Below are 203883 nucleotides of genomic sequence, written 5' to 3' on the forward strand. Positions count from 1 at the left end.
GCTTATGGCCGCTCCTGGGCTTCGCTGGTAATCATTTGGTGGGTGTCTTTGATATCCTTCTCCCCGCACCCCCCCCCCCCCGTGGAGAGCCGGACGTCAGTCCCGGGCCTCCGCCAGCAGCTTCTGGATGCGGCTCACGCCCTCGACGAGGTCCTCGTCGCCCAGCGCGTACGACAGCCGCAGATAGCCCGGCGTGCCGAAGGCCTCACCCGGGACGACCGCGACCTCGGCCTCGTCCAGGATGATCTCCGCCAGCTCGGTGCTGCTCTGCGCGCGCCTGCCGCGGATCTCCTTGCCGAGCAGCGCCTTGACCGACGGGTACGCGTAGAACGCGCCCTCGGGCTCCGGGCAGAGCACGCCGTCGATCTCGTTCAGCATCCGCACGATCGTCCTACGACGCCGGTCGAACGCCTCCTTCATCTTCTCCACCGCCGACAGGTCGCCCGAGACGGCGGCGATCGCGGCGACCTGGGCCACGTTCGAGACGTTCGAGGTGGCGTGCGACTGGAGGTTCGTCGCCGCCTTGACGACGTCCTTCGGGCCGATGATCCACCCGACGCGCCAGCCGGTCATCGCGTACGTCTTGGCGACGCCGTTCACGACCACGCACTTGTCGCGCAGCTCGGGCAGGATCGCCGGCAGGGACGTGAACACCGCGTCGCCGTAGACCAGGTGCTCGTAGATCTCGTCCGTCAGCACCCACAGGCCGTGCTCGACGGCCCAGCGGCCGATCGCCTCGGCCTCGGCGGCGCTGTACACCGCGCCGGTCGGGTTGGACGGGGAGACGAACAGCACGACCTTGGTCTTCTCGGTGCGCGCGGCCTCCAGCTGCTCGACCGAGACCCGGTAGCCGGTGGTCTCGTCGGCCACGACCTCCACCGGCACACCGCCGGCGAGACGGATCGACTCCGGGTACGTCGTCCAGTACGGCGCCGGGACGATGACCTCGTCGCCCGGGTCGAGGATCGCGGCGAACGCGTTGTAGATCGCCTGCTTGCCGCCGTTGGTGACCAGGATCTGCGAGGCCTCGACCTCGTAGCCGGAGTCGCGCAGGGTCTTCGCGGCGATCGCGGCCTTCAGCTCGGGCAGACCGCCGGCCGGCGTGTAGCGGTGGTACTTGGGGTTCTTGCAGGCCTCTACGGCGGCCTCGACGATGTAGTCCGGCGTCGGGAAGTCGGGCTCACCGGCGCCGAAGCCGATCACCGGACGTCCGGCGGCCTTCAGGGCCTTGGCCTTGGCGTCCACGGCGAGGGTGGCGGACTCGGAGATCGCGCCGACTCGGGCGGAGACCCGGCGCTCGGTGGGAGGGGTTGCAGCGCTCATACGGCCCATGGTTTCAGACCGGAAACCCGCCCGGCACACGGGTTTCACCCACTGGGCAACTGGCTGAACATCAGACTGATTTCGTCCAAGACCACTTTCCGTTCGACCTCACGCCCAGGACCACGTACACTCATCCGTCGTTGGCCTTCAACAGCCGCGACTGCCGGTGCACACCGAGCACTCGGTCGGATGCGGTACGTTGGGGACACACAAAGGGTCGTAGCTCAATTGGTAGAGCACTGGTCTCCAAAACCAGCGGTTGGGGGTTCAAGTCCCTCCGGCCCTGCTACACACTCCTTCGCCAGGATGTGTGCGCATGTACGTACAGCAATGCACCGCCGTGCGGCTCAGACCGGGCGCGGCACGGCCACGACCCGGGAACAGGTGAGGACGAATGGCGGATGCCGTGGGCTCCATCGACACGCCTGATGCCCAGGATGAGCTGCCTGAGGCCAAGAAGAAGGGGCGGAAGGGCGGAAAGCGCGCCAAGAAGGGCCCGCTGAAGCGCCTCGCTCTCTTCTACCGCCAGATCATCGCGGAACTCCGCAAGGTCGTCTGGCCCACTCGCGGACAGCTGACGACATACACGACCGTGGTCATCGTGTTCGTGGTCGTCATGATCGGCCTGGTGACCGTGATTGACTATGGACTCAGCCACGCCGCGAAGTACGTTTTCGGCTGAGCCGACAGCGAAGGGCGCCGAGGTTACCGGCGCCCCTTTCGCATGTTCCACCCCTCTGTATCCAGGAAGAAGCAGCCACCGTGTCTGACCAGAACCTGAACGACGCCATCGAGCCCGACGAGGTCGACGACGAGCTCGACATCGTCGAGGGCGCGGACGAGGTGGACGAGTTCGAGGCTGCCGACGCCGAGGCGGGCGAGGCCGCGGAGGAAGCAGCGCTCCACCTCGAGGACGAGGACGCCGAGGACGAGGTCGAGGACGACTCCGAGGAGTCGGAGGACGCCGAGGACGAGCTCGAGGCCGAGGAAGAAGAGCCGGCCGAGCCCGTCGACCCCGTCACCGCCCTGCGCGAGGAGCTGCGCACCCTGCCCGGCGAGTGGTACGTGATCCACACCTACGCCGGCTACGAGAACCGCGTGAAGACCAACCTGGAGCAGCGCGCCGTCTCGCTGAACGTCGAGGACTACATCTTCCAGGCCGAGGTGCCGCAGGAAGAGGTCGTCCAGATCAAGAACGGCGACCGCAAGACGATCCGCCAGAACAAGCTCCCGGGTTACGTCCTGGTCCGCATGGACCTGACGAACGAGTCCTGGGGCGTCGTCCGCAACACCCCCGGTGTCACCGGCTTCGTGGGCAACGCCTACGACCCGTACCCGCTGACCCTGGACGAGATCGTCAAGATGCTCGCCCCGGAGGCCGAGGAGAAGGCCGCCCGCGAGGCCGCCGAGGCCGAGGGCAAGCCGGCTCCGCAGCGCAAGGTCGAGGTCCAGGTGCTGGACTTCGAGGTGGGCGACTCGGTCACCGTCACCGACGGTCCGTTCGCCACGCTGCAGGCCACGATCAACGAGATCAACGCCGACTCGAAGAAGGTCAAGGGCCTGGTGGAGATCTTCGGGCGCGAGACCCCGGTCGAGCTGTCGTTCGACCAGATCCAGAAGAACTAGCGTCTTCCGGCTTCTTCCGGACAGAACTTCCGAGCAGGTCAGGCGGGCTGTCACAGCTTGTCTGACCTGCTCGGTTTTTGGCCGCGCATCTCTACCCGTTATCGTTGTGCGGTATGCCTGCGTTCGGTTGGTTCCCTGGCGCGGGCATGGACCCGAATGAAAGGACCCGGAGAGTAATGCCTCCCAAGAAGAAGAAGGTCACGGGGCTCATCAAGCTCCAGATCAACGCCGGTGCGGCGAACCCGGCCCCGCCGGTCGGCCCCGCGCTCGGTCAGCACGGCGTCAACATCATGGAGTTCTGCAAGGCCTACAACGCGGCGACCGAGTCGCAGCGTGGCTGGGTCATCCCGGTGGAGATCACGGTCTACGAGGACCGCTCCTTCACCTTCGTGACCAAGACCCCGCCGGCCGCGAAGATGATCCTCAAGGCCGCCGGTGTGGAGAAGGGCTCGGGCGAGCCGCACAAGACCAAGGTCGCCAAGATCACCGAGGCGCAGGTCCGTGAGATCGCCACGACCAAGCTTCCCGACCTGAACGCCAACGACCTGGACGCCGCCGCGAAGATCATCGCCGGCACCGCCCGTTCCATGGGCATCACGGTCGAGGGCTGACCTTCACCACCCCGTACCTCAGCAGTAGTGGCAGGGCCTGCTCGGCCCGTACCACGACTCCTCAGACACATCAGGAGCAGTAGTGAGCAAGCGCAGCAAGTCTCTCCGCGCTGCGGACGCCAAGGTCGACCGGGAGAAGCTCTACGCCCCGCTCGAGGCCGTCCGTCTCGCCAAGGAGACCTCCACCTCGAAGTTCGACGGCACCGTCGAGGTCGCCTTCCGTCTGGGTGTCGACCCGCGCAAGGCCGACCAGATGGTCCGTGGCACCGTGAACCTGCCGCACGGCACCGGCAAGACCGCCCGGGTCCTGGTCTTCGCGACCGGTGACCGTGCTGCGGCCGCGGAGGCCGCGGGCGCCGACATCGTCGGCTCCGACGAACTGATCGACGAGGTCGCGAAGGGCCGTCTGGACTTCGACGCCGTCGTCGCCACCCCGGACCTCATGGGCAAGGTCGGCCGCCTCGGCCGCGTGCTCGGTCCCCGTGGCCTGATGCCGAACCCGAAGACCGGCACCGTCACCCCCGACGTGGCCAAGGCCGTCACCGAGATCAAGGGCGGCAAGATCGAGTTCCGCGTCGACAAGCACTCGAACCTGCACTTCATCATCGGCAAGACGTCCTTCGAGGACGACAAGCTGGTGGAGAACTACGCCGCGGCGCTCGAGGAGATCACGCGTCTCAAGCCGTCCGCCGCGAAGGGTCGCTACATCAAGAAGGCCGCGATCAGCACCACGATCGGCCCCGGCATCCTGGTCGACCCGAACCGCACCCGCAACCTCCTCGTCGAGGAGGACCCGGCCGCGGTCTGAACCTGACGGTTCCTTTTCGGTCGGCGACGAGCCCCGCAACCTTTCGAGGTGCGGGGCTCGTCCCTTTCTGGCACAGAGGCCTTTCTGGCACAGAGGTTTTTCTCGTACGACTGTCAGTGCGGTGCGTTACCGTGCAATCACGGGACTCTCATGGGGGTGGGGCGGATGAAGCGCACATGTGTGCGGACGGCGGGGCTGTCCATCGCGGCGATGAGCCTGCTGGCCGGAGTGACGGCCTGCCAGGCCTCGGGGGACTCCGGGAGCTCGGCGGGCTCCTCCTCGGGCTCCAAGGGCTCCTCCGGCGGCTCGGAGGGCGCGCGGTTCGACCCCATCGCCGCGCTGCGGACCGCCGAGAAGTCCACCGACGGCGCCGACTCCGCCAAGGTCGAGTCGACCACGACCATGGGCTCGGTGATGTCCATGACGGCCGACGGCTCCCTCGCCTGGGGCGACGGCCTCACCGGCCGGCTCACCATCACGTACACGGGCGGCACCATGGCCGACACCATGCGCCAGATGGGCAGCGACTCGATGGAGGCCCGCTACCTCCCCGACGCCTACTACGCCCGGATGGGCGACGCCTTCGCCCAGCAGTCCGGCGGCAAGCACTGGATCAAGTACGCCTACGACGACCTGGAGAGCCTCGCGGGCAGCAGTGGGGCGTATCTGAAGGACCAGATGCAGAACACCACCCCGAACCAGTCGGTGAAGCTCCTGCTGGCCTCCGGGGACGTCCGCAAGGTCGGCGAGGAGAAGGTGCGCGGACAGCGGACCACGCACTATGCGGGGACGGTCGACGTGGCCGACCTCGCGGAGAAGAACTCCAGCCTCAGCCAAAGCCAGCTCGACGACCTGAAGAAGACGCTGGAGCAGGCCGGCGTCACCACCGAGACCGTCGACATCTGGGTCGACGACCAGGACCTGCTGGTCAAGAAGGTGGAGAAGGGCGAGACCACGGCGGGCGCGTACAGCCAGACCGCCTACTACAGCGACTACGGCACCGAGGTGGCGGTCGAGGCGCCCCCGGCGAGCGACACGGCCGACTTCACCGAGCTGGTGAAGCAGCAGTCGGGCGGCTGAGCCGGCGGCCCCCTACGGGCGGATTTGCTTGACGGCGTCCGTCTCCCGTACGCTCCTACCGAAGCCAAAGACCGCTGGTCGTTGCCGTGCTCTCGCGAGAGGGTCCGGCGGCCGAAGGATCCGCTTGATATGCGGACGACCCGCGCAGGTGACTGTGGAAGTGCTCCCGGCCCGGATCCCGTCTTCAGACGGTTCTCGTTCGGTCGAGCTACGCCCCGTGCGCCTGCGCCGGGGCGTTTCGTCTGTCCCAGCCCCTTCCGAGCGGTCCTCATCACCCGGAAGGAGGCCGACGCTCTATGGCAAGGCCCGACAAGGCTGCCGCGGTGGCCGAGCTCACGGAGCAGTTCCGTAGCTCGAACGCCGCCGTGCTGACCGAGTACCGGGGTCTCACCGTGGCGCAGCTCAAGACGCTGCGCCGTTCGCTCGGTGAGAACGCCCAGTACGCCGTGGTGAAGAACACGCTGACCAAGATTGCGGCCAACGAGGCCGGGATCACGACGCTCGACGACCTGTTCAACGGTCCGACGGCGGTCGCCTTCGTCACCGGTGACCCGGTGGAGTCGGCGAAGGGTCTTCGTGACTTCGCCAAGGACAACCCGAACCTCGTCATCAAGGGCGGTGTCCTTGACGGCAAGGCGCTGTCCGCCGACGAGATCAAGAAGCTTGCGGACCTCGAGTCCCGCGAGGTTCTGCTCGCCAAGCTGGCGGGCGCCATGAAGGGCAAGCAGACGCAGGCTGCTCAGGTCTTCCAGGCGCTCCCGTCGAAGTTCGTCCGCACCGCGGAGGCGCTTCGTGCCAAGCAGGCCGAGCAGGGCGGTGCCGAGTAATTCGGCTCGCGTAATGACCGCCGCCTCCAGGCAGCCCGCCTGAGGCAGGGGGTCGTAGCGGGCCGAACGTACGCCCGCCAGACATGTACATCCGGCACCAGCCGAAATTAGTGGAAGGAAAGCCATCATGGCTCTCACCCAGGACGAACTGCTCGCCGAGTTCGAGAACATGACCCTGATCCAGCTCTCCGAGTTCGTGAAGGCGTTCGAGGAGAAGTTCGACGTCACCGCCGCCGCCGCGGTCGCCGTCGCCGGTCCGGCCGGTCCGGCCGCGCCCGCCGAGGCCGTCGAGGAGCAGGACGAGTTCGACGTCGTCCTCACCGGCGCCGGCGAGAAGAAGATCCAGGTCATCAAGGTCGTGCGTGAGCTGACCTCGCTGGGTCTGAAGGAGGCCAAGGACCTCGTGGACGGCGCCCCGAAGCCCGTTCTCGAGAAGGTCACCAAGGAGGCCGCGGAGAAGGCCGCCGAGTCCCTCAAGGGCGCCGGCGCCTCCGTCGAGGTCAAGTAACACCCTCCGGGCCCTCCGGGTCCGGAACTCGGGCTCAGCGAGCCTGTAACGCGTAAGCGCCGAAGAGCGATCATCCATCTGGGTGGTCGCTCTTCCGCGTTCCCGGAGGTCGGCCACGGTTGCCTTGCACCCGTGACGGCGGGGGGTATGGTGATCTTCGTCGTGTCTCCCGCGGCCCGGGTTTACGCAGGGGGGCCTTGACGAACCGCACGCAGCGCGCAATTCTCAGGACGCGTCGTCACAAGGATCCGAATCCGAGGCATGGATCGACGGCGAAGAGGGCAGTATCAACGCGTTGAAGGCAGGATGTGGCGCAGGCGTTGAAGGCAGCAAGGGTCTCTGAAAAACGGGACTGGACATCAGTGTGCCGAGTGGCTACACTGACCCTTTGCGCTGCCTGTTAGCTGTCCCCTGTCCGTCACCAGGGGTCTGCCCTCCCTTGACATCGACGACACGATCATCCCTGACCTGGGATTTTCCGTCTCCGTGTGCAGGAGAGGGGCCGGTACGCGCGTAGTGAGTCCGAGCCCTCGGAAGGACCCCCTCTTGGCCGCCTCGCGCAACGCCTCGACCGCGAATACGAACAACGCCGCCAGCACCGCCCCGCTGCGCATCTCTTTTGCAAAGATCAAGGAGCCTCTCGAGGTTCCGAACCTGCTCGCGCTGCAGACCGAGAGCTTCGACTGGCTGCTCGGCAACACCGCTTGGCAGAGTCGGGTCGAGGAGGCTCTGGACAACGGTCAGGACGTCCCCACCAAGTCCGGCCTCGAGGAGATCTTCGAGGAGATCTCCCCGATCGAGGACTTCTCCGGGTCGATGTCGCTGACCTTCCGCGACCACCGTTTCGAGCCGCCGAAGAACAGCATCGACGAGTGCAAGGACCGTGACTTCACGTACGCGGCCCCGCTCTTCGTGACGGCCGAGTTCACCAACAACGAGACCGGCGAGATCAAGTCCCAGACGGTCTTCATGGGCGACTTCCCGCTCATGACCCACAAGGGCACGTTCGTCATCAACGGCACCGAGCGTGTCGTGGTGTCGCAGCTGGTCCGTTCGCCGGGTGTCTACTTCGACTCCTCGATCGACAAGACGTCCGACAAGGACATCTTCTCCGCCAAGATCATCCCGTCCCGGGGTGCCTGGCTGGAGATGGAGATCGACAAGCGCGACATGGTCGGCGTCCGCATCGACCGCAAGCGCAAGCAGTCCGTGACCGTCCTCCTGAAGGCGCTCGGCTGGACGACCGAGCAGATTCTCGAGGAGTTCGGCGAGTACGAGTCCATGCGCGCCACCCTGGAGAAGGACCACACCCAGGGCCAGGACGACGCGCTGCTCGACATCTACCGCAAGCTCCGTCCGGGCGAGCCCCCCACGCGTGAGGCCGCGCAGACGCTGCTCGAGAACCTCTACTTCAACCCCAAGCGCTACGACCTCGCCAAGGTCGGCCGCTACAAGGTCAACAAGAAGCTGGCCGCGGACGCGCCGCTGGACGCCGGTGTCCTGACCGTCGAGGACGTCATCGCGACGATCAAGTACCTGGTCAAGCTGCACGCCGGCGAGACCGAGACGGTCGGCGACAGCGGTCAGACGATCGTCGTCGAGACCGACGACATCGACCACTTCGGCAACCGTCGTCTGCGCAGCGTCGGCGAGCTCATCCAGAACCAGGTCCGCACCGGTCTGGCCCGTATGGAGCGCGTCGTCCGCGAGCGCATGACCACCCAGGACGTCGAGGCGATCACGCCGCAGACCCTGATCAACATCCGGCCGGTCGTCGCCTCCATCAAGGAGTTCTTCGGCACCAGCCAGCTGTCGCAGTTCATGGACCAGAACAACCCGCTGTCGGGTCTCACCCACAAGCGCCGTCTGTCGGCTCTTGGCCCCGGTGGTCTCTCCCGTGAGCGGGCCGGCTTCGAGGTCCGTGACGTGCACCCCTCGCACTACGGCCGCATGTGCCCGATCGAGACGCCCGAAGGCCCGAACATCGGTCTGATCGGCTCGCTCGCCTCCTACGGCCGGGTCAACGCGTTCGGTTTCGTCGAGACCCCGTACCGCAAGGTCGTCGACGGCCAGGTCACCGACGAGGTCGACTACCTGACGGCCGACGAGGAGGACCGCTTCGTCATCGCGCAGGCCAACGCCACGCTCGACGAGGGCCTGCGCTTCACCGAGAACCGCGTCCTGGTCCGCCGCCGTGGCGGCGAGGTCGACTACGTCCCCGGTGACGACGTCGACTACATGGACGTCTCGCCGCGCCAGATGGTGTCGGTCGCGACCGCCATGATCCCGTTCCTCGAGCACGACGACGCCAACCGTGCCCTCATGGGCGCGAACATGATGCGTCAGGCCGTGCCGCTCATCAAGAGCGAGTCCCCGCTCGTCGGCACCGGCATGGAGTACCGCTCCGCCGTCGACGCCGGCGACGTGGTCAAGGCCGAGAAGGCGGGTGTGGTCCAGGAGGTCTCCGCGGACTACATCACCACGACCAACGACGACGGCACGTACATCACGTACCGCCTGGCCAAGTTCGCCCGCTCCAACCAGGGCACCTCGGTCAACCAGAAGGTCATCGTCAACGAGGGCGACCGGATCATCGAGGGCCAGGTCCTCGCCGACGGTCCGGCCACCGAGAACGGCGAGATGGCCCTCGGCAAGAACCTGCTCGTGGCGTTCATGCCGTGGGAGGGTCACAACTACGAGGACGCGATCATCCTGTCGCAGCGCCTCGTGCAGGACGACGTCCTCTCCTCGATCCACATCGAGGAGCACGAGGTCGACGCCCGTGACACCAAGCTCGGCCCCGAGGAGATCACCCGGGACATCCCGAACGTCTCCGAGGAGGTCCTCGCCGACCTCGACGAGCGCGGCATCATCCGTATCGGTGCCGAGGTCGTCGCCGGCGACATCCTCGTCGGCAAGGTCACGCCCAAGGGCGAGACCGAGCTGACGCCGGAGGAGCGTCTGCTGCGCGCCATCTTCGGTGAGAAGGCCCGTGAGGTCCGTGACACCTCGCTGAAGGTGCCGCACGGCGAGATCGGCAAGGTCATCGGCGTCCGCGTCTTCGACCGCGAGGAGGGCGACGAGCTGCCGCCCGGCGTCAACCAGCTGGTCCGGGTGTACGTCGCGCAGAAGCGCAAGATCACCGACGGTGACAAGCTCGCCGGCCGCCACGGCAACAAGGGTGTCATCTCCAAGATCCTGCCCATCGAGGACATGCCGTTCCTCGAGGACGGGACCCCGGTCGACATCATCCTCAACCCGCTCGGTGTGCCGTCCCGAATGAACCCGGGACAGGTCCTGGAGATCCACCTCGGCTGGCTCGCCAGCCGCGGCTGGGACGTCTCCGGTCTCGCCGACGAGTGGGCGCAGCGCCTCCAGGTGATCGGCGCCGACCAGGTCGCCCCCGGCACCAACGTCGCGACCCCGGTCTTCGACGGCGCCCGTGAGGACGAGCTGGCGGGTCTGCTCCAGCACACCATCCCCAACCGCGACGGCGAGCGCATGGTGCTCCCGTCCGGCAAGGCGCGGCTGTTCGACGGCCGCAGCGGTGAGCCGTTCCCGGACCCGATCTCGGTCGGCTACATGTACATCCTGAAGCTGCACCACCTGGTCGACGACAAGCTGCACGCCCGCTCGACCGGTCCGTACTCGATGATCACCCAGCAGCCGCTGGGTGGTAAGGCGCAGTTCGGTGGCCAGCGCTTCGGTGAGATGGAGGTGTGGGCCCTCGAGGCCTACGGCGCCGCGTACGCGCTCCAGGAACTGCTGACCATCAAGTCCGACGACGTCACCGGCCGCGTGAAGGTCTACGAGGCCATCGTCAAGGGCGAGAACATCCCCGAGCCCGGCATCCCCGAGTCCTTCAAGGTGCTCATCAAGGAGATGCAGTCGCTCTGCCTGAACGTGGAGGTGCTGTCCAGCGACGGTATGTCCATCGAGATGCGTGACACCGACGAGGACGTCTTCCGCGCTGCGGAGGAGCTCGGCATCGACCTGTCCCGGCGTGAGCCGAGCAGCGTCGAAGAGGTCTGACGGGAGTCCGGAGGCCTTCATCCAGAAGGCCTCCGGCCCCGGGACCCCCGTTTCAGACCCCAAGACTTACAACCCTGAGAGGGATTGACGCATAGTGCTCGACGTCAACTTCTTCGACGAGCTCCGGATCGGTCTGGCCACCGCTGACGACATCCGTCAGTGGAGCCACGGCGAGGTCAAGAAGCCCGAGACCATCAACTACCGCACCCTCAAGCCCGAAAAGGACGGACTCTTCTGCGAGAAGATCTTCGGTCCGACCCGGGACTGGGAGTGCTACTGCGGCAAGTACAAGCGCGTCCGCTTCAAGGGCATCATCTGTGAGCGCTGCGGCGTCGAGGTGACCCGCGCCAAGGTGCGCCGTGAGCGGATGGGCCACATCGAGCTGGCCGCTCCCGTCACGCACATCTGGTACTTCAAGGGTGTCCCGAGCCGGCTGGGCTACCTGCTCGACCTGGCTCCCAAGGACCTCGAGAAGGTCATCTACTTCGCGGCGTACATGATCACGTACGTCGACGAGGAGCGCCGTACCCGCGACCTGCCCTCCCTGGAGGCGCATGTCTCCGTGGAGCGCCAGCAGGTCGAGAACCGCCGCGACGCCGACCTCGAGGCCCGCGCCAAGAAGCTCGAGACCGACCTTGCCGAGCTCGAGGCCGAGGGCGCCAAGGCCGATGTGCGCCGCAAGGTGCGCGAAGGCGCCGAGCGCGAGATGAAGCAGCTGCGCGACCGCACCCAGCGCGAGATCGACCGTCTCGACGAGGTGTGGACCCGCTTCAAGAACCTCAAGGTCCAGGACCTCGAGGGCGACGAGCTGCTCTACCGCGAGCTGCGCGACCGCTTCGGCACCTACTTCGACGGCTCGATGGGTGCCGCGGCGCTGCAGAAGCGCCTGGAGTCCTTCGACCTCGACGAGGAGGCCGAGAAGCTCCGCGAGATCATCCGGACCGGCAAGGGCCAGAAGAAGACCCGCGCGCTCAAGCGCCTGAAGGTCGTCTCCGCGTTCCTGCAGACCAGCAACAGCCCCAAGGGCATGGTGCTGGACTGCGTCCCGGTCATCCCGCCGGACCTGCGTCCGATGGTGCAGCTGGACGGTGGCCGCTTCGCGACCTCCGACCTGAACGACCTGTACCGCCGTGTGATCAACCGCAACAACCGTCTGAAGAGGCTCCTCGACCTCGGCGCACCCGAGATCATCGTCAACAACGAGAAGCGCATGCTTCAGGAGGCTGTTGACGCCCTCTTCGACAACGGTCGTCGCGGCCGCCCGGTGACGGGCCCCGGCAACCGCCCGCTGAAGTCCCTCAGCGACATGCTGAAGGGCAAGCAGGGTCGATTCCGTCAGAACCTGCTCGGCAAGCGTGTCGACTACTCGGCGCGTTCCGTGATCGTCGTCGGTCCGCAGCTCAAGCTGCACCAGTGCGGTCTGCCGAAGGCGATGGCGCTGGAGCTCTTCAAGCCGTTCGTGATGAAGCGCCTGGTCGACCTGAACCACGCGCAGAACATCAAGAGCGCCAAGCGGATGGTCGAGCGCGGCCGCACCGTGGTGTACGACGTCCTCGAAGAGGTCATCGCCGAGCACCCGGTGCTGCTGAACCGTGCGCCCACCCTGCACCGCCTCGGCATCCAGGCCTTCGAGCCGCAGCTGGTCGAGGGCAAGGCCATCCAGATCCACCCGCTCGTCTGCACCGCGTTCAACGCGGACTTCGACGGTGACCAGATGGCCGTGCACCTGCCGCTGTCCGCGGAGGCGCAGGCCGAGGCCCGCATCCTGATGCTGTCCTCGAACAACATCCTCAAGCCCGCCGACGGCCGTCCGGTGACGATGCCGACCCAGGACATGGTCCTCGGTCTGTTCTTCCTCACCACCGACGGCGAGCTGCGCGACACCAAGGGCGAGGGCCGGGCCTTCGGTTCCACGGCCGAGGCGATCATGGCGTTCGACGCCGGTGAGCTGGCGCTCCAGTCGGCGATCGACATCCGCTTCCCGGTGGGCACCATCCCGCCGCGCGGCTGGACCCCGCCGGCGGTCGAGGAGGGCGAGCCGGAGTACCAGACCGGTGACACCTTCCGGCTGCGCACCACCCTGGGCCGTGCGCTCTTCAACGAGCTGCTGCCCGAGGACTACCCGTTCGTCGACTACTCGGTGGGCAAGAAGCAGCTCGGCGAGATCGTCAACGACCTGGCCGAGCGCTACCCCAAGGTCATCGTGGCGGCGACGCTCGACAACCTGAAGTCGGCCGGCTTCTACTGGGGCACCCGTTCCGGTGTCACCGTGGCCATCTCCGACGTCGTCGTCCCCGAGGCGAAGAAGGCGATCGTCGCGGGCTACGAGGCGCAGGACGAGAAGGTCCAGAAGCAGTACGAGCGCGGTCTGATCACCAAGGAAGAGCGCACGCAGGAGCTCATCGCGATCTGGACCAAGGCGACCAACGAGGTCGCCGAGGCGATGAACGAGAACTTCCCCAAGACGAACCCCATCTTCATGATGGTTGACTCGGGTGCCCGAGGAAACATGATGCAGATGCGGCAGATCGCCGGTATGCGTGGTCTGGTGTCGAACGCGAAGAACGAGACCATCCCGCGTCCGATCAAGGCGTCCTTCCGTGAGGGCCTGTCCGTGCTGGAGTACTTCATCTCCACGCACGGTGCCCGTAAGGGTCTGGCGGACACCGCCCTGCGTACCGCCGACTCGGGTTACCTCACCCGTCGTCTGGTGGACGTCTCGCAGGACGTCATCATCCGCGAGGAGGACTGCGGCACCGAGCGCGGCCTCAAGCTGGCGATCGCCGAGCGCGAGGACGGTGTCCTGCGCAAGACGGTCAACGTCGAGACGTCCGTGTACGCCCGCTGCCTCGCCGAGGACATCGTGGTCGACGGCAAGGTGCTGGCCCCGGCCGGTACCGACCTCGGCGACGTGCTCATCGACGAGCTGGTCCGGCACGGCGTGGAGACGGTCAAGACCCGCTCGGTCCTGACCTGCGAGTCCGCCGTCGGCACCTGCGCCATGTGCTACGGCCGCTCGCTGGCCACCGGCAAGCTGGTCGACATCGGTGAGGCGGTCGGCATCATCGCCGCCCAGTCCATCGGTGAGCCCGGTACCCAGCTGACGATGCGTACCTTCCACACCGGTGGTGTGGCCGGTGACGACATCACCCAGGGTCTGCCGCGTGTCGTCGAGCTCTTCGAGGCCCGTACCCCGAAGGGTGTCGCCCCGATCTCCGAGGCCTCCGGCCGCGTGCGGATCGAGGAGACCGAGAAGACCAAGAAGATCGTCATCACCCCGGACGACGGCAGCGACGAGATGGCCTACCCCATCTCCAAGCGTGCCCGTCTGATGGTCAGCGAGGGCGAGCACGTCGAGGTGGGCCAGAAGCTCACCGTGGGTGCCACCAACCCGCACGACGTGCTGCGCATCCTGGGTCAGCGTGCCGTCCAGGTCCACCTGGTCGGCGAGGTCCAGAAGGTGTACAACTCGCAGGGTGTGTCGATCCACGACAAGCACATCGAGATCATCATCCGGCAGATGCTGCGCCGTGTGACGATCATCGAGTCCGGCGACGCCGAGCTGCTGCCCGGTGAGCTGGTCGAGCGCTCGAAGTTCGAGACCGAGAACCGTCGTGTGGTCCAGGAGGGCGGTCACCCGGCCTCCGGTCGTCCGCAGCTGATGGGTATCACCAAGGCCTCGCTGGCGACGGAATCCTGGCTGTCGGCCGCCTCCTTCCAGGAGACGACCCGAGTCCTGACGGACGCGGCGATCAACGCCAAGTCCGACAGCCTCATCGGCCTCAAGGAGAACGTCATCATCGGTAAGCTCATCCCGGCCGGTACGGGTCTGTCCCGCTACCGCAACATCCGGGTCGAGCCGACCGAGGAGGCGAAGGCCGCGATGTACTCGGCCGTCGGCTACGACGACATCGACTACTCGCCGTTCGGCACCGGCTCCGGCCAGGCCGTCCCGCTGGAGGACTACGACTACGGTCCGTACAACCAGTAAGAACGAGTAGACGCGTAGAACGCGTAGAAGGGCGGTCACCCCGTGTGCGACGGGGTGACCGCCCTTCGGCGTTTCCGGGATCTCAGCGTGCCGTCAGCTCCCAGACCGTGACGGCGACCGTGGCCAGCGCGGCCAGCGCGCCGATGCTGGCGAGCGGCCAGCGGGAGCGCTCCAGGGCGTCCAGCCGCTGTTCGTGGTCGGCGAGCTGCCGGTCGGTCTGGTCGCTGCGCTGGACGAGCAGCGCGAGCGAGCCGTCGACCCGGGCGAACCCGGCCTCCACCGTGCCGCGCAGCCGTTCGAGCTCCACGGCGACGGAGGTGGCGTCGGAGAGCGGACGGGGTTCGTTCACGCATCCCTCCCTTCCGCGTCCCGTGTCTCCGCGTCCCGTGTCTCCGTGTTCCGCTGGACGAGGGAGAGCAGCGCGGTGTCCCCGTTGGCGGGGGTGTCCGTGCGCAGCCAGCCCGGCAGCAGGTTCTGTACGGCGGGCAGGGCCATGACTCTGGTGACGCCGGCGGCGACGGCCAGCGCGCCCGCCACCCAGGGCAGGGTGTCCGGGAGGCCGACGGCGCCGACGACCGCCGGCAGCAGGACGCACAGGCCGGCAGCGGTTTGCAGAACGGTGCGGAGGGTCCGCTTGGCGGCCTCTGACATGGCGGCCTCGCTCTCAGACGTGGGGGACTTTCAGCGCCGCCCAGGAGGCGGCGCCCGGCCAGCCGTCGGCGGCGGAGCCGGTGTAGCCGAGCTTGCGCTGCCACCTGGCGTACGAGGTCCGGTCGGCCTCGGTCCACTGCGGGCCGGGGCCGCTCGCGTAGGCGGAGCAGCCGACGGCGACCAGACGCCGGCCCATCGCGGTGACGATCGCCGACCGCGGGCTCCTGCGGAACCAGTCGGCGCCGGGGAAGGGCTGGTAGGCGGGGGTGGGGGTGGGCGTGCCGGTCGGGACCGTCCCGCCGAGCCGGGCGGCGACCCGGGAGCGGAAGTCCGCCATCGAGAAGCCGCGCGGATCGACCTTGGTGTTCGTCCACTCCTTGTGCCCGATCACCGAGCGCTCGCTCCAGCCGTGCGCTCGGCACAGCGCGGCGGCCGCCCGGACCATGGCCTCCAGCTGGACCTCGGGCCAGGGGTCCTTGCCGTCGCCGAGGTTGACGCACTCGAAGCCGTAGAAGTGGACGTTGCCGTCGGTGTCGTTGCGGTGGGGTGCGGGCAGGGTGGCCCGCTCGGCGGCGACGGCCCTGAGGACGTCTCCGTCGCCGCTGCCGGCGTGGTTGGCGCGGCCGTTGCCGACGAGGTGGACCGAGCCGTCCTTGGCTATCACGCCGTGGCAGAGGGGGCCGGGCAGGGCCGTGTAGCCGTTGAAGCACATCTGGACGGAGCCGGTGGTGCCGGTGGTGACGGTGTGATGGATGATCACGCCGTTGACCGGGCCCCAGCTGCCCTTGTGGTTGCGGTTGTGGGTGCGCCAGCCGGCGTGCTCGACGACGGTGACGCCCTCGGCGTCCAGAGCGGCGACGAGGGCGTCGGCGGAGAGAGGGTTGGCCATGGGTGGTGCCTCCCTGGGGAGCTTGCTTCGATGTGGGGCATATCGGGCCCGGGGGACAGGAAAAAACCCCGGCCGGTGGGGTGGCGCGGGGCATTGGGCGGGGCTTGCGGGAGCGTCAGCCGGCCGGCGGCCAGGCGGCGCACAGGGCCGCGTAGTCCGTCACCGCGGTCTGGAAGTCGGCGAGGGCGGCGGCGACGGCACGCTGGACGGCCGTACCGTCCGGGACGACCGGGCCGGAGCCGTCCGGCAGGACCGTGACCCGGCCGGAGCCGCGCAGGACCGCCCCGCGGGCGCCGCTCTCGGAGAACTCGGCGGTGACGTTGACGGGGGAGTAGGTGCCGGTGATCGAGTCGGGCCCGATCACCGAACTCAGGCTGGTGTCCGAGACGTTGATGTGCAGGGTGTGACCGGCCTCCGTGACGGTGGCCCGCCCGGCGTAGTCGATCGCGATGCCCCAGGGCAGGGCGGGGTCGATCTCCAAGGTGTGCCTCCTCGAGGCCCTAGCTCTGTCGGCCGTGCATCAGGACCGGGTTGGCGTAGACGGTGCCGGTGGTGGCGATGGCCTGGATCTCGACCTTGACCGTGGTGGCGTAGAGCGCGCCGAAGTCGCTGCCGAGCAGGGCCGTGTAGTCGAAGTCGTTGGGCGCGGTGACCGTGTCGCCCCACTGGACGCCGTTGACCAGCACCCGCACCTGTCCCGCGCCGCCGGAGCTGAGGCGGGTGTTGAGCAGGAGCCGCATCTTCGGCTGCCAGACGGGGTTGTAGGAGACGGCGATCGTCGTCCAGGAGGTCGCGGCGCTCTGCGGCCAGCGGGTCTGGGTGGTGTCCTGCGGCGGCAGCATCGCCAGCCAGGGCCGGGCCAGTCCGCCGGTGTTGACGTCGTCGGAGATGATCTCCCGGCTGCCGTTGTCGTAGATCCGCAGCGGCTGGAGCGAGCCGGCGCCGCCGTCGCCGTTGAACAGGGTGAGCGCCTTGCTGCCGGTCTGGCGGTGGATCTCCAGGCCGTACTCCTCGCCCTGCCAGGAGCCGACCCGGAACATCGCCTCGGTCGTGCCCGGCCGCTGCACCAGCAGGGTGCCGCCGTCGCTGATCTTCAGGGTGCCGTCGCTGATCTCCACCTCGCCCCCGGTGATGGTGTTGAGCGCGGGCCGGGTGTTGACGGCGGTCGACAGCTGCTGGATCCGGCGTTCCATCTGGGTCAGCCGGTCGATGATGTCTTCGGGGAGCTGGGGCATCAGGCCTCCTCCAGATAGAGCTCCGCGGTGTCGGGACGGCCGCGCTGCCCCGGGCTGACCTTGACGCCGACGATCCGGTAGCGGGCGTCGAGGCCCTCGGTCCACCACTCGTCGTCGATCCGCAGCCGGACCGTACGGCCCAGCAGCGCGGGCGGCACCAGATCGTCGAGCCGGACGCTGATCTCGGGGATCACCACCGCCCCCACGCCCTCGGTGAGTTCGGCGTTGGCCAGCGACTGGAGCACCGGCACACTCGCCACGTCGTTGTGGTCCGAGGTCAGGTCGATGCGCGGATAGCCGGCCGCGATCAGCTGCTCGCCGACGGGCACGGTGGCGTCCGCGTACAGCGGCCGGGACTCCACGGCCTGGCTGGTGTTGTCGGTGGCGCCGCGGGCCCGGGCGGTGGTGCCGCCGCGGGTGGCGTCGCGCGGGAAGACGTACGACAGGACCGTGCCGGGGCGGTCGATCACCAGGTCGGTGGTGCCGATGGCGATCTTCGGGCTGCCCAGCCGCAGCTGCCGGACCCGCTCGCCGTCGACGGGGTCGCGGTAGACGGCGATGTGGTGTTCGAAGCCGTTCTCCAGCGCGGCGAGCGCGTCCAGGGCCTCCAGATAGACCGTCTCGTCGCCGTTGCGGTACGCCACCGAGCGGGTCTGCGGGGAGGTCTCGGAGCCGTGTCCGACGCCGATGTCCCCGCCGGGGGCGGACTGGAGGTGGTCCCACAGCGCGCGGGCGATCGCGAGCTGGTCCGTGTCCCGGAAGTCGAGGTCCGCGCGGATACGGCGGCGGCCGGCGTACGAGTCGAAGGTCGCGGCCTGGATGCCGAGGGTGAGCACGCCCCGGTCGTCGCTCTGGAGCGTGGACGTCCAGATGATGCCGCCCCACCACAGGTCGTCCCCGCGCTGGAGGTAGACCGAGGTCCGGCCCTCCTCGATCCGGCGGACCCGCGCGGCCATCGCCCGGTCGGGCACCGGGATCGTGCCCGAGAGGGAGCCGGCCTTGCCGATGTAGTCGTCGACGGTGACGTCCCGCAGGGGCAGGATGTCGATGGTGCGGTCGGTGCGCAGGTCGCAGAAGATCGCCCGGTACGGGGTGCTGAGGGCGGAGGTCATACGGCGGCCTCGTAGGTGGCGGAGCCGACGACGGTGTGGCCGCCGGCCCAGGTCCAGGGGGTGAGGGAGTCCAGTCCGCCCGTCGCGGTGAAAGCGGTGGCGGTGGGCCGCCCCGAGGCGAGGATCAGCTCGAAAGCGGTGGTGGTGGAGAGGTAGACCCGGGCCGTGGCCCGGTTGGCGGCGTCGCCGGCGGCGAGCTCGGCGAAGCCGATCAGCGGGCGGGCCGCCGCGGCGGCGACCGGCAGACTGAACCGCCAGTTGTCGTTGGTGGTGGCGCCGCTGCCGAAGGTGGTGGTGCTGCCGAAGGTGATCGAGAAGTTCAGGTGGACGGTCGTACCGAACTTCACGTACCGGCAGCTCACCGTGGCGTTGCCGAAGGCCGGGGGCGCCGAGGCCGTGCTGGTCGTCCAGGTCGGCGTCCAGTTCTGCCAGGTCGGCAGCACCGGGTAGTCGGTCCAGGCGGTGCCGCTCCAGCGCTGCAACTGCCCGCCCACGTCCCGGTACTGGCCCGGGTAGGAGCCGTTCGTCGCGTCCGTGGTCACCGGGAGGATGCCGCCGACCGCGACCGTGGCGGTACGGCGTCCGCCGAGCGCCGTGCTCCAGTCGATGGCCGTGGTGCCGGCGCTCGCGCCCTTGGGGACGACCACCTCGTACAGGGGCAGCGACAGCGCGGGCACCGCCGGGACGGCCGGGGTGGCGGCGGGGGTGCCGTGGACGATCTCCAGCACGGCCCCGGTGCGGCCGGAGCCGTCGTACAGATCGTCGTAGATCCGCAGGACGACCAGGTCGATCCGGCCGTACTGGGCGTCGCCGTCGGCGAAGACCAGGTCGAGGTACTCGGTCAGCGCGACCGGGTAGGCGCCCTGGGAGCTGGTCCCCTGGATCACCGCCCGACCGGGGCCGACGGTGGCGGTCATGGTGCCGGTGGTGCCGGTGAGGGTGAAGCCGGAGAGGCGGGAGACACCGTCGGAGGAGCCCGGCAGGACCCCGGAGCGGGTGGTGACCGGCGAGGTCGGGGTGAGGGCGCCGAGCGAGACGAGCCGGGTGTCCTCGCGGGTCTGGCCGTCGGGGGAGAGCCATCCGGTACGAAGGGGCATGGTCAGGTCCTTTCGGGGAGGCCGGTTCAGGCGAGCGGGTCCACCCGGAGCCAGAGGGTGTCGAACCAGCTGTTGACGCTCGCGCTGGACGACCGGTGCATCGCGGTGACCGTGTAGACCGATCCGGCCGTGAGGGAGTTCAGGCGCAGTTGCGTCGACTGCGACTTGCTGATGGCGCCCGAGCCGGACGCGGCGCGCTCGTCGTCCGCCGCCCAGACGACCGTGGTGCCCAGCGTGACCTGCGGGGACATATGTGCCTGGACGGTCTCGCTGCCCGAGGTGGAGATCCGCGCGCCGAGACTGATGATCACCCCGCCGGAGGGCGGCGCGGTGAAGCTGAGCGTGAGCGCCGACACGGCCGTTTCGACCAGCGTGGCCGTGTACGTCGTCGAGGTGGTGTACCCGGCGTCCAGCGAGGACGCGAACACCGGCCCCGGAACGGCGGGGAGCCAGGCGCTGCCGTTCCAGCGCTGGAGCTGGCCGAGGGAGGAGTCGCGGTACTGCCCGGCGTAGCCGCCGGTGGTCAGCACCCCGGCGGGGACGATCCCGCCGACGTTCCTCGGGTAGGGCACCCAGGCCGTGGAACTCCAGCGCTGGAGGATGTCGCCGGTGTCCCGGTACTGGCCGGTGTGGCCGCCGGGCGCGGTGTCGTCGGTGCGGGTGGGCAGGATGCCGCCGATCGCGACGGTGGTCGGACGCAGGTCGGTGCGCGCGGAGTCCCAGGCGATCCCGCCCTTGCCGGCGCTGACGCCCGCACCGACGGCGACCGAGTACAGCGCCAGGGCGGCATCGGGCGTGGCCGGGGGCGCAGGGGTGGCGGCCGGGGTGCCCCGGACGATCTCGACGACGGCCTCGGTGCGGCCGGAGCCGTCGTACACGTTGTCGTAGACCCGCAGGACGACGAGGTCGATCCGGCCGTACTGGGCGTCGCCGTCCGCGAAGGTGAGCGGCAGGTACTCGGTGAGCGCGACCGGGTAGGCGCCCCGGGCGTCGGTGCTCTGGATCACGGCACGGCCGGGGCTGACGCTCGCGGTCATGGCGCCGGTGGTGCCGGTGACGGTGAAGCCGGAGACGCGGTAGAGGCCGCCGGTGGAGCCCGGCAGGACGCCGGAGCGGGTGGCGACGGGGGAGGTGGGGGTGAGGGCGCCGAGCGCGATGAGACGGGTGTCCTCACGGGTCTGTCCATCGGGGGAGAGCCATCCGGAACGGATCGGCATGGTCGACTCCTTCGTCGGGGGTGGGCTCAGGCGGCGGACTCGTAGTCGCCCCAGATCGACAGGACGTCGGTGGCCTGCCAGGTGTAGGGGACGGCCTTGGTCCAGCTCGCGGCGGCGGCGCCGGAGGTGACGGTGAACCGGTTCACGACGCCGCCGTTGGCCGCCGACACCTGGGCGGCACCCTGGAAGAACTTGAAGCCGTTGCTGCTGAAGCCCACGACGTTCAGCAGGATGTCGGTCATCCAGCCCGACGCCGGGAGGAACGGCAGGGAGAAGGACCAGGCGCCGGCGGTGTCCAGCGCGGAGAGATTGGTCGTCGAGCCGATCGCCAGCCGCAGCCGGACGTGGACGAGGTTGCCGAGCTTGACGTATCTGCCGTTGAGGCTGCCGTTGCCGACCGCCGGCGCGGTGCCGGTGGACGAGTACCAGACCGGCGTGTAGTTCGTCCAGGAGGGGATCCGCTGGTACGACACCCAGGACGAGCCGTCCCAGCGCTGGAGGTTGCCGTCGGAGCCGTCCCGGTACTGGCCGGTGTAGCTCGCCGTGGTCACCGCCCCGGCCGGTGCGACCCCGCCGAGGGCGAGCGGGTACGGCACCCAGGCGGAGCCGTCCCAGCGCTGGAGGGCGCCGCCGGAGTCGCGGTACTGGCCCGGGTAGGCGCCGTTGCCGGTCTCGCCGACCACGGGCAGGATGCCGCCGGCCGCGACCGTGGGGGTGCGCAGGTCGGTGACGTCGGAGGAGCTCCAGTTGACGCCGCCGTTGCCCGCGCTGATCCCGGCGCGGACCCGGACCTGGTAGACCGGCAGGCAGACACCCGGCAGCGCGGGCACCGCCGGGGTGGCGGCGGGGGTGCCCCGGACGATCTCCACGGCGGCCTTGGTGGAGCCGGAGTCGTCGTACATGTCGTCGTAGATCCGCAGCACGACGACATCGATCCGGGCGTACTGGGCGTCGCCGTCGGTGAAGGTGAGGGACAGCGGCTCGGACAGGGTGACCGGGTAGGCGCCCTGGCCGCTGCCGCCCTGGACGACGGCCCGGCCCTCGTGGACGGTGGCGGTCATGGTGCCGGCGCCGCCCTCCATCCAGAAGCCCGACAGCCGGTACTGCCCGTCGTAGGAGCCCGGGAGGATGCCGGAGCGGACGTCCAGCGGGTTGGCCGGGGTGGTGGCGCCCAGCTGGGTGAGCCGGGTGTCCGCACGGGTCTGGCCGGTCTCGGCCAGCCATGAACTGCGCAGATTCATCTGCTGGTCTCCTCTGGTCGTGGGGTACGGGGGTCACCACTCCGCGGTGCGCCAGCGGACCGTGAGCTGGGCGCCGGCGCCGTACGTGTCGGGGCGGAAGGCCAGCTGGGCGCGGCCGGGGGCGAAGGCGAAGAGCTCCTCGGGGCTGCTGTCGGCGGCCGCGGTGTGCCGACGGGACGCGGTGCCGTTGAGGGTGACCGTGCCGGCGGCGGTGTCGACGACCAGCTCGTCACCGGCGGCGAGGCCGATCTCGTAGCGCAGCCGCAGCGCGGAGGTGCGGTCGGTGACGGTCGGGTTGGTGCAGGGGCCGGTGAACACCAGGACGGGGTGGGTGGGCGCGGAGCCGTCGTTGTCGGCGTTCACGTCGCCGGTCGAGGCGGCCTGGCCCCAGTACAGCGGCCAGGTCAGCGGCCAGGTCAGACCGCTCTCCGGCTGCGGGGCGCCGGTCAGCGCGGTCCGCTCGTCGACCGAGTAGCGGCGCGGGTCGGTGGCGTACCACTGCACGGACGCCCGGGAGACGCCCTGGGTGGTGTACGTCCGGTCGGCGGCCAGCACCCGCTGGCTGACCCGGGCCCGCACGGCCAGCGTCTCGCCGTGCAGCCGGACGGCGAGCCAGCGCTCCTCGTCGTCGAGCAGCAGCGCCTGGCGCAGGGCGCGGGTCACGGCGAGCGAGGAGACGCTGTCGTCCTGCGGCGGTACGGTCCACACCGTGCCGCCGATCCGGCGCGGCTTGGCGTAGCGCGCGCCCGGCCAGGCGCCGTGCGCGGTGGGGTGGTCGGCGTCGGAGGCGTCGTACTCCGGCAGGTCCTCCCAGCCGCTTAGCCCGCCCCGGTCGATCTCGTACGGCGTCCCGGGGCCCAGCAGCAGTCCGGCCCACTGCATCTGCCCGTCGCGGGTGATGAGTGAGCCGGGTGGCACGTCGTCGGTGTATGCGGTGGTCGTGATCTCGGCCATGGGGGGCCGTCACCTCGCTCTTGTCGGGTGCGGGTGGGGTGGTCCGGGGGGTCAGGCGCAGGCGTGGGCGGCGGCCAGGAACAGCAGGTCCTCCGCAGTGCCGCGGGCTCCGGCGCCGGCGCTCTCGTGGAACTCCTGGACGCGGTGCGGGAGCGCGGAGAAGGGGGCGCGGTGGCGGCGGGCGAGGGCCCGCTGCCGGTCCAGGTCCCGGAGCGGCAGGACCCGGCCGGCCGCGCGGGCGCCGGGGACGGCGACCCCGCCCTCGCCGAGCATCGGGATCTTCGCCAGCTGCACGCCGAACTTCTTGCCGAGGATGCTGAAGCTGAGGCTGTTGAGGCCGTCGATGATCCGGTTGGCGAAGGCGATGAGCCCCTGGACGGGCCCCTTCACCACCCCGGCGACGGTCTGCGCGCCGGTGGTGACGAACCGTCCGAGCGCGTCGAGGGTGCGGGCGGTGGCGTCCTTGACGCGGGTGAACATCGCGGGGATGTCCTTGCCGATCCAGTCCAGCACCGGCCGCACCCCGTCCTTGACGCCCTTCCAGACGGCCGCCGCCCGCCCGCTGAGCGCCTTGGTGTCTCCGCTCGCCAGCGAGCGGGCGACGGCGAAGGCGGTGCCGATGAGGGTGGTGAGGCCGGTGAGGACCGTGGTCACCAGGGCGAGGTAGCCGGTGACGTAGGTGTTCACCGCGCTGCCGACGGCCTTCAGCAGCGGGGCCAGCACGGTCAGACACCCCTCGACGTACGTCAGGACGAGCGTCGCCAGCTGTTCCATCAGGCGCTGCCCGGTCTCGGAGTTCAGCGCCAGGTCCAGCAGCCAGCCGGCGACCGGGAGGAGGAGTCCGGTGACGAACCCGATGGGGTTGGCGCGGGTGAGGGCGTTGACGACGAGGAGGACACCGGAGCCGATGGTCATCAGGGTGCCGAAGGTGCCCATGAGGTCGCCGAGGACACCGGAGGCCGAGATCAGCGCGCCCACGACGGCGAAGACCCCTCCGAGCGCGGAGCCGAGCCGGACGAGGGTGCCAGAGGCCGTCCGGCCGCCGGAGGCCGCCGCCTTGATCCCGGCCGCGGCGGTGCCGGCGGTCCGGCCCGTCGTGGTGACGGCGCGGGCGGCGGCCTCGGTGCTCGCCTTGGCGCGGCTCACGGCGGTGGCGCCCTGGGCGGCGGCCGTGCCGAGGCGGTCGGCGCCGGTGGCGGCGGCCTTGATCCGGTCGGTGAGGGAGCGCACCGCGGTGCCGCCCTGCTCGACGCGGGACCGGAACGCGGTCAGCGCCGGGGTGACCCCGGCCAGCGGGTCCGTCACCGCCGGGGTACTCATCCGCGGGCCTTCGCGAGGAACATCAGGGCGTCGGCGGTGCGCTGGGGGGTGCTGGTCTCGGCGGCGTGGTAGTGCTCGATGTGCAGTGCGCCGCCGGTGCCGGTGCCTGCTCCTGCTCCTGCTCCTGCGTAGGCCCTGCCGTCGGCGGCGGCGCGGCGCAGCAGCCGGTCGAGCTTGCTGAGCGGCAGGACGGCCTCCGCCTCACCGGCCTCGGCGAGGATCGCGGGGACGCCGCCGGAGCGGGGCAGGACGACACCGCCGGTGGCCAGCGCGGGGATCCTCGGCAGGCTGACCCCGAAGGTCTTGCCGCCGACCAGGGGGACCCAGCCGGGGATGGAGACATGGATGCCGTTGAGGGCGCCGATGGCGCGGTTGACGATGCCGATGACGGCGTTGATCGGACCGCGTACGGCGTTCTTGATGCCGTCGAAGGCACGTCCGGCGATGCCCTTGAGCCCGCCCCAGATGCTGGACAGCTTGTCCTTGACGGCCTTGAAGGCGTTGGGGATCGCGGACTTGACCCAGTTGACGACGGGGGAGACGACGTTCTTGATGCCCTTCCAGACGCTCGACACGACCGACTTGATCGCGTTGAGCGCGGTGGTGATGACCTTCTTCCAGATGCCCACGTAGGTCTGGATGACGGTGGCGATCGCCTTGACGACCTTCGACACCGCGGTCTTGACGCCGTCCCAGACCGTCTTGATCAGTTTGCCCGCGTTCTTCATGATCGGCCCGATGGCCTTCATGACATTGCTGATCACGGACTTGATGACGGTGAAGGCCGTCTGGAGCACCTTCTGCATGGTCTTGGAGTTGGCCGCCATGTCGACGACCTTCTCGATGAGCGGCTGCAGCAGGCTCATGAGCATGCCGAAGAGGTTCCCCTTCATCGACTTGTTCATCTTGTCCTGCCCCTTGGCGGCCTTGCCCGCCCCGGCCTCGTACTTCCCGAGACTCTTCCCGGCGGAGGAACCGGTCTTCCCGGCCTTGCCGATGGCCGTCTCGGCCTGTTCGGAGCCGGTCTTGAGGCCTTTCAGCTCGCTTTCGGCGCCCTGGGCCGCGCCCTTGAACTGCTTGAGCCGGCCTTCCGCGGCACCGGTCTTCTGTTTCAGCCCGTCCGAGGCCCGGCCCGCGTCCTGGGCCCGGTCCTTGAATTCCTTGAACGACGACGACGCCTTGCTCAGAGATCGAACCAGAGACATACTCCACCTCATCCTTGAAATCGAGAACGACCCCTCGGTCAGCCAAGGGCTGCGACCAGTGCGTCAATACGCGAGTGCAGATTCTCGAGTTCGGCCGCCGCACTGCGCGACTGAGGTATGGAGCCTGGTGAGGCGGCCACCGATCCCACGCGCTCCCGGACGTCCCGTCCGGACCGTTCGATCCTGGCCACTCGTGTCTCCACGGCGCCGATGCGTTTGTTCGCGTTCTTCATCTGGCGCGCGAGACGGTGCTCGATGGCGGAGAACCGGCCGTTCAGCTTGCGCTCGTCCTTCTGTTCCGAGGTCAGGAACTGGCGGTCCCACTGGGTTCTCCCCGTAATGTAGTTCACCAGTCGGAGGGCGAGTCGGTTGACCTTCTCGGTGATGTCGAAGACGGCGAAGTCGTACTTGACCAGCGTGAGGCCGATGAGGCTGCCGGTCAGGGCGGAGACGAAGCCCATGAACTCCGGTGTCTTGTACCACCTGCTGTCCGGCTTCCAGGCCGACTGTCCGGCTTTCTCTATCTCGTCGGAAATGAGCTTCTTGAGCGCCTTCTCCTTCTCCGGCGCCGCCTGTTTCTCGGCGTCCTGTTCCAGCTTCTTCTTGCTGGTGAAGAAGGCGTCGAGTTCGGTCTTGTCGATCTGATTCGCTATCGACCTGGCGAGGTCTTCGTCCTTTTCTTTGAGGCTCTTTATCTGCTCTTCCAGAGTGGGCATGGTGGCAGTCACTCCCTCCTGGTAGCATCGCGCCAATGGGCACCCGAGACGGCAAGGATTCGGTGCGAGGGGAAGCGGGCGGAAATCTGCCCGCACGTCATGCGCTGACGATTTTCGGGATTTTCGTCCTCTATTGGGGAACCACACTGGTCATCGAGCTGTTCGACCGATTCGGTGCGGGCGGGAACTGCGGCCGGCGGCTGGGGCCCGCCTGCGAGGAAGGGCGTCTGGCGCTGGCGGCCGGGGCTCCCGCACTGATCCTGGGCATCTGCGTCGTCGCATGGCTGCACGGCATGCGGGGCTGGGTCGGGCCCGTCGCCGCCTTCGGCGGGCTGGCCTTCCTCTACGGCTCGGGCGGCGCCGCCCTGGTCTTCGCCGTCCATCTCCCGAATCCCGGAGGAGCGGGACGGGGCGCGACGAACGCGACGGCCGCGGTGTTCTTCCTCGGCCTCTTCGTCTTCCTGCTGTTCGGCGTCCTGTCCCGGGCGCGCGGTGACGTGGGCGCCAAAGGGCTCGTGAGAGAGCTCTTCTGGGTCCTGGAGGTGCTGCCGGAGTCGCGGAAGCAGCGGCGGAGGATCACGCGGGAGCGGGGTGTGTCCGCACAGGAGGCGAGGGAAGGCCGCATCGTCCCGCGCACGGGGCGTCAGAAGGCGCACTGGGCCCTGTTCGTGTCCGAGGCGCTGCTGGCCTCGGCCGGCGGGATCGTCGCGGGCCACGCCTTCGTCGCCGCCACCTCGTGACGCCGCCGACTACGCTCGTCGGCCGCGTGTCCGCCGGGCCTCCGCCTCGGTCAGGGCGTCCGACCAGCCCGCCGCGTAGGCGCGGGACTCGTGGGTGAGCAGTTCCTCGTACACGCGGTCCAGCAGGGCCTCGCGGTCCGCGGGTGGGGTGTGCAGGAGGTGGGCGAGGCGGGTGTAGGTGTCGATCGGCTGCTCGGTGGAGTCGCTCGGGCCTGTCGCCATGTCGGTGCCTGCTTTCCGTTCTGTCCGCTGGGCTGTGCTGCGATGGCGCGCTCCTGGGGGTACCGGAGCGTGTGTTCGAACTAGTGTACGAGTGCTGTCGTGGTGTCGTTCCGTGTTTGACGCGAACGCTCCGTGAGAGCCCAAGGTTCGTGGAGTAGGATCCGGCCGTTCGTCCGTCCGCGAAAAAGGGAAGTCTGAACTACAGGGCCCTGTAAGCGAGTTGAGGGTTCGCCGAGCGCGGACGGGCAGGAGGCGAGATCAAGGCCGGCGGGGTGGACGGGGACGAGGGCGACACGGGGAACGGGCGGAACGACCAGGTGGTCGACTGGCTCGAACTGTCCCCTGATCTGCCGCACCTCATCGCCCGGGTCTCCGAACTCGTCCTCAGCCTCGGGTACGACCCGGAGGACCTGGTCACCCTGCCCCGCGGCGAGCTGGACCGCCGCGAGCTGGCCGCCTACAGCGCCGGCTGGGCCGACATGGTCGCCGAACAGCTTCCCGCGATCCGCCGCGCGTACGAGGAACGCATCACCGTCGCCTACCTCCAGGGCCAGGAGGACGCCCGCACCGGCCGCCGTCCGCGCCGGGCCGCCAGGCCGGCCGAGGAGGACGACGCCGGCGGTGAGGTCATCGCCCTGCCGTACGTCGAACTCCTGCGCCCGCCCACCGAGGTGACCCGGGCGGAGGAACGGGGGGAGCGGGAGCGCTCGGTGGCGGACGGGGGGCCTGTACCCGTGCCGGCGCCGGTGTCCGTACCGGTACCGGTGCAGACGCCCCTGCCGGTGGGGAACTCCGGTCCGGGCGGGGGCGGTTCGGGGGGACCGGGAGCCGGTGAACCGCCGCCGGCCGTCGCTCCCGTACCGGAGAAGCGGACCGTCCGCTCGGCCCGCCGGACCGTGGTGCGGCGAAATGGCCGGCCCAGTGTGCCCCCGCTGTCCCGCTCCAGGGAACGCCGTACGGACGCCGGCGAGCGAGCGCAGCAGGAGTCGGCGGCCTCCGAGGAGAAACCCCGGCTGTCGGACCGGGCCCGCGCGCTCGCCGACGGGCTGGAGGGGCGGGGGCAGGGACGCGGGCGGGGGCGCCGGGGGGACGGGCGCGGGGCGGAGCCGCCGGAGTCGCCCGAGGCACCGGGGCCCGGGTGACGGGCGTCAGGCGTCAGGCGTCAGGCGTCAGGCGAAGAAGCGGGCCAGTTGGACCGGGGAGGGGGGTCCGAGAGGGGCGCCTCCCGGCTTCCCTTCGTCCGGGTCCTCCGCATCCTCCGCTTCCTCCGCGTTCTCCGGTTCGCTGCCGTCGCCCGGGCGCGGCACCGGTACCGGTGGGTCCGGCTGGTCGCCCTCGTCCGAGTTGACCGACGCGAACATCCAGTTCGCCGCCGCCAGATGGTCCACGACCGCGGCCAGCAGATGGTCCGTCACCGACCACTCGGCGGCATCGCCGTGCAGCTCGCGGTTGAGGGCGCTGTCCCGCGGCAGCTGGGCGACGAGCACCGCGAGCCGCCGCGCGGAGAGGCGGTCGCGGTGCCAGTCGAGCAGATCGATGCCGTAGTAGCGGAGCAGGTCCGCTTCGAGGGCCTCGGCGTGTTCGTCCACGAACCCGACGAGGCTCAGCCTTCCCCCAGGCCGAGCCCGGTCTCCTTGCCGTAGGCCTCCAGGATGGCGGCGATGTCCTGCATGTTCACCTCGTGCCGCTCGAAACGGGCGAACTGCTGCTCGCCCATGAGCAGCCCGAGCAGCCCGTCCACGTCGTTGTCGTCGAGTTCCCGCAGCGCCTTCGCGGTGGCGCGGGTCAGCTCCGTGGGCAGGGTGAAACTCTCGTCGTCGAGCTCGAACGACCAGGTGCGGCCGAGGGCTTCGAGGCGCTGGGCGCGGGCGGCGTTGACGTCGAAACGGGCCATGGTGAGGGTGCCTCCTTGAGTGATGCCGTACGGGGGAGGTGCGGGGCAGCGGGTGGGGTGGGCGGTGTGCTCGGGGCGCTCACCCCACCCGGTAGGTCAGGACGCGGCGTACGCGGTGTCCTTCATCACGAAGCTCGCGAGCGCCGAGCCGTCGGTCGCCGCCATCGCCGTGAAGGTGATGCCGAGCTGGGCCGGCGACTTGCGGGCCAGCTTGATGTCGTCCGCCGCCGTGACCTGGCCGCGCGGGATGCCGAAGCGGTACGTCACGGCGGTGCCGTCGCTCGCCCGGACATCGGTGAACTCCAGGCCGAGGGCCCGGACATCGGCGTACGGGCGGTCGGCGATGTCGTACTTGTAGACGCCGGTCGAGCCTGTCACCGCGTCGACCTGGCCGCCGCCCATGAAGAACGGCAGCGTGTCCTCGTTGAACTGGAGCAGCGAGAACTTCAGGGTCAGGTCGCGGTCCGAGTACACGAAGTGCACCGGGCTGACGGCCTGCCACACGTCGACCGGCTCCAGCTTGTCCTTCTTGCTGAAGGTGACGCCCTCGCCGTTGGTGAAGCCGAGGTTCTTCCAGCCGGTGGCCCAGTCGGTGGACGGGTCGGTGGAGAAGGTCGTCGGGACCTTGGTGTCGGCGGCGGCGACGTAGAGCCGGCCGACTCCGGCGATGCGGATCTCGGAGGAGTTGGTGCCTGCCATGGGTTGGCTCCTTGATAGAGGGACGGAGAAATGGGGTGTGGGTGGTGCGGGGTGCCGTGCCCGGCGGTTCCGGGTACGGCGAAGGCCCCGCCGTTCGGAGAGGCGAACGGCGGGGCCTTCGGTCTGTGGGGGTGCGGCGCGGGCGCGTCAGTAGACGTCCAGGTACACCGTGAGGACGGTCACGTACCGGTTGGCCGCGCGGTAGAGGTAGTCGGGCAGCCAGCGGGGGCCGTCCTGTTCCTCCACCTCGGTGATCAGGTTCGTGCCGTAGCGGTTGCCGGCCGCGGCCATCAGCGCGCGGCGGGCCGAGTTGGCCAGGACGTGCGCGGCCTGCTTGGTGGGGCCGTACACCTCCAGCTCGATCAGCGGCTGGTCGACGTGGCGCTCGCCGACCCAGGCACCGCCGCGGCGGTTGACGAGTACGGCGGCGGCCGTGCCGTCGAAGTCCGTCGGCGGCTGGACGGTCACCAGCGCCGTGGAGAGCGCCGAGTCGGCCTCCAGGATGTCGACGACCAGGGCCTCGACGTCGGGGAAGGCGCTCGGTGGAGTGGGTGTGGTCATGCCGGGTCACCTCGCCGAAGCGGGAAGGAAGGAGAAGGGGAGGGGAGCGGGGAGGGGGTGGGCACAGCTCCGCCGCTGCACCAACTGTGACATGCGATCGTGCGCGCACGCAACTAATACGCCGAAAGAATCGGCCCCAGGGGTGCGGGAGGGGCGGAAGTGCGAGGTGGGGGACGGGGGAGAGGGGGCGGGGGCGGGTGACGTGCGGAGGGCTCTGTGTGCGGCGGGTGCACCCGTCGGCCCACGGGTGCTCGGCGCGGGAGTGTCAGTCCGTACCGGGGGGTGCCGCCGTGCCCGCGCCCGCCAGGACGCGGCCGGTTTTGTCCGCGCGCTCCGGCTCGTTCGGCAGGAACTGCTCCACCACCCGGACGAACATCTCCCGCCGCTCGGCCGGTACGCCGAGCAGATCGGCGACCTCCTCCAGAGTGGGCCTGCGGCCGAAGTCCGGGTCGGGGGCGGGTGCGGAGGTGCGTCCGTGCGGGTCGGCGAGCTCCTCGGCGGTGAGCCGGCCGGAGCGGATGAGCAGGTCGCGGACCGGGACGCCGAGCACCCGTGCGAGGCGGCGGGTGGTCTCGAGGTCCGGCATGCTCTGGCGTTGCAGCAGGCGGGTGACGGCGGCGCGGTGCACGCCGGCCTCGTCCGCGATCCGTGACTTCCCGCCGCCGCGCGGGCTGTCGATGTCGTAGCCGCGTTCGCGCATGAGGTCTTCGACCCACGCGGCGAACGCGTCCAGGTCCTGGGTGGTCATGTCTGCTCGCTTCCTTCGGGGGTGGCACGAGTTTAGCTTGCTTGCGCGCAAGGAATTACGTGCTCTCGCGCAAGTAGTGAGGAAAGTTTGTGTAGTTGATGGAGGTTCGGGTGAAGGTGAGGCGCCGGTAAATTATTGCGAGCGCGCGCGCAATCTGTGACTCTGGGGATTCACTTCGTACGGCTCGTTCACGAACCGACAGGGGGTTCCCTGCCCATGCCCGTAACCGGTTCCTGCTCACCACCGGATCAGCCGCGCCCGTCGCGTCCCGCGCGTCCCGTCGGCTGGCAGTCCGCGGCCGCCTGCGCCGGGCTGCCGCCCCGGGTCGTCTTCTCGAAGAGGCCGAAGGAGGCCGCCCCGGCGCTGCGGGCGTGCGCGATGTGTCCCGTACGGCGCGCCTGCGAGGAGACGGTGGCGCCCGCCGAGAACTGGTTCGACGGCGTCTGCGGCGGCCGCCTCTGGCGCTCCGGCCGCCCCGTCCCCGAACCCCGCCGCCACGGAGGCCCCCATGCCTGAGCGCCGCCCCATGGCCCCGACCGAAACCCACCCGACGGCCCGGACCGAAACCCACCCCACGTCAGCCCGCCCGGCCCCACCCGACGGCCGGGCCTCGGCACCCGTTGCCCGCCCCACGCCGATGTCGCCCAATGGCCGGGCTGCGGCATCGACGCCCCGTCCCGCACCGGCATCGCCCGTCGGCCGGTCCCCGGCACCGCCCGCGAGCCCCGCCGCCCCGCCTGCCGGATCGACGGCCTTACCCCCGACTCAGGCCCGAGCCTCACAGTCGGCCTCGTCCCACGCCGGTCTCCCGGAGTCGGACCCGACTCTTGCCCGTCTCCCGGGGCCGGCCCCGTCTCCTGCCTGCCCCCCGAGGCCGGACCCGTCTCACCCCCGCGTCCCCGAGTCGGACCCGTCTCACCCCCGCGCCCCGGAGTCGGCCCACTCCCGCGCCTACGCCCCAGAACCGCCCTTCTCCCGAACCCCCTCCGCCGACCGGGCCTCCGCCTCGACCCCCGCTGATATCCGCTTCACCCGCTCCACCACCTCCACCACCTCCACCACCTCCATCCGCTCCACCCCCTCCACCGAACCCACCCCCACCCACACCCGCCCCACCCCCGACACCCCCGACACCCCCACCCCCGCCCGGCGGCCCGCCCCCGGTGAGTCTCGTCCTGTTGAGCAAGCCGCCCTCTGGATCGCCACCCTGCTTCAGCAGTTTCCCGAGTTGGCCAGGGAGTTGGTGCCCGGGCGGGCCGGGGGCCCTGGGCGGGGGCCGGTCGCGCCGCCGGTCGGGCTCGCCGAGCGGTTGCGTGAGGAGCGGGAGGACGCGTTGCTGCTCCAGCAGCGGCACGGGCTCGTCGCCCCCGGACACAGCGCCGCCCCGCTGCGCCTGCACATCTCGGACACCATCAGGGATCTCACCGACGGTGTCGTGGAACTGGAGGAGGCCGTACGGGACCGGCTCGGTCTGCCCCGCGCCCGCCGCGCCCCCGTGCCCGATCGCCTGCGCCGGATCGCCGCGCTGCTCGACGCCGTCGCCGCCGACCCCGTCCTCGCCGCGCACGTCCGCGACGAGACCCGCCGGATGGCCCGCCGCTGCGCCCGCGCGCTGGGCGACACCGAGACCGTCGTACGGATCTCCGGCCGCTGCCCCTGGTGCGACTCGGTCTCCCTGCGCGCCTTCCCCGACCGCCACGCCGTCCTGTGCGTCAACCCGGCCTGCCGCTGCGCGGACCCCGAGTGCGGCTGCCACGACGACCCGGCCTACCGGCACACCTGGGACGAGGGGGAGTGGGGGCGCGGATGAGCCGGGCCGCGGACCGGGCCGACGAGCGGCCGACCCTCATCCCGGGAGCGCTCGCCGCCCAGGAGGCCGGCGTCGCCCCCGCCACCATCCGCAAGTGGGTACAGCTCGGCCGGCTGAAACCGGCCGGCCGGGCGGGCCGGGCGCAGCTCTTCCGGCTGGAGGACGTCTTCGCGGCCGAGCGCGCGGCACGTGGGCCGAACCGTGACCCGCGCCGACCGGGGGAACCGTGGGCGGCCGGGACGCGTTGAGGGATGATGGAGGCATTCAGCCGTCCGGGGGGAGGTGCCCGTGTCGTATCCGTCGCCATGGCAGCCGCAGGGACAGGTGCCGAACGGCGCCGCGATGCTCGCGTCGCACGCCGACCGCGAGCGCGCGGTGGACGTGCTCAGGGCGGGCTTCGGCGAAGGCCGTCTGCAGCAGGACGAGTTCGAGAAGCGGGTGCAGCGCGCCTACCAGGCCCGCACCGTCGGCGAGCTGCAACTCGTCATCTCCGACCTCCCGCAGGGCCCGATGGCCGTCCCGGCCGCCCTCGCCGCGCCGCCCGCCTTCGGCCCGCCCGTCCCGCGCACGTTCCTGCCCGCCCCGCCCCCGCCCACCAACGGCAAGGCGGTCGGCTCCATGGTCTGCGGTGTCCTCACCACCATGTCCATGGGGCTCACCGGCATCCCCGCGGTGATCCTGGGGCACAAGGCCCGCGCCGAGATCCGCCGCTCCGGCGAGGGCGGTGACGGGTTCGCCCTGGCCGGCCTGATCCTGGGCTATCTGTCGGTGGCGGGCTGGGCGTTCTTCCTGATGATCATCATGATGGCGGCCGTCTCGTCCCCCTGATCCCGATGGGGACCACCACGCGCGCGTCCTACGGGATGCCCAGTTCGAAGATCACGTAGTGCGCGTACCACCCGGACGCCAGTGACGCCGTCGCGAAGAACACCGCCAGGCTCGGCCACTTCAGCCGGCTCAGCGCCGCCGCCGGGGCCAGCAGCAGCGGGAACACGGGCAGCAGATACCTGCCCGTGTTGCCGAACATCTGCTGGGTGCCCAGGACCGTCACGATCGACGCCAGCGCGTAGGCGACCAGCACCAGCGGCGGCCTCTTCCGCAGCATCAGCGCGATCAGGAAGGGCAGCGCCAGCACGATCTGCACACACAGCAGATCGGGCACCGAGAAGGCGAACAGATAGTTGTTGTGCCCGACCGCCGTGTTGCCGAGAACGTCCAGGGTGTACTTGCCGAAGTCGAAGTAGTGCGCCCAGCCCTCGCGCTGGAGTGTGAAGTAGGCGGTCAGGTCGCCCATGCTCAGCCCGACCCAGGCGACATAGGTGAGCAGTCCGAGCGGCGCGGCGACCATCGCGTACACCGGGCCTGAGATCCCTTGCTCGCGCCTGCTCTCCCGCCGGGCGAGTGTCACGATCGCGGCGAGGCCCACCGCCCCTATGAGCGCGGCCGACGTCGGCCGGTTCAGTCCGGCGAGGAAGGCCAGCAGCCCGGCCGCCACCCATCGCCCCCGCATCACGCAGTAGCAGCACCAGGCCGCGATCGCGACGAACACCGACTCCGAGTAGACCGCCCACTCCACGCCCGCGCCCGGCACCACGGCCCACAGCCCGGCCGCGATCGTGCCCGCCCGCACCCCCGCGAGCGCCGCGACCACGGCGTAGATCCCGGCCGCGGCCACGAAGGACGCCACGACGGACACGAGGATCGCGGAGCCGTACAGACCGAGGCCCGTGATCTCCGAGACGCCCCTGATCAGCCCCGGGTAGAGGGGGAAGAACGCCACCGAGTTCTGCTGGACGGTGAACAGCCCGCCCGGCGCGAGCGGTTGCAGCGGCTGGGGGTCGTACCCCTTCTCGGCGACCTGGAGGTACCACCAGCCGTCCCAGGTGGCCAGGACGTCCCACCAGTGGGCGCCGCCGCCGAAGCGCGGGTTCTTCTTCTGGTAGTCGCCGGCCGCCTCCAGCAGCCAGGCGAAGACGGTCAGACCGACCAGCTTCGTCACGCCGTACAGGAGCAGCGGCAGGAGGTACGGTCGAAGACCGTCCGGCAGGACGAGCCGGCGGCGCCCCGGCGGACGCTCCCGCCCGTCGTCGGGCATGGCCGAGTCCGTCGCCGCGTCGCTGCGGGCCGTGCTCATGACTGGGGTCCCCCCTAGGACGATCGCGGGACGGCCGGGTCGGAGCCGTGGTCCGGATGATCGTGAAGCGTGGTCATAAGATCGCACCAGAGTCGCACATGTGCGTCACAGGCGAGGGAGGGGACGCGTGACGGACGAGCCGGATGCCGTGAGCGGTGCGACCGTGCTGTCGGTCGTGCTGTCGGTCGTCATACCCATGTACAACGAGGAAGAGGTCCTTCCGGCGCTGGTCAGCCGGTTGCGTCCGGTCCTCGCCGGTCTCGGCGAGCCCTACGAGGTCGTGGCGGTCGACGACGGGTCCACCGACCGCACCGCCGAACTCCTCGCCGCCTTCCGCCTCGGCTGGCCCGAGCTGCGGATCATCGGCCTGCGCCGCAACTCCGGCCACCAGGCCGCCCTCACCGCCGGACTGGACCGCGCCCTCGGCGCCTATGTCGTCAGTATCGACGCCGACCTCCAGGACCCGCCGGAGAAGATCCCCGAGATGCTCGCCCTGGCCCAGGGTGAAGGGCTCGACATCGTCTACGGCATCCGCGCCGACCGGGCCAGCGACACCGGCTTCAAGCGGTGGACCGCGGGGCTGTACTACCGGCTGGTGCGGCGGCTGGCCGGGCCGGCCGTGCCCTCCCAGGCCGGTGACTTCCGGCTGCTGGGCCGGCCCGCCGTGGACGCCCTCAAGGCGCTGCCCGACCAGCAACGCGTCTACCGGCTCCTGGTGCCCTGGCTCGGCTTCCCCAGCGGGCAGGTGACGTACGAGCGCGCCCCGCGCCCGGCCGGGCAGAGCAAATATCCGCTGGGGCGGATGATCCGGCTCGCCGTGGACAGCGTCACCGGGTTCTCCGCGGCCCCGCTGCGCATCGCCACCTGGCTCGGCGGCTTCGCCTTCCTGGTGTGCATGGCGCTCATGGCGTACACCCTGAGCGCCCACTTCCTCGACCACACGGTCCCCGGCTGGACCTCCCTGTTCACCGGCGTCCTGTTCATCGGCGCGGTCCAGCTGATCTGCGTGGGCCTGCTCGGCGAGTACGTGGGCCGCATCTATACGGCCGTACAGAACCGTCCCACGTATTTCGTCGGCAGTGACACGGCACGGGACGCGGAGCGTGACCCGGCCAGGGACACCAAGGCGACGGGCGGGGAAACGCCCGTACCACACCAGCGATCGGGTTCCCGAACGTAACCGCCGCGTGTCGGGCGTGCGGCCTCTGTTTTGACCGGAGAGATTGCGCTGGGTACGCTCAGACCTTGTGCCTGGGGTGTGCCCTGGCCCTCGTGCGTGCCGTCAGACCGCGCCGGGGCCGAGAGCGGCCACCGTAATCCGAGCTTTCCGCTGCCTCGCGGCGGAAGTCCGCGGGATTCGACACACCCGACCGCGTGGGTCGGAGAAGTTCCAGGTTAGCTTCACTATTCGGCACACAGAAACCGGAGAAGTAGTGCCTACGATCCAGCAGCTGGTCCGTAAGGGCCGGCAGGACAAGGTCGAGAAGAACAAGACGCCCGCACTCGAGGGTTCGCCCCAGCGTCGCGGCGTCTGCACGCGTGTGTTCACGACCACCCCGAAGAAGCCGAACTCGGCCCTGCGTAAGGTCGCGCGTGTGCGTCTGACCAGCGGTATCGAGGTCACTGCTTACATTCCGGGTGAGGGACACAACCTGCAGGAGCACTCCATCGTGCTCGTGCGTGGTGGCCGTGTGAAGGACCTGCCCGGTGTTCGCTACAAGATCATCCGCGGTTCCCTCGACACTCAGGGTGTCAAGAACCGCAAGCAGGCCCGCAGCCGCTACGGCGCCAAGAAGGAGAAGTAAGAAATGCCTCGTAAGGGCCCTGCCCCGAAGCGCCCGGTCATCATCGACCCGGTCTACGGTTCTCCTCTTGTCACGTCGCTCATCAACAAGGTGCTGCTGAACGGCAAGCGCTCCACCGCCGAGCGCATCGTCTACGGCGCCATGGAGGGCCTGCGCGAGAAGACCGGCAACGACCCGGTCATCACGCTGAAGCGCGCTCTCGAGAACATCAAGCCGACCATCGAGGTCAAGTCCCGCCGTGTCGGTGGCGCGACCTACCAGGTCCCGATCGAGGTCAAGCCGGGTCGCGCGAGCACCCTGGCGCTGCGCTGGCTCGTGGGTTACTCCCGCGCCCGTCGCGAGAAGACCATGACCGAGCGCCTGCTCAACGAGCTTCTCGACGCGTCCAACGGCCTCGGCGCCGCTGTGAAGAAGCGCGAGGACACCCACAAGATGGCCGAGTCCAACAAGGCCTTCGCGCACTACCGCTGGTAGTCGCTACCCACATCGAGACCGAGAGAAGACGAAAGCCTTATGGCTACCACTTCACTTGACCTGGCCAAGGTCCGCAACATCGGGATCATGGCCCACATCGACGCGGGCAAGACGACCACCACCGAGCGGATCCTGTTCTACACCGGCGTTTCGTACAAGATCGGCGAGGTCCACGACGGCGCCGCGACCATGGACTGGATGGAGCAGGAGCAGGAGCGTGGCATCACGATCACCTCTGCTGCCACCACCTGTCACTGGCCGCTGGCCGACGTCGACCACACCATCAACATCATCGACACCCCGGGCCACGTCGACTTCACCGTAGAGGTGGAGCGTTCCCTTCGTGTGCTCGACGGTGCCGTCACGGTGTTCGACGGCGTCGCGGGTGTCGAGCCCCAGTCCGAGACCGTGTGGCGTCAGGCGGACCGCTACGGCGTCCCGCGTATCTGCTTCGTCAACAAGCTCGACCGGACCGGTGCCGAGTTCCACCGCTGTGTCGACATGATCAGCAGCCGCCTCGGTGCGACGCCGATCGTGATGCAGCTCCCGATCGGTGCCGAGGCCGACTTCAAGGGCGTCGTCGACCTGGTCACGATGAAGGCCTTCGTGTGGTCCGCCGAGGCGGAGAAGGGCGAGATGTACGACGTCGTCGACATCCCGGCCACCCACACCGAAGCCGCCGAGGAGTACCGCGGCAAGCTGGTCGAGACCGTCGCCGAGAACGACGACGAGATCATGGAGCTGTACCTGGAGGGCCAGGAGCCTTCCGTGGAGCAGCTGTACGCCGCGATCCGTCGTATCACCATCGCGTCCGGCAAGTCCGACGGCGTCACGGTCACCCCCGTGTTCTGCGGTACCGCGTTCAAGAACAAGGGCGTTCAGCCCCTGCTCGACGCGGTCGTGCGCTACCTGCCCTCCCCGCTCGACGTCGAGGCCATCGAAGGCCACGCCGTGAACGACGCGGAGGAGATCGTCAAGCGCAAGCCGTCCGACGACGAGCCGCTGTCGGCGCTGGCGTTCAAGATCATGAGCGACCCGCACCTCGGCAAGCTCACCTTCGTCCGGGTCTACTCGGGCCGCCTGGAGTCCGGCACCGCCGTGCTGAACTCCGTCAAGGGCAAGAAGGAGCGCATCGGCAAGATCTACCGCATGCACGCCAACAAGCGTGAGGAGATCGCCGCGGTCGGCGCCGGCGACATCGTCGCCGTCATGGGCCTGAAGCAGACCACCACCGGTGAGACGCTGTGCGACGACAAGGCCCCGGTGATCCTGGAGTCCATGGACTTCCCGGCGCCGGTCATCCAGGTCGCCATCGAGCCCAAGTCGAAGGGCGACCAGGAGAAGCTGGGCATCGCGATCCAGCGCCTGGCCGAGGAGGACCCGTCGTTCCAGGTCCACTCGGACGAGGAGACCGGCCAGACCATCATCGGTGGCATGGGCGAGCTGCACCTCGAGGTGCTGGTCGACCGTATGCGCCGTGAGTTCAAGGTCGAGGCCAACGTCGGCAAGCCGCAGGTCGCCTACCGCGAGACCATCCGCAAGGCGGTCGACCGGGTCGACTACACGCACAAGAAGCAGACCGGTGGTACCGGCCAGTTCGCCAAGGTGCAGATCGCGATCGAGCCCATCGAGGGCGGCGACGCGTCGTACGAGTTCGTGAACAAGGTCACCGGTGGCCGCATCCCGAAGGAGTACATCCCCTCGGTGGACGCCGGTGCGCAGGAGGCCATGCAGTTCGGCATCCTCGCGGGCTACGAGATGACGGGCGTCCGCGTCACGCTTCTCGACGGTGGCTACCACGAGGTCGACTCCTCCGAGCTCGCGTTCAAGATCGCCGGTTCGCAGGCCTTCAAGGAGGCCGCGCGCAAGGCCAGCCCCGTGCTGCTCGAGCCGATGATGGCCGTCGAGGTCACCACGCCCGAGGACTACATGGGCGAGGTCATCGGCGACATCAACTCCCGCCGTGGTCAGATCCAGGCCATGGAGGAGCGTGCGGGTGCCCGCGTCGTGAAGGGCCTCGTGCCCCTGTCGGAGATGTTCGGCTACGTCGGCGACCTCCGCAGCAAGACGTCGGGTCGCGCAAGCTACTCGATGCAGTTCGACTCCTACGCCGAGGTTCCGCGGAACGTCGCCGAGGAGATCATCGCGAAGGCCAAGGGCGAGTAACGCACCGCGTTTAACGCACCGCGCGCACACGCTTTAGGCTTGACCCCGGAGCCTCACGGGTCGTTCCTCCGCATTCGTGGCGGAATGACCCGGGGCCCGGGACTTAACAGCAAAGATCACCTGGCGCCGATGAACCAAGGCGTACAGCACACCACAGGAGGACCCCAGTGGCGAAGGCGAAGTTCGAGCGGACTAAGCCGCACGTCAACATCGGCACCATCGGTCACATCGACCACGGTAAGACGACCCTCACGGCCGCCATTACCAAGGTGCTGCACGACGCGTACCCGGACCTGAACGAGGCCACCGCGTTCGACAACATCGACAAGGCGCCCGAAGAGCGTCAGCGTGGTATCACGATCTCCATCGCGCACGTCGAGTACCAGACGGAGACCCGTCACTACGCCCACGTCGACTGCCCGGGTCACGCGGACTACATCAAGAACATGATCACCGGTGCCGCGCAGATGGACGGCGCGATCCTCGTGGTCGCCGCCACCGACGGCCCGATGCCGCAGACCAAGGAGCACGTGCTCCTGGCCCGCCAGGTCGGCGTTCCGTACATCGTCGTCGCCCTGAACAAGGCCGACATGGTGGACGACGAGGAGATCCTGGAGCTCGTCGAGCTCGAGGTCCGTGAGCTCCTCTCCGAGTACGAGTTCCCGGGCGACGACCTGCCGGTCGTCCGCGTCTCCGCGCTCAAGGCGCTCGAGGGCGACTCCGAGTGGACGAGCTCCGTCCTCGACCTGATGAAGGCCGTCGACGAGTCCATCCCGCAGCCCGAGCGTGACGTCGACAAGGCGTTCCTCATGCCGATCGAGGACGTCTTCACGATCACCGGTCGCGGTACGGTCGTCACCGGCCGTATCGAGCGTGGTGTCCTGAAGGTCAACGAGACCGTCGACATCATCGGCATCAAGACCGAGAAGACCACCACCACGGTCACCGGTATCGAGATGTTCCGCAAGCTGCTCGACGAGGGCCAGGCCGGTGAGAACGTCGGTCTGCTGCTCCGCGGCATCAAGCGCGAGGACGTCGAGCGCGGCCAGGTCATCATCAAGCCCGGTTCGGTCACCCCGCACACCGAGTTCGAGGCCCAGGCCTACATCCTGTCGAAGGACGAGGGTGGCCGTCACACCCCGTTCTTCAACAACTACCGTCCGCAGTTCTACTTCCGTACGACGGACGTGACCGGCGTCGTGACCCTCCCCGAGGGCACCGAGATGGTCATGCCGGGTGACAACACCGAGATGAAGGTGGAGCTCATCCAGCCCGTCGCCATGGAAGAGGGCCTGAAGTTCGCCATCCGTGAGGGTGGCCGGACGGTCGGCGCCGGCCAGGTCACCAAGATCAACAAGTGATCTTGCGCCTGATCGGTGGCACAGCCTGAGCTGAGCCTCTGAAGGGGCCCGTACGACTCCGGTCGTACGGGCCCTTTCGCATGCCCGGTCGCCATCTGTCGTACGAGTGTGCGGGGGGTGAATCGTGGACGAACGTTGCCCGGTGTCACCCATGAGCCGTCTGTGAGCCGCCTAGCCTGACGGCGATGTCTGCCCTGCCTCTCATACGACCCACGAAGCCACAGCCCGCGCCCACGGCGGCGCCCCCCTCGTCCGGCCGCCGCCGCCCGCGCCTGTACGCCCTCGACGGCATCCGGCTCCTCGCCGCCCTGATGGTCGCGGTCCACCACTACGCCGGCACCCGCCGCGTCAACCAGCCGGGCAACCTGATCTGGGACCGCCCGGTCTCGGACATCATGCCGTCGGTGTTCCGGGTCGCGGCCTACGGCTGGATCGGCGTCGAGATCTTCTTCGTGATCAGCGGCTTCGTGATCTGCATGTCCTGCTGGGGCCGCACCCCACGCCAGTTCTTCGTCTCCCGGGTGATCCGCCTGTACCCGGCGTACTGGTTCGCGGTCCTCTTCACCACCGCCGTCCTGGCGGCCGTACCCGGCGTGTGGGAACGCCTCGCCCCACGGGACGTCCTGCTCAACCTGACCATGCTCCAGTCCGGTTCGGGCGTGCAGAACGTGGACGGCGTGTACTGGACGCTGTGGTCCGAACTCCGCTTCTACCTCCTCTTCCTCGCGGTGGTGTGGGCCGGACTCACCTACCGCCGCGTGGTGCTGTTCTGCTGCCTCTGGGGCGCGGCGGCGATGCTGGCCCCCGTCGCCCATCTCCCCCTCCTGGAGCTGATCGCCGACCCGGAGGCCTCCTGGTACTTCATCGCGGGCCTCGCCCTCTACCTCATGCACCGCTTCGGCCAGGACCTGCTCCTGTGGGGCATCCTCGCGATGGCCTGGCTGATGGGCCAGAAGGAACTGGGCCGGCGCATCGACGAGGTCGAACACGTGGGCAGCTGGCGGGGAGCGGTCCTGATCTTCACCGTGTTCCTGCTGCTCATGGTCGCCGTGGCGCTCGGCCACCTGGACCGGATCCGGTGGCGGTGGCTGGTGACGGCGGGCAGCCTGACCTACCCGCTCTACCTGATCCACTACGCGGCCGGCACCACCCTGATCAACCGCCTGCGCGACACGATGGACGCCCGGCTGCTGGTGGCGCTGCTCCTGGCGGGCTTCCTGGTGCTGAGCTGGGCGGTGCACCGGTGGGTGGAGCGGCCGGTGGCGGGCGCGGTGAAGAAGGGCCTGGACGCGGCGTTCGTGAGGGTGCGCGCACGGGGCTGAGGGCGGGACTCTCCATCCGGCCGGGCAGCGCGTGACCTCCGGCAGCACGGGCGCCCTGAAGGCCACGGTCACCGCCGCCGTCGACGGCTCCTTCCGCTGCGCGACCACGGGCGCGGCCGTCGCCGTCGACGTGTGCTGACGGGCTCCGGCACCTGTCACACGGGCGTCGGGGTCCGCTCCGGGCGTGGGGCCGGGACGGCCGGCTCGGGGGCGACCGGGCGGCGGGTGTCGTGCGCGGCGACCGCCGCCCGCACCCGCCGCAGCAGGGCACCCCGCCCCGTGCCCAGCTCGGGAGCCCGCCCGCCGGGGGCGTCCGCGAGGGCGGCCTCGATCGCGAGGCGCGTCCGCGCGGGGTCACGGCGGTAGCGGACCCCCGAGACGCCGGAGCGACTGCCCACCCGCATCAACGTGGTGTCCTCGCCCAGGTGTCGGACGTGCTCCAGCTTCGAGAAGAGCCATTCGCGCCGCTTCCTGCCGCAGAACAGCACCCGCTGCGCGGTGATCACCAGCGTCCCCGAGTCGCGGACGTCGACCCCCTGGCCGGTGGCGTCGGGCTGCACCAGGTCCGCGTCGGTCACCCACCACACCGACTCGTCCCGCCTGCGCCTGCCCCACTCGGCGAGCCAGCGCCCGGAGGACTCCTCCTCTTCCCCCAACTCCGCCGCGAACTCGGCGAGTTCGACGAGCCGCTCCCGCTCCTGCTCCCAGTCGCGCAGCAGGCCCTCGTAGGCCGCGGCCGCCCGCGCGGCCCGGCGCGCCTCCCGGGTCGGACGGCCGCGGCGGTGGACGTACGCGGCCCCCACCAGGAGGAGGAGCAGGAGGACGGCCTTCAACAGCAGGGCGAGCCAGTCACCGGCCGTCCAGCGGTCGTCCACGGCGACGGTGAGCCGCCGGGAGGTCGTGTTGCCGTACGCGTCCTCGGCGACGACCGTGACCGTGTGGCTGCCCGGCTCCAGGGCCCGAGTCACGGAGCCCGGCTTCCCGCTGGAGGTGAAGGCCTTGCGGGCGGCGGCCGAGCCGTAGGCCACCCGCACCTCGGCGCCGGCCTCGGTGGTGACCGCCAGGGCCAGCTCCCCGTGGGAGGCGCGCTCGCCGTCGGAGACGACCTTCAGCGCGGGGGCGACCGTGTCGACGGTCAGGGCCTCGCCCGTGGCGCGGCCGGTGCGCCCGTAGGCGTCGGTGACGGTGACGACGGGGGCCGGGTGGCGCCCGTCCGCCAGCCGCAGGTCCACCGTGGCCCGTCCCCCGTCGTCCGCGGTGAAGGCGTGCGCCGCGCCGTCGTCGGCGGTGAGGGTGCCCTTGGCGTGCGGGGGAGCGGTGATCGTGTACCGGACGTCGCCCGAGCCGCGCCGGTGCTCGGCGCCGACCCGGGGGGCCAGCTCGGCCAGCTCCACGTGGAGCTTCCGTTCCGCCCGGCCGACGTTGCCCGCCCCGTCCGTCACCGTCAGCCGGACCGTGTAGTCGCCGTCCGGGAGAGTGAGCAGGGTGTCCGCGCCGTCCCCGACGGTGCCGGTGAACGCCTCCTCGCGGCCGACGACGGTGAGCTCGTACGCCGCTCCGTCCTCCGAGGTGAAGGCCACCGCCGAGCTCGCGGTCGCCGCGTCGGCCGCGCCCACGGTGAAGCCGCTGACGGCCGGGGCCTCCGCGTCCACCTCCAGGGTGAACGCGTCGACCGGGTCGCTGGTGTTGTCGGCGGTGTCGGTGGCCGTGACGGTGTAGGTGTGCGAGCCGCTCGCGGCGGTGAAGGCGACGGTCTGGGCGCCGCCGGTCGCGGTGGCCTTGGCGACGACCTCCCCGGGATCGCCGTACTCGTCCGTCTCGGCGACCTCGATGCGGGATCCCCGCTCCGCCGTGACCGTCAGGCCGACCTTGCCGCCCCGGCCCGTGTGCGGCCGGACCACCTTCGGGCGGCGCGGCGCGGTGATGTCCAGCGACGCGGACGGCGACGTACCGCTGTCGCCCGACGCGCCGCAGTAGGTGTCGTAGCCGAGATCGCCGCAGACGTACGAACCCGTGTCCGACGGGCAGGAGTGCCAGCGGTGGCAGCCGTCCCGGTGGGCCTGGGCGGGCACCGGCACGAGGGCCAGCAGCAGGGTCGCCGCACCGGCGACCACGGCGGCCCGCGCGGCCCGTCTGCGGGTTCTCCGTGATGGTGATGCCGAGGTCGATGTCATGATCCAGCCCCCCTGGTCAGAATGTAAGGGGAGTGTAAGGACATCGCCGGGGTCGTCGGCCCGCTTGGTTTGACCTGCGTCACGTCCGGGGTATTCTCTCCGGCTCGATTGGCGGAGGCCCTGTCCCGTATGGCAGACTAGCGGGGTTGCTCGGTCGAGTGTTGATGCTGTGCGCCTCCCGCCGGGAGGACCGGAAGCGAGTCCCACAGTACTCGTCGCCCTAACTGCCTCACGGCAGCGCTGGGGCGGACGTACGGGAATCTTTCGGGAAGCGCGGTGCGGCAGCGGCCAGGCGCCCGGTGGGCCTTCCGCCCCCGGCCTGCGGTACCGGAAGGGCCGTGTGCATTCCCGTAGGGATGTTCGAACAAGGGACATCTTTGTCAGCGGGAGCGCGACACGCCCGACCGCGTGGGTCGGAGAAAACGGAAGCCGGCGGGCTCCAGAGCGAAGAAGACAAAGGACTACTGAGTAGCCATGGCGGGACAGAAGATCCGCATCCGGCTCAAGGCCTACGACCACGAGGTCATCGACTCCTCGGCGAAGAAGATCGTCGAGACGGTGACCCGCACTGGTGCGTCGGTCGCGGGCCCGGTGCCGCTGCCCACTGAGAAGAACGTGTACTGCGTCATCAAGTCGCCGCACAAGTACAAGGACTCGCGCGAGCACTTCGAGATGCGCACGCACAAGCGCCTGATCGACATCCTCGACCCGACGCCCAAGACCGTTGACTCTCTGATGCGACTCGACCTCCCGGCCGGTGTCGACATCGAGATCAAGCTCTAGGGGCCGGTGATCTGAGAATGGCTAAGCAGATCAAGGGCATCCTGGGCGAGAAGCTCGGCATGACGCAGGTGTGGGACGAGAACAACCGCGTTGTTCCGGTCACCGTCGTCAAGGCCAGCCCCAATGTCGTGACCCAGGTCCGCACGAACGACGTGGACGGCTACGAGTCCGTCCAGATCGCGTTCGGCGAGATCGACCCGCGCAAGGTGAACAAGCCCCTCAAGGGCCACTTCGCCAAGGCCGACGTCACTCCCCGCCGCCACCTCGTCGAGATCCGTACCGCTGACGCCAGCGAGTACACCCTCGGCCAGGAGATCACCGCCGAGGTGTTCGAGGCCGGCATCAAGGTCGACGTGACCGGCAAGAGCAAGGGCAAGGGCTTCGCCGGTGTCATGAAGCGTCACAACTTCAAGGGCCTCGGCGCCGGTCACGGCACCCAGCGCAAGCACCGCTCGCCCGGTTCCATCGGTGGCTGCGCCACACCGGGCCGCGTGTTCAAGGGCCTCCGCATGGCGGGTCGCATGGGCAACGAGCGTGTCACCACCCAGAACCTGACCGTCCACGCCGTTGACGCGGAGAAGGGTCTGCTGCTCATCAAGGGCGCCGTCCCCGGTCCGAACGGCGGCCTCGTCCTGGTCCGCACCGCGGCCAAGGGGGCCTGAGGTAACCGATGAGCACTGTTGACATCCTTTCGCCTGCCGGCGAGAAGACCGGTAGCGTCGAGCTCCCCGCGGAGATCTTCGGCGTGGAGAAGGTCAGCATCCCGCTGATCCACCAGGTCGTCGTCGCGCAGAACGCGGCTGCCCGCCAGGGCACGCACAAGACCAAGACCCGTGGCGAAGTCCGTGGTGGTGGCAAGAAGCCTTACCGCCAGAAGGGCACCGGCCGCGCCCGTCAGGGCTCGACCCGCGCGCCGCAGTTCGCCGGCGGTGGCGTCGTGCACGGCCCCCAGCCGCGCGACTACTCGCAGCGGACCCCCAAGAAGATGAAGGCTGCCGCCCTGCGTCACGCCCTCACCGACCGGGCCCGCCACAACCGCATCCACGTCGTCACCGGCGTGGTCGACGGCGACATCTCCACCAAGGCCGCGCGGACGCTGTTCGGCAAGATCAGCGAGCGCAAGAACCTGCTGCTCGTCGTCGAGCGCAGCGACGAGGCCGCGTGGCTGTCCGCCCGCAACCTGCCCCAGGTGCACATCCTGGAGCCGGGCCAGCTGAACACGTACGACGTGATCGTCTCGGACGACGTGGTCTTCACCCAGGCCGCTCTCGAGTCCTTCGTCGCCGGCCCGAAGGCCAACGACACCGAAGGGACTGAGGTCTGATGGCCACCCGTCACCCCTCCATCGCCTCGAAGGCCGCCAAGGCCGCGAAGGCCGCGCGCGTCGCCAAGGCGCGCCGCCACGAGGCCGAGGGCAAGAACACCGTCGTCACCGCGCCCAGCAAGGCGTACACGGACCCCCGTGACGTGCTGCTGAAGCCGGTCGTGTCGGAGAAGAGCTACGCGCTCCTCGACGAGAACAAGTACACGTTCATCGTCGACCCGAACGCCAACAAGACCCAGATCAAGCAGGCCGTCCAGGCGGTCTTCTCGGTCAAGGTCACCGGCGTCAACACGATCAACCGCATCGGCAAGCGCAAGCGCACCAAGACCGGCTTCGGTCAGCGCGCCTCCACCAAGCGCGCGATCGTGACCCTTGCCGAGGGCGACCGTATCGACATCTTCGGCGGTCCGACCGCGTAAGCGGGTCGGATCGTCCGATATCGGACGAGGACTGAAAAATGGGAATCCGCAAGTACAAGCCGACTACGCCGGGCCGTCGTGGCTCCAGCGTCGCCGACTTCGTCGAGGTCACGCGGTCCACGCCGGAGAAGTCGCTGGTCCGCCCCCTGCACAGCAAGGGCGGCCGTAACAACGCCGGTCGTGTGACCGTTCGCCACCAGGGTGGCGGACACAAGCGCGCCTACCGCGTGATCGACTTCCGTCGTCACGACAAGGACGGCGTGCCGGCGAAGGTCGCGCACATCGAGTACGACCCCAACCGCACCGCGCGCATCGCGCTGCTGCACTACGCCGACGGCGAGAAGCGCTACATCCTCGCCCCGCGCAACCTGCAGCAGGGTGACCGCGTCGAGAACGGTCCTGGGGCCGACATCAAGCCGGGCAACAACCTGGCGCTCCGCAACATCCCGGTCGGTACCACGATCCACGCGATCGAGATCCGTCCCGGTGGCGGCGCCAAGTTCGCCCGCTCCGCCGGTGCCTCGGTGCAGCTGCTCGCGAAGGAGGGCACCATGGCCCACCTCCGCATGCCTTCCGGTGAGATCCGCCTGGTCGACCAGCGCTGCCGCGCCACGGTCGGCGAGGTCGGCAACGCCGAGCAGAGCAACATCAACTGGGGCAAGGCCGGCCGCAAGCGCTGGCTGGGCGTCCGTCCGACCGTTCGCGGTGTGGCGATGAACCCGGTTGACCACCCGCACGGTGGTGGTGAGGGCAAGACCTCCGGTGGTCGCCACCCGGTCTCGCCGTGGGGTCAGAAGGAGGGTCGTACTCGTTCGCCGAAGAAGGCTTCGAACAAGTACATCGTCCGCCGCCGCAAGACGAACAAGAAGCGCTAGGAGCGGGTTTAGATGCCGCGCAGTCTCAAGAAGGGGCCCTTCGTCGACGACCACCTGATCAAGAAGGTGGACGCCCAGAACGAAGCAGGCACCAAGAACGTCATCAAGACCTGGTCCCGTCGCTCCATGATCGTGCCGGCCATGCTCGGCCACACGCTCGCGGTGCACAACGGCAAGACCCACATCCCGGTGTTCGTCACCGAGTCGATGGTCGGCCACAAGCTCGGCGAGTTCTCGCCGACGCGCACCTTCCGGGGTCACGTCAAGGACGACCGGAAGTCGAAGCGCCGCTAGTAGCGGATCGCATTCAGACACGTAAGTAACTGAGAGGGACAACCATGGAAGCCAGGGCCCAGGCGCGGTACATCCGCGTCACGCCCATGAAGGCCCGCCGCGTGGTGGACCTGATCCGTGGCATGGACGCCACGGAGGCTCAGGCTGTTCTGCGATTCGCTCCGCAGGCAGCCTCCGTGCCCGTCGGCAAGGTGCTCGACAGCGCCATCGCCAACGCCGCGCACAACTACGACCACACGGACGCCACCTCGCTGGTCATCAGCGAGGCGTACGTCGACGAGGGCCCGACCCTGAAGCGGTTCCGGCCGCGCGCCCAGGGCCGTGCCTACCGGATCCGCAAGCGGACCAGCCACATCACCGTGGTCGTCAGCAGCAAGGAAGGGACCCGGTAATGGGCCAGAAGGTTAACCCGCATGGGTTCCGGCTCGGTATCACCACGGACTTCAAGTCCCGCTGGTACGCCGACAAGTCGTACAAGGAGTACGTCGGGGAAGACGTCGCCATCCGTCGGATGATGACGTCCGGCATGGAGCGCGCCGGCATCTCGAAGGTGGAGATCGAGCGCACCCGTGACCGTGTCCGCGTCGACATCCACACCGCCCGGCCGGGCATCGTCATCGGCCGTCGCGGCGCGGAGGCCGACCGTATCCGCGGCGACCTGGAGAAGCTGACCAAGAAGCAGGTCCAGCTCAACATCCTCGAGGTCAAGAGCCCCGAGACGGACGCTCAGCTGGTGGCCCAGGCCGTCGCCGAGCAGCTCTCCTCCCGCGTCTCCTTCCGTCGCGCCATGCGTAAGAGCATGCAGGGCACGATGAAGGCCGGCGCCAAGGGCATCAAGATCCAGTGCGGTGGCCGTCTCGGCGGCGCCGAGATGTCCCGCTCGGAGTTCTACCGCGAGGGCCGTGTGCCCCTGCACACGCTCCGCGCGAACGTGGACTACGGCTTCTTCGAGGCCAAGACGACCTTCGGCCGCATCGGTGTGAAGGTCTGGATCTACAAGGGCGACGTCAAGAACATCGCCGAGGTCCGCGCCGAGAACGCCGCTGCCCGCGCCGGCAACCGCCCGGCCCGTGGCGGCGCCGACCGTCCCGCCGGCCGTGGTGGCCGCGGTGGCGAGCGTGGCGGTCGCGGTCGTAAGCCGCAGCAGGCTCCCGCTGCCGAGGCCCCCAAGGCCGAGGCTCCGGCGGCCGCTCCGGCTGAGAGCACCGGAACGGAGGCCTGACCGACATGCTGATCCCCCGTAGGGTCAAGCACCGCAAGCAGCACCACCCGAAGCGTCGCGGTGAGGCCAAGGGCGGTACGACGGTCGCGTTCGGCGAGTACGGCATCCAGGCCCTCACGCCGGCGTACGTGACCAACCGCCAGATCGAGGCGGCCCGTATCGCGATGACCCGCCACATCAAGCGTGGCGGCAAGGTCTGGATCAACATCTACCCGGACCGCCCCCTCACCAAGAAGCCTGCCGAGACCCGCATGGGTTCCGGTAAGGGTTCGCCGGAGTGGTGGATCGCGAACGTGCACCCGGGCCGGGTCATGTTCGAACTGTCCTACCCGAACGAGAAGATCGCCCGTGAGGCCCTCACTCGCGCAGCCCACAAGCTGCCGATGAAGTGCCGGATCGTCAAGCGCGAGGCAGGTGAAGCGTGATGTCGGTCGGTACCAAGGCGTCCGAGCTGCGCGAACTGGGTGACGAGGAGCTGCTCAACAAGCTCCGCGAAGCCAAGGAAGAGCTGTTCAACCTCCGCTTCCAGGCGGCGACGGGCCAGCTCGAGAACCACGGCCGTCTGAAGGCGGTCCGCAAGGACATCGCGCGGATCTACACCCTGATGCGCGAGCGTGAGCTGGGCATCGAAACGGTGGAGAACGCCTGATGAGCGAGAACAACGTGAGTGAGAACGAAGAGGCGCGCGGCTTCCGCAAGACCCGTGAGGGTCTCGTCGTCAGCGACAAGATGGACAAGACCGTCGTCGTCGCCGTCGAGGACCGCGTCAAGCACGCGCTGTACGGCAAGGTCATCCGCCGTACGAACAAGCTCAAGGCGCACGACGAGCAGAACGCCGCGGGCGTCGGCGACCGTGTCCTCCTGATGGAGACCCGGCCGCTGTCCGCGACGAAGCGCTGGCGCGTCGTCGAGATCCTCGAGAAGGCCAAGTAATTTCCTGCGGGCATCCCCGCAGGACAGTTCCGCCAGGCTCGGCAGGGGTTCCATAACAGAACCCCTGCCGGGAACCGGCAGACAAACAGGAGATAGACGTGATCCAGCAGGAGTCGCGACTGCGTGTCGCCGACAACACTGGTGCGAAGGAGATCCTTTGCATCCGTGTGCTCGGTGGCTCCGGTCGCCGCTACGCGGGCATCGGTGACGTCATCGTCGCCACCGTCAAGGACGCGATCCCCGGTGGCAACGTGAAGAAGGGTGACGTCGTCAAGGCGGTCATCGTTCGCACCGTCAAGGAGCGCCGCCGTCCGGACGGCTCGTACATCCGCTTCGACGAGAACGCCGCCGTCATTCTGAAGAACGACGGCGACCCTCGCGGCACCCGCATCTTCGGCCCGGTCGGCCGTGAGCTGCGCGAGAAGAAGTTCATGAAGATCATCTCGCTCGCGCCGGAGGTGCTGTAAGCATGAAGATCAAGAAGGGCGACCTGGTCCAGGTCATCACCGGTAAGGACAAGGGCAAGCAGGGCAAGGTCATCGCGGCCTTCCCCCGCGAGGACCGCGTCCTGGTCGAGGGTGTCAACCGGGTCAAGAAGCACACCAAGGCCGGCCCGACCGCCAAGGGCTCGCAGGCCGGTGGCATCGTCACGACCGAGGCCCCGATCCACGTCTCCAACGTCCAGCTGGTCGTGGAGAAGGACGGCAACAAGGTCGTCACGCGTGTCGGTTACCGCTTCGACGACGAGGGCAACAAGATCCGCGTTGCCAAGCGGACGGGTGAGGACATCTGATGGCTACCACCACCACTCCGCGTCTCAAGACGAAGTACCGCGAGGAGATCGCGGGCAAGCTGCGTGACGAGTTCCAGTACGAGAACGTCATGCAGATCCCGGGCCTCGTCAAGATCGTGGTCAACATGGGTGTCGGCGACGCCGCCCGTGACTCGAAGCTGATCGAGGGCGCGATCCGCGACCTGACCCAGATCACCGGTCAGAAGCCGGCCGTCACCAAGGCCCGCAAGTCCATCGCGCAGTTCAAGCTGCGTGAGGGTCAGCCGATCGGTGCCCACGTCACGCTCCGTGGCGACCGCATGTGGGAGTTCCTGGACCGCACCCTGTCGCTCGCGCTGCCGCGCATCCGCGACTTCCGTGGTCTGTCCCCCAAGCAGTTCGACGGCCGTGGCAACTACACCTTCGGTCTCACGGAGCAGGTCATGTTCCACGAGATCGACCAGGACAAGATCGACCGTACCCGGGGTATGGACATCACCGTGGTGACCACGGCGACCAACGACGCTGAGGGCCGCGCCCTCCTTCGTCACCTCGGCTTCCCCTTCAAGGAGGCGTGAGCGAGATGGCGAAGAAGGCTCTGATCGCTAAGGCTGCTCGCAAGCCCAAGTTCGGTGTGCGCGCGTACACCCGCTGCCAGCGCTGCGGCCGTCCGCACTCCGTGTACCGCAAGTTCGGCCTCTGCCGCGTGTGCCTTCGTGAGATGGCTCACCGTGGCGAGCTGCCGGGCGTGACCAAGAGCTCCTGGTAATCCCCCTATTTAGGGGTTCCAGAGGCTCTCGGTAAGCAATGGGCGTGTCAGGCGCCCACCTCTTCATGGCTTAGGCTTGGGGGGTTGGGCGCCTGACGGTCGCCCGTACGACTTACTACGCCGTAGGTCCACCGCGCCGCACCCGTCCCGTCTCGGATCGGGGAGAGGGATGGCGCACCAGGAAACCCCGGCGAGAGAGGCCACAGGCCAATTCATGACCATGACTGATCCGATCGCAGACATGCTGACGCGTCTGCGGAACGCGAACTCGGCGTACCACGACTCCGTGACGATGCCGGCGTCCAAGATCAAGTCTCACATCGCGGAGATCCTCCAGCAGGAGGGCTTCATCACCGGCTGGAGCGTCGAGGACGCCGAGGTCGGCAAGAACCTCACCCTCGAGCTGAAGTTCGGCCCGAACCGTGAGCGCTCCATCGCGGGCATCAAGCGGATCTCCAAGCCCGGTCTCCGGGTGTACGCGAAGTCCACCTCCCTGCCGAAGGTGCTGGGCGGCCTCGGCGTGGCGATCATCTCCACGTCGCACGGGCTCCTCACCGACAAGCAGGCCGGCAAGAAGGGCGTGGGTGGGGAAGTCCTCGCCTACGTCTGGTAGCAGAAGGGAACGGAGGAAACAGCTATGTCGCGCATCGGCAAGCTCCCCATCGCGGTTCCCGCCGGCGTGGACGTCACCATCGACGGCCGGACCGTGTCGGTCAAGGGCCCCAAGGGTTCGCTGACTCACACCGTCGTGGCACCGATCGACATCGCCAAGGGCGAGGACGGCACTCTCCAGGTGACCCGCCCCAACGACGAGCGTCAGAGCAAGGCCCTGCACGGCCTGTCCCGCACGCTGGTGGCGAACATGATCACCGGCGTGACCCAGGGTTACGTGAAGAAGCTCGAGATCAGCGGTGTCGGTTACCGCGTGACCGCCAAGGGCTCGAACCTCGAGTTCGCGCTCGGTTACAGCCACCCGATCCTGGTCGAGGCCCCCGAGGGCATCACCTTCAAGGTCGAGGCCCCGACCCGTTTCTCGGTCGAGGGCATCGACAAGCAGAAGGTCGGCGAGGTCGCGGCCAACATCCGCAAGCTGCGCAAGCCCGACCCGTACAAGGCCAAGGGCGTCAAGTACGAGGGCGAAGTCATCCGCCGCAAGGTCGGAAAGGCGGGTAAGTAAGCCATGGCATACGGACAGAAGATCCTGAAGGGCGACGCCTACAAGCGCGCCGCGATCAAGCGCCGTCACATCCGGATCCGCAAGCGGATCTCCGGTACGGCGGAGCGTCCCCGTCTGGTCGTTACCCGCTCGAACCGCCACATCGTGGCCCAGGTGATCGACGACATCAAGGGTCACACCCTGGCGTCGGCGTCCACCCTGGACACGTCGGTCCGCGGCGGCGAGGGCGACAAGTCCGCGCAGGCCAAGCAGGTCGGCGCCCTGGTCGCCGAGCGTGCCAAGGCCGCCGGTGTCGAGGCTGTCGTATTCGACCGTGGTGGCAACCAGTACGCCGGGCGCATCGCCGCCCTGGCGGACGCCGCCCGCGAAGCCGGGCTCAAGTTCTGAGCCGCTCGTAGCTAGCGGAAAGAGAGAGGTAATCCAATGGCTGGACCCCAGCGCCGCGGTGGCGGTGCCGGTGGCGGCGAGCGGCGGGACCGTAAGGGTCGTGACGGTGGCGCAGCCGCCGCCGAGAAGACTGCTTACGTTGAGCGTGTCGTCGCGATCAACCGTGTCGCCAAGGTTGTGAAGGGTGGTCGTCGCTTCAGCTTCACCGCGCTGGTCGTGGTGGGCGACGGTGACGGCACCGTGGGTGTCGGTTACGGCAAGGCCAAGGAGGTGCCGGCCGCCATCGCCAAGGGTGTTGAGGAGGCCAAGAAGCACTTCTTCAAGGTCCCCCGTATCCAGGGCACCATCCCGCACCCGATCACGGGTGAGAAGGCTGCCGGCGTCGTGCTGCTCAAGCCCGCGTCCCCCGGTACCGGCGTCATCGCCGGTGGCCCGGTGCGCGCCGTGCTCGAGTGCGCCGGTATCCACGACGTGCTGTCGAAGTCGCTCGGCTCGTCCAACGCGATCAACATCGTGCACGCGACCGTGGAGGCCCTGAAGGGCCTGCAGCGTCCCGAGGAGATCGCGGCCCGCCGCGGTCTGCCGCTCGAGGACGTCGCCCCCGCGGCTCTGCTTCGTGCGCGTGCGGGAGCGGGTGCGTAATGGCTCGCCTCAAGATCACGCAGACGAAGTCGTACATCGGCAGCAAGCAGAACCACCGTGAGACCCTGCGTTCGCTCGGGCTGAAGCGCCTGAACGACGTGGTCGTCAAGGAGGATCGTCCCGAGTTCCGCGGCATGGTGCACACCGTCCGCCACCTCGTGACGGTCGAGGAGGTCGACTGATCATGGCGGAGAACAACCCGCTCAAGATCCACAACCTCCGTCCCGCCCCGGGCGCCAAGACCGCCAAGACCCGTGTCGGTCGTGGTGAGGCGTCGAAGGGTAAGACGGCCGGTCGTGGTACGAAGGGCACGAAGGCCCGTTACCAGGTTCCGGAGCGCTTCGAGGGTGGCCAGATGCCGCTCCACATGCGCCTCCCGAAGCTGAAGGGCTTCAAGAACCCGTTCAAGACCGAGTTCCAGGTCGTGAACCTCGACAAGCTGGCTGCGCTGTACCCCGAGGGTGGCGAGGTCACCGTCGAGGGTCTCGTCGCCAAGGGTGCCGTTCGCAAGAACAGCCTCGTCAAGGTGCTCGGCCAGGGCGAGATCTCCGTGGCGCTGCAGGTGACGGTCGACGCCGTCTCCGGCTCCGCCAAGGAGAAGATCACCGCCGCCGGCGGTACCGTCACCGAGCTCGTCTGACCACATCAGGCGTCTCGATGACTTGAGCGATCCCGACCGGGGATACCCCACAAATGGGGTATCCCCGGTTGGTCGTTCCTAGGGAAGCTGTGTCGCGGGTAAGGTGACCAGCACTGCCCACTTTTCACAAGGTTCTCTCAAAGGGGCACCTTGAGCGGCAGTCGGCCGTTAGTCCTGTCGTTGTTCTATTCGACCTTCAAGACCGTCACCCTTGACGCAGATGCGCGGGGGTCGCAGGAGGCACCGTGCTCACCGCGTTCGCCCGGGCGTTCAGGACGCCCGACCTGCGCAAGAAGCTGCTCTTCACGCTCGGCATCATCGTGGTGTACCGGGTCGGTACGCACATCCCGATCCCCGGCGTCGACTACACGTCCGTACAGCGCTGCGTCGACGAGGCGTCCGGCAACCAGGGCCTCTTCGGTCTGGTGAACATGTTCAGCGGCGGCGCGCTGCTGCAGATCACCATCTTCGCCCTCGGCATCATGCCGTACATCACGGCGAGCATCATTCTTCAGCTGCTGACCGTGGTCATCCCGCGCCTGGAAGCCCTCAAGAAGGAGGGCTCGGCCGGTACGGCGAAGATCACGCAGTACACGCGTTACCTGACCGTGGCGCTGGCCATCCTCCAGGGCACCGGTCTGGTGGCCACCGCCCGCAGCGGCGCGCTGTTCTCCGGCTGCACCGTCGCCAGCCAGATCGTCCCGGACCGCGCGATCTTCAGCACCATCGTGATGGTCATCTGCATGACCGCCGGTACGGCCGTCGTCATGTGGCTCGGTGAGCTCATCACCGACCGCGGCATCGGCAACGGCATGTCGATCCTGATGTTCATCTCGATCGCCGCGACCTTCCCGTCCGCGCTGTGGGCGATCAAGAAGTCGGGCACCCTGGCGGACGGCTGGATCGAGTTCGGCACGGTCGTCGCGGTCGGCCTGGTGATGGTCGCCCTGGTCGTCTTCGTCGAGCAGGCCCAGCGCCGGATCCCCGTGCAGTACGCCAAGCGCATGATCGGCCGCCGGTCCTACGGCGGTACCTCGACGTACATCCCCCTCAAGGTGAACCAGGCCGGTGTGATCCCGGTCATCTTCGCCTCGTCGCTGCTCTACATCCCCGCCCTCGTCGCGCAGTTCTCCAGCGGGAACTCCAGCTGGAAGACCTGGATCGAGACGAATCTGACCAAGGGCGACCACCCGATCTACATCAGCATGTACTTCCTGCTGATCGTTTTCTTCGCCTTCTTCTATGTGGCCATCTCCTTCAACCCCGAGGAAGTCGCCGACAACATGAAGAAGTATGGTGGCTTCATCCCGGGCATCCGGGCTGGCCGACCGACCGCTGAGTACCTGTCGTACGTGCTCAACCGGATCACCTGGCCGGGTTCGCTGTACTTGGGTCTGATCGCTCTCGTGCCGACGATGGCGTTGGTTGGTTTCGGGGCAAATCAGAACTTCCCCTTCGGCGGGACCAGCATCCTGATCATCGTGGGTGTGGGCCTCGAGACGGTGAAGCAGATCGAGAGCCAGCTCCAGCAGCGCAATTACGAAGGGTTCCTCCGCTGATGCGAATCGTCCTCGTCGGGCCGCCGGGTGCCGGGAAGGGTACGCAGGCCACTCGTCTGGCCGAGACTCTGCGCGTTCCGCACATCTCCACGGGCGACCTGTTCCGCGCCAACATCAGCCGGCAGACCGACCTCGGGAAACTCGCGAAGTCCTACATGGACAAGGGCGAACTGGTGCCGGACACGGTGACCATCGCCATGGCCAAGGACCGCATGGAGCAGCCGGACGCCGAGCGCGGTTTCCTGCTGGACGGTTTCCCGCGCAACGTCTCGCAGGCCGAGGCCCTGGACGAGCTCCTCACCACCGAGAGCATCAAGCTGGACGCGGTCCTCGATCTGGAGGCCCCCGAGGAGGAGGTCGTCAAGCGGATCGCCGGCCGGCGCATCTGCCGCAACGACTCCGCCCACGTCTTCCACGTGACGTACAAGAAGCCGCAGCAGGAGGGCGTCTGTGACGTCTGCGGCGGCGAGCTGTACCAGCGGGACGACGACTCCGAGGCGACCGTCCGGACGCGGCTGGAGGTCTACCACACGCAGACCGAGCCGATCATCGATTACTACAAGGCCCAGGGCCTGGTCGTGACCATCGATTCCATGGGCCCCGTGGAGCAGGTCACCGATCGTGCGCTGGCGGCGCTGAAGCGCGAGGGCGACGACGCGTAGTCGTCCGTCCCGTACGGCCGTGGAGTCCCCTGGACCCCACGGCCGTACTGTTGTGTAGGCAGTACCCGATCCCCCGACCGAGTGATGGAGAGCGCAGGCCCTCATGGTGCAGATCAAGAGTCCCGAGCAGATCGCGAAGATGCGTGCGGCGGGGCTGGTCGTCGCCGCCATCCACGCGGCGACGCGGGAGGCGGCGGTACCGGGGGCCACCACCAAGGACCTGGACGAGGTCGCGCGCAAGGTGCTGGCCGAGCACGGCGCGAAGTCGAACTTCCTCGGGTACGGCGGTTTCCCCGCGACCATCTGCACCTCGGCGAACGACGTCGTGGTGCACGGCATCCCGTCCGACGAGGTGGTCCTCAAGGACGGCGACATCATCTCCATCGACTGCGGCGCGATCGTGGACGGCTGGCACGGCGACGCGGCGTACACCGCGTTCGTGGGCTCCGGTCACGCCCCGGAGCTGATCGAGCTCTCCCGGGTGACGGAGGAGTCGATGTGGGCCGGGATCGCCGCGATGAAGCTCGGCAACCGGCTCGTCGACGTCTCGCGCGCCATCGAGACGTACATCCGCCGCCAGCCCAAGCCCGGCGGCGGGCGCTACGGCATCATCGAGGACTACGGCGGCCACGGCATCGGCACCGAGATGCACATGGACCCGCATCTGCTGAACTACGTCGACCGGCGCCGGGGCAAGGGCCCCAAGCTGGTGCCCGGCTTCTGCCTCGCGATCGAGCCGATGGTGTCCCTGGGCACCCCGCGCACCGAGGTGCTGGAGGACGACTGGACGGTCATCACGACCGACGGCACGTGGTCGTCCCACTGGGAGCACAGCGTGGCCCTCACGGAGGAGGGCCCCCTGGTCCTGACCGCCCCGGACGGCGGCAAGGCGAAGCTGGCGGAACATGGGGTTGTGGCCGCGCCGGATCCGTTGGGCTGAGCTCGGTCGTGCGGCTGCGGGCCGGTGGGGGCTGCTCGCGCAGTTCCCCGCGCCCCTTGGTGGGCTGTCCCGAGGGATTTTTCAAGCTTACGGATCTCTCTCGTGGGGCAGACTCTCTCGATTCGTGTTTCTCGGGGCCCTGACGTAGACTGACTCGTCGGCTCTCGTGCACCCGCATGTCTGCATGCGCTCGCACAGAGTCGATCAAGGTAGTCGATTCGAAGGGCGAAGCGTGGCCAAGAAGCAAGGTGCCATCGAGATCGAGGGCACTGTCGTCGAGTCTCTGCCGAACGCCATGTTCAAGGTCGAGCTCCAGAACGGCCACCAGGTCCTGGCACACATCAGCGGCAAGATGCGGATGCACTACATCCGTATCCTCCCTGACGACCGGGTCGTGGTGGAGCTGTCTCCGTACGACCTGACGCGTGGCCGGATCGTCTACCGGTACAAGTAGATCTTGCCCACGTCCCGCGCAAGCGGGACCGCCGGCAACTGACCCGGAGAACCTCACATCCCATGAAGGTCAAGCCGAGCGTCAAGAAGATCTGCGACAAGTGCAGGGTGATCCGCCGTCACGGTCGGGTCATGATCATTTGCGAGAACCCGCGCCACAAGCAGCGCCAGGGCTGATCGCAGCCGATCTCTCCCTCTGCATCGAGATCGCAGAGACTTCGCGCGACGCGAGCTGAATATGTTCATACGCAGGACCCAGGCGGGGGTTTCTTCTTGCCTGACACCCCCGGTTCGGAGGCCGGGGACCCCGTCGTACCAACTCTTCGAGAAGAAGAGACCGGCGGCGGGGATCCGGTTCTGTGGAAGACCTCCGAAGATCACCAGGAGCCATTGAATGGCACGCGTTTCCGGTGTTGACATCCCGCGCGACAAGCGCGTGGAGGTCGCCCTCACCTACGTGTTCGGCATCGGCCGGACCCTCTCGCAGGAGACGCTGGCTGCGACCGGCGTCGACCCGAACACCCGTGTTCGCGATCTGACCGAAGAGCAGCTGGTCGCCATCCGCGAGTACGTGGACAACAACATCAAGACCGAGGGTGACCTCCGTCGCGAGATCCAGGCCGACATCCGCCGCAAGGTCGAGATCGGCTGCTACCAGGGTCTCCGTCACCGTCGTGGTCTGCCCGTCCGCGGTCAGCGCACCAGCACGAACGCTCGTACCCGCAAGGGCCCGCGTCGCGCCATCGCCGGCAAGAAGAAGCCGGGCAAGAAGTAGTCCGCAGCGGACTCGCCGTCCAGCGGTCTTCGCTGTAGGACCGACCACCTCCCGTAGGAGTAATAGATGCCCCCCAAGGGTCGTCAGGGCGCTGCCAAGAAGGTGCGCCGCAAGGAAAAGAAGAACGTCGCCCACGGCCAGGCGCACATCAAGAGCACGTTCAACAACACGATCGTGTCCATCACGGACCCGGCCGGCAACGTGATCTCCTGGGCCTCCGCAGGCCACGTCGGCTTCAAGGGCTCGCGCAAGTCCACGCCGTTCGCCGCGCAGATGGCCGCCGAGTCGGCTGCCCGTCGCGCGCAGGAGCACGGCATGCGCAAGGTCGACGTCTTCGTCAAGGGCCCGGGCGCCGGTCGTGAGACCGCGATCCGTTCCCTCCAGGCCACGGGCCTCGAGGTCGGCTCCATCCAGGACGTCACCCCGACCCCGCACAACGGCTGCCGTCCGCCGAAGCGTCGCCGCGTCTGACGCACGGTCGTCTTGAGGCTACGGGCGGTACGGCTCCATAAAGGGCCGTACCGCCCGTACCCTTGCAGTACAGAGTCGGGCGTCAAATAGCGGGCGCCCCTGACTGAAGGAACACACCATGCTGATCGCTCAGCGTCCCTCGTTGACCGAAGAGGTCGTCGACGAATTCCGCTCCCGGTTCGTGATCGAGCCGCTGGAGCCGGGCTTCGGCTACACCCTCGGCAACTCCCTCCGCCGTACGCTCCTGTCGTCGATCCCGGGTGCGGCGGTCACGTCGATCCGTATCGACGGTGTCCTGCACGAGTTCACCACCGTGCCGGGCGTCAAGGAGGACGTCACCGACCTGATCCTCAACATCAAGCAGCTGGTCGTCTCCTCGGAGCACGACGAGCCGGTCGTGATGTACCTGCGCAAGCAGGGCCCGGGTCTGGTCACCGCCGCCGACATCGCGCCCCCGGCCGGTGTCGAGGTGCACAACCCCGACCTCGTCCTCGCCACGCTCAACGGCAAGGGCAAGCTGGAGATGGAGCTGACGGTCGAGCGCGGCCGCGGTTACGTCTCCGCCGTGCAGAACAAGCAGGTCGGTCAGGAGATCGGGCGCATCCCGGTCGACTCGATCTACTCGCCGGTTCTGAAGGTCACGTACAAGGTCGAGGCCACGCGTGTCGAGCAGCGCACCGACTTCGACAAGCTGATCGTGGACGTCGAGACCAAGCAGGCGATGCGTCCCCGTGACGCCATGGCCTCCGCCGGTAAGACCCTGGTCGAGCTGTTCGGTCTCGCCCGCGAGCTGAACATCGACGCCGAGGGCATCGACATGGGCCCGTCCCCCACGGACGCCGCCCTCGCCGCCGATCTGGCGCTGCCGATCGAGGAGCTGGAGCTCACCGTTCGGTCGTACAACTGCCTCAAGCGTGAGGGCATCCACTCCGTGGGTGAGCTGGTCGCGCGCTCCGAGGCCGACCTCCTGGACATCCGCAACTTCGGTGCGAAGTCCATCGACGAGGTCAAGGCGAAGTTGGCCGGCATGGGCCTGGCCCTCAAGGACAGCCCGCCCGGATTCGACCCCACGGCCGCTGCCGACGCCTTCGGCGCCGACGACGACGCGGACGCGGGTTTCGTGGAGACCGAGCAGTACTGATCGGTCGTTGCCGGTGAGCATCCGCTCATCGGGTTCCTGACCCCGGTACCTGACACGGCCGGGGCAGACACACAGGAGAAGAAAGATGCCGAAGCCCACCAAGGGTGCCCGTCTGGGCGGCAGTGCCGCGCACGAGAAGCTGCTCCTCGCGAACCTCGCGAAGGCGCTCTTCGAGCACGGCCGTATCACCACCACCGAGGCGAAGGCCCGCCGTCTGCGGCCGTACGCCGAGCGTCTGGTGACCAAGGCGAAGAAGGGCGACCTTCACAACCGCCGTCAGGTGCTCCAGGTCATCACGGACAAGAGCGTCGTCCACACGCTCTTCACCGAGATCGGCCCGCGCTACGAGAACCGCCCGGGTGGCTACACCCGTATCACCAAGATCGGTAACCGCCGTGGCGACAACGCGCCCATGGCCGTCATCGAGCTGGTCGAGGCGCTGACCGTGGCGCAGCAGGCGACCGGTGAGGCCGAGGCCGCCACCAAGCGTGCGGTCAAGGAGGCCGAGGAGGCCAAGGTCGAGGAGACCCAGGCCGACGAGGTCGTCGAGGACGCCGCGGAGGAGTCCAAGGACGCGTAGGCGTTCCGAAGGGCAGGGTGTTGGCGGGTCCGTTCCTTTCGAGGGACGGGCCCGCTTTTCTGTGTTGCTGAGAGGATCTCTGGGTGAGTGACGAAGTGCAGCCCGGGTACGTCCGTGTCCGTCTCGATCTCTCCTACGACGGGAGCGAGTTCTCGGGGTGGGCCAAGCAGGCCGGGGGGCGGCGGACCGTGCAGGGGGAGATCGAGGACGCCCTGCGGACCGTCACGCGGTCCAGGGAGACCTACGAGCTGACCGTGGCGGGCCGGACCGATGCCGGGGTGCACGCCCGGGGGCAGGTGGCGCACGTCGATCTGCCGGAGGGCGTGTGGCGTGAGCACCACGAGAAGCTGCTGAAGCGGCTCGCCGGGCGGTTGCCCCGGGATGTGCGGGTGTGGGCGCTCAGGGAGGCTCCCCGTGGCTTCAACGCCCGGTTCTCGGCCGTCTGGCGGCGGTACGCGTACCGGGTGACGGACAACCCCGGGGGTGTGGACCCGCTGCTGCGGGGCCATGTGCTCTGGCACGACTGGCCGCTCGACGTCGACGCCATGAACGAGGCGGCGCTGCGGCTGCTCGGGGAGCACGACTTCGCCGCCTACTGCAAGCGGCGGGAGGGCGCCACCACGATCCGGACCCTCCAGGAGCTGAGCCTGGTGAAGGGCGAGGACGGGATCATCACCGCCACCGTGCGGGCGGACGCCTTCTGCCACAACATGGTGCGCTCGCTCATCGGGGCGCTGCTGTTCGTGGGGGACGGGCACCGGGGGGCCGAGTGGCCGGGGAAGGTGCTGGCCGCGGGGGTGCGGGACTCCGCCGTGCATGTCGTACGGCCGCACGGGCTGACGTTGGAGGAGGTCGGGTACCCGGCCGATGAGCTGCTTGCTGCGCGGAGCAGGGAGGCGCGGAACAAGCGTGTTCTGCCGTCTGCCGGGTGCTGTTGAGTTTTCGGTGCGGCGCCGTCGTGGCTTGTCGCGCAGTTCCACGCGCCCCTTTTGGGGCGTTACGCCGGTTCCATGATGAGCCAGGCCACTGTTGAGGTGTCTCCGGCCATGCCCTTCACCGTGAAGTGCGTGCCGGGGGTGCGGGAGGCGACGTAGGCCACGCCCGAGGGGGTGCCGGCGGGGGACTGGACCGTGAGGAAGATGCGGCTGGTCCCGGTGACCGCGGTGGTGGGGACCGTCACCGGGGTCGTGCCGTTCAGGGTGACCGTGCCCATCTTGGCGTTGCTGCCCTCCTTGACCTTGATGCCCTTCCCGGCCCGGCCCACGACGATGTCGGCGTCGGCGCTGCCGATCTGGGCGGTGCCGAGGCGGCCCCAGCTGGTGTCCCGGCCGGTGCCGGGGCCGAAGGTCTGGGTGCCGTCGATCTCCATCGCGAAGCGGTGGGCGGAGTCTCCGGCGGCCTTGGACTGGAAGGCGCGGGAGGTCTTCCCGGCGCCGGTGACCGCGTAGCCGTGGGCGGCAGGCCGCTGCTGGACGAGGTGGACGCCGGGGCCGGCGCTCGCGGTGACCGTCAGGCCGGGGGTGGTGAGGGAGACCCGGCCGCTGGCGCGGCTGACGGTGAGGGGCGTGTCGAGGACGGTGCCGTCGTCGGCGTGCCGGACGAGCGCGAAGTCGGAGCCGTCACCGGCGCCGGACTCGGCGGCGTCGGTGGTGCGCAGGGCCCAGCGGCGGGCCTTGCCGCGGGACCAGAACTCCAGGTCACGGCGGGTGCCGGCGGCTCCGGAGATCATGTGGACGTCATGCTGGTCCCAGGCGATGCCGGTGTCCCGGTGGGTGCCGGAGATCACGCCGCTGTGGCGGACGACGACCGCGCCGAGGTCCTGGAAGGGGGCCGTCGTCCCGACGTACTCGCCGCCGACCACCGAGACGTTGCTCACGGAGTTCAGCGCGGAGGTGGTGAGGCCGTAGGCGGGGGAGAGGGCGCCGGTGCCGTCGTCGCCGCGGCCGGTGGTGGTGGAGCAGCCGGTGAGGACGACGCCCTCGGCGGCCTCGCCGGTGACGGTGAAGCCGGAGTAGGGGATGAGGGAGGCCGCGGTCTCCCTGCCGTCCCGTCCGGCGAGGCAGCCGAGGAGCTGGAGGAAGCGGCCGCCGGGGGAGGTGGCGAGGTGGAAGCCGTCCCGGCCGTTGCCGTCGGTGGCGCAGCCGATCATCACCATCGAGTGGTTGACGCCGGTGACGTGGTAGCCGTGGTGGGCGTTGGCCGCCGAGCGGCAGTCGACCACGGTGACCGCGTCGGGGTTGAGGATGTCGTAGCCGTGTCCCCCGTTGCCCTGGGCGTGGCACTGGAACAGGTCGGCGTCGACCAGGCCGCCGCCGGTGCCCGTGGTGTCGCCCCAGGTGAAGCCGTGGCCTTCGTTGTCGACGCAGTGGACCTGGGTGAGCTGGAGGGCGGCGGCGTTCTGGGCGTGCAGGCCGTGGCCGGTGAAGCGCCAGACGGTGACCTTCTCCAGGCCGAGGTCCCGGACGCCGGGGGTGACGCGGATGCCGTCGATCGAGGTGCCGGTGGTGGCCCGCTGGTCGCGGCCGTCGAGCGCCAGGCCGTACAGACGGGGACCGCCGCCGTACGCCGGGTCGGTGGAGCTGCGCTGCGCCGGGACCGGGTCGACGACGATCAGGGCCTCGCCGGTGAAGGTGCCGAGGCCGGGGCGCAGATAGGAGGCGGTCATCTCGGTGTGGGCCGGGGAGCGCGGGTGCCAGTCGCCGCGCAGGGTGACGCCGAGCCGGAGGCGGAGCGGGGAGGCGAGCCGGTACGCGCCGGGCGGGAGGTAGACGGTGTCGCCCTGGCCGGCCGCGTCGATGGCCTTCTGGATGGCGGGGGCGTCGTCGGCCCGGTCGTCGCCGAGGGCCCCGTACGGTGTGTCCTTCACGTTCAGCCAGCCCGCGCCGGTGCCGGTGGCCGAGGCCGTCTGGGCGATGACGATCGAGGTCGCGAGGGCGGCGCCGGTGAGACCGGCGGCGCCGGCGAGGAGGCTGCGTCGGGTCGTGGCGCTCATGGCGTGGTTCCCCCCAGGGATCCGTGACCGGATGATCAGATGATCACTTGGGGGGAGTGTCGCACGTCCGATTGGCCCGTTTGACGGCCGGCCGGGTCAGCCCTCGGCCGCCGCCGAGGCCTGGGCCTGGCCACGGCGGTTGATCTGCTGGAAGGCGAACTCGGCGAGGTCGTCACCCATGGTGAAGACCGCCGTGTCCTTCGTGGTCACGTCCTTGCCATTGGTGAAGCCCGTGATCGTGAAGTAGGCGTACCGGCCGTAGGAGTTGGTCGTCGAGCGGCAGATCGCGGCGTTGCAGAAGGACTTCACGCCCTTGCCGGTGAGCGCCTTCACGATGCTCTTGCTGTCGGCCTGCCTCTTGACCTTCAGGGCCTGCGCCTCGGTGTCGAAGACCGCCACACCGACCGTCACCGCGGCGTCGCCCTTGGTGTACGTCACCCGCATCAGCCGGGTGCAGCCGTTGGCGGCGAGGACCTTGGGCAGGGTGCCCTGGACGCCCGTGGCGCAGTCGGTGCTGTCCGCCGTCGGGCCCTTCTTGTAGACGTTGGAACCCATGGTGAGCTGGGTGCCGGGGAACATCAGCTCCGGGCTGTTCTCCGCCGTGTCCTTGGCCTTGCTGGAGACGAACTCCTTGGGGTCCAGCGCCGGCGGCGCGCTGGTGGGCGCGAAGGACGGAGTGCCGGACGCGCTCGGCAGGCCCGTGGTGGCGGGCACCGAGGACGTGGGCCGGTTGGCCTCGTCGCTCCCGCCGCTGTTCACCACCGCCATGGTCACGGCGGTGCCGACACCGACCGTGGCCAGCGCGCCCCCCACTATGAGGAACAGCTTGCGGCGCCTGTTTCGTTTCTCGGACGCGTCCGCGAGTGCCGCCCAGTCCGGGGACGGGCCGTCACTGCCACCGGTCCACGGCTGCTGGGAGTTCGGTTTCCACGGATCCCACTGGGACTGAGGTCCCCCCTGCCCATAGCTCATGGGCCGCATCTTAGACGGGTGGACACGCCGCCGTTCCGCCCCAACTGCCTTTGAAACCTTCTCACCCGGAGATGTCGTGTTTGCCGTGCCGTGCCCTCGCCCCGGCCCCGCCGGGGCCTCGTTTTGACCCCACCCTCGCGACACGGGTATCCTGCATCTTCGTTGTGTATTGGCTTGCTCATTCTCACGGGACGGGCCCTTACACCGGTCCACCGGGCCGATGACCAGCGACCTGCACGCGGTTTGCGTCACCGCAGTGCGGCCAGGGCTGTCGTGATCGTCTTCGGTGACCTTGTCAGGACCACTCACTCGAAGCGAAGGCTACGAACCGTGCGTACGTACAGCCCCAAGCCCGGCGATGTGACGCGCCAGTGGCACGTCATCGACGCTCAGGACGTTGTCCTGGGCCGTCTCGCCAGCACCGCCGCCTCCATCCTGCGCGGCAAGCACAAGCCGATCTACGCCCCTCACGTCGACACCGGTGACTTCGTCATCATCATCAACGCCGACAAGGTGCACCTGTCCGGCAACAAGCGGACCCAGAAGATGGCGTACCGCCACTCCGGCTACCCGGGTGGTCTGCGCTCCGTCCGCTACGACGAGCTGCTGGACAAGAACCCGGAGAAGGCCATCGAGAAGGCCGTCAAGGGCATGCTCCCGAAGAACACGCTGGGCCGTCAGATGCTCTCGAAGCTGAAGGTCTACAAGGGTGACCAGCACCCGCACGGCGCGCAGCAGCCGCAGCCGTTCGAGATCACCCAGGTCGCGCAGTAACACCGGCCTAGACCAAACCAAGCCAAGAGAATCTGAGGAATCACCGTGGCCGAGACCACTGCCGAGCAGCCGCTCGAAGAGACTGAGCTCGTCGACATCGACAGCTACACCACCGAGTCCGAGGTGCCCGTCGAGGGCGAGTACACCTCGGAGTCCCTCGCCTCCCGCTTCGGCGACCCGCAGCCGGCCGCCGGCCTGGGCCGTCGCAAGAACGCCATCGCCCGCGTCCGGATCGTCCCGGGCTCCGGCAAGTGGAAGATCAACGGTCGCACCCTCGAGGACTACTTCCCGAACAAGGTGCACCAGCAGGAAGTCAACGAGCCGTTCAAGGTGCTCGAGCTCGAGGGCCGCTACGACATCATCGCCCGCATCGCGGGTGGCGGTGTCTCCGGTCAGGCCGGTGCGCTCCGTCTCGGTGTCGCCCGTGCGCTGAACGAGGCGGACGTCGACAACAACCGCGGCGCGCTCAAGAAGGCCGGCTTCCTGACCCGTGACGACCGCGCGGTCGAGCGGAAGAAGGCCGGTCTGAAGAAGGCCCGCAAGGCTCCGCAGTACAGCAAGCGTTAATCGCTCGCTGCCTGCACCGAACGCCCCGGCGGCACGCCACTGTGCTGTCGGGGCGTTCGTTTTCCTACTGGCAGGGGCGTATAACGGCACAAGATGCTCAAAGGCTTGTGTGACGGATGCCGCTATCCGGTGTAATTGCCCCTTCGGTCATTGACGCTTCCTCAGGAGGACAAGTGGGACGACTCTTCGGCACGGACGGCGTGCGCGGTGTCGCCAACGCGGATCTGACGGCCGAGATGGCGCTCGGCCTGTCCGTCGCGGCGGCGCATGTGCTCGGCGAGGCGGGCACCTTCGAGGGTCACCGGCCGGTGGCTGTCGTGGGGCGTGACCCGCGTGCGTCCGGAGAGTTCCTGGAGGCCGCCGTGGTGGCGGGTCTCGCGAGTGCCGGCGTGGACGTGCTCAAGGTCGGCGTGCTGCCGACGCCCGCCGTCGCCTACCTCACCGGTGTGCTCGGCGCGGACCTGGGCGTGATGCTCTCCGCCAGCCACAACGCGATGCCCGACAACGGCATCAAGTTCTTCGCGCGCGGCGGCCACAAGCTCGCCGACGACCTCGAGGACAGGATCGAGGCCGTGTACGAGTCCCACACCCACGGTGAGCCGTGGGAGCGGCCCACCGGCTCGGGCGTCGGCCGCGTGCGGTCCTACGACGAGGGCTTCGACCGGTACGTCGCCCACCTCATCGCCGTCCTCCCCAACCGGCTCGACGGGCTGAGGATCGTCCTCGACGAGGCGCACGGCGCGGCGGCGCGGGTGTCCCCGGAGGCGTTCACCCGGGCCGGGGCCGAGATCGTGACGATCGGGGCCGAGCCGGACGGGCTCAACATCAACGACGGGTGCGGATCGACGCATCTCGACAAGCTGAAGGCCGCGGTCGTCGAGCACGGGGCCGACTTCGGCATCGCGCACGACGGCGACGCCGACCGGTGCCTCGCGGTGGACCACACGGGCGAGGAGGTCGACGGCGACCAGATCCTCGCCGTGCTGGCGCTCGCCATGCGGGAGCGGGGCGTGCTGCGGTCGGACACCGTCGTCGCCACCGTCATGTCCAACCTCGGGTTCAAGCTCGCCATGGAGCGGGAGGGGATCCACCTCGTCCAGGCCGCGGTCGGTGACCGGTACGTCCTGGAGGAGATGAAGGAGCACGGCTACGCCCTCGGCGGCGAGCAGTCCGGGCATGTGATCATCCTCGACCACGCGACGACCGGCGACGGCACGCTGACCGGGCTCATGCTCGCGGCGCGGCTCGCCGAGAGCGGGAAGTCGCTGCGCGAGCTGGCCTCCGTGATGGAGCGGCTGCCGCAGGTGCTGGTCAATGTGCCGGACGTGGACCGGTCCCGGGTCGGGGACTCGGCCGAGCTGTCGGCCGCCGTCGCCGAGGCGGAGCGGGAGCTGGGCTCCACCGGCCGGGTGCTGCTGCGTCCCTCCGGGACCGAGCCGCTGGTCCGGGTGATGGTCGAGGCCGCGGACATCGAGCAGGCTCGGTCCGTCGCGGGCCGGCTGGCCGATGTGGTGAAGTCCGCGCTCGGTTAAGAGCCGGTTCGGGTTCGGGGCGGGGGGTTCTGCGCATCGCGGTCTGCGGGTGCGTTGTGGCTTGTCGCGCAGTTCCCCGCGCCCCTTTCGGGGCTTGCGCCCCTTCAGGGCCGTTTCGACCAGGCCCACCTCTGGAGCAGCAGCGTCGTGGTTCCCGCCAGGACGATGCCCAGGAGGTTCAGCAGGAGCTGTTCCGTCGATCCCCACGTCTGTTCCATGTCGCCGTAGCTCAGGGCGACCGCCGCGTTGGCCGCCGCCGGGACCGTGGTGACGGAGATGGCCACCCCGACCAGGGCGCCGGACTTGGCCGAGGTGAGGGAGAGGGTGCCGGCCGCGCCGGCCAGGACGGCGACGATGAACGAGAAGGCGTCGGGGGCGTAGACGAAACCGGTCTGGGGGCGGTCGGCGTCCAGCTGGGCCTCGCTGAAGAGGCCCAGGGCGTCCATGAACAGGCTGAAGACGACCGTCGCGGCCATGGCGACGGCGAAGCCGACGAGCAGGGCGTTCAGGGACCGCAGGGCGAGCCGGGGACGGCGGCGGACGATCGAGGTGGAGAGCCCGGCGAGCGGCCCGAACTCCGGCCCCACGGCCATGGCGCCGACGATCAGCACCGCGTTGTCCAGGACCACACCGCAGGCCGCGATCATCGTGGCCAGGGTGATGAAGGCGAGGTAGGTGACGGAGAGCGTCGACTCCTCGTGGGTGGCGTCGGTGAGGTGCTCCCACAGGACCGCGTCCGCGCCCTCGCCCGGGGCCTCCGCCTCGGCCTTCTCGGCGCGCAGTGACAGGGACAGGTCGATGTTCTCGACGGCGATCGAGCCGGTCCGGTCCAGGCCCGCCCGCTGGAGTTCGGTGAGGAGCGCGTCCCCGGCCTCTCGGGCCACGTCACAGGTGACGACGTCCCCGGCGGGATTGCGGGCCGCGCCCCGCAGCACCACGAGATGCGTGGCGCCGACCGTGTTCTCGATCAGCCGGAGCACGTCGTCGGTCTTCTCCGGCGGGGCGATCAGACGCAGATGCAGCACGGAGGCAGGCTAGCCGGGAGGACTCTTCCGGCCACCCCGGCCCCCTGTGACCGGGATCACTCCGGGGTGAAAACCCGGGGCCCGGCGCCGGCGTCTAGCGGGTGTGAGAACAGTCAGGGCAGCGCTGCACGAGGTGGACGAGGCACGTCTCCTCCGGCTGGTGGCCAAGGGCGACCGGGCCGCGTTCGAGGAGCTGTACCGGCGTACGTCGCCGTGGATGGCGGTGCGGCTGCGCCGCCGCTGCGGCGACGAGCAGATCGTCGCCGAGGTGATGCAGGAGACGTATCTGGCGGTGTGGCGCGCGGCGGGCGCGTTCACCGGGGCCGCCGTCGGAGGGTCGGCCACCGGCTGGCTGTGGACGATCGCCGCGCGCCGCCTCGTCGACGCGTTCCGGCGCCGCGCCCACCACGCGGAGCCGCCGCCGGCCGCCGCACCGCCCGGCGTGGCACCCGCCGCCGAGGACGAGGCGCTCGCGGCGAGCGTCGGCGGTGACGTCGGGGACGCGTTGCGCCTCCTCGCGCCGGAACTCAGACAGGTACTGCAGGCCCTGGTGCTCGACGGACTCTCCGTCCGGGAGACCGCGGTCCTGCTCGGGCTGCCCGAGGGCACGGTCAAGACCCGTGCCCGCCGGGCCCGGATCCAGATGCGGAGGGCGCTGGCATGAGCGCGGAACACGCGTCGGCGCGGATCATCGAGGGGTACGCGCGCGGCGACACGGACCTCGCCGTCGACGAGGTGTGGGCCGTGGAGGCCCACCTGGAGGGGTGCCGGGGGTGCCGTGACCGGCTGGCGGCCGCGGTCGCCGCCGGGGTCCCCGCCGTCGCCTCGCTGGTCGACTCGGTCTGGTCCGGCCTCGCACCCGAACTGGCGGTCATCGCCCCGGTGCGGCGCCGACGGCACCGGCCGGCCTGGCTGTCGGGGTGGATGACGCCCGCGATGGTGCCGTGGCTGGCCATGGTCCTCGCCGTGACGCTGCTGGCGCTGCTGCTCGACCGGGCCGACACCGGCTTCGTCCTCGGCTCGGCCTCGGGGGCCGGCCAGGTGTCGCTGGTGCTGCTGTTCGCGCCGGTCCTGCCGGTGCTCGGGGTCGCGGCGTCCTGGTCGCGCGGTCTGGACCCGGCGTACGAACTGACGGCCTCGGCGCCCCGGGCCGGGCTCTCCCTGGTGCTGCGGCGCACCGCGTCCGTGCTCGCCGTGGTCGTTCCCGCGCTGCTCGTGTGCGGCTGGGCGACGGGGGTGACGGCGGCTCAGTGGCTGCTGCCCTGCCTGGCGTTCACGGCGGCGACGCTGGCGCTGGGCGGCGTGGTCGGGGTGACCCGTGCCGCCGTCGCGCTCGCCGTTGTGTGGGCCGCCGTGATCCTGGCGCCGACCCTGGCCGCCGGCGGCCGTACCGCCTTCGCCCTGCGCACGGACGGACTGCCCGTGTGGGGGCTGCTCCTCGCTCTCGGCATCGGTGTCGTGATCGCCCGCAGGGGCGCCTACACCGCGCTGGGAGCCCATCGATGACCACCGGAGGGGAACATTCCATGACGTCCGCGGTGAGCGCGGCCGACCTCGCGCCGACGCCCTACGCCCACGAGATACGGGCCACCGGGCTGAAGGTCAGGGTCGGCCGGAAACGGATGGCCGTAGACGGCCTCGATCTCTCGCTGGGCACCGGCGTGCACGGCCTCCTCGGCCCCAACGGGGCGGGCAAGACCACCCTCATCCGGACGCTGGCCACCGTCCTGCGTCCCACGGAGGGAGACCTGGAGCTGCTCAGCGAGTCCGCGGGCGGACCGGGCGGCACGGGCGGACTGCGGGCGCTGCGCCGCCGGATCGGCTATCTGCCGCAGGAGTTCGGCTACTACAAGCGGTTCACGGTCCGCGAGTTCGTCGAGTACATGGCGTGGCTGAAGGAGGTGCCCGGGTCGGACATCCCCGCGGCGGTGCAGCGCGCCGTGGAGCGGGTCGGCCTGGCGGACCGCGCCGACGACCGGATGAAGGCCCTCTCGGGCGGCATGGTGCGCCGGGTCGGCATCGCCCAGGCCATCGTCAACGACCCGGCGATCCTGCTGCTGGACGAGCCGACGGTCGGCCTGGACCCGGCGCAGCGGCTGCGCTTCCGCGAACTGCTCCAGGCACTGGGCACGGACACCTGTGTGCTCGTCTCGACCCATCTGGTGGAGGACGTGGCCGCCGCCTGCACCGACGTGGTGCTCTTCGCCGAGGGGCGGCTGGTCTTCCAGGGCACCCCGGACGAGCTGGCGGCCGCGGGCGGCCCCGAGGACGTGGGCGACAGCCCCCTGGAACGCGGCTACTCGGCGCTGCTCCAGGGCCCCGCGCGGGGAAGGGGCGCCTGGTGAACCCGTATGCCCTGCGCGTCCTGCGCATCGAGCTGAGACGCTCGGTCGCCCCCTGGGCCGGTGCCGTGATCCTGACGACGGCCCTCGCGTTCCTGTACCTGCTGAAGGGCACGCTCGGCTCGGGCACCACGGCCTGGACGGCCCAGTGGACGACCATGGCCCTGTGGCTGCGCGCCCTGCTGTTCTACCTGTGGCCGCTCGCCGTCGGGTCCGGCGCGCTCCAGGGCCTGCGCGACCACCGCTCGAAGATGTCCGAGCTGCTGACGAGCACCCCGCGGCCCGCCCGGCACCGCGCGGCGGCACTGGCCGGCACCACGGGGGCCGCCCTGGCCTCGGCCTTCGCGCTGCTCGTCCTCGTGGGCGGGGTACAGGTGCTCGCCCACACCTCGTACACGCACCTCGGATGGCTGCCGATCGCGCTGGTCGGGGCCTTCTCCCTGGTCGCGGGCTGCGTCCTGGGCATGGGGGCCGCGCGGGCCCTGCCCTCCGTGCTCACCCCGCCCCTGCTGACGGTGGGCTCCTTCGCGTTCACGGCCCTCATGCAGCTGTCGCTGGGCCGGACGCAGACGGACACGGCGGACGGCATCGCGACCAGCGAGCCGAACCGGCTCTCGCTGCTGTCCCCGGCGGTGCAGGACGTGCGCGACGCGTTCACCACGCTCTCCGCCGCCGTGCACCTCGGGCAGACGGTCTGGCTGCTCGGCATGGCCGTGACCGGCTTCGCGCTGCTGGTCGCCGCGCGGCGGCGCACCCGGCTGCTCGCCCTGACCCCCGTCCTGGCGGGCGCGGCCCTCGCCCTGCTCGTCCTGCCCAACGCCGCGGACCGGATGTTCGTCGTCGACCGGGCCGCCGCGGAGCCGGTGTGCGACGGCCCGGTGTGCGTGACGCGGACCCAGCAGGGACGGCTCGCCGAGGTCGCCGGCCCCGGCAAGAAGGCGCTGAGCCTGCTGCACGCCGCCCTGGGCGCCGGGGCGCCGGTCTCCGTCCGCGAGAGCGCCACCGTGCTGCCGGAGGGCAGCATGCCGAAGTGGTCCGGCAGGACCGTGCCCCTCGACTTCGACGACGCCGGTCTCGTCGACGCGAAGGGCGAGGGGCTGACGTGGGCCCTCGTCGGCAAGGGCCTGGTGCCGGGGTGTTCCCCCGTCGGCTGGAGCGGCACGGGGACCGAGGACGTCGCCCGTACGGTCGCGGTCGGCTGGGTCCTCGGGGACCTGGAGTCGCTGCCCCAGGTGTCCGCGAACGCGCGGCGCTACGCCGACACCGAGGCCCGCCCGGTGTGGAAGAAGTTCAGGACGCTGCCGAAGGCCGAGCAGCGCGCCCGGGTCGAGGCCATGCGCACCGCCGCGCTCTCCTGCGAGGGGGACGCGCTCGAAGCGCTCACCGGCGGTGCGTCCCGGTGAGATGGCTGACGCTGTACGCCCGCTCGCGTCAGGTGCCCGCCACGCTCGCCGCGCTGCTGATCGGCGCGGTGGCGGTGGGGGCCCTGGCCCGGGACGGCGGCGCGGGCCCGGTCGATCCGCGGCTGCCCCTGCTCGTCCTCGCCACGGGGGCGATGGCGGCCTCCACCGGCCTCGGCGGGCAGGACCTCGCGCTGGACCGGACGGCGGCGATCCGCTGGGCGCCCCGCAGGGCGGCACACGTCCTGCTCGCCGGGGCGGTCGTCGCCGCGGTGCCGCTGCTCGCGCGGATGGCCGGGAGCGGGATGGCCGGGGTGGCGTTCGTCGTCCGCGACGGCGCGGGCCTGATGGGCCTGGGCGCCCTGGGCGCGGCGCTGTGGGGCGCCTCGTACGCGTGGACGCTGCCGTTCGCCTGGCTGTCGTACGCGTTCTTCGCACCGCCGCCGACGGGGGTGCCGGCGCGGGTGGCGAGCTGGCTGCTGCTGCCCGCGGGCACCCCGGCGGCCACCTGGACGGCCCTGACCCTCACGGTCACCGGCACCGCGGCCTACGCGCTGGCGGGCCCCAGACGCTGACCGGAGCCGTCCGTCACAGCTTGCGCAGACTCAGCCGCTGGACCTTGTGGTCGGAGCCCTTGCGGACGACGAGGGTGGCGCGGCCCCGGGTGGGGGCGATGTTCTCGACCAGGTTGGGCTTGTTGATGGTGCGCCAGAGGGTGCGGGCGTAGTCGACGGCCTCCTCCTCGGAGACCTGGGTGTACTTCCTGAAGTACGAGTCCGGGTTCTGGAAGGCGGTCGCGCGCAGCTTGCGGAACCGGTTGAGGTACCAGCGCTCGATGTCCTCGGCGCTCGCGTCGACGTACACACTGAAGTCGAAGTAGTCGGCGAGACCGACGCGGGTGCGGCCGTCCTTGCCGGGGAGGGCGGGCTGGAGGACGTTGAGCCCCTCGACGATGAGGATGTCGGGGCGGCGCACGGTCAGCCGCCGGTCGGGGACGATGTCGTAGATCAGGTGGGAGTAGACGGGGGCGGTGACCTCGTCCTTGCCCGCCTTGATGTCGGCGACGAACCGGGTCAGGGCACGGCGGTCGTACGACTCCGGGAAGCCCTTGCGCGACATCAGACCGCGCGCCTCCAGCTCCCGGGTGGGCAGGAGGAAACCGTCGGTGGTGACCAGCTCCACGCGCGGGTGCTCGGGCCAGCGGGAGAGCAGCGCCTGCAGCAGCCGGGCGACGGTCGACTTGCCGACGGCGACCGACCCGGCGACGCCTATGACGAACGGCGTGCCGGACTGGGACCCCTGCTCACCGAGGAAGGTGTTCAGGGCGCCGCGCAGCCCGTCGGTGGCGCCGATGTACAGATTGAGCAGCCGGGACAGCGGCAGATAGATGTCCCGCACCTCGTCGAGGTCGATGACATCGCCGAGGCCGCGCAGTCTCTCGACCTCCTCGGCGGTCAGCGGCAGCGGAGTCTTGTCGCGCAGCGCGCTCCACTCGCGGCGGGTGAGATCGACGTAGGGAGTCGCCTCCGGCCTGTGCCGGTGGGCGCTCCGGGGCATCGCGGAGACCGGTGAGATCACAGTCCATTGTTAACGGAGTTTGAACGGGACGGCGGGTGGGGTGTGTCACGTGCGCGCACTACGTAGCCGATTCGGTAATTCTCCCGATGTGGCCGGAGCGGCGGTCTGCGAGTGTCGCCGTGCTGTCGGCCGACAGGGGCCCGGAACCGGGGAGAGACCATGGGGGTGTTCAGGAGGCGGCGTGCCGCTCTTCAGGCGCACGTGGACGCGTTCGGGTTCGGACGGCGGCGCCGCACCTACGCCGTGACCGGGGTGATGGGCGGCCTCGCTCAGCTGGCACGGCGGACCCTGCTGGGGCTGGCCGTCCTCCTCATCGGGCTGATGATCGCCCTCAGGCCGCCGTCGGCGTTCCTCAAGGGCGCGGTCGTCGTGGGGGCGGTGCTCGTCGGGTTCGGTCTCCGGCTGGCGTGGCGCCGGTTCGCCGCGGCCCAGGAGATCAACCGGTGTTACCTCTATCCGGACGGCGTGGTCGTCACCAGCCTCTTCGGCCAGGTGCGCGACGTGGTGGCGTGGGCCGACGTGACCACGCTCGGACGGCAGTCCACGAACTCGCCCCTCATGGCCTTCCACCGCATCGAACTCGGACGGCGCGATGCCGGGCCCCTCGTGGTCCTGGCCCTGGGCTCCGACCCCGCCCTGGCCAAGGACCTCGTCCAGCAGGCGGCACAGCACGACATCCGACCGCTCGGATTCCGCGGGTAAGCGCACAACCGGGCGAAGCGACCCCCGGAACGGGCGCACGATATCCGGAATCGGGCACGCGGAGGCGTGTTCAGCAGTGTTTTCGACTCTAGGCTGCCGCGCATGTGCGGAATCGTGGGATACGTGGGGTCTCAGTCGGCGCTCGAGGTCGTCATGGCCGGGCTGAAGCGGCTGGAGTACCGGGGCTATGACTCGGCCGGTGTGGCCGTGCTCGCCGACGGAGGGCTGGCCGCCGCGAAGAAGGCGGGCAAGCTCGTGAATCTGGAGAAGGAACTGGGGGCCCGGCCGCTGCCGACCGGCCCGACCGGTATCGGGCACACCCGCTGGGCCACGCACGGCGGGCCCACCGACGCCAACGCCCATCCTCATCTCGACAACGCAGGACGTGTCGCCGTCGTGCACAACGGGATCATCGAGAATTTCGCCTGCCTGCGCGCCGAACTCGCCGAGCGCGGGCACGAGCTGTCCTCCGAGACGGACACCGAGGTCGTCGCCCACCTCCTCGCCGAGGAGTTCTCCGGCACCGCCGACCTCGCCGAGGCCATGCGGCTCGTCTGCCGCCGTCTGGAGGGGGCGTTCACGCTCGTCGCCGTCCACGCGGACGAGCCCGATGTCGTGGTGGGGGCCCGGCGGAACTCGCCACTGGTCGTGGGGGTCGGGGACGGCGAGGCCTTTCTCGCCTCCGACGTCGCCGCCTTCATCGCCCACACGCGCTCGGCCGTCGAACTCGGCCAGGACCAGGTCGTCGAGCTGCGCCGGGACGGCGTCACCGTCACCGGCTTCGACGGCCAGCCGGCCGACGTCCGCTCCTACCACGTCGACTGGGACGCCTCCGCCGCCGAGAAGGGCGGCTACGACTACTTCATGCTCAAGGAGATCGCCGAGCAGCCGAAGGCCGTCGCCGACACCCTGCTCGGGCGGATCGACGCGAGCGGCTCCCTCACCCTCGACGAGGTCCGCATCGGCGCCGCCGAGCTGCGCGAGGTCGACAAGGTCGTCATCGTCGCCTGCGGTACGGCCTTCCACGCCGGCCTCATCGCCAAGTACGCGATCGAGCACTGGACCCGTATCCCCTGCGAGGTCGAACTCGCCAGCGAGTTCCGCTACCGGGACCCGATCCTCGGCCCCCGCTCCCTCGTCATCGCCATCTCCCAGTCCGGCGAGACCATGGACACCCTGATGGCGCTCCGGCATGCGCGGGAACAGGGCTCGAAGGTGCTGGCCATCTGCAACACCAACGGGTCGACGATTCCGAGGGAGTCGGACGCGGTGCTGTACACCCACGCCGGGCCCGAGGTCGCCGTCGCCTCGACGAAGGCGTTCCTGACGCAGCTCGTCGCCTGTTACCTGGTGGCGCTCTATCTGGGCCAGGTCCGCGGCACCAAGTGGGCCGACGAGATCCGCGCCGTCATCCGCGACCTCGCCCAGATCTCCGGCCAGGTCGAACGCGTCCTGGAGACCATGGAGCCGGTACGGGCCCTCGCGCGCTCCCTCGCCGACAAGCGGACCGTGCTGTTCCTCGGGCGGCACGTCGGCTATCCGGTCGCCCTCGAAGGGGCGCTGAAGCTCAAGGAACTCGCCTACATGCACGCCGAGGGGTTCGCCGCCGGTGAGCTGAAGCACGGGCCGATCGCCCTCATCGAGGAGGACCTGCCCGTCGTCGTGGTCGTGCCCTCGCCCCGCGGCCGGTCCGTCCTCCACGACAAGATCGTCTCCAACATCCAGGAGATCCGGGCCAGGGGTGCGCGGACCATCGTCATCGCGGAGGAGGGCGACGAGGCGGTCGCCCCGTACGCCGACCATCTCGTACGGATCCCCGCGACGCCGACGCTGCTGCAACCGCTGGTCGCCACGGTGCCGTTGCAGGTCTTCGCCTGCGAGCTGGCCACCGCCCGCGGCAACGAGGTGGACCAGCCGCGCAACCTGGCGAAGTCAGTGACGGTCGAGTAGGCCGGTCAGGAACGCGTCGAAGGCCTCGGCGGGGAAGGTGAGGGTGCTTCCGGCCGGGGCTTTCGTGTCGCGTACCGAGGTGTGGGTGGGGAGGGTGGCGATTTCGACGCAGGCGTTCCCGTCGCCCTCCCCGGAGTAGGACGACTTCCGCCAGGGCTTGAGTGCGGTGACGAAGGCGGTGAAGGCTGCGACGGGGAAGGTGAGGGTGGCGTTGTCGGGGTTCTTGGAGTCGCGTACGCCCACTTGGGTGGGGGAGTTCGCGATTTCTACGCAGTCGTTGCCGTCATCCGGGCCCGAGTAGGACGATTTACGCCAGTTGTCCATGGGTGCCTCACAGCTCTTTTGTCAGACGGTGGATGAAGTCACGTGACTGCTTTGGCTCCAGCGATACGGCTTCCATTTTACGGAAGCGGGTTCGAAAGGTGCCGAGTTGGGCCTCGGCGTCGATGAAGGCCGAACCGTAGGGTGTGTCGCGTACCACTGTGTCCAGTTTGGGGACAGGGCCACCCATGTACGTCATGGTGCCTGCGGCCAGACCGAAGCCATCCAGGTCGAAGGGGATGATGCGCACCGTGATGTTGTGCGCCTCGGACCGCTCCAGGAGCCTGGCCAGCTGAGTCCTGGAGGCGGTGCGGTCGCTGACTCTGATGCGCAGAGCGGACTCGTGGATCACCAGCTCGTAGGGGATGGTGATCTGTTGTCGCGCCATGCGGTGTCGCACGCGCAACTCCAGCTCTTCACCTGTCAGTTCGGGCACCCTGGCGCAGAAGACTGCACGGGCATAGTCCTCGGTCTGGAGAGGGCCTGGGACGTACAGGATCGCCACCTCGTTGCGGAACCTGGCGTGATGGTCCAGCTCGGCCAGGTCCAGGAACGACGTGGGCAGCAGCCATCGGTACTCCTCCCACCATCCGCGCGTTCGGTCGGTGGCCATCGCCACCAGGGCTTCGATGAACTCCCCGTCCGTGCAGGCGTAGTGGGACGCGAGACGGCGCAATCGCTCTTCGCTCACACCCGCGATGGCGGACTCGATCTGGCTGATCTGCACGGAGTTCACACCGAGCAGCGCCGCTGCCTCGCGGGCGCTCAGGCCCGCTGCTTCGCGGAGCCTGCGCAGCTCGGCCCCCAGGCGCTTCTGACGTGCCGTTGGTTCGCGCCTGGTCCCCATGGACTGCTCCTCCTCGTTCGGGCTCAGATTACGGGATCGGCTTGCTAGGTCATAAATCAAAGGTCTACCGTCGGTGACGTAATGCACACTCTACGAAACGGAGTTGAGGTAGCCCCATGCCCGAACCCTGGGAGTACTCCCTCCACATCCCCAACGACCCCCGCGCCGTCACCGTTTCCCGGCACACCCTCCGGGTGATCCTCACCCTCCACGGACTCACCGCCCACCTCGACACCGCGGAGCTCCTCGCCGCCGAGCTGGTCTCCAATGCCGTACGGCATCAGAAGGGGCCCGCCGCGCTGAAGGTGCGGTGGAAAGAGGGGATGTTGCAGATCGGGGCCTGGGACGCGGACCCGGAGCCGCCCGAACCGCCCGTCGACCTGGGTGAGGTGGACGACGAGGCCGAGAGCGGGCGCGGGCTCGCCCTCGTCCGGGCCTGCTCCGACCTCTGGCACTGGCAGCCGATGTCCAGATTCGGCAACCGGGGCAAGTACGTGTGGTGTGAACTCGTCGCCGCCTGAGAGTGACCTCCGCGCGCCTCAGGCCGGCGGCCCTGCGGCGTCTTCACCAGTGAGCACACGACGGTCAACGGCAACCCCGGGCTCATCCAGCGCGTGGACGGCGTGATCGACGGCGTGCTGGCCTTCCGCGTGGAGAACGCCCGCGTCACGGGTCTCCACGACGTCCGCAACCCCGAGAAGCTCACCCGCGTCGAGTCCGAAGCCTCCCTCATCTCCCGCTGACCGCCGCCGAGAATCGGTTTGGTGTGAACTCGTCACCGTCTGACGTACGATCAGCTGGTTTTCACGGGGGAGGGATTCTGTTGACTCGGCATGCCCACGCACGTCTGCGCCTCGTCGCCGCCTGCGCCGTCCTCGCGGCCGGTCTGAGCCCACTGCTGCCGTCCGTGGCGGTCGCGGACACGGCTCAGGAGACCGTCGTACCGGCGGCGATGCGCGCCACCTACACCTCCGGCGCGCTGTACGGCGGGTCGTCGTACAACGGGCATGACGGCGCCGGAGCCCGTGGCGTCTTCCACAGTCTGGAGGGCTCCGGACTCGTCTGGACGCGGTACGCCGACGGCATTTCCACGAAGGTGGTCCATCCGGAGGGCTACACCAGCTACAACACGGCCGGCGGCGACGTCCTCGCCTACCGCTTCGCCGACGGCCGGGTCGACCTCTGGAACGCGGCCGACGGCACGACCCGTACGATCCGCACGCCCGCAGGCCTGACGTACATGACCGCCTTCGGCGATCTCGCGGTCGCCTACCGGCAATGGAAGGACGACAACGGGATCACGCAGCGGGAGATGCACCTGCTGTTCCCGGAGGCGGACGGAACCACGCGTGACGTCCCCGTGACCGGGGTCCCCGAGGGATACGTCCTCAGAACCCCCAAGGGCGGCGACGCCGACGGGCTGCTGTTCTACGCCGGCTGGGCGGGCGAGGCCGGGACGTACCTGTCGGTCATGGTCGACCGGCACACGGGCCAGGTGCAGCAGTGGACAGCGACACGGGACGAGATCCGCCCCCGCGCGCAGGTCACCGCCGACCACGTGGTCCTCTTCAGCGTCAGCGACCCCGTCGTCGAGGTCTACTCCCGTTCCGACCTGTCCGCCGCCCCGGTCGAGGTCACGCTCCCCGGCGGCGGTACGAACCCGACGCAGGACCTCGCGGTCGTCGGCGACTGGCTGATCACCCGGCCCGGCACAGCGGTGATCGCCACACCCCTCGCGGGCGGCTCGTCGCAGACCCTGCTGCCCGCGTCGAACCCGGCCGTCTCGTCCGGCACGGACGGCAGTGCGCTGGCCGTCGGCCGTACCGCCGCCTCCGAGGACGACTGGGGTGTCCAGCGCATCCAGGAGGGCCCCGACGGCAGCCCGGTCGTCACCCAGGTCAAGGCCCTGCCGAAACCGACGTACCGGATCCAGGGCCTGTCGCTGAACCAGGGGCGGCTCGTCGTCGCCGACGACCGGAACAGCACCCTGCGCGCCAACTTCGTCCGGACCGTCGCCCCGTCCGGTACCCCCATGTTCGGCGCGAGCTCCCCCTTCCTCCCTCCGCACGCCCGCATCGACCCCTGCCCGGCCGGGGACGCCGGATGCTCCGGGCTGCACGGCCTCGGCGACGGTCAGATCGCCTGGATCAACCGGAACACGGCAGACGGGGCGACGACGGACGCACTCAGGATCGACGGGGAGGGCCTGTACGACGGCGACACCCTCACCGTGCCCGCCGGCGGGCGCATCGCCGACGCCTCCGGGGAGTACGTCCTCTACAGCACCGCGACCGAGCAGTACGTCTACCGGCCGAGCGGGACCGGGACCCCGGTCGTCACCCGCCCCGCCGGTGCCGCCGCGCTCTCCGGGAACGTCCTGTGGACCGCCGGGACCACCCCGGGCAGCGTCGTCCCGTACGACCTGGCGACCCGGAAGAGCGGTGCGCCGGTCACCACCGACGCCGGGTGCACGCCGACCGAGCTCCAGGCGCTCGGCCGCTGGCTCTACTGGAACTGCGGCGACACGGCCGGGGTGTACGATCGTACGGCGGGCAGGTCCGTGCCCGTCCCGGCCGACGAGGCGAAGCTCGGCGACGGCTTCGTCGTCACGCACGACAAGTCGGCGGGCAAGCTGGTCCTCACGACGGTCGCGGACGGCACCGGTGCCGAGCGGGTCGTCGGCGACCTGCCGGACACCGGTGTCTCCCAGCGGGACGTGCGCTGGTCGGTCGACGAGTCGGGCCCCGACCTCGCCTACGTCGACGCCAAGGAGCAGGTGCACCTCGTGCCGTCCGGTGTGCCGCAGCAAGCGCTGCGGCTTCTGCAGCCGGCCGAGACCGCGGACGAGGTCTACCGCGACGAGGAGCACCCGGACGTCCACCCCCTCACGGCCGTGCTGCTGTCGAAGCCCGCCGCGAGCTGGAAACTGACCGTGCGGGACAAGACGAGCGGCAAGGTCGTCGACGTCCGGTCGGGCGGCGCCGTGCGCGGCACGCTGAGCGTCCTCTGGCAAGGCGTCACCGCTGCCGACGTCGTGCTGCCCAACGGCGTCTACGACTGGACGCTCTCCGTGGTGCCCGCCGACGGGGTGGGAACCCCGCTGGAGGTCAAGCACACCACACGGCTCCTGCACGCCGGCGCGGCGCCCCACGACCATCTGGGCGGTCCGAACCCGCTGTACCCGGACGGCGTCGGCGATCTGCTCACCCTCAACTCCTCGGGCGCGCTGACGTTCCACCAGGGCACGGGCAAGGGCACGTTCTCCGGGAAACTCACCGGCTCCGGCTGGTCGACCGGTGTCCGCCCGGTGGCGTTCGGCGACCTGAGCGGCGACCGCTGCAACGACGTCCTGATCCCGCTGAGCAGTGGAGCCCTGCGCCTCTACAAGCCCGGCTGCAACAAGGCGCTCCAGCCGTCGACGCCGTACACCACCCTCGGCACGAGCGGCTGGAACAAGTACGACGTCCTCGCCTCGATCGGTGACGTCACCAAGGACGGATTCCCGGACCTGCTCGCCCGCAACGCCAGGACCGGTGGCGTGGACCTGTACAAGGGCACGATCACCGGCAAGCTGTCGGGACGGATTCCCCTCTACGCCGACTGGAAGACCTACAAGAAGATCGTCGGCGCCGGGGACCTCAACGGCGACGGCATCGGCGATCTGGTCACCCAGGACAAGTCCAACAACCTGTACCGCTACTACGGCAAGGGCAACGGCACCTTCTCCGCCCGCGTGAAGCTCTTTTCCGGCTGGGGCTCCTCGTACAACGCGGTCGTCGGCGTCGGCGACATCACCGGCGACGGGAAGGCCGACCTGGTCGCACGCGACACGGCGGGCGTTCTGTACCGCCTGCCCGGCAACGGGAAGGGGTCCTTCGGCAGCCGGGTGAAGATCTCCGGCGGCTGGCAGGGGTACAAGTGGATCTTCTAGCTGAAGGAGTGCTGCCCGTGCGACTGGTTTCCGATCCCGTGTTCGGCGAAGTGGATCTCACCGCTTCAGCGGAGGAACTGGCCGACTTGGCATACGCGGTGGCCGAGGGCGACGGGTTCATCGGCTCCACCTCGTCGCCGGACGGCCGCACCTTGGCAGGTATCGAAGCCAGGAAGGCTTCCGGCCCCGGGGTTCGGATCGAACTCGACGCCTCGCGGCAGGTTCTGGTGATCAGTGGCGATGCCGGTGCCAGGGCGATCTTGGCAGGCAACCTGAAGGCCATGGCCACCGCCGAGGACGGCGGTCACCTCCACATCGACCACTTCCCCGAGCACCCCTACCTCGTCGAAGGGTCTGTGCCGATGGTGGTCAACAGCCCCCACGGAGGCATGCCGACCCGATGAGTGGCCGTACGCGACGGGCGAGCGCCTTCGGATCCGCTCGTCCGGGGCGTCAGGTCTTCTCGGGCCGGTGGCGCCACCGGTAGTCCCCGTGGACGGAGACGCGGTGATCGTGTGCGAAGCCGGGGCCGAACGGACCCGCGCGTACCGCCTCGGAGTCCCCGGCGGTCACGGCCACCACGAGCCGGTCCTGCGGGTTGGCCGGTGCCGTATCCGGGGGCCGGGGCGGGGACGGCGGTCGACGGTGCCACGGTTCACAGATATCGGCGGTAACCTCCCCCCGCCCTCATGCGCAGGCCATGAAGGGCTTGGGGAGCGGGGGAGTTCCGGATGGGCGAGGGGATCGAGCGGGAGTACCGCAGACGGCGGGCGGTGCCGTTGGTCTATCTGACTCTGGTGGCCATGACGGCGGTCGTCGGCATCAACACACTGGACATGGTGACGCTGGACGGGCCGACCGGCTGGCACCTGCTGACCCTGGCGATCTGGCTGGGCCTCGGCACCCGCATCGCGCTGGAACAGTGGCGCGCGCGGACGTCCGTCACCGCCGAGGGGGTCACCGCTCGTGGACCGCTGCTGACGCGCACCCGGGCCTGGTCCGAGATCTACGGCATGCGGGTCGAGGGCGGCAGGCGGGGCGCCGTCCCGCGCTGGCCCGCGTACCTGTACGACGTCGAAGGGCGCCGGATCCGCCTCTTCCAGCTCGACGAGCAGCAGGTGGGCGACCCGGTCGGCGAGGTCGCCGACCTCTCCGCCACCGCCGTACGGCTCGGGTTCCTGGCCCCGGAGACACGGCCCGAGCTCGAGGCGCTCATCGCGCGCAGGGCGCGGCGGCGCACGGCGTTCGGGCGGGCGGTCGTCGGCTGCCTGATCGTCGCGCTCGCCGCGTTCGTCGTCTCCACCTGGCTGATCTTCACCGACCGGCCGACCCACACGTTCCTGCTCCTCCTGGGCCTGCCGCTGCTCTGTCTCCCCGTCCTCTTCCTCGCCCTGGACCGGCTGGGCGAGACGCTCGCCGCGCGGCGAGCGCCGGGAGGGGTGTAGACCCCGGTCCGGACCGGGGTCACGAGATGGCTCTGAGATGGCTCCCGGAACGATCGGTGAGCCGTGCGAGCGCCTGTGCCGTCCGCTCGTCCGCCGGGAGGAAGACCACCAGCTGCTGCGCGTGGGAGGGCACCTCCAGCGTCTCGCGGCGGAGGCGGAGTTGCGGGCCGGAGGGGTGGTTGAGGCGCAGGGCGGCGCGGGGCGGGACCCGGTGGTGGTGCAGGCGGCGGGTGAACTCCGGGCCCGCGAGCGGGGCGAGTTCGGTGGCGAACCACTCCGCGTTCTCCACGGACGGGCCGAGCCACAGATCGAAGGCCTGCTCGTCGGCCACGGCGTCCCAGTCGGCGAAGAACGTACGGGCGCGGGCGTCCGTGAACACATAGCGGGTGAGGTTCGGGATGCCGGTCGCGGTGTCGAGGAGGCCCGTCCCCTCGGTCAGCGTCGCGAAGCCGCCGGTGTGGGCGAGGAGGTCGCCCAGGCGGTTGGTCACGACGGCGATGCCCGGTTCGAGGAGGCGCAGGGTGTCCAGGACCGAGGGGCGGACCTCGCGGGGCGGGGGCGCGGGGCGGGTGTGGGACGGGCAGGCGCCGCCGGTGATCTTCGCCAGGTAGCGCAGGTGCTCGCGCTCGGACGGGGCGAGGCTCAGGCCGTCGGCGAGCGCGTTCACCACGGCTGGGGAGGGGTTGCGGTCACGGCCCTGCTCCAGCCGGGTCAGGTACTCGACGCTGATGCCGGCCCGGGTGGCCAGGTCCGAGCGGCGCAGTCCCGGTGAACGGCGGCGGCCGTGGTCCGGCAGCCCCAGCGACTCCGGCTGGATGCTGTCGCGTCTGGCCCGGACGAAGTCCCCCAGAGGTGTCCCCATGCCGTCGACCCTACGGCGCCCTCCCGCCGGTCGTGGAGGGCTCAGCCTGGTCCTGCGGGGGCCAGCCTCGGCGCGGTCTGGCTGCCGTGCGGGGCGCGGCCGATCGTGGTGGCCATGGAGAACGAGAACGAGAAGAAGCACAAGCTGGTCGTCATCGTCGGGAGCGTCCGGGAAGGGCGGTTCGGGCCGGTCGTGGGGGCGTGGGTCGCCGAACAGGCGCGGACACACGGCGGGTTCGAGGTCGACGTCGTCGATCTGGCCGACGTAGAGATCCCGTTGGATCTGCCCGCCGCGTCGCCCAAGTTCGCCGGCGACGACTATCCCCGCCCCGCCGGGATGGCCGCCCTGACCTCGGCGCTGGAGGGTGCCGACGCGTTCGTGGTCGTCACGCCGGAGTACAACCACAGCTATCCCGCGTCCCTGAAGGCCGCCATCGACTGGCACTTCACCCAGTGGACGGCCAAGCCCGTCGCCTTCGTCAGCTACGGCGGCGCGGCGGGCGGCCGGCACGCCGTGCTGCACCTGGAGAACGTGCTGACCGAACTGCACGCCGTGACGATCCGCGACGGCCTCGCCTTCCCGAACTACTTCACCGCCTGGGAGGACGGCCGGCCCCTCGACCCGCAGGCCGCCGGGCACGCCAAGACCCTCCTCGACCAGCTGGCCTGGTGGGCCTTCGCCCTCCGCTCGGCGCGGGAGGCCGTCCCGTATCCGGCGTGACGGCGCGCAGTCCTGAGCACGTCGGCCGCGACGGTCCGTCCGGATTCCCGGCCCCGTCCCGCCTTAGAGTGCTCGGCATGAGCATCATCGGGGTCGGTATCGACGTGGCCGAGATCGAACGGTTCGCGGCGTCGCTGGAGCGGACGCCGGCGCTCGCCCAGCGGCTTTTCGTCGAGGGCGAGTTGCTGCTGCCGAGCGGGGAGCGGCGGGGGGTCGCCTCGCTGGCGGCGCGGTTCGCGGCGAAGGAGGCGCTGGCCAAGGCGCTGGGGGCGCCGCCGGGGCTGCTGTGGACCGACGTGGAGGTGTTCGTGGAGGCGAGCGGGCAGCCTCGGCTGCGGGTGCGGGGGAGCGTGGCGGCCCGGGCGGCGGAGCTGGGGGTGCGGGGGTGGCATGTGTCGTTGAGCCATGACGCCGGGGTGGCCTCGGCCGTGGTGATCGCGGAGGGGTAGCGGCGGGAGCGGCGCGGGCAGCGCGGCGGACCGCCATGGCGGTCCTTCACCATGGCGGTCGCAGCGGGCGGCATGACGGTCACTTCGGGTCGGCGCTGAACTTCGAGGTCGACCAGAAGTAACCGAGCGCCGCGAGGCCCAGGCACCAGCCGACGGCCAGCCAGCCGTTGTTGCCGATCTCGGTGCCGAGGAGCAGTCCGCGCAGGGTCTCGATGGCCGGGGTGAACGGCTGGTACTCGGCGATCGGCTGGAACCAGCCCGGCATGGTGTCGGCCGGGATGAAGGCGCTGGAGATGAGCGGCAGCAGGATCAGCGGCTGGGCGCTGTTGGCGGCGGCCTCGGCGTTCGGGCTGACCAACCCCATGCCGACCGCGATCCAGGTGAGCGCCAGAGCGAACAGCACGATCAGTCCGAAGGCCGCGAGCCATTCCAGGGGGGTGGCGTCGGTGGAGCGGAAGCCGATGGCCACGGCGACGGCGCCGACGAGGACCACGCTGGCGATCGACTGGAGCACGCTGCCGAGGACGTGCCCGACGAGCACCGAGGGGCGGTAGATGGCCATGGTGCGGAAGCGGGCGATGATGCCCTCGTTCATGTCCATGGAGACGTACACCGCCGTCCCGACGACGGTGCCGCCGATGGTCATCATCAGGATGCCCGGGACGATGTAGGCGATGTAGTCGGAGCGGTCGCTGCCGCCGATGCCCGCGCTCATCACGTCGCCGAAGATGTAGACGAAGAGCAGGAGCAGCATGATTGGCGTGAGCAGCAGGTTCAGGGTTCCGGACGGGTAGCGCCACACACGCAGGAGGTTGCGGCGCAGCATGGTCGCGGAGTCGCGTGCGGCGAGGGACAGGGTGCTCATCGGCCGGTCTCCTTGGACTGGGCGGGGATCTCGGCGGGGCCGGTGAGGGCGAAGAAGACGTCGTCGAGGTCGGGGGTGTGGACGGTGAGTTCGTCGGCCTCGATGCCGGCCGCGTCCAGCCGGTCGAGAACGGAGCGCAGCTCGCGCTGGCTGCCGTCGCTGGGGATCTGCAACGCCAGGGCCTCGTCGTCGCGGGTGACCTCGCGCAGGGCGGAGGTGGCCGACTGGTAGGCGGCGGGGTCGGTGAAGCGAAGGCGGACGTGGCCTCCGGGGACGATCCGCTTCAGTTCCTCGGCGGTGCCTTCGGCGGCGATCTTCCCGTCGTTCAGGACCGCGATCCGGTCGGCGAGCTGGTCGGCCTCCTCCAGGTACTGGGTGGTGAGGAGGACGGTGACGCCGTCGCCGGTGACGAGGTCGCGGATGATCTGCCACATGGTGTGGCGGGAGCGCGGGTCGAGGCCGGTGGTCGGTTCGTCGAGGAAGATGATCCGCGGGCTGCCGACCAGGGTCATGGCGAGGTCGAGGCGGCGTTTCATGCCGCCGGAGTAGGTGGAGGCGGGCTTCTTCGCGGCGTCGGTGAGGTCGAAGCGCTCCAACAGTTCGGCGGCGACCCGCCGCCCCTCCGCCTTGGACAGGTGGTGCAGGTCCGCCATGAGCAGCATGTTCTCCTCACCGGTGATCAGGCCGTCGACGGCGGAGAACTGCCCGGTGACCCCGATCGCGGCCCGTACCGCCTGGGGATCGGTGCGCAGGTCGTGGCCGCCGACCCGGATCTCGCCCGCGTCCGCCGTGATCAGGGTGGACAGGATCTTGACGGCGGTCGTCTTGCCCGCCCCGTTCGGGCCGAGGAGAGAGAAGATCGTTCCTTCCGGGACGGCCAGGTCGATGCCGTCCAGGACGGTCTTGTCGCCGTAGGACTTGCGCAGCCCGGTCGCCGCGATGGCGAGGTCGGTCATGAGAGGTGCCCCCTGTGTGTTCGGTGATGTGCTCGATGACTGCGGATCAGCGGGTGGCGGCGGTGATGTCGCCGTGGGAGGTGGTGGCGCGGATGTCGAGTTCCGCGGTGCCGTCGTTCTTGAGGGAGTTGCTGACCCGGCCGTGGCCGGTGCCGGCGTCCAGGGCGGCCGAGACCCCGGGAGCCGCGGTGACCGAGATGTCGCCGGACTGGGTGCTGAGGACGACCGAGCCGCGTACGGCCTCGGCGATCCGGATGTCGCCGCGTGCGGTGCTGATCTCCGCGGGGCCGCCCAGCCGGCCGATCTCGATGTCGCCGTCCACCGCGTCGAGGCGGACGCTCGCGGCCTCGTCGATCTTGATCTGGCGGTAGGCGCCCTTGAAGGCGAGGTCGCCGAGGCGTCCCACGACCCGGAGTTCGGTGGCCGCGGCCTTGCCGTCGACGCGGGAACCGGCGGGCAGCTGGACGGTCACCTCGACGGAGCCGGTGTTGCCGAGGATCCGGTTCTTCGCCGCCGGGGCCTCGACCCACAGCACACCGTCGGCGTAGGCGACCTCGATCTCCTCCGCCGCCTTCACGTCGCGGCTCTTGGCGGGGTCCGCGGGCCGGACCTCGACCGTGGTGTCGGCGCGGTCGGCGGCGATGAACTGGATACGGCCGGAGGGGATGTCGAGGATCGCGGAGACCGGGGCGGGGGTGTCGAACTTCTGCATGGTGTGCTCCTGGGTTCCGGCTTGCGCCACGTTGTTTCTGACGATGGAAAAGCTACGTTGCGTTTATGGATCCGGCAACAAGCTTGTTGCGCAGAATCTATGAACTGGCAGCTAAGAGGTGCTAAATCGTTGCAACGATCTGATGTGTAATGCAACGCACGCCCTTCGGTCGTTGCAATGAAATGAGGGTGAACGCTATGCTGGGAGGGTCACGAACCACGAAGGAGGCCGCGATGCCGGGAGGCAGGCTCACCCAGCAGGAACGCCAGCGGATCGCGCTGGGACTGGCCGACGGTTCCGCCTACGCGGAGATCGCCAGGGGGCTCGACCGCCCGACCTCGACCGTCACCCGCGAGGTGATGCGCAACGGCGGTCCCACCGCCTACCGCGCCGACCTCGCCCACCGCGCCACGGAACACCGCACCCAGCGGCGCCGCCGGACCGAGCCCTGGGGAGGGGAGGAGTCCCCGCAGCCCCATGGACGCGACGCCGAGGCCGTACGCGCGTACCAGGAGACGCTGACCACCGTCTTCATGCAGTCGGGCATGACCACGATGACGGCCCGGGTGATGGCCTGCCTCACCCTCAGCGACACGGGCAGCCTCACCGCGGCCGAACTCGTCCAGCGCCTCCAGGTCAGCCCGGCGTCCGTCTCCAAGGCCATCGCGTTCCTCGAAAGCCAGGACCACGTCCGCCGCGAACGGGACGAACGCCGCCGTGAGCGCTACGTCGTCGACGACGAGATCATGTACGAGGCGATGGTGGCCAGCGCCCGGTCCACCGCCCAGGTCGCCGAGACCGCACGGCAGGGCGTCGGCATCCTCGGCCCGGGCACCCCGGCCGCCGTCCGCCTCGAGAACATGGGCCGCTTCCTCGACTTCGTCTCCGAGAGCATCGCCCGGGCGGCGGAGCAGGCCCGCGCGGTCCTCCACACCAAACCCGAAGCCGGAAACGACGCCGCCCCGCTGACAGACTGACACCATGCGTACTGCCTTCTCCGTGGACACGGTCCGGAGCGCCGAGCGGGAGCTGATGGGGCGGCTGCCCGAAGGGGCGCTGATGCAGCGGGCCGCCGCCGGGCTCGCCGCCGCCTGCGCCGAGGCCCTGGGGCGGGTGTACGGACGGCGGGTCGTGCTGCTGGTGGGCAGCGGCGACAACGGGGGTGACGCCCTGTACGCGGGAGCGCGGCTGGCCCGGCGGGGCGCCGGGGTGAGCGCGGTGCTGCTCGCGCCCGACCGGGTGCACGGCGGGGGACTCGCCGCGCTGCGGCGGGCCGGGGGGTCCGTGGTCGGGGTGGACGGGGCCGAGGACGTCGTCCGGCGGGCCGACCTCGTCATGGACGGGATCGTCGGGATCGGGGGGAAGGGCGGGTTGCGGCCCGCGGCGGCGGCGCTGGTCGCGGCCGTCGAGCGGTCGGGGGCCGTCGTCGTCGCCGTCGATCTGCCCAGCGGGGTGGAGGCGGACAGCGGGGAGGTGCGGGGGGCCGCCGTACGGGCCGATGTGACGGTGACGTTCGGGACGCACAAGCCGGGACTGCTGATCGACCCCGCGCGGGAGCACGCCGGTGTGGTGCGCCTCGTCGACATCGGGCTCGCGGACGTGCTGCCGGAGGCGGCCGCACTGGAGGCGCTCCAGCACACGGACGTCGCCGCGCTGCTGCCGGAACCCGGGGGCGAGAGCGACAAGTACCGGCGGGGCGTGGTGGGGATCGCCGCCGGGTCCGCGCGCTACCCCGGAGCCGCCGTGCTGGCCGTCGCGGGGGCGCTGCGGGGCGGGGCGGGCGCCGTACGGTACGTCGGGCCCGCCGGGGAGGCCGTGCTCGCGCGGTTCCCCGAGACGCTGGTGTCGGACCGGGGGCCGCACAAGGCGGGCCGGGTCCAGGCATGGGTGGCCGGGCCGGGCGCCGGGGAGGACGCCGCGACCGTCGCCGAGGTGCTGGCGACCGAGGTGCCCGTGCTGCTGGACGCGGACGGGCTGCGGCTCGCGGAGCGGGAGGCGGTCCGGGGGCGGAGCGCGCCGACCCTGATGACCCCGCACGCGGGAGAGGCCGCCGCGCTGCTCGGGGTGACCCGGGAGGAGGTCGAGGGGGCCCGGCTGGCCGCCGTACGGGAGCTGGCGGGGCGGTACGCGGCGACCGTGCTGCTGAAGGGGTCGACCACCCTGGTCGCGGACCCTGCGGTCCCGGACGGGGGACCGGTGCGGGTGAACGCGACCGGGACGCCCTGGCTGGCCACCGCCGGGAGCGGGGACGTGCTGTCGGGGCTCGCCGGGTCGTTGCTGGCGGCGGGGCTGTCGGCGCGGGACGCGGGCAGTGTCGCGGCGTATCTGCACGGGCTCGCCGGGCGGCTCGCGGCGCGGGGCGCGCCGGTGGGCGCCCACGACGTGGCGGACGCGATCCCTGGCGCGTGGCGGGATGTGCGGGACGGGGGGCGTTGAGCGGCACCTGGCGGGGTGGCGGCGTGGGACACGGCCGGTGTCGCGGCGTACCGCTCGGGTCGGCCCCCGGCGCGGGGTGCGCCCGTCGGATGTGCCGGACGTGCCGGACGTGCCGGACGTGCCGGACGTGCCGGACGTGCCGGACGCGAGGGCCGCGGCCTGGTGGGACGCACGGGACGTTCGGCGCTGAAAGGCGCGGCGGTCGCTGCGGCCCGGCACTCAAGCCCTCCGCGGGGCCTCTGAGACACTGGGCGGCGATGAGTGAGAACGCCATGACCCCTTCCGCCCCGCCGCGCGCCCGTGCCGAGATAGATCTGGGCGCGCTGCGGGCCAATGTGCGGACCCTGCGCGCCAAGGCGCCGGGGGCCGCGTTCATGGCGGTGGTCAAGGCCGACGGGTACGGGCACGGCGCCCTCGCCTGTGCCCGCGCCGCCGTGGAGGCGGGGGCCGGCTGGGTGGGGACCGCCACCCCCGAGGAGGCGCTCGCCCTGCGCCGGTCCGGGCACCTGCCGGCCGACGTCAGGATCATGTGCTGGCTCTGGACGCCCGGAGGGCCCTGGCGGGAGGCCGTGGAGGCCGATCTCGACGTCTCCGTGAGCGGGTTGTGGGCCCTGGAGGAGGTCGTGCTCGCCGCGCACGCCGCGGGCCGGCCCGCGCGGGTGCAGCTCAAGGCCGACACCGGGCTCGGCCGCAACGGCTGCCAGCCGGGCGAGGACTGGGCGCGGCTCGTGGCCGCCGCCCTGGAGGCCGAGGAGGGCGGGCTGCTGCGGATCACCGGGCTGTGGTCGCACTTCGCCTGCGCCGACGAGCCCGGGCACCCGTCCGTCGCCGCCCAACTCGGCCTGTTCCGGGAGATGACCGCGTACGCCGAGGCGCGCGGCGTACGGCCCGAGGTGCGGCACATCGCCAACTCGCCGGCCACGCTCACCGTCCCCGAGAGCCACTTCGACCTGGTCCGTCCCGGCGTCGCGATGTACGGCCTGTCGCCCGGCCCGCAGCTCGGCTCGGCCGCCGACCTGGGGCTGCGCCCGGTGATGACGCTGGCCGCCTCGCTGGCGCTGGTCAAGCAGGTGCCGGGCGGACACGGCGTCAGTTACGGGCACCACTACGTGACCCCCGGCACGACCACCCTCGGGCTGGTGCCGCTGGGGTACGCCGACGGCATCCCCCGGCACGCCTCCGGCACCGGACCCGTCCTGGTCGCCGGCAAGTGGCGCACGGTCGCCGGGCGGATCGCCATGGACCAGTTCGTCGTCGACCTCGGCGGGGACGAGCCGGGCGCCGGGGCGGAGGCCGTGCTGTTCGGTCCGGGCGATCGCGGCGAACCCACCGCCGAGGACTGGGCGCAGGCGGCCGGAACCATCGGGTACGAAATCGTCACGCGCATCGGAGCACGCGTTCCCCGCGTCTATGTGAACGAGTGACGAAGCGGGTAACCCGCGGGTAGGACATTTCCTCGGCAGCCGTGACACCGGCTGCGGGCACCTTGTGGACTGGAGGAGCGGTACGTGAGCGAGAGCAGTGCGGAGGCAGTGGCGGACGCCGCCTCGGCGGCCGTCGCCGTCGTCTCCGCCACGGGGGCGGCCGGGGGCTGGCGCCGGGCGACCGGCATCGCCGGCGCCGCGATAGGTGTGATCGCCGCGGGCGCCGCGGCCGGGGTCGCCATCGAGCGGATGACCGTGGGGCGCGGGATGCGGGCCAAGGCCCGGCTCGCCCTGGACTCGGCGGGGCCGTACGGCGGGCTGCGCGGCACGCCCGGCAAGGCGATCGCGGACGACGGCACCGAGCTGTACTACGAGGTCGACGACGTCGAGCCGCAGGGCGGGCCCGCGGGGCGGCGGCGCCGGCTGTTCGGGCGCAAGGCGCCCCTCCCGGTCACCGTCGTCTTCAGCCACGGCTACTGCCTGACCCAGGACTCCTGGCACTTCCAGCGGGCGGCGCTGCGCGGGGTCGTCCGGACCGTGCACTGGGACCAGCGCAGCCACGGGCGGTCCGCGCGCGGGGCGGCCCAGCTCCGGGACGGCGAACCCCTCACCATCGACCAGCTCGGGCGCGATCTGCGGGCCGTGATCGACGCGGCCGTGCCCGAGGGGCCGATCGTGCTGGTCGGGCACTCCATGGGCGGGATGACCGTGATGGCGCTGGCCGCGCAGTACCCGGAGTTCCTGCGCGAGCGGGTCGTCGCCACCGCCTTCGTCGGGACCTCCTCCGGGCGGCTCGGCGAGGTCAACTTCGGACTGCCGGTCGCCGGGGTCAACGCCGTACGGCGGGTGCTCCCCGGGGTGCTCAAGGCGCTCGGGCAGCAGGCCGCGCTGGTGGAGAAGGGGCGGCGGGCCACCGCCGATCTGTTCGCGGGGATCATCAAGCGGTACTCGTTCGCCTCGAAGGACGTCGACCCGGCCGTCGCCCGGTTCGCCGAGCGGATGATCGAGGGGACGCCGATCGATGTCGTCGCCGAGTTCTACCCGGCCTTCACCGATCACGACAAGACCGAGGCGCTCGGGCTGTTCACCGGGATGCCGGTGCTCGTCCTGGCCGGTATCGGGGACCTGGTGACGCCCAGCGAGCACAGCGAGGCGATCGCCGACCTGCTGCCCGACGCCGAGCTGGTGCTCGTCCCGGACGCCGGGCACCTCGTGATGCTGGAACACCCGGAAGTGGTCACCGACCGCCTCGCGGACCTCCTCACCCGCGCGGGTGCCGTTCCGGCAGGGGCTACCGTGGGGGGCTATGGAAGCACCAGCGGCACCGCGCAACCCGGCTGAGATCGAGCTGACCGTCACCTCCCCCGAGCAGATGCGGGAGCTGGGCCGCCGACTGGCCGAGCTGCTGCGGGCCGGCGACCTCGCGATGCTCAGCGGGGAGCTCGGCGCGGGCAAGACGACCCTCACCCGGGGGCTGGGGGAGGGCCTCGGGGTGCGCGGGGCGGTGACCTCGCCGACCTTCGTGATCGCCCGCGTCCACCCCTCCCTCAGGGACGGCCCGCCGCTCGTCCACGTCGACGCCTACCGCCTCGGCGGCGGGCTCGACGAGATGGAGGACCTCGACCTCGACGTGTCCCTGCCCGAGTCCGTGATCGTCGTGGAGTGGGGCGAGGGCAAGGTCGAGGAGCTGACCGACGAGCGGCTCCAGGTCCGCATCCACCGGGCCGTCGGCGACACCACGGACGAGGTGCGCCAGGTGACCGTCACCGGGCTGGGCACCCGCTGGGCGGCCACCGATCTGAGCGTGCTCGCGGCCTGAGGGTCACGCCGCCCGGGGGTGCTCGGCGGGCTTTCCCGTGGTGGCCGGGTGGTCGGGCAGGCGCGGGGGTGTCGAGACGGCCTCGGCCGCGGCGCACGACGAGAGCAGCTCGCGCATGGACACCCCGGCGAGCGTGAACGGCCGTGGCGGCCGGACCTCGGTGGTCTGGGGCTCGTCGGCCGGCATGGCACCTCCCGGAGACAGGGGCTGGTTAGGTACACCTAACCAGCCCTGGGATACCATGTGACCACGCACAAGAGGCCGTACGCAACATTTTGCCGACCGGTTGTCGGAAACCTTCACGCCGGGTCACCGGACGACGTCACCGCATCACGTCACCGCATCACGTCACCGCATCACGTCACCGGATCACGACGACCCGCTGCCCGATCGTCGCGAAGTCCCACATCGCGTCCCCGTCCGCCCGGGTCTGCCGGATCCCGCCCGTGCGCACCGTCGCGTCCGGCGCCGGGGGCGTGGCCTTCACCGCCGCGCTGAAGCCGATGACCACACCGTCCACCGAGGCGAACCGGACGACGTGCTCCACCGGCGTGCCGTCGGTGCCGGTGACCGCGCCCGAGCGGGACGTCACCGCGTAGCCGCCGGGCGGCGGGTCGACCCGGCCCCCCGTGACCCGGAACGTGCGCTCGACGTTGCCCGCCATGCCGACCAGCCACACCCGGTCGTCGTCCAGCGAGTACACGACCCGCCGGCCCGTGCCCGAGTTCCCGGGCAGCGCGGTGGGGTGCGTCCGGTCGCGCGGCGCCTTGCGGGCGGCGGCGGGGGTGGCCGGGGCGGCGGACGCGCCGAGGCCCGGGGGCACGTTCGCGGAGGCCTGGTAGGCGAGGAACCCGACCGTCGCCACGGCCGCCGCCGTGAGCCCGGCGACGAGGGTCGAGCTGCTGACGGCCACCGGAGACCACCTCACCCTTATCGGAAAAATTGTTGTATGTCGTGTTTCCCGGCGACCGTAGCAGTCCCCGCGGGCTCCGCCCGGACATCCGACACAGGCGCCCGGGAGCCGTAGGCTGTTTGCGTGCTCTTGCTCGCTCTGGATACCGCCACCCCCGCCGTCACCGTCGCGCTCCACGACGGCACGGACGTCATCGCCTCCTCCAGTCAGGTGGACGCCCGCCGGCACGGCGAGCTGCTGCTGCCGGCCGTCGACCGACTGCTCGCCGAGGCGGGGCGCGCCCTGGACGCCGTCACGGCGATCGTCGTCGGGGTCGGCCCCGGCCCCTACACCGGGCTGCGCGTCGGGCTGATGACCGCCGACACCTTCGGGCTCGCGCTCGGCGTCCCGGTGCACGGGCTGTGCACCCTCGACGGGCTCGCGTACGCCTCCGACCTCGAAGGCCCCTTCGTCGTGGCGACCGACGCCCGGCGCAAGGAGGTCTACTGGGCGCGCTACGACGACTCCCGCACCCGGGTCACGGAACCCGCCGTGGACCGGCCCGCCGACATCGCCGACCGGATCGCCGGACTCCCGGCCGTCGGCGCGGGCGCGCTGCTGTACCCGGACACCTTCCCGCACGCGCACGAGCCGGAGCACGTCTCGGCGGCGGCCCTGGCCTCCCTGGCCGCCGAACGGCTGGCGGCCGGCGAGGAGCTGCCCGCCCCGCGCCCGCTGTATCTGCGCCGGCCGGACGCCCAGGTCCCCAAGAACTACAAGGTGGTCACCCCCAAGTGACCGACGCCGTGACTCCGCGCCTGCGCGAGATGCGCTGGTGGGACATCGATTCCGTGCTGGAACTGGAGAAGGACCTCTTCCCCGAGGACGCCTGGTCCCGGGGCATGTTCTGGTCCGAGCTGGCGCACGCCCGGGGCGCCGAGGCGACCCGCCGCTATCTCGTCGCCGAACAGGACGGACGGGTCGTCGGGTACGCCGGGCTCGCCTCCGCCGGAGACCTCGCCGACGTCCAGACGATCGCCGTCGCCCGCGAGCAGTGGGGCACCGGCCTCGGCGGCCGGCTGCTCACCGAGCTGCTGAGGGCGGCGACCGCCTTCGACTGCGCCGAGGTGATGCTGGAGTGCCGGGTCGACAACGTCCGGGCGCAGAAGCTCTACGAACGCTTCGGCTTCGAGGCGATCGGCTTCCGGCGCGGCTACTACCAGCCCGGCAACGTGGACGCCCTCGTGATGCGCCTGACCGACCCGGCGGCCTCCCTGCGCCAAGAAGCGGCGTCCCTGCGCCCAGAAGAAGACGACCAAGGAACCGACACCCATGGCTGACGAACCCCTCGTCCTCGGCATCGAGACCTCCTGCGACGAGACCGGCGTCGGCATCGTCCGGGGCACCACCCTGCTGGCGGACGCCATCGCCTCCAGCGTCGACGAGCACGCCCGCTTCGGCGGGGTCGTCCCCGAGGTGGCCTCCCGCGCCCACCTGGAGGCGATGGTCCCCACCATCGACCGGGCGCTGAAGGAGGCGGGCGTCAGCGCGAAGGACCTCGACGGCATCGCCGTCACCGCGGGTCCCGGCCTGGCCGGCGCGCTGCTGGTCGGCGTCTCGGCGGCGAAGACGTACGCCTACGCCCTCGGCAAGCCCCTCTACGGCGTCAACCACCTCGCCTCGCACATCTGCGTCGACCAGCTGGAGCACGGCCCGCTGCCCGAGCCGACGATGGCGCTGCTGGTCTCCGGCGGCCACTCCTCGCTGCTGCTGTCCTCCGACATCACCTCCGACGTCCGTCCGATGGGCGCCACCATCGACGACGCCGCGGGCGAGGCCTTCGACAAGATCGCGCGCGTGCTGAACCTGGGCTTCCCCGGCGGGCCGGTCATCGACCGCTACGCCCGCGAGGGCGACCCGAAGGCCATCGCCTTCCCGCGCGGGCTGACCGGGCCGCGCGACCCGGCGTACGACTTCTCCTTCTCCGGCCTGAAGACGGCCGTCGCCCGCTGGATCGAGGCGAGGCGGGCGGCCGGCGAGGAGGTGCCGGTGCGGGACGTGGCGGCCTCCTTCCAGGAGGCGGTCGTGGACGTCCTGACCCGCAAGGCCGTACGGGCCTGCAAGGACGAGGGCGTCGACCACCTGATGATCGGCGGCGGCGTCGCCGCCAACTCGCGGCTGCGGGTCCTGGCCCAGGAGCGCTGCGAGAAGGCGGGCATCCGGCTGCGGGTGCCGCGCCCCAAGCTGTGCACGGACAACGGCGCGATGGTCGCCGCGCTCGGCGCGGAGATGGTCGCCCGGGGCCGTGCGGCATCGGGCTGGGACCTGTCGGCGGACTCCTCCCTCCCGGTGACGGACCCTCATGTCCCCGGCCGCGAGCACAGCCACGACCATGTGCACGAGGTCGCCAAGGACAACCTCTACTCATGACGGTCGCGCTGATGTGGGAGGCCCGGGCGGTCCAGGGGCGGGGCGCCGACCTGCTCGCCTGGGCCGAGGGCCGCACCCTCGACGAACGCCCCCTGCGCCGTGAGACCTTCCGCGCCCCGCAGGACCGGGTCCTCGTCATCACCTGGTGGGACGCGGCGTACGACGACGTACTCCCCGAACTCCCCGACCCGGCGCCCGACCTGGTGACCCGTCCGGTCCACCGCTGGCGCTTCACCCCCGTCGAGCGGTCCTGGTACGCCGTCCGCTGTGTCTTCCGCCACGGCCCCCTCGGTGTGTACGAGGAGCGCGTCACCCTGTGGACCGCGGGCTCCCCCGACGAGGCCGTCGCCCGCGCGGAGGCCGAGGCGGCCGAGTACTGCGAGGGCCTGGACGGCGTCGCGTACGTCCGTTTCGCCGAGTTCTACACGCTCGGCGCGGCCCCCGGCGAGGGCACGGAGGTCTTCTCCCTCATGCGCGAGAGCACTCTCCCGCCGGGGGAGTACGTAGAGCGCTTCTTCGCCACGGGCGCCGAACGGACGGGCGCCGAACGGACGGACGGCTGACGGGTCTTACGGCTGCGGCGCCGACAGGAGCCACACGGAGGTTGTCAGGGTCGTGCAGGCGAGGATGGCGGCCGGGGTGCCGGTCGGGCTCGGGCCCGTCATGACCACGCGCGGTCCGGCGGAGGCGGCCGCCTCGTGTCTGGGGGGTGCGGTTGTGCTGCGGAGCGGGCGGCTTACGGCTGTGGTGCCGACAGGAGCCACACGGAGGTTGTCAGGGTCGTGCAGGCGAGGACGGCGGTCGGGGTGCCGGTCGGGCTCGGGCCGGTCATGACCACGCGCGGTCCGGCGGAGGTGGCCGCCTCGTGTCTGGGGGGTGCGGTTGTGCTGCGGAGCGGGCGGCTTACGGCTGCGGCGCCGACAGGAGCCATACCGAGGTCGTCAGGGTCGTGCAGGCCAGGACGGCGGCCAGGGTGCCGGTCGGGCTCGGGCCGGTCATGACCACGCCCAGGACGAGGCCGAGGAGGGCGCCCAGCCCGGCGGAGGCGGCCGCCTCGTGCCAGGGGGGTGCGGCCGTGGTGCCGGGCGGGAGGACGAAGGCGTCGCGGAGGTCGGTGCGCATCGCGTCGTCGTCGAGGACGGCGCCGCTCGGCGGATGGTCGCGCAGCCGGCCCAGGGGGACCAGACGGGTCCCGTCGGGCAGGGTCACGACGGTGCGGCGGCCGGTGCCGTGCGCGGTGACCGGGAGCTCGGCCGGCGCCTCGTGCAGGGCCGGGTGCCACATCACCCGCTGCCAGCGGGTACGCCCCTCGGGGCCCGTCAGTTCCAGCCAGGTCCCCCGCGACGCGCGCCAGGCCGCCCGGCGGGTGCCGGTGCGCACCCGGGCCGTCGCCGGGCGGCCGGGCCGGCGGGCGGTCAGCCGGAAGCGCAGGCCCCGCCAGAGCCAGACCAGGGTCAGCGGCAGGGCCACGGCGGCGCCCAGGAGGACCGGGACGATCAGATCGTCCTCCTCGGCCGTCTCGTCCGGGTCGGCCGGGAAGCCCCGGGGGTCGTCGGCGGTGGGGTCGTAGGCGACCCGGAAGTCCGCGCCCTCGGCGTAACGGTCGGTGTCGTAGACGCCGAAGCGCTGCACATGGGTGCCGCCCGTGCCGTCCGTCCAGCGGACGCGGATGTCCAGGTCCTCGCCGATGCCGTCCTCGACGACCACGCCGGTGGCACGGGCCGTGGCCCGGTCCCGGGCGTCCAGGTAGCCGTCGGCGTGCAGGCCGAGCCAGCCGGCGAACAGGGCGTATCCGGCCAGGGTGACGGCGATGCCGAGGAGGGCCGCGCGCAGGGGGGTTCTCATGCGGGCGACTCCTTCGTGCTCTCCTTCGTGCTCTCCTTCGTGCTCTCCTTCGTGCTCTCCTTCGTGCTCTCCTTCGCGTACTCCTGCGTGTTCTCCTTCGCGCTCCGCAGGAGGGCGCGGGGGGCGGTCGGGTCCGCGGTCGTCAGGGCCTCGGCGAGCAGTGCGGTGAGGTCCACCGTCCGGCCGTCGGGGGACGCCAGGACCGTGTGCATCCAGCGGGTGGCGGGGGTCCAGCCGGCGGTCTGGAGGACCTCGGCCAGCGCTCCGGCCGTCGCCGCCGCGCAGACCCTGCGGGCCAGATGGGCGCGGGCGGCGCGGGGAACCCGGCGCAGGCCGGGCTCCAGCCGGCGGGCCAGCCCTCGCCAGGTGCCGTCCGCGAACGTGTCCAGGGCCGCGCCGGCCGCCGCCTCCGGGGTGTCGTGCCCGGTGGCCTTGAACAGCAGGGCCGTACGGGGGTCGTCGTCGAGGCCGCGCAGTTCGTCGGCGGGCAGGTCGAGCAGCCGTACCGCCTCCAGGTCGTCCTCGCCCTGGCCGTCCTGGTGGGTGAGGCGCTGGACGCACCAGCGGGCGATCTCCGGTGCGTCGCGCAGCGGGACGGGGCTGTCGCCGTACGTTCCCGTGCCCGGGAGCGCGGGCAGGGCGGCCAGGCGGACCGGCTCGGGCGGGTGGTCGGCCGCCGCGTACGGGTCGACCGCGTCCTCGTCGGCGGCGGCGAGGGCGGCCCGGTGGGCCACGTGCGGGTCGGCGAGGGCGGCGTCGAGGGCGTCGTAGAAGTCCTCGGGCCAGGCGTCCCGTTCGGCGAGGTCGGCCAGCCAGGGTTCGCCGAGGCCCTCGAAGACCGCGTGCAGCCGGACGGTCCGCCGCAGGGCCGCCGCCGTGGCGTCGGTGCCGGCGATCCGGGCCGCGTCGGCGTCGGCGGACGTCTCCGCCCGCCAGAAGTCGGGCTGGGAGGCGCGCAGCAGGGGCGCGGCCAGGGGCGCCAGCGGGCGGACGGGGGCGTCCAGGCGGTCGGCGAGGCGGGCGCGGGCGTACCGCAGGAGGGTGGCGCGGCGGCTCTCCACATGGCGCTGGTGGGCCAGCTCATGGGCGACGACGGAGGCGAGTTCGGCCTCCGTGAGGGTGCGGATCAGCGGCAGGCCCAGGAAGAGCACGTGGGTGCGCACCCCGCTGACCCGGGCCCGGGTCAGGAACGCCTCGACGTCGGGGACGATCCGGACCAGGAGGGGCGCGCGGAAGCCAAGGCGGTCGGCCACGTCCCGGACGAGCGCGGCCAGTGCGGGTTCGTCGTCGGGGCGCACGGCCCGGCCGGGCAGGGGGCCGCGGTCCCGGGCGACGGCGCCGGTGATGCCGAACCAGAACAGCACGAGGGGGGTGAACGCCGACCAGTCCGGGCCCCAGAGCAGACAGACGGTGAGCAGGGCCGCGCAGGCGACGGCCGTGGGGAGCAGCGCGACGGTCAGCAGGGCGGCGGCCAGCAGCCACTGCCGGGCGGCGGTGTGCCGCGGGGGAGGTTCCGGTAGGGGGGTGTCCATGTGAGGGGGTTCCCGTCGCGCGCGCCTGGGTGCAGGAGGTCGGCGGATTCTGACACATGGGCACCCACCGGGGGCACCTCAGTTCCGTACGACCTCCGTCCCGCACCGCAGCCGGCGGTCCGTCCCCGCCTCGCGCACCGGGCCCGTCAGCCGCAGCCGGGCCGTCTCCCGCACCAGCGCGCTGGACGTGCCCAGCCGCAGTTCCAGCTCGCCCGGTTCGACGATCCGGCGTCCCGCGCGGTCGGTGAAGGCGGACAGGTCGGTGTGGAAGCGGAAGGTGACCCGGGCGGACTCGCCGTCGGCGAGGTCGAGCCGCTGGTAGCCGATCAGCCGTACGTCGGGGCGGGTCACGCTCGCCACCGGGTCGTGCAGATAGAGCTGGACGACCTCGGTGCCCGGCCGGGGACCGGTGTTGCGGACGGTGACGGACAGGTCGTACGAGCCGTCCGTGCCGATCTCCTTCTCCGGGCCGCCGGTGAAGTCCTCCCAGGTGAAGGAGGTGTACGAGTGGCCGTGGCCGAAGGGGTACAGCGGGGTCGGGTCCAGGCTGCTGACCTCGCCCGCCAGGCCCAGCGGCGGCTGGAGGTAGGTCCAGGGCTGGCCGCCGGGCAGGCGCGGCACGCTGACCGGGAGACGGCCGGAGGGGTTGAGGCGGCCCGACAGCACGCCGGCCACCGCCGGGCCGCCCTCCTCCCCCGGGAAGAAGGCCTGGACGACCGCGCCGAGCCGCCCGTGCCAGCGGCCGAGCGCGTAGGGGCGGCCGGTGAGCAGGACCAGGACGACGGGGACGCCCGTCGCGACCAGCGCGTCCAGCAGGTCGCCCTGGACGCCGGGCAGGGTCAGGTCGGCCACGTCGCAGCCCTCGCCGGAGGTGCCCCGGCCGAACAGGCCCGCCCGGTCGCCGAGCACCGCCACGCACACGTCCGCCTCGGAGGCGCGCGCGATGGCCTCGGTGAAGCCGGAGGGGTCGGGGTCGGAGACCGGGCAGCCCTCGGTGAACGTCACCTTGGCGTCCGGGAGTTCGGTGCGCAGGGACTCCAGCAGGGTGGGGATCTCGATGCCGGTCTCCACCCCGGGGTGGTGGGGGAGGACATGGGAGGGGAAGGAGTAGCAGCCGAGCATCGCCAGGGCGTCCGCCGCCCGCGGGCCGACCACCGCGATCCTGGTGTCGGGGGCGAGGGGGAGGAGCCCTGCGGGGTTGTCCAGCAGGACCACCGACTCCTCCGCGAGCCGGCGGGCCAGCGCGCGGTTCGGGGCCGGGTCGAGGTCCACGGACTCCGGGTGCTCCGGCTGCCAGTCCTCGTCCAGCAGTCCCAGTTCGCACTTCTGGAGCAGGACCCGGCGGGCCGCCCGGTCGACCAGCTCCTCGGGGATCTCGCCCGCCCGGACCGCCGCGACCAGCGCCTCGCCGTAGTGCTTCACCGTGGGCAGCTCGACATCGATGCCGGCCTCCAGCGCGAGGTGCGCCGTCTCGGCGGGGGTGCCCGCGACCCGGTGCAGGGTCTGGAGGAAGCCGATGCCGAAGTAGTCGGCGACGACCGTGCCGGTGAACCCCCACTCCTCGCGCAGCAGACGGGTCAGCAGCTCCGGGTCGGCGGAGGCGGGGACGCCGTCGCGTTCGGTGTAGGCGGCCATCACCGAGCGGGCGCCGCCCTCGCGGAGCGCCATCTCGAACGGGGGGAGGGTGACGTCCGCGAACTCGCGGGTGCCCGCCCGCACCGGGGCCAGATTGCGGGCGCCGGCGGAGGAGGCGTACCCGGCGAAGTGCTTGAGGGTGGCGACGACCCCGGCGGACTCCAGGCCCCGGACATAGGCCGTGCCGACGGTGGCGACCAGGTAGGGGTCCTCGCCGATCGTCTCCTCGACCCGTCCCCAGCGCGGGTCGCGGACCACGTCCAGGACGGGGGCCAGGCCCTGGTGGACGCCGACCGCGCGCAGATCGCGGCCGATCGCCCGGCCCATCTCCTCGACCAGCGGCGGGTCGAAGGCGGCGCCCCAGGCCAGTGGGACCGGGTAGGCGGTGGCCCGCCAGGCGGTGAACCCGGCCAGGCACTCCTCGTGGGCGAGGGCCGGGATGCCGAAGCGGCCCGCCGCGGCGATCCGGCGCTGGGCGGCGGCCAGGGCGCGGGCGCCGGTCGACGGGTCGACGGGGGCGGTGCCGAAGGGACGGGTGAGCTGGCCGAGTCCCCGGGTGATCAGGTCGTCCCACGCGTAGTCGGCGGTCATGTCGTGCTGGTGCGGGGCGACGCCCCCGCCGTCCGTCGCGGCGCCGACCCACACGCCGTACAGCTGGGCGGTCCTCTCCTCCAGGGTCATCCGGGAGAGCAGGTCGTCGACTCGGGCGGCGGCGGGCAGAGCGCGGTCACGCCAGGGGGCGGTGGTCATGAAACTCCTGTCCCGGGGGATCCTGTCCCGAAGGATTCGAATGTTTCGTAACACACTTCGAATGTTCCGGGAACCTATGGTGCTGAGAGGGGTTAGTCAAGAGGCCGCGCGGGGATACGATCGCCGCCATGACACGCTCCGACCCCGCTGAAACGCGCCCGCAGACCGCCACGCTCGCGGAGATCGCCCGCGAGGCCGGTGTCTCGGCCCCGACTGTTTCGAAGGTCCTCAACGGCCGTGCCGACGTCGCCCCCGCGACCCGCACCCGTGTCGAGGAGCTGCTGCGCGCCCACGGCTACCGGCGACGGCGGGCCGAGGCGACCCGTTCGCCCCTGATCGACCTGGTCTTCCACGAGCTGGAGAGCGCCTGGGCGATGGAGGTCATCCGGGGCGTGGAGAACGTGGCGCGCGACGCCGGGCTGAGCGTCGTGCTGAGCGAGAGCGCCGGCCGGCTCACCCCCGGGCGGACCTGGGCCGACCAGGTCGCCGCCCGCCGCCCGCACGGGGTGGTGCTGGTGCTGTCCGGGCTCGACGAGTCCCAGCGGGCGCTGCTGACCAGCCGCACCATCCCGTTCGTGGTGATGGACCCGGCGGGCGACCCGGGGGCGGACGTGCCGTCGATCGGGGCCACCAACTGGCAGGGCGGGCTGGCCGCCACCCGGCATCTGGTGGAGCTGGGGCACCGGCGGATCGGGGCGATCAGCGGGCCCCCGCAGATGATGTGCAGCCGGGCCCGGATCGACGGCTACCGGGCCGCCCTGGAGACCGCCGGGCTGCCGGTCGAGCCGGCGCTGATCAAGACCGGCGACTTCCACCACGAGACCGGCTACCGGCTCGGCCGTGAGCTGCTCGACCGCCCCGACCGGCCCACCGCCGTCTTCGCCGGCAACGACCTCCAGGCCCTCGGCGTCTACGAGGCCGCCCGTGAGCTGGGACTGCGGATCCCGGAGGACGTCAGCGTGGTCGGCTTCGACGATCTGCCGGTGGCCCGCTGGGTGGGGCCGCCGCTGACGACCGTACGGCAGCCGCTGACCGAGATGGCGGAGGCGGCCGCCCGGCTGGTGCTGGAGCTGGGGCGGTCCACGGAGCAGGAGGCGCCGGCCGCGACCCGGGTGGAGCTGGCGACGAGTCTGGTGGTGCGGACGAGCACCGCGGCGCCGCCCCTGGCCGGAAGTTGACGTATTGACGGGTGTGGTGGGCGCCTCCACACTCCTCCGAAGTCAATCGGTTGCACGGCCGAAACTTTCGGAGGCACCCGCAATGAGATCTCTGAGAACAGGCCTGTCCCTGACCTCCCTCGTGACATCGCTCGTGGCGGGCTGCGCGCTGCTGCTCGCCGCCCCGGCCGCCCAGGCCGCCGACACGCCCCTGCGCGACCTCGGCGCCGCCAAGGGCAAGGTCGTCGGCACGGCGGTCACCGGCTCCAAGCTGACCGGCACCTACGGGGACCTCGCCGGGGCGCAGTTCTCCTCGCTGACCCCCGGCAACGCCATGAAGTGGGGCTCGGTGGAGCCGACCCAGGGCTCCTTCAACTGGACCGAGGCCGACCAGATCGTGGCGTTCGCGCAGGCCCACAACCAGCAGGTGCGCGGCCACACCCTGGTCTGGCACAGCCAGAACCCGAGCTGGCTGACGAACGGCAGCTGGACCTCCGCCCAGCTCAGCACCCTGCTGCAGAACCACATCAGCACCGAGGTGGGCCGCTACAAGGGGAAACTCGCCGCCTGGGACGTCGTCAACGAGCCCTTCAACGAGGACGGCACCTACCGCTCGACCCTCTGGTACAACGGCCTCGGCGCCGACTACATCGCGAACGCGCTGACCTGGGCGCGGGCCGCCGACCCGGCCGCGAAGCTCTACATCAACGACTACAACGTGGAGGGCGTCAACGCGAAGTCGACCGCCCTCTACAACCTGGTCAAGTCGCTCAAGGACCGGGGCGTCCCGATCGACGGGGTCGGCCTCCAGGCCCACCTCATCCTCGGACAGGTCCCGGCGACCTTCCAGCAGAACATCCAGCGCTTCGCCGACCTCGGCGTGGACGTGGCGATCACCGAGCTGGACATCCGGATGACCCTGCCCTCCGACAGCGCCAAACTCGCCCAGCAGAAGGCCGACTACAAGGCGGTCACCGCCGCCTGCGTGGCGGTCGCGCGCTGTGTGAACCTCACCGTCTGGGGCTTCACCGACTCCGACTCCTGGGTGGAGAGCACCTTCCCGGGGCAGGGCGCGGCGACGCCGTACGACGCGAACTACGCGCCGAAACCGGCGTACTACGGCATCGCGGAAGCGCTCGGCGGGACGAGCACGCCCCCGCCGACCGGCGCGTGCACGGCTTCGTACAGCGTGGGCAGTCAGTGGAACACCGGGTTCACCGGGAACGTGACGATCTCCTGCTCGGGTGCCTCGCTGTCGTCCTGGAAGGTGACCTGGACGTACGGCGCCGGGCAGCAGATCACCCAGGCCTGGAACGCCGGCTGCACCCAGTCGGGGGCGGCCGTGTCCTGTGTGAACGCCTCGTACAACGGGACCGTGCCGGACGGGGGTTCGGTGAGCTTCGGGTTCAACGCGAGCTGGAGCGGGAGCAATCCCGTGCCGACGGTGACGCTGGGCTGAGAATCGTGAGATTTTCACGAGAAATCCCGGTCGGGCCCGCCGTCCTAACAGTCCGCTAATAATCCGCACTTACGTTCCTCCCCGTGACGCGACACGAGGAGCACGGCGAAGACGGCAGAAGAACGGGCCGGCGGTCCACAGTGCTGAGGGCCGCCGGCCTCACCCTGGCCGCCGCCCTGGTGCTGGGCATCGGGACGGCGGGCTGGGCCTACTGGCACCTCAACGACAACATCAGAAGCGTCGACATCGACCAGGCGCTCGGCGACAACCGCCCGGCGAAGTCGGTCACCACCCCGACCGCGTCCGCCTCGGCGTCCGCTTCCCCGCTGCCCACCGAGGCGATCAACATCCTCGTCCTGGGCTCGGACTCGCGCAGCGGCGAGGAGAACCAGGAACTCGGCGGCGGCGACAGCTCCGGGGCCCGCTCCGACACGGCGATGGTCGTGCACATCGACGCGGGCCGCACCAGCGCGACCGTGGTCAGCATCCCGCGCGACACCCTCGTCACCCGCCCGTCCTGCCCGCTGTCCTCGGGCGGTACGTCGGCGGTGGCGTACGGCGTGATGTTCAACTCCGCCTACTCGCTGGGCGGGCCGGTCTGCGCGGTGAAGACCGTCGAGTCGATCACGAACGTCCGGATGGACCACTACATCGAGGTCGACTTCTCCGGCTTCGCCAAGCTGGTGAACGCGCTCGGCGGGGTCACCGTCACCACCGACGAGGACATCGACGACGACGACAGCCACCTCCACCTCGCGGCCGGCACCCACCACCTGAACGGCAAGCAGGCCCTCGCCCTCGCCCGCACCCGGCACGGCATAGGCGACGGCAGCGACCTCGGCCGCATCGGCCTCCAGCAGAAACTGGTGAAGGCCCTGCTGGAACAGATCGCCTCCACGAACCTGCTGACCAGCCCCACCGAGCTGTACGGGGTCGCCGACGCGATCACCGGCAGCCTCACCACCGACACCGGTCTGAACTCCCTCTCCGAACTGACGGAACTCGGCCAGAGCCTGAAGGGCCTCACGGCCGACGAGGTCAAAACCCTCACCATGCCGGTGGTCACGGCCCCCTCCGACCCCAACAGGGTGATCGCCGAGGAACCGGCGGCGAGCAAGCTCTGGAAGTCCCTGAAGTGAGCCGGAGAGAGGCCGTCTTGAGCCAGCCGGGCCCACGGGGTCGGACCGCACGGGGCACGGTGATCGCTCCCCGGGGATCGCGCCGTTCGCGGCGACCGTCGCGGTGGACGCCGGCCTCCTGGGGGTCGCGCCCGAGGAGACCGGTATGGCCTCCGGGCTGCTCGACAGCTCCCGCCAGGTCGGCGGGGCCGTCGGGCTCGGAGTGCCGGCGACCGTCGTGGCGGCGCGGGACGGCGCGGGCGGCCGCGGGGGCTCGTCGAGGGGTACACGGCCGTGTCGGCGGTGGGGGCGGGTGCCGCCGTCGCGCTGTCGCGGAGACCCCTCCCACCTGCGCCGACGCGCGCCGCGGAGAATTCTCCGGAAAAATTCGGCGAGGGTGTCGATCCGGTCGGCTCCCGTTCGACGCAGGGGTGAGAGGCCGGGAAGGGACCGGTCGCCGTGAGATACGAGGAGTCGTCATGCCCCGTTACCTGTCGCTCGTGAAGATCGACGAGAACTCCGCCCCCGCCGAGGGCCCCAGCCCCGAGCTGATGCAGCGGATGGGCGAGCTGATCGAGGAGGTCACCAAGGCCGGCGTCATGCTCGACACCGCCGGGCTGCTGCCCTCCGCGCAGGGCACCCGGGTGCACTGGGAGGGCGGGCGGATCTCCGTCACCGACGGGCCGTTCACCGAGGCCAAGGAGGTCGTCGGCGGGTACGCGATCATGCAGTGCAAGGACCGCGCCGAGGCCATCGAGTGGGCCACCCGGTTCCTGAAGGTGCACGAGGAGTTCTGGACCGTCACCTGCGAGGTGCGGGAGATCGCCGAGGGATGAGCCCGTCCGCTGTGCGGACCCGCGGCCAGGGTGTTCGATGGTGGGTTGTGGAACCACAACCCGCCACCGACCCCCGGACCGCCATCGAGACCGTCTTCCGCCTGGAGTTCCCCCGGGTCGTCGCCGCCGTCACCCGGGTCGTCCGGGACGTCGGCATCGCCGAGGAACTCGCGCAGGACGCCCTGGTCGCCGCACTGGAGCAGTGGCCCCGCGACGGCGTCCCGGACCGGCCCGGCGCCTGGCTCACCGCCGCCGCCCGGCACCGCGCCGTCGACCTGGTCCGCCGCCGGGAGAACTACGCCCGCAAGCTCCAGGAGATCGGCCGCACCCTGGAGGACACGCCCCCGCCGCAGGAACCGCAGGACCCGGACGCCATCGACGACGACCTGCTCCGGCTCGTCTTCACCACCTGCCACCCGGTGCTGTCCCCGGAGGCCCGCACCGCCCTCACCCTGCGCCTCCTCGGTGGTCTGACCACGGCCGAGATCGCCCGCGCCTACCTGGTCCCCGAGCCCACCGTCGCCCAGCGCGTCGTCCGGGCCAAGCGGACCCTCGCCACCAGGAACGTCGCCTTCGAGGTGCCGTACGGCCCCGACCGCGAGGCCCGGCTCGGCTCGGTCCTCGACGTCATCTACCTGATCTTCAACGAGGGCTACGCGGCCACCGCGGGCGACGACTGGCTGCGCCCGGCGCTGTGCGAGGACGCCCTGCGGCTCGCCCGGCAGCTCGCCGCGCTGATGCCCAAGGAGCCCGAGGTGCACGGACTGGTCTCCCTGCTGGAGTTCCAGGCCGCCCGCACCGCCGCCCGCACCGCCCCCGACGGCACCCCCGTCCTCCTGAAGGACCAGAACCGGCGCCGCTGGAACCGCATGCTCATCGCCCGCGGCATCACCGCCCTGGACCGCGCGAACGCCACCTCCGCCGGAGCCCCGGGTCCGTACGCCCTCCAGGCCGCCATCGCCGCCTGCCACGCCCACGCCCTCACCTACGAGGACACCGACTGGACCGCCATCGCCACCCTCTACGCGCTGCTGGCCGCCCGCGCCCCGTCCCCGGTCGTCGAACTCAACCGCGCGGTCGCCGTCTCCATGGCCGACGGCCCGGGCCCCGCCCTGGAGATCGTCGACACCCTCGCCGACGAGCCCGCGCTGAGCGGCTACCACCTGCTGCCCAGCGTCCGCGGCGACCTGCTGCTGCGCCTCGGGCGCACGGCGGAGGCGCGGGCCGAGTTCACGCGGGCGGCGGCCCTGGCCCGCAACGAACGGGAGCGGGAGCTGCTGCTGGCCCGGGCGGCCCGGTGCGAAACGTAACTCTGTTCCTGTCTCGTCCAGTTGACCACTAAAGTGTGCGAGCCGCTGTGAAGCGGCTGTGACGTGTGATCCCTGGGGGGACGACAACTTGAGAATGTTCACGCGCCGCCGTGCCGCGGCGCTCGCCACCGCGGCCGCGCTCGCCGCCGTGGGCACCCTGGCGACCGCGCCGGGTGCCGCCGCCGACGACGCGGGCCCCTGGCCCGGCACCGAGGGACGGATCCTCAACGACGGCGGACTGCTGATCGACCCGGCCACCGGCGCGGGCACCGTGATCCCGAACGTGGACTCCTACCCCGCCTGGGCACCCGACGGCAGCCGGCTGGTCAGCGCCGGGAGCCAGGTCTCCAGCATCCGCGCCGGCGGCAGCGGGAAGATCACCCTGCCTCGCGCGGTGGGCGTGCGCTCCAGCGCCCCGTACGAGGACCTGGCCTTCTGGTGGGGCGGCCGGTACGTCGTCTTCGCCACCGGCGGCCAGCTCGTCCACGGCCCCTCCGACGGCTCGTGGGCGCCCCGCCCGCTGCTGACGGCGGCCCAGGAACCCGCCTCCGTCTGCGACAGCGAGCCGACGGTGAGCGTGGGCGGTCTGCTCGCCTTCGAGCGCCGCACGGGCGGCTGCACCGGCACGCCCGGTGTGTACGTCTTCGACGGCACCGCGCAGACCGTCAAGCGCGTCCTGGCCGACGCCGAGCAGCCCGCCTACTCGCCGGACGGCACCAGGCTCGCCTTCGTCCGCAAGGACACCGACGGCAACCCGCAGCTCTTCACGGCGAAGGCCGACGGCACCGACGTCAAGCAGCTCACCACCGGCCCGAACCGGTACGCCAACCCGTCCTGGTCACCCACCGGCACCCGGATCGTCCTCGACGCCCACACCTCGCCGAACAGCGACGACGTGCACACCCTCGCGTCCGTGGACGTGGCGACCGGCACGCTCACCCCGCTCACGGACGCCTCGCGCAGCACCTCGGTCAACAACCCCGGCTACCAGCCGCTGCGCAAGAACAGCACCGTCCGGGTGTGGGGCAGCGACGCCTACGCCACCAACATCGCCTCCTCCCGCTGGACCTGGAACACCCTCGGACAGAGCGTGCCGGGCCTGATGAACGCCAGGTCCGCCGTCCTGGTCAACCGCGACGACGCCGCCTACTCCCTCACCGCGCCCGCCCTGGCCGGCAAGAAGGCCGGGCCGGTGCTGATGACCCCGAAGACGGGGCTGTCGGCCGCGGTGAAGAAGGAACTCGGGCGGATGCTGCCGAAGGGGAAGACCGTCTACCTGGTCGGCGGCACGTCCGTCCTGACCGGCACGGTCGCCACGCAGCTCAAGACCCTCGGCTACGTCCCCAAGCGGCTGTCGGGCGCCGACCGCTACGCGACCTCCGTCGCCGTCGCGAAGGCCGTCAGCACCGCCCCCAAGTACGTCTTCCTGGCCGGCGGCTCCGAGGTCCGCGCCGCCCTCTCGGCGGCCGCCGCGGCCGGCGCCGACGGCACCGCGAGCGCGGGCAGCGTGGTCCTCACCCAGGGCAACAAGCTGACGGCGTCGGTGAAGGCGTACCTGAACAGCCTGAACCCCGACAAGACGACGGTCATCACGGTCGGCTCGGCGGCGAAGTACGCCCTCACCCACACGAGCTACTCGCGGTGGCCGTCGACGTACACCTACTACCCGATCGGGGGCGCCAACGACGCGGCGATCTCCGTCAACATCGCCAAGTTCTGGTGGACCGCGCCGAACCTGGCCGCCCTCACCTACACCGGCACCTGGCGGGACGGCGCCTCGGCGGCCGGCGCCTTCAACGTCTTCGGCCCCCTGCTGTGGACGTCCCGGCCCGCCCTGTCGAGCGAGGTCAACAGCTATCTGGCGCGCGAGTCCGCGAGCGTCGGCTCGGTGGCCGCCTTCGGCACCACCGGCTCGGTCACCACGGGCGCGCTGAACACCGTGGGCGCCTCGATCAGCGCGGGCAGCAGGTACTTCGACTACCGGCCGTACTACAACGGCATCGTCCCGGCCGGCGCGCGGACCGCGCTGAGCGCCGGTGCGGGTGCCGGGAGCGCCGACGCGCTGCCGCCGCGCTCCGGTCCGACGGGCGCCGACCCGCACCTGGACGACCTCGGGACGCGTCAGAAGCAGTAGCGGCCCTCAGGCGGCGGGGGCTCCGAGCAGCATCGTCGGGGCCCCGGCCACCCGGGTGAGGAACACGGTCACCGCGTGCGGCCCGTGCCCCTTCGGCAGCACCTTGCGGCGCAGCTCCTCCGGCTCCACCGCCGAGCCGCGCTTCTTCACGGTCAGGATCCCCACCCCCCGCTCCCGCAGCAGCGCCTTCAACTTCTTCACGTTGAACGGGAGCTGGTCGGTGATCTCGTAGGCGGTGGCGTACGGGGTCGGGCGGAGGGTGTCGGCCGTGATGTACGCGATGGTCTCGTCGACCAGCCCGCCGTCCAGCTCCCGGGCCACCTCGGCGACCAGATGGGCGCGGATGACGGCGCCGTCCGGCTCGTAGAGATAGCGGCCGAGGGGCCGTACGTCCGGGTTCGGCAGACCGGTGCCGAGCAGGGTGCGCGGCCCGGGCAGCAGCGTCGCCCGTACGGCCCCCGGCGCGGTGCCGAACCACAGCACCGCCTCCTTCACGTCCCCGCCGTCCGAGATCCATTCCGCCTCGGCCTCCGCCGGGACCGCCTCGTGCGGCACGCCGGGCGCGATCTTCAGCGCGGCCCGGGGCGCGGCGAGCGCGGCGCCGACCGCCCAGGACAGTGGCGGCGAGTAGGCCTCGGGATCGAAGATCCGCCCGCGCCCGCCCCGCCGCGCCGGGTCCACGAACACGGCGTCGTAGCCGCTCGTGTCCACCTCGGTGACATCGGCCTCCCGTACGTCGATCAGCTCGGCGAGTCCCAGCGCCTCGGCGTTGGCCCGGGCGGCCGCCGCCGTCAGCGGGTCCCGGTCCACGGCCAGCACCCGGATGCCCGCGCGGGCCAGTGCGATCGCGTCGCCGCCGATCCCGCAGCACAGGTCGGCCACCGAGGTCACGCCCTGCTCCCTGAGGCGTGCGGCCCGGTACGCCGCCACACTCGCCCGCGTCGACTGCTCCACCCCGGCGGGTGTGAAGAACATCCGCCCGGCGTCCTCGGCCCCGAACTTCACCACCGCCCGCTGCCGCAGCCGCGCCTGCCCGAGGGCCGCCGACACCAGCTCGGCGGGATGCTCACGGCGCAGCCGTGTGGCGACGGCGAGTTCGTCGGAGGGGGCGGTCCCCCGTACGGCATCGAGCAGAGCGAGGCCTTCGGGGGTGAGGAGGGGGGCGAGGTCGGTCACTCGGTCATTGTCGGTCAGGGGAGCGGGTGGTGCGGCGTCGGCCGGTGATCTTGTCCGGCCGGCGGTCCTGGTGTGGGCCGGCCGGGGGACCGTGGGGCCTCGGCGGCGGTGTCGGGGCGGGGCGCGGGGGCCGGGCTGGGAAGATCCGGCGCCATGGGAGTTGTCGTACAAAACGATAAAAATAGCGCCTCTCGGGTCAGGCTGCGGGGCGGTATCGCGCTGCTGGTTCTCACCGCGATCGTGGCGGGCTGCGGGGAGGGCGGCGACCCCGAGGGCAGCGACCCGGCCCCCGGACAGCAGGCCGGACAGCAGGCCGGGCTGCAGGTCGGCCAGGCCGCACCCCCGGTCCGGGCGCTGCACTCGTACGCGGAACGGCTGCGCGCCGAGCAGGCGGCCCGGGTCGCCGCGGCCCGGCGCTGGGGCCTCAGGCAGGTCCCGCTCACCCCGCCGCCCCCGCCCGCGAAGAAGCCCCGGATCACCACCCGGGACGGCTTCGAGGTGCGCGACCACGAGGAACTCGGCCTCCCGCCCGTCTTCACCTCGGTCCCCACCCGGGACAAGGTCGTCTTCCTCACCATCGACGACGGCGCCGAGAAGGACCCGCGGTTCCTGCGGATGATGAGCGAGCTGAGGATCCCGTACACCGCCTTCCTCAGCGACTACCTCATCAGCGACGACTACCCGTACTTCACGAAGATGCAGGCCGCCGGGGTGACCCTGAACAACCACACCCTCCACCACCCCTATCTGCCCGCCCTGTCCTACCGGCGGCAGAAGCACGAGATCTGCGGCATGCAGACGGTGCTCGGCGAGCGCTACGGCAGACGCCCGGTCCTCTTCCGGCCGCCCTACGGCAACTACAACCGCGACACGCTGATCGCCGCGAAGTCCTGCGGGGTGACGTACGCCCCACTCTGGGACGAGGAGGTCTTCGTCGACCACTGGGAGTACCGAGAGTGGGACCGCGACCTGCACCCCGGCGACATCGTCCTGAGCCACTTCCGCGGCCGGGGCGACTGGAAGGGCACCATGCCCGACATGGTCCGCCGGTTCCTGAACAAGGTCACCGCACAGGGGTACGCGGTGGCACGTCTGGAGGACTACCTGTGAGGACGCGGGGGCTGATCGCCGTACTGCTGGCGCTGGCGGTGACGGCGCTGACCGGCTGCGCCCAGTCCGTCGACCCGATCGAACGCCTGGGCAAGAAGGCCGCCCAACGGGTGCGCCCCCTCTCCCACGGCCCGGGCAGCCCCGGCAGCCCCGGCAGCGCGGGCCGCTCCGGCCAGCAGCCGCTCCCCCCGGTCGTCGACCACGTCCCCACCCACGACAAGGTCGTCTTCCTCACCTACGACGACGGTGCCGAACGCGACCCCCGCTTCATCGACCTGGTCCGCGAACTCCGCCTCCCCGTCAGCGTGTTCCTCACCGACAGCGTGGTCGGCCCCGGCTACGGCCACTTCGCCCGGCTGCGCTCGGTCGGCGCCACCCTGGAGAACCACACCCTCGACCACGCGGCCCTGCGCGGACTGCCGTACGCCGGCCAGCGCGCCGAGATCTGCGGCCAGCAGGAGAAACTCCACGCCCGCTTCGGCCTGCGTCCCCGCTTGTTCCGCCCGCCCTACGGCGCGTACGACAGCACCACCCTGCGCGCCGCCGCCGACTGCGGCATCACCGCCGTCGTCCTCTGGCGCGCCGCGATGGGCCCCGCCGGCCTCACCTACCCGCACGGCACCCCCGGTCTGCGCCCCGGCGACATCGTCGCCCTGGACCCGGACGAGTCCACCGACCCCAGCCTGCGCGAACGCACCACGGAACTGCTGCGGGTGCTGCGGGAGCGGGGCCTGACGGTGGGGAAACTGGAGGACTACCTGTAGGGCGAATCGGCCCGGGCAAATCGGCCGACGCGCCACGGGATTAGCAGTCCGCTTGACCGAGTGCTAATCGCGGTCATAGTCTCGGCTCTGGCACTCCCCACTGGAGAGTGCCAACAACGCGACGGGCAGGTCCGGCACCCGCGACGACGGATCCACCTGGTCGCCACCTCAGACAGTTAACCCCGTGAGATCTCCGAAGGGGGAGGTCGGATCGTGACGACCGCCAGCTCCAAGGTTGCCATCAAGCCGCTTGAGGACCGCATCGTGGTCCAGCCGCTCGACGCCGAGCAGACCACGGCCTCCGGCCTGGTCATCCCGGACACCGCGAAGGAGAAGCCCCAGGAGGGCGCCGTCCTCGCCGTGGGCCCGGGCCGCTTCGAGAACGGCGAGCGCCTGCCGCTCGACGTCAAGGTCGGCGACGTCGTGCTGTACAGCAAGTACGGCGGCACCGAGGTGAAGTACAACGGCGAGGAGTACCTCGTCCTCTCGGCTCGCGACGTCCTCGCGATCATCGAGAAGTAGTTCTTCACCCGAGCACATTGCGTGCTTGAAGCTTGATGCTGCGCCCCTGGCTCCCGCCACCACATAAGAAGCCGGGCGCCCGGGGCGCAGTGCCTTTTCACCCCACGTTTTCCGCCCACAGATTTCCGAGAGGGCTGCCGCTGTCATGGCGAAGATCCTGAAGTTCGACGAGGACGCCCGTCGCGCCCTCGAGCGCGGCGTCAACAAGCTGGCCGACACGGTCAAGGTGACGATCGGTCCCAAGGGCCGCAACGTCGTCATCGACAAGAAGTTCGGCGCCCCGACCATCACCAACGACGGCGTCACCATCGCCCGTGAGGTGGAGATCGACGACCCGTACGAGAACCTCGGCGCCCAGCTCGTGAAGGAGGTGGCGACCAAGACCAACGACATCGCGGGTGACGGCACCACCACCGCCACCGTGCTGGCCCAGGCGCTCGTCCGCGAGGGCCTGAAGAACGTCGCCGCCGGTGCTTCCCCGGCCGCCCTGAAGAAGGGCATCGACGCCGCGGTCAAGGCCGTCTCCGACGAGCTGCTCGCCACCGCGCGCCCGATCGACGACAAGGCGGACATCGCCGCCGTCGCCGCGCTGTCCGCCCAGGACCAGCAGGTCGGCGAGCTCATCGCCGAGGCGATGGACAAGGTCGGCAAGGACGGCGTCATCACCGTCGAGGAGTCCAACACCTTCGGTCTGGAGCTGGACTTCACCGAGGGCATGGCCTTCGACAAGGGCTACCTCTCGCCGTACTTCGTGACGGACCAGGAGCGCATGGAGGCGGTCCTGGAGGACCCCTACATCCTCATCAACCAGGGCAAGATCGGCTCCATCTCCGACCTGCTGCCGCTGCTGGAGAAGGTCATCCAGACCAACTCCTCCAAGCCGCTGCTGATCATCGCCGAGGACGTCGAGGGCGAGGCCCTGTCGACCCTGGTCGTGAACAAGATCCGCGGCACCTTCAACGCGGTCGCGGTCAAGGCCCCCGGCTTCGGTGACCGCCGCAAGGCGATGCTCCAGGACATGGCCACCCTCACCGGTGCCACCGTCATCTCCGAGGAGGTCGGCCTCAAGCTCGACCAGGTCGGCGTCGACGTCCTCGGTTCCGCCCGCCGCGTCACCATCACCAAGGACGACACGACGATCGTCGACGGCGCCGGCGACTCCGCCGACGTGCACGGCCGCGTCGCGCAGATCAAGGCCGAGATCGAGAACACCGACTCCGACTGGGACCGCGAGAAGCTCCAGGAGCGCCTCGCGAAGCTCGCCGGCGGCGTGTGCGTGATCAAGGTCGGCGCCGCCACCGAGGTGGAGCTGAAGGAGAAGAAGCACCGTCTGGAGGACGCCATCTCCGCGACCCGCGCCGCGGTCGAGGAGGGCATCGTCTCCGGTGGTGGCTCCGCGCTGGTCCACGCCGTCAAGGTCCTCGAGGGCAACCTCGACAAGACGGGCGACGAGGCCACCGGTGTCTCCGTGGTCCGCAAGGCCGCCGTCGAGCCGCTGCGCTGGATCGCCGAGAACGCCGGCCTGGAGGGTTACGTCATCACCTCCAAGGTCGCCGAGCTCGACAAGGGCCAGGGCTTCAACGCCGCCACCGGCGAGTACGGCGACCTGGTCAAGGCCGGCGTCATCGACCCGGTCAAGGTCACCCGCTCCGCCCTGGAGAACGCCGCCTCCATCGCCTCCCTCCTGCTGACGACCGAGACCCTGGTCGTCGAGAAGAAGGAAGAGGAAGAGCCGGCCGCCGCCGGTGGCCACCACGGCCACTCGCACTGAGGCACACCGCCTGAGGCACACCGCCTCCCGCGCTCCGCGCGAAGAAGCCCCCGTTCCGGTGCGGAACGGGGGCTTCCCCCTTCGCGGGCGGAATGTGGTTCGGGTGGGGGGCCGGGTCAGCCCTCCAGTGCGTCCAGGGCGCCGAGCTGGGCCATCAGCCCCAGCCGGTCGTACTGCCACCAGGCCTCGGCGATCCTTCCGTCCCCGTCGAAGCGGAAGACGGTCGTCCCGGTCATGGTGACCTGCTTGCCGGTGGCCGCGAGGCCCATGAAGTCGCCCTTGTGGGTGCCGCGCCAGGTCCACCGGTTGCACACCCGGTCGTCCTGCGCGATCTGGTCCTCGACCTCGAAGGCGAAGTCGAAGCCGGCCCGCCACATGGAGACCTCGCGCCGCATCGCGTCCATCCCCATGGTGTCCTGCTCGTTGGCCGGGTCGTGGTCGTGGTAGTCCTGGGCGATCAGACCGTCGAGCGGAGGCAGTTCACCCCGGGTGCCGATCGTCTCGAACATCCGCCGCGCGGTCGCCGCGTACAGCTTCTCGTCCCGTACGACGTCCAGATCGGTGAACGTGGGCATCTCGTCGCACAGGGCCACCAGATCGCGGAAGATCTTGTCCGTCTCCGGCAGGTTCGAGTTCCGCATGGCCTCCTCGTACGAGGGGAACTCCACGATCTCGATGAAGTGCGACGCGTCCGAGCGGTCCTTGCCCACCACCGCGTGCGTCGCCGTCCGCTTCCCCCTGGTCTGTTCGACCCATGTGTCCATCAGCCGGTCCATCTCGTCGAACCGACTGGTCCTGCAGTCGATGAGCTGCACGAATGTCATGACGCCGCCTCCGGTCCCCCTGGGTCCGGTCTTCTGACAAGCCCATTTTCCCACCGGAGTGCCGACGTCACCTGCGTACCGGGACGCCGGCTACTGCGGCCCGTACTTCCGCCCGGTCCGGGAGCTGATCCCGCCCAGCAGCGCACGCGGCGTCACCTTCACCAGACCCATCAGCGTCTTGTAGCGCGGGTCGGGGATCGACAGCGACTTCCCGCGCGCCAGATCGGCCAGCGAGGCCGCGACCAGCTTGTCCGCGTCCAGCCACATCCAGCCCGGGATGTTGTCCGTACCCATCCCGGCCCGCTCGTGGAACTCCGTACGCACGAAGCCCGGGCACAGCGCCATCAGCCGTACGCCGCTGCCGGCCAGATCCTTCGCCGCGCCCTGCGTGAACTGCACGACCCACGCCTTCGACGCCCCGTACGTTCCGCGCGGCAGGAACGCCGCCACCGAGGCCACGTTCACCACACCGCCGCGCCCGCGCTCGCGCATCGAGGTCACCGCCGCCGACGTCAGCCGCAGCACCGCCTCGCAGTGCACCTTGAGCATCTTCAGCTCGTCGGCCATCGGTACGTCGAGATAGCGGCCCTTGTTGCCGAAGCCCGCGTTGTTGATCAGCAGGTCGACGGGGTTCTTGCGGTCGCCGAGCCGGGCGGCCACCGCCTCGATGCCCGCGTCGGTGGCGAGGTCGGCGACCAGCACCTCCGCCTCGATGCCGTGCCGGTCGTGCAGTTCGGTCGCCTGCTCGCGCAGCCGCTTGGTGTCCCGGGCGACGAGGACGAGATCATGCCCGTCCGCCGCCAGTCTGCGGGCGAACGCGGCACCGATGCCCGCGGTCGAACCCGTGATGAGAGCCGTTGTCATGGCAGAAGCGTAGTGACCCGGACTGTGCGGGTCCGCTCTCTGCACGCGGCCTCCCGAACGTGAAGGACCGGTGCGCGCCGCCGCCGTGACCGCCGCTCAGGCGCCGTACTTCGCCACGTACTTCCGCGCCTGCGCCAGCGCCTCCGGATGCAGCGCCTCGCCCGCCGCGAGCAGCCGGGGCAGCAGATCACGACGGGTGGTGACGGCCTGGAACTGCATCCGGGCCGTCACCTCGTGCTCCGGGACGTGGACGATCTCGATCGCGTCCCCCGCGCGGACCTCACCCGGCTCGATCACCCGCAGGTACGCGCCGGTCGCCGCCTTCTCCGTGAACCGTCTGACCCACTTCTCCTCGCCCAGGTGGCCCTGGAAGGTACGGCACGGGATCCGCCCGGAGGTCACCTCCAGCACCACGTCCGGGCCGATCCGCCAGCGCTCGCCGATCCGCGCCCCGGAGACGTCGAGGCCGCTGGTGGTGAGGTTCTCGCCGAACACGCCGGCCGGCAGCGGGCGCCCCAGCTCGGGCTCCCAGTCGTCGAGGTCCTCGCGCGCGACCGCGTACACCGCCTGGTCGTTCCCGCCGTGGTGGATCAGGGAGCAGACGTCGTCCCCGGCCAGTCCGCTGCCGGCGACGCCCTTCGGGCCCGGCGCCGAGATCCGCACGGGTCCCTCGACCGGACGCTTGTCGATGCCCGTCAGCTTCTGCGGGTGATCGGTGTACGGGACGGCGCGCGCCCGGCCCAGGTTGACGGAGAGAAGCCTCATGGCCACCACGGTAGGTCACCGACCTCAAAGGGTCCACGCATTTTTCGACGCGCTATCCAAGATTCGCTTATGCTCGAAAGATGATCGAGGCCCGTCATCTCCGCGTCCTGCGTGCCGTCGCCGCCACCGGCTCCTTCTCGGCGGCCGGACGCGAGCTGGGCTGCACCCAGCCGGCCGTCAGCCAGCAGATGAAGGCGCTGGAAACCTCCGTGGGCACCCCCCTGCTGATCCGCAGCGGCCGGGAGATGCGGCTGACCCAGGCGGGCGAGGCCCTCGTGCGGCACGCGGCCGGGATCCTCTCCGGCCTCACCGCCGCCGAGGAGGAGGTCGCCGCGATCGCGGGGCTGCGCGCCGGCCGCGTCCGGCTGGTCTCCTTCCCCAGCGGCAGCTCCACACTGGTCCCCACCGCCCTCGCCGCCCTGCGCGCCGACCACCCCGGTACCCGGGTCTCCCTGGAGGAGGCCGAACCGCCCGAGTCGGTCGACGCGCTCCGGGCCGGGGACTGCGACATCGCCCTCGCGTTCCGCTACGCGCGCGTGCCGGGCGCGAGGACGGCCGGGGGACCGGCCGAGGAGTGGGACGACCTGGTCGTACGGCCGCTGCTGACGGACCGCCTCGTCGCCCTCGTACCGGAGGGGCACCGGCTGGCGCACGCGCGGACCGTCGCCATCGGCGACCTCGCCGCCGAACCGTGGATCGCGGGCTGCCCGCGCTGCCGGGGCCAGCTGGTGGAGGTGTGCGAGCGGGCGGGCTTCACCCCCCGCATCGACTTCGCGACCGACGACTACCCGGCGGTGGTCGGCCTGGTCGGCGCCGGTCTCGGCGTGGCCGTCCTGCCCCAGCTCGCGATCGAGTCCGTACGGCCCCGGGGAGCGCGCGCGGTCACCCTGGAACCGGCGGTGCGGCGGGAGATCGTCGCGCTCACCCTGCCCGACCTCGCCCAGGTGCCGGCGGTCGCGGCGACGCTGGAGCGGCTGGAGCGGGCGGCGACGGCGACGCGGGGCAGGTAGGAACGGCGGGCACGCGTGTGCGTACCCGCCGTCCGGCTTCCGTCTTGCAGAAACGTTCCTTCAGAGTTCCTTCACGTGCGTTCCCTCATGTGTCCGACGACGCGTCCCTCGCGCCCGTCGACGCTGACACCAGGCGGTTGCGCGCCCGGCCCATCAGCTCCTCGCGCTCGTCCTCGGTCAACCCGCCCCACACGCCGTACGGCTCACGTACGGCGAGCGCGTGCGCGGCGCACTGCGCGCGGACCGGGCACCTCATGCAGACCTCCTTGGCCGAGTTCTCTCGAGCGCTCCGAGCCGCCCCGCGCTCACCCTCCGGATGGAAGAAGAGCGAACTGTCCACCCCGCGGCAGGCAGCCAGGAGCTGCCAGTCCCACAGGTCCGCGTTCGGTCCGGGAAGGCGGGAGAAATCTGCCATTGCGTGACCCCTTGTAGCCGTTCTGAGCGGATACGGTGCCCACGACCGTACAACTACGATCTAAGGAGATGAAAATATGACTCATTGCGAATCTAGCCTCAGACACCAGCTAAAGGGAAGAAATAGGGCTGAATGGGGCATGGGTTGTGATGAAAGCTTGAGGGTCAGCGCGGCAGCCTCCACCGTGTCCGCGCCCTCACGTAGAGTGCCGAAGACTGCACGCGGCCCCGTAACTCTTTCGAGTGACCATCGTTGAGAGTGCGAGGCGGTTGAAAACACAAACGCTCGGGCAGGCGTCCGAGACGGTCGACCGCACAGGTGACGATTTCCCACCAGCCTGGAGGCACAAGGTGACGCGCATCAGCTGCGGAGGGCGGCCATGACTTCCGTCCTCGTCTGCGACGACTCCCCGCTTGCCCGAGAGGCGCTCCGCCGCGCGGTCGCGACCGTGCCCGGCGTCGAGCGCGTGACGACGGCGGCCAACGGCGAGGAAGTCCTCCGCCGCTGGGGCGCCGACCGCTCGGACCTCATCCTGATGGACGTGCGCATGCCCGGACTGGGCGGCGTCGAGACCGTACGGCGGCTGCTGTCCGCCGACCCCGGTGCGCGCATCATCATGCTCACCGTCGCCGAGGACCTGGACGGCGTGGCCCTCGCGGTCGCCGCCGGCGCCCGCGGCTATCTGCACAAGGACGCCTCGCGCGCGGAGCTGCGGGCGACCGTCACGCAGGCGCTCGCCGACCCGACCTGGCGACTGGCCCCGCGCCGGCTGCGCTCGGCCGAGATGGGCGCGGCGCCCACGCTCACCGCGCGTGAGATCCAGGTCCTCGAAGGCATGAGCCACGGCCGCTCCAACGCGGAGATCGGCCGCGAGCTGTTCCTCTCCGAGGACACCGTCAAGACCCACGCCCGGCGCCTGTTCAAGAAACTCGGCGCCTCGGACCGCGCCCACGCGGTGGCCCTGGGCTTCCGGTGGGGCCTGGTCCGCTAGCACCGTCCGGCGGTCATGCCGCGGGGCGGGACGGTGCGGGCTCTGCGGTGCGGGGCCGATCTTGGTTTCCGTGGTGTGGGGCCCGTCCGGGTTTCTGCGCGGTGGGCCGGTTCGGGTGTCTGCTCGGCGGGGCTGATTCGGGGTTCCGCGGTGCGGGGCCGGCATGGGTTCCCGTGTTGCGGGGCCGGCCGGTCTGGCATTGCACGGTCCGGGGCCCGGGATTCGGGGTTCGAGCCCGAGCGGCTTCCCGCGATGCGTTGCCTGGGCGAGACGGCTCTCGGCGCTGTGGGAGCCGCCGGTGCGGCCTTCGGTGGAGCGGGCCCCGGGGTGGCTTCCGCGATACGGGGATACGGGTTCGGTGTTCCCGTGCGCAGGGCGGGTCCGGTGTTCCCGCCCGCCGCACGGGGCTGGTGCGCCTTCCCGCCGAACGGGGCGCGAGGCCGAACGCCTTCCGTTGTTCCGCGAACGGTCCGAGCGGGGGCACCCCACCGCGCTCGGACAGGTCCTGTCCGTACGGGTGTACCTCACCGTTGCCCCGATCGGCCGCCGCCGCGATCCGCGACCGGACCGGCGGGGGAGTGCCCAGAACCGCGAGTCGCCCCGGGTTCGCCGCCCGGCTTCCGGCGTGAGGTCGGTCTCAGGTCTGTCCTGGTGCGGTCTGCCGACGGCAGCCTCGCGGGAGTGCCCTGCCGGGTTCCGGCGAGGGCCGGCCCGGGGTGTCCGGGGTGGGCCGTTCGGCGGATGTGGTCGTTCCCGTGGGTGGTGTCCGGTCGGTCGAGAGGAGTGGGGGCATGAGGGAACCTCCCTGTTCAGGAGGGGTCGGGGCGCCTGTTTCCGGGCCGGCGGACGGGAGCGACGCCGGGCTCCGCCGGGTGCCCGCTGCTCGTTTCGCCGCCGATGCCGCATCCTTGAGATGTGGAGTCTCTCGGGGACGAGTCGGTCGAGCGGAAGGGGAGGGCGCAGGGGATGAGTTCCGGCGCACCTGCTCATAACGCTTCGGTGCACAACGACGAGCACGGTGCCGCGGACGCGACGGCCGCAGTGCACCATGGACCGATGCGCGACGACGAGGCGGTCAGTGCCGTGGGGACGATCGGTCCGCTCGTCCATCGCGCCGTCGACGGCGACGAGCAGGCCACGCACGACCTGCTCGCCCATGTCCACCCCCTGGCGCTGCGCTACTGCCGCACCCGGCTCTCCCGGCTGCCCGGCGACGCGCGCCACTTCGTGGAGGACCTCGCCCAGGAGGTCTGCGTCGCGGTCCTGCTCGCCCTGCCCCGCTACCGGGACACCGGCAGGCCCTTCGAGGCGTTCGTCTTCGCGATCGCCTCGCACAAGGTCGCCGACCTCCAGCGGGCCGCCATGCGCCACCCCGGTTCCACGGCGGTCCCCTCCGACGAGATGCCGGAACGTCCCGACGACTCCCTCGGCCCGGAGGAGCGCGCCCTGCTCAGCAGCGACGCCGAATGGGCCAAGAAACTCCTGGCCAACCTGCCCGAGAACCAGCGGGAGCTGCTCCTGCTGCGGATCGCGGTGGGCCTCACGGCCGAGGAGACCGGTCAGATGTTGGGAATGTCACCCGGAGCGGTCCGGGTGGCCCAGCACCGGGCGCTGAGCCGGCTGCGGGCTCTCGCCGAACAGTAGAAAACACGCATACCTCGGCAGCGTATGAACAGGCACGCCGACGTTTCCGTACGAATATACGAAGCCCGGAGCGGCGTCCAACCGTGGAATTCGGGAGGTGCACTTCCCGTTAGCATGGACATCCGCACCGATCAAGGCCATTTGGGGAAGGTGTCATGACTGCCAACGTCGACGGAGTGCCCGCCAAATTCGCGACCCTCGGGCTGACCTACGACGACGTGCTGCTGCTGCCGGGAGCGTCCGAGGTGCTCCCCAACGCGGTCGACACCTCGTCCCGAATCTCCCGCAACGTCCGGGTCAACATCCCGCTGCTGTCCGCGGCGATGGACAAGGTGACCGAGTCCCGCATGGCCATCGCGATGGCCCGCCTCGGCGGCGTCGGCGTGCTCCACCGCAACCTGTCCGTCGAGGACCAGGTCAACCAGGTCGACCTGGTCAAGCGGTCCGAGTCCGGCATGGTCACCGACCCGATCACCGTGCACCCGGAGGCCACGCTCGCCGAGGCCGACGCGCTGTGCGCCAAGTTCCGCATCAGCGGTGTCCCGGTCACCGACCCGGCCGGCAAGCTGCTCGGCATCGTGACCAACCGCGACATGGCCTTCGAGAGCGACCGCACCCGTCAGGTCCGCGAGGTCATGACGCCGATGCCGCTGGTCACCGGCAAGGTCGGCATCACCGGTGTCGAGGCCATGGAGCTGCTGCGCAGGCACAAGATCGAGAAGCTTCCGCTGGTCGACGACCAGGGCCTGCTCAAGGGTCTGATCACGGTCAAGGACTTCGTCAAGGCCGAGAAGTACCCGAACGCGGCGAAGGACTCCGAGGGCCGGCTGATCGTCGGTGCCGCCGTCGGCGCCAGCCCCGAGGCGCTGGAGCGCGCCCAGGCCCTGGCCGAGGCGGGCGTGGACTTCCTGGTCGTCGACACCTCGCACGGCCACAACAGCAACGCCCTCAGCTGGATGGCGAAGATCAAGTCCAGCGTGAACGTCGACGTGATCGGAGGCAACGTCGCCACCCGTGACGGCGCGCAGGCCCTCATCGACGCCGGTGTCGACGGCATCAAGGTGGGTATCGGCCCCGGTTCGATCTGCACCACGCGCGTGGTGGCCGGTATCGGCGTCCCGCAGGTCACCGCGATCTACGAGGCCTCCCTCGCGGCCCGTCCCGCCGGGGTCCCGCTGATCGGCGACGGCGGCCTCCAGTACTCCGGCGACATCGGCAAGGCGCTCGCCGCCGGCGCCGACACGGTGATGCTGGGCAGCCTCCTCGCCGGTTGCGAGGAGTCCCCGGGCGAGCTGCTGTTCATCAACGGCAAGCAGTTCAAGTCGTACCGCGGCATGGGCTCGCTGGGCGCCATGCAGTCCCGCGGCCAGGGCCGGTCGTACTCGAAGGACCGCTACTTCCAGGCCGAGGTCGCCTCCGACGACAAGCTCGTGCCCGAGGGCATCGAGGGCCAGGTGCCCTACCGCGGCCCCCTCGCCAACGTGCTGCACCAGCTCGTCGGCGGTCTGCGCCAGACCATGGGCTATGTCGGCGCCGCCACCATCGAGGAGATGGAGACGAAGGGCCGCTTCGTGCGGATCACGTCGGCGGGCTTGAAGGAGTCCCACCCGCACGACATCCAGATGACGGTCGAGGCGCCGAACTACAGCCGCAACAAGTAGTCGGCAGCCGAGCACAGGGCGGTCCCGGGCGCACCGGGGCCGCCCTTGCCGTGCCCGTCGGCGATACTGGAAGACGCTGAACGCATCAGGGAAAGGCCACAGACGTGACTGAGATCGAGATCGGGCGCGGCAAGCGCGGCCGCCGGGCGTACGCCTTCGACGACATCGCCGTCGTCCCCAGCCGCCGTACGCGGGACCCGAAGGAGGTCTCGATCGCCTGGCAGATCGACGCCTACCGCTTCGAGCTGCCCTTCCTGGCCGCCCCCATGGACTCGGTCGTCTCCCCGGCCACCGCGATCCGCATCGGCGAGCTCGGCGGCCTCGGCGTGCTCAACCTCGAAGGCCTGTGGACCCGCCACGAGGACCCGCAGCCGCTGCTCGACGAGATCGTCGGCCTGGACGCGGACACGGCGACCCGGCGCCTCCAGGAGATCTACTCCGCCCCCATCAAGGAGGAGCTGATCGGCGCGCGCATCAAGGAGGTGCGCGACTCCGGCGTGGTCACGGCGGCCGCGCTCTCCCCGCAGCGCACGGCCCAGTTCTCCAAGGCCGTCGTCGACGCGGGCGTGGACATCTTCGTCATCCGCGGTACGACGGTCTCGGCGGAGCACGTCTCCGGTTCGCACGAGCCGCTGAACCTGAAGCAGTTCATCTACGAGCTCGACGTCCCGGTGATCGTCGGCGGCTGTGCCACCTACACGGCGGCCCTGCACCTGATGCGCACCGGCGCGGCGGGTGTCCTGGTCGGCTTCGGCGGCGGCGCGGCGCACACCACGCGCAACGTGCTGGGCATCCAGGTCCCGATGGCGACCGCGGTGGCCGATGTCGCGGCCGCCCGCCGTGACTACATGGACGAGTCCGGCGGCCGGTACGTGCACGTCATCGCGGACGGCGGGGTCGGCTGGTCCGGCGACCTGCCCAAGGCGATCGCCTGCGGCGCCGACTCGGTGATGATGGGCTCCCCGCTGGCCCGCGCGACCGACGCGCCGGGCAAGGGCCACCACTGGGGCATGGAGGCCGTCAACGACGAGCTGCCGCGCGGCAAGAAGGTCGACCTCGGCACGGTCGGCACGATCGAGGAGGTCCTCACGGGCCCCTCGCACACCCCCGACGGCTCGATGAACCTCTTCGGCGCCTTGCGCCGCGCCATGGCCACCACCGGCTACAGCGAGCTGAAGGAGTTCCAGCGCGTCGAGGTGACGGTGGCGGACTCGCAGCACCGCCGGTAACCCGTAGAACGCCACGAAGGGTCGGTCACCCACCCGGGTGACCGGCCCTTCGGCATGCCCGGACGGGTCCGAGGGCGTGTGGGGTGGGGCGGGGGCGCGCGGTTGCGTTCGGGGCGAATTCGGGCTGGTCAGGGGGGTCGCGGGCGATAGCGTCCCTCTCGGCGCCCCAGTTGTGTGGGGTCGCCCCCTTCCAAGGACATCGTTCCGGTCCCCGGCCCTCGGGGCCCGGCCCGAGTTCCTGAACGGGCCGTTCCACCGGGCATGGGCGGCGTCGTGGAAGGGGGCGCCCGTGGGACGCCATCGCAAGCCCAGCCGCTGGGACAGGATCCGTCTTCGGATGGTCCAGTTTCGGAGGAGGTGGATCTTGCGACTTTTCGGATGGTGAGCGGCCGCCCCCACACCAACTAGGGGCGGACACTCCGTGATCCATCCAGGAGCCTGCCGCAGTACCCGCTGCGGTGGGCTCCACCCTTTTCGGATGGTGAGCGGCCGCCCCCAAGCACAGTAGGGGCGGACACTCCGTAGCCCCCACCGTACTGGCGCCAGGCACCCCATGCCACCACTCCCATGCCCACCGCCCCCCATGCGCCCCTCTTCACAACCGATGCGCCGCCCCCGTGGGCGTGGCCCCCCGGGTGTCCAGGAGCAGCTGGGCCTTCACCGACAGGCCCTGGAGGTCGTACGTGCGGTGGTGCTGGAGGAGGATCGTGAGGTCGGCGTCGGCGGCGGACTCGTAGAAGGAGTCGGCGCGGGGGACCGGGCGGTCGAGGACGCTCCAGGCGGGGACGTGCGGGTCGTGGTAGCTGACCGCGGCGCCGAGTTCCATCAGGCGGATCGCGATCTCGTGGGCGGGGGTGCCGGTCAGGTCGGCGAGGTCGGGCTTGTAGGTGACGCCGAGGAGGAGGACACGGGCGCCCCGGGCCGACTTCCCGTGCTCGTTGAGCAGGGCGGCGGCGCGCTGGACGACGTACCGCGGCATACGGCTGTTGACCTGCTGGGCCAGTTCGACCATGCGCAGGGGGCTGCCCGGGAGGCCCGCGCGGTCCAGCGGGACGGAGTGGCCGCCGACGCCGGGGCCGGGGCGGAAGGCCTGGAAGCCGAAGGGCTTGGTCTCGGCGCAGCGGACGACGTCCCACAGGTCGACGCCGAGGTCGTGGCAGAGGACGGCCATCTCGTTGACGAGGGCCATGTTGACGTGCCGGAAGTTGGTCTCCAGGAGGTGGACGGTCTCGGCCTCCCGCACGCCACGCGCGCGTACCACCTTGTCGGTGAGGCGGCCGTAGAAGGCCGCGGCGGACTCGGTGCAGGCGGGGGTGAGGCCGCCGATGACCTTCGGAGTGTTCGCGGGCGTGAAGGCACGGCTGCCGGGGTCCACCCGGCTGGGGGAGTAGGCGAGGTGGAAGTCGCGTCCGGCGCGCAGGCCGGACGTCTCTTCGAGGAGCGGGCGCAGGAAGTCCTCCGTGGTCCCCGGGTGGACCGGTGACTCCAGGATGACGGTGGTGTGCGGGCGCAACTGGGCGCCGAGGGTGCGGGCGGCGGCCTCCACCTGGGCGAGGTCGAGGCCGCCGCCCGCGTCGAGCGGGGTGGGCGCGCAGATGACGGCCGTCCGCACCCGGCTCAGCCCGGCCGGGTCGGTGGCGGTCCGGAAGCCCCCCGAGAGCATCCGGCGCAGTTCGGCGGCGCTGAGCGAGCCCGTCTCGGGTCCCGTCCGGTAGCCGAGGGTGGGGAGGCCCGCGGCCACCGCGGCCTGGGCCAGGGGCAGGCCGAGCGGGCCGAGTCCGATGACGGCGAGATCTGCGGGCATGGCGTGGGCCGTCCTTCCCAGTAACCGAAGCGGGACAGGTGCGCAAGCCCTGTGGACAGGATGGGCGAGCGCAATGTCAGACTAGGAGTAAATATGACCGTTATGCGGGATTGATCGACTGTGTTCCGTGAGAGTTGTCCACAGGCTGGGGGCGAGTGGTGGCTGAAGTCGGGCAAGGCGGTCAGAATTTTGGGCAGGGAGACACGCAGGGGGACACCGAGCGGGCCTCGCCCTGAAGGTGCGGCCGGCGCGACGGACAGCGGGAGGCAGCGGTGAGGACAGCGACACTGGGGCCGGCACAGCGAGCCGAGTCACTGGCGGGCATGGCCGAGCGTGAGCTGGACGTGCTGGTCGTGGGAGGCGGAGTGGTCGGCGCGGGTACCGCCCTCGACGCCGTGACCCGGGGCCTGTCCACGGGCCTCGTCGAGGCACGGGACTGGGCGTCGGGCACATCCAGCAGGTCCAGCAAGCTGATCCACGGCGGACTGCGCTATCTGGAGATGCTCGACTTCGCCCTCGTCCGCGAGGCACTGAAGGAGCGCGGGCTGCTGCTGGAGCGGCTCGCGCCGCACCTGGTCAAGCCCGTCCCGTTCCTGTACCCGCTCCAGCACAAGGGCTGGGAGCGGTGGTACGCCGGCTCGGGCGTCGCGCTCTACGACGCGATGTCCATGGCCCGCGGCCACGGCCGGGGCCTGCCCATGCACCGGCATCTGACCCGCCGTCACGCCCTGCGCGTCGCCCCCGCCCTGCGCAAGGAGGCGCTGGTCGGCGCCCTCCAGTACTACGACGCCCAGATGGACGACGCCCGCTTCGTCGCCACCCTCGTGCGCACGGCGGTGTCCTACGGCGCCAAGGCCGCCAACCGGGCCCGGGTGACGGCCTTTCTGCGCGAGGGCGAACGCGTCGTCGGAGCCCGCGTGCAGGACGTGGAGGGCGGCGGCGAATACGAGGTCCGCGCCCGGCAGATCGTCAACGCCACCGGCGTGTGGACCGACGACACGCAGGGGATGGTCGGCGAGCGCGGCCAGTTCCACGTCCGCGCCTCCAAGGGCATCCACCTCGTCGTGCCCCGCGACCGCATCAGCTCCTCCACCGGTCTGATCCTGCGCACCGAGAAGTCCGTGCTGTTCGTCATCCCCTGGGGCCGGCACTGGATCGTCGGCACCACCGACACCGACTGGGACCTCGACAAGGCCCACCCCGCCGCCTCCAGCGCCGACATCGACTATCTGCTGGAGCACGTCAACTCCGTCCTCAGGGTGCCGCTGACCCGCGACGACGTGGAGGGCGTCTACGCGGGCCTCAGGCCCTTGCTGGCCGGCGAGTCGGACGCCACCAGCAAGCTGTCCCGCGAACACACCGTCGCCCACCCCGCGCCCGGACTGGTCGTCGTGGCCGGCGGCAAGTACACGACGTACCGGGTGATGGCCAAGGACGCCGTCGACGAGGCCGTGCACGGGCTGGACATGCGGGTCGCCGACTGCGTCACCGAGGACGTGCCGCTGCTCGGCGCCGAGGGCTACCGGGCGCTGTGGAACGCGCGGGCGCGCATCGCCGCCCGTAGCGGACTGCACGTGGTGCGGGTGGAGCATCTCCTCAACCGCTACGGGACCATGGCCGAGGAGGTGCTCGACCTCGTAGCCTCCGACCCCTCCCTCGGTGAACCGCTCCAGGCCGCCGACGACTATCTGCGCGCCGAGATCGTCTACGCCGCCTCGCACGAGGGGGCACGGCACCTGGACGACGTCCTGACCCGGCGCACCCGTATCTCCATCGAGACCTTCGACCGCGGCACGCGCAGCGCCCGGGAGGCGGCCGAGCTGATGGCGCCCGTGCTCGGCTGGGACAAGGACCAGATCGAGCGCGAGGTCGAGCACTACGAGAAGCGGGTGGAGGCGGAGCGCGAGTCCCAGCTCCAGCCCGACGACCAGACGGCGGACGCGGCCCGGCTCGGGGCACCGGACATCGTGCCGCTCTGATCGCCGAGGGATCGCCGAACTCCGTTCGGCACAAGGCCTGTTCACGTCGGGAGCAGGCCTTGTGCCCCGGCGCCACCTGCGCCTTGGCCGGACTGCGCCGCGCCTTCTGGCCGGAATGCTCCCCGCCTCCGGGAGCGCGAGGGGCACCCTGGGCGTCGGGCACTTGTCGGGTGAGGGACAATGGAGGCTCTTTCAGGGCGGGTTGCATGAGGGGACGCATGTCGGAGGCGGAGCGGGCGGGGGCATCCCGTCAGGACAAGAGCGCACGTCTCCTCGCCGGGCGGTACCGGCTGGGAGGCGTACTCGGCCGCGGCGGCATGGGGACGGTGTGGCGCGCCGAGGACGAGACCCTCGGCCGGACGGTCGCCGTCAAGGAGCTGCGGTTCCCGGGGAACATCGACGAGGACGAGAAGCGCCGGCTGATCACCCGGACCCTGCGCGAGGCCAAGGCCATCGCCAGGATCCGCAACAACAGCGCGGTGACCGTCTTCGACGTGGTCGAGGAGGACGACCGGCCCTGGATCGTGATGGAACTCGTCGAGGGCAAGTCGCTCGCCGAGGTCATCCGTGAGGACGGCGTGCTGGAACCGAGGCGCGCCGCCGAGGTCGGCCTCGCCATCCTCGACGTGCTGCGCTCGGCGCACCGCGAGGGCATCCTGCACCGGGACGTGAAGCCGTCCAACGTGCTGATCGCCGAGGACGGCCGGGTCGTGCTCACCGACTTCGGCATCGCCCAGGTCGAGGGCGACCCGTCCATCACCTCCACCGGGATGCTCGTCGGCGCCCCCTCCTACATCTCCCCGGAGCGCGCCCGCGGCCACAAGCCCGGCCCCGCCGCCGACCTGTGGTCGCTCGGCGGTCTGCTCTACGCCTCGGTCGAGGGCTCCCCGCCGTACGACAAGGGCTCCGCGATCGCGACCCTCACCGCGGTGATGACCGAGCCGCTGGAGGAGCCGAAGAACGCCGGTCCGCTCCGGGACGTCATCTACGGGCTGCTCACCAAGGACCCCCAGCGGCGGCTCGACGACGTCGGCGCGCGGGCGATGCTCAACGACGTGATCCACGCGCCCGACCCCAAGGAGGCCGAGCCGGCCGACGCCACCCGGCTCGTGCCGATCCCCGTCCAGCCGGACGGCCCCGAGAGCCGGGGGAGTTCGGCCGGGGAGGCGGGCGAGAAGCTGCGCGGCGCGCTGCGCTCCGTCCGCAAGAAGGCCGCCGTCGCCGCGGGCGCGGCCTCCACCGCGGCCGCGTCCCGCGTCAAGTCCGGCGGCGGTACGGCGGCTTCGGGCGCCCCGGAGACCTCCGCCCCCGCCGCGTCCGCCACCACGGTGTCCCCTTCCGTGGGCACGGCCGAGGCCCGGCACACCGGAGCGGCGACCGCGCCGTCGCCCGTCGGCCGGACGGCCACGGCCCCGGCCGCCCCGTCCACGGCGGCCGGCTCCGCGCCCACCGCCGTGACACCCGCCGTGACGCCCACCGCCGCCTCGGGTTCCGCCGGGACGAACGCCACGAAGGGCGGCCGGAGTTCGGGCTGGCCCGTGATGACCCCGCCCGACCTGCCGCCGCGCCCCGTGCCGAGGGCACCGCTGACCGACGTGGTGCCCAAGCGCACGCTGGTGATCATCGCCGTGGTGGTGGTGCTCGCGGTGCTCGGCACCGTGCTGGCCCTCACCCTCGGTGGCGGTGACGACGACGGCGCGAGCGGCTCCGGCACGAGCGGCGGGAAGACCGTGGCGAGCGGCAGCGCGAGCGCGAGCGCCGAGACCAAGGAGGACGAGAGCGGCGGCAGCCGCACGGACGGGTCCACCGCCCAGTCCGGCTCGCAGTCCACCGGCTCCACGTCGAGCAACACCACGGCCGCCGGCGGCACCGGTTCCGACGTGTCCGCCACCGACGACAGCCGTGCGGCGACGACGCACGAGGGCACCCGCTACTCCATCGGGCTGCCCGCCGGCTGGAAGTTCCAGACGTCGAGCTCGGCCGGCGACCGCTTCACCGGCCCCGACGGGCAGCGGCTGCTGGTCGCCTGGACGACCACGCCCAAGGACGACCCGGTCGCCGACTGGAAGAGCCAGGAGCGCTACATGACGCGCTCGGAGTACCGCAAGATCCGAATACAGGCGGTGAACTACCGCGGCTGGAACACGGCCGACTGGGAATTCACCTACACGGAGAGCGGCACCAAGTACCGGGTCGTCGACCGCGGGTTCGTCGTGAGCGACACCCAGGGGTACGCGCTGATGTACACGGCGAAGGCCGCCAAGTGGTCCACCGAGCTGCGCAAGAGCACCTGGCAGACCCTCACGGACACCTTCACGCCCAAGAAGTAGCGATCCGGATCCGGCATCCCCTCTCGGAGAGTTGCCTCCGGCACGTATCGTGAAGGGCTGCGGACCGTGTGCATCCAGCTCCGTGGCCGGATACGGCTGCAACGGGTCGTGTGGTGAACGGATCTGACCGACCGGGGCGGCCGGGGGAGGCAACGTGGACGACTATGCGGGACGGGTACTCGCCGACCGCTACCGCCTGCCGCTGCCCCCCTCCGACGAGTACGAACTCACCGAGACCCGGGCCTTCGACACCTACAGCGGACAGGAAGTCCTGGTCCGTCAGGTGCCGTTGCCCGAGGTCGTCGAGGCCGAGGTGCTCGACGCCGGAGGGCTGCCCGAGGGGTTCACGGCGCGTGAGCACCGGGGCGGCGCCGGGCGGATCCCCGGCGCACGCGGGGGCGCGAGCACCCGGCGGCCCGCCGATCCCGTCGTACGGCGCGCCCTGGAGGCCGCGCAGGCCGCCGCGGGCATCCCCGACCACCCCCGGCTCGACCAGGTCTTCGACGTGTTCGCCGACGGCGGTTCGCTGTGGATAGTGAGCGAGCTGGTGGCCGCCCGGCCGCTCGCCGCGCTCCTCGCCGAGCAGCCGCTGACCCCGTACCGGGCCGCCGAGGTCGCCTCCGACGTGCTCACGGCCCTGCGGGTGCTGCACGCGCACGGCTGGGTGCACCGCAACATCACCGCCCGCACCGTCCTCGTCTGCGACGACGGACGGGTCATGCTGACCGGCCTCGCGGTCGGCGCGGCGGAAGAGGCGCTGTGCGGCTACGACCCGGTGCCGAGGGAGGAACCGGGGCCGGGCGCGCTGATCCAGGCGTCCCCCGCCGCGGCCCCGCACCTTCCGGCGGCGGGATCCGCGGGTGGCGCACTCGGGGCTTCCGGCGGCGCGCCCGTGGGCGGTGCCGGTGCCGGTGCCGGTGCCGAGGATCCCGAGGCCGCTCGGCGCGCCGCGATCGAGGCACGGGTGGCCGGTGGGCTGCCGGGGCCGGCGGCCGAGCCCGTGACCGGCGCCGGGCCCTCGGGCGAGGTCGCCCGGCGGGCGCCCCTGGAGACCGGCGGGGACATCCGCGCCGCGCGCGCCGGGGCGATCGCCGCCTACCGCGCGGGCGCACGCGCCGCGGCCCGCGTCCAGGAGTCCCAGCAGAACGGCCGCACGGCCCTGCCGGGGGCCCGCACCCCCGCCGAGGACGACCACGGCCCCGTGACGGCCTCTCCGTACGGCGCACCCGGCACCAACCCCACGCTCCCGGGCGGCCCCGGCGCCCTCACCGGCACCCCGCACGCCCTCAGCGGCGCGCCCGGCGCCCCCTCCGGCCCGCCCGGACAGATCGCCGACCCCTACGGTGTACGAGGCACCCCCGCACCGAACGCCGTACCGACCGCCGCACCGGGCCCCGCGCCCGCCCCGGCCGCCGGAGGGTACCCGCCCGTCCCCGTCCCGGCGCAGCCCGGCGGAGCGACCGGCGACGGGCGCTCCGGGGCGCGTTGGGACGATCTCGTGGCCGCCGGGGCGCCCGGTGGAGCCGTGCGCCGGGGCCCCGCCACCGCGCTCGCCGCCGAGCGGGCCCGGCAGGCCCGGATGGCGGTCGTCGGCCCCGTCACCGAGCGCTGGGCGCCCGAACAGGCCGGGCCGGTCCACGAGAACTGGCAGCTCGCCGCGCCGATCGGTCCCGCGACCGACCTGTGGGCGCTCGGCGCCCTGCTGTTCCGGGCCGTACAGGGACACGCGCCCTACCCGGAGGAGTCGACGGCGGAGCTGGTGCAGATGGTGTGCGCCGAGCCGCCCGCCTTCGCCGAGGAGTGCGGGCCGCTCCGGCCGGTCGTGGAGTCGCTGCTGCGCCAGGACCCCACCGAACGCCTCGACTTCGAGGAACTGCGCGGCTGGCTGCGCTCGCTGGTGCGCTCCGCGCCCGAGCCGGAGGCGGGCACGTACGTCGTCGCCGCGCCGCCCACCGACCCGCGCCGGCTGCCGATCGTGCGCCGCAAGGGCGAACTCGTGCGCAGACGGCGCGCCGGGCTGCCCGCGACGCACGGCCGTCACAAGCGGGCCCGGCAGGAACCGGGCCGCTCCCCGCGCAGCCTCGGCCGCACCCTGCTGGTGCTGATCCTGCTGCTGCTGGCCGGCGCCGTCGCCTACGCCGTCCTGTTCATGCCCAAGGCCGGCGAGGACGGCGCGACCGCGACCGGCGGCACCCAGAACACCGGGGCCACCGCGTCCGCGAGCGCGTCCGCCGGCCAGGCCCCCGACGCGAGCAGCGAGCCCCGGCCCGACCAGACCTCGCCCGGTGACGGGACCAGCGCGGAGGCCACCGAGACCCAGACCGGCTCCGGCACGGACGTCGCCGACGGCTTCACCCTCCGCAAGGACGCCGCCGGTTTCCGGATCGCCGTCGCCGACGGTTGGAGCCACACCGGCAAGAACGGGCGCGGCCAGATCGTCTACTCCCACGACGACTTCGAGCTGATCGTCGTACCGGGACGGGACAGCGCCTCCGCCAACGGCAGCGACCCGATGGTCTACCAGCGGGAGAAGGAGAGCGAGCTCCAGCCGTACCGCGACTCCAGCTGGGCCACCGCCTCCGGGCTGCGGACCACGACCGTGGGCACCCGCACCATGGCCGAGGGGCAGTTCACCTGGTCCGACGGCGGGCGCGAGCTCTACGTCCGCAACCTCGCGATCCTCATCGACGGCCGGTATCACGTCGTCCAGGTGCGCGGGCCCGAGGCCGAGCGGGACGAGGTCACCCGGCTCTACGAACAGGCGGCGGCCACCTACCAGTACACCGGCTGAGCGAGCGCTCGGTCCGGCGGTTCCCGGGCGGCCGCAGAAGCGACAACCGTCACAGTGCTGTCTCCTTGGCACCCCCGTGGTTCCCCGGAGGCATCCCGGTCTTTACGCTGACCCTGTCAAGAGCATTGCGGGGCAACGTGAATCAGATGCAGGGCCTGCTCCTCGCGGGCCGTTACCGGCTCGCCGACGCCATCGGCAGTGGTGGCATGGGTCGGGTGTGGCGGGCGCACGACGAGCTGTTGCACCGTGCGGTCGCCATCAAGGAGCTGACCGCCGCCCTCTACGTCACCGAGGGCGACAAGCCGGTCCTGCTCGCGCGCACCCGGGCGGAGGCGCGCGCCGCGGCGCGGATCAACCACTCCGCCGTCGTCACCGTGCACGACGTGCTCGAACACGACGGCCGGCCGTGGATCGTGATGGAGCTGGTCGAGGGCCGTTCGCTGGCCGACGCCGTCAAGGAGGACGGCCGGGTCGAGCCGGCCGAGGCGGCCCGGATCGGTCTGTGGGTGCTGCGCGCCCTGCGCGCCGCGCACTCCGCCGGGGTGCTCCACCGTGACGTCAAGCCCGGCAACGTGCTCATCTCGCACGACGGCCGGGTCCTGCTCACCGACTTCGGCATCGCCCAGATCGAGGGCGACACGACGATCACCCGGACCGGAGAGGTCGTCGGCTCGGTCGACTATCTCGCCCCGGAGCGGATCCGCGGCCAGGACCCGGGCCCGTCCTCCGATCTGTGGGCGCTCGGCGCGACCCTGTACACCGCGGTGGAGGGGCGCTCGCCGTTCCGCCGCACCTCGGCGCTGAGCACCCTTCAGGCCGTCGTCGAGGACGAGGCCGCCGAGCCGCAGTACGCCGGTCCGCTCGGCCCCGTCATCGCCGCGCTCCTGCGCAAGGACCCGGCCGGCCGCCCCTCCACCTCCGAGGCCGAGCAGCTCCTCGCCGAGGCCGCCGAAGGGCGCCGCCCGCACGCGGCCCAGGCCTTCGTGCCCACGCAGTACGGCGGACCGGGCGGGTACGCCCACCCCGGCCGGACCCAGGGCGGCCCGGACGCGTACGGGGAGCCCGAGGGAGGGACGAGCGGCACGGGGTCGACGTACTCCTCCGGATCGTCATACCCCTCCGGATCGTCATACCCCTCCGGATCGTCGTACGCGTCCGGATCGTCGTACCCGTCCGGGTCGTCGTACCCCTCCGGGGCGCAGTACGTCTCCGGGGCGCACGCCGGGCCGCCCACGGGAGGACCCGGTGCGGCGGAGGCGTCGACGCCCGTCCCCGGGGCCACCGGCCCGACCGCCGCCGGCCTCCCGCACTCCGGCACCGGTTCCGGCCCCGTCCCCCCTCCCGCGCACTCGGGCCCCGTCCACCTCGGCCCCGCCCCGGACGCCCGGCCCTCGCGCCGCCGCCGGCTGCGGACGCTCGCGCTCGTGGTCGTGGTCGCCGCGCTGGTCGGCGGGGGTACGGCCGTGGCGCTCCAGAGCTGGGACCAGGTCCGGGAGGGCGGCGGCGGGACCTCGTCCCCCGGTGCCTCCACCTCCGCCTCCGCCTCGCCGCGCACCTCGGCCGGCTCCTGGGCCGAGGTCGAGGACCCGCTGGGCTTCGGGCTCTCCCTGCCCGACGACACCTGGACGCGGTCGGTCTACCAGGACGACGGCGACCTCCAGCAGATCGACTACTCCCCGGACGGCGGCGAGCACTTCGTCCGGATCGCTCTGGACAAGTCGCCCGACTACAACGACCCGTACGCCCACCAGAAGGACCTGGAGGCGCAGCTCTCCCGGCTGGTGGACTACGAGACGGTCAAGCTGGAGAAGAACATCTACCGCGACCGCGACGGCTCCGAGTGGGAGTACACCTGGACCGCGCTGGCCAAGGACACGGAGTTCCCCGGGCCGCGCCGGGCCATCGAGGAGACGTACATCGCCCGGGACGGCTCGGAGTACGCGATCTACATGTCCTCCCCGGCGAAGGACTGGGCCACCACCGCAAAGCAGTTCAAAGCCGTACTGCAGAGCTGGCGGGAACCCAGCGCCTCCTGACGGGGGGTTGGCCGGTCGGCCACCCGGAGCGGGGACATCCGGTGGGGCATGATGGGCCCATGGGGACCGAGGGGGACGCCGTCCGCGTCATCGCGGGCCGCTACCGACTCGAGGCGAGGCTCGGGCGGGGCGGCATGGGCGTCGTGTGGCGTGCCACGGACGAGCTGTTGGGACGGCGTGTCGCGGTCAAGGAGCTGATCCAGGACGACACGCTCTCCGCCGAGGAGGCGCGCGGCCGCCGCGACCGGACACTGCGCGAGGCCCGCGCGGTGGCCCAGTTGAGCCACCCGCACATCATCGTCGTGCACGACGTCGTCGAGGACGACGAACGGCCGTACATCGTCATGGAGCTGATCAAGGGCGGCTCGCTCGCCGACCGGATCGCCGGACACGGCCCGCTGGCCCCCGAGGAGGCGGCCCGGATCGCCATCGCCCTGCTCGGCGCCGTGCGCGCCGCGCACACGGCCGGGGTGCTGCACCGCGACATCAAGCCGGCGAACGTCCTGCTGGAGGACGACAGCGACCGGGTCGTCCTCACCGACTTCGGTATCGCGCAGGTCGCGGGCGCCACCACGCTCACCGAGACCGGCTCCTTCGTCGGCTCGCCCGAGTACACCGCCCCGGAGCGGATGTCCGGCGCCCGCACCGGCCCCGAGTCCGACCTGTGGTCGCTGGGCGCGCTGCTGTGCACCGCGCTGAGCGGCGAGTCGCCCTTCCGGCGCGACTCCCTGGGCGGCATCCTGCACGCCGTCGTGTTCGCCGAGATCCGCACGCCCGCCGAGGCCGCCCCGCTGCTGCCCGTCGTTCGGGGGTTGTTGGAGCGCGATCCGGAACGGCGGCTCGCACCGGCGGAGGCGGAGCGGCTGCTGCGCGCCTTCCTCGACACCGGGCGTACGCCGGAGCCCGTGGGCTCCGGGTACACGCCCACCCAGGAGGACCTGCCGGCCCGCTCCCGGGTGACCGGGAGGTTCCGGCGGCCGTCCGCGCGGGCGGACCAGCACCGGCAGCCGGAGGAGCCGGGGGCGGAGCAGTCCCGGCCGCAGTCCCGGCAGCCGGAGCGGACCCGGCCGGGGGCCGAGCAGACCCGGCTGGGCTCGGAGCCGCTGCCCGCCCAGGAGCGTTCCTCGCGGGGGGTGCTGATCGCCGCGCTGCTGGTCGCCGCGATGGCGGGCGCGGGCGTGTCGGCGGCGGCGCTGCTGGTGAACCGTGACGGCGGCGGTTCGTCACCCGTGAGCCCCACGAGTTCCGCCCGTCCTACGGGACATACGGGTGCCACGGCTCCCGCCGGTTCGGCGACCCGGGAGACGACGCGCCCGGGCGCGGGTCCGACCGCCGGAGGCTCGGCGAGCCCCGGCACCCCGACGGCCACCCCGTCCGCCTCGGCCTCCGGCGGCGCGAGCCCCGCCTCCGACGAGCGCCCCAGCGCCCCCTCCGGCTACCGCGTCGCCGACGACCCGGCAGGGTTCGCCCTCGCCGTGCCGGAGGACTTCACGCGCGTGCCGCAGGGCGAGCGGGTCTTCTACATGTCCCCCGGAGAGACGTTCCGGCTCGGCATCAAGGTCTCCGCCCCGGAGTCGGGCGGCCCGCTCGGCGTGATGCGGCGTGCGGCCGCCAAGGGCCCCGACACCAACCCCGGTTACCACGACGGCACGGTCACCGAGACCACCCACGGCAAAGACCCCGCCGCCCTCTGGGAGTTCACCTGGGACGGCTTCAGCGCGGCGGAGGGCCCCCGGCACACCTACGACCTGTGCTGGGAGGAGGGCGGGCGGCTGTACGACGTGTGGGTGTCGGCGCCCGTCGGGAAGGTGCGGGAGGCCCGGGAGTACTTCGACGTCGCGGTCGACACGTTCGTGACACGGTAGTTGCCGTTCTCCGGTGGAAACCGGCCCGCCTGGCGCGATAGGGATGGACCCATGAGTCACCACGGGGGTGTCGGCCACGAGCCCGACGAGACGACGAGTTTTGTTCTGCAACCGCCCGCCCCGCTCCCGCCCGCCCCGCTCCCGCCCGCCCCGCTCCCGCCCGCCCCGCTCCCGCCCGCCGCCCCCTCGCCGATCCCTCCACAGCAGGGCGAGCCCGGCGCCGGGCGGCTCATAGCCGGCCGGTACCGGCTGCTGTCGCGGCTCGGCATCGGCGGCATGGGCACGGTGTGGCGGGCCAAGGACGAGACCGTGGACCGCGAGGTCGCCGTCAAGGAGCCCCGCGTACCGGACCATCTTCCCGAACGGGAACGGGCCAACGCCTTCGAACGGATGCGCCGCGAGGCACGGGCGGCGGCCCGGCTCGACCACCCCGCCGTGGTCAACGTGCACGATGTCGCCGTCGTCGACGGACAGCCCTGGATCGTGATGGAGCTGGTCCACGGCCGCTCCCTCGGCAGCGTCCTCCAGGAGGGCACGCTCAGCGCCCGCGAGGCCGCCCGGATCGGCCTGGAGGTGCTGGCCGCGCTGGAGGCCGCGCACGCGGCGGGCATCCTGCACCGGGACGTGAAACCGGACAACATCCTCCTCGGCCGCCACGACCGGATCGTCCTCACCGACTTCGGCATCGCGCAGATCGAGGGCGAGACCAGTCTGACCGACACCGGCGGCTTCGTCGGCTCGCCCGAGTACATCGCGCCGGAGCGGGTGCTCGGCCGGCGCCCGGGACCGGCCTGCGACCTGTGGTCGCTCGGCGTGGTGCTGTACGCGGCCACGGAGGGCGTGTCGCCCTTCCGCCGCAGCAACACGGCCGCCACCCTCCAGTCCGTCCTGCACGCCGAGCCCGCCCCGCCCGCCGCCGCGCGGGGCCCGCTCGCCGACGCCGTCAACGGGCTGCTCGACAAGGACCCGGCCCGCCGCCCCGGCGCCGCACAGGTCCGGGCCCTGCTGGAGGCGGCCGCGAACCCGCCCGCGCCGCTCCCTGTGTCGGTCCTCGCGGCCGACGCGCCCGCCCCGACGCCGACCGAGGCTCCCGTACGCCGGCGCCGCCCGGGCCGTACGGCGTGGACCGCGCTCGCGGCCCTGGTCCTGGCGGCGGCCGCGACGGCGTACGTGCTGATCGCCGACCCGTTCGCCGGACCGCTGCCGGACGGCTGGTCCCGGCACCACGAGAAGGACGTCACCGCCACCCTCGCCGTGCCCGGCACCTATGTGCGCAGCGAGCCGGACAAGGACCGCAGGGACGACGAGCACTGGGTCGCGTACACCGACCCGAGCGGCGCGGTCTCCGTCGTGCTGGAGGTGGTGCGCAAGGCGGAGGACACGGGCAGGAACATCAAGGCCTCGGCGGCGGCCGAGATGTACGCCGACGACGGGGACTTCAAGGAGTCCGGCAGCTACGAGCTCGACATGCCGAAGAAGCCGCGCACGAAGACCGACGGCAACGCGCGGTACCGGGACGGCCGGCCCGCCGCCGGGAACACCGTGGTCTACATCACCGACGACAGTCAGGACCCGCGCCCGCGCGAGCTGCGGATCTTCTACTACCGGTCCGCCGCCGGCGACATGTACAAGCTCCTGATCGGCTACCCGGGCAAGGGCGACTTCACCGCGCGGGGCCGGGAGGTGGCGCGGACGGCGATCGCCAACCTGGACCTCGACAAGCCGTAGACAGCCGTAGACAGCCGTAGGCTGCCGTAGTCGGCGGCCGTGGACGCGGGTGCTCGTGGTAGTCATGGGGCATGAGTGACGACGGCGCCCCCATAGGCGTCAACGACCTTGTCGCGGGCGGGCGTTACCGACTGCTCGAACGGATCGGCTCCGGCGCCACGGGCACCGTCTGGCGGGCCCACGACGCCCTCCTGGACCGAGAGGTCGCCGTCAAGCAGCCCCGGCTGCCCGGCGGCCCGGACGAGGACCGCCGCAGGGCCGCCCACCGCCTCCACCACGAGGCCCGCGCCGCCGCCCTCGTCGACCACCCCTCCGCCGTCGCCATCCTCGACGTGGTGGAGGAGGACGGCGCGCCCGAGGCGGCCGGCGACGGACCGCCCTGGATCGTCATGGAGCTGATCCGCGGCGAGTCCCTGCACGAGAGGCTCGCCCGTGGCCCCCTCGACCCCGCCGAGGCCGCCCGGATCGGTCTCGCCGTCCTCGGCGCCCTGCGCGCCGCGCACGCCGTCGGGATCGTCCACCGTGAGGTGCGGCCGGTGAACGTCCTGCTCGGCCCGGACGGGCGGGTCGTCCTCACGGGCTTCGGCCTGGCCCCCCTCCCGGAGCCGCCCGGCGACACCCTCGCCGGTTCCGCGGACTTCGCCGCTCCCGAGCGCAGAGCGGGCCGCGACGCCGGACCCGCCTCCGACCTGTGGTCGCTCGGCGCCCTGCTCCGCACCGCCGTGGCGGACACCGGCCCGCTGGACCCCCTCGTCCGGCGCCTGCTCGGCCCGGACCCGGACGGCCGACCGGAGGCGGCAGAGGCCGCGGCGGAGCTGGAGGCCGTGGTCGCGGCGTCCCGCGCCCCCCTGGAGCTGGAGAGCCGCTGAACCGCTGAACCTCCTCATGTCCCGATCGGCGCCCTGATCAGCGGCTTCGTTGCCAGTGGACACTGGCGGCATGTGGACGGTCGGTGAATCCCCGTTACCGGCGGGTACCCAAAGTCCTCCCCGCGGCATACCCTGCGCGTCATGACGGACTCGCAGGCCCCGGACAGCACCGGTACGACGACCACGGCAGGTACGACCGGCACGGCAGGTACGACCACGGCAGGCACGGCCCCGGCAGGGACCAACCCCCTCGCCCCCACCCCCGCGGGGGTCCGCACCGCCGCCGACGTGGTCACCCCCCAGCTCGTCGCCCAGCTGACCAAGGGCGTCGTCGGCTCCGGCCGCACCGCGAACCACACGCCGTTCACCGGCGAGAAGCTCGCCGACCTGCCCGAGTCCACCCCCGAGGACGTCCTGAAGGCCTACGAGGCGGCCCGCGCCGCTCAGGCCGTGTGGGCGCGGACCCCCGTACGGGAGCGCGCCGCCGTCCTGCTCCGCTTCCACGACCTGGTCCTGGCCCGCCAGGCCGAGGTCCTCGACCTCATCCAGCTGGAGACCGGCAAGGCCCGTCTGCACGCCCACGAGGAGGTCCAGGCCGTCGCGGTCGCCGCCCGCCACTACGGCCGCCGGGCCGCCGCGTATCTGCGGCCCAAGCGGCACGCCGGCGCCATGCCGACCCTCACCAAGGTCACCGAACTGCGCCACCCGCGCGGGGTCGTCGGCCAGATCGCCCCCTGGAACTACCCCCTGGAGCTGTCCGTCGGCGACGCGCTCCCCGCCTTCGTCGCGGGCAACGCGGTCGTCATGAAGCCGGACACGGAGACCTGCCTGACGGCCCTGTGGGCCCGCGACCTCCTCATCGAGGCCGGTCTGCCCGCCGACGTCTTCCAGGTCGTGCTCGGCGAGGGCCCGGTCGTCGGCCCCGAGGTCGTCCGGCACGCCGACTACGTCTCCTTCACCGGCTCCACCCGCACCGGCCGCGAGGTCGCCCAGGGTGCCGCCGCCCGGCTGGTCGGCGTGTCCCTCGAACTCGGCGGCAAGAACGCCATGCTGGTCCTCGACGACGCCGACATCGAGAAGGCCGCCGCGGGCGCCGTCCGCGCCTGCTTCTCCTCCGCCGGCCAGCTCTGCATCTCCATCGAGCGGCTCTACGTCCACGAGTCGGTCGCGGACGCCTTCCTGGAGCGCTTCGCCACCCGCACCAAGGGCATGCGCCTCGGCAACTCCCTCGCCTACGGCGCCGACATGGGCTCCCTGGTCGGCGAACGCCAGCTTCAGACCGTGTCCCGGCATGTCGAGGAGGCCGTGGCCAAGGGCGCCAAGGTGGTCGCCGGCGGCGTGGCCCGCCCGGACATCGGCCCCTACTTCTACGAGCCGACCATCCTCGACGGCGTCACCGAGCCCATGGCGGTGTGCGGCGAGGAGACCTTCGGCCCGGTCGTCTCGATCTACCGCTTCACGACCGACGACGAGGCGGTCGCCCTCGCCAACTCCACGCCGTACGGTCTGAACTCCTCCGTCTGGACCAGGAACGCCCGCCGTGGCGCCGAGGTCGCCGCCCGTCTGCGCACCGGCACGGTGAACGTCAACGAGGGCTACGCGCCCGCCTACGGCAGCGTCCAGTCCCCGATGGGCGGCATGAAGGACTCCGGCCTCGGCCGCCGCCACGGCTCGGAGGGCATCCTCAAGTACACGGAGGCCCAGACGGTCGCCCAGCAGCGGCTGCTGCCCATGGCGCCGGCGCTGGGGATGGACGACGAGAAGTACGCGGCCTTCATGAGCACGAGCCTGCGGGTGATGAAGGCACTCCGGTTGCGCTGAGGTTTTCAGGGGCGCGGGGCTGGATCGATATGCGGCTCCGCCGCGTGAGCGCGAGCAACCACGTACTACCCGCACGGACACGCGAAGAGGAGCAATCGTGCCCCAGGACACCTACGACTACGACGTCCTCGTCGTGGGCTCCGGCTTCGGCGGTTCCGTGACCGCCCTGCGCCTCACGGAGAAGGGATACAAGGTCGGCGTCCTGGAGGCCGGCCGCCGCTTCACCCGCGAAGCCCTCCCCAAGAACTCCTGGGACCTCAAGAACTACCTGTGGGCCCCCAGGCTCGGCCTCTACGGCATCCAGCGCATCCACCTCCTCGGCAACGTCATGGTCCTCGCGGGCGCGGGCGTCGGCGGCGGTTCCCTGAACTACGCCAACACCCTCTACGTCCCGCCGAAGCCCTTCTTCGACGACCCCCAGTGGCGGGACATCACCGACTGGCAGGAGGAGCTGAGCCCGTACTACGACCAGGCGCGCCGCATGCTCGGCGTACGGCTCAACCCGACGACGACACCCTCCGACGTCCACCTGAAGGCGGCCGCCGAGCGGATGGGCGTCGGCGACACCTTCCACCTCGCACCGGTGGGCGTCTTCTTCGGTGACGGCGAGGACGCGGACGGCGCCGCGAAGGCGAAACCGGGCGAGCGGGTCGCGGACCCCTACTTCGGCGGCGCGGGGCCCGACCGCAACGCCTGCACCGAGTGCGGCGAGTGCATGACCGGCTGCCGGCACGGCGCGAAGAACACCCTGAACGAGAACTACCTGTACCTCGCGGAGAAGGCGGGCGCGGTCGTCCACCCCATGACCACGGTCGTGTCGGTCACGGACGACTCCCGGGGCGGGTACGCGGTGGCGACCCTCCCGACCGACGACCGCCGCCGGTCCAAGGGCGGCACCTTCACGGCCCGCCGGGTCGTCCTCGCGGCCGGCACCTACGGCACCCAGACCCTGCTGCACCGCATGAAGGCGAACGGACAGCTGCCGTACCTGTCCGACCGGCTCGGCGAGCTCACCCGCACCAACTCCGAGGCGCTGGTCGGCGCCCAGACCGACGACCGCCGTTACCGCCGGGCGACCGGCGCGCCGAGGGCCGACTTCACCCGCGGCGTCGCCATCACCTCCTCGATCCACCCGGACGAGAACACCCACATCGAGCCGGTCCGCTACGGCAAGGGCTCCAACTCCATGGGCAGCCTGTCCATCCTCCAGGTCCCGTACGCGGAGGGCTCGTCGCGGGTGGCCGGCTGGTTCGCCAACGCCGCCCGCCACCCCCTGCTCGTCCTGCGCTCGCTGTCCAACCGGCGCTGGTCGGAGCGGACCATCATCGGCCTGGTGATGCAGTCGCTGGACAACTCGCTGACGACGTACCTGAAGCAGACGGGCGTCGGCAAGGGGCTGCTGACGGCCCGCCAGGGCCACGGTGCCCCCAACCCCAAGCAGATCAGGGCCGCCTCCGAGGCCGCCGCCGTGATCGCCGCCGACATCAACGGCTTCGCCGGCTCCAACGTGGGCGAACTGATGGGCACCCCGCTCACCGCCCACTTCCTCGGCGGCTGCCCGATCGGCGACTCCCGGGAGACCGGGGTCATCGACCCGTACCACCGCCTCTACGGCCACCCCGGCATCTCGGTCGTGGACGGCGCCGCGGTCTCGGCGAACCTGGGCGTCAACCCCTCCCTCACGATCACCGCCCAGGCCGAGCGGGCCATGTCGTACTGGCCGAACAAGGGCGAGACGGACCCGCGTCCGGCGCAGGGGACGGCGTACGAGCGTCTGAAGCCGGTGGAGCCGCTGGCCCCGGCGGTCCCGGCGGAGGCGTTCGGCGCGCTGCGCCTGCCGTTCCTGGGGATGCCGACGGTGCCGCCGAAGAAGCAGCAGCCGTAGGCGGGCAAGCGAAAGGGACCTGCACCCCCCTCCGAGCGCAGGTCCCTCTCGCTGTACCGGGCGGCGCCTTACGCGTGCGCGCCGGTGGTCCTGCGGCGCCGGACCGCGACGACCGCTCCCGCACCGGCGAGGACGGCGACACCGCCGACGAGGCCGATGACGGGGAGCGAGGAGTCGGAGCCGGTGGAGGCGAGGCTGCCGCTGATCGGCTTGGCGCCGCCCTGGGCCCGGGTGCCGTCGTCGGTGTCGGGCTTCTCGCCGTTCGGCTCGGCGTCGTCGACGTCACCCGCGTCGCTGCCGGCGGCGAGGATCTTCACGTCGTAGAAGTCGCCGTTGCCGTGGCACGTGGCGTCCTTGCCCGCGTAGATCGCCTCGCTCAGCGCGAACGACGAGCCGGCCGGGGCCGAGGCCTTGACCTTCACCCGCAGGTCGAGCGTGCTGGAGCTGTGCTTCTCCAGGGTGTCGAGCAGACCGACGAAGGAGCCGGTGACGTTGACCTGCTTGCCGTTCTCGTCCTCGTAGGAGTCCTGGAAGCCGTCGGTCCACTTCCCGTCCTCCTTGACCTGGATGACGGCGAGGCCCTCGGACAGCCAGGCGTCGTTGTCGTCGCCGTACTCGAGGAACGCGTCGATGTAGACGTTCGTCAGGTCCTGGTCGGAGTCGTTCTGGACCTTGAAGGTGAAGCCGTGCCAGCCGGAACCGGCCACGATCTTGTTCGGCAGGCCCTTGATCTGCGCGGTGAGGTTCTCGTCCAGCTCGAAGGCCTTGCAGTCCGTGAACGGGTCGAACGGCTTCCCGCTCGCGGACGCGCCGGTGGAGGCGGAGGCGCCCGAAGAGGAAGAGGAGGAAGAGGAGGACTGCGAGGCGGATCCGGACGGGGAGCCGGAGCTGCTGCCGGTGGTCTGCGACTCGGACGCCGAGGGCGAGGTGGTGTCGGACGCGGAGCCGGACGGGCTCGACGTGTCCGAGGCGTCCGAGTCCGGCGCGGCGGCGGTCTCGGACTCGGAGGCGCTCGCGGACGGCGAGCCGGACTCCTCGGCGAACGCTCCCGGTGCGGAGAGCAGGGCGAGCGGCACCATCGCGGCCGTCGCGGCGGCGGTGAGGAGAGTCCGGCGAAGCTTCATGAAGACCTCGGGAGATCGGCGGTGGGGAGAGGCCTTCTGCGAATGTGGGGCGCAGGCGTGACCCTTGTTTCGCTTGGTGTGACCCGAGAGTCCTGTGAACAGTTGTGCTCATCTCACAAGATCTTTATGTGATCTGCATCACATTTACATGCGCGAGGGGGTACGACGAAGGGCCCCGCGGGGCGGATCCGCGGGGCCCTTCTTTCGTCAGCACCGGCGTCAGGGCAGCGCCGGTGCCTGGGAGGCGGCGCCGGGGGGTTGCGCCGCACTATTGGTCTGGACCTCTGGAAGTCATCCGGGACAAAACGCGCAAGAAGGTCGTCCGGGACGGGACTTGGAGCGGTGCGGGGCTTTTTCTGCATCGTGCTGGATGAACGCGGCGCCCGCAACCGTTCGACCCGGCTCTTGTGCATTTTTGCCCTGTCCGCCGATCGGCCCCGGGCGTCCCCGAGGCCGACCGTTCTCTTGGGTGACCGGGCTGCTGTCCCCTGCCGTCCGGTCACTTACCTGGAGCGAGGTCCCACGACGCACGGCACGATCCGTCCGTCTCATCGCTCCAGTGAGCCACGCGTGGTACTTCCGGGCCCGCACCTGGCTGGAACGGACACCGGGACCAACGAAACGGGGCCGACGGCGGTCACGCGCCGTACGGGTGAGAGGGCGCCCGAACTCAGATACGACCTCAGATGCGACCCCGGCACAGCTCCAGCAGCGTCATCGCGAGGGCGGTGCCGGGCTTGCCCAGCGCCTCCCTGTAGCGGCCGAGGACCTCCATCTCGCGCGAGAGGTTCACGCGCCGGCCGCCGGAGGTGATGCGGGCCTCCTGGATGACGGCGGACACGGCCGCCCGTTCCTGGATCAGGCCGATGATCCGGTCGTCGAGGGCGTCGATGCGCTCCCGCGCACCGGTGATCACATCGGCGGCCTCGGAGGTACGGGCGCCGGTCACGTCGAGGGCGGTCATGGTGACTCCTGGTGTCGTCTCGGGATGAGGCCCCGGCCCGACAACCCCGGAAAACGCCAGGCGCCCCGGGCCTTGTCGGCCCGGGGCGCCTGGGAAGTCGCTTGTCAGTGGCTCAAGCAGCACGACCATGGCAGCCGGTGGGCCGGTTGCCATAGGTAAAGAGGAAGGTCGAAAGCTTGCGCATGGGGGGAGTATGCCATACCCCGCCATCCCCTCCCCGATCCCTCACTTCCCCGATCCCCTCACTTCCCCGATCCCCCACTTCCCCGACATACACCTTCGCTGCCCCTGCCTTCCCCGGCCCTGCCTTCCCCGGCCTTGGTCTTCCCCGCCATTGGCCTCCCCAGCCTTGGTCTCGCTGCCCCTGCCTTCCCCGCCCTGCCCACCCCCGCCCTCCACCACCTGCCCACCAAGCCGCCCACCTGCCCACCCACCCACCTGGCCCGCCCCCTTTTTTCCAAGCGAGTCGGGTGGTGGGTGGGCAATGGCCGGGGGTCCGGGGGCCGAGCCCCCGGGGACGGGACCGTTCCGACGGCCACCTCGGTAGAATCGGCGTACACACAGACCCCCGCCCCACCGCCGGAAGGCCCCCGTGTCAACAGCGACTCCCGCTGCCACCGCCCCCGACACCGTCCTGGTCGTCGACTTCGGCGCGCAGTACGCCCAGCTCATCGCCCGCCGAGTCCGCGAGGCCCGGGTCTACAGCGAGATCGTGCCGAGCACCATGCCGGTCGAGGAGATGCTCGCCAAGAACCCGGCGGCGATCATCCTCTCCGGCGGCCCCTCGTCCGTGTACGAGGAGGGCGCCCCCCGCCTCGGCCGCGAGCTGTTCGAGGCCGGCGTCCCCGTCTTCGGCATGTGCTACGGCTTCCAGCTGATGGCCCAGGTCCTCGGCGGCACCGTGGACAACACCGGCTCCCGCGAGTACGGCCGTACGGATCTGCACGTCTCCCGGACGTCCTCCACCCTCTTCGAGGGCACCCCGGCCGAGCAGCACGTCTGGATGTCGCACGGCGACGCCTGCTCCGCCGCCCCCGAGGGCTTCACCGTCACCGCGTCCACGGACGTCGTCCCGGTCGCCGCCTTCGAGAACGACGAGAAGAAGCTCTACGGCGTCCAGTACCACCCCGAGGTCATGCACTCCACGCACGGCCAGCAGGTCCTGGAGCACTTCCTCTACCGCGGCGCGGGCCTGAAGCCCACCTGGACCACCGGGAACGTGATCGAGGAGCAGGTCGCCGCGATCCGCGAGCTGGTCGGCGACAAGCGCGCCATCTGCGGTCTGTCCGGCGGCGTCGACTCCGCGGTGGCCGCGGCCCTCGTCGGCCGCGCCATCGGCGACCAGCTGACCTGCGTCTACGTCGACCACGGCCTGATGCGCAAGGGCGAGACCGAGCAGGTCGAGAAGGACTTCGTGGCCGCGACCGGCGTGAAGCTGGTCGTCGTCGACGCCGAGGAGCGCTTCCTCACCGCGCTCAAGGGCGTCTCCGACCCCGAGGAGAAGCGCAAGACCATCGGCCGCGAGTTCATCCGCGTCTTCGAGCAGGCCCAGGCCGAGATCATCGCGGACGCGGGCCCGGCGGTGGAGTTCCTGGTCCAGGGCACGCTCTACCCGGACGTCGTCGAGTCCGGCGGCGGCACCGGCACCGCGAACATCAAGTCCCACCACAACGTCGGCGGGCTCCCCGAAGACCTGGAGTTCCAGCTCATCGAGCCGCTCCGCAAGCTCTTCAAGGACGAGGTCCGCATGGTCGGCCAGGAGCTCGGCCTGCCGGAGGAGATCGTCCAGCGCCAGCCGTTCCCCGGCCCGGGCCTCGGCATCCGGATCGTCGGCGAGGTGACGAAGGAGCGTCTCGACCTCCTCCGCGAGGCCGACGCGATCGCCCGCGAGGAGCTCACCGCCGCCGGTCTCGACCGCGAGATCTGGCAGTGCCCGGTGGTCCTGCTCGCGGACGTCCGCAGCGTCGGCGTCCAGGGCGACGGCCGCACCTACGGCCACCCGATCGTGCTGCGCCCCGTCTCCTCCGAGGACGCCATGACCGCCGACTGGTCGCGGCTGCCGTACGACGTCCTCGCGAAGATCTCCACCCGGATCACCAACGAGGTCCGTGACGTCAACCGCGTCGTCCTCGACGTCACCTCCAAGCCCCCGGGCACCATCGAGTGGGAGTAGATCTCCCCGGGATCACCTGCGCCTGACGACGCGCAGCCCCGCACCGGGCTGCCAGACCTGCACGACGAGATACGTCTCGTCCTCGACGTAGGTCCTGACGACCTCCGTCAGCTCGGTGCGGAAGAGGTGGAACGGCTCCGGCGGTTCCACCTCTTCGCTGTACGCCCCCTTCACCGCAGGATCCTCGACCTCCACCGCCCGCCCGGCGATCCGTACGTCCCCGCCGCCCATCCCCGTGCCCTCGCCCGGGTTGGCCTGGAGCGCGAAACGCGGATCGCGCCGCAGATCGAGCGCCTTGACCGAATCCGGCATCATCCCGAGCCACAGCTCACCGCCGAGGAAGCGGACCTCCAGCCCTGTGGTCCGCGGAGAGCCGTCCTTGCGCAGAGTGGCCAGAACATGGTGGGTGAACGCGCCGAACCGCTCCTCGACGGTCCGCGCGAGATCGGGTTCGGCCGCCGTGAACGCGGCCCAGTTCGCCGCCGTGTCGTTCGCTGTCATACCCGGAGTGTGAACGCGATACCGGACAACTTCTGTCGTATTTCTGTCGTGTTCCCCGGACGCACGTCATCTTTGCATAACAAGCCTGTTCTCCTGCGCTGACCGAGGGTAACTTCCGCCCGTACACCCACCCAGTGCTGGAGGACCGATGCACGGGCCCACGCCGCCTGCCCCGCTGCCCACCGACCGGCTGAACTTCGCGATGCCGCCGATGCACGACTCGGTCGAGGACGAGCGCCGGCACCGCAAGGAACGACTGGCGGGCGCCGTACGCATCTTCGGCCGCCTCGGCTTCGAGGACGGCGTGTCCGGCCACATCACCGCCCGCGACCCCGAGTACAGCGACTGTTTCTGGGTCAATCCGTTCGGCATGCCGTTCAGGCACGTCACCGTCAGTGACCTGGTTCTGGCCAACTCCGACGGCCAGGTCGTCGAGGGCGGCTACCACGTCAACCAGGCCGCCTTCACCGTCCACGTCCAGGTCCACGCCGCCCGCCCGGACGTCGTCGCCGTCGCCCACTGCCACTCGGTGTACGGCCGCGCCCTCGCCGCCCTCGGCGAACTCCTCGACCCCCTCACCCAGGAGAGCTGCGCCTTCTACGAGGACCACGCCCTCTACGACGCCTACACCGGGGTCGCCGTCGACGCCGAGGAGGGCCGGCGCATCGCGAGCGCCCTCGGCTCCCGCAAGGCCCTCGTCCTGCGCAACCACGGCCTGCTCACCGTCGGTGACTCGGTCGACGCCGCCGCCTGGTGGTTCCTGTCCATGGAACGCTCCAGCCAGGTCCAGCTCACCGCCCGCGCCGCCGGCCGCCCCCTGCTGATCGACCACCGGGCCGCCGTCGCCACCCGCGAACAACTCGGCGGCGACCTCGTGGCCTGGATCAACTACCAGCCCCTCTGGCAGGACATCAGCCGCAGCGAACCGGACCTGCTGAGCTAGGTCCCTCCTGGAAACCGCGCAGCATCACGCTCTTCGTCCGCGCGAACTCCTCGTCCGTCAGCACCCCGTCCCGGTGCAGCTCACCCAGCTCCCGCAGCCGGCGCAGCAGGACGTCGGACGGGTCGGCCCGGGCGGGAACGGCCGCCGCCCACCGCTGCGGCCGGCCCGCGCCCCCGGCGTCCGCCCATGCCGAGGGGTGCGGCATCCGCGCCGTCACCGCCGTCGCCACCAGCGCGGTGAGCAGATCCCGCTGTACCCCGCCCCACAGATCCAGCGCGTACGGATCCTTCTCGGCCGGCGGCTTCGCACCCACCGTCTCCCGCGTCACGAAGCGCAGAAAGCCGTCCTCGCGACCCGAATTGGGCAGCCACTCCACCCGCACCAGATCCCCCACCGCGATGATCCGCGGCCCCGTCGCCCGCTTCACCCGGTCCGAGGTGTCCGCCCAGTCGATCCGCACCCGCGTCCCGTCGAACGACACGGTGCCGTCCGACGAGCGCACCGACACCGGCACCGGCGGCCCCGGCAGCAGATAGACCGGGGCGGGCCCCTGGGGCACCCGGTCCAGCAGCAGCGCGTGCCGGATCTCCGCCACGAGGTACTCCGCCAGCCCGGAACGGTCCGCGTCCACCAGCAGCCGGTACGGATCCGCCCCCTCCGGCAGCCGCCCACCCGTCGCCTGCAACAGCGGATCGGCCCCCTCTCTGAGCCACATCCGCAGCCGCCCCCGCCGCCGCTCCGGCTCGTAGCCGACCCCGGCGACCGCCTCCAGCGGCACGACGATCTCCCCGTACGTCTGCCGGAACAGCGGCACGGAACGGTGCAGCCCCGGCGTGATCCGCACCGCCGTACCGTCGAAGGCCCAGCTCCCGTCACGCTGGATGATCTCGGCCATACGGACAATTCTCGCAGCCGGGTCAACACGACCCCTCCCTTCTTCACCCGCTCTGACCAGACCTGCCGAAGCCGGACCGTGTGCGGTAGGGCACAATTCGCTGTCATCGCGGGGGAGTTGTCAGCAGTGCGGCGGCCGGGATCCACAACGGGTCCCTCACAGGCCGCCGCTCGTTCGGGTCACGGGGAAGGCGGGCGTCGGACGTGGCGGTACAGGAGGCGAGACAGGGCGCGCACCCGGGCACGGGCGCGGGCTCCCACGACGGCGGCTGCACCTGCGGGGACTGCCCGCACGGCGCCCGCGAGGGACACCGGCGCGCGGTCGCCGCGTTCCTGCTCCAACGCGACGAGTTCGCCGCCGGCGAGGGCCTGCCCGCCGCCGTCGCCCACTCCGCCTCGGCCTCCCGCCAATGGGTCTCCGAGGAACTCACCCAGTCGGCGGAGCTCGTCGCCGAACGCGGCCGCGCCGAGGGCGGGGCCTGGCTGTCCCGCCTCTGGCTGCGCACCGCCGTCACCGTCTGGGCGGCGGTCGTGCTCCTCCTCCTCGTCCAGGCACTCACCGCCATCGGCGCGGGCTGGACCTCGGCCCGCACCGCCGGACTCCTCGCCGCCCTCCTCGTGGCCGGCGCCCTCACCACCGCCTCCTGGTTCCACCGGGCCCGCGGCGGCGTCCTCGCCCCCGTCATCGGCGAGGACAACCGCCTCTCCACCTCCCGCGCGGTCGCCGCCGCCTGGGTCCTCCTCCTCTCCTACGCCGTCCTCGTCCTCGTCGGCCGCCTGGCCGCCGCCTCCGGCCACACCGAACGCGACGCCCTCATCTCCGGCCTCGACCTCGCCCGGGGCGCCGGTGTCGTGACCGTCCTCGCCGTGGTCTGCGGCATCGCGGTCCTCGTCCGCCGGGTGGTGGGCCTACGCGTCCTCGGCCAGCGGCTCCAGAAGGTCCCCGCCCACCGGCCCCGGGCCGCCGACCTCCTCACCGACGACTCCGGCCGCGGCACCTTCGCCGACATCCAGTACGTCGTCATCAGCGCCGTCGCCCTGGCCTTCGCCGCGGTCCGCCTCGCCCGCCGCCCCGACCAGCTCCCCGACCTGCCCTGGGGCCTCGCGGTCGTGGTCCTGGTCTCCGCCGCGACCTACCTCGCCGGCAAGTACGCCGAGGGCGGCCGCCCGGTCATCCTCTCCGTCGTCCGCTCCCGCGAGGCCGGCGACCTCGACGCCCCCATCCGCACCGGTGACGACATCGAGATCCGCGGCGCCGGCTTCGTCCCGCCCGGCGCCCAGACCGCCGACCGTCTCTCCCGGATGGTCGTCCGCATCGGCCCGGTCCATGTCCATGTCCCCCTCGTCCCCGTCGCGGGCGGCTTCAGCAACCCCACCGACGCCGTCCTCACCGTCCCCGTACCCGTCGACGTCGAACCCGGCCGGCTGGAGGTCCAGGTCGTCACCGCGGCGGGCGTGGAGACGAACCGCTACACGATCGACGTCACCGAGTAGCCGTGTGAACGCCCGGGCGGAGTGAAACCAGGGGGACCCACGGGCTCTGCCAACAATTGAGCGCACCCCCCATTTCGTACGTATGGTCTGTTGAGGGGTCCCACCACTCAGGGCGAGAGGCGGCTACGGGCGATGACTCACGGCATGCGGACGGACACCTATCCTCCCTACCTCCAGGGCGGCGGCCGGGGCTGGCGGGACACCGCCACCTACTACGCCCTCCTTCCTCTACGGATCTTCCTGGGCGTCACCTTCATCTACGCCGGTATCGACAAACTCACCGACAGCGCCTTCATGAAGGACGGCGGCGCGGGCTCGATCGGCGACACCATGCGTGCCGTCCGTGACTCCTCGGCCATCCCCGCCCTGGTCGACCTGGCCCTGAAGAACCCGGTCGGCTTCGGTTACGCCATCGCCCTCGGCGAGCTCGCCGTCGGCATCGGCGCCCTGATCGGCCTCCTGACCCGGCTCGCCGCTCTCGGCGGCGCGCTGATCTCCCTCTCCCTCTGGCTGACGGTGAGCTGGGCCTCCGACCCGTACTACTACGGCAACGACCTCATCTACCTGATGGCCTGGCTCCCCTTCGTCCTCGCCGGTGCCCCCTACCTCTCGCTCGACGCCCTCTGGCACAACCGGCGCCGGCAACGAGCAGGCGGCCTGGACTGACCTCGCCTCACCCCGCTCTGCCGCCGGGGCGCGCTCCCGTGGTCCCGGCGGGTGTTGTGGCCCCGCCGGTCCGGCGCCGTCTGCGCAGGGACCGGGCCACCCCGCCCGTCACCCCGGCCAGGAAGAGGCCGACCAGGACGAGCGGAATGACCGCGAACCAGGGGGTCTCCCACAGCCCGCCCGCGTCACCTGCGTAGACGACACCCGCGAGGGTGAAGAACGCGCCCGCGACCAGCCGGCCGGGCTGGAACTCATGACGCAGCACGGCTCACCACCGCCTGTCCTACCCCGACCTGGAGGTTCAGGTCGAGCGTTCCGGCCGTCTCCTTGCCGCCCGACACCGGCGGCAGCGTCACCGCCCTGTGCTTGCCCGGCTCCACGTCCACGTCCTCCTTGTTCTCGCCGGGCAGCCGGACATCTCCCAGCCCCACGTCGATGCTCAGCTTCACCGCCACGTCCGGCGGCACGACCACCCGCAGCCGACCCACCCCCACCTCCGCGTGCGTGCGCACGGTCTGCCCCTCGGCCACGTCCAGCCGGGACAGGTCCAGCGTCGCGTCACCGGTGCCGAGGTCATAGGTCCCTCGCACCTCCGACACCGCCGCGGGCCGCCAGGTCCGGTCCACCCAGTGCGTGCTCACGTCCTTGGGCAGGACCGCCGAACCCGCCAGCAGGCCGGCGGTGACCAGCGCCAGGAACACCGATCCCGCGCCGGTGCGCCCCAGGAGCGAACTGATCGCGATCCCCGCGCCGAGCACGATGAGCGCGGCGGCCAGCCCGGCCTGCAGGCTGGTGCCCAGCGGATGGTCGTCCCAGGTGAGCCGGGTGACGAGCCCGCCCGCGAACAGGGCCAGCAGGAACACCCAGCCGCCTGTCCAGCGGGGGCCGCGCGGAGCGGGGGAGCGGCCGGGCGGGACGCGTATGTGCTCCCGGGCGCCCAGGTGGCCGCTGAGGCTGACGTTGACGGCCGCCGCGATGTCCCGCCCCCGGGAGTCCAGGGGACCCCACAGATAGCCGGTGCCGCCGTCATGGGTGCCGTCCTTGACGATGGGGTCCCGCCACCAGGAGGGGTAGGCGGCCGGGACCGGCGGTGCCTGGGCCTCCGGCGGGGCGTCGGCGACGGCCTGCGCCGCGAGCGGATCGGGGTCGGCGGAGCCCCGGTGCCGCGACCAGTACCCGGCGCCCGCGAGCAGGAGCGAGAGGACCACGGCGAAGGTCAGCACACTGCCGTTGTTCAGCATCGACAGGAACACCCCGCAGCCGACCAGCGCGAACAGCACGGCCGCCAGGGCCTGGCCGTCGACCCGGCCGGTCAGCAGCTTGCGCACCTCGTGCTGCTCGTCGTCGGAGTAGGGGACGAACAGCCACGCGAACCCGTAGAAGATGAGACCGATGCCGCCCGTCGCGGAGAGCACCGCGAGCGTGATCCGGAAGATCACCGGATCCATGTCGTAATGCCGCCCCAGCCCCGAGCACACCCCGGCCAGCATCTTGTACTGCCGGTCACGCCGGAACCTGTCGGACCCGTCGACGGGCCCGGCGCCCCCGGTGCCCCCGACACCGCCGGCCCCCTCGGCATCCGGTCGGGCCGCCGCCTCGGATGCCGCTGCGGCGGTGGCCGCGCCGACCGCGGCCTCCGCGGCGGTGAGGCCCTCGTCGCCCCGGCCCGGCCCCTCGGACATACGGTCTGCTCCCCTGTCTCCGCTGCCTCTGCTGTCGGCGGTGTCTCCGCTGTCTCCGCTGTTTCCGTGCGGGGGCGTGCCCGCCTGCCCGTGCGCGCGAGACTTCTCACCTGCGGCGCCTCGGGCACCGGCGGACGGGGAGGCCGCGTCGGGCGCGGCGCCCTCGTCGGGCACGGCGTCCGCGGCGTGCTGGTGATTTTCCATGGGTCCATGGTGGCGGGCCCGAGGCCCCGGCGGCAGTCGGAACGACCCTGGTCGGACCCTGATATCGGCCCTGAGCCGACGCCCGGGAGGCGTTCGACCTGCGCGCGGGCCGAAGATCAGGGGCGTCTCGGGGGCGAACCCTGATGCCCGGGCCCGCACGCTGTGTGACCATCGTTGGCATGCCGGAAGCCGCAGCAGCACCACTCGTCGAACCGCGGCCGCCGCGCAAGCTCTACCGCAGCAGCGACGGACGCTGGCTGGGTGGCGTGGCGCGGGGGCTCGCCGGGCATCTCGGGCTGCCCGTCGTCTGGGTGCGGCTCGTCTTCGTCGGCCTGTTCATGGCGGACGGCCTCGGCGCCCTCCTCTACGCGGCCTTCTGGTTCTTCGTACCGCTCGGCGTCGGTGGCGTCGGAGACCAGAGGCCGCCGTCCCTGGTCTCCACCGAGACCGCGCCCGACGGCCGCCGCAGACTCGTCCCGCGCAGACCGGACCGGGGCCAGATCGTCGCCCTGCTCCTGATGGTCGTCGTCGCCCTCGTCTTCGTCGGCAATGTGAACCTGGGCAGCGGCGCCAAGGCCTATCTCCTGCCCGCCGTCCTGGTCGGCGCGGGCGTCGCCCTCGTCTGGCGCCAGGCGGACAACGCCCGCCGGGCCCGCTGGGTCGAGGTGGGGCGCAGACGCCGCACGCTCACCCTGCTGCGGGCCGGCGCCGGAGTCCTCCTCGTCACCGCCGGTGTCTCCGGCATCTTCGTCCTCCAGGGCTCGGCCGCCCACCTCGGCTCGGTCCTCCAGGCGGCGCTGGCCGTCCTCGTCGGGATCACCCTCCTCGCCGGGCCCTACCTGGTCCGGATGACCCAGGACCTCTCCGAGGAGCGCCTGATGCGGATCCGGGCCCAGGAGCGGGCCGAGGTCGCCGCCCATGTCCACGACTCCGTGCTGCACACCCTGACCCTGATCCAGCGCAACGCGGAGAACGCGGGCGAGGTGCGCCGTCTCGCCCGCGCCCAGGAGCGCGACCTGCGCACCTGGCTCTACAAACCGGAGGGCACCGGCAAGGACGAGGAGGACGAGCCGGCGACGGTCGCCGAGGCCGTCCGGCGCAACGCGGCCGAGGTGGAGGACAAGCACGGCGTCCCCATCGAGGTCGTGGTCGTCGGCGACTGCCCGCTCGACGAGCGGGTCGGGGCACAGATGCAGGCCGCGCGCGAGGCGATGGTGAACGCCGCCAAGTACGGTGGCGAGGGCGGCGCCGTGCAGGTGTACGCCGAAGTCGAGGGCAGGACGGTCTTCGTGTCCGTCCGGGACCGCGGCCCCGGCTTCGACCTGGACTCGATACCCGCCGACCGCATGGGCGTTAGAGAATCGATCATCGGCCGTATGGAGCGCAACGGCGGCACGGCCCGGCTGCGGGCGGTGCCGGGCGGCGGCACGGAGGTCGAGCTGGAGATGGAGAGGGCGGAGAAGACGTCATGAGCGACCCGACCGAGACGAACGCGGCGGCGGCAGCGGGGGACGCGCCCGAGCCGGCGCCGACCCCCGGCGAGAGCACGGGCGGGCGGCGCGTGCGGGTGGTCCTGGTCGACGACCACCGTATGTTCCGCACCGGTGTGCAGGCCGAGATCGGCCAGACCGAGCAGACGGGCGTCGAGGTCGTCGGCGAGGCGGCGGACGTCGACCAGGCGGTCACCGTCATCACCGCGACCCGGCCCGAGGTGGTGCTGCTCGACGTCCACCTCCCCGGCGGCGGTGGCGTCGAAGTGCTGCGCCGCTGCGCCCCGTTGATGGCCGACGCCGAACAGCCGGTGCGTTTCCTCGCCCTGTCCGTGTCGGACGCGGCGGAGGACGTGATCGGGGTGATCCGCGGAGGTGCCCGCGGCTATGTCACCAAGACGATCACCGGTACCGATCTGGTCGACTCGATCTTCCGGGTGCAGGAGGGCGACGCGGTCTTCTCGCCGCGCCTCGCCGGGTTCGTCCTGGACGCCTTCGCCTCCACCGACGCCCCTCCGGTCGACGAGGACCTCGACCGGCTCACCCAGCGCGAGCGTGAGGTCCTGCGCCTCATCGCCCGTGGCTATGCGTACAAGGAGATCGCCAAGCAGCTGTTCATCTCGGTGAAGACGGTCGAGTCCCATGTGTCGGCGGTGCTCCGCAAGCTCCAGCTGTCCAACCGCCATGAGCTGACGCGCTGGGCGACGGCACGACGGCTGGTGTGACACCCGCCAACCCCGACGCACACCACCCACCTCACACCACCTGCCTCACACCACCCGGGTCGCGCCCGCGAACGGCATCTCGTCGATGGGGGCGATGCGTACCGGGGCCGAGGGGTTCGGGGCGTGGATCATCTTGCCGTTGCCGATGTAGAGGCCGACGTGGGTGATGCCGGAGTAGAAGAACACCAGGTCGCCGGGGCGGAGTTCGGAGCGGGGGACGCGTCGGCCGATGCCGATCTGGGCGTAGGTCGTGCGGGGCAGGGAGACCCCGGCGGAGCGGTAGGCGGCGAGGACCAGGCCCGAGCAGTCGAAGGCGTCGGGGCCGGTGGCGCCCCAGACGTAGGGGCTGCCGAGCTTGGAGTAGGCGAAGGAAACGGCCGCCGCCGCGCGGGAGTCGGGTGCGGCGGCGGTGGCCGTGCCGGGCGCCCGGAGGGGGGCGCGGGCGCCGGACGAAGCGCGTGAGGCGCGGTCGGCCGTTCCGGTGCCGCCGCCCAGGTCGGCCGCGATCCGGGCCCGTTCCGCCGCCGTCAGCCGGGAGAGCAGACCGCGGGCCGCGTCGAGCTTGTCGGTGACGGTCTTCTTGTGCTCCTTCAGCTCCGCCTTGCGGGCCTTGAGGGAGGACAGTTCGAGGCGGGCGGCGCCGCGCAGCTGCTCGATCTCGCGCAACTGCCGGCCCACGCGGGTGACGGCGGCGGACTGGCGGTCGCCGGCGCGTTCGGCGAAGGCGGCGCCGTCGAGGTACTGGTCGGGGTCGTCGGAGAGCGCCAGTTGCACGGCGGGGTCGAGGCCGCCGCTGCGGTACTGCGCCGCCGCGATCGTGCCCAGGGCCTCCCGTGCCTCGTTCAGCTTCTCCTCCTTGCGGGCCGCCTCGTCCCGCAGGGTCCGCAGACGCTGTTCGGCGGCGGTGGCCTTCTCCTGCGCGCCGTTGTACTGCTCGGTGGCCGTCTCCGCCTCCTGGTACAGCCTGTCCACCTTGACCTTGACCTGTGCGGTGGTCAGCTGGGGCTCGGCCTGGCCGGTTCCGTCGAAGGCCGTGGCGGTCGCCGCGCCCGCGAGGGCGAGGGTGAACGCCGTACGGGCCGTCTGGCCGCCGAGCGAGCGCTGTCGGGGCTTGCGGTGCGCTGCCACGTGGGACTGCACGTCCTTTCGTACGACCGCCTCGGCCGGGGGCGTCGACCGTCGTCAGGACGGACCCACGGCTGTCAGGCGGCCCCTCGGCCGTCGGGGGAGCGGACGGACGACCGAGGGAGGCGCTGACGTGTCCGGCGGCGGCCCGCACAGGGGGAGCGGGACGCCGCCGGACCTTCTCGGCGGTGGTGTCCGACTGCCGCCCCTGGCCGGGCGGCGGTGGGGAGCCGGTCACCTGGGGCAGGACGCTAGGCCCGGCGGTGTCGGGTCGGTGACCTGATGTGCGGAAAAGGCATGAGCGGACCACCGGCTGACAGTTTCTGCACGGCGGGCCGGGCCGGGGGCGTCGGGTTCGCGCGGCGCGATGATCGATGCCGCGATTCCGGGGCGGCCCGGCGTGGCGGGATGCTATGGACGCATATATGCGAGTGCCGGCACCGGGGGAGGGCCGGTGCCGGGAGGTGGGGGCCGGTGTCGGGTCGCGGGAGCCGGGCTGATTAGCATCCGGCCTCATGGACGTACTCATCCATCTTTTCGTCGGCCTCCACATCATCGGCATCGCCGCGCTCCTCGGCGGCTTCCTCACCCAGATGAAGGCGATGGGCCAGGGCACGGCCCGTTTCGTCCCCGCGATGCTGCACGGCGCCGCGACCATGCTGGTCACCGGGGTGATCCTGGTCGGCCTCAACCAGGCCGACGACCAGCCCCTGAACAACATCAAGATCGGGGTGAAGCTGGCGCTGCTGGTGGTGATCCTCGGCCTGGTCTATGTGAAGCGGGACGACGAGAAGGTGGAGAAGCCGCTGTTCGGCCTGGTGGGCCTGCTGACCGTGGCGAACATCTTCATCGCCGTCCTGTGGACCTGACAGCCCCGACGGATCCGCCGAACCCGGTGATCAGGGCCGCCGTGGCGACCGCCAGCCAGGCCGCCACCGCGACCCACAGCAGCACCTCCCCGGGCCCCTTCAGCCCCGGGACGTCGGCGGCGGTGGCGACGGACATCGTCGCCACCGCCGTCATCCCCAGCGGGAACACGGTCGCCCATCGCCGTACGTCGTAGCGCGGCCGTGGCCGGAGCACCTCGGCGGCGAGCAGGACGGCGTACCAGACGAGGGCGAGGACGAGCAGCGCGATCGTCATCCCGCGCAGGACGCCCCGGTCGTCGGCGTTCCACAGGTACAGCGCGTGGTCCGCGTCGATGAGCCGCGCCCCCGCGAGCGCCGAGACGGCGAGCGCCCCGCCGGCCACCCACTGGTCCCCGGCGCCCTCGGTGACCTGCCGCCAGTCGAACAGGATGAGCATGCCCACGTAGAGCAGCAGGCCGAGCCAGAACAGCACGAGCGCGGTGTGCGCGGGCCAGGAGAGGCTCTCGGCCTTCGCCAGGGTCGCGCCCAGCACCGCGAGCCCCTGGGTGGCCACGCAGCACAGGAACACGGCTCCGGGCAACCGGCGGGCCCGGTGGCTCAGGACGCGGCGGGCGAGCTGCCGTACGACATCCGTCATCAGCACCGGCCACAGTACGGCCGCCAGCGCCACCAGCGCCCAGGCCAAGGACTGCCGGCCCAGCGCCGAGACGCCCGTGCCGAGCACGGTCGTGGCGGCCACCGCGGTCAGCCCGGCCGGTGTGGCCGCCTCGGCCAGCCAGCGCCGGCGCTCCCACAGGAGGCGTACGGCGAAGTCTGCGGCCAGCGCCACCCAGGCGGCGGCGGCCAGCGCCAGCGCGGCGTGGGACAGGACCTCGTGCCTCGCCAGGCGCAGGCCGATCGACAGGATGCCGGTGGCCAGCACGGCGGCTCCGGCCGCCGGCGGACGCCGCGCCCACCAGGCGCGAAGGGAGGAGGTGCCGGGCATGGGCCCGATGCTAGGGACGTGAGGCGGCTCACGCGGCGGCACACGCGCGTAGTCGCAAAAAACGACCTGCACGCGTGTGCCCGCACAGGGCTCAGGCCGGGCGGACCACGCTGTGGATGCCCGACTCGCCGTCGTAGTAGATCGACTCCTCGCGCACGTACGCGCCCGGCTTCGGGGCGTGGATCATCATGCCGTTGCCGATGTAGATGCCGACGTGGCTCATGTCGTCGTAGAAGAAGACCAGGTCACCGGGGCGGGCGTCGGCGAGGGAGACGGTGGTGCCGGCGTTCACCTGGTCGTACGTGGTGCGCGGCAGGGAGACGCCGGCGGCCTTCCAGGCGGCCTGGGTGAGGCCGGAGCAGTCGTAGGAGTCGGGGCCGGTGGCGCCCCAGACGTACGGCTTGCCGATCTGCGCACGGGCGAACGCGAGCGCCTTCTCGGCCTTGGTGGTGTACGAGGCGTCCGACGACGACGAGGACGAGGAAGAAGACGAAGAAGAAGTCGAAGACGACGAAGAGGAGGACGTGCCGGTGTCCTGCTGGGCGGCCTGGGCCGCCTGTTGCCGTGCCAGCTCGGCCGCCTCGCGCGCGGCCTCCTCCTGCTTCTGCTTCTCGATCTCCGCCAGCCGCGCCTTCTCCTGGGCCGTCAGCTGCGCCAGCAGCTCGCGCGCGTCGCCGAGCTTCTTCTGGACGGAGGCCTTGGCGGTCTTCAGGTCGCTCTGGGCGTCGTTGAGCGTCGCCAGGCTCTCGGCGGCCTCCTGGCGCTTGCGCATCGTCTCCGACTGCTCGGTGACGTAGTCGTCGACGGCGCCCTTCTGGCGGTCGGTCAGCCGGCCCATCAGCTGCGTCTGGTCGAAGTAGTCCTGCGGGGAGTCCGCCAGCAGGAACGTCGCCGTGTCGGGCGCGGAGGCACCGGTGCGGTACTGGGCGGCGGCGAAGGAACCGAGTTCCTCGCGCGCCTCGTTGAGCTTCTGGGTGCGCCGGGCGACGTCGTCGAGGAGACCGTCCACCTGCTTGCGCTGCTTGGTCGTCTTCTCCTTGGCGGCGTTGTACTTCTCGGTCGCCGACTCCGCCTGGCGGTAGAGGTCGTCGACCTTCTTCTCGACCTCCTCCAGGCTCGGCTTGCCGTCGTCGGAGGGGGCGGCGTTCGCCGACTGGGAGAGCAGGGCCACGGAGGTGAGCGCGGCGGTGGCCAGGGCGGGCGTGCGTATGCCTGCCGCGCGGTTGCCCTTGAAGCGCGGCTTGCGGTGCTGCGACGCCAAGAGAGGCGACTCCTTCCATCGTCCGCCTACCGGGTTAGCTGTCGGGTTCGGGCGGATGGTTCGGAAGGGCGCCCTACGGCCGTCTCCCGCTGGGGAAGTCGGGCCGATTCACCCCGGGGTCTCGGTGGGTCCCCGGCTCCGGCTGCCTCACAGGGGGCGCACCGGACTCGGCGGAGGCCGTACGGCCCGGCGAGGTTCGCCGGTGGGGATCCGCGTGGCCTGCCCGGAACGGTAGCCAACTCGTGTGGCCCGTGTGAAGGTTGATGGGCGATATGCCCGATACATTTTTGTTACCTTGCGCAAAGCCGGGACATGGGATCACGTGCTGTGATATCGCCGCCTCGGAAGGTGAGGGCGGGGATGTTCGGGGGACGGCCGCGCGTTGTCAGTGGGGCACCCTAGACTCGGAGAGCGATGAGCAGCCTCTTTGACGACAGCTTCCTGGCGAACCTCCAGGCCCCCGCGGGCCATGAGGAGGAATCCCCGCCGCCGCCCGAGGACGATCACGTTCCGGAGTCGCTTCCGGACGATCTGTTCGGCGGGAAGTTCGACGCGCCCCCGGACCGGGACGCCTACTACCGCGACGGCGCCCCCCGCCCGGCGATCGACGCCGCCGCCCTCCTGGAGGGGCTCAACGACAACCAGCGCGCGGCCGTCGTCCACGCCGGCACCCCCCTGCTCATCGTCGCCGGCGCCGGCTCCGGCAAGACCCGTGTGCTCACCCACCGCATCGCCCACCTCCTCGCCGAGCGCGGCGTCCACCCGGGCCAGATCCTCGCGATCACCTTCACCAACAAGGCCGCGGGCGAGATGAAGGAGCGCGTCGAGCAGCTCGTCGGCCCGCGCGCGAACGCCATGTGGGTGATGACCTTCCACAGCGCGTGCGTGCGGATCCTGCGGCGCGAGTCGAAGAAGCTCGGCTTCACGTCCTCCTTCTCGATCTACGACGCCGCCGACTCCAAGCGGCTGATGGCCCTGGTCTGCCGCGACCTGGACCTCGACCCCAAGCGCTTCCCGCCGAAGTCCTTCAGCGCCAAGATCAGCAACCTGAAGAACGAGCTGATCGACGAGGAGGACTTCGCCGCCCAGGCCGGCGACGGCTTCGAGAAGACCCTCGCCCAGGCCTACGCGATGTACCAGTCCCGGCTCCGCGAGGCCAACGCGCTCGACTTCGACGACCTGATCATGACCACGGTCAATCTGCTGCGCGCCTTCCCCGATGTCGCCGAGCACTACCGCCGCCGCTTCCGCCATGTCCTCGTCGACGAGTACCAGGACACCAACCACGCCCAGTACGCCCTGGTCAGGGAGCTGGTCGGCACCTCCGAGCACCCGGTCGACGTACCGCCCAACGACTACGACATACCGCCCGCCGAGCTCTGCGTCGTCGGTGACGCCGACCAGTCGATCTACGCCTTCCGCGGCGCGACGATCCGCAACATCCTCCAGTTCGAGGAGGACTACGCGGACGCGACGACGATCCTGCTGGAGCAGAACTACCGCTCCACGCAGACGATCCTGTCCGCCGCCAACGCCGTCATCGAGCGCAACGAGTCCCGCCGCCCCAAGAACCTGTGGACCAACGCGGGCGCGGGCGCGCGCATCACCGGCTATGTCGCCGACACCGAGCACGACGAGGCGCAGTTCGTCGCCGACGAGATAGACCGCCTCACCGACGCGGGCGACGCCAGGTCGGGCGATGTCGCGGTCTTCTACCGCACCAACGCCCAGTCCCGTGTCTTCGAAGAGGTCTTCATCCGCGTCGGCCTGCCCTACAAGGTCGTCGGCGGCGTCCGCTTCTACGAGCGCAAGGAGGTCCGGGACGTCCTGGCCTATCTGCGCGTCCTCGCCAACCCGGAGGACTCCGTCCCGCTGCGCCGGATCCTCAACGTCCCCAAGCGGGGAATCGGCGAGCGCGCCGAGGCGATGATCGACGCCCTCTCCCAGCGCGAGAAGATCAGCTTCCCGCAGGCGCTCAAGCGCGTCGACGAGGCCTACGGCATGGCCGCGCGGTCGACGAACGCGGTGAAGCGGTTCAACGTGCTGATGGAGGAGCTGCGGACGATCGTCGAGTCCGGAGCGGGCCCCGCGACCGTCCTGGAGGCCGTGCTCGAACGCACCGGCTACCTGGCCGAGTTGCAGGCCTCCACCGACCCGCAGGACGAGACCCGCATCGAGAACCTCCAGGAACTCGCCGCTGTCGCCCTGGAGTTCGAGCAGGAGCAGGCCGAGGGGGAGGGCGCTGCCGCCGGGGGGCTCGCCGCCTTCCTGGAGCGGGTCGCGCTCGTCGCCGACTCCGACCAGATCCCCGACGAGGACGAGGAGGGCTCCGGCGTCATCACCCTGATGACCCTGCACACCGCCAAGGGCCTGGAGTTCCCGGTCGTCTTCCTCACCGGTATGGAGGACGGCGTGTTCCCGCACATGCGCGCCCTCGGCCAGGCCAAGGAGCTCGAGGAGGAGCGCCGCCTGGCCTATGTGGGCATCACGCGCGCGCGGGAGCGGCTCTACCTCACGCGGTCCTCGCTGCGCAGCGCCTGGGGCCAGCCGTCGTACAACCCGCCCTCCCGGTTCCTGGAGGAGATCCCGGCGACCCATGTGGACTGGAAGCGGACGGGGGCGAGCGCGCCCGTGTCCTCCGGTCCGGTGTCCGGCGTGGCGGCCTCGCTGTCCTCGTCCCGCTCGCGCTCCTCGGCCGCCGGTGCCTCCGGCTTCGCGACCCGCCGGGGCGCGACGGAGAAGCCGGTCGTCGCGCTGGCCGTCGGTGACCGCGTCACCCACGACCAGTTCGGGCTGGGCACGGTCGTCGGCGTGAAGGGCACGGGAGGGAACGCGGAGGCGACCATCGACTTCGGCGACAGCAAGCCCAAGCGGCTGCTGCTGCGGTACGCGCCGGTCGAGAAGCTGTAGACAGCCGCAGCGCACATGAGTGAGCCCCCGCGTGCATGGCGGGGGCTCGGGGGCTCATCGCACCACAGGCGGTCGAGGCGTTACGTCGGGTCCAGCCCGTGGCTGCGCAGCCACGGCAGCGGGTCTATCGGCGAACCGCCGGCCGGCCGGACCTCGAAGTGCAGGTGCGGGCCGGTGGAGTTGCCCGAGTTCCCGGAGTAGGCGATCGGATCGCCGGCCTTCACCGTCGAACCGGAGGCGACCCGGTAGGTGGAGAGGTGGCAGTACCAGGTCTCCGTGCCGTCCTTGGCCGTCACGATCAGCATGTTGCCGTAGGCGCTGTTCCACTGCGTCCGTACGGTGCCGTCGGTCGCCGACATCACCGTCGTGCCGTAGGAGACGGGGAAGTCGATGCCGGTGTGCTGGGACATCCAGTTGACGCCGGCCTGGCCGAAGTAGGCGCTCAGTCCGCGCTGGGCGACCGGGAGGGCGTACTTCGGGCGCAGCCGCTCCTTGCGGGCCGCCTCCGCCGCCGCCTTCTTCTTCTCGGCCGCCTGCTGTTCCTTGAGGTCGATGCGTTCCTGCGTCCGGCTGGCCCGGTCGGCGAAGTTGTCGGCCTCGGCACTGAGCGTCTCGAGCTGGGAGTCCAGCTTGTTGTTGGCGGCGGACGGCTTCACCGGCTGCGCGTCCGAGGCGGTGGCCGTGGTGTCCTTGTCGTCGCCGCCGGTCAGCGTGCCGACGGAGGCCGCGGCGATGCCGGCGACACCCATCACGCACGCCGAGGGCACGGCCACGGTGAGCAGCGCGGAGCGCTTCGGGGGCGTACGGCGGCGCGAGCGGCTCGAGTTGCGGGCGGCCGCGCGGGTGGCGGGCGCCGGCGCGATCTCCTCCTGGTCGTCCAGGAGGGGGTGCTCGGACACCGCGGGAAGCTCGCCGGTGGCGGACAACTCGCCGCCGTCGGCAGCCTGTTCGTCGTGGCCGACCGCCTCGAAGGTGGCGGTGGCCTGCTGGTCGAAGGGGACCTCGGCCGGCTGCTCGTACGCGTCGGACGCGGTGCCGGTCTCGCTGTCGCCGCCGGAGTTCCACTGCGTGGCGTCGTAGGCGCCGGTCTCGAAGATCTGGGTGCCCCACTCCCAGTGCTGGGTCTGGTCGGCGGGGTTGCCGGACTGGTCCGGCTGGAGCCAGGCGTTCGCGTCCCACTGGCCGCCGGTGTCGGACACCGAGGTCTGCGGCGGTACGAGCGGGAGCTGCTGGTGGCCGGTCGGCCAGCCGGTCGTGTCGTAGGCGCCCGAGTCGTAGGCGGCGTGGTGCTGGGCCGCGTACGGGTCGTAGTGCAGGGCGTGGTGGCCGCTCGTGTCGTGGAGCTGGTGGCCGCCGGTGTCGACCACGGTCGGCTGGGCGCCGACGTTCCACTGCCCGGTGCCGTAGGCGTTGTCGCCGATGCTCGCGGTGCCGTCGCCGGGGAGACCGCCGTAGAGGGGGTCGGCCGGGAAGTGGCCGGTGTGCTGGGCGCCGGTGTCGTAGCCGTGGTACGTGGTGAAGCCGTCGTACGAGGCTTCCTGGGTGCCGTACGACGCGTAGGGCGCGGAGTCGGCGTCGGAAGCCGGAGTCGGGGTGGTCATGGTCCCCGACGGGTGACGGTCGTTCACCAACTTCTCTCTCGCCTCGACAACAGGGGCTGCCAGAGCAGTGCGGCGACTGTACCCGGCGGTATGCGGGCGCGACAATCTTCCGCAGGTTTCGTGCTCGAAGGAAACGGGCAATCGGCCGTGTTTCGGGGGACGGCGGACGCGGGTTTGGCCTTATGTTCGAAGACTGTTCGAGGCGAGGCGGGTCTCGAACGTCTATCGAATCCCTTCGAACGGTTGCCGGGCGGGTCTCACGCCACCGTCAGACCGCCGGTGCGCGGGTCGGCCGTGGCCGTCTCGGAGGTGTCGAGGGCCTGCCGTATGCCGGTCGCGACCGCCGGATGCACGGGCAGGGCGAGATGGCCGATTCCCGTCACCCGGACGTTCTGCGCGAGCAGGTCGGGGTGGTCGATCCGGGCCGTCTCCAGCGGGTCCATCAGATGGTCGAGGTCGCTCCAGAAGCTGACGAACTGCGTACGGCAGCCGGGCGCGGGCCGGGACAGCTCCTCGATGACCTCCGAGCCGGGGCGCATCTGGCGCACGATGGGGTGCGCGTTCGCCAGCGGCACCGCCTTGGTGCCCGCGTGCGGGGTACCGAGCGTGACCAGCGTGCGGACCCGGACGTCACCGCCCAGCCGCTGCACGTAGTACCGGGCGATCAGACCGCCCAGGCTGTGCCCGACGACATCGACCCGGGCGCTGCCGGTGCGCTCGCATATCTCCTCTATGTGCCGCCCGAGCAGCTCGGCCGCCGTACGGATGTCGCAGGTCAGCGGCGAGTAGTTCAGCGACTCGACGCGGTGCCTGCCGTGCTGGGCGAGGCTGCGGCGCAGCAGCACGAAGACCGAGCGGTTGTCGATGAAACCGTGCAGCAGGACGACCGGGAGCGGGGCCGGGGTGGGAAGCGGTGTGGGGCACTCGGTGCCAGTTTTGTTCGATGCGTTGTTCTCTCCGGGCGGAAGCGCGGCGCGACGCCGCTCCTGGGCGATGCCGGAGGGGTAGAGCAGGAGGTGGCCGGCGAGGATCGCGAGGTCCAGGACGGTGGCCTTCAGCAGGGCCGTGGAGAGCCCGGCCAGCCTGCCGGGGATGTTCGGAAGGCTCGGAAGGTCCGGCAGCAGACGCCGGTAGAGCGGAAGAAAGGGCTGCAGCACCCTGGTGACCTGCATCGCCGACCTCCTGTCGGCACACGCCGAGGACGTCTCTGTCCCCCGTGTGCCCTCGTGGAAGTCGCGGCGGAGGAGATCGGCTGCCGGGCGGCCGGCGGGGTCCTTGGCCCCGGGGGTCGGTCGCGCCGGCACCGATGCGCCGTACCGCCGCGGCGCGCGGTCTGCGGCGCGGCGGTACGGCGATCTCGTGTGCGGCTCCCGTTACTGTCCCATCGTGTGATTTTCCCGTTGCTCCATGCCACGAAACGGCCGGTTGCGGGATGCTGGGGATAACGTTCGTTCACTTCCCCGGGTGTGTGGCACGGGGTGTCCGGGCCGTCGAGAGCGGGCGGAGTCGCTTCTGGGAGGCAGTCATGCGTGTGGCATCCGGCCCGATCCGCGTGGTGGTGGCCAAGCCCGGACTCGACGGCCACGACCGCGGCGCCAAGGTGATCGCCAGGGCGCTGCGCGACGCCGGCATGGAGGTCGTCTACACCGGGCTCCACCAGACCCCCGAGCAGATCGTCGGCACGGCGATCCAGGAGGACGCCGACGCGATCGGGCTGTCCATCCTGTCCGGGGCGCACAACACGCTCTTCCCCGCGGTGATCGGACTGCTCCGGGAGCGGGACGCCGCGGACATCCTGGTCTTCGGCGGCGGGATCATCCCCGAGGCGGACATCGCCCCGCTGAAGGAGAAGGGCGTCGCGGAGATCTTCACCCCCGGGACGACCATGGCGGCGATCGTGGAGTGGGTCCGGCAGAACGTGGGGCAGCCGACGGAGGCCTAGACGGCCATGGGTGACGGCCGGCCCGGCTGCCGCCCTCACGGCGGGGCCGCTCCCAGTTCCTGTGCCATCACCGCCCTCAGCCGCAAGGTCGTCCCCAGACGCTGGAACGCCTCCGCCCAGTAGCCCCCGGCCCCGGGGGACGCGTCCTCCGATTCGTCGGGCACGGCGAGCAGGGCGTCCAGCCGGGAAGCCTCCGAGGGGTCGAGACAGCGCTCGGCGAGGCCCATCACCCCGCTGAAGCTCCACGGGTAACTCCCGGCGTCCCGCGCGATGTTGAGGGCGTCGACCACCGCACGGCCGAGCGGCGCGGCCCACGGCACCGCGCACACGCCGAGCAGCTGGAACGCCTCCGACAGACCGTGCGTCGCGATGAACCCGGCCACCCACGCCGCTCGTTCGCCCACCGGCAGGGTGCCCAGCAGTTTGGCCCGCTCGGCGAGCGAGACCGCGCCCGGGCCGCCCGCCCCGGGCGCGGACGGCGGCCCGAGCAGCGCCCGCGACCAGGCTGCGTCCCGCTGCCGTACGGCGGCCCGGCACCAGGCCGCGTGCAGCTCGCCCAGCCAGTCGTCGGCCACCGGGAGCGCCACGATCCGCTCCGGGGTACGACCGCCCAGCCGGGCCGGCCAGGCGGCGAGCGGGGCCGCCTCCACCAACTGGCCCAGCCACCAGGACCGCTCACCCCGGCCGGCCGGGGCCTTGGGGGCGACGCCGTCGCGTTCCATGTCCGCGTCACACGCATGGGGCGCCTCGACGACGAGCGTCGGCGTGTCGCCGGTGTGGTCGACGGCCACGCACGCCCCGGCCCGGACCGCCATCCGCCCGGCGAGCGCCGAACCCGGCAGCGCCGACAGCAACTCGGCCGCCGTCGCCCGCACATTGCGGCTGCGGTCCGCCAGCGCCGCCTCCAGGAACGGCTCGTCCCGCTCGCCGAGCCCCGCGCGCAGCGAGTCGAGGAACATCAGCCGGTCCTCGGCGCGCTCCGTCGGCCAGGTCGACTCCAGCAGTGCGCGGGCCGCGCCGGGGGCCCGGGAGCGCAGCGAGGCGAGCAGGGCGACCCGCTCGGCGAACAGGCCCTCCTGCCACAGCTTCTCGATCCGCCCGGTCTCCTGCGGACCCGGCAGCGAGGCGTCCCCGCCCGGCGCGGCGCGCAGCGCGAACCGCCACTCCGGGTTCAGCCGGGCCAGCCACAGGGCCCGCGGGCCCGCGAACCGCAGCGCCGCCGGACGCAGATCCGTACGCCCGCGTGCCGCGTCGAGCAGCGCGGGCAGGGCCTCGGCGGGGGGCGCGTACCCGTGCGCGTTCGCCAACGCCAGCCATTGGGGCAGCAGCTCCACGAGGTCCGGTGCCGTGCCCCTGCGCCCGGCTCCGCCGGTGCCGGGCCGGTCGGCGAGCAGCAGCGCGAGTCTCCGGGCCGCCGGAGCGGGCAGCGTGGGGCGAGGGTCGGCGGGGGCCGGTTCCGGGCGGGTCGCGGCCCGGCCCGGACGCAGCCCGGCCCGCCGCCGTACGGTCTCGGCCGCCGCCGCGTCCAGCAGCGCGGACGGCGCCGGACGGCCTGCGGCGGATGCGGGAGACGTACGGCGGTCCGTGCCCAGGAGAGCCGTGGTGACCAGGTCCTCCCAGGTGAGGGCAGGATCCGTGAAGGGAGTGGGGGCGGGCGCGGCGATGGGTGTCGGGGTGGGGTGCAGGGGTGTCCCCTCTGTGTCGGGCACGGCGGGATCCGTCTCGGGCACGGCGGGATCTGTCTCGGGCACGGCCGGATCCGTCTCGGGCACGGCGGGATCTGCCTCGGTCACAGCCGGACCGCCTCTCCGGGGCCGGCCGGCCAGGCGGTCAGAGGGGTGAAACCCCGGTGGCCGCACTCGCCGAACACCGTCACCGGGGCCCCGCCCGAGAGGGCGACCAGCCGCCACAGCCCGGCGCGGGCGGCGGCCGCGGGGGTGAGCGGAAGCGCCGTGTCCCCGTCGGCGTCGGCGAGTTGCCAGGACGGGCCGTCCGGGGTCGGCACGACGCCGTCCAGGGTCACCGGGACGGACTCCTGCCAGGGGTCGTCGCGCAGCGACGCGCCGTAGAGCGCGGCCGCCCCGGCCGTCGTCACTCCCGGCGGGCGGGCCGTGGTCGGTGCCGGTGGCGCGAACTGCTCGCCCAGCGCCGCCCGTCGCCGCCCGGTGCCCGGATAGGCGGACAGCTCCGCGTCCAGGGCCAGACCGACCGGCAGCGCGAGGTCGGGGGCGCGCCCGGCGGCGCCGTAGGAGAGGACGAGGGCCGTGCGGCCCGAGGCGATGCCGTGCAGCCAGATCCGGCGGGTCGTCAGTTTCGGGTCCGGCGTGTCGTGCTGGGCGAGAACCAGCCAGTGGTCGCGCAGCGGCGGCCCGGCCGGCCGGGCGGTCAGGCCGACACGGGAGCGGACCGTGGCGGCCAGGGCGTCCGGGAGCCGCTCACGGTGCAGCCAGCCCTGGTCGAGGAGGTGGAGCAGGGCGCACTCCTCCAGCAGCCGGACCGGCCAGTCGGGGCCGGACCCCGGGATCGACCCCAACTCCCGCACCCGCGCCGCCAGTCCGGGGGCCTGCGCGTCGACCATGCGGGCCGCCGTCTCCTCCCACAGCCCGTACCCCGCCTGCTCGGCCGAGGCGAGGCCGGAGCGCAGGAGATCGGCCAGTCGCTGCTCCAGCTCCGTAGCCCCCGCGGTGATCCGCTCGGCGCGCCGCTCCGCCCTCCGGCGCGCCGCCTCCGGATCGGCCGGTCCTGAGCCGGGACCCGCCGCGCCCACCTCCCCGTTCTCCCGCGTACGCCCCTGCCGCCGCGCGATCCACTTCTCGGCCCAGTCCGGCGCCGGCCCCACCGGGACGGCCGCCTCCCCGGCCGACCGGAGCAGCAGCAGACCGAGCGCGTGCTTGCACGGGACCTTGCGGCTCGGGCAGCTGCACGCGAACCCCGGGCCGGGGGCACCGGGCGCGTCCGAGGTGTCGACGACCGTGCGGTACGCCACGCCGCCGCTGCCGTCGCACACCCCCCACACCGTCCCCTCCCGCGACCTGCCCGTCCCGGACCACGCCCCGGCCACGCCGAGTTTGCTCCCGGCTTTGCGTGACGCGGAGTCAGGCGCCAGTGCCAGCACCCGGTCCGCGGTCCAGCGCACCTCCTGCTGAGTCATGTCGTCGACGGTAGGCCCTCCCACTGACAATCGGCCCGGCGAGCCTCGGCCGCACCCCCGCCACACCCCCGATCCGCAGCGTTTCCGCAGGTCGCAACGCATTGTCAGTGGGGTGGTGCACGGTGGACACCAGACCCGAACCGGCCGAGCTGGAGGGGGACCTCAGCCATGTCCGTGTCCGTAGACCCGACGTTCGTGAAACCCGGTCAGACCCAACCCGCGGAGGCGTTGCGGCCGCACGCCGAACACGCCTTCGCCGATGAACTCGCCGCGCTCGCCGCCCAGGACGACCGGCCGCGCCCGGCCCGTTGGAAGCTGTCGCCGTGGGCCGTCGCCACCTATCTCCTCGGCGGCACCCTGCCCGACGGCACGGCGATCACACCGAAGTACGTGGGCCCGCGCCGCATCGTCGAGGTGGCCGTCAGCACCCTCGCCACCGACCGCGCCCTGCTGCTGCTCGGCGTGCCCGGAACCGCCAAGACCTGGGTGTCCGAGCACCTGGCCGCGGCGGTCAGCGGGGACTCGACCCTGCTTGTGCAGGGCACGGCGGGCACCCCCGAGGAGGCCATCCGCTACGGCTGGAACTATGCGCAGCTGCTGGCGCACGGCCCGAGCCGGGACGCCCTCGTCCCCAGTCCCGTCATGCGCGCCATGGGGGAGGGGGCGACGGTCCGCGTCGAGGAATTGACTCGCGTCCCCGCCGACGTTCAGGACACACTCATCACCATCCTGTCGGAGAAGACGCTGCCGATACCTGAACTGGGGCAGGAGGTTCAGGCGGTTCGCGGCTTCAACCTGATCGCCACTGCCAACGATCGGGACCGCGGGGTCAATGAACTGTCCAGCGCTCTGCGCCGCCGCTTCAACACGGTGGTGCTGCCGCTGCCGGCGAGTGTCGACGCCGAAGTCGACATCGTGGCACGGCGTGTCGACCAGATCGGCCGCTCCCTCGAGCTGCCGGCCGTGCCGCACGGGGTCGACGAGATCCGTCGCGTGGTGACCGTCTTCCGCGAACTGCGGGACGGGATCACCGGCGACGGCCGAACCAAGCTGAAGTCTCCCAGCGGCACGTTGTCCACGGCCGAAGCCATCTCCGTCGTCACCAGCGGTCTCGCCCTGGCCGCGCACTTCGGCGACGGTGTGCTCCGGCCCGGCGACCTCGCCGCGGGAATCCTCGGCGCGGTCGTCCGCGATCAGGCCGCCGACCGGGTCGTCTGGCAGGAGTACCTGGAGACGGTGCTCCGCGAACGCGACGGCTGGGGCGACCTCTACCGCGCCTGCAGGGAGGTGAGTGCGTGAACCGGAACGACAAGGACTCGAGATGGCCGCGGTTGCGACCGGTACCGAAGGGGGGTGAGCACATGAACCGCATGAACGACGACAAGGACTCGCGCTGGCCGCGTGCGTGATCACGGAAGCGACGACCCGGACGGCACGGCTCGGGGGGATGACTCGGGCGTGAGGACTCGGCCGTGACGGCTCGGACGGGGCGTCACGGACATGACGGCATGGACCTGAGGACACGGATCCGACGACACGGATCCGACGACACGGATCCGATGACACGAATCTGATTACACGGACGGGACGACAGGGGGGTGAGCGATGACGGGGATCCAGGAGAGCGGGCGGTCGGGTGGCGACGCGCGGTGGCCGCTGCTGCTCGGGGTGCGGCATCACGGACCCGGATCGGCGCGGGCGGTGCGGGCGGCGCTGGAGGCCGCCCGGCCGCGGACCGTGCTGATCGAGGGCCCGCCCGAGGCCGACCCGCTGATCCCCCTCGCCGCCGGGCGGGACATGCGGCCGCCGGTCGCGCTGCTCGCCCACGCCGTCGACGAGCCGGGACGCTCGGCGTTCTGGCCGATGGCCGAGTTCTCCCCCGAGTGGGTGGCGCTGCGCTGGGCGCTGGAGCGGGGCGTTCCGGCCCGCTTCATCGACCTGCCCGCCGCCCACACCCTGGCCTGGGAAGGCCGGGCGGAGGCCGAGGACGGACCGGCCGTGGAGGAACGGAGCGACGCGCCGGGCGGTGCACTGCGCATCGATCCGCTCGGCGCGCTGGCCGAGGCCGCCGGGTACGACGACGCCGAACGCTGGTGGGAGGACGTCGTCGAGCACCGGGGCGCAGGCGAGCGGGACCCGCTCGCACCCTTCGCCGCCGTCGAGGAGGCGATGACGGCGGTGCGGGAGACGTACGAGGGCGCGGAAGGGGACCGCGACCTGGTGCGGGAGGCGCATATGCGGCTCCGAGTGCGGGCGGCGCAGCGGGAGTTCGGGGACGGCGGCGTGGCCGTGGTGTGCGGGGCCTGGCATGTGCCGGCCCTGCGCCGCAAGGCCGCCGTCACCGACGACCGGGCCCTGCTGAAGGGGCTCGCCAAGGTCAGGGCCGAGCTGACCTGGGTGCCGTGGAACCACCGCAGGCTGGCCCGGGACGGGGGATACGGGGCGGGCATCGACTCGCCCGGCTGGTACGCGCACCTGTTCGGTGCGCCGGACCGGCCGGTCGAGCGGTGGCTGACCAAGGTGGCCGGGCTGCTGCGGGCCGAGGACCGGATCGTGTCCCCGGCGCATGTCATCGAGGCGGTCCGGCTCGCCGAGACGCTCGCCGTACTGCGCGGCCGTCCGCTGGCCGGACTGAGCGAGACCACCGACGCGGTGCGGGCCGTGCTGGGCGACGGGTCGGACGTGCCGCTGGCGCTGGTGCGGGACCGGCTCGTGGTCGGGGACGTGCTCGGGGAGGTACCGGCCGGCGCGCCCGCGGTGCCGCTGCAGCGCGACCTCGACCGGGCCCAGCGGCGGCTGCGGCTGAAGCCGGAGGCGGCGGAGCGGGAGGCGGAGCTCGATCTGCGCAAGGACACCGACGCCGGGCGCAGCAGACTGCTGCACCGGCTGCGGCTGCTGGGCGTGCCCTGGGGCGAACCGGTGGCCTCGCGGGGCAGTACGGGGACCTTCCGGGAGACCTGGCGGCTGCGCTGGGAACCGGAACTGTCCGTGCGGGTCGCCGAGGCGGGCGTGTGGGGGACGACCGTAGGGGCCGCGGCGACCGCCAGGGCCGAGGCGGACGCCGTGTCTGCGCGTGACCTCGCCGAGGTGACCGCGCTCGCCGAACGCTGTCTGGCGGCCGGTCTCCCGGACGCGCTGTCCGTCGTGATGCGGGTCCTCGCCGACCGGGCGGCGCTCGACACGGACGTCGGCCGGCTCGCCGAGGCACTGCCCGCCCTGGTCCGCTCGCTGCGCTACGGCGACGTGCGCGGCACCGACACCGGCGCGCTGGCGGAGGTCGCCACCGGTCTCGCCGAACGGATCTTCGTCGGTCTGCCCCCGGCCTGCACCGGCCTGGACGCGGACGCGGCGGAGGAGATGCGGCGTCATGTGGACGCGGTGCACGGGGCGGTGGGGCTGCTGGAGGAGACGGCGGCACCGGGCGCCGACGGGATCACCCCGGCCGCGGACGGCCCGCTCGCGCACCGCGCCGATCTGCGGGCGCGCTGGCGGGCGGTGTTGAGGGTGCTGTCCGGGCGGGACCGGGTCGCGGGCGTCGTACGGGGGCGTGCGGTGCGGCTGCTGCTCGACGACGGGGAGGTGGGGCAGGAGGAGGCGGCCCGGCTCATGGGGCTCGCGCTGTCGCCGGGGACACCGCCGGGGGACGCGGCCGCGTGGATCGAGGGCTTCGTCGGCGGCGGTTCGGGGGGAGGGCTGCTGCTCGTGCACGACGAGCGGCTGCTCGCGCTGGTGGACGGCTGGCTCACGGGGGTGCCGGCGGAGGCGTTCACAGATGTGCTGCCGCTGCTGCGGCGGACGTTCTCGGCGTATGAGCCGGGGGTGCGCAGAGCGCTCGGTGAACTGGTCCGGCGGGGGCCGGGGAAGCGGGCGGGCGCGGTGCGGCCGGGGGCGGGCGTGCCCGGGTTCGCGGCCGGGCTGGACGAGGAGCGGGCGGGCGCGGTGCTGCCGGTGGTGCGGCTGCTGCTGGGGCTGGACGGCACCGACGGCTCCTCCGGTGACACCTCCAGACGCACCTCCGACCACCCAACCGGCGACACCTCCGAGCACCCGTCCGGTGACGGCCCCGACGGCCCCGACGGCCGCGTTGACGGTGGCATTGGCGGTGGCTTTGACGGTGGCTTTGACGGTGGCTTTGACGGTAGTTCCGATGGCGATCTGGCAGGGGTGGGCGGATGACGGTCGAGGCGGGTGGCGCGGCTCAGGAGCGGCTGCGGCGGTGGCGGCTGGTGCTCGGCGGGGACGGGGCGGACGGGACCGGGCGGGAGCTGTCCGGGCGGGACGCCGCGATGGACGGGGCGCTCACCGCGCTCTACGGGACGGCGGAGCGACCGGCGGCGGGACGGGACCGTTCGGCGGGGCTCGGGGCGTCGGCGCCGTCCGTGGCGCGCTGGCTCGGGGACATCCGGACGTACTTCCCCACCTCCGTCGTGCAGGTGATGCAGCGTGACGCCATCGACCGGCTCGGGCTGTCGGCGCTGCTGCTGGAGCCGGAGATGCTGGAGGCGGTCGAGGCCGACGTCCATCTCGTCGGCACGCTGCTCTCGCTCAGCCAGGCGATGCCGGAGACGGTGAAGGAGACGGCGCGGGCCGTCGTGCGCAAGGTGGTCGAGGACCTGGAGAAGCGGCTCGCCACCCGGACCCGGGCCGGTCTCACCGGTGCCCTGGACCGCAGTGCCCGTGTCCACCGGCCACGCCACCACGACATCGACTGGAACCGCACCATCGCCGCCAACCTCAGGCACTACCTGCCCGAGCACGGGACGGTCGTGCCGGAGCGGCTGGTGGGACACGGGCGGGCGGCGCGGTCCGTGAAGAAGGAGGTCGTCCTCTGCGTCGACCAGTCGGGATCGATGGCGGCCTCCGTGGTGCACGCCTCCGTGTTCGGGGCGGTGCTCGCCTCCCTGCGGTCCCTCGACACCCGGCTCGTCGTCTTCGACACGGCCGTCGTCGACCTCACCGACCGGCTGGCCGATCCGGTCGACGTCCTCTTCGGCACCCGCCTCGGCGGCGGTACGGACATCAACCGGGCGCTCGCCTACTGCCAGTCGCGGATCACCCGGCCCGCCGAGACGGTCGTCGTGCTGATCAGCGACCTGTACGAGGGCGGCATACGCGACGAGATGCTGAAGCGGGTCGCGGCCATGAAGGCGTCGGGCGTGCAGTTCGTGGCGCTGCTCGCGCTGTCGGACGAGGGGGCTCCGGCCTACGACCGGGAGCACGCCGCCGCGCTCGCGGCGCTGGGCGCACCGGCGTTCGCCTGCACCCCCGACCTGTTCCCGGAGGTGATGGCGGCGGCGATCGAGAAGCGTCCGCTTCCCGTGCCGGACGCCGTGTGACTCCCGCGACATCCGCGTCCGCAAAAGGGACATGGGGCATACGGGAGTTGCGTCACCACGGGACGCGCGTGCAAGGATCGGCGCACGTTCGCTCGCACGTTCTCCGACGTGTTCGCTCACATGTTCCTCGCACGGGAGGATCCTCCCTTCTTGACCTTGCCCGCCGTTCTGCCTGGTGCCGTTCTGCGCGTTCTGCGTGAGGCGGTCGGGCGGCGTGCGCTGCAACTGGCGCTGCTGGTAGGCGGGTTGGTCGCGTTCGGCGTTCTCTGTGGAGGACAGGCGCAGGCGGCGGAGGGCACGCAGACGGATGTGACGGCCGTTCTTTCAGGGACGGCCGAGGCTCAGGTTTCGGTTGAGGCGCCGGTTCAGGTTTCGGTCCAGGTTCCGGTTCCGGTTCCGGCCTCCCTTCCGGCGGTGCATGCCGACCGTGTCCTGGGGCCCGTTCGCGAGGTCGTGACAGCGGTGACCGAGCAGGTGGCACAGGCCACTTCGGATCTGCCCGTCCTGTCGGACCTGCCGGCCCTTCCCGTCCTGTCGGAGCTGCCGGATCCGACGGAGGGCCTGCCGGACGGCTCCGAGCCGTCCTCCGACCCGGCGCAGCCCCTTCCCGTGCCGGTCACCCAGGCGCCCGCGCCGGACTCCCCGGTGACCTCGTCGCCCGACTGGCACCGGTCCCGGCACGTCTCCCCGCGGCACGAGGCGGCCGACGCGGCCATGGTGTCGTACGGGCCCGTGCGCCCCGCCGTCCTCGGTGGCGCGGCCGGTCTGCGTGCGGTCGCGCACCACGACCCGGCGCCCGCCCGCGCCGGGCAGGCTCCCGCGCACCGGGCCCCGGGCGGCGTGCCCAGCGGTCTGCTGGGCGGTTCCTCCGCGCTAGACGGCGGCGCGTCGCGGCACGGCGACGCGCATGCCGTGACCGCGTCCCACCGGATCGCGGTGCCGCTGGTGGCCGGCGGTGCAGAGCGCTCGGACGCCGCCGGGACCCGGGACAGGCACCGGGACGTTCCGGTCTTCCCCGGCTAGGACCGGGCAGCCCTTCCCTCGTCGCAGACCTGCCGCGCGGGGGTGGAACAGGTCTGCCCACCCGCCCGGAGCCCTCTCGCTCCGGCGCCGGAACGTCCCTCAGCCTTCCGAAGCCTCGGAACCCCCATAAGGATCTGACGTACGCATGGACAAGAACATCCGCCGTTTCCCCGTTGCCACCGACGTGACCTCGACGATCACGGACAACGCCCCCGTCACCCACATCAGGTCCAGGGCCGCGGCCCGGGCGCGGAGCGGTGCCGTCCAGGTCATCCTGGGCGCCCGGGCCGCCCGAGCGGACCAGGCACTGCGGGCGGCCGGCCGCAAGCCGCTCTCCACCTTCGCCCTGATGGCCTCCATCGCCCCCGTCTTCCCCGCAGCCCCCGTCTTCCCCGCAGCCACCGCCGTCCCTGCCGTCCCTGTGATCGACGAGGTGCGGCCCTACGCCGATGGGACCGCCGGTGCCGTCAGCGGCGTCAGCGGCGTCAGCGCCGTCGAGCGGTGCGCGCACGGCCTGACCGGGCGGACGGACGACCCGGCGTACGGCGTCTGAGCGCTCCGCCGGCGTTTCCCCCGAGCGCCCTCTCGGCGCTCCCCGTTCTCTCCGTGATGTGACGCTCCCGGATGGCCGAAAGCCGTCGGACGGTCCGGGCGGAGCCTCGTGGAGGAGGGCGAGGGATCCCCATCGGGGTGGGGATCGCTCGCCCCCGGCCCCTCGAAGGGCTGGTCAAGGGGCCTCACCGGGTCGACCCCAACCCGGTGAGGCCCCGCACGCGCGACACTGCGTGCCAGTGAGCGCGACATCATGTGACAGGTATCACCGCTCAGGTGTGACCCGCGATTTAGAGGCCCCCCGCAAGCAGCGATAACCTGCGAGACGGACATGCCGCGCGCTCGGACACCGTGTGCGCCTCCCCTGTGACACATGCGGACGTCACGTTGCCCATCGCGGCACGCCCACGCATCCAACGAACCGCGAGATCACTGATAGGGACGGAAGCGCGTGGACCTGTTCGAGTACCAGGCGAGGGACCTCTTCGCCAAGCACGATGTACCGGTGCTGGCCGGTGAAGTCATCGACACGCCTGAGGCGGCCCGCGCAGCCACCGAGCGTCTCGGTGGCAAGTCCGTCGTCAAGGCCCAGGTGAAGGTCGGCGGCCGTGGCAAGGCCGGTGGCGTGAAGCTCGCCGCCACCGCCGACGAGGCGGTCGAGCACGCGACCAACATCCTCGGCATGGACATCAAGGGCCACACGGTCCACAAGGTGATGATCGCCGAGACGGCTCCGGAGATCGTGGAGGAGTACTACGTCTCCTTCCTCCTGGACCGTGCGAACCGCACCTTCCTCTCCATCGCGTCCGTCGAGGGCGGCATGGAGATCGAGGAGGTGGCGGAGACCCGCCCCGAGGCCGTCGCCAAGACGCCGATCGACGCCAACGTCGGCGTGACCCCCGAGGTCGCCCGCCAGATCGTCGAGGCCGCGAACTTCCCGGCCGAGGTCGCCGACAAGGTCGAGAACGTCCTGGTCACCCTGTGGAAGACCTTCGTCGAGGAGGACGCCCTCCTGGTCGAGGTCAACCCGCTGGCGAAGGTCGCCTCCGGTGACGTCATCGCCCTCGACGGCAAGGTCTCCCTGGACGAGAACGCCGAGTTCCGTCAGCCCGAGCACGAGGCGCTCCAGGACAAGGACTCCGCGAACCCGCTGGAGGCCGCCGCCAAGGAGAAGAACCTCAACTACGTCAAGCTCGACGGCGAGGTCGGCATCATCGGCAACGGCGCGGGTCTCGTCATGAGCACCCTCGACGTGGTCGCGTACGCCGGTGAGAACCACGGTGGCGTCAAGCCCGCCAACTTCCTCGACATCGGCGGCGGCGCCTCCGCGGCCGTCATGGCGAACGGCCTGGAGATCATCCTCGGCGACCCGGACGTCAAGTCCGTCTTCGTCAACGTCTTCGGCGGCATCACCGCGTGCGACGAGGTCGCCAACGGCATCGTCCAGGCGCTGAAGCTCCTGGAGGACCGCGGCGAGGACGTCACCAAGCCGCTCGTCGTGCGTCTGGACGGCAACAACGCCGAGCTGGGTCGTCAGATCCTCTCCGACGCCAACCACCCGCTGGTCCAGCGCGTGGACACCATGGACGGCGCGGCCGACAAGGCCGCCGAGCTCGCGGCTGCGAAGTAAGGGACGAGGGACACCACAGCCATGGCTATCTTCCTCAACAAGGACAGCAAGGTCATCGTCCAGGGCATGACCGGTGCCACGGGCATGAAGCACACCAAGCTCATGCTGGCCGACGGCACGAACATCGTCGGCGGCGTGAACCCCCGCAAGGCCGGCACGTCCGTCGACATCGACGGCAACGAGATCCCGGTCTTCGGCACGGTCGCCGAGGCCATGGAGAAGACGGGCGCCAACGTGTCCGTGCTCTTCGTGCCGCCGGCCTTCGCCAAGGCCGCCGTCGTCGAGGCCATCGACGCCGAGATCCCGCTCGCGGTCGTCATCACCGAGGGCATCGCCGTCCACGACTCGGCCGCGTTCTACGCGTACGCCGTGTCCAAGGGCGACAAGACCCGGATCATCGGCCCGAACTGCCCGGGTCTCATCACCCCCGGCCAGTCGAACGCCGGCATCATCCCGGGCGACATCACCAAGCCGGGCCGTATCGGCCTGGTCTCGAAGTCCGGCACGCTGACGTACCAGATGATGTACGAGCTCCGTGACATCGGCTTCTCGTCGGCGGTGGGCATCGGTGGCGACCCCGTCATCGGTACGACCCACATCGACGCGCTCGCCGCGTTCGAGGCCGACCCCGACACCGACCTGATCGTGATGATCGGTGAGATCGGCGGCGACGCCGAGGAGCGTGCCGCGGCCTTCATCAAGGACAACGTGAAGAAGCCGGTCGTCGGCTACGTCGCGGGCTTCACCGCGCCCGAGGGCAAGACCATGGGCCACGCCGGCGCCATCGTCTCCGGCTCCTCCGGTACGGCCGCCGCGAAGAAGGAGGCCCTCGAGGCCGCCGGCGTGAAGGTGGGCAAGACGCCCACCGAGACGGCGAAGCTGGCGCGCGAGATCCTCGCCGGCTGAACAGCTCCTGGCTGAACGCTTGTGGGCCCGTTCCCCGGATGGGGGGCGGGCCCACGGCGTTTCCCCGGGCCGGGCCCGGCCGGGCCGTCAGCGCGGCTGGGGTGCGAGGCGTTCGGGACCGCTCGCCGGGTTCGAGCGGAGCTTCTTCCGCAGTGCCGTCTGCTTCTTCGACAGGGTCCCCGGAGCCGCCTCCGGAGGGACTCCCCGGACCGTCTTGCCCGGGGGGACCGGCGGGTCGTACCGCGTGGGGGCCGTGTGCACGGTCAGGGCCGTCGCGCCGATGATCGCCACCGTGAAGGCGATCGCCGCCCGGGTCCAGAAGCGGGCGCGGGCCTCGCCGCCCGCCCGGACGGTCGCGGGGCGGGCCGCGCGCAGCCGTTGCGCCGAGGCCACCTCGGCGAGCCGCTCGTGCAGCGCGGCCGGATCGGCCAGCCGGGGGAGCGACGCGGCGAGGGTCCCCCGCGCGTGCAGCAGGCGGCGCGCGGTCGCCGGTGTGCTCGCCTCCGTCTCCGCCGCCGTCTCCGGCAGATCGAGGCCGACACCGTCGTAGAGGAGGACCGTACGGCGGTACGACGGCGGGAGCGTGAGGAGTACGGCGAGCAGCGCGCGGTCGGCGGCGTCGGCGGGCGGTGGTTCGGGCTGCCGGAAGCGGGGGCGGAACCGGTGCCAGGGGGAGAGCGCGTACTCGTGCGCGGCGGCCCGGACCCAGCTCGCCGGGTCACGGTCGACGGCCACCTCGGGCCAGCGCTGCCAGGCGAGTTGGAAGGCCCGTTCGACGGATTCCCGGGCGAGCTCGCGGCGGCCGCAGAGAAGGTAGGTCTGGCGTACGAGGGCGGGGGCGCAGAACGCGTACAGCGCGTCGAAGGCCTGAGCGGGCGTCAGCCGGGTGGAGAGGGAGGGAGCCGGGTTCTTCACGCGTACGCCTCCGGCTTGCGGCGGCGCCGGTAGCTGCTTCGTACGAAAAAGAACATAAACGTATATTGAGTGACACGGCGAGGGTTCGCCTGTTACGCCGGTAAAGCGCGTGTCGTTGGGACCATGGCGGGCGTGACGCCGTCTTCGCTCTCCTCCCGTCTGCGTGATCACTCACCGGGGCTCGTGGCCTCCATGCTGGGCGGGGTGCTGGCCGCCGGGCTGGGGCTCGCGGTGTTCGCCGTGCTGGTGATGGTGCTGTGGATCAGCTCGCCGTATCCGGACAGCGGGCCGGGCGGGGCGCTGCATGTCGCCGCCGCGCTGTGGCTGCTGGCGCACGGGGCGGAACTGGTGCGCACCGACACGCTGTCCGGGGTCCCCGCGCCGGTCGGGGTGACGCCGTTGCTGCTGCTGGTGCTGCCGGTGTGGCTGGTGCACCGGGCCGCCCGGGACGCGGTCGAGGGGGATGAGGAGAGCGAGGACGGGGGTGAGGGCGGGGGCGGGGGCGACGGTCGGGCCGAGCCGGTCGATCCGCGGACCGCCTGGGTGGGGGTCGTGGCCGGGTATCTCGGGGTGGGGATCGGGGCGGCCTGGTATGCCGCCGGGGGCGCGCTGCGGCCCTCGTGGGGGTGGACCGTGGTGGGTGTGCCGGCGGTGGCCGTGGTCGCGGCCGGGGTGGGGGTGTGGTCGGCGTGCGGGAGGCCGCTGGAGCTCTTCGGACGCGTGGTGCCCCGGCGGGACGGGGCGGAGTGGAATGCGGTGGCCGCGCGGGCGGCGGGCGCCGGGGCCGTGGCCCTGGTGGGGGGCGGGGCGTTGCTGGTGGCGGTGTCGTCGGTGTGGCACGCGGGCGCCGCCCGGGAGGCGTTCCTGCAGCTGACGGAGGGGTGGTCGGGGCGGTTCGCGGTGCTGCTGCTGTGTCTGGCGCTGGTGCCGAACGCGGCGGTGTGGGGGGCCGCGTACGCGGTGGGCCCTGGTTGTGTGCTGGGCGTGGGGCACGTGGTGTCGCCGCTGGGGTCCGATCCGGCGCCCTTGCTGCCGCCGTTCCCGCTGCTGGCGGCGGTGCCGGAGGCGGGGGCCGGGACGGTGTGGAACTGGGCGGCCGGGGTGGTGCCGGTGCTGGCCGGGGTGGTGGTGGGGGTGTTCGTGGGGAGCGCGGCGGCCGGGTCCGGCGGCGGGGTCGCTCAGGCGCCGGTGGAGGCGTGGTCGCGGTGGCGGACCGTTGGGGGAGTGGCCGCGGCGGGGGTGGGGTGCGGAGTGGTGATGGCTGTGCTCGGGGCGTTGGCCGGTGGGCCGTTGGGGGTGGGGGCGATGGCTCGGTTCGGGCCGGTGGGGTGGCAGATGGGGGGAGCGGCGGTGGTGTGGGTGGTGGGGGTGGGGGTGCCGGTGGGGCTGTGGGCGCGACGGCGGCGGGGGCGGGGGGTCAGGGAGTTCTCTTGGACGGAAGCGGGAGCCGTGGTCGGGCGGGAGGGGGACGCCGAGGTGCCGTCGGAGCCGGAGCCCGGGGGTGAGCCGTACGACTTCGACGTGGTGGAGGGCGGGGCGGAGCCGGACACGGGGGTGCCGTCGGGCGGGCCCGGGTGGCACGGGAAGGAGGCCCGGGAGGTCCGGTGGGCCGCGCTGCGGGAGGCGGCGGACGGCGAGGAGCCGCTTGTCCCGCCCCCGCCGGCGGGCTCCGCCCCCTTGACCCCCGATCGGCCCTGAAGGGGCCTCGTCCTCGAACGCCGGACGGGTCGAAAGGCGCAGCCCCTACGCGTTCGCGCCCAGGATGCCCTTCAGTTCCTTCGGGAGGAGGTCGCTGCAGGACTGCCGGGCCTCGTTGGTGAGGGCGTCCTTGGTGCAGGTGTAGTAGTCGCGGTAGACGAGTTGCGCGGTGAAGGTCATGGCCACCAGGGCGAGCGCCAGGGAGGCGGTGACCAGGCCGCTGATGGCGGCGGTCGTCTGGGGGCGGCCCGTGGGGGCGGCCGGGGTGTCGGGGTCGGGGGTGCGGGGCTTGGTGCGCAGCGCGCTGATGCCCCAGTTCAGGGCGAGGGCGCCGAGCAGCAGGGCCACGTACGGCCAGCCGAAGAGGGCGAAGAAGAAGGCCCACATGCCGGACAGCAGCGCGTACCGGGCGCGGCGCTGGGCCGGGTCGGTGGGGTCCCAGCGGGGGTTGGGCGGGGGGTTCGGGCCCTCCGGGCCACCGCCGCCGCCCGGGCGTTCGCCGAAGCCGCCGCCGTTGGACCGGCCGGGCTGCTGGTCGCTCCAGTGGCCGCCCCAGGGGGAGCGGCCGCCGTCGGGGGAGTCGCCCGCGCCGGGCGGCGGGCCCCAGGGGGCCGGGTTCTCGCCGCCGCCGTTCGCCGGGCGGCGGGGCTGCCAGGGGCGGTCGGGAGTGCCCTCGGGCGGCGGAGCGAAGGGGTTGTCCTCGTCGCCCTGGGGAGAACCGCCCTGGGGAGAGCCTTCCCGGGGTTTGTCGGACTCGGGAGGCGACGACGGGCGCTCGCGCAGCAGGGCGCCGCGCTCTCCCGGCACGGGCTGCGGGGGGAGCGGGTGGAGTCGCAGGCTGCGGTCCGGCATCAAGTGTGCGTCTTCCCCTAGGTGATACGACGGTCCAGCTTCGGCTTTCGGTGAGCTCTCGAAGGAGGAACGCACCGCGCGGGCACCGCGTTCCCGGTGCCACTCCTCGCAGACGCTACCTTCCGGCCACGCCCCCGTCCCGTGGGGGCTGCCCCGTGTGCCGGTATCGTTGCTGACGGTCGGCTGCTTCGTAGGCTTCCCCGTATCCGGGGGCGCGATGCATTCGTACGAACGTACAAGTCGTACGTCGCATGTCGTCGCCGGCCGTGCGCAGCTGCTTCCCCGAGAAAGGGTTCTCCCCGTGGCCGCCAAGCCGTCCGTGGCCAAGCGCCTCGTCGTGCTGGTCTCCGGATCCGGTACGAATCTGCAGGCACTCCTCGACGAGATCGCCGCCACCGGCGCCGAGGCCTACGGGGCCGAGATCGTCGCCGTCGGAGCCGACCGGGACGGGATCGAGGGGCTCGCCCGCGCCGAGCGTGCCGGCATCCCCACCTTCGTGACCAAGGTCAGGGACCACGGCAGCCGGGAGGAGTGGGACGCCGCCCTCACCGGGGCCGTCGCCGCCCACGCGCCCGACCTCGTCGTCTCGGCCGGGTTCATGAAGATCGTGGGGAAGGAGTTCCTGGCCCGGTACGGGGGGCGGTTCGTCAACACGCACCCCGCGCTGCTGCCCAGCTTCCCCGGCGCGCACGGTGTGCGTGACGCGCTGGCGTACGGGGCCCGGGTCACGGGCTGCACCGTCCACTTCGTCGACGACGGTGTCGACACCGGACCGATCATCGCCCAGGGCGTGGTCGAGGTCCGGGACGAGGACGACGAGAGCGCTCTGCACGAGCGCATCAAGGACGTCGAGCGAAGGCTGCTCGTCGAGGTCGTGGGGCGGCTCGCCCGCAACGGCTATCGCATTGAGGGACGAAAGGTAGTTATCCAGTGACCGCCCAGACCGCAGAGAGCAGCTCCCAGCGGGCGATCCGGCGCGCGCTCGTCAGCGTGTACGACAAGACCGGACTCGAGGAGCTGGCCCATGGGCTGCACGAGGCCGGTGTCGAGCTGGTCTCGACCGGGTCCACCGCCTCCCGGATCGCCGCCGCCGGCGTCCCCGTCACCAAGGTCGAGGAGCTGACCGGCTTCCCCGAGTGCCTGGACGGCCGCGTCAAGACGCTGCACCCCAAGGTCCACGCGGGAATCCTCGCCGACCTGCGCCTCGACAGCCACCGTGAGCAGCTCACCGAGCTGGGTGTCGAGCCGTTCGACCTGGTCGTCGTCAACCTCTACCCGTTCCGCGAGACCGTCGCCTCCGGCGCCTCCGACGACGAGTGCGTGGAGCAGATCGACATCGGCGGCCCCTCGATGGTCCGTGCCGCGGCCAAGAACCACCCGTCGGTCGCCGTCGTCACCAGCCCCGCCCGCTACGGCGACGTCCTCGCCGCGGTGCAGGGCGGCGGCTTCGACCTCGCCGCCCGCAAGCGGCTCGCCGCCGAGGCCTTCCAGCACACCGCCGCCTACGACGTGGCGGTCGCCTCCTGGTTCGCCTCCTCCTACGCCCCCGTCGACGAGTCGGTCTTCCCCGACTTCCTCGGCGCCACCTGGGAGCGGGAGAACACCCTCCGCTACGGCGAGAACCCGCACCAGCCCGCCGCGCTCTACGTCGACGGCAGCGGCGCCGGCCTCGCCAGGGCCGAGCAGCTGCACGGCAAGGAGATGTCGTACAACAACTACACGGACACCGACGCCGCGCGCCGGGCCGCGTACGACCACGACGAGCCGTGCGTCGCGATCATCAAGCACGCCAACCCCTGCGGCATCGCGGTCGGCGCGGATGTCGCCGAGGCGCACCGCAAGGCGCACGCCTGCGACCCGCTGTCGGCCTTCGGCGGGGTCATCGCCGTCAACCGGCCCGTCAGCAAGGAGATGGCCGAGCAGGTCGCCGAGATCTTCACCGAGGTCATCGTCGCGCCCGACTACGAGGAGGGGGCGCTGGAGGCCCTCGCCAGGAAGAAGAACATCCGGGTGCTGAAGGCGCCGGGCGCCCCCGCCAACCCGGTGGAGGTCAAGCCCGTCGACGGCGGTGTCCTGCTCCAGGTCACCGACCGTCTCCAGGCCGAGGGCGACGACCCGGCGCACTGGACCCTGGCGACCGGCGAGGCCCTGGACGCCGCGGAGCTGGCCGAGCTGGCGTTCGCCTGGCGGGCCTGCCGGGCCGTGAAGTCCAACGCGATCCTGCTCGCCAAGGACGGCGCCTCCGTCGGCGTCGGCATGGGCCAGGTCAACCGGGTCGACTCCTGCAAGCTCGCCGTCGAGCGGGCCGGCGAGGAGCGGGCGCGCGGGTCGTACGTCGCCTCGGACGCGTTCTTCCCGTTCCCGGACAACATCGACGTCCTGGGCGCCGCCGGGGTCAAGGCCATTGTGCAGCCGGGCGGTTCGGTCCGTGACGAGCTGGTGGTCGAGGCCGCGCAGAAGGCGGGCATCACCATGTACTTCACCGGGACGCGGCACTTCTTCCACTGACCGGCGCATACGCGGAGGCGGGCGGTCCGGCATGCTGCCGGGCCGCCCGCCTCCGCGTACGGCGGCTCAGTAGCGCGGACGGTTGAACCAGTCGCCGCCCTTGATCATGCCCACCAGGATCGTGATGCCGAAGGCGAGCGAGATGATGCCGCCGAGGGCGCCCGCGGCGGCCGTCTGCGACAGGCCCTGCCCGATGTTGACGAGGCTGCCCAGGATCATCAGCGACGCGTAGATCATCGTGCCGATGCGGATGCCCCCGCGGCCGTTGCGCATCTTCACGCCCAGGAAGACCGACAGGCTGCCGAGTACCAGCATCAGCACGGCGACCCCGGCGACCACCCCGGTCACCAGGCCCGTGTCGTTCTCCGCGTTGCTCGCCACCGCGACGAGGATGCCGAAGATCACGGCGGCCAGGTACTGGAAGCCCGCCAGGATGAACAGCAGCACCCGGGCGGTGGTGACGATCCCCGGCATCTGCATCGGCATCTGCATGGGGTAGCCGTAGCCCTGCGGGACCGGCGGCGCCTGCGGGTAGCCCTGGCCCGGCTGGGGAGCGGTCGGGTAGCCCTGACCTGGCTGGGGAGCGGTCGGGTAGCCGTAACCGGGCTGGGGAGCGGTGGGGTAGGACGGGTAGCCGGGCTGCTGCGGCGGCTGGCCGGGCTGCGGCTGCTGGGGCGGGCCGTAGGGGTTGTTCGGGTCGCCGAAACTCATGGCGCTTCTTCCTCCGTCGGTCGTCGAGTGCAGGGGACGGCGGGCGGCGCACTGCGGAGGAAGATCAGAGATGCGGTGCGTCCCCCCGGTACTGCCCGCGCACTGTGACCTCAATCGTTCTGCAATGGCCGGTTTCTTGTCCAGTTACTTGTCGGCTCCTCGCCGGTGCGCCGCGCCCGTGGCGTTCCGGGGCCGGATTGGAACCGGGGGCCCGTCATCCGGGAGGATGGAGTCATGACCGCCCAGATTCTCGATGGCAAGGCCACCGCGGCCGAGATCAAGTCAGAGCTGGCCGCCCGTGTGGCGGCGCTGAAGGAGAAGGGCGTGACGCCCGGCCTCGGCACGATCCTGGTCGGGGACGACCCCGGCAGCCAGAAGTACGTCGCCGGCAAGCACCGCGACTGCGCGGAGGTCGGCATCGCCTCCATCCAGCGCGAACTGCCCGCCACGGCCACGCAGGAGGAGATCGAGGCGGTCGTCCGCGAGCTCAACGACGACCCCGCCTGCACCGGTTACATCGTCCAGCTCCCGCTGCCCCGCGGCATCGACGAGAACCGCATCCTGGAGCTGATGGACCCGGCGAAGGACGCCGACGGTCTGCACCCCATGAACCTCGGCCGCCTCGTCCTCAACGAGCCCGCCCCGCTGCCCTGCACCCCGAACGGCGTGCTCACCCTGCTGCGCCGCTTCGGCGTCGAGATCAAGGGCGCCGAGGTGGTGGTCGTCGGCCGCGGTGTCACCATCGGCCGCCCGATGCCGCTGCTGCTCACCCGCCGCAGCGAGAACGCGACCGTCACCCAGTGCCACACCGGCACCCGCGACCTCTCCGCGCACCTCAAGCGCGCGGACATCGTCGTGGCCGCCGCCGGCAGCGCCCATCTGATCCGCGCCGAGGACATCAAGCCGGGCGCGGCCGTCCTCGACGTCGGCGTCTCGCGCGACGCCGAGGGCAGGATCAAGGGCGATGTCCACCCGGACGTCCGCGAGGTCGCCGCCTGGATCTCCCCCAACCCCGGGGGCGTCGGCCCGATGACCCGTGCCCAGCTGCTCGTCAACGTGGTCGAGGCGGCGGAGCGCAGTGCCGACTGACGACATCCCCGGCGAGGCCGAGGACATCGAGGTGCGGGACCCCGTCGGCGCGCCGGACGCGGACGGCGTGCCCCGTCGGCACACCCGGCGCTTCCCGCTGTTCACCAAGGACACCGCGCGCCCCGAGGGCGCGGGGCGGGCCGCGGCCGGCGATGCGCTGGCCGCCCGGCAGTGGCCGATCATCGCCGTGCTGGCACTGGTCGCCGTCGGTCTGCTGGTGACCGCGTTCGACCAGTTCCGGGCGGGCACGATCGTGATCGGCGTCGGGCTGCTGACCGGGGCGGCCCTGCGGTGGCTGCTGCCGGGGGTGGGGATGCTCGCGGTGCGGTCGCGGTTCACCGACATCGCCACGTACGGGGTGCTGGGGGCGGTGATCGTGCTGCTGGCGCTGATGGCCCAGCCGGATCCCTGGATCCAGATCCCCTTCCTGAAGGACACGCTGCACTTCACCGTCAGCAGCTGACCCCGAGCGCGCACGCGGCCCGTCCTCTCCCCCGAGAAGGACGGGCCGCCGTGCGTCTCCACGCTGCCCCAGCGCGAAGCGGCCGTTCAACAGGGGGCCGAGGGCTGTGGCACGGAGGTGACCGTTCCGTGGCTGGCCCGCGCCCGGCGGCCGGGGCGGGAACCGGGCGGGCGTCCGGTGTCGTCCCGTCCATGGGATCGCGCAGGGATCTCGGCGGGATCGAGGAGGAGGTGGGCGGGATGGGCGCCTGGCAGCCGCTGCCCGACGGGCTGCCGCCGGAGGTACGGCACTTCGTGGAGCTGCTGCGGCAGCTCAAGGACGGCACCGGCCTGAGCCTCGCCTCGCTCGGTGCCCGCACCGCGTACAGCAAGTCGTCCTGGCAGCGCTATCTCAACGCCGTCCAGCCCCCGCCCCGGCAGGCCGTCGCCGCGCTGTGCCAGGTGGCCGGGCTGACCGGCGCGGACGCCGAACGCCACGTCGTGCGCTGGGAACTGGCCGTGGAGGCCTGGCCGCGCCCGGCCCCGGCGCACCCCGGCGAGGTGTACGAGGACGACCCCACCGTCCCCTGGTGGGAACGGCCGGACGGATCCGAGCCGGCCCGCCCCGCCGGACGGCTCCTCCTCCTCGCGGTCCTGCTGCTGCTCGCGCTGCTGCTGGCCGTGGTCGGCGGGGCCATGGCCTTCGGCTGAGACGCGTTCCGCGCGGGGCTCGTGCCGATACGTCGGCCGTTCGGGTTTGTGTCCCGAATCGTCTGGACATCGGGGCTAACGTGGCCGAAGGTACCGGGCGGAGGGAGGGGGCTCCATGGCTCGCTGGCGGGACCTGCCGGACGAACTCGATCCCCAGGTGCGGGAGTTCGCCGAGCTGCTGCGCCGGGTGGTGGACCGCGCCGGGCTGGGCCTCGGGGCGGTCGCGGACCGGACCGGGTACAGCAGGACCTCGTGGGAGAAGTACCTCGACGGCCGGCTGCTCGCCCCCAGGGGCGCGGTCGTCGCCCTGGCCGAGGTCACCGGCACCGCGTCGGCCGACCTCGTCACGGTCTGGACGTCGGCCGAACGGGCCTGGAACACGGCGCGGCTGCGGCAGGAGCGGACCGTGGACGACTCGCGGATCGTCCGGGCCCGGGCCGCGCCGGGAGGGTCCGGGCCGCCGCCCCGGCCGGCCGGGAGCGCCGAGGGAGCGGGGCGGGGGGCCCGTGCGCGGCGGCCGGTGCTGTACCTGGTCGCGGTGGTGGGGGTGCTGGTCCTCGCCGTGGGCGCGTTCCTGCTGACCGACGCGCTGGTCCCGGGGCGGACGGCGGACGCCTCCGGCTCGCCCTCGCCGTCGGCCCGGACGAGCCCCTCGCTGCCCCCGGGGGTCCTGTGCGCGGGCGCCGGCTGTACCGGCAAGGACGCCGAGCGGACGGGGTGCGCCGACGACCTGGTGACCACGGCGAGCAGCGCGGTGGTCGGGCCGGCCGTGGTCGAGGTCCGTTACAGCAGGACGTGCGGCGCGGCCTGGGGCCGGATCACCGGGGCGGTACCGGGGGACGTGGTCCGGGTGACCGTCGGCTCGCACGAGGAGACCGGCACCATCACCGGCACCGGCGAGACGATCGCGTACACCCCGATGATCGCCGTGAGCGATCCCGGCCGGGCGAAGGCCTGTGCGGTCCTGGCCTCGGGCGCGCAGGGGTGCACCGGCTAGAAAAAGGCCGGCACGGAGGAATACCCGCCTCCACCCTGGGCACGCGAACGGTACCCCCACGGGAGTCCGGCGCGACCCGGTACCCCCACCCGGCGGCCGCCCGGTTCCACCTCTCCCGGACCGGCGGCCGCCTCTTCCCGTGCCACGGGCGGGTCTGTGGGCCGGGCCACACCGCCCCGGCCGTCCGGGATCCCGGATGCGCGATAGCCTGACCGCTGAATGGATCTCTTGATACCAAGAGATCGATCATTTGTACGTCCCATCCGGGGCAGGGACGCCCCACCGACAGCTGTCATACGGAGAACGCCATGACCCGCACTCCCGTGAACGTCACCGTCACCGGCGCGGCCGGCCAGATCGGTTACGCCCTGCTCTTCCGCATCGCCTCCGGCCAGCTGCTCGGCGCGGACGTGCCGGTCAAGCTGCGCCTCCTGGAGATCACCCCCGCGCTCAAGGCCGCCGAGGGCACCGCCATGGAGCTCGACGACTGCGCGTTCCCGCTGCTCCAGGGCATCGACATCACCGACGACCCGAACGTCGCGTTCGACGGTGCCAACGTCGCCCTGCTCGTCGGTGCCCGCCCCCGCACCGCGGGCATGGAGCGCGGTGACCTCCTCTCCGCCAACGGCGGCATCTTCAAGCCGCAGGGCAAGGCCATCAACGACCACGCCGCGGACGACATCAAGGTCCTCGTGGTCGGCAACCCGGCCAACACCAACGCCCTGATCGCCCAGGCCGCCGCCCCGGACGTACCGGCCGAGCGCTTCACCGCGATGACCCGCCTCGACCACAACCGCGCGCTGACCCAGCTCGCGAAGAAGACGGGCTCGACGGTCGCCGACATCAAGCGGCTGACCATCTGGGGCAACCACTCCGCCACCCAGTACCCCGACATCTTCCACGCCACGGTCGCCGGCAAGAACGCCGCCGAGGTCGTCAGCGACGAGAAGTGGCTCGCGGAGGACTTCATCCCGACCGTCGCCAAGCGCGGTGCGGCCATCATCGAGGCCCGTGGCGCCTCCTCGGCCGCCTCCGCCGCCAACGCCGCGATCGACCACGTGCACACCTGGGTCAACGGCACCGCCGAGGGCGACTGGACCTCCATGGGCATCCCGTCGGACGGCTCCTACGGCGTCCCGGAGGGCCTGATCTCCTCCTTCCCGGTCACCACCAAGGACGGCGTGTACGAGATCGTCCAGGGCCTGGACATCAACGAGTTCTCGCGTGCGCGCATCGACGCGTCGGTGAAGGAGCTGGAGGAGGAGCGCGAGGCGGTGCGTGGCCTCGGCCTCATCTGAGTGGTTCTGTGACGGCCACGGGCCCCGTTCCGGTTGCGGAACGGGGCCCGTTCGCCGTGGGGCTACCGGCCGCGGCCGCGCCGGAGACGCCCCGGCCCGCGATGAGCACCGCCGGCTCGGTCGCGCAGGCGCTGGTCGCGGCGCAGGCGGCGAAGAGGGCCAGCCCCGTGAGCAGGGCGCCCTTGCGGCCGTAGCGGTCGCCGAGCGCGCCGGCCGGGACGAGCGGACCGGCGAAGACGATGACACAGGCGTCGACGGTCCACAGGATCTCGGTCCCGGAGGGGTGGCGCAGTGGTCACCGGGCGGGCGGTGACAGCCGCTTCTCGAACCAGTGGTCCGCGTACACATGGTCCACGTACGCCGGGATCTCCCGGTAGCCGCACGCCCGGTACATCGCCCGGGCCTCGGTGAGCGAGGCGTTGGTGTCGAGGCGTACGACGTCCGGCCCGCGGTCGGTCGCGGCGTGCTCCAGCCGGTCGAGGATCCGCCGGGCGAGGCCGAGCCGACGGGCGTCCGGGTCCACCCAGACGTGCTTGATCTCGCCGACGCCGGGCGCCGGCGTCCGCAGCCCTCCGCAGCCCACCGCGCGGCCCTCCTCGTACGCCACGAAGAACGCGCCGGCCGGGCCCGACACCTCCTCCGGGCCGACCAGGTCGGAGGTGTCGAAGGTGCCGAAGCGCGCGGTGAGTTCGGCGGCGTAGGCGTCGAGGCAGGCGCGGGCCTCGGGGGCGTGGCCGTCGACCGGCTCGACGGTGATGCCCGCCAGCCGCAGCAGCCGGCGGGCGCCGGCCATCGCGCCGGTCGGTTCCGCGCGCTGCTCCTCGGTGAGTCCGCCCAGCAGGTCCGCCGTGACCACGTCGGCGCGGCGGTTCTGCTCCTGGACCTCGACCCGCCCGGCCGGGGTCAGTTCGACCCCGGCGCAGCCGGTTGTCGTCCGGGGGCACACTGATCCGGATCATGCCCTGGGCCTCCAGGGACTTCGCCATCCGGCTCAGGTATCCGGCGTCCAGCCCCAGCCGGCCGCGCAGCTCGCGCAGCGAGACCCCGTCCCCGATCTCGAACAGCAGGCGGGCCTCGCCGAGCGGCCGGCCCTGGCCGAGGTAGTGGTCGTCGAGGACGCCGATCCGCCGGGTGAAGTAGCGATTGAACCGGCGGAAGGCCGCCACATGGTGAAACGGCCCCGTGAAGCGGCTCCGGAAAGTGAATTCGCGGATATAGTCGACCCCATGAGCAACCGTGACCAGATATCCCGTGTGGCCCTGAAGAAAATCACCCCCGACGTCTCCTCGGCGATGGGTTCCCTGCACGCCGCCGCGGTCGCCGCGGCACAGGACGCGAAAGTCGAACCGGAAATCCTGGAACTGCTCAGGATCCGCGCGTCGCAGCTCAACGGCTGCGCCTTCTGCCTCGACATGCACACCAAGGACGCCCGCGCCGCCGACGAGACCGAGCAGCGGATCTACGCCCTGAGCGCCTGGCGGGAGACCCCCTTCTTCACCGAACGGGAGCGCGCCGCACTGGCGTTGACCGAGGCCGTGACCTTCGTCGCCGACGGGCACGTGCCGGAGGAGGTCTACGCCGAGGCCGCCGGGGTCTTCGACGAGGCGCAGATCGCGGCACTGATCTGGGCGGCCACCGTCATCAACGCGTACAACCGCATCGCGATCGCCACACGGATGGTCCCGGGGGCTTATCAGCCCGCCAAGAAGTGAATTATCCCAGAGCTTGAAAAGAGAAAAGAAAAACGAGAATGCGGGCATCGGCGAATCCAGCCGATGCCCGTGATTCTTTCCGGGGCGCTAATGGTCCGGCAGCGGCTCCGCCAGTCCCTCCAGCCATTCCCGCCATTCCGGCGCCCGCACCGCGGGGCCGGCCTTGAGGTCCGCGCCCGCCCAGCCCGTCACCGGGCGGAGTCCGTGCAGGGCGTTCACCGTCCACACCTCGCGGCCGTCCAGCTCGGCCACCGTCCGCTCCCGGCGGTCGACGCGGAAGCCCTCGCGCACGGCCCGCTCCAGGACCAGCGCGGTCGTCACCGAGGGCAGCAGCGGCAGCCGGGACGGGGGCAGGCACAGGGTGTCCTCCTCCCACCACAGCACCCCGGCCGTCGGCGACTCCAGCACCACCCCGGACGGCCCGACCAGCACCGCCTCCTGGGCGCCGGCCCCGGCCGCCCGCGCCCGCACCTCGGCCAGCACGTCGAGATCGGGGCCCTTGCGCCGGGGCGCGGAGCGCGGGTCCGCCTGGCCCGCGGCCCACAGCCGGATCTCCGTGCCCAGCGGCGGGGCGTGCCGCAGCCGCAGCCGCAGGTCCGCCGAGCCTGCCGCGAGTTCGACCCGGGGGAACCACTCGCCCGTCCGCGGCAGCGCGGCCGTCACGTCCTGCCAGAACTCCACCAGCCGGCGCGGCCCCGGCCCGCCGCACTCCCCGCAGGCCCGCAGGAAACGCTCCCGGTGACGGTCGTACGCCCGGACCCGGCCGTCCCGCACCAGCCACGAGTCCGCGGCGAGCAGCGGGCCCTCGGCCGCCGGGACCGGTGTCAGTCCGCCGTCGGGCGACCAGCTCAGCAGTCCTGGCGCACTCATCCCGTCCTCCTCAGTACTTGCCGCCCGCCACCGCGGGCGCCCCGTGCCGGGGACCGTACGGGGCGTGTTCCAGCCATGATCCGCACGAGGGCAGCACGGGCGCGAGAGCCGCCGCCGCGCGCTGCCGCAGCCGTACGATCCGCCGGTGCGGACGCAGATGGCCGAGCGCGATCCCGGCCGCCTCGCTGTTGAACAGCCCGGCGGCCCGCCGTACCTCCGCGAAACCGTCCACGGCGGCGTCGGTCCCGGCGGCGATCGCCTCCGCCGCGGCCGCCGCGTCGGCGATCCCGCTGTTCATCCCGCGTGCCCCGAACGGCGGGAACAGATGCGCCGCCTCCCCCACCAGCAGCACCCGCCGGTGCGGGTCGGTGAAGGAGGCCGCGACCTTGCGCAGGAAGCGGTACGTCGACACCCACAGGATCCGCCCGTCGTACCCGTCGCCCACGACCGAGGGGAGCCAGCGGCGTACGGCGTCCTCCGTGCCGTACTCCTCCTCCCGGTCGTCGTCGAAGCACTGGAGGTCCACCTGGAAGCCGCCGGTGAACGGCACCCGCATCACACTGCGGCCGCCGACCCCCGGATGCTCGTAGTGGAAGACCCGCTCCAGCGGCAGCTCGGCGCCCGGTACGTCCGCGACGTCGACCACCACGTGGAAGCCCTCGCCCCGGGTGCCCTCCATGGCGATGCCCAGCGCGCCCCGGACCGCCGAACGCGCCCCGTCGGCCGCGACGGCGTACCCGGCGCCCCACTCCCGCCCGTCCTCACCGGTCAGCGTCACGCCCGTCCCGGAGGAGCGGACCTCCGCGATCCGCGCGCCCCAGACGAACTCCACGCCCGCCCGCGCGCACGCCCCGCGCAGGAAGCGCTCGGTGTCCACCTGACGCAGGCTGGTGAACGGGGGCAGCCCGGACGGGGGCGGGAAGGTGCGGGAGTACACCTCGCGCCCCCGGTACAGGGTGCGCCGGGTGTGCCAGGTACGGCCGTACTCCGTGATCTCGGCAGCCAGGCCCGGGGACATGCCGTCGAGCAGCCGCAGGGTCTCGCGGTGCACGAACAGGGCCCGGCTGCCCGGCCGTTCGCGGTCCTCGGGGTCCGCCTCCAGCAGGGTGACCGGGAGCCCCTGCGCGCGCAGGCCCAGCGCGGCCGAGAGGCCGACCGGGCCCGCGCCCACCACGATCACAGAGTTCACGCGTGGACGCTCTCTCGCGCCTCGGCCAGCATCCGCGTGATCTCCAGCCGCTTCACCTTCCAGGTGGCCGTCATCGGCAGCTCCTCGAACCGCCACTGCCTCGGCTCGGCCATCTTCGGCAGATCGGCCGTCGCGTCCCGCCAGCGCTCCGGATCCAGCGGCCGCTCCCCGCGTACGCACACCACCGGCACCGGCTCACGGTCCGCGCCCGGCACGATGACCACCTCACGCAGCTCCTCCAGGCGGTCCATCAGGGTGTCCTCGACCTCGAGATTGCTGTGCACGGCGTCGATCTGGTCGACCTCGCGGTCCATCAGGTAGAGGGCGCCCAGCCGGCTGCGATAGCCCATGTCGCCCATCTGCCACCAGCCGTCGGCGAGCTGACGGTCGTACTGCTCCTGCATGCCCAGATAGGTGAGGATGCGGCCCCGGGTGCGGGCCTCGATCCGGCCCGGTGTGCCGGGTCGCAGCCGCTCGCCGTCCGGGCCCGTCACCCGGACCCGGGTGAAGCCGGGGATGCCGGTGCCGACCCGGCGGCCGTCCGCGCGGGCCACCGAACGCCGGGTGAACCACTGGAACGCCACCGGGCCGCTCTCGCTCTGCCCGTACAGCTGGATCAGCCAGGGCGAGCGGCGCTTCGAGGCGTCGAGCAGCCGCCGTACCGTGCGCGGATGGATCGCGTCGAACGTCGAGCCGTACGACTTCACCCGCGACAGCGGGGCGCCCGGCGCGTCGGCCAGCTCCTCCCACAGCACGAACGTGTTGGGGTGCGTCTCGACGATCCCGGGGCGGTGGCGGACAAGGAGCGGGCCGACGGACGCCGGGTCCGGGTCGGTGATCAGCAGCAGCGGGCTGCCGAAGTGCAGCAGGACGCCGAGCAGATGGTAGAAGCGCGAGTGCACGAACGACATGTGCAGCGCCGCCACCTCGCCGCGGGTGGGCCAGCCCATCGCCTTCTGCGGCACGAGCCGGTTCCACATGGTGTTCGCGCAGTGCACGGCGAGCTTGGGCACACCGGTGGTGCCCGAGCTGTGGGTGATCAGGGCGGGTTCACGGGGGTGGAGGCGCACGGGCCGCGGGGTCTGCGCGCCCGCGTACTTCTGGAGCGACTCCGCGCCGGGCGCGTCGGCCACGGTGAGCGTGCGCCGCACCAGGGCATCGAGGTCCAGACCCGACAGCGGGCCGTCCAGCTTCGCGCCGTCGGTGACCAGCCACGGCCGCTGGAGGCGGGCGAGCAGCTTGCCCACCACTTCGCCCGCCAGCCCGGGCGACAGCAGCACCGGCACCGCGCCGATCCGGGAGACCGCGCAGGTCAGCAGCACGATGTCGACGTTGTCGGTCTTGTGGACGACGACCTGTTCGGAGGGCCGTACGCCCGCCTCCCACAGCATCCCCGACAACTCCTCGACCACCTCGGCCAGGATCGTGTAGCTGAGGGCGGTGCCGAGGTCGGGGTGGGTGTCCAGCGGGCGGTCCAGGGTGACGAACACGGCGCCGTGCCGCTCGGCCGCCCGGCGCAGCATCGGGCCCAGGTAGAAGCCGCGGTCGGCGAGAACGGGCTGCTGAGACATGTGACGGTTCCTCTCTGCGGTGGTCATCACGGTCACCAGGCCCCTTGGCGGACCAGATGGCGGCGGAGCTTGCCGGTGGGGGTGCGGGGGAGGGAGGGGACGAGGCTGACGCTGCGGGGGACCTTGAAGGCGGCGAGCCGTTCCCGGGACAGCCGCACCAGGTCCTCCTGGAGGCCCGGCGGCGCCGGGGTCCGCGCCGGGACGACGAAGGCGCGCAGCCGGCCCGCCCCGCTCGCGTCGGTGACGGCCGCGACCGCGACCTCCTTCACCGCCGGATGGGTGCGCAGCACGGCCTCCACCTCCAGCGGGGAGACGGTGATGCCGCCGACCATCTCCATGTCGTCGGCCCGGCCCAGATGGGTGAACGTCCCGTCCGGCTCGCGGCGCGCCCGGTCGTGGGTGTTCAGCCAGCCGTCGACGAGCGTGCGGGCGCTTTCCTCGGGCCGGTCGAGATAGCCGGGGGTGACCGTCGGCCCGTGGACCCACAGTTCGCCCTCCGCGCCGTCCGGCACCGGGCGGCCGGCCTTGTCGCGCAGCTCCACCTCGAAGCCGGGCACGGGGCGGCCGACGGTGCCCGGGTGGTTGTGGCCGAGGCTGTTGGCGCAGAAGGCGTGTCCGGCCTCGGTGGAGCCGATCTGCTCCAGGACCGGCGCGCCGAGCAGGTCGGCGACGCGCTCGCCGAGCCCGTCCGGCATGCCCTCGCCGGCCGACACGGCGGCCCGCACGGAGGCGAAGCAGGCCTCGTGGCCGCTGCCCCGGTCGGCGACCAGCGCCGCGTACGCGGACGGCACGGAGTAGAGCAGGGTCACCCGGTGCCGGGCGACCAGCTCGTCCACCGCGGCCGGAGTGGGGCGGCGGTCCACCAGGACCGCCGAGGAACCGGAGAACAGGGGGAAGACGAACGCGTTGCCGAAGCCGTAGGCGAAGAACAGCTTCGAGACCGACAGCGTGACGTCGTCCGGGGTGATGCCCAGCAGCGGCCGGCCGATGAGTTCGTGGTACGCCATCGGATCCGCGTGGGTGTGCACGACGCCCTTGGGCCGGCCGGTCGTGCCGGACGTGTACTGGAGGTAGAGCGGGCTGCCGGGACCGACCGGCCACGCGTCGGCGGCCGGTGCCGTGGCGGCGAGCGCGAGCAGCTGGTCGGCGCCGAGGCAGGCCCGCCCGGCGAACCGGTCGTCCTCCAGCCCCGGACCCGTCACGCACAGCACCGCACCGGTGTCCGTGGCCATGAACGCGTGGTCGGCGGCGGGGAGTTCGGGGTTGACCAGGACGGCCACCGCACCGAGCCGGGCGACGCCGAGGAAGGCCGCCACCCAGGCGATCGAGTCGGGCAGCGCGAGCAGCACCCGGTCCCCGGGCCGCACGCCCTGAGCGGCCAGGACCCCTGCCGCCCGCGCCGCGAGGCCGTGCACCTCGTCGTGGGTCCAGGTCCGGTGCCCCTGGTGGAACGCGGCCCGTCCGCCCCACCCCTCCCGCCCGGCCAGCTCGACGAGCCGGACGGCGAGGTTGGCGTCGAGGGACGGCGCCGGTGCGGTGGGGAGGGGGGCCGGGGTGAGCTGGGGAGTCGTCATCGGGCGCCCTCTTCCAGGGCGTCCGGGGCGGTCAGCGCGGCGGCGCCCGTGTACGCCCGCATCTGCGCGGCCGTCTTCAGCAGCATCTCGTCGTACTCGGCGACCGGGTCGGAGTCGAGGACGATCGCGCCGCCCGCTCCGAGGTGCATCCGGCCGTCGGCGAGCACGGCGGTACGGATGACGATGTTGAGGTCGGCGCCGCCGCTGCACCCCAGGTAGCCGAGGGCGCCGGAGTACACGCCCCGCGCCTCGGTCTCGATGCCGTCGATGATCTCCATCGTGCGCAGCTTCGGCGCGCCGGTCATCGAGCCGCCGGGGAAGCAGGCGCGCACGCAGTCCACGGCGTCCGTGCCCTCGCGCAGCCGGCCCTCGACGGTGGAGACGAGCTGGTGCACGGTCGCGTACGTCTCGACGGCCATCAGCCGGGACACCCGTACCGTCCCGGTCCGGCAGACCCGGCCCAGGTCGTTGCGGAGCAGGTCGACGATCATCAGGTTCTCCGCGCGGGTCTTGGCGTCCGCCGCCAGCGCGTCCCGGAGCCGGGCGTCCGCCAGCGGATCGGAGCCGCGCGGTGCGGTGCCCTTGATCGGCTTGGTCTCGGCGACGCCGTCCCTGGTGATCCGCAGGAACCGCTCCGGCGAGGCGCCGGCCACGTCGAGGTCGCCGAACCGCAGGAAGGCCGCGTACGGCGCCGGGTTGACGCGCCGCAGCTCCCGGTAGAAGGCGTACGCCTCGGGCGGGGCGGGCAGCCGGGCCGCGTCGGTGAGACAGATCTCGTAGCTGGTGCCGGCCCGCAGCTCCCGCTGACAGGCCTCGATGTCGGAGAGGTACGTCGTCCGGTCGCGCGTCAGCCAGGGTTCGGCGGCGCCGAGGTCGGGCGCGGCCGGGGCGGGCGGTGCCTGCCGGTGGCCGCCGGGGGCGACGAAGGTGAGCTGGGCGACCGTGTGCTCCAGCCAGTCGGCGGCCTCGCGGGCGGCCTGCGGGGTGTCCTCGGCGAGACAGACCGCGTAGGTGAGCTCCTCCTCGTGGTCCACCGCGATCAGCCGGTCGGCGAACAGCCAGGCCGCGTCCGGGGTCTCGGCGCGATGGCGGTTCGGCGAGCCGCAGTCGGCCTTGGTCTCGTAGCCGAAGTAGCCGACGTATCCGCCGGTGAAGTCGAACGGGAGACCCGTGGCGTCGACCCGGCGGTTGGCCAGCTGCCGCTTGAGGTAGTCGAAGACGCTCGCGGTGACCTTGCGCGGGGGCCGTCCGGCCCGCTCGATCTCGCACCGGCCGGCCTCGACGTCGTAGCGGACGTACTCGGCGAGCGGGCCGCTGTCGTCGCCGAGGAAGGAGAAGCGCGCGAGGCCCTGCTCGACACGGGAGCTGTCCAGCCAGAACGACCGCGCCGATCCGGCGAACAACCTGCTGAAGACGGCCTCGGTGTCGACCGCTCCGGCGATCCGGCGGGTGTGCAGCCGGTAGGCGGGGAGGTTGCCCTGCCGGGGCCGGGGGATGGCCGGCCCGGCGATCGTGCCCGAGGGGACGGAGGTGTTCTTGGTGCGGGGGCGGCGGGCCCGCTCGGCGGTGAGGTTGCGGAAGTTCACCAGCATGCGGTGGCCGTACTCGGTGAGCACCGACTCCGGGTGGAACTGCACGCCCCACAGCGGCCGTTCGCGGTGCCGGATGCCCATCAGGACGCCGTCCTCGGCCCAGGCGGTGGCCTCCAGGGTGTCGGGCAGCGGCTCGTGCACGGCGAGGGAGTGGTAGCGGACCGCGGTGAAGTGCTGGGGGAGCCCCTGGAACAGGTCCCGGTCGTCGTGCCGCACCTGGGTCAGATGCCCGTGCCGGGGCTGCGGGGCGGGCGCCACCCGGCCCCGCTCCCCGAGCGCGATGCCCTGGTGACCGAGGCAGACGCCGAGCACGGGCACGGTCGCCTCGGCGAGCACCCGGGCGCTGATGCCGAAGTCACGGGCCGTTCCCGGATGCCCCGGACCGGGCGAGACCACGACGTTGTCGAAACCGCCGAGAACGTCTAATACGTCGATCCCGTCGGCACCGCCGGCGTCATTGTGGATCACCACCGGCTCCTCGCCGTTGACCTCGGCGATCAGCTGGAACAGGTTGTACGTGTACGAGTCGTAATTGTCGATGAGCAGGGTCTTCACCCGCCCACCTCCTTCGTCGTTCACGAACCTATACGGTCCGTCGTTTGTGCCGCCCACGCAGCGCCTGGAGCGGTGGGTACAGCCATTTCTTGAAGAAACGCTGAAGGCGCGGCATGAGAATCCAGGTGACGAGAGCCGTCACACACAGGCAGAGCAACAGCGTGCGAATGAACGGATTGAGGCCGCCGAGATAGGGCAGCGCGATCAGATTGAACAGGAGCACCGGAGGGAACACCGCGCTCATATTCACGAACCACAGTTTCCATTTCGCCGGCGGGGTCGGCGGAGCAGGTGGGGCCGGGGGTGGGGGCGGGGGCCCCTGGGTGTCGAACCACTGCTTCGACCCCTGCACGCTACGGCGGCCCGCCCGCTCGGCGATGCCGTGGGTGCGGACGTCCCACTGGACCCGGTCGGGCGAAACTTCCCAGGCCAGGGCCGTTTCCTCGGTGGCGAAGCGATAGACGACATGCCACTCCGCCTCCTGATCGACAAGGACGCCACCCCCGAGGAAACCCGGCTGCCGGGCACTGGCGCCCAGCATGGCCCACCCCCAGGTGTGGAAGTCGGCCTCACGGCCCGGCACCACGTGATAGGCCACGGTCACGGTGACGGGATTACTGCTCACGGGGTGGAGTACGGGGCGGGGGGCGGGCGCGTTCAAAGATTCAACGAGTTTTTTGTGGCCAACCTGTGAGTGTCCGGATCGCAACCTTTTGCCGGTGTTTCCGGCTCCTTGTCGTCATCTGTCTGGTGATACTCGGAGTAACTTCCGCCGAATTCCAGAAAGTGCTTGCCGTCGTCGCTCGGATGGTTGGACGATCGCGGTCCGAGATCGAAGGAGATCTTCATGTCCAGGTACGACTGGAAACTGACCGCCGGGGGCCAAGAAGGAATCGAACGGGCTCGTTCCGTGCTGGAATCCGCCCGTAAAGAGGTAACGGCCCACCCCATTTACCAGCGGATATCCGGGCCGGAACACCTCAGGACGTTCATGGCCCACCACGTCTTCGCCGTCTGGGACTTCATGTCCCTGCTCAAATCGCTCCAGCGCGAGCTGACCTGCGTCGACGTGCCCTGGGTGCCGCGTGGCTCGGCGGTGGCCCGTCGGCTCATCAACGACATCGTGCTGGTCGAGGAGAGCGACGAGCTGAACGGCGGCTTCACCAGCCACTTCGAGTTGTACCGGGCCGCCATGACCGAGGCCGGGGCCGACACCACCCGCGTCGACGCCTTCCTCGGCCTCATCGGCGAGGGGCACGATCTGTCGGCCGCCCTGCGCGTCGCCCGGGTGCCCGCCGCGGCGGCGGAGTTCGTCACGACGACCTTCGACATCATCGCCCACCGCCCGCTGCACTGCCGGGCCGCCGTCTTCGCCTTCTCCCGCGAGGACCTGATCCCTGACATGTTCGACCAGGTCGTCAAGGAGGAGGGCACGGACCGCTTCCCCCTCTTCCGCGACTACCTCGCCCGGCACATCGAGGTCGACGGCGAGGAACACACCCCCATGGCCCTCCAGATGGTCAGCGACCTCTGCGGCACCGACGACACCCGCTGGCAGGAGGCCGTGGAAACCGTCACCACCGCCCTGGAGGCCCGATCCCGCCTGTGGGACGGCATCACCGCGGCGATGACCTGACTCGCTGCGGGGCGGCTGTCCCAGGGCGGCCTTGTCCGTCGCGGGGCGGCCACTGTCCGTCGCCGGGTGGCTGTCGCAGGGCGGGCACTGCCTGTCGCGGGGTGAGTGCCGCGAGGCGGCCGACGTCCGCTGCGGGGCGGCCGAGGGGGCGGCTATCGCGGGGCGGCCACCGCTGTGGCGGCGCAGCCACCGCAGGGCAGCCACAGCCTGTCGCGGGCCGGCCGTCGCAGGGCGGCCATCGTGGGGCGGCCATCGCGGGGCAGCCACCGCCCGACGCCCGCCGCGGGCGCGCCCGCCGCGCAGCGGTCGCCGTGGCGGGCGGTCGTCCCCGGGTCCGACGGAGTCCGTCTCCTCGTGGACGGCGCTCGCCGCTTCGCCCCGCGCACTCCCCGCTACGTCACTTGCCGCATTGCCTCGGCTCCGGCCCATTGTTCCTGGGGCGGGCGGACGAACTCGCGGCGTTGCGGGCGCCCCAGGAACGCCCGTCCTCGCCGTCGTCGAGGGGCCCCAGCCATCGGCAGGACGGCGCTTTCTCACCGGCCTCCCCGGCTCCGGCGCGGAACACGACGCGCCCCTGCCGTACGGCGTCCTCGCCCGCCTCGCCAGCCGGGCGATCGCACGCGCGCCGGTCCTCGGCGCGAAGACGGTGGAGCACCACTGAGCCACGCCGGTCGCGGCTGGAGGCGCTCCGGGAGGATCTGGAAGCAGGGGCTGACGGCGGAGCTCGCGCCGCCCAGACCTCTGCCGTGACTCACGGAGTCCTGGGGGAACCTCCTAGGTCGTGTCCGCAAAGTGTCGGCGTCGTTGGTCCGTTCGTGGTGCGTCGTCATGAGCTGACTGATGAGTCGTGGGCGGTGATCGAGCCGTTG

191 protein-coding genes, 1 tRNA gene, 5 pseudogenes and 1 riboswitch are annotated in these 203883 nt (G+C 71.5%); of the genes and pseudogenes, 129 read left to right on the top strand and 68 right to left on the bottom strand.

Translation table 11 applies throughout. From position 1 onward, the window contains the following. Positions 1–96: 96 nt before the first annotated feature. The gene (locus ABZ490_RS17605) at positions 97–1323 is read right to left on the bottom strand and encodes a pyridoxal phosphate-dependent aminotransferase (protein WP_358990467.1); all 1227 of its coding nucleotides are present in this window, start codon (positions 1321–1323) and stop codon (positions 97–99) included. Positions 1324–1536: 213 nt separating this feature from the next. Here ABZ490_RS17605 and ABZ490_RS17610 point away from each other — a divergent pair. The 10 genes from ABZ490_RS17610 (at position 1537) to ABZ490_RS17655 (ending at position 14806) form a co-directional block, all read left to right on the top strand. Continuing rightward, positions 1537–1609, top strand: a tRNA-Trp gene (locus tag ABZ490_RS17610). A gap of 108 nt (positions 1610–1717) precedes the next feature. Then, a complete protein-coding gene (gene secE, locus ABZ490_RS17615; RefSeq protein WP_067249250.1) occupies positions 1718–2005 on the top strand; it encodes a preprotein translocase subunit SecE in 288 nt (95 codons plus the stop codon). An 80-nt stretch (positions 2006–2085) separates the two neighbouring features. Beyond that, positions 2086–2949, top strand: coding sequence for a transcription termination/antitermination protein NusG (gene nusG / locus ABZ490_RS17620; protein ID WP_358990471.1), 864 nt, complete (start codon positions 2086–2088; stop codon positions 2947–2949). 176 nt (positions 2950–3125) lie between these two features. Continuing rightward, positions 3126–3560: a 50S ribosomal protein L11 gene (rplK, locus tag ABZ490_RS17625; RefSeq protein WP_055631380.1), complete on the top strand. Its 435-nt coding sequence runs from the start codon at positions 3126–3128 to the stop codon at positions 3558–3560. Positions 3561–3642: 82 nt separating this feature from the next. Further along, positions 3643–4368, top strand: a complete 726-nt coding sequence (rplA, locus tag ABZ490_RS17630) for a 50S ribosomal protein L1 (RefSeq protein ID WP_358990475.1) — start codon at positions 3643–3645, stop codon at positions 4366–4368. A gap of 165 nt (positions 4369–4533) precedes the next feature. Then, positions 4534–5448 carry a hypothetical protein gene (locus tag ABZ490_RS17635; protein ID WP_358990477.1) on the top strand — a complete coding sequence of 305 codons (915 nt, stop codon included), beginning with the start codon at positions 4534–4536 and terminating at the stop codon, positions 5446–5448. Positions 5449–5744: 296 nt separating this feature from the next. After that, complete coding sequence (gene rplJ, locus ABZ490_RS17640) at positions 5745–6275, top strand: 50S ribosomal protein L10 (protein WP_340376818.1); 531 nt, start codon at positions 5745–5747, stop codon at positions 6273–6275. A gap of 124 nt (positions 6276–6399) precedes the next feature. Then, on the top strand, positions 6400–6783 hold the full coding sequence (rplL, locus tag ABZ490_RS17645; RefSeq protein ID WP_358990942.1) for a 50S ribosomal protein L7/L12: 384 nt from the start codon (positions 6400–6402) through the stop codon (positions 6781–6783). Positions 6784–7329: 546 nt separating this feature from the next. Beyond that, positions 7330–10815, top strand: a complete 3486-nt coding sequence (gene rpoB, locus ABZ490_RS17650; protein ID WP_340376817.1) for a DNA-directed RNA polymerase subunit beta — start codon at positions 7330–7332, stop codon at positions 10813–10815. A 94-nt stretch (positions 10816–10909) separates the two neighbouring features. Next, positions 10910–14806 carry a DNA-directed RNA polymerase subunit beta' gene (locus ABZ490_RS17655; RefSeq protein ID WP_358990481.1) on the top strand — a complete coding sequence of 1299 codons (3897 nt, stop codon included), beginning with the start codon at positions 10910–10912 and terminating at the stop codon, positions 14804–14806. A gap of 82 nt (positions 14807–14888) precedes the next feature. Here ABZ490_RS17655 and ABZ490_RS17660 read toward each other — a convergent pair whose 3' ends face one another. From ABZ490_RS17660 to ABZ490_RS17720, 13 genes are all read right to left on the bottom strand, one after another. Then, positions 14889–15155, bottom strand: coding sequence for a hypothetical protein (locus tag ABZ490_RS17660; protein WP_358990484.1), 267 nt, complete (start codon positions 15153–15155; stop codon positions 14889–14891). After that, positions 15152–15457, bottom strand: a complete 306-nt coding sequence (locus ABZ490_RS17665) for a hypothetical protein (RefSeq protein ID WP_358990487.1) — start codon at positions 15455–15457, stop codon at positions 15152–15154. The genes ABZ490_RS17660 and ABZ490_RS17665 overlap by 4 nt, the downstream gene beginning before the upstream one ends. Before the next feature lie 13 nt (positions 15458–15470). Continuing rightward, positions 15471–16346 (bottom strand): peptidoglycan-binding protein, encoded by an 876-nt coding sequence (locus ABZ490_RS17670; protein ID WP_358990490.1) that lies wholly within the window; start codon positions 16344–16346, stop codon positions 15471–15473. A gap of 115 nt (positions 16347–16461) precedes the next feature. Further along, on the bottom strand, positions 16462–16827 hold the full coding sequence (locus tag ABZ490_RS17675; protein ID WP_358990493.1) for an ATP-binding protein: 366 nt from the start codon (positions 16825–16827) through the stop codon (positions 16462–16464). 19 nt (positions 16828–16846) lie between these two features. Further along, positions 16847–17581 (bottom strand): hypothetical protein, encoded by a 735-nt coding sequence (locus tag ABZ490_RS17680; RefSeq protein ID WP_358990496.1) that lies wholly within the window; start codon positions 17579–17581, stop codon positions 16847–16849. After that, positions 17581–18693 (bottom strand): hypothetical protein, encoded by a 1113-nt coding sequence (locus ABZ490_RS17685; protein WP_358990499.1) that lies wholly within the window; start codon positions 18691–18693, stop codon positions 17581–17583. The genes ABZ490_RS17680 and ABZ490_RS17685 overlap by 1 nt, the downstream gene beginning before the upstream one ends. Continuing rightward, a complete protein-coding gene (locus ABZ490_RS17690) occupies positions 18690–19790 on the bottom strand; it encodes a hypothetical protein (protein WP_358990502.1) in 1101 nt (366 codons plus the stop codon). The genes ABZ490_RS17685 and ABZ490_RS17690 overlap by 4 nt, the downstream gene beginning before the upstream one ends. Positions 19791–19816: 26 nt before the next feature. Then, positions 19817–21007, bottom strand: coding sequence for a hypothetical protein (locus ABZ490_RS17695; protein ID WP_358990505.1), 1191 nt, complete (start codon positions 21005–21007; stop codon positions 19817–19819). A 26-nt stretch (positions 21008–21033) separates the two neighbouring features. Further along, positions 21034–22248, bottom strand: coding sequence for a hypothetical protein (locus tag ABZ490_RS17700; protein ID WP_358990509.1), 1215 nt, complete (start codon positions 22246–22248; stop codon positions 21034–21036). Positions 22249–22281: 33 nt separating this feature from the next. Continuing rightward, on the bottom strand, positions 22282–23202 hold the full coding sequence (locus ABZ490_RS17705; RefSeq protein WP_358990512.1) for a phage tail protein: 921 nt from the start codon (positions 23200–23202) through the stop codon (positions 22282–22284). Between the two features lie 51 nt (positions 23203–23253). Then, entirely contained in the window at positions 23254–24522 is a 1269-nt protein-coding gene (locus ABZ490_RS17710) for a tape-measure protein (protein WP_358990515.1), read from the bottom strand. Next, positions 24519–25727, bottom strand: a complete 1209-nt coding sequence (locus ABZ490_RS17715; protein WP_358990517.1) for a phage tail protein — start codon at positions 25725–25727, stop codon at positions 24519–24521. The genes ABZ490_RS17710 and ABZ490_RS17715 overlap by 4 nt, the downstream gene beginning before the upstream one ends. 38 nt (positions 25728–25765) lie before the next feature. After that, positions 25766–26443, bottom strand: coding sequence for a hypothetical protein (locus tag ABZ490_RS17720; RefSeq protein ID WP_358990520.1), 678 nt, complete (start codon positions 26441–26443; stop codon positions 25766–25768). Between the two features lie 35 nt (positions 26444–26478). Between ABZ490_RS17720 and ABZ490_RS17725 the strand changes: the two genes are divergently transcribed. Further along, positions 26479–27183: a hypothetical protein gene (locus tag ABZ490_RS17725; RefSeq protein WP_358990523.1), complete on the top strand. Its 705-nt coding sequence runs from the start codon at positions 26479–26481 to the stop codon at positions 27181–27183. A gap of 9 nt (positions 27184–27192) precedes the next feature. Here ABZ490_RS17725 and ABZ490_RS17730 read toward each other — a convergent pair whose 3' ends face one another. Continuing rightward, positions 27193–27405: a hypothetical protein gene (locus ABZ490_RS17730; protein WP_358990526.1), complete on the bottom strand. Its 213-nt coding sequence runs from the start codon at positions 27403–27405 to the stop codon at positions 27193–27195. Positions 27406–27677: 272 nt separating this feature from the next. Between ABZ490_RS17730 and ABZ490_RS17735 the strand changes: the two genes are divergently transcribed. Continuing rightward, entirely contained in the window at positions 27678–28547 is an 870-nt protein-coding gene (locus tag ABZ490_RS17735; RefSeq protein WP_358990528.1) for a hypothetical protein, read from the top strand. Positions 28548–28574: 27 nt separating this feature from the next. On the opposite strand, the gene ABZ490_RS17740 is transcribed toward ABZ490_RS17735, so the two are convergent. From ABZ490_RS17740 to ABZ490_RS17760, 5 genes are all read right to left on the bottom strand, one after another. Next, on the bottom strand, positions 28575–28943 hold the full coding sequence (locus tag ABZ490_RS17740) for a hypothetical protein (protein ID WP_358990945.1): 369 nt from the start codon (positions 28941–28943) through the stop codon (positions 28575–28577). A 65-nt stretch (positions 28944–29008) separates the two neighbouring features. Then, positions 29009–29299, bottom strand: coding sequence for a hypothetical protein (locus tag ABZ490_RS17745; protein WP_358990531.1), 291 nt, complete (start codon positions 29297–29299; stop codon positions 29009–29011). Between the two features lie 96 nt (positions 29300–29395). After that, positions 29396–29998, bottom strand: coding sequence for a phage tail protein (locus tag ABZ490_RS17750; protein WP_358990534.1), 603 nt, complete (start codon positions 29996–29998; stop codon positions 29396–29398). A 147-nt stretch (positions 29999–30145) separates the two neighbouring features. Next, the gene (locus ABZ490_RS17755) at positions 30146–30559 is read right to left on the bottom strand and encodes a hypothetical protein (protein ID WP_358990537.1); all 414 of its coding nucleotides are present in this window, start codon (positions 30557–30559) and stop codon (positions 30146–30148) included. 265 nt (positions 30560–30824) lie between these two features. Then, on the bottom strand, positions 30825–31307 hold the full coding sequence (locus ABZ490_RS17760; protein ID WP_358990540.1) for a helix-turn-helix transcriptional regulator: 483 nt from the start codon (positions 31305–31307) through the stop codon (positions 30825–30827). Between the two features lie 216 nt (positions 31308–31523). Between ABZ490_RS17760 and ABZ490_RS17765 the strand changes: the two genes are divergently transcribed. From ABZ490_RS17765 to ABZ490_RS17780, 4 genes are all read left to right on the top strand, one after another. Then, complete coding sequence (locus ABZ490_RS17765) at positions 31524–31823, top strand: WhiB family transcriptional regulator (protein WP_358990543.1); 300 nt, start codon at positions 31524–31526, stop codon at positions 31821–31823. A gap of 712 nt (positions 31824–32535) precedes the next feature. Continuing rightward, the gene (locus tag ABZ490_RS17770) at positions 32536–33117 is read left to right on the top strand and encodes a hypothetical protein (RefSeq protein WP_358990546.1); all 582 of its coding nucleotides are present in this window, start codon (positions 32536–32538) and stop codon (positions 33115–33117) included. Further along, positions 33114–33365, top strand: coding sequence for a hypothetical protein (locus tag ABZ490_RS17775; protein ID WP_358990550.1), 252 nt, complete (start codon positions 33114–33116; stop codon positions 33363–33365). Before ABZ490_RS17770 ends, ABZ490_RS17775 begins: the two co-directional genes overlap by 4 nt. A gap of 94 nt (positions 33366–33459) precedes the next feature. Further along, positions 33460–33945 (top strand): DUF1707 and DUF4190 domain-containing protein, encoded by a 486-nt coding sequence (locus ABZ490_RS17780; RefSeq protein ID WP_358990948.1) that lies wholly within the window; start codon positions 33460–33462, stop codon positions 33943–33945. Positions 33946–33973: 28 nt separating this feature from the next. Here the strand turns inward: ABZ490_RS17780 and ABZ490_RS17785 are convergent, their stop codons facing one another. Beyond that, entirely contained in the window at positions 33974–35251 is a 1278-nt protein-coding gene (locus ABZ490_RS17785; RefSeq protein WP_358990552.1) for a glycosyltransferase family 39 protein, read from the bottom strand. 127 nt (positions 35252–35378) lie between these two features. Between ABZ490_RS17785 and ABZ490_RS17790 the strand changes: the two genes are divergently transcribed. The 6 genes from ABZ490_RS17790 to ABZ490_RS17815 all read left to right on the top strand — a co-directional run bounded on the left by ABZ490_RS17790 (position 35379) and on the right by ABZ490_RS17815 (position 42379). Next, positions 35379–36431 carry a glycosyltransferase family 2 protein gene (locus ABZ490_RS17790; protein WP_358990556.1) on the top strand — a complete coding sequence of 351 codons (1053 nt, stop codon included), beginning with the start codon at positions 35379–35381 and terminating at the stop codon, positions 36429–36431. A 253-nt stretch (positions 36432–36684) separates the two neighbouring features. Then, the gene (gene rpsL / locus ABZ490_RS17795) at positions 36685–37056 is read left to right on the top strand and encodes a 30S ribosomal protein S12 (protein ID WP_003948652.1); all 372 of its coding nucleotides are present in this window, start codon (positions 36685–36687) and stop codon (positions 37054–37056) included. A gap of 3 nt (positions 37057–37059) precedes the next feature. Then, positions 37060–37530 (top strand): 30S ribosomal protein S7, encoded by a 471-nt coding sequence (gene rpsG, locus ABZ490_RS17800; protein ID WP_020132641.1) that lies wholly within the window; start codon positions 37060–37062, stop codon positions 37528–37530. Positions 37531–37569: 39 nt separating this feature from the next. After that, a complete protein-coding gene (gene fusA / locus ABZ490_RS17805) occupies positions 37570–39696 on the top strand; it encodes an elongation factor G (RefSeq protein WP_358990561.1) in 2127 nt (708 codons plus the stop codon). A gap of 167 nt (positions 39697–39863) precedes the next feature. Beyond that, complete coding sequence (tuf, locus tag ABZ490_RS17810; protein WP_358990564.1) at positions 39864–41057, top strand: elongation factor Tu; 1194 nt, start codon at positions 39864–39866, stop codon at positions 41055–41057. 185 nt (positions 41058–41242) lie between these two features. Beyond that, positions 41243–42379 carry an acyltransferase gene (locus ABZ490_RS17815; protein ID WP_358990567.1) on the top strand — a complete coding sequence of 379 codons (1137 nt, stop codon included), beginning with the start codon at positions 41243–41245 and terminating at the stop codon, positions 42377–42379. Between the two features lie 155 nt (positions 42380–42534). On the opposite strand, the gene ABZ490_RS17820 is transcribed toward ABZ490_RS17815, so the two are convergent. Further along, positions 42535–44553 (bottom strand): hypothetical protein, encoded by a 2019-nt coding sequence (locus ABZ490_RS17820; RefSeq protein WP_358990570.1) that lies wholly within the window; start codon positions 44551–44553, stop codon positions 42535–42537. Positions 44554–45027: 474 nt separating this feature from the next. On the opposite strand from ABZ490_RS17820, the gene rpsJ reads away from it, so the two are divergent. From rpsJ to truA, 31 genes are all read left to right on the top strand, one after another. Next, a complete protein-coding gene (rpsJ, locus tag ABZ490_RS17825) occupies positions 45028–45336 on the top strand; it encodes a 30S ribosomal protein S10 (protein WP_003948644.1) in 309 nt (102 codons plus the stop codon). Positions 45337–45353: 17 nt separating this feature from the next. Next, a complete protein-coding gene (gene rplC / locus ABZ490_RS17830) occupies positions 45354–45998 on the top strand; it encodes a 50S ribosomal protein L3 (protein WP_306977562.1) in 645 nt (214 codons plus the stop codon). An 8-nt stretch (positions 45999–46006) separates the two neighbouring features. Next, positions 46007–46660, top strand: a complete 654-nt coding sequence (gene rplD / locus ABZ490_RS17835) for a 50S ribosomal protein L4 (RefSeq protein ID WP_358990574.1) — start codon at positions 46007–46009, stop codon at positions 46658–46660. After that, entirely contained in the window at positions 46660–47079 is a 420-nt protein-coding gene (gene rplW / locus ABZ490_RS17840; protein WP_358990577.1) for a 50S ribosomal protein L23, read from the top strand. The genes rplD and rplW overlap by 1 nt, the downstream gene beginning before the upstream one ends. A 38-nt stretch (positions 47080–47117) precedes the next feature. Further along, positions 47118–47954 (top strand): 50S ribosomal protein L2, encoded by an 837-nt coding sequence (gene rplB / locus ABZ490_RS17845; protein WP_030039757.1) that lies wholly within the window; start codon positions 47118–47120, stop codon positions 47952–47954. A 12-nt stretch (positions 47955–47966) separates the two neighbouring features. Continuing rightward, entirely contained in the window at positions 47967–48248 is a 282-nt protein-coding gene (gene rpsS / locus ABZ490_RS17850; RefSeq protein ID WP_003992359.1) for a 30S ribosomal protein S19, read from the top strand. Between the two features lie 44 nt (positions 48249–48292). Next, the gene (gene rplV / locus ABZ490_RS17855) at positions 48293–48640 is read left to right on the top strand and encodes a 50S ribosomal protein L22 (protein WP_307128872.1); all 348 of its coding nucleotides are present in this window, start codon (positions 48293–48295) and stop codon (positions 48638–48640) included. Beyond that, positions 48640–49470 carry a 30S ribosomal protein S3 gene (rpsC, locus tag ABZ490_RS17860; protein ID WP_358990582.1) on the top strand — a complete coding sequence of 277 codons (831 nt, stop codon included), beginning with the start codon at positions 48640–48642 and terminating at the stop codon, positions 49468–49470. The genes rplV and rpsC overlap by 1 nt, the downstream gene beginning before the upstream one ends. A gap of 5 nt (positions 49471–49475) precedes the next feature. Then, positions 49476–49895 (top strand): 50S ribosomal protein L16, encoded by a 420-nt coding sequence (gene rplP, locus ABZ490_RS17865; RefSeq protein ID WP_030788270.1) that lies wholly within the window; start codon positions 49476–49478, stop codon positions 49893–49895. Beyond that, positions 49895–50119 (top strand): 50S ribosomal protein L29, encoded by a 225-nt coding sequence (rpmC, locus tag ABZ490_RS17870; protein ID WP_358990586.1) that lies wholly within the window; start codon positions 49895–49897, stop codon positions 50117–50119. Before rplP ends, rpmC begins: the two co-directional genes overlap by 1 nt. After that, positions 50119–50403, top strand: coding sequence for a 30S ribosomal protein S17 (gene rpsQ / locus ABZ490_RS17875; RefSeq protein ID WP_358990589.1), 285 nt, complete (start codon positions 50119–50121; stop codon positions 50401–50403). Before rpmC ends, rpsQ begins: the two co-directional genes overlap by 1 nt. 98 nt (positions 50404–50501) lie before the next feature. Further along, the gene (rplN, locus tag ABZ490_RS17880; protein WP_003998823.1) at positions 50502–50870 is read left to right on the top strand and encodes a 50S ribosomal protein L14; all 369 of its coding nucleotides are present in this window, start codon (positions 50502–50504) and stop codon (positions 50868–50870) included. Positions 50871–50872: 2 nt separating this feature from the next. Next, positions 50873–51196, top strand: a complete 324-nt coding sequence (gene rplX, locus ABZ490_RS17885; RefSeq protein WP_030039760.1) for a 50S ribosomal protein L24 — start codon at positions 50873–50875, stop codon at positions 51194–51196. Continuing rightward, on the top strand, positions 51196–51753 hold the full coding sequence (gene rplE, locus ABZ490_RS17890; RefSeq protein ID WP_358990594.1) for a 50S ribosomal protein L5: 558 nt from the start codon (positions 51196–51198) through the stop codon (positions 51751–51753). Before rplX ends, rplE begins: the two co-directional genes overlap by 1 nt. A 5-nt stretch (positions 51754–51758) precedes the next feature. Next, positions 51759–51944 (top strand): type Z 30S ribosomal protein S14, encoded by a 186-nt coding sequence (locus ABZ490_RS17895; protein ID WP_003956452.1) that lies wholly within the window; start codon positions 51759–51761, stop codon positions 51942–51944. Positions 51945–52158: 214 nt separating this feature from the next. Then, on the top strand, positions 52159–52557 hold the full coding sequence (rpsH, locus tag ABZ490_RS17900) for a 30S ribosomal protein S8 (protein WP_358990596.1): 399 nt from the start codon (positions 52159–52161) through the stop codon (positions 52555–52557). Between the two features lie 24 nt (positions 52558–52581). Further along, complete coding sequence (gene rplF, locus ABZ490_RS17905; protein ID WP_358990599.1) at positions 52582–53121, top strand: 50S ribosomal protein L6; 540 nt, start codon at positions 52582–52584, stop codon at positions 53119–53121. Between the two features lie 3 nt (positions 53122–53124). Next, a complete protein-coding gene (gene rplR, locus ABZ490_RS17910; protein WP_055632352.1) occupies positions 53125–53508 on the top strand; it encodes a 50S ribosomal protein L18 in 384 nt (127 codons plus the stop codon). A gap of 36 nt (positions 53509–53544) precedes the next feature. Next, complete coding sequence (rpsE, locus tag ABZ490_RS17915; protein ID WP_315884872.1) at positions 53545–54150, top strand: 30S ribosomal protein S5; 606 nt, start codon at positions 53545–53547, stop codon at positions 54148–54150. Next, positions 54150–54332 (top strand): 50S ribosomal protein L30, encoded by a 183-nt coding sequence (gene rpmD / locus ABZ490_RS17920; RefSeq protein WP_055632353.1) that lies wholly within the window; start codon positions 54150–54152, stop codon positions 54330–54332. Before rpsE ends, rpmD begins: the two co-directional genes overlap by 1 nt. A gap of 2 nt (positions 54333–54334) precedes the next feature. Further along, on the top strand, positions 54335–54790 hold the full coding sequence (gene rplO, locus ABZ490_RS17925; protein ID WP_003974249.1) for a 50S ribosomal protein L15: 456 nt from the start codon (positions 54335–54337) through the stop codon (positions 54788–54790). 245 nt (positions 54791–55035) lie between these two features. Further along, positions 55036–56349, top strand: coding sequence for a preprotein translocase subunit SecY (secY, locus tag ABZ490_RS17930; RefSeq protein ID WP_358990605.1), 1314 nt, complete (start codon positions 55036–55038; stop codon positions 56347–56349). Beyond that, entirely contained in the window at positions 56349–57011 is a 663-nt protein-coding gene (locus tag ABZ490_RS17935; RefSeq protein WP_358990609.1) for an adenylate kinase, read from the top strand. Before secY ends, ABZ490_RS17935 begins: the two co-directional genes overlap by 1 nt. A gap of 103 nt (positions 57012–57114) precedes the next feature. Then, positions 57115–57951, top strand: a complete 837-nt coding sequence (gene map, locus ABZ490_RS17940) for a type I methionyl aminopeptidase (protein ID WP_358990612.1) — start codon at positions 57115–57117, stop codon at positions 57949–57951. A gap of 232 nt (positions 57952–58183) precedes the next feature. Continuing rightward, complete coding sequence (gene infA / locus ABZ490_RS17945; RefSeq protein ID WP_003948620.1) at positions 58184–58405, top strand: translation initiation factor IF-1; 222 nt, start codon at positions 58184–58186, stop codon at positions 58403–58405. A gap of 62 nt (positions 58406–58467) precedes the next feature. Next, positions 58468–58581, top strand: a complete 114-nt coding sequence (rpmJ, locus tag ABZ490_RS17950) for a 50S ribosomal protein L36 (RefSeq protein WP_004984509.1) — start codon at positions 58468–58470, stop codon at positions 58579–58581. 217 nt (positions 58582–58798) lie between these two features. After that, positions 58799–59179, top strand: coding sequence for a 30S ribosomal protein S13 (rpsM, locus tag ABZ490_RS17955; RefSeq protein ID WP_055632357.1), 381 nt, complete (start codon positions 58799–58801; stop codon positions 59177–59179). A gap of 66 nt (positions 59180–59245) precedes the next feature. After that, complete coding sequence (gene rpsK, locus ABZ490_RS17960) at positions 59246–59650, top strand: 30S ribosomal protein S11 (protein WP_010354218.1); 405 nt, start codon at positions 59246–59248, stop codon at positions 59648–59650. Between the two features lie 118 nt (positions 59651–59768). After that, positions 59769–60791: a DNA-directed RNA polymerase subunit alpha gene (locus tag ABZ490_RS17965; protein ID WP_003966937.1), complete on the top strand. Its 1023-nt coding sequence runs from the start codon at positions 59769–59771 to the stop codon at positions 60789–60791. Positions 60792–60876: 85 nt separating this feature from the next. After that, entirely contained in the window at positions 60877–61371 is a 495-nt protein-coding gene (gene rplQ / locus ABZ490_RS17970; RefSeq protein ID WP_358990619.1) for a 50S ribosomal protein L17, read from the top strand. An 83-nt stretch (positions 61372–61454) separates the two neighbouring features. Then, positions 61455–62309: a tRNA pseudouridine(38-40) synthase TruA gene (gene truA, locus ABZ490_RS17975; protein ID WP_358990622.1), complete on the top strand. Its 855-nt coding sequence runs from the start codon at positions 61455–61457 to the stop codon at positions 62307–62309. Between the two features lie 59 nt (positions 62310–62368). Here truA and ABZ490_RS17980 read toward each other — a convergent pair whose 3' ends face one another. Both ABZ490_RS17980 and ABZ490_RS17985 read right to left on the bottom strand, forming a co-directional pair. Further along, entirely contained in the window at positions 62369–64363 is a 1995-nt protein-coding gene (locus tag ABZ490_RS17980) for a glycosyl hydrolase family 28-related protein (protein ID WP_358990625.1), read from the bottom strand. 96 nt (positions 64364–64459) lie between these two features. Then, the gene (locus tag ABZ490_RS17985; protein WP_358990628.1) at positions 64460–65335 is read right to left on the bottom strand and encodes a hypothetical protein; all 876 of its coding nucleotides are present in this window, start codon (positions 65333–65335) and stop codon (positions 64460–64462) included. Between the two features lie 330 nt (positions 65336–65665). Between ABZ490_RS17985 and rplM the strand changes: the two genes are divergently transcribed. The 3 genes from rplM (at position 65666) to glmM (ending at position 68208) form a co-directional block, all read left to right on the top strand. Beyond that, complete coding sequence (gene rplM / locus ABZ490_RS17990) at positions 65666–66109, top strand: 50S ribosomal protein L13 (protein WP_055632362.1); 444 nt, start codon at positions 65666–65668, stop codon at positions 66107–66109. A gap of 45 nt (positions 66110–66154) precedes the next feature. Further along, positions 66155–66676: a 30S ribosomal protein S9 gene (gene rpsI, locus ABZ490_RS17995; RefSeq protein ID WP_358990631.1), complete on the top strand. Its 522-nt coding sequence runs from the start codon at positions 66155–66157 to the stop codon at positions 66674–66676. 173 nt (positions 66677–66849) lie between these two features. Next, positions 66850–68208, top strand: coding sequence for a phosphoglucosamine mutase (glmM, locus tag ABZ490_RS18000; RefSeq protein WP_358990633.1), 1359 nt, complete (start codon positions 66850–66852; stop codon positions 68206–68208). Between the two features lie 104 nt (positions 68209–68312). Here glmM and ABZ490_RS18005 read toward each other — a convergent pair whose 3' ends face one another. Next, on the bottom strand, positions 68313–69233 hold the full coding sequence (locus tag ABZ490_RS18005; protein ID WP_358990636.1) for a DUF389 domain-containing protein: 921 nt from the start codon (positions 69231–69233) through the stop codon (positions 68313–68315). Positions 69234–69366: 133 nt separating this feature from the next. Here ABZ490_RS18005 and ABZ490_RS18010 point away from each other — a divergent pair, with 133 nt between their 5' ends. Genes ABZ490_RS18010 through ABZ490_RS18030 form a run of 5 tightly spaced genes read left to right on the top strand, consistent with a single transcriptional unit; the run spans position 69367 to position 73550 of the window. After that, positions 69367–69897: an RNA polymerase sigma factor gene (locus tag ABZ490_RS18010; protein WP_358990639.1), complete on the top strand. Its 531-nt coding sequence runs from the start codon at positions 69367–69369 to the stop codon at positions 69895–69897. After that, complete coding sequence (locus ABZ490_RS18015) at positions 69894–70739, top strand: zf-HC2 domain-containing protein (protein ID WP_358990642.1); 846 nt, start codon at positions 69894–69896, stop codon at positions 70737–70739. The genes ABZ490_RS18010 and ABZ490_RS18015 overlap by 4 nt, the downstream gene beginning before the upstream one ends. 20 nt (positions 70740–70759) lie before the next feature. Then, entirely contained in the window at positions 70760–71578 is an 819-nt protein-coding gene (locus ABZ490_RS18020; RefSeq protein WP_358990645.1) for an ABC transporter ATP-binding protein, read from the top strand. After that, positions 71575–72978 carry a hypothetical protein gene (locus tag ABZ490_RS18025; protein ID WP_358990648.1) on the top strand — a complete coding sequence of 468 codons (1404 nt, stop codon included), beginning with the start codon at positions 71575–71577 and terminating at the stop codon, positions 72976–72978. Before ABZ490_RS18020 ends, ABZ490_RS18025 begins: the two co-directional genes overlap by 4 nt. Continuing rightward, positions 72975–73550, top strand: a complete 576-nt coding sequence (locus ABZ490_RS18030; RefSeq protein WP_358990651.1) for a hypothetical protein — start codon at positions 72975–72977, stop codon at positions 73548–73550. The genes ABZ490_RS18025 and ABZ490_RS18030 overlap by 4 nt, the downstream gene beginning before the upstream one ends. Before the next feature lie 13 nt (positions 73551–73563). On the opposite strand, the gene coaA is transcribed toward ABZ490_RS18030, so the two are convergent. Then, complete coding sequence (coaA, locus tag ABZ490_RS18035) at positions 73564–74532, bottom strand: type I pantothenate kinase (RefSeq protein ID WP_358990951.1); 969 nt, start codon at positions 74530–74532, stop codon at positions 73564–73566. A 180-nt stretch (positions 74533–74712) separates the two neighbouring features. Here coaA and ABZ490_RS18040 point away from each other — a divergent pair, with 180 nt between their 5' ends. Continuing rightward, positions 74713–75255, top strand: coding sequence for a hypothetical protein (locus ABZ490_RS18040; protein WP_358990654.1), 543 nt, complete (start codon positions 74713–74715; stop codon positions 75253–75255). A 102-nt stretch (positions 75256–75357) separates the two neighbouring features. Continuing rightward, entirely contained in the window at positions 75358–77205 is a 1848-nt protein-coding gene (gene glmS, locus ABZ490_RS18045; RefSeq protein WP_358990657.1) for a glutamine--fructose-6-phosphate transaminase (isomerizing), read from the top strand. Here the strand turns inward: glmS and ABZ490_RS18050 are convergent. Both ABZ490_RS18050 and ABZ490_RS18055 read right to left on the bottom strand, forming a co-directional pair. Further along, complete coding sequence (locus ABZ490_RS18050) at positions 77188–77529, bottom strand: DUF397 domain-containing protein (RefSeq protein WP_358990660.1); 342 nt, start codon at positions 77527–77529, stop codon at positions 77188–77190. The genes glmS and ABZ490_RS18050 overlap by 18 nt on opposite strands. Positions 77530–77536: 7 nt before the next feature. After that, positions 77537–78373 carry a helix-turn-helix transcriptional regulator gene (locus tag ABZ490_RS18055; protein ID WP_358990663.1) on the bottom strand — a complete coding sequence of 279 codons (837 nt, stop codon included), beginning with the start codon at positions 78371–78373 and terminating at the stop codon, positions 77537–77539. A gap of 116 nt (positions 78374–78489) precedes the next feature. On the opposite strand from ABZ490_RS18055, the gene ABZ490_RS18060 reads away from it, so the two are divergent. The 4 genes and pseudogenes from ABZ490_RS18060 to ABZ490_RS18075 all read left to right on the top strand — a co-directional run bounded on the left by ABZ490_RS18060 (position 78490) and on the right by ABZ490_RS18075 (position 82708). After that, positions 78490–78894, top strand: coding sequence for an ATP-binding protein (locus ABZ490_RS18060; protein WP_358990666.1), 405 nt, complete (start codon positions 78490–78492; stop codon positions 78892–78894). A gap of 45 nt (positions 78895–78939) precedes the next feature. Beyond that, positions 78940–79116: pseudogene (locus tag ABZ490_RS18065) on the top strand (RNA polymerase subunit sigma-24); the annotation flags it as partial. 80 nt (positions 79117–79196) lie between these two features. Then, positions 79197–82304 (top strand): VCBS repeat-containing protein, encoded by a 3108-nt coding sequence (locus ABZ490_RS18070; protein WP_358990668.1) that lies wholly within the window; start codon positions 79197–79199, stop codon positions 82302–82304. A 17-nt stretch (positions 82305–82321) separates the two neighbouring features. Further along, positions 82322–82708 (top strand): hypothetical protein, encoded by a 387-nt coding sequence (locus tag ABZ490_RS18075; RefSeq protein WP_358990671.1) that lies wholly within the window; start codon positions 82322–82324, stop codon positions 82706–82708. Between the two features lie 49 nt (positions 82709–82757). Here ABZ490_RS18075 and ABZ490_RS18080 read toward each other — a convergent pair whose 3' ends face one another. After that, a complete protein-coding gene (locus tag ABZ490_RS18080) occupies positions 82758–82886 on the bottom strand; it encodes a hypothetical protein (RefSeq protein WP_358990674.1) in 129 nt (42 codons plus the stop codon). Positions 82887–83035: 149 nt separating this feature from the next. Here ABZ490_RS18080 and ABZ490_RS18085 point away from each other — a divergent pair, with 149 nt between their 5' ends. Next, positions 83036–83749, top strand: coding sequence for a PH domain-containing protein (locus ABZ490_RS18085; RefSeq protein WP_358990677.1), 714 nt, complete (start codon positions 83036–83038; stop codon positions 83747–83749). Positions 83750–83768: 19 nt separating this feature from the next. Here the strand turns inward: ABZ490_RS18085 and ABZ490_RS18090 are convergent, their stop codons facing one another. Next, positions 83769–84611, bottom strand: coding sequence for a helix-turn-helix transcriptional regulator (locus ABZ490_RS18090; RefSeq protein ID WP_358990680.1), 843 nt, complete (start codon positions 84609–84611; stop codon positions 83769–83771). 114 nt (positions 84612–84725) lie between these two features. Here ABZ490_RS18090 and ABZ490_RS18095 point away from each other — a divergent pair, with 114 nt between their 5' ends. Together ABZ490_RS18095 and ABZ490_RS18100 are read left to right on the top strand one after the other, a co-directional pair. Further along, entirely contained in the window at positions 84726–85331 is a 606-nt protein-coding gene (locus ABZ490_RS18095) for an NAD(P)H-dependent oxidoreductase (protein WP_358990683.1), read from the top strand. A 77-nt stretch (positions 85332–85408) separates the two neighbouring features. Continuing rightward, on the top strand, positions 85409–85780 hold the full coding sequence (locus tag ABZ490_RS18100) for a holo-ACP synthase (RefSeq protein WP_358990686.1): 372 nt from the start codon (positions 85409–85411) through the stop codon (positions 85778–85780). A gap of 79 nt (positions 85781–85859) precedes the next feature. Here the strand turns inward: ABZ490_RS18100 and ABZ490_RS18105 are convergent, their stop codons facing one another. From ABZ490_RS18105 to ABZ490_RS18115, 3 genes are read right to left on the bottom strand one after another with little or no spacing between them, the layout of a single operon-like run. Further along, complete coding sequence (locus tag ABZ490_RS18105; protein WP_358990689.1) at positions 85860–86645, bottom strand: ABC transporter permease; 786 nt, start codon at positions 86643–86645, stop codon at positions 85860–85862. Beyond that, positions 86642–87601 carry an ATP-binding cassette domain-containing protein gene (locus ABZ490_RS18110; protein WP_358990692.1) on the bottom strand — a complete coding sequence of 320 codons (960 nt, stop codon included), beginning with the start codon at positions 87599–87601 and terminating at the stop codon, positions 86642–86644. The genes ABZ490_RS18105 and ABZ490_RS18110 overlap by 4 nt, the downstream gene beginning before the upstream one ends. A gap of 46 nt (positions 87602–87647) precedes the next feature. Continuing rightward, on the bottom strand, positions 87648–88313 hold the full coding sequence (locus tag ABZ490_RS18115; RefSeq protein ID WP_358990695.1) for a DUF4097 family beta strand repeat-containing protein: 666 nt from the start codon (positions 88311–88313) through the stop codon (positions 87648–87650). Positions 88314–88546: 233 nt separating this feature from the next. Here ABZ490_RS18115 and ABZ490_RS18120 point away from each other — a divergent pair, with 233 nt between their 5' ends. The 5 genes from ABZ490_RS18120 to tsaE all read left to right on the top strand — a co-directional run bounded on the left by ABZ490_RS18120 (position 88547) and on the right by tsaE (position 93992). Then, positions 88547–89290 (top strand): helix-turn-helix domain-containing protein, encoded by a 744-nt coding sequence (locus tag ABZ490_RS18120; protein WP_358990698.1) that lies wholly within the window; start codon positions 88547–88549, stop codon positions 89288–89290. 4 nt (positions 89291–89294) lie between these two features. Further along, positions 89295–90749 carry an NAD(P)H-hydrate dehydratase gene (locus ABZ490_RS18125; protein ID WP_358990701.1) on the top strand — a complete coding sequence of 485 codons (1455 nt, stop codon included), beginning with the start codon at positions 89295–89297 and terminating at the stop codon, positions 90747–90749. A gap of 257 nt (positions 90750–91006) precedes the next feature. Further along, a complete protein-coding gene (alr, locus tag ABZ490_RS18130; protein ID WP_358990704.1) occupies positions 91007–92173 on the top strand; it encodes an alanine racemase in 1167 nt (388 codons plus the stop codon). An 84-nt stretch (positions 92174–92257) separates the two neighbouring features. After that, the gene (locus ABZ490_RS18135; RefSeq protein WP_358990707.1) at positions 92258–93514 is read left to right on the top strand and encodes an alpha/beta hydrolase; all 1257 of its coding nucleotides are present in this window, start codon (positions 92258–92260) and stop codon (positions 93512–93514) included. Next, complete coding sequence (tsaE, locus tag ABZ490_RS18140; RefSeq protein ID WP_358990710.1) at positions 93480–93992, top strand: tRNA (adenosine(37)-N6)-threonylcarbamoyltransferase complex ATPase subunit type 1 TsaE; 513 nt, start codon at positions 93480–93482, stop codon at positions 93990–93992. The genes ABZ490_RS18135 and tsaE overlap by 35 nt, the downstream gene beginning before the upstream one ends. Positions 93993–93995: 3 nt before the next feature. Here tsaE and ABZ490_RS18145 read toward each other — a convergent pair whose 3' ends face one another. Beyond that, the gene (locus ABZ490_RS18145) at positions 93996–94178 is read right to left on the bottom strand and encodes a hypothetical protein (RefSeq protein ID WP_358990713.1); all 183 of its coding nucleotides are present in this window, start codon (positions 94176–94178) and stop codon (positions 93996–93998) included. Positions 94179–94353: 175 nt separating this feature from the next. Then, entirely contained in the window at positions 94354–94905 is a 552-nt protein-coding gene (locus tag ABZ490_RS18150; RefSeq protein ID WP_358990715.1) for a hypothetical protein, read from the bottom strand. A gap of 123 nt (positions 94906–95028) precedes the next feature. On the opposite strand from ABZ490_RS18150, the gene tsaB reads away from it, so the two are divergent. The 4 genes and pseudogenes from tsaB to ABZ490_RS18170 all read left to right on the top strand — a co-directional run. Next, positions 95029–95682: a tRNA (adenosine(37)-N6)-threonylcarbamoyltransferase complex dimerization subunit type 1 TsaB gene (tsaB, locus tag ABZ490_RS18155; protein WP_358990718.1), complete on the top strand. Its 654-nt coding sequence runs from the start codon at positions 95029–95031 to the stop codon at positions 95680–95682. Continuing rightward, a complete protein-coding gene (gene rimI / locus ABZ490_RS18160) occupies positions 95679–96224 on the top strand; it encodes a ribosomal protein S18-alanine N-acetyltransferase (protein ID WP_358990721.1) in 546 nt (181 codons plus the stop codon). Before tsaB ends, rimI begins: the two co-directional genes overlap by 4 nt. Next, complete coding sequence (tsaD, locus tag ABZ490_RS18165; RefSeq protein ID WP_358990724.1) at positions 96217–97314, top strand: tRNA (adenosine(37)-N6)-threonylcarbamoyltransferase complex transferase subunit TsaD; 1098 nt, start codon at positions 96217–96219, stop codon at positions 97312–97314. Before rimI ends, tsaD begins: the two co-directional genes overlap by 8 nt. Then, positions 97311–97559 (top strand): annotated as a pseudogene (locus ABZ490_RS18170) (hypothetical protein); the annotation flags it as partial. The gene tsaD and the pseudogene ABZ490_RS18170, both read left to right, overlap by 4 nt. A 658-nt stretch (positions 97560–98217) precedes the next feature. Here ABZ490_RS18170 and ABZ490_RS18175 read toward each other — a convergent pair. The 3 genes from ABZ490_RS18175 to ABZ490_RS18185 form a co-directional block, all read right to left on the bottom strand. Next, positions 98218–99159: a hypothetical protein gene (locus tag ABZ490_RS18175; RefSeq protein WP_358990727.1), complete on the bottom strand. Its 942-nt coding sequence runs from the start codon at positions 99157–99159 to the stop codon at positions 98218–98220. Continuing rightward, on the bottom strand, positions 99156–100691 hold the full coding sequence (locus tag ABZ490_RS18180) for a M48 family metallopeptidase (RefSeq protein ID WP_358990730.1): 1536 nt from the start codon (positions 100689–100691) through the stop codon (positions 99156–99158). Before ABZ490_RS18180 ends, ABZ490_RS18175 begins: the two co-directional genes overlap by 4 nt. Positions 100692–100769: 78 nt before the next feature. Beyond that, positions 100770–103076 carry a glycoside hydrolase family 3 N-terminal domain-containing protein gene (locus tag ABZ490_RS18185; RefSeq protein WP_358990734.1) on the bottom strand — a complete coding sequence of 769 codons (2307 nt, stop codon included), beginning with the start codon at positions 103074–103076 and terminating at the stop codon, positions 100770–100772. Positions 103077–103204: 128 nt separating this feature from the next. Here ABZ490_RS18185 and ABZ490_RS18190 point away from each other — a divergent pair, with 128 nt between their 5' ends. From ABZ490_RS18190 to ABZ490_RS18215, 6 genes are all read left to right on the top strand, one after another. Then, complete coding sequence (locus ABZ490_RS18190; protein WP_358990737.1) at positions 103205–104254, top strand: LacI family DNA-binding transcriptional regulator; 1050 nt, start codon at positions 103205–103207, stop codon at positions 104252–104254. An 82-nt stretch (positions 104255–104336) separates the two neighbouring features. Beyond that, positions 104337–105692, top strand: coding sequence for an endo-1,4-beta-xylanase (locus tag ABZ490_RS18195; RefSeq protein WP_358990740.1), 1356 nt, complete (start codon positions 104337–104339; stop codon positions 105690–105692). Between the two features lie 83 nt (positions 105693–105775). Further along, positions 105776–106831 (top strand): LCP family protein, encoded by a 1056-nt coding sequence (locus ABZ490_RS18200; protein WP_358990743.1) that lies wholly within the window; start codon positions 105776–105778, stop codon positions 106829–106831. A 458-nt stretch (positions 106832–107289) separates the two neighbouring features. Beyond that, the gene (locus ABZ490_RS18205; protein WP_358990745.1) at positions 107290–107646 is read left to right on the top strand and encodes a YciI family protein; all 357 of its coding nucleotides are present in this window, start codon (positions 107290–107292) and stop codon (positions 107644–107646) included. A gap of 47 nt (positions 107647–107693) precedes the next feature. Further along, positions 107694–108956 (top strand): sigma-70 family RNA polymerase sigma factor, encoded by a 1263-nt coding sequence (locus ABZ490_RS18210; RefSeq protein WP_358990748.1) that lies wholly within the window; start codon positions 107694–107696, stop codon positions 108954–108956. Positions 108957–109050: 94 nt separating this feature from the next. Further along, on the top strand, positions 109051–111090 hold the full coding sequence (locus ABZ490_RS18215) for a cell wall-binding repeat-containing protein (RefSeq protein ID WP_358990954.1): 2040 nt from the start codon (positions 109051–109053) through the stop codon (positions 111088–111090). 6 nt (positions 111091–111096) lie between these two features. Here the strand turns inward: ABZ490_RS18215 and ABZ490_RS18220 are convergent, their stop codons facing one another. After that, a complete protein-coding gene (locus tag ABZ490_RS18220) occupies positions 111097–112266 on the bottom strand; it encodes a methyltransferase domain-containing protein (RefSeq protein WP_358990751.1) in 1170 nt (389 codons plus the stop codon). Between the two features lie 153 nt (positions 112267–112419). Here ABZ490_RS18220 and ABZ490_RS18225 point away from each other — a divergent pair, with 153 nt between their 5' ends. From ABZ490_RS18225 to groL, 4 genes are all read left to right on the top strand, one after another. Continuing rightward, positions 112420–113376 (top strand): polysaccharide deacetylase family protein, encoded by a 957-nt coding sequence (locus ABZ490_RS18225; protein ID WP_358990754.1) that lies wholly within the window; start codon positions 112420–112422, stop codon positions 113374–113376. Then, the gene (locus tag ABZ490_RS18230) at positions 113373–114140 is read left to right on the top strand and encodes a polysaccharide deacetylase family protein (RefSeq protein WP_358990757.1); all 768 of its coding nucleotides are present in this window, start codon (positions 113373–113375) and stop codon (positions 114138–114140) included. The genes ABZ490_RS18225 and ABZ490_RS18230 overlap by 4 nt, the downstream gene beginning before the upstream one ends. A 213-nt stretch (positions 114141–114353) precedes the next feature. Beyond that, complete coding sequence (gene groES, locus ABZ490_RS18235; protein ID WP_039652762.1) at positions 114354–114662, top strand: co-chaperone GroES; 309 nt, start codon at positions 114354–114356, stop codon at positions 114660–114662. A gap of 145 nt (positions 114663–114807) precedes the next feature. After that, positions 114808–116433: a chaperonin GroEL gene (gene groL / locus ABZ490_RS18240; RefSeq protein ID WP_358990761.1), complete on the top strand. Its 1626-nt coding sequence runs from the start codon at positions 114808–114810 to the stop codon at positions 116431–116433. A gap of 116 nt (positions 116434–116549) precedes the next feature. On the opposite strand, the gene ABZ490_RS18245 is transcribed toward groL, so the two are convergent. From ABZ490_RS18245 to ABZ490_RS18255, 3 genes are all read right to left on the bottom strand, one after another. After that, positions 116550–117257, bottom strand: a complete 708-nt coding sequence (locus tag ABZ490_RS18245; RefSeq protein ID WP_358990764.1) for an ester cyclase — start codon at positions 117255–117257, stop codon at positions 116550–116552. 90 nt (positions 117258–117347) lie between these two features. Then, on the bottom strand, positions 117348–118121 hold the full coding sequence (locus tag ABZ490_RS18250; RefSeq protein WP_358990767.1) for an SDR family oxidoreductase: 774 nt from the start codon (positions 118119–118121) through the stop codon (positions 117348–117350). Positions 118122–118217: 96 nt separating this feature from the next. After that, positions 118218–118886, bottom strand: a complete 669-nt coding sequence (locus ABZ490_RS18255) for an MOSC domain-containing protein (protein WP_358990769.1) — start codon at positions 118884–118886, stop codon at positions 118218–118220. Positions 118887–118966: 80 nt separating this feature from the next. Between ABZ490_RS18255 and ABZ490_RS18260 the strand changes: the two genes are divergently transcribed. Continuing rightward, positions 118967–119896, top strand: a complete 930-nt coding sequence (locus ABZ490_RS18260; RefSeq protein WP_358990772.1) for a LysR family transcriptional regulator — start codon at positions 118967–118969, stop codon at positions 119894–119896. 85 nt (positions 119897–119981) lie between these two features. Here ABZ490_RS18260 and ABZ490_RS18265 read toward each other — a convergent pair whose 3' ends face one another. Further along, positions 119982–120311, bottom strand: coding sequence for a WhiB family transcriptional regulator (locus ABZ490_RS18265; RefSeq protein ID WP_055638477.1), 330 nt, complete (start codon positions 120309–120311; stop codon positions 119982–119984). Between the two features lie 379 nt (positions 120312–120690). On the opposite strand from ABZ490_RS18265, the gene ABZ490_RS18270 reads away from it, so the two are divergent. The 4 genes from ABZ490_RS18270 (at position 120691) to ABZ490_RS18285 (ending at position 125836) form a co-directional block, all read left to right on the top strand. Beyond that, positions 120691–121302 (top strand): response regulator transcription factor, encoded by a 612-nt coding sequence (locus ABZ490_RS18270; RefSeq protein WP_003948568.1) that lies wholly within the window; start codon positions 120691–120693, stop codon positions 121300–121302. Positions 121303–122358: 1056 nt separating this feature from the next. After that, entirely contained in the window at positions 122359–122946 is a 588-nt protein-coding gene (locus tag ABZ490_RS18275) for a sigma-70 family RNA polymerase sigma factor (RefSeq protein WP_358990776.1), read from the top strand. 155 nt (positions 122947–123101) lie between these two features. Continuing rightward, positions 123102–124607: an IMP dehydrogenase gene (guaB, locus tag ABZ490_RS18280; RefSeq protein ID WP_358990779.1), complete on the top strand. Its 1506-nt coding sequence runs from the start codon at positions 123102–123104 to the stop codon at positions 124605–124607. A gap of 104 nt (positions 124608–124711) precedes the next feature. Then, positions 124712–125836 (top strand): GuaB3 family IMP dehydrogenase-related protein, encoded by a 1125-nt coding sequence (locus tag ABZ490_RS18285; RefSeq protein ID WP_358990782.1) that lies wholly within the window; start codon positions 124712–124714, stop codon positions 125834–125836. A 595-nt stretch (positions 125837–126431) separates the two neighbouring features. Here ABZ490_RS18285 and ABZ490_RS18290 read toward each other — a convergent pair. Next, positions 126432–127640 (bottom strand): nucleotide sugar dehydrogenase, encoded by a 1209-nt coding sequence (locus ABZ490_RS18290; RefSeq protein ID WP_358990785.1) that lies wholly within the window; start codon positions 127638–127640, stop codon positions 126432–126434. A gap of 272 nt (positions 127641–127912) precedes the next feature. Between ABZ490_RS18290 and ABZ490_RS18295 the strand changes: the two genes are divergently transcribed. The 9 genes and pseudogenes from ABZ490_RS18295 (at position 127913) to ABZ490_RS18335 (ending at position 144944) form a co-directional block, all read left to right on the top strand. After that, positions 127913–129619 (top strand): glycerol-3-phosphate dehydrogenase/oxidase, encoded by a 1707-nt coding sequence (locus ABZ490_RS18295; RefSeq protein ID WP_358990788.1) that lies wholly within the window; start codon positions 127913–127915, stop codon positions 129617–129619. A gap of 218 nt (positions 129620–129837) precedes the next feature. Next, complete coding sequence (locus ABZ490_RS18300) at positions 129838–131949, top strand: protein kinase (RefSeq protein ID WP_358990791.1); 2112 nt, start codon at positions 129838–129840, stop codon at positions 131947–131949. Positions 131950–132103: 154 nt separating this feature from the next. Then, complete coding sequence (locus tag ABZ490_RS18305; RefSeq protein WP_358990794.1) at positions 132104–134740, top strand: protein kinase; 2637 nt, start codon at positions 132104–132106, stop codon at positions 134738–134740. A gap of 146 nt (positions 134741–134886) precedes the next feature. Next, positions 134887–136776 carry a protein kinase gene (locus tag ABZ490_RS18310; RefSeq protein WP_358990797.1) on the top strand — a complete coding sequence of 630 codons (1890 nt, stop codon included), beginning with the start codon at positions 134887–134889 and terminating at the stop codon, positions 136774–136776. A gap of 59 nt (positions 136777–136835) precedes the next feature. Continuing rightward, positions 136836–138641 (top strand): protein kinase, encoded by a 1806-nt coding sequence (locus ABZ490_RS18315; RefSeq protein ID WP_358990800.1) that lies wholly within the window; start codon positions 136836–136838, stop codon positions 138639–138641. Between the two features lie 51 nt (positions 138642–138692). Next, positions 138693–140369 carry a serine/threonine-protein kinase gene (locus ABZ490_RS18320; RefSeq protein WP_358990803.1) on the top strand — a complete coding sequence of 559 codons (1677 nt, stop codon included), beginning with the start codon at positions 138693–138695 and terminating at the stop codon, positions 140367–140369. 71 nt (positions 140370–140440) lie between these two features. Then, positions 140441–141196 (top strand): annotated as a pseudogene (locus tag ABZ490_RS18325) (serine/threonine-protein kinase); the annotation flags it as partial. 183 nt (positions 141197–141379) lie between these two features. After that, entirely contained in the window at positions 141380–143059 is a 1680-nt protein-coding gene (locus tag ABZ490_RS18330; RefSeq protein WP_358990806.1) for a succinic semialdehyde dehydrogenase, read from the top strand. 97 nt (positions 143060–143156) lie between these two features. Further along, the gene (locus ABZ490_RS18335; RefSeq protein ID WP_358990809.1) at positions 143157–144944 is read left to right on the top strand and encodes a GMC family oxidoreductase; all 1788 of its coding nucleotides are present in this window, start codon (positions 143157–143159) and stop codon (positions 144942–144944) included. A 68-nt stretch (positions 144945–145012) separates the two neighbouring features. Here ABZ490_RS18335 and ABZ490_RS18340 read toward each other — a convergent pair whose 3' ends face one another. Together ABZ490_RS18340 and ABZ490_RS18345 are read right to left on the bottom strand one after the other, a co-directional pair. After that, positions 145013–146068 (bottom strand): LPXTG cell wall anchor domain-containing protein, encoded by a 1056-nt coding sequence (locus ABZ490_RS18340; protein ID WP_358990812.1) that lies wholly within the window; start codon positions 146066–146068, stop codon positions 145013–145015. A 682-nt stretch (positions 146069–146750) separates the two neighbouring features. Next, positions 146751–147032, bottom strand: coding sequence for a chorismate mutase (locus ABZ490_RS18345; RefSeq protein ID WP_358990814.1), 282 nt, complete (start codon positions 147030–147032; stop codon positions 146751–146753). Positions 147033–147624: 592 nt separating this feature from the next. On the opposite strand from ABZ490_RS18345, the gene guaA reads away from it, so the two are divergent. Next, positions 147625–149205: a glutamine-hydrolyzing GMP synthase gene (gene guaA / locus ABZ490_RS18350; protein ID WP_358990817.1), complete on the top strand. Its 1581-nt coding sequence runs from the start codon at positions 147625–147627 to the stop codon at positions 149203–149205. A 12-nt stretch (positions 149206–149217) separates the two neighbouring features. On the opposite strand, the gene ABZ490_RS18355 is transcribed toward guaA, so the two are convergent. Then, positions 149218–149706, bottom strand: coding sequence for a pyridoxamine 5'-phosphate oxidase family protein (locus ABZ490_RS18355; RefSeq protein ID WP_358990820.1), 489 nt, complete (start codon positions 149704–149706; stop codon positions 149218–149220). Between the two features lie 148 nt (positions 149707–149854). Here ABZ490_RS18355 and ABZ490_RS18360 point away from each other — a divergent pair, with 148 nt between their 5' ends. Further along, positions 149855–150649, top strand: coding sequence for a class II aldolase/adducin family protein (locus ABZ490_RS18360; protein WP_358990823.1), 795 nt, complete (start codon positions 149855–149857; stop codon positions 150647–150649). Here the strand turns inward: ABZ490_RS18360 and ABZ490_RS18365 are convergent. Beyond that, on the bottom strand, positions 150618–151544 hold the full coding sequence (locus ABZ490_RS18365) for a DUF4429 domain-containing protein (protein WP_358990826.1): 927 nt from the start codon (positions 151542–151544) through the stop codon (positions 150618–150620). The two genes, ABZ490_RS18360 and ABZ490_RS18365, sit on opposite strands and share 32 nt — an antisense overlap. Positions 151545–151747: 203 nt before the next feature. Here ABZ490_RS18365 and ABZ490_RS18370 point away from each other — a divergent pair, with 203 nt between their 5' ends. Then, positions 151748–153037 carry a hypothetical protein gene (locus ABZ490_RS18370; RefSeq protein WP_358990829.1) on the top strand — a complete coding sequence of 430 codons (1290 nt, stop codon included), beginning with the start codon at positions 151748–151750 and terminating at the stop codon, positions 153035–153037. Between the two features lie 144 nt (positions 153038–153181). Continuing rightward, positions 153182–153703 carry a DoxX family protein gene (locus tag ABZ490_RS18375; RefSeq protein ID WP_358990832.1) on the top strand — a complete coding sequence of 174 codons (522 nt, stop codon included), beginning with the start codon at positions 153182–153184 and terminating at the stop codon, positions 153701–153703. 7 nt (positions 153704–153710) lie between these two features. Here the strand turns inward: ABZ490_RS18375 and ABZ490_RS18380 are convergent, their stop codons facing one another. Then, on the bottom strand, positions 153711–153968 hold the full coding sequence (locus tag ABZ490_RS18380) for a hypothetical protein (protein ID WP_358990835.1): 258 nt from the start codon (positions 153966–153968) through the stop codon (positions 153711–153713). After that, positions 153955–155589, bottom strand: a complete 1635-nt coding sequence (locus ABZ490_RS18385) for a PspC domain-containing protein (RefSeq protein ID WP_358990838.1) — start codon at positions 155587–155589, stop codon at positions 153955–153957. The genes ABZ490_RS18380 and ABZ490_RS18385 overlap by 14 nt, the downstream gene beginning before the upstream one ends. A gap of 179 nt (positions 155590–155768) precedes the next feature. Here ABZ490_RS18385 and ABZ490_RS18390 point away from each other — a divergent pair, with 179 nt between their 5' ends. Next, the gene (locus ABZ490_RS18390; RefSeq protein ID WP_358990840.1) at positions 155769–157061 is read left to right on the top strand and encodes a PspC domain-containing protein; all 1293 of its coding nucleotides are present in this window, start codon (positions 155769–155771) and stop codon (positions 157059–157061) included. Further along, positions 157058–157804 (top strand): response regulator transcription factor, encoded by a 747-nt coding sequence (locus tag ABZ490_RS18395; RefSeq protein WP_358990844.1) that lies wholly within the window; start codon positions 157058–157060, stop codon positions 157802–157804. Before ABZ490_RS18390 ends, ABZ490_RS18395 begins: the two co-directional genes overlap by 4 nt. Positions 157805–157849: 45 nt before the next feature. On the opposite strand, the gene ABZ490_RS18400 is transcribed toward ABZ490_RS18395, so the two are convergent. Next, positions 157850–158932 carry an NlpC/P60 family protein gene (locus tag ABZ490_RS18400; protein ID WP_358990847.1) on the bottom strand — a complete coding sequence of 361 codons (1083 nt, stop codon included), beginning with the start codon at positions 158930–158932 and terminating at the stop codon, positions 157850–157852. Positions 158933–159444: 512 nt separating this feature from the next. On the opposite strand from ABZ490_RS18400, the gene ABZ490_RS18405 reads away from it, so the two are divergent. Beyond that, on the top strand, positions 159445–159798 hold the full coding sequence (locus ABZ490_RS18405; protein ID WP_055632905.1) for a hypothetical protein: 354 nt from the start codon (positions 159445–159447) through the stop codon (positions 159796–159798). Here the strand turns inward: ABZ490_RS18405 and ABZ490_RS18410 are convergent. Beyond that, positions 159776–160783 (bottom strand): tellurite resistance/C4-dicarboxylate transporter family protein, encoded by a 1008-nt coding sequence (locus tag ABZ490_RS18410; protein WP_358990850.1) that lies wholly within the window; start codon positions 160781–160783, stop codon positions 159776–159778. The genes ABZ490_RS18405 and ABZ490_RS18410 overlap by 23 nt on opposite strands. Before the next feature lie 91 nt (positions 160784–160874). Further along, positions 160875–162044, bottom strand: a complete 1170-nt coding sequence (locus ABZ490_RS18415) for an NlpC/P60 family protein (protein ID WP_358990853.1) — start codon at positions 162042–162044, stop codon at positions 160875–160877. A gap of 7 nt (positions 162045–162051) precedes the next feature. After that, a riboswitch (cyclic di-AMP (ydaO/yuaA leader) is annotated at positions 162052–162227 on the bottom strand. A 231-nt stretch (positions 162228–162458) separates the two neighbouring features. On the opposite strand from ABZ490_RS18415, the gene pcrA reads away from it, so the two are divergent. Then, complete coding sequence (pcrA, locus tag ABZ490_RS18420; RefSeq protein ID WP_358990856.1) at positions 162459–164954, top strand: DNA helicase PcrA; 2496 nt, start codon at positions 162459–162461, stop codon at positions 164952–164954. A gap of 80 nt (positions 164955–165034) precedes the next feature. Here pcrA and ABZ490_RS18425 read toward each other — a convergent pair whose 3' ends face one another. After that, positions 165035–166555 (bottom strand): M23 family metallopeptidase, encoded by a 1521-nt coding sequence (locus tag ABZ490_RS18425; protein WP_358990858.1) that lies wholly within the window; start codon positions 166553–166555, stop codon positions 165035–165037. Between the two features lie 257 nt (positions 166556–166812). Further along, positions 166813–167727 (bottom strand): alpha/beta fold hydrolase, encoded by a 915-nt coding sequence (locus ABZ490_RS18430; RefSeq protein WP_358990861.1) that lies wholly within the window; start codon positions 167725–167727, stop codon positions 166813–166815. Between the two features lie 353 nt (positions 167728–168080). On the opposite strand from ABZ490_RS18430, the gene ABZ490_RS18435 reads away from it, so the two are divergent. Continuing rightward, the gene (locus ABZ490_RS18435) at positions 168081–168497 is read left to right on the top strand and encodes a cobalamin B12-binding domain-containing protein (RefSeq protein WP_358990864.1); all 417 of its coding nucleotides are present in this window, start codon (positions 168081–168083) and stop codon (positions 168495–168497) included. 35 nt (positions 168498–168532) lie between these two features. Here the strand turns inward: ABZ490_RS18435 and ABZ490_RS18440 are convergent, their stop codons facing one another. Next, positions 168533–170161 carry a DUF5691 domain-containing protein gene (locus tag ABZ490_RS18440; RefSeq protein ID WP_358990957.1) on the bottom strand — a complete coding sequence of 543 codons (1629 nt, stop codon included), beginning with the start codon at positions 170159–170161 and terminating at the stop codon, positions 168533–168535. Positions 170162–170286: 125 nt separating this feature from the next. Beyond that, on the bottom strand, positions 170287–171648 hold the full coding sequence (locus tag ABZ490_RS18445; protein ID WP_358990867.1) for an SWIM zinc finger family protein: 1362 nt from the start codon (positions 171646–171648) through the stop codon (positions 170287–170289). A gap of 168 nt (positions 171649–171816) precedes the next feature. Between ABZ490_RS18445 and ABZ490_RS18450 the strand changes: the two genes are divergently transcribed. From ABZ490_RS18450 to sucD, 7 genes are all read left to right on the top strand, one after another. Next, positions 171817–172947, top strand: a complete 1131-nt coding sequence (locus ABZ490_RS18450) for an AAA family ATPase (RefSeq protein ID WP_358990870.1) — start codon at positions 171817–171819, stop codon at positions 172945–172947. 306 nt (positions 172948–173253) lie between these two features. After that, positions 173254–175824, top strand: coding sequence for a DUF5682 family protein (locus ABZ490_RS18455; protein WP_358990873.1), 2571 nt, complete (start codon positions 173254–173256; stop codon positions 175822–175824). Continuing rightward, positions 175821–176984 (top strand): VWA domain-containing protein, encoded by a 1164-nt coding sequence (locus tag ABZ490_RS18460; RefSeq protein ID WP_358990876.1) that lies wholly within the window; start codon positions 175821–175823, stop codon positions 176982–176984. The genes ABZ490_RS18455 and ABZ490_RS18460 overlap by 4 nt, the downstream gene beginning before the upstream one ends. Before the next feature lie 462 nt (positions 176985–177446). Beyond that, positions 177447–178007 (top strand): hypothetical protein, encoded by a 561-nt coding sequence (locus ABZ490_RS18465; RefSeq protein ID WP_358990879.1) that lies wholly within the window; start codon positions 177447–177449, stop codon positions 178005–178007. 145 nt (positions 178008–178152) lie between these two features. Further along, complete coding sequence (locus tag ABZ490_RS18470; RefSeq protein ID WP_358990881.1) at positions 178153–178560, top strand: hypothetical protein; 408 nt, start codon at positions 178153–178155, stop codon at positions 178558–178560. Between the two features lie 450 nt (positions 178561–179010). Further along, entirely contained in the window at positions 179011–180189 is a 1179-nt protein-coding gene (gene sucC / locus ABZ490_RS18475) for an ADP-forming succinate--CoA ligase subunit beta (protein WP_358990884.1), read from the top strand. A gap of 21 nt (positions 180190–180210) precedes the next feature. Continuing rightward, entirely contained in the window at positions 180211–181095 is an 885-nt protein-coding gene (gene sucD, locus ABZ490_RS18480; RefSeq protein WP_358990887.1) for a succinate--CoA ligase subunit alpha, read from the top strand. 87 nt (positions 181096–181182) lie between these two features. Here the strand turns inward: sucD and ABZ490_RS18485 are convergent, their stop codons facing one another. Beyond that, a complete protein-coding gene (locus ABZ490_RS18485; RefSeq protein ID WP_358990889.1) occupies positions 181183–182010 on the bottom strand; it encodes an RNA polymerase subunit sigma-70 in 828 nt (275 codons plus the stop codon). A 123-nt stretch (positions 182011–182133) separates the two neighbouring features. Here ABZ490_RS18485 and ABZ490_RS18490 point away from each other — a divergent pair, with 123 nt between their 5' ends. Beyond that, positions 182134–183708, top strand: a complete 1575-nt coding sequence (locus tag ABZ490_RS18490) for a DUF6350 family protein (protein WP_358990892.1) — start codon at positions 182134–182136, stop codon at positions 183706–183708. A 45-nt stretch (positions 183709–183753) separates the two neighbouring features. On the opposite strand, the gene ABZ490_RS18495 is transcribed toward ABZ490_RS18490, so the two are convergent. Beyond that, positions 183754–184560 (bottom strand): hypothetical protein, encoded by an 807-nt coding sequence (locus ABZ490_RS18495; protein WP_358990894.1) that lies wholly within the window; start codon positions 184558–184560, stop codon positions 183754–183756. A gap of 301 nt (positions 184561–184861) precedes the next feature. Between ABZ490_RS18495 and purN the strand changes: the two genes are divergently transcribed. Both purN and purH read left to right on the top strand, forming a co-directional pair. After that, on the top strand, positions 184862–185494 hold the full coding sequence (purN, locus tag ABZ490_RS18500) for a phosphoribosylglycinamide formyltransferase (protein ID WP_358990897.1): 633 nt from the start codon (positions 184862–184864) through the stop codon (positions 185492–185494). Then, entirely contained in the window at positions 185491–187068 is a 1578-nt protein-coding gene (purH, locus tag ABZ490_RS18505) for a bifunctional phosphoribosylaminoimidazolecarboxamide formyltransferase/IMP cyclohydrolase (RefSeq protein ID WP_358990899.1), read from the top strand. Before purN ends, purH begins: the two co-directional genes overlap by 4 nt. A gap of 66 nt (positions 187069–187134) precedes the next feature. On the opposite strand, the gene ABZ490_RS18510 is transcribed toward purH, so the two are convergent. Continuing rightward, on the bottom strand, positions 187135–187779 hold the full coding sequence (locus ABZ490_RS18510; RefSeq protein WP_358990902.1) for a hypothetical protein: 645 nt from the start codon (positions 187777–187779) through the stop codon (positions 187135–187137). A gap of 234 nt (positions 187780–188013) precedes the next feature. Here ABZ490_RS18510 and ABZ490_RS18515 point away from each other — a divergent pair, with 234 nt between their 5' ends. The 5 genes from ABZ490_RS18515 (at position 188014) to ABZ490_RS18535 (ending at position 192315) form a co-directional block, all read left to right on the top strand. Beyond that, positions 188014–188868 (top strand): bifunctional methylenetetrahydrofolate dehydrogenase/methenyltetrahydrofolate cyclohydrolase, encoded by an 855-nt coding sequence (locus tag ABZ490_RS18515; protein WP_358990905.1) that lies wholly within the window; start codon positions 188014–188016, stop codon positions 188866–188868. Then, positions 188858–189331 carry a DUF3017 domain-containing protein gene (locus ABZ490_RS18520; RefSeq protein WP_358990908.1) on the top strand — a complete coding sequence of 158 codons (474 nt, stop codon included), beginning with the start codon at positions 188858–188860 and terminating at the stop codon, positions 189329–189331. The genes ABZ490_RS18515 and ABZ490_RS18520 overlap by 11 nt, the downstream gene beginning before the upstream one ends. 239 nt (positions 189332–189570) lie before the next feature. Continuing rightward, positions 189571–190020: a helix-turn-helix transcriptional regulator gene (locus ABZ490_RS18525; RefSeq protein WP_358990960.1), complete on the top strand. Its 450-nt coding sequence runs from the start codon at positions 189571–189573 to the stop codon at positions 190018–190020. A gap of 115 nt (positions 190021–190135) precedes the next feature. After that, positions 190136–191017: a DUF2690 domain-containing protein gene (locus tag ABZ490_RS18530; RefSeq protein WP_358990911.1), complete on the top strand. Its 882-nt coding sequence runs from the start codon at positions 190136–190138 to the stop codon at positions 191015–191017. A 308-nt stretch (positions 191018–191325) separates the two neighbouring features. Further along, positions 191326–192315: a malate dehydrogenase gene (locus ABZ490_RS18535; protein ID WP_358990914.1), complete on the top strand. Its 990-nt coding sequence runs from the start codon at positions 191326–191328 to the stop codon at positions 192313–192315. Here the strand turns inward: ABZ490_RS18535 and ABZ490_RS18540 are convergent. Further along, positions 192311–192601 (bottom strand): annotated as a pseudogene (locus ABZ490_RS18540) (MFS transporter); the annotation flags it as partial. The gene ABZ490_RS18535 and the pseudogene ABZ490_RS18540 overlap by 5 nt on opposite strands. A gap of 9 nt (positions 192602–192610) precedes the next feature. Continuing rightward, positions 192611–193481 (bottom strand): annotated as a pseudogene (locus ABZ490_RS18545) (bifunctional helix-turn-helix transcriptional regulator/GNAT family N-acetyltransferase). Between the two features lie 60 nt (positions 193482–193541). Between ABZ490_RS18545 and ABZ490_RS18550 the strand changes: the two are divergent. Next, complete coding sequence (locus ABZ490_RS18550) at positions 193542–194027, top strand: carboxymuconolactone decarboxylase family protein (protein ID WP_358990917.1); 486 nt, start codon at positions 193542–193544, stop codon at positions 194025–194027. A gap of 87 nt (positions 194028–194114) precedes the next feature. Here ABZ490_RS18550 and ABZ490_RS18555 read toward each other — a convergent pair whose 3' ends face one another. Genes ABZ490_RS18555 through ABZ490_RS18580 form a run of 6 tightly spaced genes read right to left on the bottom strand, consistent with a single transcriptional unit; the run spans position 194115 to position 202003 of the window. Further along, entirely contained in the window at positions 194115–194897 is a 783-nt protein-coding gene (locus tag ABZ490_RS18555) for an aminotransferase class IV (RefSeq protein WP_358990920.1), read from the bottom strand. A 10-nt stretch (positions 194898–194907) separates the two neighbouring features. Beyond that, complete coding sequence (locus ABZ490_RS18560; RefSeq protein ID WP_358990924.1) at positions 194908–196086, bottom strand: FAD-dependent monooxygenase; 1179 nt, start codon at positions 196084–196086, stop codon at positions 194908–194910. After that, positions 196083–197657, bottom strand: a complete 1575-nt coding sequence (locus ABZ490_RS18565; RefSeq protein WP_358990927.1) for an AMP-binding protein — start codon at positions 197655–197657, stop codon at positions 196083–196085. Before ABZ490_RS18565 ends, ABZ490_RS18560 begins: the two co-directional genes overlap by 4 nt. A 32-nt stretch (positions 197658–197689) precedes the next feature. Continuing rightward, on the bottom strand, positions 197690–199231 hold the full coding sequence (locus tag ABZ490_RS18570; protein WP_358990930.1) for a benzoate-CoA ligase family protein: 1542 nt from the start codon (positions 199229–199231) through the stop codon (positions 197690–197692). Continuing rightward, complete coding sequence (gene pabB, locus ABZ490_RS18575; protein ID WP_358990933.1) at positions 199228–201378, bottom strand: aminodeoxychorismate synthase component I; 2151 nt, start codon at positions 201376–201378, stop codon at positions 199228–199230. Before pabB ends, ABZ490_RS18570 begins: the two co-directional genes overlap by 4 nt. 28 nt (positions 201379–201406) lie before the next feature. Continuing rightward, positions 201407–202003, bottom strand: a complete 597-nt coding sequence (locus ABZ490_RS18580) for a hypothetical protein (protein WP_358990936.1) — start codon at positions 202001–202003, stop codon at positions 201407–201409. 222 nt (positions 202004–202225) lie between these two features. On the opposite strand from ABZ490_RS18580, the gene ABZ490_RS18585 reads away from it, so the two are divergent. After that, positions 202226–203014 (top strand): DUF3050 domain-containing protein, encoded by a 789-nt coding sequence (locus ABZ490_RS18585; protein WP_358990939.1) that lies wholly within the window; start codon positions 202226–202228, stop codon positions 203012–203014. The last annotated feature ends 869 nt before the right edge of the window (positions 203015–203883 follow it).

Source organism: Streptomyces sp. NPDC005811, assembly GCF_040630405.1.
GTDB lineage: Bacteria > Actinomycetota > Actinomycetes > Streptomycetales > Streptomycetaceae > Streptomyces.

What these genes read in the sequence shown, in the direction of transcription:
- ABZ490_RS18515 (WP_358990905.1), top strand. Translation starts at nt 188,014, where the DNA reads ATGACCGCCCAGATTCTCGATGGCAAGGCCACCGCGGCCGAGATCAAG.
- rplP (WP_030788270.1), top strand. Translation starts at nt 49,476, where the DNA reads ATGCTGATCCCCCGTAGGGTCAAGCACCGCAAGCAGCACCACCCGAAG.
- ABZ490_RS17985 (WP_358990628.1), bottom strand. Translation starts at nt 65,335, where the DNA reads ATGAGCTATGGGCAGGGGGGACCTCAGTCCCAGTGGGATCCGTGGAAA.
- ABZ490_RS18215 (WP_358990954.1), top strand. Translation starts at nt 109,051, where the DNA reads ATGTTCACGCGCCGCCGTGCCGCGGCGCTCGCCACCGCGGCCGCGCTC.
- rplD (WP_358990574.1), top strand. Translation starts at nt 46,007, where the DNA reads ATGAGCACTGTTGACATCCTTTCGCCTGCCGGCGAGAAGACCGGTAGC.
- fusA (WP_358990561.1), top strand. Translation starts at nt 37,570, where the DNA reads ATGGCTACCACTTCACTTGACCTGGCCAAGGTCCGCAACATCGGGATC.
- ABZ490_RS18320 (WP_358990803.1), top strand. Translation starts at nt 138,693, where the DNA reads ATGAGTCACCACGGGGGTGTCGGCCACGAGCCCGACGAGACGACGAGT.
- ABZ490_RS18525 (WP_358990960.1), top strand. Translation starts at nt 189,571, where the DNA reads ATGGGCGCCTGGCAGCCGCTGCCCGACGGGCTGCCGCCGGAGGTACGG.
- ABZ490_RS18015 (WP_358990642.1), top strand. Translation starts at nt 69,894, where the DNA reads ATGAGCGCGGAACACGCGTCGGCGCGGATCATCGAGGGGTACGCGCGC.
- ABZ490_RS17605 (WP_358990467.1), bottom strand. Translation starts at nt 1,323, where the DNA reads ATGAGCGCTGCAACCCCTCCCACCGAGCGCCGGGTCTCCGCCCGAGTC.
- ABZ490_RS17690 (WP_358990502.1), bottom strand. Translation starts at nt 19,790, where the DNA reads ATGCCCCTTCGTACCGGATGGCTCTCCCCCGACGGCCAGACCCGCGAG.
- ABZ490_RS17730 (WP_358990526.1), bottom strand. Translation starts at nt 27,405, where the DNA reads ATGGCGACAGGCCCGAGCGACTCCACCGAGCAGCCGATCGACACCTAC.
- rpsK (WP_010354218.1), top strand. Translation starts at nt 59,246, where the DNA reads ATGCCCCCCAAGGGTCGTCAGGGCGCTGCCAAGAAGGTGCGCCGCAAG.
- ABZ490_RS18385 (WP_358990838.1), bottom strand. Translation starts at nt 155,589, where the DNA reads ATGGAAAATCACCAGCACGCCGCGGACGCCGTGCCCGACGAGGGCGCC.
- ABZ490_RS18365 (WP_358990826.1), bottom strand. Translation starts at nt 151,544, where the DNA reads ATGGCCGAGATCATCCAGCGTGACGGGAGCTGGGCCTTCGACGGTACG.
- rplK (WP_055631380.1), top strand. Translation starts at nt 3,126, where the DNA reads ATGCCTCCCAAGAAGAAGAAGGTCACGGGGCTCATCAAGCTCCAGATC.
- ABZ490_RS17725 (WP_358990523.1), top strand. Translation starts at nt 26,479, where the DNA reads ATGGGCACCCGAGACGGCAAGGATTCGGTGCGAGGGGAAGCGGGCGGA.
- ABZ490_RS18535 (WP_358990914.1), top strand. Translation starts at nt 191,326, where the DNA reads ATGACCCGCACTCCCGTGAACGTCACCGTCACCGGCGCGGCCGGCCAG.
- ABZ490_RS17815 (WP_358990567.1), top strand. Translation starts at nt 41,243, where the DNA reads ATGTCTGCCCTGCCTCTCATACGACCCACGAAGCCACAGCCCGCGCCC.
- guaB (WP_358990779.1), top strand. Translation starts at nt 123,102, where the DNA reads ATGACTGCCAACGTCGACGGAGTGCCCGCCAAATTCGCGACCCTCGGG.
- rplQ (WP_358990619.1), top strand. Translation starts at nt 60,877, where the DNA reads ATGCCGAAGCCCACCAAGGGTGCCCGTCTGGGCGGCAGTGCCGCGCAC.
- rplJ (WP_340376818.1), top strand. Translation starts at nt 5,745, where the DNA reads ATGGCAAGGCCCGACAAGGCTGCCGCGGTGGCCGAGCTCACGGAGCAG.
- pcrA (WP_358990856.1), top strand. Translation starts at nt 162,459, where the DNA reads ATGAGCAGCCTCTTTGACGACAGCTTCCTGGCGAACCTCCAGGCCCCC.
- ABZ490_RS18450 (WP_358990870.1), top strand. Translation starts at nt 171,817, where the DNA reads ATGTCCGTGTCCGTAGACCCGACGTTCGTGAAACCCGGTCAGACCCAA.
- ABZ490_RS18330 (WP_358990806.1), top strand. Translation starts at nt 141,380, where the DNA reads ATGACGGACTCGCAGGCCCCGGACAGCACCGGTACGACGACCACGGCA.
- rplR (WP_055632352.1), top strand. Translation starts at nt 53,125, where the DNA reads ATGGCATACGGACAGAAGATCCTGAAGGGCGACGCCTACAAGCGCGCC.
- ABZ490_RS17680 (WP_358990496.1), bottom strand. Translation starts at nt 17,581, where the DNA reads ATGCCCCAGCTCCCCGAAGACATCATCGACCGGCTGACCCAGATGGAA.
- ABZ490_RS18180 (WP_358990730.1), bottom strand. Translation starts at nt 100,691, where the DNA reads ATGGACACCCCCCTACCGGAACCTCCCCCGCGGCACACCGCCGCCCGG.
- ABZ490_RS18185 (WP_358990734.1), bottom strand. Translation starts at nt 103,076, where the DNA reads ATGACCACCGCCCCCTGGCGTGACCGCGCTCTGCCCGCCGCCGCCCGA.
- ABZ490_RS17665 (WP_358990487.1), bottom strand. Translation starts at nt 15,457, where the DNA reads ATGTCAGAGGCCGCCAAGCGGACCCTCCGCACCGTTCTGCAAACCGCT.
- ABZ490_RS18090 (WP_358990680.1), bottom strand. Translation starts at nt 84,611, where the DNA reads ATGGGGACACCTCTGGGGGACTTCGTCCGGGCCAGACGCGACAGCATC.
- sucD (WP_358990887.1), top strand. Translation starts at nt 180,211, where the DNA reads ATGGCTATCTTCCTCAACAAGGACAGCAAGGTCATCGTCCAGGGCATG.
- rpmC (WP_358990586.1), top strand. Translation starts at nt 49,895, where the DNA reads ATGTCGGTCGGTACCAAGGCGTCCGAGCTGCGCGAACTGGGTGACGAG.
- ABZ490_RS18060 (WP_358990666.1), top strand. Translation starts at nt 78,490, where the DNA reads ATGCCCGAACCCTGGGAGTACTCCCTCCACATCCCCAACGACCCCCGC.
- rpsC (WP_358990582.1), top strand. Translation starts at nt 48,640, where the DNA reads ATGGGCCAGAAGGTTAACCCGCATGGGTTCCGGCTCGGTATCACCACG.
- ABZ490_RS17780 (WP_358990948.1), top strand. Translation starts at nt 33,460, where the DNA reads ATGCTCGCGTCGCACGCCGACCGCGAGCGCGCGGTGGACGTGCTCAGG.
- map (WP_358990612.1), top strand. Translation starts at nt 57,115, where the DNA reads ATGGTGCAGATCAAGAGTCCCGAGCAGATCGCGAAGATGCGTGCGGCG.
- rpsM (WP_055632357.1), top strand. Translation starts at nt 58,799, where the DNA reads ATGGCACGCGTTTCCGGTGTTGACATCCCGCGCGACAAGCGCGTGGAG.
- glmS (WP_358990657.1), top strand. Translation starts at nt 75,358, where the DNA reads ATGTGCGGAATCGTGGGATACGTGGGGTCTCAGTCGGCGCTCGAGGTC.
- ABZ490_RS18585 (WP_358990939.1), top strand. Translation starts at nt 202,226, where the DNA reads ATGTCCAGGTACGACTGGAAACTGACCGCCGGGGGCCAAGAAGGAATC.
- ABZ490_RS17695 (WP_358990505.1), bottom strand. Translation starts at nt 21,007, where the DNA reads ATGCCGATCCGTTCCGGATGGCTCTCCCCCGATGGACAGACCCGTGAG.
- ABZ490_RS18120 (WP_358990698.1), top strand. Translation starts at nt 88,547, where the DNA reads ATGCCGGGAGGCAGGCTCACCCAGCAGGAACGCCAGCGGATCGCGCTG.
- ABZ490_RS18300 (WP_358990791.1), top strand. Translation starts at nt 129,838, where the DNA reads ATGTCGGAGGCGGAGCGGGCGGGGGCATCCCGTCAGGACAAGAGCGCA.
- rplW (WP_358990577.1), top strand. Translation starts at nt 46,660, where the DNA reads ATGGCCACCCGTCACCCCTCCATCGCCTCGAAGGCCGCCAAGGCCGCG.
- rplC (WP_306977562.1), top strand. Translation starts at nt 45,354, where the DNA reads ATGGCTAAGCAGATCAAGGGCATCCTGGGCGAGAAGCTCGGCATGACG.
- ABZ490_RS18360 (WP_358990823.1), top strand. Translation starts at nt 149,855, where the DNA reads ATGCACGGGCCCACGCCGCCTGCCCCGCTGCCCACCGACCGGCTGAAC.
- ABZ490_RS18190 (WP_358990737.1), top strand. Translation starts at nt 103,205, where the DNA reads ATGACACGCTCCGACCCCGCTGAAACGCGCCCGCAGACCGCCACGCTC.
- ABZ490_RS18225 (WP_358990754.1), top strand. Translation starts at nt 112,420, where the DNA reads ATGGGAGTTGTCGTACAAAACGATAAAAATAGCGCCTCTCGGGTCAGG.
- ABZ490_RS17935 (WP_358990609.1), top strand. Translation starts at nt 56,349, where the DNA reads ATGCGAATCGTCCTCGTCGGGCCGCCGGGTGCCGGGAAGGGTACGCAG.
- ABZ490_RS18195 (WP_358990740.1), top strand. Translation starts at nt 104,337, where the DNA reads ATGAGATCTCTGAGAACAGGCCTGTCCCTGACCTCCCTCGTGACATCG.
- rplE (WP_358990594.1), top strand. Translation starts at nt 51,196, where the DNA reads ATGGCTACCACCACCACTCCGCGTCTCAAGACGAAGTACCGCGAGGAG.
- ABZ490_RS18555 (WP_358990920.1), bottom strand. Translation starts at nt 194,897, where the DNA reads ATGAGTGCGCCAGGACTGCTGAGCTGGTCGCCCGACGGCGGACTGACA.
- ABZ490_RS18250 (WP_358990767.1), bottom strand. Translation starts at nt 118,121, where the DNA reads ATGACAACGGCTCTCATCACGGGTTCGACCGCGGGCATCGGTGCCGCG.
- ABZ490_RS17980 (WP_358990625.1), bottom strand. Translation starts at nt 64,363, where the DNA reads ATGAGCGCCACGACCCGACGCAGCCTCCTCGCCGGCGCCGCCGGTCTC.
- groL (WP_358990761.1), top strand. Translation starts at nt 114,808, where the DNA reads ATGGCGAAGATCCTGAAGTTCGACGAGGACGCCCGTCGCGCCCTCGAG.
- ABZ490_RS18550 (WP_358990917.1), top strand. Translation starts at nt 193,542, where the DNA reads ATGAGCAACCGTGACCAGATATCCCGTGTGGCCCTGAAGAAAATCACC.
- ABZ490_RS17965 (WP_003966937.1), top strand. Translation starts at nt 59,769, where the DNA reads ATGCTGATCGCTCAGCGTCCCTCGTTGACCGAAGAGGTCGTCGACGAA.
- rpsJ (WP_003948644.1), top strand. Translation starts at nt 45,028, where the DNA reads ATGGCGGGACAGAAGATCCGCATCCGGCTCAAGGCCTACGACCACGAG.
- ABZ490_RS18270 (WP_003948568.1), top strand. Translation starts at nt 120,691, where the DNA reads ATGACTTCCGTCCTCGTCTGCGACGACTCCCCGCTTGCCCGAGAGGCG.
- ABZ490_RS18275 (WP_358990776.1), top strand. Translation starts at nt 122,359, where the DNA reads ATGCGCGACGACGAGGCGGTCAGTGCCGTGGGGACGATCGGTCCGCTC.
- ABZ490_RS17700 (WP_358990509.1), bottom strand. Translation starts at nt 22,248, where the DNA reads ATGAATCTGCGCAGTTCATGGCTGGCCGAGACCGGCCAGACCCGTGCG.
- ABZ490_RS18355 (WP_358990820.1), bottom strand. Translation starts at nt 149,706, where the DNA reads ATGACAGCGAACGACACGGCGGCGAACTGGGCCGCGTTCACGGCGGCC.
- ABZ490_RS17820 (WP_358990570.1), bottom strand. Translation starts at nt 44,553, where the DNA reads ATGACATCGACCTCGGCATCACCATCACGGAGAACCCGCAGACGGGCC.
- ABZ490_RS18395 (WP_358990844.1), top strand. Translation starts at nt 157,058, where the DNA reads ATGAGCGACCCGACCGAGACGAACGCGGCGGCGGCAGCGGGGGACGCG.
- ABZ490_RS18260 (WP_358990772.1), top strand. Translation starts at nt 118,967, where the DNA reads ATGATCGAGGCCCGTCATCTCCGCGTCCTGCGTGCCGTCGCCGCCACC.
- ABZ490_RS17710 (WP_358990515.1), bottom strand. Translation starts at nt 24,522, where the DNA reads ATGAGTACCCCGGCGGTGACGGACCCGCTGGCCGGGGTCACCCCGGCG.
- alr (WP_358990704.1), top strand. Translation starts at nt 91,007, where the DNA reads ATGAGTGAGAACGCCATGACCCCTTCCGCCCCGCCGCGCGCCCGTGCC.
- ABZ490_RS18205 (WP_358990745.1), top strand. Translation starts at nt 107,290, where the DNA reads ATGCCCCGTTACCTGTCGCTCGTGAAGATCGACGAGAACTCCGCCCCC.
- ABZ490_RS18390 (WP_358990840.1), top strand. Translation starts at nt 155,769, where the DNA reads ATGCCGGAAGCCGCAGCAGCACCACTCGTCGAACCGCGGCCGCCGCGC.
- rpmD (WP_055632353.1), top strand. Translation starts at nt 54,150, where the DNA reads ATGGCTCGCCTCAAGATCACGCAGACGAAGTCGTACATCGGCAGCAAG.
- coaA (WP_358990951.1), bottom strand. Translation starts at nt 74,532, where the DNA reads ATGCCCCGGAGCGCCCACCGGCACAGGCCGGAGGCGACTCCCTACGTC.
- ABZ490_RS17750 (WP_358990534.1), bottom strand. Translation starts at nt 29,998, where the DNA reads ATGGCAGGCACCAACTCCTCCGAGATCCGCATCGCCGGAGTCGGCCGG.
- rplO (WP_003974249.1), top strand. Translation starts at nt 54,335, where the DNA reads ATGGCGGAGAACAACCCGCTCAAGATCCACAACCTCCGTCCCGCCCCG.
- ABZ490_RS18315 (WP_358990800.1), top strand. Translation starts at nt 136,836, where the DNA reads ATGGGGACCGAGGGGGACGCCGTCCGCGTCATCGCGGGCCGCTACCGA.
- ABZ490_RS17745 (WP_358990531.1), bottom strand. Translation starts at nt 29,299, where the DNA reads ATGGCCCGTTTCGACGTCAACGCCGCCCGCGCCCAGCGCCTCGAAGCC.
- rplX (WP_030039760.1), top strand. Translation starts at nt 50,873, where the DNA reads ATGAAGATCAAGAAGGGCGACCTGGTCCAGGTCATCACCGGTAAGGAC.
- ABZ490_RS18115 (WP_358990695.1), bottom strand. Translation starts at nt 88,313, where the DNA reads ATGCAGAAGTTCGACACCCCCGCCCCGGTCTCCGCGATCCTCGACATC.
- ABZ490_RS18460 (WP_358990876.1), top strand. Translation starts at nt 175,821, where the DNA reads ATGACGGTCGAGGCGGGTGGCGCGGCTCAGGAGCGGCTGCGGCGGTGG.
- ABZ490_RS18530 (WP_358990911.1), top strand. Translation starts at nt 190,136, where the DNA reads ATGGCTCGCTGGCGGGACCTGCCGGACGAACTCGATCCCCAGGTGCGG.
- ABZ490_RS18375 (WP_358990832.1), top strand. Translation starts at nt 153,182, where the DNA reads ATGCGGACGGACACCTATCCTCCCTACCTCCAGGGCGGCGGCCGGGGC.
- tsaE (WP_358990710.1), top strand. Translation starts at nt 93,480, where the DNA reads ATGGAAGCACCAGCGGCACCGCGCAACCCGGCTGAGATCGAGCTGACC.
- ABZ490_RS18055 (WP_358990663.1), bottom strand. Translation starts at nt 78,373, where the DNA reads ATGGGGACCAGGCGCGAACCAACGGCACGTCAGAAGCGCCTGGGGGCC.
- ABZ490_RS18570 (WP_358990930.1), bottom strand. Translation starts at nt 199,231, where the DNA reads ATGACGACTCCCCAGCTCACCCCGGCCCCCCTCCCCACCGCACCGGCG.
- ABZ490_RS18445 (WP_358990867.1), bottom strand. Translation starts at nt 171,648, where the DNA reads ATGACTCAGCAGGAGGTGCGCTGGACCGCGGACCGGGTGCTGGCACTG.
- ABZ490_RS18430 (WP_358990861.1), bottom strand. Translation starts at nt 167,727, where the DNA reads ATGCAGGTCACCAGGGTGCTGCAGCCCTTTCTTCCGCTCTACCGGCGT.
- ABZ490_RS17765 (WP_358990543.1), top strand. Translation starts at nt 31,524, where the DNA reads ATGCCCGTAACCGGTTCCTGCTCACCACCGGATCAGCCGCGCCCGTCG.
- ABZ490_RS18345 (WP_358990814.1), bottom strand. Translation starts at nt 147,032, where the DNA reads ATGACCGCCCTCGACGTGACCGGCGCCCGTACCTCCGAGGCCGCCGAT.
- ABZ490_RS17785 (WP_358990552.1), bottom strand. Translation starts at nt 35,251, where the DNA reads ATGAGCACGGCCCGCAGCGACGCGGCGACGGACTCGGCCATGCCCGAC.
- ABZ490_RS17715 (WP_358990517.1), bottom strand. Translation starts at nt 25,727, where the DNA reads ATGTCTCTGGTTCGATCTCTGAGCAAGGCGTCGTCGTCGTTCAAGGAA.
- rplB (WP_030039757.1), top strand. Translation starts at nt 47,118, where the DNA reads ATGGGAATCCGCAAGTACAAGCCGACTACGCCGGGCCGTCGTGGCTCC.
- ABZ490_RS18290 (WP_358990785.1), bottom strand. Translation starts at nt 127,640, where the DNA reads ATGCCCGCAGATCTCGCCGTCATCGGACTCGGCCCGCTCGGCCTGCCC.
- ABZ490_RS18470 (WP_358990881.1), top strand. Translation starts at nt 178,153, where the DNA reads ATGGACAAGAACATCCGCCGTTTCCCCGTTGCCACCGACGTGACCTCG.
- ABZ490_RS17720 (WP_358990520.1), bottom strand. Translation starts at nt 26,443, where the DNA reads ATGCCCACTCTGGAAGAGCAGATAAAGAGCCTCAAAGAAAAGGACGAA.
- ABZ490_RS18175 (WP_358990727.1), bottom strand. Translation starts at nt 99,159, where the DNA reads ATGAGAACCCCCCTGCGCGCGGCCCTCCTCGGCATCGCCGTCACCCTG.
- ABZ490_RS18110 (WP_358990692.1), bottom strand. Translation starts at nt 87,601, where the DNA reads ATGACCGACCTCGCCATCGCGGCGACCGGGCTGCGCAAGTCCTACGGC.
- rpsQ (WP_358990589.1), top strand. Translation starts at nt 50,119, where the DNA reads ATGAGCGAGAACAACGTGAGTGAGAACGAAGAGGCGCGCGGCTTCCGC.
- rpmJ (WP_004984509.1), top strand. Translation starts at nt 58,468, where the DNA reads ATGAAGGTCAAGCCGAGCGTCAAGAAGATCTGCGACAAGTGCAGGGTG.
- ABZ490_RS18245 (WP_358990764.1), bottom strand. Translation starts at nt 117,257, where the DNA reads ATGACATTCGTGCAGCTCATCGACTGCAGGACCAGTCGGTTCGACGAG.
- ABZ490_RS18495 (WP_358990894.1), bottom strand. Translation starts at nt 184,560, where the DNA reads ATGCCGGACCGCAGCCTGCGACTCCACCCGCTCCCCCCGCAGCCCGTG.
- ABZ490_RS17760 (WP_358990540.1), bottom strand. Translation starts at nt 31,307, where the DNA reads ATGACCACCCAGGACCTGGACGCGTTCGCCGCGTGGGTCGAAGACCTC.
- ABZ490_RS18435 (WP_358990864.1), top strand. Translation starts at nt 168,081, where the DNA reads ATGCGTGTGGCATCCGGCCCGATCCGCGTGGTGGTGGCCAAGCCCGGA.
- ABZ490_RS17755 (WP_358990537.1), bottom strand. Translation starts at nt 30,559, where the DNA reads ATGACCACACCCACTCCACCGAGCGCCTTCCCCGACGTCGAGGCCCTG.
- ABZ490_RS18105 (WP_358990689.1), bottom strand. Translation starts at nt 86,645, where the DNA reads ATGAGCACCCTGTCCCTCGCCGCACGCGACTCCGCGACCATGCTGCGC.
- ABZ490_RS18340 (WP_358990812.1), bottom strand. Translation starts at nt 146,068, where the DNA reads ATGAAGCTTCGCCGGACTCTCCTCACCGCCGCCGCGACGGCCGCGATG.
- ABZ490_RS18510 (WP_358990902.1), bottom strand. Translation starts at nt 187,779, where the DNA reads ATGAGTTTCGGCGACCCGAACAACCCCTACGGCCCGCCCCAGCAGCCG.
- rpsG (WP_020132641.1), top strand. Translation starts at nt 37,060, where the DNA reads ATGCCTCGTAAGGGCCCTGCCCCGAAGCGCCCGGTCATCATCGACCCG.
- rplV (WP_307128872.1), top strand. Translation starts at nt 48,293, where the DNA reads ATGGAAGCCAGGGCCCAGGCGCGGTACATCCGCGTCACGCCCATGAAG.
- tsaD (WP_358990724.1), top strand. Translation starts at nt 96,217, where the DNA reads ATGGCTGACGAACCCCTCGTCCTCGGCATCGAGACCTCCTGCGACGAG.
- ABZ490_RS17895 (WP_003956452.1), top strand. Translation starts at nt 51,759, where the DNA reads ATGGCGAAGAAGGCTCTGATCGCTAAGGCTGCTCGCAAGCCCAAGTTC.
- ABZ490_RS18425 (WP_358990858.1), bottom strand. Translation starts at nt 166,555, where the DNA reads ATGACCACCCCGACTCCGGCTTCCGACGCCGACTCCGCGCCCTACGCG.
- ABZ490_RS18100 (WP_358990686.1), top strand. Translation starts at nt 85,409, where the DNA reads ATGAGCATCATCGGGGTCGGTATCGACGTGGCCGAGATCGAACGGTTC.
- ABZ490_RS18095 (WP_358990683.1), top strand. Translation starts at nt 84,726, where the DNA reads ATGGAGAACGAGAACGAGAAGAAGCACAAGCTGGTCGTCATCGTCGGG.
- secE (WP_067249250.1), top strand. Translation starts at nt 1,718, where the DNA reads ATGGCGGATGCCGTGGGCTCCATCGACACGCCTGATGCCCAGGATGAG.
- ABZ490_RS18040 (WP_358990654.1), top strand. Translation starts at nt 74,713, where the DNA reads ATGGGGGTGTTCAGGAGGCGGCGTGCCGCTCTTCAGGCGCACGTGGAC.
- rpsH (WP_358990596.1), top strand. Translation starts at nt 52,159, where the DNA reads ATGACCATGACTGATCCGATCGCAGACATGCTGACGCGTCTGCGGAAC.
- ABZ490_RS18310 (WP_358990797.1), top strand. Translation starts at nt 134,887, where the DNA reads ATGCAGGGCCTGCTCCTCGCGGGCCGTTACCGGCTCGCCGACGCCATC.
- ABZ490_RS18255 (WP_358990769.1), bottom strand. Translation starts at nt 118,886, where the DNA reads ATGAGGCTTCTCTCCGTCAACCTGGGCCGGGCGCGCGCCGTCCCGTAC.
- ABZ490_RS18085 (WP_358990677.1), top strand. Translation starts at nt 83,036, where the DNA reads ATGGGCGAGGGGATCGAGCGGGAGTACCGCAGACGGCGGGCGGTGCCG.
- rpsE (WP_315884872.1), top strand. Translation starts at nt 53,545, where the DNA reads ATGGCTGGACCCCAGCGCCGCGGTGGCGGTGCCGGTGGCGGCGAGCGG.
- ABZ490_RS17635 (WP_358990477.1), top strand. Translation starts at nt 4,534, where the DNA reads ATGAAGCGCACATGTGTGCGGACGGCGGGGCTGTCCATCGCGGCGATG.
- ABZ490_RS18490 (WP_358990892.1), top strand. Translation starts at nt 182,134, where the DNA reads ATGGCGGGCGTGACGCCGTCTTCGCTCTCCTCCCGTCTGCGTGATCAC.
- rplF (WP_358990599.1), top strand. Translation starts at nt 52,582, where the DNA reads ATGTCGCGCATCGGCAAGCTCCCCATCGCGGTTCCCGCCGGCGTGGAC.
- ABZ490_RS17685 (WP_358990499.1), bottom strand. Translation starts at nt 18,693, where the DNA reads ATGACCTCCGCCCTCAGCACCCCGTACCGGGCGATCTTCTGCGACCTG.
- ABZ490_RS17705 (WP_358990512.1), bottom strand. Translation starts at nt 23,202, where the DNA reads ATGGCCGAGATCACGACCACCGCATACACCGACGACGTGCCACCCGGC.
- ABZ490_RS18050 (WP_358990660.1), bottom strand. Translation starts at nt 77,529, where the DNA reads ATGGACAACTGGCGTAAATCGTCCTACTCGGGCCCGGATGACGGCAAC.
- ABZ490_RS18125 (WP_358990701.1), top strand. Translation starts at nt 89,295, where the DNA reads ATGCGTACTGCCTTCTCCGTGGACACGGTCCGGAGCGCCGAGCGGGAG.
- ABZ490_RS18565 (WP_358990927.1), bottom strand. Translation starts at nt 197,657, where the DNA reads ATGTCTCAGCAGCCCGTTCTCGCCGACCGCGGCTTCTACCTGGGCCCG.
- ABZ490_RS18265 (WP_055638477.1), bottom strand. Translation starts at nt 120,311, where the DNA reads ATGGCAGATTTCTCCCGCCTTCCCGGACCGAACGCGGACCTGTGGGAC.
- ABZ490_RS18410 (WP_358990850.1), bottom strand. Translation starts at nt 160,783, where the DNA reads ATGCCCGGCACCTCCTCCCTTCGCGCCTGGTGGGCGCGGCGTCCGCCG.
- ABZ490_RS18020 (WP_358990645.1), top strand. Translation starts at nt 70,760, where the DNA reads ATGACGTCCGCGGTGAGCGCGGCCGACCTCGCGCCGACGCCCTACGCC.
- ABZ490_RS17670 (WP_358990490.1), bottom strand. Translation starts at nt 16,346, where the DNA reads ATGGCCAACCCTCTCTCCGCCGACGCCCTCGTCGCCGCTCTGGACGCC.
- ABZ490_RS18405 (WP_055632905.1), top strand. Translation starts at nt 159,445, where the DNA reads ATGGACGTACTCATCCATCTTTTCGTCGGCCTCCACATCATCGGCATC.
- ABZ490_RS18455 (WP_358990873.1), top strand. Translation starts at nt 173,254, where the DNA reads ATGACGGGGATCCAGGAGAGCGGGCGGTCGGGTGGCGACGCGCGGTGG.
- rpsS (WP_003992359.1), top strand. Translation starts at nt 47,967, where the DNA reads ATGCCGCGCAGTCTCAAGAAGGGGCCCTTCGTCGACGACCACCTGATC.
- ABZ490_RS18145 (WP_358990713.1), bottom strand. Translation starts at nt 94,178, where the DNA reads ATGCCGGCCGACGAGCCCCAGACCACCGAGGTCCGGCCGCCACGGCCG.
- ABZ490_RS17775 (WP_358990550.1), top strand. Translation starts at nt 33,114, where the DNA reads ATGAGCCGGGCCGCGGACCGGGCCGACGAGCGGCCGACCCTCATCCCG.